General features: G+C 64.9%; 203 protein-coding genes and 2 tRNA genes (2 of these 205 only partly in view). 105 read left to right on the forward strand and 100 right to left on the reverse strand.

The window, feature by feature from the left end; genetic code table 11:
* From cobT to AC07NK_RS09895, 4 genes are all read left to right on the forward strand, one after another.
* A protein-coding gene (gene cobT, locus AC07NK_RS09880; protein ID WP_495170417.1) for a cobaltochelatase subunit CobT crosses the window boundary here: on the forward strand, positions 1–1,282 show its 3' portion. It extends 551 nt beyond the left edge of the window; 1,282 of the gene's 1,833 nt are visible here — the last part of the coding sequence; its start codon lies off the left edge, out of view; it ends in the stop codon at positions 1,280–1,282.
* Positions 1,279–1,557, forward strand: a complete 279-nt coding sequence (locus AC07NK_RS09885) for a ribbon-helix-helix domain-containing protein (protein WP_495170418.1) — start codon at positions 1,279–1,281, stop codon at positions 1,555–1,557. The genes cobT and AC07NK_RS09885 overlap by 4 nt, the downstream gene beginning before the upstream one ends.
* A gap of 57 nt (positions 1,558–1,614) precedes the next feature.
* A complete protein-coding gene (locus AC07NK_RS09890; protein ID WP_495170419.1) occupies positions 1,615–4,143 on the forward strand; it encodes a TonB-dependent receptor in 2,529 nt (842 codons plus the stop codon).
* 84 nt (positions 4,144–4,227) lie between these two features.
* Positions 4,228–4,911 carry a Fe2+-dependent dioxygenase gene (locus AC07NK_RS09895; protein WP_495170420.1) on the forward strand — a complete coding sequence of 228 codons (684 nt, stop codon included), beginning with the start codon at positions 4,228–4,230 and terminating at the stop codon, positions 4,909–4,911.
* Here AC07NK_RS09895 and AC07NK_RS09900 read toward each other — a convergent pair.
* The 6 genes from AC07NK_RS09900 to AC07NK_RS09925 all read right to left on the reverse strand — a co-directional run bounded on the left by AC07NK_RS09900 (position 4,908) and on the right by AC07NK_RS09925 (position 14,088).
* Positions 4,908–5,795, reverse strand: a complete 888-nt coding sequence (locus AC07NK_RS09900) for an FAD:protein FMN transferase (RefSeq protein WP_495170421.1) — start codon at positions 5,793–5,795, stop codon at positions 4,908–4,910. The genes AC07NK_RS09895 and AC07NK_RS09900 overlap by 4 nt on opposite strands.
* Before the next feature lie 98 nt (positions 5,796–5,893).
* A complete protein-coding gene (locus AC07NK_RS09905; RefSeq protein WP_495170422.1) occupies positions 5,894–6,730 on the reverse strand; it encodes a DUF4198 domain-containing protein in 837 nt (278 codons plus the stop codon).
* A gap of 17 nt (positions 6,731–6,747) precedes the next feature.
* Positions 6,748–7,251 carry a DUF2271 domain-containing protein gene (locus tag AC07NK_RS09910; RefSeq protein WP_495170423.1) on the reverse strand — a complete coding sequence of 168 codons (504 nt, stop codon included), beginning with the start codon at positions 7,249–7,251 and terminating at the stop codon, positions 6,748–6,750.
* A gap of 12 nt (positions 7,252–7,263) precedes the next feature.
* Positions 7,264–7,911, reverse strand: a complete 648-nt coding sequence (locus AC07NK_RS09915; protein WP_495171001.1) for a PepSY-associated TM helix domain-containing protein — start codon at positions 7,909–7,911, stop codon at positions 7,264–7,266.
* 119 nt (positions 7,912–8,030) lie between these two features.
* Positions 8,031–12,644 (reverse strand): NAD-glutamate dehydrogenase, encoded by a 4,614-nt coding sequence (locus AC07NK_RS09920; RefSeq protein WP_495170424.1) that lies wholly within the window; start codon positions 12,642–12,644, stop codon positions 8,031–8,033.
* Between the two features lie 166 nt (positions 12,645–12,810).
* Positions 12,811–14,088 (reverse strand): PAS domain-containing protein, encoded by a 1,278-nt coding sequence (locus AC07NK_RS09925; protein ID WP_495170425.1) that lies wholly within the window; start codon positions 14,086–14,088, stop codon positions 12,811–12,813.
* Positions 14,089–14,267: 179 nt separating this feature from the next.
* On the opposite strand from AC07NK_RS09925, the gene AC07NK_RS09930 reads away from it, so the two are divergent.
* Positions 14,268–14,343 (forward strand) — tRNA-Thr (locus AC07NK_RS09930).
* An 18-nt stretch (positions 14,344–14,361) separates the two neighbouring features.
* Here AC07NK_RS09930 and AC07NK_RS09935 read toward each other — a convergent pair.
* From AC07NK_RS09935 to AC07NK_RS09985, 11 genes are all read right to left on the reverse strand, one after another.
* Positions 14,362–15,711, reverse strand: coding sequence for a tyrosine-type recombinase/integrase (locus AC07NK_RS09935; RefSeq protein WP_495170426.1), 1,350 nt, complete (start codon positions 15,709–15,711; stop codon positions 14,362–14,364).
* 366 nt (positions 15,712–16,077) lie between these two features.
* Complete coding sequence (locus AC07NK_RS09940; RefSeq protein WP_495170427.1) at positions 16,078–17,295, reverse strand: hypothetical protein; 1,218 nt, start codon at positions 17,293–17,295, stop codon at positions 16,078–16,080.
* Between the two features lie 22 nt (positions 17,296–17,317).
* Entirely contained in the window at positions 17,318–17,656 is a 339-nt protein-coding gene (locus AC07NK_RS09945) for a hypothetical protein (RefSeq protein WP_495170428.1), read from the reverse strand.
* Positions 17,649–18,452: a hypothetical protein gene (locus tag AC07NK_RS09950; protein ID WP_495170429.1), complete on the reverse strand. Its 804-nt coding sequence runs from the start codon at positions 18,450–18,452 to the stop codon at positions 17,649–17,651. The genes AC07NK_RS09945 and AC07NK_RS09950 overlap by 8 nt, the downstream gene beginning before the upstream one ends.
* Positions 18,449–19,216 carry a hypothetical protein gene (locus AC07NK_RS09955; protein ID WP_495170430.1) on the reverse strand — a complete coding sequence of 256 codons (768 nt, stop codon included), beginning with the start codon at positions 19,214–19,216 and terminating at the stop codon, positions 18,449–18,451. Before AC07NK_RS09955 ends, AC07NK_RS09950 begins: the two co-directional genes overlap by 4 nt.
* A complete protein-coding gene (locus AC07NK_RS09960) occupies positions 19,210–21,618 on the reverse strand; it encodes a DNA cytosine methyltransferase (protein ID WP_495170431.1) in 2,409 nt (802 codons plus the stop codon). Before AC07NK_RS09960 ends, AC07NK_RS09955 begins: the two co-directional genes overlap by 7 nt.
* Positions 21,618–21,893: a hypothetical protein gene (locus AC07NK_RS09965; RefSeq protein WP_495170432.1), complete on the reverse strand. Its 276-nt coding sequence runs from the start codon at positions 21,891–21,893 to the stop codon at positions 21,618–21,620. Before AC07NK_RS09965 ends, AC07NK_RS09960 begins: the two co-directional genes overlap by 1 nt.
* A complete protein-coding gene (locus tag AC07NK_RS09970; RefSeq protein WP_495170433.1) occupies positions 21,893–22,393 on the reverse strand; it encodes a hypothetical protein in 501 nt (166 codons plus the stop codon). Before AC07NK_RS09970 ends, AC07NK_RS09965 begins: the two co-directional genes overlap by 1 nt.
* A 208-nt stretch (positions 22,394–22,601) precedes the next feature.
* A complete protein-coding gene (locus AC07NK_RS09975; RefSeq protein ID WP_495170434.1) occupies positions 22,602–22,847 on the reverse strand; it encodes a hypothetical protein in 246 nt (81 codons plus the stop codon).
* 13 nt (positions 22,848–22,860) lie between these two features.
* On the reverse strand, positions 22,861–23,976 hold the full coding sequence (gene dnaN / locus AC07NK_RS09980) for a DNA polymerase III subunit beta (protein ID WP_495170435.1): 1,116 nt from the start codon (positions 23,974–23,976) through the stop codon (positions 22,861–22,863).
* Positions 23,976–24,215 (reverse strand): DUF2312 domain-containing protein, encoded by a 240-nt coding sequence (locus tag AC07NK_RS09985; RefSeq protein WP_495170436.1) that lies wholly within the window; start codon positions 24,213–24,215, stop codon positions 23,976–23,978. Before AC07NK_RS09985 ends, dnaN begins: the two co-directional genes overlap by 1 nt.
* A 23-nt stretch (positions 24,216–24,238) precedes the next feature.
* Here AC07NK_RS09985 and AC07NK_RS09990 point away from each other — a divergent pair, with 23 nt between their 5' ends.
* Positions 24,239–24,469, forward strand: coding sequence for a hypothetical protein (locus AC07NK_RS09990; protein WP_495170437.1), 231 nt, complete (start codon positions 24,239–24,241; stop codon positions 24,467–24,469).
* Positions 24,470–24,542: 73 nt separating this feature from the next.
* Here the strand turns inward: AC07NK_RS09990 and AC07NK_RS09995 are convergent, their stop codons facing one another.
* The 8 genes from AC07NK_RS09995 to AC07NK_RS10030 all read right to left on the reverse strand — a co-directional run bounded on the left by AC07NK_RS09995 (position 24,543) and on the right by AC07NK_RS10030 (position 30,642).
* Positions 24,543–24,920, reverse strand: coding sequence for a hypothetical protein (locus tag AC07NK_RS09995; protein WP_495170438.1), 378 nt, complete (start codon positions 24,918–24,920; stop codon positions 24,543–24,545).
* Positions 24,917–27,505, reverse strand: a complete 2,589-nt coding sequence (locus AC07NK_RS10000; protein WP_495170439.1) for a DNA methyltransferase — start codon at positions 27,503–27,505, stop codon at positions 24,917–24,919. The genes AC07NK_RS09995 and AC07NK_RS10000 overlap by 4 nt, the downstream gene beginning before the upstream one ends.
* Positions 27,502–28,137 (reverse strand): hypothetical protein, encoded by a 636-nt coding sequence (locus AC07NK_RS10005; protein WP_495170440.1) that lies wholly within the window; start codon positions 28,135–28,137, stop codon positions 27,502–27,504. The genes AC07NK_RS10000 and AC07NK_RS10005 overlap by 4 nt, the downstream gene beginning before the upstream one ends.
* Complete coding sequence (locus AC07NK_RS10010) at positions 28,134–28,391, reverse strand: XkdD/Y8K6 family phage-associated protein (RefSeq protein WP_495170441.1); 258 nt, start codon at positions 28,389–28,391, stop codon at positions 28,134–28,136. Before AC07NK_RS10010 ends, AC07NK_RS10005 begins: the two co-directional genes overlap by 4 nt.
* Entirely contained in the window at positions 28,388–28,672 is a 285-nt protein-coding gene (locus tag AC07NK_RS10015; RefSeq protein ID WP_495170442.1) for a hypothetical protein, read from the reverse strand. Before AC07NK_RS10015 ends, AC07NK_RS10010 begins: the two co-directional genes overlap by 4 nt.
* Entirely contained in the window at positions 28,669–29,307 is a 639-nt protein-coding gene (locus AC07NK_RS10020) for a J domain-containing protein (protein WP_495170443.1), read from the reverse strand. Before AC07NK_RS10020 ends, AC07NK_RS10015 begins: the two co-directional genes overlap by 4 nt.
* On the reverse strand, positions 29,289–29,825 hold the full coding sequence (locus AC07NK_RS10025) for a hypothetical protein (protein WP_495170444.1): 537 nt from the start codon (positions 29,823–29,825) through the stop codon (positions 29,289–29,291). Before AC07NK_RS10025 ends, AC07NK_RS10020 begins: the two co-directional genes overlap by 19 nt.
* A gap of 181 nt (positions 29,826–30,006) precedes the next feature.
* A complete protein-coding gene (locus tag AC07NK_RS10030; RefSeq protein ID WP_495170445.1) occupies positions 30,007–30,642 on the reverse strand; it encodes a S24 family peptidase in 636 nt (211 codons plus the stop codon).
* A gap of 122 nt (positions 30,643–30,764) precedes the next feature.
* Between AC07NK_RS10030 and AC07NK_RS10035 the strand changes: the two genes are divergently transcribed.
* The 19 genes from AC07NK_RS10035 to AC07NK_RS10125 all read left to right on the forward strand — a co-directional run bounded on the left by AC07NK_RS10035 (position 30,765) and on the right by AC07NK_RS10125 (position 43,732).
* A complete protein-coding gene (locus AC07NK_RS10035; RefSeq protein WP_495170446.1) occupies positions 30,765–30,992 on the forward strand; it encodes a hypothetical protein in 228 nt (75 codons plus the stop codon).
* A gap of 3 nt (positions 30,993–30,995) precedes the next feature.
* Positions 30,996–31,469, forward strand: a complete 474-nt coding sequence (locus AC07NK_RS10040; RefSeq protein WP_495170447.1) for a hypothetical protein — start codon at positions 30,996–30,998, stop codon at positions 31,467–31,469.
* Entirely contained in the window at positions 31,466–32,227 is a 762-nt protein-coding gene (locus tag AC07NK_RS10045) for a terminase small subunit (protein ID WP_495170448.1), read from the forward strand. The genes AC07NK_RS10040 and AC07NK_RS10045 overlap by 4 nt, the downstream gene beginning before the upstream one ends.
* Entirely contained in the window at positions 32,214–33,728 is a 1,515-nt protein-coding gene (locus tag AC07NK_RS10050; RefSeq protein WP_495170449.1) for a terminase, read from the forward strand. Before AC07NK_RS10045 ends, AC07NK_RS10050 begins: the two co-directional genes overlap by 14 nt.
* Positions 33,725–33,952 (forward strand): hypothetical protein, encoded by a 228-nt coding sequence (locus tag AC07NK_RS10055; RefSeq protein ID WP_495170450.1) that lies wholly within the window; start codon positions 33,725–33,727, stop codon positions 33,950–33,952. The genes AC07NK_RS10050 and AC07NK_RS10055 overlap by 4 nt, the downstream gene beginning before the upstream one ends.
* A gap of 80 nt (positions 33,953–34,032) precedes the next feature.
* On the forward strand, positions 34,033–34,203 hold the full coding sequence (locus AC07NK_RS10060; RefSeq protein WP_495170451.1) for a hypothetical protein: 171 nt from the start codon (positions 34,033–34,035) through the stop codon (positions 34,201–34,203).
* A 1-nt stretch (position 34,204) separates the two neighbouring features.
* Positions 34,205–34,522, forward strand: a complete 318-nt coding sequence (locus AC07NK_RS10065) for a hypothetical protein (RefSeq protein WP_495170452.1) — start codon at positions 34,205–34,207, stop codon at positions 34,520–34,522.
* Entirely contained in the window at positions 34,523–36,271 is a 1,749-nt protein-coding gene (locus tag AC07NK_RS10070; protein WP_495170453.1) for a portal protein, read from the forward strand.
* The gene (locus tag AC07NK_RS10075; RefSeq protein ID WP_495170454.1) at positions 36,268–36,570 is read left to right on the forward strand and encodes a hypothetical protein; all 303 of its coding nucleotides are present in this window, start codon (positions 36,268–36,270) and stop codon (positions 36,568–36,570) included. Before AC07NK_RS10070 ends, AC07NK_RS10075 begins: the two co-directional genes overlap by 4 nt.
* Positions 36,539–37,357, forward strand: coding sequence for a hypothetical protein (locus AC07NK_RS10080; protein ID WP_495170455.1), 819 nt, complete (start codon positions 36,539–36,541; stop codon positions 37,355–37,357). Before AC07NK_RS10075 ends, AC07NK_RS10080 begins: the two co-directional genes overlap by 32 nt.
* Positions 37,358–37,372: 15 nt before the next feature.
* A complete protein-coding gene (locus tag AC07NK_RS10085) occupies positions 37,373–38,407 on the forward strand; it encodes a major capsid protein (RefSeq protein WP_495170456.1) in 1,035 nt (344 codons plus the stop codon).
* A 13-nt stretch (positions 38,408–38,420) separates the two neighbouring features.
* On the forward strand, positions 38,421–38,873 hold the full coding sequence (locus AC07NK_RS10090; protein ID WP_495170457.1) for a Bbp16 family capsid cement protein: 453 nt from the start codon (positions 38,421–38,423) through the stop codon (positions 38,871–38,873).
* A gap of 12 nt (positions 38,874–38,885) precedes the next feature.
* Entirely contained in the window at positions 38,886–39,335 is a 450-nt protein-coding gene (locus tag AC07NK_RS10095) for a hypothetical protein (protein ID WP_495170458.1), read from the forward strand.
* A gap of 98 nt (positions 39,336–39,433) precedes the next feature.
* A complete protein-coding gene (locus AC07NK_RS10100; RefSeq protein WP_495170459.1) occupies positions 39,434–40,072 on the forward strand; it encodes a phage connector family protein in 639 nt (212 codons plus the stop codon).
* Positions 40,069–40,335 (forward strand): hypothetical protein, encoded by a 267-nt coding sequence (locus tag AC07NK_RS10105; protein ID WP_495170460.1) that lies wholly within the window; start codon positions 40,069–40,071, stop codon positions 40,333–40,335. The genes AC07NK_RS10100 and AC07NK_RS10105 overlap by 4 nt, the downstream gene beginning before the upstream one ends.
* Entirely contained in the window at positions 40,335–40,973 is a 639-nt protein-coding gene (locus AC07NK_RS10110) for a ubiquitin-activating E1 FCCH domain-containing protein (RefSeq protein ID WP_495170461.1), read from the forward strand. Before AC07NK_RS10105 ends, AC07NK_RS10110 begins: the two co-directional genes overlap by 1 nt.
* Positions 40,973–42,784: a phage tail protein gene (locus tag AC07NK_RS10115; RefSeq protein ID WP_495170462.1), complete on the forward strand. Its 1,812-nt coding sequence runs from the start codon at positions 40,973–40,975 to the stop codon at positions 42,782–42,784. Before AC07NK_RS10110 ends, AC07NK_RS10115 begins: the two co-directional genes overlap by 1 nt.
* Before the next feature lie 46 nt (positions 42,785–42,830).
* Positions 42,831–43,226 carry a hypothetical protein gene (locus AC07NK_RS10120; protein WP_495170463.1) on the forward strand — a complete coding sequence of 132 codons (396 nt, stop codon included), beginning with the start codon at positions 42,831–42,833 and terminating at the stop codon, positions 43,224–43,226.
* Positions 43,226–43,732 (forward strand): virion core protein, T7 gp14 family, encoded by a 507-nt coding sequence (locus tag AC07NK_RS10125; protein WP_495170464.1) that lies wholly within the window; start codon positions 43,226–43,228, stop codon positions 43,730–43,732. The genes AC07NK_RS10120 and AC07NK_RS10125 overlap by 1 nt, the downstream gene beginning before the upstream one ends.
* Here the strand turns inward: AC07NK_RS10125 and AC07NK_RS10130 are convergent.
* A complete protein-coding gene (locus tag AC07NK_RS10130) occupies positions 43,729–43,953 on the reverse strand; it encodes a hypothetical protein (RefSeq protein ID WP_495170465.1) in 225 nt (74 codons plus the stop codon). The two genes, AC07NK_RS10125 and AC07NK_RS10130, sit on opposite strands and share 4 nt — an antisense overlap.
* 133 nt (positions 43,954–44,086) lie before the next feature.
* Here AC07NK_RS10130 and AC07NK_RS10135 point away from each other — a divergent pair, with 133 nt between their 5' ends.
* From AC07NK_RS10135 to AC07NK_RS10145, 3 genes are all read left to right on the forward strand, one after another.
* Positions 44,087–46,237: a M23 family metallopeptidase gene (locus tag AC07NK_RS10135; RefSeq protein ID WP_495170466.1), complete on the forward strand. Its 2,151-nt coding sequence runs from the start codon at positions 44,087–44,089 to the stop codon at positions 46,235–46,237.
* Positions 46,238–46,299: 62 nt separating this feature from the next.
* The gene (locus tag AC07NK_RS10140) at positions 46,300–52,428 is read left to right on the forward strand and encodes an acetyltransferase (RefSeq protein ID WP_495170467.1); all 6,129 of its coding nucleotides are present in this window, start codon (positions 46,300–46,302) and stop codon (positions 52,426–52,428) included.
* Positions 52,429–52,502: 74 nt separating this feature from the next.
* Positions 52,503–54,599, forward strand: a complete 2,097-nt coding sequence (locus AC07NK_RS10145) for a pectate lyase family protein (protein ID WP_495170468.1) — start codon at positions 52,503–52,505, stop codon at positions 54,597–54,599.
* A gap of 2 nt (positions 54,600–54,601) precedes the next feature.
* Here AC07NK_RS10145 and AC07NK_RS10150 read toward each other — a convergent pair whose 3' ends face one another.
* Positions 54,602–55,660, reverse strand: coding sequence for an acyltransferase family protein (locus tag AC07NK_RS10150; protein WP_495170469.1), 1,059 nt, complete (start codon positions 55,658–55,660; stop codon positions 54,602–54,604).
* Positions 55,661–55,734: 74 nt separating this feature from the next.
* On the opposite strand from AC07NK_RS10150, the gene AC07NK_RS10155 reads away from it, so the two are divergent.
* From AC07NK_RS10155 to AC07NK_RS10175, 5 genes are read left to right on the forward strand one after another with little or no spacing between them, the layout of a single operon-like run.
* Positions 55,735–56,103, forward strand: coding sequence for a hypothetical protein (locus AC07NK_RS10155; protein WP_495170470.1), 369 nt, complete (start codon positions 55,735–55,737; stop codon positions 56,101–56,103).
* Positions 56,100–56,846, forward strand: a complete 747-nt coding sequence (locus AC07NK_RS10160; RefSeq protein ID WP_495170471.1) for a VgrG-related protein — start codon at positions 56,100–56,102, stop codon at positions 56,844–56,846. Before AC07NK_RS10155 ends, AC07NK_RS10160 begins: the two co-directional genes overlap by 4 nt.
* Positions 56,843–57,229: a hypothetical protein gene (locus tag AC07NK_RS10165; protein WP_495170472.1), complete on the forward strand. Its 387-nt coding sequence runs from the start codon at positions 56,843–56,845 to the stop codon at positions 57,227–57,229. Before AC07NK_RS10160 ends, AC07NK_RS10165 begins: the two co-directional genes overlap by 4 nt.
* Positions 57,226–57,621, forward strand: a complete 396-nt coding sequence (locus AC07NK_RS10170; RefSeq protein ID WP_495170473.1) for a hypothetical protein — start codon at positions 57,226–57,228, stop codon at positions 57,619–57,621. The genes AC07NK_RS10165 and AC07NK_RS10170 overlap by 4 nt, the downstream gene beginning before the upstream one ends.
* Positions 57,621–57,824, forward strand: a complete 204-nt coding sequence (locus tag AC07NK_RS10175) for a hypothetical protein (RefSeq protein ID WP_495170474.1) — start codon at positions 57,621–57,623, stop codon at positions 57,822–57,824. The genes AC07NK_RS10170 and AC07NK_RS10175 overlap by 1 nt, the downstream gene beginning before the upstream one ends.
* A gap of 241 nt (positions 57,825–58,065) precedes the next feature.
* On the opposite strand, the gene AC07NK_RS10180 is transcribed toward AC07NK_RS10175, so the two are convergent.
* Positions 58,066–58,419 (reverse strand): hypothetical protein, encoded by a 354-nt coding sequence (locus tag AC07NK_RS10180; RefSeq protein ID WP_495170475.1) that lies wholly within the window; start codon positions 58,417–58,419, stop codon positions 58,066–58,068.
* Here AC07NK_RS10180 and AC07NK_RS10185 point away from each other — a divergent pair.
* The 4 genes from AC07NK_RS10185 to AC07NK_RS10200 all read left to right on the forward strand — a co-directional run bounded on the left by AC07NK_RS10185 (position 58,418) and on the right by AC07NK_RS10200 (position 59,977).
* On the forward strand, positions 58,418–58,924 hold the full coding sequence (locus AC07NK_RS10185) for an HIRAN domain-containing protein (protein WP_495170476.1): 507 nt from the start codon (positions 58,418–58,420) through the stop codon (positions 58,922–58,924). The genes AC07NK_RS10180 and AC07NK_RS10185 overlap by 2 nt on opposite strands.
* A 40-nt stretch (positions 58,925–58,964) precedes the next feature.
* Positions 58,965–59,075 (forward strand) — tRNA-Thr (locus AC07NK_RS10190).
* A 91-nt stretch (positions 59,076–59,166) separates the two neighbouring features.
* Positions 59,167–59,706: a site-specific integrase gene (locus tag AC07NK_RS10195; RefSeq protein WP_495170477.1), complete on the forward strand. Its 540-nt coding sequence runs from the start codon at positions 59,167–59,169 to the stop codon at positions 59,704–59,706.
* A gap of 61 nt (positions 59,707–59,767) precedes the next feature.
* The gene (locus AC07NK_RS10200) at positions 59,768–59,977 is read left to right on the forward strand and encodes a hypothetical protein (protein WP_495170478.1); all 210 of its coding nucleotides are present in this window, start codon (positions 59,768–59,770) and stop codon (positions 59,975–59,977) included.
* A gap of 7 nt (positions 59,978–59,984) precedes the next feature.
* On the opposite strand, the gene AC07NK_RS10205 is transcribed toward AC07NK_RS10200, so the two are convergent.
* Positions 59,985–60,194 (reverse strand): helix-turn-helix domain-containing protein, encoded by a 210-nt coding sequence (locus tag AC07NK_RS10205; RefSeq protein WP_495170479.1) that lies wholly within the window; start codon positions 60,192–60,194, stop codon positions 59,985–59,987.
* 320 nt (positions 60,195–60,514) lie between these two features.
* Here AC07NK_RS10205 and AC07NK_RS10210 point away from each other — a divergent pair, with 320 nt between their 5' ends.
* The gene (locus tag AC07NK_RS10210) at positions 60,515–60,811 is read left to right on the forward strand and encodes a lysozyme inhibitor LprI family protein (RefSeq protein WP_495171002.1); all 297 of its coding nucleotides are present in this window, start codon (positions 60,515–60,517) and stop codon (positions 60,809–60,811) included.
* A 36-nt stretch (positions 60,812–60,847) separates the two neighbouring features.
* On the opposite strand, the gene AC07NK_RS10215 is transcribed toward AC07NK_RS10210, so the two are convergent.
* Complete coding sequence (locus AC07NK_RS10215; protein ID WP_495170480.1) at positions 60,848–61,291, reverse strand: DUF6641 family protein; 444 nt, start codon at positions 61,289–61,291, stop codon at positions 60,848–60,850.
* A 556-nt stretch (positions 61,292–61,847) separates the two neighbouring features.
* On the opposite strand from AC07NK_RS10215, the gene AC07NK_RS10220 reads away from it, so the two are divergent.
* The 3 genes from AC07NK_RS10220 (at position 61,848) to AC07NK_RS10230 (ending at position 68,950) form a co-directional block, all read left to right on the forward strand.
* Complete coding sequence (locus AC07NK_RS10220) at positions 61,848–64,172, forward strand: RHS repeat domain-containing protein (RefSeq protein WP_495170481.1); 2,325 nt, start codon at positions 61,848–61,850, stop codon at positions 64,170–64,172.
* 14 nt (positions 64,173–64,186) lie between these two features.
* Positions 64,187–66,748: an RHS repeat-associated core domain-containing protein gene (locus AC07NK_RS10225; protein ID WP_495170482.1), complete on the forward strand. Its 2,562-nt coding sequence runs from the start codon at positions 64,187–64,189 to the stop codon at positions 66,746–66,748.
* A 1,770-nt stretch (positions 66,749–68,518) separates the two neighbouring features.
* Complete coding sequence (locus AC07NK_RS10230; RefSeq protein WP_495170483.1) at positions 68,519–68,950, forward strand: hypothetical protein; 432 nt, start codon at positions 68,519–68,521, stop codon at positions 68,948–68,950.
* A 606-nt stretch (positions 68,951–69,556) separates the two neighbouring features.
* Here the strand turns inward: AC07NK_RS10230 and AC07NK_RS10235 are convergent.
* Genes AC07NK_RS10235 through AC07NK_RS10255 form a run of 5 tightly spaced genes read right to left on the reverse strand, consistent with a single transcriptional unit; the run spans position 69,557 to position 76,426 of the window.
* Positions 69,557–69,802, reverse strand: coding sequence for a hypothetical protein (locus AC07NK_RS10235; protein WP_495170484.1), 246 nt, complete (start codon positions 69,800–69,802; stop codon positions 69,557–69,559).
* Positions 69,803–69,829: 27 nt separating this feature from the next.
* Entirely contained in the window at positions 69,830–70,135 is a 306-nt protein-coding gene (locus AC07NK_RS10240; protein WP_495170485.1) for a DUF2149 domain-containing protein, read from the reverse strand.
* Positions 70,135–70,605, reverse strand: coding sequence for a MotA/TolQ/ExbB proton channel family protein (locus tag AC07NK_RS10245; RefSeq protein WP_495170486.1), 471 nt, complete (start codon positions 70,603–70,605; stop codon positions 70,135–70,137). The genes AC07NK_RS10240 and AC07NK_RS10245 overlap by 1 nt, the downstream gene beginning before the upstream one ends.
* Positions 70,606–70,616: 11 nt before the next feature.
* Positions 70,617–74,471: a cobaltochelatase subunit CobN gene (cobN, locus tag AC07NK_RS10250; RefSeq protein ID WP_495170487.1), complete on the reverse strand. Its 3,855-nt coding sequence runs from the start codon at positions 74,469–74,471 to the stop codon at positions 70,617–70,619.
* A 2-nt stretch (positions 74,472–74,473) separates the two neighbouring features.
* Complete coding sequence (locus AC07NK_RS10255; protein WP_495170488.1) at positions 74,474–76,426, reverse strand: TonB-dependent receptor domain-containing protein; 1,953 nt, start codon at positions 76,424–76,426, stop codon at positions 74,474–74,476.
* Positions 76,427–77,085: 659 nt separating this feature from the next.
* On the opposite strand from AC07NK_RS10255, the gene AC07NK_RS10260 reads away from it, so the two are divergent.
* From AC07NK_RS10260 to AC07NK_RS10295, 8 genes are all read left to right on the forward strand, one after another.
* Positions 77,086–77,661 carry an RNA polymerase sigma factor gene (locus AC07NK_RS10260; protein ID WP_495170489.1) on the forward strand — a complete coding sequence of 192 codons (576 nt, stop codon included), beginning with the start codon at positions 77,086–77,088 and terminating at the stop codon, positions 77,659–77,661.
* Positions 77,662–78,690: a FecR family protein gene (locus AC07NK_RS10265; protein ID WP_495170490.1), complete on the forward strand. Its 1,029-nt coding sequence runs from the start codon at positions 77,662–77,664 to the stop codon at positions 78,688–78,690. It begins immediately after the preceding gene.
* A gap of 95 nt (positions 78,691–78,785) precedes the next feature.
* Positions 78,786–82,049: a TonB-dependent receptor gene (locus AC07NK_RS10270; RefSeq protein ID WP_495170491.1), complete on the forward strand. Its 3,264-nt coding sequence runs from the start codon at positions 78,786–78,788 to the stop codon at positions 82,047–82,049.
* A 108-nt stretch (positions 82,050–82,157) separates the two neighbouring features.
* A complete protein-coding gene (locus tag AC07NK_RS10275; protein ID WP_495170492.1) occupies positions 82,158–82,634 on the forward strand; it encodes a PraA/PraB family alkane oxidation protein activator in 477 nt (158 codons plus the stop codon).
* Positions 82,635–82,734: 100 nt separating this feature from the next.
* On the forward strand, positions 82,735–83,070 hold the full coding sequence (locus AC07NK_RS10280; protein WP_495170493.1) for a hypothetical protein: 336 nt from the start codon (positions 82,735–82,737) through the stop codon (positions 83,068–83,070).
* 42 nt (positions 83,071–83,112) lie between these two features.
* Positions 83,113–84,747 (forward strand): alkaline phosphatase D family protein, encoded by a 1,635-nt coding sequence (locus tag AC07NK_RS10285; RefSeq protein WP_495170494.1) that lies wholly within the window; start codon positions 83,113–83,115, stop codon positions 84,745–84,747.
* A gap of 23 nt (positions 84,748–84,770) precedes the next feature.
* Complete coding sequence (locus AC07NK_RS10290) at positions 84,771–86,309, forward strand: amidase family protein (RefSeq protein ID WP_495170495.1); 1,539 nt, start codon at positions 84,771–84,773, stop codon at positions 86,307–86,309.
* 81 nt (positions 86,310–86,390) lie between these two features.
* Positions 86,391–88,553 carry a TonB-dependent receptor gene (locus AC07NK_RS10295; protein ID WP_495170496.1) on the forward strand — a complete coding sequence of 721 codons (2,163 nt, stop codon included), beginning with the start codon at positions 86,391–86,393 and terminating at the stop codon, positions 88,551–88,553.
* A 401-nt stretch (positions 88,554–88,954) separates the two neighbouring features.
* Here the strand turns inward: AC07NK_RS10295 and AC07NK_RS10300 are convergent, their stop codons facing one another.
* The 6 genes from AC07NK_RS10300 to AC07NK_RS10325 form a co-directional block, all read right to left on the reverse strand.
* The gene (locus tag AC07NK_RS10300; protein ID WP_495170497.1) at positions 88,955–90,088 is read right to left on the reverse strand and encodes a M48 family metalloprotease; all 1,134 of its coding nucleotides are present in this window, start codon (positions 90,086–90,088) and stop codon (positions 88,955–88,957) included.
* Positions 90,081–91,322, reverse strand: coding sequence for a hypothetical protein (locus AC07NK_RS10305; RefSeq protein ID WP_495170498.1), 1,242 nt, complete (start codon positions 91,320–91,322; stop codon positions 90,081–90,083). Before AC07NK_RS10305 ends, AC07NK_RS10300 begins: the two co-directional genes overlap by 8 nt.
* The gene (locus AC07NK_RS10310; RefSeq protein ID WP_495170499.1) at positions 91,319–91,990 is read right to left on the reverse strand and encodes a hypothetical protein; all 672 of its coding nucleotides are present in this window, start codon (positions 91,988–91,990) and stop codon (positions 91,319–91,321) included. Before AC07NK_RS10310 ends, AC07NK_RS10305 begins: the two co-directional genes overlap by 4 nt.
* Positions 91,991–92,494: 504 nt before the next feature.
* Positions 92,495–94,132, reverse strand: a complete 1,638-nt coding sequence (locus AC07NK_RS10315) for a hypothetical protein (protein ID WP_495170500.1) — start codon at positions 94,130–94,132, stop codon at positions 92,495–92,497.
* Positions 94,129–95,007 (reverse strand): hypothetical protein, encoded by an 879-nt coding sequence (locus tag AC07NK_RS10320; RefSeq protein WP_495170501.1) that lies wholly within the window; start codon positions 95,005–95,007, stop codon positions 94,129–94,131. Before AC07NK_RS10320 ends, AC07NK_RS10315 begins: the two co-directional genes overlap by 4 nt.
* Before the next feature lie 183 nt (positions 95,008–95,190).
* Positions 95,191–95,505 (reverse strand): hypothetical protein, encoded by a 315-nt coding sequence (locus AC07NK_RS10325; RefSeq protein ID WP_495170502.1) that lies wholly within the window; start codon positions 95,503–95,505, stop codon positions 95,191–95,193.
* 382 nt (positions 95,506–95,887) lie between these two features.
* On the opposite strand from AC07NK_RS10325, the gene AC07NK_RS10330 reads away from it, so the two are divergent.
* The gene (locus AC07NK_RS10330; protein ID WP_495170503.1) at positions 95,888–96,289 is read left to right on the forward strand and encodes a polyketide cyclase; all 402 of its coding nucleotides are present in this window, start codon (positions 95,888–95,890) and stop codon (positions 96,287–96,289) included.
* Between the two features lie 109 nt (positions 96,290–96,398).
* On the opposite strand, the gene AC07NK_RS10335 is transcribed toward AC07NK_RS10330, so the two are convergent.
* Positions 96,399–97,523: an enolase C-terminal domain-like protein gene (locus tag AC07NK_RS10335; protein ID WP_495170504.1), complete on the reverse strand. Its 1,125-nt coding sequence runs from the start codon at positions 97,521–97,523 to the stop codon at positions 96,399–96,401.
* Positions 97,524–97,589: 66 nt separating this feature from the next.
* A complete protein-coding gene (locus tag AC07NK_RS10340; protein WP_495170505.1) occupies positions 97,590–98,333 on the reverse strand; it encodes a FadR/GntR family transcriptional regulator in 744 nt (247 codons plus the stop codon).
* Positions 98,334–98,488: 155 nt separating this feature from the next.
* Between AC07NK_RS10340 and AC07NK_RS10345 the strand changes: the two genes are divergently transcribed.
* From AC07NK_RS10345 to uxaC, 6 genes are read left to right on the forward strand one after another with little or no spacing between them, the layout of a single operon-like run.
* Positions 98,489–99,778: an MFS transporter gene (locus tag AC07NK_RS10345; protein ID WP_495170506.1), complete on the forward strand. Its 1,290-nt coding sequence runs from the start codon at positions 98,489–98,491 to the stop codon at positions 99,776–99,778.
* Positions 99,778–100,431 carry an RraA family protein gene (locus tag AC07NK_RS10350; RefSeq protein ID WP_495170507.1) on the forward strand — a complete coding sequence of 218 codons (654 nt, stop codon included), beginning with the start codon at positions 99,778–99,780 and terminating at the stop codon, positions 100,429–100,431. Before AC07NK_RS10345 ends, AC07NK_RS10350 begins: the two co-directional genes overlap by 1 nt.
* Positions 100,432–100,438: 7 nt before the next feature.
* Entirely contained in the window at positions 100,439–100,753 is a 315-nt protein-coding gene (locus AC07NK_RS10355; RefSeq protein ID WP_495170508.1) for a UxaA family hydrolase, read from the forward strand.
* On the forward strand, positions 100,746–101,966 hold the full coding sequence (locus AC07NK_RS10360) for a UxaA family hydrolase (protein WP_495170509.1): 1,221 nt from the start codon (positions 100,746–100,748) through the stop codon (positions 101,964–101,966). The genes AC07NK_RS10355 and AC07NK_RS10360 overlap by 8 nt, the downstream gene beginning before the upstream one ends.
* A complete protein-coding gene (locus AC07NK_RS10365) occupies positions 101,956–102,729 on the forward strand; it encodes an SDR family NAD(P)-dependent oxidoreductase (protein ID WP_495170510.1) in 774 nt (257 codons plus the stop codon). The genes AC07NK_RS10360 and AC07NK_RS10365 overlap by 11 nt, the downstream gene beginning before the upstream one ends.
* Before the next feature lie 6 nt (positions 102,730–102,735).
* Entirely contained in the window at positions 102,736–104,160 is a 1,425-nt protein-coding gene (gene uxaC, locus AC07NK_RS10370) for a glucuronate isomerase (RefSeq protein ID WP_495170511.1), read from the forward strand.
* 265 nt (positions 104,161–104,425) lie between these two features.
* Here uxaC and AC07NK_RS10375 read toward each other — a convergent pair whose 3' ends face one another.
* Complete coding sequence (locus AC07NK_RS10375; RefSeq protein WP_495170512.1) at positions 104,426–105,793, reverse strand: glycoside hydrolase family 28 protein; 1,368 nt, start codon at positions 105,791–105,793, stop codon at positions 104,426–104,428.
* A 167-nt stretch (positions 105,794–105,960) separates the two neighbouring features.
* Here AC07NK_RS10375 and AC07NK_RS10380 point away from each other — a divergent pair, with 167 nt between their 5' ends.
* On the forward strand, positions 105,961–108,846 hold the full coding sequence (locus AC07NK_RS10380) for a TonB-dependent receptor (protein ID WP_495170513.1): 2,886 nt from the start codon (positions 105,961–105,963) through the stop codon (positions 108,844–108,846).
* A gap of 79 nt (positions 108,847–108,925) precedes the next feature.
* Positions 108,926–110,338, forward strand: a complete 1,413-nt coding sequence (locus tag AC07NK_RS10385; protein WP_495170514.1) for an alpha-L-fucosidase — start codon at positions 108,926–108,928, stop codon at positions 110,336–110,338.
* Here the strand turns inward: AC07NK_RS10385 and AC07NK_RS10390 are convergent.
* Entirely contained in the window at positions 110,335–111,597 is a 1,263-nt protein-coding gene (locus AC07NK_RS10390; RefSeq protein ID WP_495170515.1) for an alpha/beta hydrolase family protein, read from the reverse strand. The genes AC07NK_RS10385 and AC07NK_RS10390 overlap by 4 nt on opposite strands.
* Before the next feature lie 100 nt (positions 111,598–111,697).
* On the opposite strand from AC07NK_RS10390, the gene AC07NK_RS10395 reads away from it, so the two are divergent.
* The 12 genes from AC07NK_RS10395 to AC07NK_RS10450 all read left to right on the forward strand — a co-directional run bounded on the left by AC07NK_RS10395 (position 111,698) and on the right by AC07NK_RS10450 (position 147,627).
* Positions 111,698–113,095 (forward strand): hypothetical protein, encoded by a 1,398-nt coding sequence (locus AC07NK_RS10395; protein WP_495170516.1) that lies wholly within the window; start codon positions 111,698–111,700, stop codon positions 113,093–113,095.
* Positions 113,095–115,464: a glycoside hydrolase family 95 protein gene (locus AC07NK_RS10400; protein WP_495170517.1), complete on the forward strand. Its 2,370-nt coding sequence runs from the start codon at positions 113,095–113,097 to the stop codon at positions 115,462–115,464. The genes AC07NK_RS10395 and AC07NK_RS10400 overlap by 1 nt, the downstream gene beginning before the upstream one ends.
* 38 nt (positions 115,465–115,502) lie before the next feature.
* The gene (locus AC07NK_RS10405; RefSeq protein ID WP_495170518.1) at positions 115,503–115,643 is read left to right on the forward strand and encodes a hypothetical protein; all 141 of its coding nucleotides are present in this window, start codon (positions 115,503–115,505) and stop codon (positions 115,641–115,643) included.
* Positions 115,644–115,725: 82 nt separating this feature from the next.
* Positions 115,726–118,413: a TonB-dependent receptor domain-containing protein gene (locus AC07NK_RS10410; RefSeq protein WP_495170519.1), complete on the forward strand. Its 2,688-nt coding sequence runs from the start codon at positions 115,726–115,728 to the stop codon at positions 118,411–118,413.
* Positions 118,414–118,477: 64 nt separating this feature from the next.
* Positions 118,478–120,424, forward strand: a complete 1,947-nt coding sequence (locus AC07NK_RS10415) for a S9 family peptidase (protein WP_495170520.1) — start codon at positions 118,478–118,480, stop codon at positions 120,422–120,424.
* Positions 120,421–121,410, forward strand: a complete 990-nt coding sequence (locus AC07NK_RS10420; RefSeq protein ID WP_495170521.1) for an amidohydrolase family protein — start codon at positions 120,421–120,423, stop codon at positions 121,408–121,410. The genes AC07NK_RS10415 and AC07NK_RS10420 overlap by 4 nt, the downstream gene beginning before the upstream one ends.
* Before the next feature lie 87 nt (positions 121,411–121,497).
* Positions 121,498–121,971 (forward strand): RNA polymerase sigma factor, encoded by a 474-nt coding sequence (locus AC07NK_RS10425; protein WP_495170522.1) that lies wholly within the window; start codon positions 121,498–121,500, stop codon positions 121,969–121,971.
* Positions 121,965–122,885: a FecR family protein gene (locus AC07NK_RS10430; RefSeq protein WP_495170523.1), complete on the forward strand. Its 921-nt coding sequence runs from the start codon at positions 121,965–121,967 to the stop codon at positions 122,883–122,885. The genes AC07NK_RS10425 and AC07NK_RS10430 overlap by 7 nt, the downstream gene beginning before the upstream one ends.
* 91 nt (positions 122,886–122,976) lie before the next feature.
* Entirely contained in the window at positions 122,977–125,949 is a 2,973-nt protein-coding gene (locus AC07NK_RS10435; RefSeq protein ID WP_495170524.1) for a TonB-dependent receptor, read from the forward strand.
* A 157-nt stretch (positions 125,950–126,106) separates the two neighbouring features.
* Complete coding sequence (locus AC07NK_RS10440; protein WP_495170525.1) at positions 126,107–127,270, forward strand: helix-turn-helix transcriptional regulator; 1,164 nt, start codon at positions 126,107–126,109, stop codon at positions 127,268–127,270.
* 384 nt (positions 127,271–127,654) lie between these two features.
* A complete protein-coding gene (locus AC07NK_RS10445; RefSeq protein WP_495170526.1) occupies positions 127,655–129,325 on the forward strand; it encodes a ShlB/FhaC/HecB family hemolysin secretion/activation protein in 1,671 nt (556 codons plus the stop codon).
* A gap of 11 nt (positions 129,326–129,336) precedes the next feature.
* Complete coding sequence (locus tag AC07NK_RS10450; protein ID WP_495170527.1) at positions 129,337–147,627, forward strand: YDG domain-containing protein; 18,291 nt, start codon at positions 129,337–129,339, stop codon at positions 147,625–147,627.
* 39 nt (positions 147,628–147,666) lie between these two features.
* Here the strand turns inward: AC07NK_RS10450 and AC07NK_RS10455 are convergent, their stop codons facing one another.
* Complete coding sequence (locus AC07NK_RS10455) at positions 147,667–148,854, reverse strand: ABC transporter substrate-binding protein (RefSeq protein WP_495170528.1); 1,188 nt, start codon at positions 148,852–148,854, stop codon at positions 147,667–147,669.
* Positions 148,855–148,934: 80 nt separating this feature from the next.
* Here AC07NK_RS10455 and AC07NK_RS10460 point away from each other — a divergent pair, with 80 nt between their 5' ends.
* The 5 genes from AC07NK_RS10460 to AC07NK_RS10480 all read left to right on the forward strand — a co-directional run bounded on the left by AC07NK_RS10460 (position 148,935) and on the right by AC07NK_RS10480 (position 156,839).
* The gene (locus tag AC07NK_RS10460; RefSeq protein ID WP_495171003.1) at positions 148,935–149,603 is read left to right on the forward strand and encodes a response regulator transcription factor; all 669 of its coding nucleotides are present in this window, start codon (positions 148,935–148,937) and stop codon (positions 149,601–149,603) included.
* Complete coding sequence (locus AC07NK_RS10465) at positions 149,600–151,012, forward strand: sensor histidine kinase (protein ID WP_495170529.1); 1,413 nt, start codon at positions 149,600–149,602, stop codon at positions 151,010–151,012. Before AC07NK_RS10460 ends, AC07NK_RS10465 begins: the two co-directional genes overlap by 4 nt.
* Before the next feature lie 163 nt (positions 151,013–151,175).
* The gene (locus AC07NK_RS10470; RefSeq protein ID WP_495170530.1) at positions 151,176–152,516 is read left to right on the forward strand and encodes a CitMHS family transporter; all 1,341 of its coding nucleotides are present in this window, start codon (positions 151,176–151,178) and stop codon (positions 152,514–152,516) included.
* Positions 152,509–153,588 (forward strand): AbrB family transcriptional regulator, encoded by a 1,080-nt coding sequence (locus tag AC07NK_RS10475; RefSeq protein ID WP_495170531.1) that lies wholly within the window; start codon positions 152,509–152,511, stop codon positions 153,586–153,588. The genes AC07NK_RS10470 and AC07NK_RS10475 overlap by 8 nt, the downstream gene beginning before the upstream one ends.
* Before the next feature lie 212 nt (positions 153,589–153,800).
* A complete protein-coding gene (locus tag AC07NK_RS10480) occupies positions 153,801–156,839 on the forward strand; it encodes a TonB-dependent receptor domain-containing protein (protein WP_495170532.1) in 3,039 nt (1,012 codons plus the stop codon).
* A 133-nt stretch (positions 156,840–156,972) separates the two neighbouring features.
* Here AC07NK_RS10480 and AC07NK_RS10485 read toward each other — a convergent pair whose 3' ends face one another.
* The 5 genes from AC07NK_RS10485 to AC07NK_RS10505 all read right to left on the reverse strand — a co-directional run bounded on the left by AC07NK_RS10485 (position 156,973) and on the right by AC07NK_RS10505 (position 162,789).
* Positions 156,973–157,239, reverse strand: coding sequence for an Hpt domain-containing protein (locus AC07NK_RS10485; protein WP_495170533.1), 267 nt, complete (start codon positions 157,237–157,239; stop codon positions 156,973–156,975).
* 13 nt (positions 157,240–157,252) lie between these two features.
* On the reverse strand, positions 157,253–157,621 hold the full coding sequence (locus AC07NK_RS10490; protein ID WP_495170534.1) for a response regulator: 369 nt from the start codon (positions 157,619–157,621) through the stop codon (positions 157,253–157,255).
* Complete coding sequence (locus AC07NK_RS10495) at positions 157,618–159,768, reverse strand: CHASE3 domain-containing protein (protein ID WP_495170535.1); 2,151 nt, start codon at positions 159,766–159,768, stop codon at positions 157,618–157,620. Before AC07NK_RS10495 ends, AC07NK_RS10490 begins: the two co-directional genes overlap by 4 nt.
* 157 nt (positions 159,769–159,925) lie before the next feature.
* The gene (gene cueR, locus AC07NK_RS10500) at positions 159,926–160,321 is read right to left on the reverse strand and encodes a Cu(I)-responsive transcriptional regulator (RefSeq protein ID WP_495170536.1); all 396 of its coding nucleotides are present in this window, start codon (positions 160,319–160,321) and stop codon (positions 159,926–159,928) included.
* Between the two features lie 14 nt (positions 160,322–160,335).
* Positions 160,336–162,789 (reverse strand): heavy metal translocating P-type ATPase, encoded by a 2,454-nt coding sequence (locus AC07NK_RS10505; protein WP_495170537.1) that lies wholly within the window; start codon positions 162,787–162,789, stop codon positions 160,336–160,338.
* Between the two features lie 151 nt (positions 162,790–162,940).
* Between AC07NK_RS10505 and AC07NK_RS10510 the strand changes: the two genes are divergently transcribed.
* Positions 162,941–163,156 carry a heavy-metal-associated domain-containing protein gene (locus AC07NK_RS10510; RefSeq protein ID WP_495170538.1) on the forward strand — a complete coding sequence of 72 codons (216 nt, stop codon included), beginning with the start codon at positions 162,941–162,943 and terminating at the stop codon, positions 163,154–163,156.
* Between the two features lie 43 nt (positions 163,157–163,199).
* Positions 163,200–163,883 (forward strand): class I SAM-dependent methyltransferase, encoded by a 684-nt coding sequence (locus AC07NK_RS10515; protein WP_495170539.1) that lies wholly within the window; start codon positions 163,200–163,202, stop codon positions 163,881–163,883.
* Positions 163,884–163,887: 4 nt separating this feature from the next.
* On the opposite strand, the gene AC07NK_RS10520 is transcribed toward AC07NK_RS10515, so the two are convergent.
* Genes AC07NK_RS10520 through copC form a run of 3 tightly spaced genes read right to left on the reverse strand, consistent with a single transcriptional unit; the run spans position 163,888 to position 166,089 of the window.
* Complete coding sequence (locus AC07NK_RS10520) at positions 163,888–164,790, reverse strand: ATP-grasp domain-containing protein (protein WP_495170540.1); 903 nt, start codon at positions 164,788–164,790, stop codon at positions 163,888–163,890.
* A gap of 32 nt (positions 164,791–164,822) precedes the next feature.
* On the reverse strand, positions 164,823–165,698 hold the full coding sequence (gene copD, locus AC07NK_RS10525; protein ID WP_495170541.1) for a copper homeostasis membrane protein CopD: 876 nt from the start codon (positions 165,696–165,698) through the stop codon (positions 164,823–164,825).
* Between the two features lies 1 nt (position 165,699).
* Positions 165,700–166,089 (reverse strand): copper homeostasis periplasmic binding protein CopC, encoded by a 390-nt coding sequence (gene copC, locus AC07NK_RS10530; protein ID WP_495170542.1) that lies wholly within the window; start codon positions 166,087–166,089, stop codon positions 165,700–165,702.
* Between the two features lie 109 nt (positions 166,090–166,198).
* Here copC and AC07NK_RS10535 point away from each other — a divergent pair, with 109 nt between their 5' ends.
* The 5 genes from AC07NK_RS10535 (at position 166,199) to AC07NK_RS10555 (ending at position 170,447) form a co-directional block, all read left to right on the forward strand.
* Entirely contained in the window at positions 166,199–166,480 is a 282-nt protein-coding gene (locus tag AC07NK_RS10535) for a hypothetical protein (protein WP_495170543.1), read from the forward strand.
* Positions 166,480–166,911 (forward strand): periplasmic heavy metal sensor, encoded by a 432-nt coding sequence (locus AC07NK_RS10540; protein ID WP_495170544.1) that lies wholly within the window; start codon positions 166,480–166,482, stop codon positions 166,909–166,911. Before AC07NK_RS10535 ends, AC07NK_RS10540 begins: the two co-directional genes overlap by 1 nt.
* Positions 166,908–167,459 (forward strand): RNA polymerase sigma factor, encoded by a 552-nt coding sequence (locus tag AC07NK_RS10545; protein ID WP_495170545.1) that lies wholly within the window; start codon positions 166,908–166,910, stop codon positions 167,457–167,459. Before AC07NK_RS10540 ends, AC07NK_RS10545 begins: the two co-directional genes overlap by 4 nt.
* Positions 167,460–167,568: 109 nt before the next feature.
* A complete protein-coding gene (locus tag AC07NK_RS10550) occupies positions 167,569–169,341 on the forward strand; it encodes a copper resistance system multicopper oxidase (RefSeq protein ID WP_495170546.1) in 1,773 nt (590 codons plus the stop codon).
* Complete coding sequence (locus AC07NK_RS10555) at positions 169,338–170,447, forward strand: copper resistance protein B (protein ID WP_495170547.1); 1,110 nt, start codon at positions 169,338–169,340, stop codon at positions 170,445–170,447. Before AC07NK_RS10550 ends, AC07NK_RS10555 begins: the two co-directional genes overlap by 4 nt.
* A gap of 19 nt (positions 170,448–170,466) precedes the next feature.
* Here the strand turns inward: AC07NK_RS10555 and AC07NK_RS10560 are convergent, their stop codons facing one another.
* Entirely contained in the window at positions 170,467–171,015 is a 549-nt protein-coding gene (locus AC07NK_RS10560; protein ID WP_495170548.1) for a pseudouridine synthase, read from the reverse strand.
* Positions 171,016–171,354: 339 nt separating this feature from the next.
* Between AC07NK_RS10560 and AC07NK_RS10565 the strand changes: the two genes are divergently transcribed.
* From AC07NK_RS10565 to AC07NK_RS10575, 3 genes are all read left to right on the forward strand, one after another.
* Positions 171,355–172,953, forward strand: coding sequence for a DNA methyltransferase (locus AC07NK_RS10565; protein ID WP_495170549.1), 1,599 nt, complete (start codon positions 171,355–171,357; stop codon positions 172,951–172,953).
* 43 nt (positions 172,954–172,996) lie between these two features.
* Positions 172,997–173,749 carry an NUDIX hydrolase gene (locus AC07NK_RS10570; RefSeq protein WP_495170550.1) on the forward strand — a complete coding sequence of 251 codons (753 nt, stop codon included), beginning with the start codon at positions 172,997–172,999 and terminating at the stop codon, positions 173,747–173,749.
* Positions 173,750–173,823: 74 nt separating this feature from the next.
* A complete protein-coding gene (locus AC07NK_RS10575) occupies positions 173,824–174,471 on the forward strand; it encodes an extensin-like domain-containing protein (RefSeq protein ID WP_495171004.1) in 648 nt (215 codons plus the stop codon).
* A gap of 21 nt (positions 174,472–174,492) precedes the next feature.
* Here AC07NK_RS10575 and AC07NK_RS10580 read toward each other — a convergent pair whose 3' ends face one another.
* Positions 174,493–175,044: a hypothetical protein gene (locus AC07NK_RS10580; protein ID WP_495170551.1), complete on the reverse strand. Its 552-nt coding sequence runs from the start codon at positions 175,042–175,044 to the stop codon at positions 174,493–174,495.
* A gap of 382 nt (positions 175,045–175,426) precedes the next feature.
* Between AC07NK_RS10580 and AC07NK_RS10585 the strand changes: the two genes are divergently transcribed.
* On the forward strand, positions 175,427–175,978 hold the full coding sequence (locus AC07NK_RS10585) for a CHAP domain-containing protein (RefSeq protein ID WP_495170552.1): 552 nt from the start codon (positions 175,427–175,429) through the stop codon (positions 175,976–175,978).
* A gap of 86 nt (positions 175,979–176,064) precedes the next feature.
* Positions 176,065–176,265, forward strand: coding sequence for a dodecin family protein (locus AC07NK_RS10590; protein WP_495170553.1), 201 nt, complete (start codon positions 176,065–176,067; stop codon positions 176,263–176,265).
* 15 nt (positions 176,266–176,280) lie between these two features.
* On the opposite strand, the gene msrB is transcribed toward AC07NK_RS10590, so the two are convergent.
* Positions 176,281–176,766, reverse strand: coding sequence for a peptide-methionine (R)-S-oxide reductase MsrB (gene msrB, locus AC07NK_RS10595; protein WP_495170554.1), 486 nt, complete (start codon positions 176,764–176,766; stop codon positions 176,281–176,283).
* Between the two features lie 159 nt (positions 176,767–176,925).
* Between msrB and AC07NK_RS10600 the strand changes: the two genes are divergently transcribed.
* Positions 176,926–177,594, forward strand: a complete 669-nt coding sequence (locus AC07NK_RS10600; RefSeq protein WP_495170555.1) for a hypothetical protein — start codon at positions 176,926–176,928, stop codon at positions 177,592–177,594.
* Here the strand turns inward: AC07NK_RS10600 and AC07NK_RS10605 are convergent.
* The 3 genes from AC07NK_RS10605 to AC07NK_RS10615 form a co-directional block, all read right to left on the reverse strand.
* Positions 177,588–178,817, reverse strand: a complete 1,230-nt coding sequence (locus AC07NK_RS10605) for a cytochrome P450 (protein WP_495170556.1) — start codon at positions 178,815–178,817, stop codon at positions 177,588–177,590. The genes AC07NK_RS10600 and AC07NK_RS10605 overlap by 7 nt on opposite strands.
* Positions 178,818–178,896: 79 nt before the next feature.
* On the reverse strand, positions 178,897–180,126 hold the full coding sequence (locus tag AC07NK_RS10610; protein ID WP_495170557.1) for an ABC transporter permease: 1,230 nt from the start codon (positions 180,124–180,126) through the stop codon (positions 178,897–178,899).
* Positions 180,123–181,064: an ABC transporter ATP-binding protein gene (locus tag AC07NK_RS10615; protein WP_495170558.1), complete on the reverse strand. Its 942-nt coding sequence runs from the start codon at positions 181,062–181,064 to the stop codon at positions 180,123–180,125. Before AC07NK_RS10615 ends, AC07NK_RS10610 begins: the two co-directional genes overlap by 4 nt.
* A 41-nt stretch (positions 181,065–181,105) precedes the next feature.
* On the opposite strand from AC07NK_RS10615, the gene queG reads away from it, so the two are divergent.
* The gene (queG, locus tag AC07NK_RS10620) at positions 181,106–182,161 is read left to right on the forward strand and encodes a tRNA epoxyqueuosine(34) reductase QueG (protein ID WP_495170559.1); all 1,056 of its coding nucleotides are present in this window, start codon (positions 181,106–181,108) and stop codon (positions 182,159–182,161) included.
* Here queG and AC07NK_RS10625 read toward each other — a convergent pair.
* Positions 182,139–182,513, reverse strand: a complete 375-nt coding sequence (locus tag AC07NK_RS10625) for a hypothetical protein (protein WP_495170560.1) — start codon at positions 182,511–182,513, stop codon at positions 182,139–182,141. The two genes, queG and AC07NK_RS10625, sit on opposite strands and share 23 nt — an antisense overlap.
* Positions 182,510–183,202: an EI24 domain-containing protein gene (locus AC07NK_RS10630; RefSeq protein ID WP_495170561.1), complete on the reverse strand. Its 693-nt coding sequence runs from the start codon at positions 183,200–183,202 to the stop codon at positions 182,510–182,512. The genes AC07NK_RS10625 and AC07NK_RS10630 overlap by 4 nt, the downstream gene beginning before the upstream one ends.
* An 89-nt stretch (positions 183,203–183,291) precedes the next feature.
* On the opposite strand from AC07NK_RS10630, the gene AC07NK_RS10635 reads away from it, so the two are divergent.
* On the forward strand, positions 183,292–184,290 hold the full coding sequence (locus AC07NK_RS10635) for an adenosine kinase (RefSeq protein ID WP_495170562.1): 999 nt from the start codon (positions 183,292–183,294) through the stop codon (positions 184,288–184,290).
* 147 nt (positions 184,291–184,437) lie between these two features.
* Positions 184,438–185,577, forward strand: coding sequence for a GNAT family N-acetyltransferase (locus AC07NK_RS10640; protein WP_495170563.1), 1,140 nt, complete (start codon positions 184,438–184,440; stop codon positions 185,575–185,577).
* Between the two features lie 71 nt (positions 185,578–185,648).
* Here AC07NK_RS10640 and AC07NK_RS10645 read toward each other — a convergent pair whose 3' ends face one another.
* The 8 genes from AC07NK_RS10645 to hisB all read right to left on the reverse strand — a co-directional run bounded on the left by AC07NK_RS10645 (position 185,649) and on the right by hisB (position 190,923).
* The gene (locus AC07NK_RS10645) at positions 185,649–187,187 is read right to left on the reverse strand and encodes an amino acid permease (RefSeq protein ID WP_495170564.1); all 1,539 of its coding nucleotides are present in this window, start codon (positions 187,185–187,187) and stop codon (positions 185,649–185,651) included.
* A gap of 103 nt (positions 187,188–187,290) precedes the next feature.
* A complete protein-coding gene (locus tag AC07NK_RS10650; protein ID WP_495170565.1) occupies positions 187,291–187,668 on the reverse strand; it encodes an HIT domain-containing protein in 378 nt (125 codons plus the stop codon).
* Positions 187,658–187,978, reverse strand: a complete 321-nt coding sequence (locus AC07NK_RS10655) for a phosphoribosyl-ATP diphosphatase (protein WP_495170566.1) — start codon at positions 187,976–187,978, stop codon at positions 187,658–187,660. Before AC07NK_RS10655 ends, AC07NK_RS10650 begins: the two co-directional genes overlap by 11 nt.
* 32 nt (positions 187,979–188,010) lie before the next feature.
* On the reverse strand, positions 188,011–188,193 hold the full coding sequence (locus AC07NK_RS10660; protein ID WP_495170567.1) for a hypothetical protein: 183 nt from the start codon (positions 188,191–188,193) through the stop codon (positions 188,011–188,013).
* A 37-nt stretch (positions 188,194–188,230) separates the two neighbouring features.
* Positions 188,231–188,998 (reverse strand): imidazole glycerol phosphate synthase subunit HisF, encoded by a 768-nt coding sequence (gene hisF, locus AC07NK_RS10665; protein WP_495170568.1) that lies wholly within the window; start codon positions 188,996–188,998, stop codon positions 188,231–188,233.
* Positions 188,995–189,711: a 1-(5-phosphoribosyl)-5-[(5-phosphoribosylamino)methylideneamino]imidazole-4-carboxamide isomerase gene (hisA, locus tag AC07NK_RS10670; RefSeq protein ID WP_495170569.1), complete on the reverse strand. Its 717-nt coding sequence runs from the start codon at positions 189,709–189,711 to the stop codon at positions 188,995–188,997. The genes hisF and hisA overlap by 4 nt, the downstream gene beginning before the upstream one ends.
* Positions 189,708–190,307, reverse strand: coding sequence for an imidazole glycerol phosphate synthase subunit HisH (gene hisH, locus AC07NK_RS10675; RefSeq protein WP_495170570.1), 600 nt, complete (start codon positions 190,305–190,307; stop codon positions 189,708–189,710). The genes hisA and hisH overlap by 4 nt, the downstream gene beginning before the upstream one ends.
* Before the next feature lie 28 nt (positions 190,308–190,335).
* Complete coding sequence (hisB, locus tag AC07NK_RS10680; protein WP_495170571.1) at positions 190,336–190,923, reverse strand: imidazoleglycerol-phosphate dehydratase HisB; 588 nt, start codon at positions 190,921–190,923, stop codon at positions 190,336–190,338.
* 120 nt (positions 190,924–191,043) lie between these two features.
* Between hisB and AC07NK_RS10685 the strand changes: the two genes are divergently transcribed.
* Positions 191,044–191,529 (forward strand): SspB family protein, encoded by a 486-nt coding sequence (locus AC07NK_RS10685; protein WP_495170572.1) that lies wholly within the window; start codon positions 191,044–191,046, stop codon positions 191,527–191,529.
* Positions 191,530–191,559: 30 nt separating this feature from the next.
* Here the strand turns inward: AC07NK_RS10685 and AC07NK_RS10690 are convergent, their stop codons facing one another.
* Entirely contained in the window at positions 191,560–192,333 is a 774-nt protein-coding gene (locus AC07NK_RS10690) for an SDR family oxidoreductase (RefSeq protein ID WP_495170573.1), read from the reverse strand.
* A gap of 130 nt (positions 192,334–192,463) precedes the next feature.
* On the opposite strand from AC07NK_RS10690, the gene AC07NK_RS10695 reads away from it, so the two are divergent.
* The 5 genes from AC07NK_RS10695 (at position 192,464) to AC07NK_RS10715 (ending at position 196,415) form a co-directional block, all read left to right on the forward strand.
* Positions 192,464–193,363 (forward strand): LysR family transcriptional regulator, encoded by a 900-nt coding sequence (locus AC07NK_RS10695; RefSeq protein WP_495170574.1) that lies wholly within the window; start codon positions 192,464–192,466, stop codon positions 193,361–193,363.
* Positions 193,364–193,417: 54 nt separating this feature from the next.
* Positions 193,418–194,809: a class II fumarate hydratase gene (gene fumC, locus AC07NK_RS10700; protein WP_495170575.1), complete on the forward strand. Its 1,392-nt coding sequence runs from the start codon at positions 193,418–193,420 to the stop codon at positions 194,807–194,809.
* A gap of 74 nt (positions 194,810–194,883) precedes the next feature.
* Positions 194,884–195,081, forward strand: a complete 198-nt coding sequence (locus AC07NK_RS10705; protein ID WP_495162926.1) for a hypothetical protein — start codon at positions 194,884–194,886, stop codon at positions 195,079–195,081.
* A 44-nt stretch (positions 195,082–195,125) separates the two neighbouring features.
* Positions 195,126–195,800: a guanylate kinase gene (gene gmk, locus AC07NK_RS10710; protein ID WP_495170576.1), complete on the forward strand. Its 675-nt coding sequence runs from the start codon at positions 195,126–195,128 to the stop codon at positions 195,798–195,800.
* A 30-nt stretch (positions 195,801–195,830) separates the two neighbouring features.
* Entirely contained in the window at positions 195,831–196,415 is a 585-nt protein-coding gene (locus tag AC07NK_RS10715; RefSeq protein ID WP_495170577.1) for a hypothetical protein, read from the forward strand.
* A 140-nt stretch (positions 196,416–196,555) separates the two neighbouring features.
* On the opposite strand, the gene AC07NK_RS10720 is transcribed toward AC07NK_RS10715, so the two are convergent.
* From AC07NK_RS10720 to AC07NK_RS10750, 7 genes are all read right to left on the reverse strand, one after another.
* Complete coding sequence (locus AC07NK_RS10720; RefSeq protein ID WP_495170578.1) at positions 196,556–197,245, reverse strand: ATP12 family chaperone protein; 690 nt, start codon at positions 197,243–197,245, stop codon at positions 196,556–196,558.
* Positions 197,246–197,248: 3 nt separating this feature from the next.
* The gene (locus AC07NK_RS10725) at positions 197,249–197,470 is read right to left on the reverse strand and encodes a hypothetical protein (protein ID WP_495170579.1); all 222 of its coding nucleotides are present in this window, start codon (positions 197,468–197,470) and stop codon (positions 197,249–197,251) included.
* Positions 197,467–198,132 (reverse strand): HAD-IA family hydrolase, encoded by a 666-nt coding sequence (locus AC07NK_RS10730; protein WP_495170580.1) that lies wholly within the window; start codon positions 198,130–198,132, stop codon positions 197,467–197,469. The genes AC07NK_RS10725 and AC07NK_RS10730 overlap by 4 nt, the downstream gene beginning before the upstream one ends.
* Entirely contained in the window at positions 198,129–199,265 is a 1,137-nt protein-coding gene (locus AC07NK_RS10735) for an RluA family pseudouridine synthase (protein WP_495170581.1), read from the reverse strand. Before AC07NK_RS10735 ends, AC07NK_RS10730 begins: the two co-directional genes overlap by 4 nt.
* A complete protein-coding gene (gene crcB / locus AC07NK_RS10740; RefSeq protein WP_495170582.1) occupies positions 199,262–199,639 on the reverse strand; it encodes a fluoride efflux transporter CrcB in 378 nt (125 codons plus the stop codon). Before crcB ends, AC07NK_RS10735 begins: the two co-directional genes overlap by 4 nt.
* A gap of 104 nt (positions 199,640–199,743) precedes the next feature.
* Positions 199,744–200,478: a hypothetical protein gene (locus AC07NK_RS10745; RefSeq protein ID WP_495170583.1), complete on the reverse strand. Its 735-nt coding sequence runs from the start codon at positions 200,476–200,478 to the stop codon at positions 199,744–199,746.
* 208 nt (positions 200,479–200,686) lie between these two features.
* Positions 200,687–202,441, reverse strand: a complete 1,755-nt coding sequence (locus AC07NK_RS10750; RefSeq protein ID WP_495170584.1) for a DUF885 domain-containing protein — start codon at positions 202,439–202,441, stop codon at positions 200,687–200,689.
* A 225-nt stretch (positions 202,442–202,666) separates the two neighbouring features.
* On the opposite strand from AC07NK_RS10750, the gene AC07NK_RS10755 reads away from it, so the two are divergent.
* Together AC07NK_RS10755 and AC07NK_RS10760 are read left to right on the forward strand one after the other, a co-directional pair.
* A complete protein-coding gene (locus tag AC07NK_RS10755; RefSeq protein ID WP_495170585.1) occupies positions 202,667–203,986 on the forward strand; it encodes an APC family permease in 1,320 nt (439 codons plus the stop codon).
* Positions 203,983–204,552 (forward strand): SAM-dependent methyltransferase, encoded by a 570-nt coding sequence (locus AC07NK_RS10760; RefSeq protein WP_495170586.1) that lies wholly within the window; start codon positions 203,983–203,985, stop codon positions 204,550–204,552. Before AC07NK_RS10755 ends, AC07NK_RS10760 begins: the two co-directional genes overlap by 4 nt.
* Before the next feature lie 69 nt (positions 204,553–204,621).
* Here AC07NK_RS10760 and AC07NK_RS10765 read toward each other — a convergent pair whose 3' ends face one another.
* The 4 genes from AC07NK_RS10765 to AC07NK_RS10780 all read right to left on the reverse strand — a co-directional run bounded on the left by AC07NK_RS10765 (position 204,622) and on the right by AC07NK_RS10780 (position 209,087).
* Positions 204,622–205,713, reverse strand: coding sequence for a M23 family metallopeptidase (locus AC07NK_RS10765; protein WP_495170587.1), 1,092 nt, complete (start codon positions 205,711–205,713; stop codon positions 204,622–204,624).
* On the reverse strand, positions 205,710–207,371 hold the full coding sequence (gene recN, locus AC07NK_RS10770; protein WP_495170588.1) for a DNA repair protein RecN: 1,662 nt from the start codon (positions 207,369–207,371) through the stop codon (positions 205,710–205,712). The genes AC07NK_RS10765 and recN overlap by 4 nt, the downstream gene beginning before the upstream one ends.
* Positions 207,372–207,432: 61 nt before the next feature.
* On the reverse strand, positions 207,433–208,293 hold the full coding sequence (locus AC07NK_RS10775) for an outer membrane protein assembly factor BamD (protein ID WP_495170589.1): 861 nt from the start codon (positions 208,291–208,293) through the stop codon (positions 207,433–207,435).
* A 572-nt stretch (positions 208,294–208,865) separates the two neighbouring features.
* Complete coding sequence (locus tag AC07NK_RS10780) at positions 208,866–209,087, reverse strand: hypothetical protein (protein WP_495170590.1); 222 nt, start codon at positions 209,085–209,087, stop codon at positions 208,866–208,868.
* Between the two features lie 206 nt (positions 209,088–209,293).
* Here AC07NK_RS10780 and AC07NK_RS10785 point away from each other — a divergent pair, with 206 nt between their 5' ends.
* Positions 209,294–209,626: a hypothetical protein gene (locus AC07NK_RS10785; protein ID WP_495170591.1), complete on the forward strand. Its 333-nt coding sequence runs from the start codon at positions 209,294–209,296 to the stop codon at positions 209,624–209,626.
* 60 nt (positions 209,627–209,686) lie between these two features.
* Here AC07NK_RS10785 and AC07NK_RS10790 read toward each other — a convergent pair whose 3' ends face one another.
* The 5 genes from AC07NK_RS10790 to tgt form a co-directional block, all read right to left on the reverse strand.
* A complete protein-coding gene (locus AC07NK_RS10790) occupies positions 209,687–210,703 on the reverse strand; it encodes a cell wall hydrolase (protein ID WP_495170592.1) in 1,017 nt (338 codons plus the stop codon).
* A gap of 143 nt (positions 210,704–210,846) precedes the next feature.
* On the reverse strand, positions 210,847–211,497 hold the full coding sequence (locus tag AC07NK_RS10795; protein ID WP_495170593.1) for a hypothetical protein: 651 nt from the start codon (positions 211,495–211,497) through the stop codon (positions 210,847–210,849).
* 201 nt (positions 211,498–211,698) lie between these two features.
* A complete protein-coding gene (locus AC07NK_RS10800) occupies positions 211,699–214,533 on the reverse strand; it encodes a M16 family metallopeptidase (protein WP_495170594.1) in 2,835 nt (944 codons plus the stop codon).
* A 29-nt stretch (positions 214,534–214,562) separates the two neighbouring features.
* Complete coding sequence (locus AC07NK_RS10805; RefSeq protein ID WP_495170595.1) at positions 214,563–214,772, reverse strand: hypothetical protein; 210 nt, start codon at positions 214,770–214,772, stop codon at positions 214,563–214,565.
* Positions 214,773–214,822: 50 nt separating this feature from the next.
* Positions 214,823–215,950 (reverse strand): tRNA guanosine(34) transglycosylase Tgt, encoded by a 1,128-nt coding sequence (gene tgt / locus AC07NK_RS10810; RefSeq protein ID WP_495170596.1) that lies wholly within the window; start codon positions 215,948–215,950, stop codon positions 214,823–214,825.
* A 45-nt stretch (positions 215,951–215,995) separates the two neighbouring features.
* Between tgt and AC07NK_RS10815 the strand changes: the two genes are divergently transcribed.
* Positions 215,996–216,325 (forward strand): cupin domain-containing protein, encoded by a 330-nt coding sequence (locus AC07NK_RS10815; RefSeq protein WP_495170597.1) that lies wholly within the window; start codon positions 215,996–215,998, stop codon positions 216,323–216,325.
* On the opposite strand, the gene AC07NK_RS10820 is transcribed toward AC07NK_RS10815, so the two are convergent.
* Complete coding sequence (locus tag AC07NK_RS10820; RefSeq protein ID WP_495170598.1) at positions 216,305–216,958, reverse strand: HAD hydrolase-like protein; 654 nt, start codon at positions 216,956–216,958, stop codon at positions 216,305–216,307. The two genes, AC07NK_RS10815 and AC07NK_RS10820, sit on opposite strands and share 21 nt — an antisense overlap.
* Positions 216,951–217,949 (reverse strand): cation diffusion facilitator family transporter, encoded by a 999-nt coding sequence (locus tag AC07NK_RS10825; RefSeq protein ID WP_495170599.1) that lies wholly within the window; start codon positions 217,947–217,949, stop codon positions 216,951–216,953. The genes AC07NK_RS10820 and AC07NK_RS10825 overlap by 8 nt, the downstream gene beginning before the upstream one ends.
* Before the next feature lie 122 nt (positions 217,950–218,071).
* Here AC07NK_RS10825 and AC07NK_RS10830 point away from each other — a divergent pair, with 122 nt between their 5' ends.
* Positions 218,072–218,824, forward strand: a complete 753-nt coding sequence (locus tag AC07NK_RS10830; RefSeq protein ID WP_495170600.1) for a MerR family transcriptional regulator — start codon at positions 218,072–218,074, stop codon at positions 218,822–218,824.
* 3 nt (positions 218,825–218,827) lie between these two features.
* Here the strand turns inward: AC07NK_RS10830 and AC07NK_RS10835 are convergent, their stop codons facing one another.
* The 6 genes from AC07NK_RS10835 to AC07NK_RS10860 all read right to left on the reverse strand — a co-directional run bounded on the left by AC07NK_RS10835 (position 218,828) and on the right by AC07NK_RS10860 (position 222,843).
* On the reverse strand, positions 218,828–219,322 hold the full coding sequence (locus AC07NK_RS10835) for an EF-hand domain-containing protein (RefSeq protein ID WP_495170601.1): 495 nt from the start codon (positions 219,320–219,322) through the stop codon (positions 218,828–218,830).
* On the reverse strand, positions 219,319–220,386 hold the full coding sequence (gene queA, locus AC07NK_RS10840) for a tRNA preQ1(34) S-adenosylmethionine ribosyltransferase-isomerase QueA (RefSeq protein ID WP_495170602.1): 1,068 nt from the start codon (positions 220,384–220,386) through the stop codon (positions 219,319–219,321). The genes AC07NK_RS10835 and queA overlap by 4 nt, the downstream gene beginning before the upstream one ends.
* Before the next feature lie 34 nt (positions 220,387–220,420).
* Positions 220,421–221,071, reverse strand: a complete 651-nt coding sequence (locus AC07NK_RS10845) for a peptidylprolyl isomerase (RefSeq protein ID WP_495170603.1) — start codon at positions 221,069–221,071, stop codon at positions 220,421–220,423.
* Positions 221,072–221,161: 90 nt separating this feature from the next.
* Complete coding sequence (gene coaD, locus AC07NK_RS10850; RefSeq protein ID WP_495170604.1) at positions 221,162–221,668, reverse strand: pantetheine-phosphate adenylyltransferase; 507 nt, start codon at positions 221,666–221,668, stop codon at positions 221,162–221,164.
* Positions 221,669–221,689: 21 nt separating this feature from the next.
* On the reverse strand, positions 221,690–222,601 hold the full coding sequence (locus tag AC07NK_RS10855; RefSeq protein ID WP_495170605.1) for a polyprenyl synthetase family protein: 912 nt from the start codon (positions 222,599–222,601) through the stop codon (positions 221,690–221,692).
* A complete protein-coding gene (locus AC07NK_RS10860) occupies positions 222,598–222,843 on the reverse strand; it encodes an exodeoxyribonuclease VII small subunit (RefSeq protein WP_495170606.1) in 246 nt (81 codons plus the stop codon). Before AC07NK_RS10860 ends, AC07NK_RS10855 begins: the two co-directional genes overlap by 4 nt.
* An 85-nt stretch (positions 222,844–222,928) precedes the next feature.
* On the opposite strand from AC07NK_RS10860, the gene AC07NK_RS10865 reads away from it, so the two are divergent.
* Both AC07NK_RS10865 and AC07NK_RS10870 read left to right on the forward strand, forming a co-directional pair.
* Positions 222,929–224,290 carry an NAD-dependent succinate-semialdehyde dehydrogenase gene (locus AC07NK_RS10865; RefSeq protein WP_495170607.1) on the forward strand — a complete coding sequence of 454 codons (1,362 nt, stop codon included), beginning with the start codon at positions 222,929–222,931 and terminating at the stop codon, positions 224,288–224,290.
* A gap of 124 nt (positions 224,291–224,414) precedes the next feature.
* Positions 224,415–224,606 carry a hypothetical protein gene (locus AC07NK_RS10870; protein ID WP_495170608.1) on the forward strand — a complete coding sequence of 64 codons (192 nt, stop codon included), beginning with the start codon at positions 224,415–224,417 and terminating at the stop codon, positions 224,604–224,606.
* Between the two features lie 305 nt (positions 224,607–224,911).
* Here the strand turns inward: AC07NK_RS10870 and AC07NK_RS10875 are convergent, their stop codons facing one another.
* The 4 genes from AC07NK_RS10875 to AC07NK_RS10890 all read right to left on the reverse strand — a co-directional run bounded on the left by AC07NK_RS10875 (position 224,912) and on the right by AC07NK_RS10890 (position 229,100).
* On the reverse strand, positions 224,912–226,612 hold the full coding sequence (locus AC07NK_RS10875; protein WP_495170609.1) for a long-chain-fatty-acid--CoA ligase: 1,701 nt from the start codon (positions 226,610–226,612) through the stop codon (positions 224,912–224,914).
* Positions 226,613–226,658: 46 nt separating this feature from the next.
* A complete protein-coding gene (locus tag AC07NK_RS10880; RefSeq protein ID WP_495170610.1) occupies positions 226,659–226,871 on the reverse strand; it encodes a hypothetical protein in 213 nt (70 codons plus the stop codon).
* Between the two features lie 71 nt (positions 226,872–226,942).
* Entirely contained in the window at positions 226,943–228,634 is a 1,692-nt protein-coding gene (locus tag AC07NK_RS10885) for a sensor domain-containing diguanylate cyclase (RefSeq protein WP_495170611.1), read from the reverse strand.
* Positions 228,635–228,716: 82 nt separating this feature from the next.
* Positions 228,717–229,100, reverse strand: coding sequence for a winged helix-turn-helix transcriptional regulator (locus AC07NK_RS10890; RefSeq protein WP_495170612.1), 384 nt, complete (start codon positions 229,098–229,100; stop codon positions 228,717–228,719).
* Positions 229,101–229,196: 96 nt separating this feature from the next.
* Here AC07NK_RS10890 and AC07NK_RS10895 point away from each other — a divergent pair, with 96 nt between their 5' ends.
* Positions 229,197–229,772 carry an FMN-dependent NADH-azoreductase gene (locus AC07NK_RS10895; protein ID WP_495170613.1) on the forward strand — a complete coding sequence of 192 codons (576 nt, stop codon included), beginning with the start codon at positions 229,197–229,199 and terminating at the stop codon, positions 229,770–229,772.
* 49 nt (positions 229,773–229,821) lie between these two features.
* Here AC07NK_RS10895 and clpA read toward each other — a convergent pair whose 3' ends face one another.
* Positions 229,822–230,686, reverse strand: the end of a protein-coding gene (gene clpA, locus AC07NK_RS10900; protein ID WP_495170614.1) for an ATP-dependent Clp protease ATP-binding subunit ClpA. 1,460 nt of this gene lie beyond the right edge of the window; the window shows 865 of its 2,325 coding nt (coding positions 1,461–2,325); its start codon lies beyond the right edge, outside the window; it ends in the stop codon at positions 229,822–229,824.

Here is a 230,686-nt window from a genome sequence, read left to right on the forward strand (position 1 = left end):
GCTGGCGATCGACGATCAGGCCGCGTTCGCCAAGCTGGTCGGTAACCTGCTCGAGGATCTCGAACTGACCGAAGGCGAGATGATCCCCGACGAAGCCGATGAGGGCGGCGGCGAAGACGAGGGCACCGACGAACAGGAGCAGGACGAAGGCGAAGAGGGCGAGCAGGACGGAGAGACCGGCGAGGGCGAAGTCGAGGCGCGCGGGGAGCAGAACGAAGCCGAGACCGAGGACGGCCAGGAAAGCGAGCAGGAGCAGGGCGAGTTCGACGACGCCGAGGGTGAGCCGGGCGACGAGGGCGAGGAAGGCATGATGCCGGTTCGCCCCAACCGGCCCTGGTCCGACTTGCCGCCGCAGTTCGACTATAAGGCGTTCACCACCGCCTATGACGAGGTGATCGCGGCGACCGAGCTGTGCGATGAAGAGGAGCTGGAACGGCTGCGAGCCTATCTCGACCAGCAGCTCGTTCATCTGCAGGGCGTCGTGACCAAGCTCGCGAACCGGCTCCAGCGACGGCTGATGGCGCAGCAGTCGCGCAGCTGGGATTTCGATCAGGACGAAGGGTTGCTCGACGCGGCGCGGCTGGCGCGCGTGGTGGTCAATCCGATGCAGTCGCTGTCCTACAAGGTCGAAAAGGACGCCAAGTTCCGCGATACGGTCGTCACGCTGCTGATCGACAATTCGGGTTCGATGCGCGGGCGGCCGATCTCGATTGCGGCGATCAGCGCCGATATCCTCGCGCGCACGCTCGAGCGCGTCGGGGTCAAGACCGAGATCCTCGGCTTTACGACCAAGGCATGGAAGGGCGGACAAAGCCGCGAGAAGTGGCTGGCCGAAGGTCGGGTGCCGCTTCCGGGCCGGCTCAATGACGTGCGGCACATCGTCTACAAGCAGGCCGATGAGCCGTGGCGGCGCGCGAAGAAGTCGCTGGGCCTGATGATGCGCGAAGGGCTGCTCAAGGAGAATATCGACGGCGAGGCGCTGCTGTGGGCGCACCACCGGCTGATCGCTCGGCCCGAGGACCGCAAGATCCTGATGGTCATTTCCGATGGCGCGCCGGTCGACGATTCGACGCTGTCGGTGAACAGCGGCTCCTATCTGGAGCGGCATCTGCGGCAAGTGATCGGCTGGATCGAGCAGCGCTCGCCGGTCGGGCTGGTCGCGATCGGCATTGGGCATGATGTGACGCGCTATTACAGTCGCGCAGTGACGATCATGGATGTCGATCAGCTGGCCGGAACGATGATCGAGCAGCTCGCTTCACTGTTCGATATCGACGCGTGATCGAAGCGCCGCCCGGCGGGTTTTACGGGCCGGTCAAGCGATCGATCACCATTGCCGGACATCCGACGTCGATCAGTCTGGAGCCGGCTTTCTGGATAGCGCTGGAAGCAGAGGCGGCGCGCCGCGACCTGCCAATCAATGCGATCGTTGCCCAGATCGACCATCTGCGGATCGGTGCTGAGGATCCCCCCAATCTGGCGAGCGCAATCCGCAGCTGGCTGTTCGGGCTGCGACAAAATTGCGACAGTAGTGAAAATGATTCGCAACTTCGTTGACTCTGCGAACGACTCTCAATAGCTGGCCCCAAAACGAATAAGGCTAAAGGGGCCACTATGACTCGCACTACCGCCGATGGTCGCAAGACCGCTCCGGCTTTCCTCGCGCTTGCCGCGGTCGGCTTCATAGCTTCGGCGCCGGCGCATGCCACGCACGCCGCGGATCCGGTGGCGGGTGAGGATGCTGCGGTTCAGCAGCGCGACGATGTCGTTATCGAAGGCGAGCGTGTCCGCGAGCGCGAGAATCCCAAGGCGACCCAGCCGCTGATCAATACGCCTCGCTCGGTCGTGCTGATCTCCGAAGATGTGATCAGGGACACCGGTTCGGCGACGTTCGTCGATGCGCTGCGTACCGTTCCGGGCATCACGTTCGGCGCGGCCGAGGGCGGCAACCCGATCGGCGACCGGCCGTTCATCCGCGGCTATGACACCCAGGGCTCGACCTTCCTCGATGGCGTCCGCGATATCGGCGGGCAGAGCCGCGAAGTCTTCGCCGTCGAGCAGATCGAGGTCGTTCGCGGCAGCGACAGCACGACCGGCGGCCGTGGTTCCGCTGGCGGCGCGATCAACATTATCTCCAAGCTGCCTCGTGGTCGGACCTTTGCGAGCGCAGCACTGAGCTATGGTACCGACGACTATAAGCGCGTCACGCTGGACGCGAATTACCGGGTGAGCGAGCTGATCGCAGTTCGCCTGAACGCGGTCTATCACGATCAGGACGTCGCCGGGCGCGACTTCCTGTACAATGAGCGCTGGGGCGTGGCGCCGTCGATCACGATCGGCGTCGACAGCCCGACCCAGCTCACTGCGAGCTTCTATCATCTCGAAACCGACGAACTGCCCGACAGCGGCTTTCCCTATCGCTACATCGCCTCGGCAAGCGTCAACAACGCGCCGGGCACCGGGCTGGTGATCTCCGAGCCCGCGATCGGCGATTTCACCACAGCCGGTGGGGTGAAGGGCTATATCGACCCGGACAATTTCTATGGTCTGGTCAATCGCGATTTCCGCAAGACCAAGGTCGATCAGGCGATGCTGCGTGCGCAGCACGACTTCGGCGGCGTGACGCTTCGCAACACCGCGCGCTACTCGCGGACGGAGCAATCCTATATCTACACCCAGCCCGACGACAGTCAGGCCAATGCGTTCGGTATCCCGTCCGGCGGCCGCAATGTCGGGACGCTGCCCAGCGGGCGCTTCAACGACTATACCGGCGGTGGCCGCGTCTGGCGCCGCGCCAATTCGCGCTATGGCACGGTCGAGTCGGTCATCAACCAGCTCGACCTGTTCGGAAAGTTCGAAACCGGTCCGCTGAAGCACAATTTTGCGGTCGGTGGCGAGCTGTCATGGGACCGCGCGGCGCGCGGCACCTTCGTCTCGCAGGGCGGAGCGGCGATCAACACCGGCACCAACAATGCGACCACGGGCGGCCGCTGCGGCACCGCACCGGGGGCGGCGCCCTATAACTGCGCGGACCTGTTCAATCCCAATCCGCGCGATCCCTGGTTCAATCTGATCGGCGGGGTGGCGACGCCGATCGTACGCAGCGCGCCCGAGACGCAGACGATCCAGCATGGCGAGACCAAGGCGCTTTATGCGTTCGACAGCATCGAGTTCGGTCCGGCGATTCTTAATCTCGGCGTGCGCTACGACGATTTCCGCTCGCGCGTCCGCCTGCCCGTCGCGGCTGGCATCCGGCCCGAAGTGACGCGTCAGGACGGCGTGTGGAACTATCAGGCCGGTCTGGTGATCAAGCCGACCGCCAATACCAGCCTCTATGGCTCGTTCGCGACGGCTTCGACCCCGCCTAACAGCCTGATGGGCGAAGGGCAGGAGGGCAATGCGCTGCCGACCACCGGCACGCTGCAGGCCGCGGCCGATGCGCTCGCGGTCGAGAACACCAAGTCCTATGAACTCGGTGCCAAGGCGCAGCTGTTCGGCGGGCGGCTGGCCCTGAGTGCAGCTGTGTTCCGTACCGAAACCGACAACGCCCGCGTCACCAGCGACCAGAACACGATCGCCTTCATCGGCAAGCGCCGCGTCGACGGGGTCGAACTGAGCATCAACGGGCAGATCCTGCCCGGCTGGCAGGTGTTTGGCGGATACACCTATCTCGACGCAACGGTGGTCGATGGCGGGTTCACCGCCTTCACCCTGCCTGCGGGCGGTGGCGTCGCGGCGCGCACGGTGCAGCAGCCGTCGGTCAATACCGGCCGGCGCTTCCCGAACACGCCCGAGCATGCGGCCACGCTGTGGACAACGGTCAATATGACGCCGCGCTTCACGATTGGTGGTGGCGCCTATTATCAGGGCCGCGTCTATGGCGGCTATGCCGACAACCGCTACGTCAGTGGCACCGGAGCCGCGGCGGTGGTCGTTCCGGCGACGGTCGTGGTTGCCCGGTCGGTGCCCGGCTACACCCGCTTCGACGCGACGGCGAGCTATCGCTTCACCGACAAGCTGGAGCTGCGGGTCAACGTTCAGAACCTGACCGACAAGCGCTACTTCGCAACCGCCTACTCGTCTCACTACGCCCAGATCGCGCCGGGCCGGTCGGCCTTTGCGACGCTGACGATCAAATACTGAACCGAATAAGGGGGAGGAGCGGGTGGCGGTCCACCTGTCCCCCGGACCGTTGCCCGCTCCAACCCCCGCGGCTAGTCAAGTGCCATGATGATCGCGATTCCCGAATTGCTGGACACCGAGACGGTGGCGAAGGTGCGGGCGATCATCGATGGGACCGAATGGGTCGACGGTAACGTCACCTCCGGCCACCAGTCGGCACTGGCCAAGAAGAACGAGCAGCTGCCGGAGGGAAGCCCGGCGGCGCTTGAGGCCGGGGGCATCATCCTTGATGCCCTCGGCCGTTCGCCGTTGTTCTTCGCAGCAGCGTTGCCGCTCAAGGTCTTCCCGCCGCTGTTCAACCGCTATGGCGAAGGGCAGAATTTCGGCACGCATGTCGACAATGCGATCCGCATCAAGCGAGGCAGCGAGTTCCGCATCCGCAGTGACCTGTCGGTCACCGTCTTTCTCGAAGATCCCGCCGCCTATGACGGCGGCGAGCTGGTGGTCGAGGATCATTTCGGCGCGCAGCGGGTGAAATTGCCCGCCGGGCATGCGGTGGTCTATCCCTCGTCCAGCCTGCACCATGTGACTCCCGTGACGCGCGGCGTGCGCGTGGCGAGCTTCTTCTGGCTTCAGTCCATGGTTCGCGACGACGGCGCGCGGCGCATCCTGTTCGATCTCGACCAGAATGTGCAGCGGCTGAGCGGCCAGCTTGGCGGGGACGATCGCAGCGTGATCGAACTGACCGGGGTGTATCACAATCTGCTGAGGCGGTGGGCGGACGCCTAAGCGAGCATCGCGGCGAGTGTTGGCGACAGGCGTTCGCCGCCCTCGCGGATCAATATATGCGCTGACAAGTCTTCGCGCTCCGCCAGCGCCATAGCCGCGTCCGGCCCCAGCATTATCAGCGCGCTCGCCCAGGCGTCGGCCTGCGCGCAGTCACGGTGGAGAACGGTTACGCTGGCGACACCGTTGACCACCGGACGGGCAGTGTGCGGATCGATGGTGTGCGCGTAGGTGGTGCCACCCGCCACGAAGGCCCGGCGATAGTCCCCAGAGGTCGCGATGGCGAGGCCGTGCAGGGCGGTGCGCAGGGGCGGAATCAAGAGGCCCGGTGGCGCCTCGATATCGACCCACCAGGGCTGCCCGTCAGGCTGGATGCCTTCGGCCAGCAACTCGCCGCCGATCTCAACGAGAAAGTCGAGACAGCCCAGCGCGCGCAGCCGGGCGGCGACCGCATCGACAGCATAGCCCTTGGCGATGCCCGAGAGATCGAGCCGGACGGGGCGGGTGAGCCGGAGGCGCAGGAGCAGGGCATCGAAGTCGATCGCATCGTAGCCGCACAGGGCGCGGGCGGCTTTCACCTCTGCTTCGCTGGGCAGGCCCTTGCGCGGGCCGGGTGGACCGAAGCCCCACAGGTCGACGGCTGCGCCCATTGCCGGATCGAAGGCGCCGCCCGAGCGCCGGGCGATGTCGAGCGCGATCTGCATCACCTGCGCGAATTCGGGATCGATGCGGTGCCAGCTGCCGGGGGCGGAATCATTGATGCGGCTGAGCTGCGACGTCGGTTCCCAATGGCTCATCTGGGCAATGACGGTGGCGAGCACCGCTTCGATTGCTGCCTGAACGCCGACGGGCGGAGCGACGATCTTCGCCGACCAGCTGGTGCCCATCGTCTCACCGTCGAACGCCTCTACAACGGCATTCGCCCGCCGCCTGTGGAAGGCGGCGGGCGATAGCGTTTTCGGGATGATGATCCGCGGTTGGAGGGTCAGGGCGCCATCACCTCAAGCGTTGTCACATAGCTCGCGCGGCGAGCGCCCGGAGCTGGCGGTGCGCCTTCCTCGCCGCCGGCGGGGCGCGGGGTGGTGACGTTGATCCAGTACATGCCGGGATCGCCCCACTTCACCACGACCTTGCCGTCGGCGCCGGTCTTGAGGTCCTGCTGGTTGAGCTGGTTGCGGTAGCGGATGCCGCCGGGGATGACGGTGACGGGCAGGCCCGCGGCGGGTTTGCCGTCGAGCAGGAACTGGAAGGTTGCTGGTTCGCCCGAAACGAGGTCGTTGGGGTGGGTGACCGGGACCAGTTCGATGCCCTTGCCGGTCGGCTTGAACACGATGGAGGTCGGCTCCCCCGCGGTCACGAAGATCTCGTTGCGGTTGCTGCTCTCGCTCGTCTTCACGTCGGTCGCGCCCGCGGGGATGGCGGCAGCGAGGTTGGCGGTGGTGGTGCCGCGGGGCAGGCGCTTCTCTTCGCCATTGAGCTTGTACGTGCCCATGACGCCGTCGATCGCGTAAAAGATCTTGTAGGTGCCGCGCTTGCCGATCTGCACGTCGAAAGTGCTGCGGTAGCGGCCGGTGGCCTTGTTTTTGACCTCACCCGGCGTGCCATCGGGCAGCAGCACGCTGACATCGGCGCGCATCGGCTGATGCTCGAAATAGAAGAGGTCGTTGGAGACCGCGGCATCGACCGTGACCCAGACGTCGTCGCCTTCGCCCGAGACGACGGTCATCGACGGGAGCATCCATTGGCGGTGCGCCTGGACGGCGGCGGGAACGGTGATTGCGACGCCGGCGGCGGCGATCAGGACATGACGGAGCTTGATCATCTGAATTCCCCCTTGGTTCAGCGCTTGACGGTCAAGGTGACGGCGCCCAGCTCGGACGTGCCGACGGCGCGGGCGGTGCCGCCCTTGGGCAGCGAGAAGGGCAGGCGGAGCAGCTCGCGACCGCCGACTTCGCGCGCTGCTTCGACCACCAGCGTGTAGTTGCCGGGGGCGAGCTGTGGCTTGAAGCTCAGCTTGTGCGTGCCGGGTGCCTTGGTCGCGCCGGTAACGCCTGCCGCCGGGAACTTCATCGTGCGGCCCGAGACGCGCCACCACTGGCGGATATCACGCAGCCACTTGGTGCCTTCATTCGCCTTCATGTCGTCGTCGTAGAAGACGGCGAGGGTCTTGGCGGGCGCGCCCTCCTTCTCAAGCCAGATCGCGACATAAGGGCGGTGATACTCCGCGACGGTGAGCCGCGGGATGGTGAGCGTGACGTCGAGCGTCTGCGCCGCGGCCATGCCCGGCGCGAACAGGCCCGCGCCGATCGCGGTGGCGGTCAATCCGGTGATGCGAAGCTGCATAACGGCGTTCCCCTAGTGAATGAAATAGATGGCCAGGATGGCAGGAATGATCAGGCCCGCGGCGACCAGCGGCCAGGTGCTGGGCCGGTGGCGTGCGTGGAGCTGGAGCAGGACGAGCCCGGTGAGCGAAAAGATCACGCAGGCGACGACGAAGATGTCGATGAACCACTTCCACACAATGCCGGCATTGCGGCCCTTGTGCAGATCATTGAGCCAGGCGATCCAGCCGCGGCTGGTGCTTTCGTTGGTCACCGCGCCGGTTTCGCGATCGATCGCGACCCAGCCATCGCCGCCGGGGCGGGGGAGGGCGAGGTAGATCTCGCCCGACGACCATTCCGCCTCACCTGTAGCGCGGGCGACGGGGAGGTTGGTCTGAACCCAGTCGGCGACAGGCGCGGGCAGGGGCTTCTTCGCGTCCGGGGCATCGTCGGGCTTGATGCTGGTGAGCAGCGGCGCGGGAAGCTGCGCCTTCTTCTCGACCGTGATCGGCGATCCTTCGATCTCGGCGGCGTGGTTGAGCGTGAAGCCGGTGATCGCGAACAGCAGCAGGCCCACGAGACTGATCGCCGAGCTGACCCAGTGCCAGGTGTGAAGCTGCTTCAGCCAGAAGGTCTTCCGGCTTTTCTTGCGAGGGGCCGGTTTGGTGGCGGTGCCGTGCATCGGGCGAGGCTGTTCCAATTGCGAGTCGTTCGCGGCTTAGCGAGAACGATTCGCAATTACAACGTGTGGTGATGCTCAGAGCTGAAAGCCCCTCCCCATGAGGGGGAGGGGCTGGATGGTCAGCGGCCCAGCAGGACGCGTGCCTGTCCGGCGATCTGAGCCAGCATCGCGGCGTTGGGCGATGATGCCTTGCGCGCACGGCTCACCAGCGCGGCGAACTGCGCGACGCGCGGACCGTGATCGGCAAGCCAGGCATCGACTGCTGCGCGCGGATCCTGACCCTCGGTACGGGCGAGGAATTCGAGGCGCAGCTGCTGGAAGTCGCGCGCAAGGCCTGCAATCAGCAGGCGCTCCCACGGATCTCCGGCGACGATGCGCGCCGCGACCGCCTGAGCCCAGTCGAGGCCGAGTTCCTGGCCGAGATGGGTGAAGGCGTGGGTCAGCTCGGTCTCGTCGATGCCGCGGCGCTGGCCGAGATCGGCGAGGCCAACCGCGCCGTCGAGCTCGAAGATGCGGACGATCTTGACGACCAGGTCATGCGGCGCACCTGCCTCCTCCAGCTTTGCGGCGATGCGGCCGGACTGGGCGCGTGCCTCGTCCTTGAGCAGCTTCTTGGTCTGGCGGTCGAGACCGGCGATGCCGGGCTTGAGGCGCGCGATCAGTTCGCCCGGTCCTTCGTCGGGGCGAGCGACGCGGAGCAGATCCGCGATCTGCGAGCGGGTGGCCACCGCGACTTCGTCGAGCAAGGCAAGACGCGCCTGTTCGCTGATCGCGGCGGTCTCAATTGCTTCCCAGATGGCGGGGAGGCCGAACAGGCGCTCGGCGACCACGAACATCGCGGCGATGTCACGCAGCGAAGCGCCTTCCTCTTCGGCCAGCTCGAACGGGTGGAGCACGCCGAGCCGATTGACGATGCGGTTGGCGAGCTTGGTCGCAACGATCTCACCGCGCAGGCGATGCTCTTCGATCGGCTTCTTGAACTTCTTCTGCATTGCCGACGGGAAGGCGGCGATGAGATCGGGTTCAAGCTCGGGATCGAGGCCAAGGCTGCCATCCTCGATCGCGTCCTGCAGCGCGAGCTTCGAGGTCGCGAGCAGCACCGCGAGTTCGGGCCGGGTCAGGCCGCGGCCTTCCTGCGCACGACGCAGGAAATCCTCGTTCGAGCCGAGCCCTTCGACCGCGCGGTCGAGGCGGCCAGCGGCTTCAAGGATCTCGATCACGCGCACGAAGCTCGGCACCGAGACCGTGCCGTCGTTTTCGAGGAACGACAGCGCGAGCGTCTGGAGGCGGTTATCCTCCAGCACCAGATGCGCGACATCGTCGGTCATGCTGGCGAGCAGCGTGTTGCGATCGTCGATCTGGAGGCGGCCCTCGATCACCTCGCGGTTGAGCGCGATCTTGATGTTCACCTCGTTATCCGAGCAATCGACACCAGCGGAGTTGTCGATGAAGTCGGTGTTGAGACGGCCACCGCGCAGCGAGAAGGCGATGCGCGCCGCCTGCGTCACGCCGAGGTTCGCACCTTCGCCGATGGCGCGTGCGCGCATGTCCTCGGCGTTGACGCGAATGCGGTCATTGGCGGGATCGCCGACTTCGACATGTGCCTCGGACGCCGCCTTCACATAGGTGCCGATGCCGCCGAACCAGATGAGGTCGACCGGCGCTTTGAGGATCAGCGAGATCAGCGCGCCCGGCTCAATCTCCTCGACGTCGATGCCAAGCACTTCGCGGATCTGCGGGCTGAGCCGGATCACCTTCTCGGTCCGCGCGAACACGCCGCCGCCCTTGGAGATCAGGGTCGGATCGTAATCCGCCCAGCTCGATCGGGGCAGCGCGAACATGCGGTCGCGTTCCACCCAGCTCGCGGCGGGATCGGGATCGGGATCGAGGAAGATGTGGCGGTGGTCGAACGCCGCGACCAGCTTGATCGCTTTCGACAACAGCATGCCATTGCCGAACACGTCGCCCGACATGTCGCCGCAGCCGGCGACGCGGATGCTCTGCGTCTGGACGTCAGTGCCCATCTCAAGGAAGTGACGCTGGACGCTGACCCAGGCGCCGCGGGCGGTGATGCCCATCGCCTTGTGGTCGTAGCCGACCGAGCCGCCGCTGGCGAAGGCGTCGCCCAGCCAGAAATTGCGCTCGATGGCAATCGCGTTGGCGACGTCGGAGAAGGTCGCGGTGCCCTTGTCGGCGGCGACGACGAAATAGGGATCTTCGCCGTCATGGATCGCGACGCTGTCCGGATGGATGATCTTGCCCGCGACGATGTTGTCGGTGATCGACAGCAGCGAGCGGATGAAGATGCGGTAGCTTTCCTTGCCCTCTTCGAACCATGCATCGCGGTCGACGAGCGGGGAAGGAAGCTGCTTGGGATAGAAGCCGCCCTTGGCCCCGGTTGGGACGATGACGGCGTTCTTGACCCGCTGTGCCTTCATCAACCCGAGGATCTCGGTGCGGAAATCGTCGCGCCGGTCGGACCAGCGCAGCCCGCCACGCGCGACCGGGCCGGCGCGCAGGTGGATGCCCTCGACCCGCGGCGAATAGACCCAGATCTCGCGCCAGGGGAGCGGGGCCGGGAGCCCCGGAACCTGGGCGCTGTCGAGCTTGAAGGCGAGCGCTTCGGCTGCTGCCGGAGCGAAGGCGTTGGTCCGCAAGGTCGCGCGAATGACGCCAGCGATGGCGCGCAGGATGCGGTCGTCGTCGATCGCGCTGACCGCGTCGAGGCCCGCGGCGATGGCGGCGTCGGCAGCCTTGACTGCGTCTGCGCTGCCCTTGGTTCGCGCGGGATCGTGCGCGGCGGCGAACCGCTCGACCAGCGCGGTGGCGACCGCGGGGGCACGGCGCAGTGCTTCGACCACGGTGACGAGGCCGTAAGAGAGGCCAGTCTGGCGCAGATAGCGGAACCAGGCGCGCAGCAGGACCACGGAAGCGGGCGCGATGCCGGATTCGACGATCAGCCGGTTGAACGCGTCATTCTCCGCGCGCCCTTCGAGCACCGCCGCGATGGCGTCCTCGATCGTCGCGATCTCGCCCTTGAGCTTCGCTTCACCGGTCAGCGCAACCTCGAAGTCATGGATATAGGCGCCGGTCTCGCCGGGGAGGGCGGTGGGAAGCTCCTCGATCACGCGGAAGCCGAAATTCTCGAACACCGGCACGGCATCCGACAAGGGCAGCGCTCCGCCGAGGCGATAGAGCTTGATGCGCAGCTTGCCCGCCTGCTCGAAGAAACGGACCGAGCGCGCATCGGCATCGGCGAGACCGGCGATGCGGACGATGTCGCGTGCGGCTTCCTCGGGCCCGCTATTGTTGCGGTAGCCAAGCGGGAAGGCGGGGGCATAGCGCAGCGCGAGGCGCGCAGCGCGCGCGGCGGCAAGGCCGTCCTCCGCTAGTGCGCTTTCGACGGCGGGCAGCCAGCCGCGGACCATCCGCTCAAGCTCCGCATCGAGAACGGCGGCGTCGGGCATCCGGCCGTCGCCGCGCAGGTCGAGCGTGTAGCGCAGCAACGCGACCGGCCCGTCCTCAAGCGCGATCGACCAGCTGATCTGCGTGGCATTGGCGGCGCGTTCGAACATTTCGCCGATGGCGACGCGGCGGCCGGTCGAGACGTCGTCGCGCGGCAGCCACACGAACGCGAAAAGATGGCGGCCGAGCGCGCTGCGGATCAGCACCAGTTTCGAGCGCGGACGGTCGGTCACCGACATGGCGGTGAGAGCGATCTGCTCGAGCGCCTCCTGCGGGAAAGCGATGGTGAGATCGTGCGGGAGGCCGGTCAGGGCGTGCGCCAGCGCCTTGCCGGTATGGCCGCGCGGATCGAAGCCGAACTTGGTCTCAAGCGCGGTGAGGCGGGCGCGCAGCACCGGAACCTCGTCGGGCGTCGAATGGAGCGACGCGCTGGTCCACAGGCCGGCATGGATCGACAGGCCGGTGACTTTGCCGCCGTCGCGCAGCGGCACCAGCACCAGATCGAGCGGCGCGCGGCGATGGACGGTCGAGATCGAATTGGACTTGAGCAGCAGCGGCGGCTGGCCGCCCTTCTCGAACCATTCGACCGCGAGCGTGCGCGAAGCGTCGGCAAGCAGCGGCGTATCGAGCTTCATGCGGCAGATACCCGCGGCATCGGTGACGCTGCCATCGACATGCCAGATTTCGTGGCCGACCAAAGTCATGCTGCCACCCTGGAACCAGCGCAGCAGCGACGCACCCTCGGGATCGCCGACGCGGTTGGCGTCGTCGCTCATCGCGCGGCGCAGTTCGGGCCAGTCGGTGACTGCGGCGCGGACATGACCAAGGTTACGTTCGAGATCGCGGACGAGGCCGGTGCGGTCGCGCGCGTCGGCGCGCTCCAGCTCCATATAGACCATCGATTCGCGCGAACCTCCCGCGCCGATGCCGGTGAGGGCGCCATCGCCCGTACGCTCGACGGCGATAACGGGGTGGATCACGCGGCGGATTGCGATGTCGTGGGCGGCGATGGTGGCAGAGATGGAGTCGACGAGGAAGGGCATGTCGTCATTGACGACGGCAAGGCGCATGGTGCGGTTATCTTCGCCAAGGCCAGTTTCGAGCGCGATGCCAGGCGTGCCCGGCGCGCGAGTCGCGGCGGCCTCCGCGACAAAGTGGGCGGCAGCGGCGCGTTCGGCATCGCCGAACCCCTCAAGCTCTCCCGGCAGGGCTCCATCGGTAAGACGCGCTTGCAGCGCATCGGCGAGCGTCTTGATCGGCTTGCTCATGCTCGCGGGCTATGCGCCGGGATTCGGCGCGGCTCAAGGCTTGCTGCACCGCAACGTGACAATTGTGACGAAGTTGCGATGCCAGCGTTGACATACGACACAAAGCTGCGCCGTGCGCGCTGACACGCACAGTCCTTGTCGCAATGTCACGGGAATCGGGGGCGGATCAGGCCGCGGCTTTGCGCACCATGCGTTCGGCGAACGCCTGATCGCCATCCACCTTCGCCAGAATGTCGAGCATTCCGTCACTTCCGGCGCGGGCGAGCAGCACGACGAACTCCGAGTCGCCGGCTTCGATCTCGACATGCGCAAGCGGCGGGCGGCTGCGCAGTTCTTCGGCTGCGCGCGCGTAGACATCTGGCCTGGGTGCAGGTTTGCGCAGCGCGCGCTCTGCCTTGACGATCGCCTTGATCCCGCCCGGCTCGGCGGTGAGAAAGGCGTCGAGTCCGCCCTCGGCCACATCGTTGCGCCGGGCATTGCTCATCACCGCAGCGAATTCGGTGAGACGCGTCTTGTCATAGTCTGGGCCGAAGACGAGCTTGGCGGCCGCGGTCATCGGCGCACGCGCTTGCACGGTGATCGATGCGTCGGCGAGCAGCTCTGCATAGTCGGCCTCGTCCGCCTCGGCCGCGCGCACGAAATCATAGGCGCGGGAGAGCGCGCGGTAGAGCGAGGCGTGGCTGCGCGTGTCGGCGGCACGTGCGATCGCGGCGCTTTCGCGCGCGAGCGTCAGCCGGCCCGCGAGTGTGTCGGGCGTGGCGGCGACGTCGTCGTGGGGGACGGCGGGTTCAGGCTCTTCGTCGGCGATCGGTGCGCTGGGACCATCGGCCCAGACCGGCGCTGCGGCCGCGGGCAGCGGCGCGGCGCGGCGCGCTTCCTCGACCTCGCGTTCGAGTCGCGCCTGCGTCTCGGCGTCGACCATCTCCTTCCAGTTGATGACGCCGTAGATGAAGTCGATCGTATCGTCGTCGGAGGAGTAGGGCATCAGGATGCCGCGATAGAGTGTGTTGTGTCCGCGCTGACCGACGAATTCGGCCTCGAAGCCGATCGGCGCGCGATTGGCGATGATCTGGAGATAATGGTCGGTCAGGCGCGAAAGCAGCGAACGGCTGGGAACTTCGCCGACGTGCGTGATCAGGCTGGTGACGCCGCATTCCTCGCGCAGCGATGCGCCGAGATAGCGAATCGCGGGATTCTCGATCCCGCCGCTGAAATCGAGCAGCACGCTGTGCGGGCCGAAATCGGCGATGCTCTCCGGATCGAGATCCTCGATCGACGGATGCGCGCGCCCGCGCAGCAGCGACACCCAATGATTGTATGCGCGGACATGCATCCGGCGCTCATCGGTGCCGATTTCAAGCTGATTCCGGCCGCCGTCCGAATCGCCGACGCCATTGTCGTCGTGGCCAGTTTGGTGGCGGTCTTCGAGTCCGCGGGTATCCATGCGCATGCTCCACAGAGGGACAAAGCCCTCGAACATGCCGAGTCTGCGCATGGCATGGTAAATCTTGTGTAAAGATGCGCAGGGTTTTCGGCGCGCATTTGCAACGCCTGTCAGCGCTTGTCAGCCATCGAAGAGGCTGGTAAGCGCCGCCACCTTCCACCGGCGGTTCCGCCGGCAGGGCCGCTTTAGCTCAGTTGGTAGAGCATCGCATTCGTAATGCGGGGGTCACAGGTTCAAGTCCTGTAAGCGGCACCATCCATAAACGCGCAGAAATTAGCCATTCTTTGGCGTGCCCTTGGCTCGCGCGGCGCCAAAATTGACGATCTTGGTATCGCGCTGGTATCGCAGATGCGCGGTGGTGAGCTTCGCCATTTCTGACCAGTAATCCTCGACCGCCGCGATGAAGTCGGAGAGATACTCGGGGCGCAGGTGGCGATAATGGCGCTTGTTCGTCGAATCGCCCGAGTGCCCCGCGGCCGTATCGATTTGCGCCTCGGGCACGCCGCGGCGATGCAACTCGGTCGAGCAGGTGTGGCGCAGCGTGTTCGGCGAACCGATGCCGATCAGCTTCGGCCGTGGCGCCGTCTCGCCAAGCTTGCGGCGGGCGGGAAGCCAAATGGGCTCGCCGCGTTCGTCGAGGGCGTGATCGCGCAGGCCGGCCGCGAGCAGCGTCCGCTCGAAGGCATTCTTGATGCTGTCGGTCGGGAGCATCTCATGCACCCACGCGCCGTTCGCGTCGAAGCGGCCCCGCTTCCACTGGATCAGGCGGCCGGTGCGGCCCTCCAGCCATTGAGCGAGGGTCGGTCCCACCTTGATGATCGATCGCCGCTTCTTCGTCTGCGCCCGGCCGGGCGCGTTCCAATAGATTAAGCCGTCCTGGTACTGGACGTCGAGATTGCAGCCGAGCACCGCCTCAACGCGGGCGTGCGTGCTGAGCATGGTGATCGCGAATAGATGGATGTGCTCGCGCTCGGGCACCGCCAGCGCCGCCTCGAGGATCGCGGCGACCTGCCCCATCGTATAGACGAGATCCTTCGGCTCCGGCTTGCCATGGACGTCGGGCACGAACGGCGCCGACGGGATCAGGTTGGTCTTCCAAGCCCAGTTGAGCGGCTGGCGCAGCGCTGCGGTGTCGCGGCTGATCGTCGCGGCGCTGACGCCGTGCGCGCGGCGCCAAGTGTGGAAGCGGCTCACCAGCGCGGTGTTGATGTCCGCGACCGTCGGCTGGCCTGTGAGCCGCCCGGCGCGGCGCTCTTCGGCAAAGAACGTCTGCCAGTGTTTCACGCCGTTGGAATAGCGTGTGGGGTCGGACAGGTTCGGGATCGCGTGCTTGAGCAGCCAATCCGCCATCAAGTTTTCGACATAGGTTGCGTCGATCGGCTGCTCGACCGGCTTCTGCGATTCTAGATAGTGGGTGGCGAGGGCGTCCTCGGCCGCCTGCGGCGGCCGGCCATCTCGACCGCCACCGATGCCCGTCGAGAGGCGGCGTGTCCGACGCTCTGCGCCTGATCCTCCGTCATCGTACCAGCAGATGCACCAGTCGTCGCGGTCGCGGCGGTGCCACAACCAGAACGGGCCGAGCTGGACGCGGCCGGTATCGGGTCCGGGTGATCGTCTTGCCATTGTGAAACGAGCTCCTTCGTGCGCTCCGCCTGCATCTGCGTCCAGCATGGATGCGCCATGATCGCGCGTGTCAACTCCGCGGACAACTTCGCCCGTGTCCCATTTCGACTCGATTTTTCGATGATCGACGTGATTTCCACGAAAGGGGTGGCGTTCATGGCGCTCCTGCCTCCTTCTCCTCAACTGCCGCGATCGCAGCATCGCGGGCTTGGCGATACGCGGCCGGGTCAGCGCGGAGGTTTCGATAGGTGTCAAAGACAGCGTGGTTGAGCGCCTTGGGGACGCGTCGCCAATGCGGCCAGCACATGAGCTGGTGAGGCTTTGTACGGCGGGTGCATCCGCGCACCGGGCATGGATTGCCACTGGTCATCGGTCGAACCTCCCGCCGGCCTGTTCACGCTGGAATCGGCGCAGCGTCTCGCCCGGCGTCTCGCCCGGTTTCATCCGCGCGCTGGTGCCGGTCACGCCGCCCTTCCACGATCCGCGCTGATTGCCGACCTCTTCGTGGAACGAGATTGCGATCTCCTCTTCCATGCGGCGTCGCGTGACGATGCCGAGCACGCGATAGGTGTCGTGTCGCCGTTCGCGGCGCAGGGTGGTCGGTACGTGCTGCGCCTTGCCGCTCGGCTGGCACATATAGTGGAAGGTGTAGCTTTCCTCCCAAGGCGCCGGGCCCATCTCCGCGACCTGTTCGGGGGCATGCCAGTCGCGAGGCATGCGGTCATGGTCCTGCCATTCGCCGGCGGCGTCCAAGTATTCCCGGCGATAGTCACCCCGGCGCCGGTTCCAGCCCCAGGGCAAGCCGAACGAGGTCCGCCGGCGGCCCCATCCGAGGGTGCCATAGCCGGTCAGCCCGCCCCAATCGCGGCCGAAGCGGAAGCTGCCACCCCACTCGGGACCGTCGAACTCATAGCTTTCGTCGTTGCGGCGCGAGAGCCGGATGAACGCCTGCACGCCCGGCACCGCGATCTGCAGGTGGCCGCGCCGGATGGTCAGGGCGAAGAGCGTCGAGCCGAAGCTGATCTCGCCCCAGCGAGTGCGGAAGCTGCACTCGCGCATGTAGGCGCCGCGCGGCACCCCAAGCAGGCGGAGATACCAAGGCACCTTCCGATCGACCCATGGCGCGCGCGCAACATGCTCGGCGTCATTGAAGCGCTGGCGCTCGGGCTGCGCGCCCTGCCATTCCTCTTCTGACCATGGTTTGTTCCACACTTCGTATTTGCGCAGGGTCATGGGGTTGAGGTCGGACCAATCGCCGCGGAACTGGATTGCACGATCGTCGATGGTGAGGAACGCCGGTGGCTTCTCGTGTGCGAAGGAAAGCTCGGGCCGGTCGGGCCGCGGCATGCGCGGGGCCGCGTATTCCTCCCACTGGCGGTCGAGCCATGCGCTCATGGCGCTGACGCCATCCGGCGTCTTCGAGCGCGACGAATAGATCGTGAGCGTGAACAGGGCGGCCGCCCTGCGCGCCCAATCCCAAAAGCCCGCGGTCGCGTGGCCGTAGATCGCGCCGTCCTGCCAGCCGCGGTCGTAGCTGTGGATGACGCCGTCGAAGTCGATGCAGAGGATAGGCTTGTCGGTCATGGGGAACTCCTAGGTCGGGGGTTTATCGGGGTCGGCTGTCGATGCGGCGGTCGGGCGCCTGGCCGGCGACGAACCAGAAGCGGGCGCGGTCGGTGGCGTTGAGGCGGTCGCAATGCGCCTGGAGCTGATCGGCGGCCGCCTTCGTGCCGCTCACCATCGCCGCGCCGATCTGCCCTGCGAGCTCAATGATCTCGCAAGCACGGGGCATGAACGGCTTGGTCGAGGCCCACCGCTCGACAGCGGGTTCCAGCAGCGAGATCGGCACGTCGGCGAGATCCTGGGTAAGCAGCCGGATCGCGTGGGCGTGCGCCTCAAGATCCGCTTGGGCGGACGGGCGGTAGCGGAAGCCGAGCTCACCCACCACGCGCCCCACGGCCGGCGGCACGCGCCTCTTCGGCTTCTGCGGCAACGGCGGCGCGGTAGAGGTCGACGGAAGGGTCAGGGCGCGTTCCACGAAGTCCGCGATCGGCCGGGGTTTGTCGTTTGGGGGCATTGCGGCGCTCCAAGGCTGCGGTGATCCATGCAATCGGGTCGGAAGGGTTCTCGACCTGGGCGGCGGCGAGGGCGTCGAGCACGGCGCCGTCGGTGAAGTCCTTGCGCCACCGGCCGAGCATCGAGCGTGCCTTGGGGTCGGACTGTCCGGCTGCGATGAGCAGGGGGACACCGGACGCGAAGACGGCGGCGCGAAGGTCGGCGGGTTGCGGAGGGGGTGGGGGAGCAGGCGGCGCCCCGGCGCCGGATGCGGTAGCATCCGAACTTTCTGTATCTGCTTCTGTCTCTGGGGGCGTTGCGCGACGCTGATGCAACGTTGCATCGCCGTTGCGCTTGTTCTCCCGGTGCTTTCGAGACCGCTCGGTGCTGTTGTCGCTCTCGTACTGGCGTTTCGACCATGCGACGATGCGATCGTCGGTGGTCAGGCCAAGCTCGGCGAAGGCGGCGAGGATCGCTTGCGCGACGTCGAGCGGCTCGGCGAGGATGACCGCGAGGCGGCGCGGCGTGGTCACGAATCGTCCCGCGTCCCGCGTTCCGCAGGCGCTTTCCATGATCGCGTGCCAGGACGTGACCGCAACCGAACGCGACGTGCCGGCGATCATCGCCGCCTCGCCGAGCTTGGGATCGGTGACCGTCCCTTCATAGGCGCGATACCAGCGGGTCACTCGGAAGGTTCTTCCCCGAGAAAGCCGTCAAGTGCTTCGATCATCGGCCGAAGGCGCTGCGCTAGGCCGGAGAGGCCATTGTAGGTCTTGGCGACGCCCAAGCGATGCACGGTGGCAACCGCGCGCGCGAAGTCCGTGTTGTAGAACAGGCCCCCAACTTCGGCTGGAGACAGGCCGCAAGCCTCGCAAATAGCGTTGAACTTGCCCTCGGCCGCTTCGGCGCGTTCCTTCAACCGATCGGTGCGCCAATGGACCTCGCGTTCAACACGCGCATCGATCGCTGCGCGTTCATCGACCATCGCCTTGTCGATTGCATTCTTGACGAGCGAGCGAGCATGTTCGTCCGAACGACGGAGCAGAGCCGCGAGGAACTCCGGCGATATGGGGGGCAAGTTCTCGCGCGGCGGGGCCGCGCGCACGATGCGCAACCCGTTCGCCTGGACTTCATAGAGCCCCCAATTCTCGGGCAGCTCGCCATCCTTGACGATGCCGGGGGGCGTGACGATCCACCAGTATCGGCAATAGCGTGCGATCGCCTCGGCCTTCTCGGGCTTCCGAAGCTCGCCAAGCCAATCTTGCCGGCTCACCTTGATCTCGAACCCATGCAAGGCCAGCCCCCGGGATGGCCACAGTCCCATCGCGATCGCGTCCGCCCATCGCCGAGCGCGGCCGCCGGTGGCATCGCCGACCTCGAAGAACAGGGCGTATTCGGGCGCGCCGAACTTCTTCGACAGCGCTTTGCGCACGTCCTCGGCCCTCAGCATCCCCGCGCCTCCCATTCGAGCGCCGCTTGGTGCTGATCGACCGCGAGCGCGAGGCGCGCCGGCGCAACCCAAATCGTCTTGGCGGAGAGGGTGAAGGTCTCGCCGAGCTCGGCGAGCAAGATCGCTTCACCGATAACGCTACCGACTTTCGCCGCGCTCTTGCTCGGGACGCCGTTGCCGATCCATTCGCGCTTTTCCGCGTCGCTCTTGCTGTCAAGCTCGAAGGACATCCGCGCATGCCAGCCGTCGGCGTCGCAGTAGAACACCTCTTCGGGGTCGATCAGCGATTGGAGCGCGCTTAGGTCGAGCGTTGTGAAGGGCCGGTGCCAGGTGCCGTCGAGCGCAATGATGCGCGCGATGACGCGATCGTCCGGCCCTGGTAGGGCTTCGAGCGGCTCGGGCGCGGCCTGGCGAGGGTCCGCCACCGACCACGGGCCGTTGCTGTTCTTGGCGAAAGCTGGAATTGCGCCGGAATGCTCGCGCCAGTCGACGACGCCATAGTGGCCCTGCGAGGCATATGCCTCGCGGCCGTCGGCGTTGAGACAGGCTGGCCGCGGGTCCGCGACCGAAAGTGCGCCGCCGGCGACGTGCCGAGCGGCGGTCACTGACTTCGCCGGGTCGTCGAACGATGCAACGCTCAAGATGTTCTGATGTGTACCGGGTCCGTAGCCGGTGCGAGGTTCAGCGACGGCTGATGCCCCGTTCTCGCGCCCGGCGATGACTGCTCGGCTCGGCTGGCCCGCCCATTCTTCGACGCGATGCTTGCCGTGCAGCCTGGCTGGATCGGCTCCGCCTCGAGGATCAGCAACCGCGAACGCGCCGTCGCCGGTGGTCGATGCGCCTATGACGGCGCGGCTCTGCCCCTCCCAAGGGGTGATCTTGTATTTCGTCGTCGTGTAATCCTTGTCGCCCATGCGCGGGTCAGCGACGCATGCGCCTCCGGCCGGGCCGCCAGGACCTGCAACCGCGGGCGCCGCCTGATCGAAAGGAACGATGCGGAAGATGTTGTTGAAGCGAGGCTTGCCGGGAATGCGAGGGTCACTGACGGCATAGGGGCCGGTGCCGACGCTGACGTCGCCCTTCACGCAGGCGGCTGGCTTGTCCCATGCGCGCACGCCGAGCTGGACGCTCTTCGGGTGGCCATCGACGCGCGGGTCGGCGACTGAGTAGGGGCCGCCACCCGGTGTCGATTGCCCGCTGACCGCGATGCTATTCTCGTCCCAAGGCGTGACGCCGTACTGCTGATAGGTTTGGTTGTTCTGCACCGGTCGCGGGTCCGCGACGCTGTGCGCGCCGTTCGTGCATCCGCTCCTGCCCGCGACGGTGCCGGTGGGCTCTCGCCAGTCGCGAACCCCGAGCACGTCGGCATTCCATCCGGCATCCTGCGGGCGAGGGTCCGCCACGCTGTGACGGCCGTGCAGCGGCGAGCGCTGATTTCCGATGATGGTGCCGGCCGTGTCTTCCCATCGCAGCACGCCGAGCGCGTCATCGCGCAGCGCTTGGTCGGGGACGATGCCATAGTCGCGCAGCACGCCATCGACGACGGCGAGATCGTTGAGCGCGCGCCAGTCGCGGCCGGCCGGGACCAGCGCCAGGCGCAGCCACGTCTTCCACTGGAGCATGGGGACGCGGTGCATGATGCCGGCGGCCGGATCGCCGGGGAGCGGGAGCTTGCCGATAACCTCGCCCACGCCGCGCAGCCGCTTCTTCTCGGGCTCGTAGATGAAGTTCGGGATGATCTCGCGCTGTCGTGCGATCAGCAGCATGCGCTTGCGGCTCTGCGCCAGCCCGCCGAGCACGCCGCAATCGTGGACGGTTTCGGCGACGTTGTAGCTGTAGGACCGCAGGATGGCTGCGATCTGATCGAGCAGGAAGCGGCCGCGTGTCAGAATCCGCGGCACGTTCTCGAACAGGATGACCGGGATCGGCCCGTCCTTGAACGCCTCGCAAATCAGCCACACACCGCGAACGGTGAGGCCGTTGAGGGCCTGGTACTTGTCGGTGCCCGACTGCTTCGAAGAGAGCAGGCCGGAGAAACCCTTGCATGGCGCCGAGAGGAAGATGACGTCCGGCCGGGTGCCGTCCGCCTGGGTCAGCGCTGCGCGGACGTCCGCCGGCGTCGCCTCGCGCCATTCGGCGGGCGGCTCGTGCCCGTGGAAATCGATGTACTGCTCGCGGCTGAACAGGTCCATGACGGTGCCGGGGGTGCCGGTCACGCGCTGGAAATTGCGGATCGCGCCCGCGTCGACGTCGATCCCGCCGGTGCAGACGAATTTCGCGACGACGTTGCCGACGCGCGCCTTCGCCATGTTGAAGCCCTTGGCGCCCATGCCGATGCCGCAGAAGACGTGCGCGTGGCGGATGATCCGCTCGCTCGTGGTGAAACCGGTGAGAGCCGCCATTAGGAGCGCCCTCCCGACCAAGGCTTGCAAGGCGCAGATTCGTGCAGGAACACGGGGGCGCCCGCGGCGAACACGGCTCGCGGATCGATCTCGCGCAAATCGGTAGAGATGGGTGCCCCCGCTTTAGCCGCGTTCCAGCGGCTCTCATCGATGTCGAAGGGCGCGCGATGCGAAGTTCGCACGGTGACCTTGCCCGGCCGGCCGGACTGTTGCCCGGCGCGCCGCAGCTTGAGGGTGTGGCCCGGGGCGAGGGTGACGACGCGGTACTCGGCCATCACGCTTCGCACCCTCGACCGATGGTCTCACCGTTCTCGCCACCCGTGAAATCGCGCCAGTTGACCCATCCGCGGCCGTCGGGGCACCAAAAGCCCCATTCGCGCTCTTTCGGCCCGGTGGTGAAGAGCGAGATGCAGCGCCCGCCGTCTGGGACGATCAGCCGGTGCGTGTCGGTCGCCTTGCGCATGACGCATGATCCGGGGCCGCGCCAAAGGCGATCGACCTCAATCCACGGCTGGATCGGATCGTAGATGACCTCGAAGTAGCCGCCCGCAATGACGTAGCTCGAATTGGGCCAAGGATGGTCATGCCCGGCGCGATCGTCATCGCTGCGCGGGATCTCATGCAAGTAGGTGTTGCTCGCGTAGTTGCGAGGCACAATCCACCAGCGGCGGAGATACGGGTTCTTGAGCTCGCCGATGACGAAGTCCGGACCGCGCATCATGATGCGTTCCGCCCAAGCGTCCATCTCGGCGAGGCTGGCGTATTCGAGGTTCATCAGAAAGGCACCTCATCGGTGAGGAAGCGCTCGGTGAGCATCTTCTGTGCGCAGACGGTGTATGTCGGCTGGAGGACGAAGAATTCGCGGCCGGGGTGGGCCTTCGCCAAGCGCTCGGCCTCCCTCTCCGCATGCAATGCATCGGGGTGCCGGAACCGCGGAGGCTGATCCCCAGACGGCGACCAGACCACAAAGAACGGCGGCCCCCTCATGACTGAAACACCGGCTTGCCGAGCGACGAGCCCGGCGCATGGCCACGGGCGGGCAGCTCGAACGGCTCGACGGGCGGGAGCGGCGGTGGCGGATCGACGTGCTGGCGCGCAGCGCGGAGCGCGCACTCCCACTTGCGGCTCGTCATAGCCATATCCGCCATGGCGCGCTCCGCCGCTTCCGCGTCGCCCTTGCAAATGGCGAGGGCGAGCTTGCCCTCATCGGTGTAGAGGATCGCGTGCATCGCTAGGCTCCTGTCAGGCGTTCATCGGCATCAGCACGAGCGACAGCGCGCCCGGCGGATTGCTGGTGAGCAGGGTTGCCCCGCGCGGACCGGTCATGCCGAAGCGGACGGTGTCGACGTCGAGCGCCTGGAGAGCGTCGCGCAGGAAGCGGAGGTTGAAGCCGATCTCAAACGGGTCCTTCCCTCCGTACTCGCAGGGGGCTTCGTCGACGGCGTCGCCATGCTCTTGCGAGCGCACCGTGAAGGACAGGGTGTCGGCATCGAAGCGAAGGAGGGCGGCGCGTACCTTGTCGCTCGTCGCCACCAACACGCGCCCCGTCGCCTGAACCGCGTCGTCGCGATCGACGACAGCCTCGATTGCCGCATCGGTGGGGATAGTGCGCGCGTAGTCGGGGAAGTTCCCTTCGATCAGCTTCGAGGTGAGGGTGAAGCCCTCGACGCTGAAAACGATCTTGCTGCTGCAGACCGCGATATCGATCTGCGCGTCGCCTCGAAGCGCCGCCGCCTTGCGAATGATGCCGACCGCCTTGGTCGGGATGATGCTGTCCGGTACGCTGGCCGCCCCTTCGGGCAGAGGCGTGATGAGCTGCGCGAGCCTATAGCCATCGGTCGTGGCGAAACGGAGGGTGTCATCGCGGACGTGCAGGAAGACACCATTGAGATAGTAGCGCACCTTTTCGGTCGAGATCGCATGTTCTACTGCGCCGAACGCCTGGTTGAGTGACTGGCCGGGCAACGCGAAGGACGCCGGGTGGCTGTTCGTGATGACCGGGAAGTCATCGGCCGGGATGACCGCGAAGCGAGTGCGCGCCCGGCCGGACTTCACCACGGCCGCGCCGGCATCGATCTCGATCGCCGTCTGGCTGCCAGTCTCGAATGCGCCGACGACAGCGAGCAACCGCTTGGCGTTGACGGTGAAGCGGGCCGGGCCGTTGGACGATTCGAGCGGCACGGCGCGGCGCACCATGATGTCGAGGTCCGAAGTGGTGAGCGTCACACCGTCGCCGTCGGCCTCGATCAGCACGTTCTGCAACACGTTGATGGTGTTGCGCGGCTCCACCGCCTCGCACACCTCGCGGAGTGCGGGCAGCAGCTTGTTGGTCTCGAAGACCAGGACCGCGGCGCCCATCACGCCATCCCCAGGGCGGCACGATAGGTTTCCAGCAGCGCGTCGCGCTCGTCGAGCTGGTGCTTCTCCATCTTGCGCAGGCGGATGACCTCGCGGATCGCCTTCGCGTCGAAGCCGGTCGACTTGGCTTCGCCATAGACATCCTTGATGTCCTCGCTGATGCCCTTCTTCTCTTCCTCGAGCCGCTCGATGCGTTCGATGAGCAGGCGGAGCTGCTCGGCGGAAATGCTATCGCTCATCGTGTCAGTCCTTCCATTCGACGTTGAAACTTGGTCTCGGCGCCGCGACGCGCGGCCGCCTGGCGCTTCGCGCGCCCGTCGCGGCGTTCGGCGAGATGCTGGTCGAGCTCGGCGCGCAGGCGGCGGGTCCGCACGCGGAACCAAAGAGCCTCGGCGAGCCGAAACAGGGTGGAGAGGCGCGCGTTCATGTGCTGGCGCCGGGCGTTGAGGGGTGGGGCGGCACGCCGGCGTTGATCTCCGCGACCGTCCGGTGATTGCGGAACGGATAGGAGCCGTCCTTCACGCGGGGGCGGAGCGCGCACGGCGCGATGCTGGTCGGCCGGGCGATCATGGCTGGTGCCTCAAATCGGCCCAAGGCGAGCGCAGCCACTCGCCGAACGGCAGTGAGCTGTCTGCGTTCAGATAGCGGCGATACCGCTGCTTGCTCCGCGAGAGCTTCGGCGCGGGCGGGCTGTGCTCCGCGACGAACGCCTTGCCGGCGTCGGTGACGAAGAAGAAGTCCATCCCGCCGAAGGGCAGGCCTTTGCCCGCGCGCCGGGTCATCAACCCTACGACGACGAGGGCGACGCAAACCGGATAGTCGACGCTCCCGTCACCGGTGACGAAGCGGTTCCGATACTGCTCGCCCTTGCCATACTGATCGACGCCGAGCGAATGCTGGAGAATGTGAAGCGCCGCTTCGGGCAGATCGGCTGGCGTCGTCATTCCGCCGCCTCCAGATCGAGCAGGTCGAAGAGGCTCGGCACGGCCGCAGCGTTCGCAGCGTCGCGCAGGTAGCCGCAGGCGAAGGCGAAATATTCGGGGTTGAGCTCGCTGCCACCGCCGCGACGGCCCTTCTCGATCGCGCGCATCGGCACGGTGCCGAGACCGGCGAATGGATCGAACACCAACTCGCCCTTCATGCTGAACCGGTCGATCAGGCGGTCGACGATGTCGAATTGCAGCGGGCAGACGTGCTTTTCGGCGCCCTTGCGAACCTGCTCGGCATTGAGCGTGCGCATCCGCGCGACGTCGTCCCAAGTGTCCGGCCGGTGCGCGCCCGGGGCGAGCGACATGAAGGTGCGGGGCAGCTTGCCGCGGCCGTCATTGCCGTTACGCGCCTCGATCATCTCGCCGATGGCGACGTGGGCCTCGTGATCGTGGATCAGCTCACGCGTTTGGGTGAGGAACTGCTTGACCAGCGCCCCGATCGGCATTTCGGCGAACCGCTCCGCCAGGTAGGCGAGCTCATCGGGCATCGCCTGGCGGTTGCCCGACGATCGCCAGAAGCTGTGCGCGTCGATCTGCCAGCGCGCGAGACTGTATTCCTCTGCTTCCTTGGTGACCGGCTTGTCGGCATAGGCGCGAGCGGTGTCGCTCTGCGGCTTACGCATGAGCAGGATGTACTCGGGCGAGCCCACGCCCATCTTCGTCCCGTCCTTGAGCATTTCGCTATAGGAGAGGCGGTAGGTCTGGTTGTTCTCGCGAACCACGTCGGTGTTGACGTGGATCATCCCGAGATACTGGAAGCCGTGGCGCAGGTAGTGAAAGAGCGCCTTCGCATGGAACGGATTGACGGTCGGCACGCCCTCGCCGGTGACCGAGCCGAACAGGATCCTGTCCTTGACGTGGATGCAGGCGAGCCGGCCGGGCGCCAACGCTTCGAGCAGCGCCGGGGTCAGGTGGTCCATCTGCGCGAAGAAATGATCGTCGCCGTCGGTGTGACCGAAGTCGTTATAGCTCGGCGTATATTCGTAGTGGTTCGAGAATGGGATCGACGTGACGATCAGGTCGACCGAGCCCGGCTCAAGCCGCGCGGCCTCATCGACGCAATCGTTATGCGCCAGCGTCCAGCCGTCGCCGGTGACCGTCCGGCGCGCGACGCCGATCGAGCGCTTGAGGCTGGCGAGCGCGACGTCATGCTGGAGACCGAAGCGGCGGATGATGCCGCTCATGCGCTCGGCCATGGCATCGTGCAGCGCCCACTTCGTCTGGAGATCGCGGACGACTTCGGTCTCGGTCTCGGCGAAGATGATGTCGATCTCGACGGCATGCGGCTGGCCGAAGCGCTGGATGCGGTGGATCGCCTGGATGAAGTCGCGGAACTTGAAGCCAACACCGGCGAAGACCGCCCGGTGGCAGTTGCGCTGCAGGTTGCCGCCCGCCCCGAGCATGACCGGCTTGGCGCCGAGCGCGCGGAGCGTGCCCGCCTTGAACCGCTCGACGATCTTCTCGCGCACGTCGAGCTTCTGCGTGCCGTATACGAACTCGCTGTCGGGCACCGCGGCGGCGAGCGCCTTCCGCTCATCCTCGAGGTCGTGCCACAAGAGGAAGTGGTCAGCCGGGGCAGCCTGGACGATATCCGCCACCTTGGCGACGCGATCATGCAGCGTGGTGCGCTTCTCGCGGGCCGCCTCCTGCACGCCCATAGCGGCATCGCGCAGAAGACGGCCCTGGCCGCGCGCGTCCGCGCCGGCGTCCGATATGTCGGTGGTGACCTTGTGCCAGCGCACGTCGATCGGCGGCAACTCATAGCCGTCATCGCTGAACCCGAGATCGCTCGGCCGCTGGAGGCAGATCGCCCAGCTATTAACCCACAGCCAAAATTCCTCTTCCTTGTGGGGATAGAGGGTCAGGTCGCCGGCCTTCTCGCTGTTGCGCTGGAAAAAGCGGGTGAGCGCCTGGCCGGTGTCCATCACGCCGAGGAAGCCGGCGTAATGGATCAGCTCCTTGTAGCGATTGGGCGAAGGCGTCGCGGTGGCGACGAAGCGGTACGGCACGTTCTCGAAGAGCGGGAGGAACGTCTGGTAGGTCTTCGAGCCGAACGACCGCAGGCAATCCGCCTCGTCCAAGCTGACCGCGCGAAAGCGGTCGATCCTGATCTTGCCCTCGCGGACGCTCTCATAGTTGGTGAGGAAGATGCAGCCCGGTCCGGTATAGGCCTCGATCTCGTCATCCGAGCGGACGAACCGGATATCGACGCCGAGCATCGCGGCGTCGCTGATGAACTCCTGACGCACGCCGAGCGGCGCGACGATCAGCGCGTCGGGCTTCTCGCCTTCCTCTGCCTCCAGCTTGCGCAGGATGATGTCGAGGATCTCGATCTGTTGGACCGTCTTGTGCAGCCCGAATGCCTCGAACAGTGCGCGGCGCCCGCCCTCGACCGCCCAACGGACGATCGGCCGGACGTGATCGCGCATCGGACGGCCGTCGATCAGGTGCGAGCGGACATCGTCGAGATCGCAGGGAAGGCCGGCCGGGAGGGCCTGCGGCACCTTCGCTTCGAGAAAGGCTTGATATTTCCCGCTCATGCGATGCGCCTCCAAGCGTTCTGATCCCAGCCGTTGCGCACGGCGCGATCGATGATTTCGGCGCCGGACAGGACGATGGCGCCGCGGCGCCAGTGCGTGCCCTTCGGATTCGGCTTGCCGTCGCGGTCGCTGCGAAACACCGGGCCGAACCGTTGCAGGAAGGCCGCGGCCTGCCCCTCGGGCGAGATGTCGCGATGCGGCTGGAACGGCCGGTTACGGCTGCGATTGGGGATGAAGACGGTGCGGATCGGTGTGGTGCCGGTCTCTGCGAGCCACCGGCTGATGATCGTGGAACTGACCGAATAGTGGTGACAGAGCTGCGCGACGGTGCAGAGCGGGGCGTTCGCGGCGAAGTCTTCGGGCGCAGGCCGCTTGGCCCAGCCGTTGGCGGCAAGCTGCCCGCGATTGATCCCGCTTTCGACTAGCCAACGCTTCACGGTGGAGAGGCCCGCACCGTAGTGATGCACGAGCTTGTCCAGGCCCTTGCCGACCGCGACTTCGGCAAAGTCAGCAGGGATGGCGCGGCGTCGCGCGCGGATCGCCTCGGCGCGGATGGGCTTGGCACATTCGACGCAACGCTTGGCCTTGCGGGTGATCGGTGCGCCGCACGCGCATTGGAACTGCGCGCTCATGCTTCACCTCGCGCTTTGGCGATCGCGCGACGGGCTCTAGCGGCCGACAGTGGGAGACCGGCAACCACAGAGCGGTTGCTCATGAAGCCTTCCAGCGCCTCCAACAGCTCCGGTGCCGCGGCGATCAGGCGCGCTACGTGCTCTTCGCGTACCCAACAGAGCGCTCGGCCCGTAGCGTCTAAAACGAACCACCCGGGATGCTTCGGGTTCTCGACGTCCTCGCGGATGCTCCAAGTCGTATGCGGCGCGCTCATGCCCGCCGCTCCAGCGGAAGCGGTGCTTCGTCGTCGACGGCGCTATCATCGCCGTGCGTCCGGAACTCGGCCGCTGCCTCGCGGTCGATCTGTGCGATCTGCTGGTCGATCAGCTTCTCGATCATCGCCCAGCGTTGCTCGGCGCGGTGCTTCGTCAGCTCGCGAAAGTACGGCTGCGTGCGCGCCAGCACGGCCGGCATTGCGACGCGCAGGTGGGTGCGCAGCGACAGGCGGGCCATTTCGAGCTCGGCCTTGTCGTTGATGGAGAATGGCCCGCTCATCGCCCGCTCCCCGCGGTGAGGCTGGCGAGCGCGGTGTCGTGCGCTGCGTTGACCCGCGCCTGCGCGGCGTCCGACCCGCCCGGCCGGTCAGGATGTGCCTCCGCCGACAGCTTCCGCCATGCGGCGTTGATCTCGTCGATGTTTGCGTTCGGCCCGGTGCCGAGCACCTGCCACCATTGTTCCGGAGCGGGGAGCGCCTGGTAGCCGGTGAAGGCCTGCTCGACCGAGCCGACGCCCCAACGTTCCTGCCCGCGCAGCGCCTCGATGTGCTTGGCGATCGCGACGATGTTGTCTTCGACGCGCAGCCACTTGTCGCAGGCAAGGACGGTGTCGCGGCCCTTGAGCTTGAAGTAGCAGGCGACGCCGACGTCGGACGGCCGGGCGCGATCGCCACGCGGCTCACCGTTGAGGTTGAGCTCGACGTTGGTGGAAAGCACGATGCTGCGCGCGCCGAGCAGGTCGAGCTCGCGCCCGAGCTGCTTGCGCGCGACGGACATCGTGACGTCGACCTTGTTGGAGTAGCCGCGCCCGGTGTCCTTCTTCTTGTGGAAGGGCGCATGCGTGCGGAACTGCGCGCGGGGCCATCCGGCCGGCCAGGCGAGGGGATGCGCCTGCGTCATGACCACATCATCCACGCGCCGAGCGCGGCGAAGGCCCAGGGCAGGCCGATGATGCCGGCAAGGGGCGCGACCGACGGACGGTCACCCGACGGCGTCCGCGCGTCGAGCCACGCCTTGTCGCCGCCCGGGAGGATCACGAGCACCCGCTTGCCGTCCCGGCTGGTGGCGAGCAGGGGCAGGTGAAAGATGCGACAGGCAGGGGTCAGCGAAGGATTGCCCTGGGGATGAACCTGACGCTCGACGCGGTGCGGCGTAACCCGCTCGGGATCCTTTAGGCGCTCGGCGGCGGCGCGTGCCCACGTCTCGCGGCTGGCCTTCGCCTTCTCCGCCTCGATCCGGAGCGTGACGTTCTGTGGCATCGTCCAGCGCGAGCCCGGCTGGGGCGCGCCGTACCAAGGGTCAGTCTGCGATGGAATGATGCGCGGGCCGGAGCGCAGCGCGCGATCGATCTCGGCGACGGTGAGCCGCGGCTGTACGCCGGGCGCAACTTCCTGTTCGCGCGCAACCGGTGCGCGCGTTGCTTCGGCGGCCATGGGCCAACCTCCCCGCTAGAGTGGAGCAGGGGGATCGACGGAAGCCGGAACCTTGGGAGTGCCGAGCGCGCCTATCTGACCCTGCGCATCGGCCTCATCCCCCTCGGAATGCCACCGATGAGCGCAGGATTAGCGCGAACGCTACAGCAATGCAACAGAGTTAATAGCGTTCACGCTAAATTTATAGCGCTCGACCGAGCCAGACCGGCCGGCCGATGAGTCTGGCCTGTTCTTCCGACAGTTCGTACTCGCGATACCGATCGTTCGCGGAGAAGATACGCAGCTTCCCGCGCTGGAGCGGAACGCGCTCGACCAGCTTGACCACATAGGTGTCGCCATCGAACAGGGCGAACGGTCCCGGCTGGGTCGGATCGCGGTCGCGGCGATCAACCAGGATCTGATCGCCGTGGAGATACCCCGCCTCGATCATCGAATCGCCGCGAACATCGATCATGAGGAAGTCGCCCGGTTGGCCTCGGAGGCGCTCCTCAATCAGTTGGCGAGAGAGCAGGGCCCGGCCGGGCTCACCCTCTCCATAGCCGCCGCCGCCCATGCCGCCATAGGCAGGCAGGATCTCGACCTCGACATAGTCCGGCATGTCGACGGTGTCGTCGGTGTCGCCGAAGAAGTCGGGGAATTTCTCCTTGAGCTTCTCGATCGTGGAGGATGAAAGGCGGTGAGGGCTCTTGCGGTTAACCAGGCGCGTGAACGTCGTGACCGCGACGCCGGCTTCCACCGCCAATGCGGAGATGGACTTGCCGGTGGCGGATGCCAATCCGAGCAGCATCTCGCGATCCCGTTCCTGCGCGCTCTTCATAGAGCGGGAATTAGCGCGCACGCTAACGAAGTCCACCCGACATCGCGGTCGAGGCGGTCTGCGTCTCTCGAATTTGCGGTAACGCTATTTACGAATAGCGTTACCGCAACTAAATGGGACATATGCACGATGGTCTTCAGCCCTCGGGAGCGACGCAGCTCCTTTCGCGTGTGGAGCGAACAGGCTTCTCGATGGCGGATGTGTGTCGGGAAGCGCGGGTTGCGCAGTCAACCCCGTCGCGCTGGAAAGCCGAAGGTTGGGAGCCGAAGGCGCGCACGCTGCGAAAGATGCACCTCGCGCTCGATGCGCTGATCGAACGCAGGGATGCGGCGACGCCCGCCGCGGCCTAGCCGGTGAGCGGGTCGCTCACCATCGAACGCGGCGGCTACGGGTCTCCCGAGGCGTTGTCCCGCCATGCGCGCGCGCGGATCGAAGTGTGTCGGCTGGTGTTTGCCGTCGTCGACTTCGACCCCTTTCGCATCGCCGATCTGCGCGCGCCCTCGCTGGATCGCGAGCTGATCCGGTTCCGGCGCGCGGTAATCCTGTCTGCAAAGCTTCACACGAATGCCGCGTTCTCAGAGATCGGTCGCGCGCTGTGCCGCGATCATTCGAGCGTTACGCGCGGGCTCGATGCCGCGCTTGGCCTCTATCGCGAAGATGATGAGTTCGTGGAGCTGTGCGCGCGCATAGCGGAGCGCGCCGTCTTGCGCGGCCGTTGGCGGGAGGCTGGCGGGCAACAGGCCTTGGCTCTCCCGGTTACCCCGCCGATCCCCGGCGCCGTCCCGCAGCAACCGCTGCTAGACTTCTCGCGCGGGGCGGCGCCGTGACCCTGAACTCAAAGCAGGCGCAGTTCGCGCAGGAATATATCATCGATCTCAACGCGACGCAGGCGGCGATCCGCGCCGGCTATAGCGTGAAATCCGCATACTCGCAGGGCGAGCGACTGTTGAAACATGCTGAGGTCCGCTTCGAGATTGATCGCCTTCGCGCCAAGATCAGCGAGAAGCTTGAGATCAGCGCCGAGAATGTCGTTAAACGCTGGTGGGAGATCGCCACTGCGGACCCGAACGACCTGATCCAGTTCCGCCGGCGGTGCTGCCGCTACTGCTATGGCGAAGGCCATGCCTATCAGTGGCGCGACGCGAATGAATTTGCCGCGGCGCTGGCGGCCGCCTCTGCGGCAAAGGACAAGAAGGGCGATCTCGCGACCGCCGCGAAGGATGCTGGCCTAGGTGACTGGCTTGGGTTCGGAGAGTTGCCTCCCGCGCTCCCGACTGACGAAGGCGGCTATGGCTTTCGCCGCGACCGCGAGCCGGTTTCCACCTGCACGAACTGCGACGGCGAGGGGATGGTGGATGTTCACGCGGCCGACACCCGCAAGCTGTCTGGCGCAGCGCGCGTGCTCTATGCGGGGGTGAAGCAGACGCGTGATGGCTTCGAGATCAAGATGCAGGACCAGGGCAAGGCGCTCGACAACGTCGCCCGCTATCTGGGGCTGTTTAAGGACAAGGTCGAAGTCACCGTAACGGACCGCGCGTCCGCGCTGGCGGCGGCGCGGAAGCGGGCGACTGATGCTAAGCGCTGATCCCGAGCTCGCCCTGATCGAAGATATCGCAAGCTTCACCCATGATCCGGTTGGGTATGTGCATTTCGCGTTTCCTTGGGAAAGTGATCGCTTGCCGGAGAAAGGGCCGCGCGCCTGGCAACACGACACGCTCAACATCATCGGCGAGCACCTGTCGAATCCAGAGACGCGCTTCGATCCGCTCCGGATCGCGGTCGCGTCGGGGCACGGCATCGGCAAGTCGGCCCTGATCTCGATGATAGCCGCGTGGGGGCTCGACACCTGCGAAGATTGCAAGGTCGTCGTGACCGCCAATACCGAGCCACAGCTCCGCACGAAGACGATGCCGGAAATCTCGAAGTGGCGGAAGCTGTCGATCACCTCGCATTGGTTCAAGGTCAACGCGCAGTCGATCGTCTCGCTTGAAAAGGGGCGGTCGGACCAGTGGCGCCTCGATGCCGTCACCTGGTCGAAGGAGAATACCGAGGCGTTCGCGGGCCTGCACAACAAGGGCAAGCGGATCATCGTCATCTATGACGAAGCCTCCGGCATCGACGACAAGGTGTGGGAGGTGACGCTCGGCGCGCTGACCGACGAAGAAACCGAGATCATCTGGATCGCCTTCGGCAACCCGACGAAGAACACCGGCGAGTTTCGCTGGTGCTTCGGAAAGAACCGCGCGCTCTGGAAGACGCGCCAGATCGATAGCCGCACGGTCGAGGGCACCAACAAGACCTATCTGAACAGCCTCGTCGTTGCCTATGGCATTGGGAGCGACATCGTGAAGGTGCGCGTTCTGGGGCAATTCCCGTCCGCGTCGTCGATGCAGTTCATCGGGTCGGACGTGGTCGAGAGCGCGCGCATCCGGCCGGTACCGAAGGGGCTACTGAGCGATCCGCTGATCTTCGGCGTCGACTGCGCTCGGTTCGGCGGCGATCATTCGACGCTCGCGATCCGGTGCGGGAAGGATGCTCGGACACGGCCGTGGAAGCGCTGGCACCAGATCGACAGCATGACCGTCGCCGGCGACGTGATGCTCGAGGCGCAGATGTGGAAGCCCGACGCGATCTTCGTCGATGTCGGCAATATCGGCGGCGGCGTGATCGATCGCCTGCGCCAGCTCGGCGCGCGCAATGTGATCGAAGTCCACTTCGGGGGGACGGGCGGGACGGTCGAATGGGCGTCGGGCGTCCACATCGCCACACAGAACAAGCGCGCGCAGATGTGGGCTTCGATGCGCGCCTGGCTGCGCGGCGGCGGCGTCATCCCCGATGAGCAGGTGATCGAGGATGACCTGACCGGCATCGAGTACGCCTACTCCGGCGAGGGCGAGACCGAGATCGTGCTCGAAAAGAAGAAGCACATGAAGGCTCGCGGCCTCGCTTCGCCTGATGATGGCGATGCGCTCGCCTGCACCTTCGCCTACCCGGTCGCCCCGCGCACCGCGGCGCGTCGGGATCCTGCGAACTACATCGCCGGCAACCCTTCCAACTATGATCGCTTCGCGGAGCTCGACCAGTGACACACTCCCGCCTGTTCAATATTCGCCAGCAGATTGTGCATGGCGTCGACCTGACGATCGCCGATTTCAAGACGGCGCAAGGCCTCGGGTCGGTGTCCGTCGAGAGCGAGGTCTATGACGAGCATGGCATGGTGGCGCTTGAAGAGCAGCTTGAGATCGCTCTCGCCGAGATTGCGAAGCGACAGCACCTGATTCCGCCTCGCCCGCGCCACGCCGAGCTTTGACGTCTGTGCGCGTGGCGCACCTGACCTGACCATCCATGTAGCGCTTGCCTCTGCAACCGAGAGGCAGGCGAACGATGTGCATGGGAACCCCCGACGTCCCGACAATTCCCGAGCGGCAAGCAGCGAGGGCGCCTGGCGGCGACCCGAGCGCGCGCATGTCCGACCGGGACAAGCGGCGCCGTGGCTATGCCGCGGCGATGATCGCCCCCGCCGCCGGCGCGGCTGCGACCACCAACGTCCTGGGAGTGTGACATGCATAAGTATCGGCTGATCGCCAGCTTCGAAGCGTTTCAGGTGACCCCCGCTAGCCGCGTGGATCGCGATACCTGGCCGGAATGGCTCCGGGCCGCACATCTCAACGACAAGGCGGTTGAGACCACGGGCGTCGTATACCCGGTCGACCACCCCAACAGCGACGGCGCCGATCAGCTCCGCCTTGAAGCGGGCGGCGGCGCAGCAGGATCGCAGGGTGGCCCGATCGAATGGGGTGACTGGATTGTGAAGGGCGAGGACGGGGGGCTTTCCCTGTGCCCGGCGGATCGCTTCACCTCGATCTACGAACCTGCCTAAGTGGCGACGGGCGGCACCCTGACACTGCGGCGGACCGAGGATGAAAAGGCCCGCGAGCATGCGGAGCATCGCCACAAGGCGATGATGCCGAGCAGCGATCTCGTGGCCACCTGGTACGAGATCGCTGGGCTCTGCATGCCGACCCGCTCGCGTCATCTGGTCGAGATGCGCAAGAAGGATCAGCGCAACGCATCCAGCAAGGTCACGCTGTACGATGGGAGCAGCCTGCGGACCTTCCGCACGCTGCGCAACGGTATGCTATCGGGCATGTCGCCGCGGTCGCGCGACTGGCGGAAATCCGATCTCGAAGACACGGGGTTGCGCGACTATCGGCCGGTCAGCCTGTGGCTCGCGGCCTATGATAAGCTCATCAATCAGGCGCTCGCCACCTCCAATTTCTACGAGACGATGCTCGCCGTCTATTACGAGATGGGCGGGTTCGGCACGGGAGCGGCGCTGTTTGAGAACCACGATGCCGTAAGTCCGAAGTTTGTCTGCCACGCGCTGACCGCAGGGGAATACGGATTGTCGGTCGGTGTCGATATGAAGCCCGATTCACTGGCGCGCACCTACATGTTGACAACGCGACAGCTCGTCGAGCTCTACGTTGCCGACCGGTTCGACAGCGCGAAGCTTGATTGGTCGCGCGTGTCGCGCCGCGTCAAGGAGGCGTGGGATGCCGACAAGCTGGAGACGGCCTTCCCGATCAAGCAGGTCATCGAGCCGAACCCGGCCTATGTACCCGGCAAGATCGGCTCGGTCGGGATGCGCTACCGCTCCCTCAAGTGGGAGGCGGGGCAGGATGATCGCAAGCAGTTCCTCGCGATCGAGGGCTATCGTTCGCAGCCTTTCATTGCGCCGCGCTGGGAAGCACTGAGCGGCGACGTTTGGGGTGACGGGTGCGGCAAGACGGCGTTGCCCGATATGCGCGCGTTGCAACTCCAGGCGAAGCGCAAAGGGCAGGCTACCGATATGCTCGTCATGCCGCCGACCTGGGGGCCGCCCACGATCGACCGCGTCGGGATGCTGCCTGGCAATCACACCACTGTTGCCGCCGTCGATATGTCGACGGGCATCAAGGCCGTGATTGAGATGCCGTATCAGGCGCTGACCGTCATTCGCGATGATGTGATCGACGCCCGACAGGCCGTGGACCGCGCGGCCTATGTCGACCTGTTCATGGCGATCACGAACATGGAAGGCGTGCAGCCGCGCAATGTCGAGGAGCTGATCCGGCGTCATGAGGAGCAACTCACCCAGCTCGGCCCGGTGGTCGACAGCGCCAATGTCGAGGGCCTGCAGATCGCAATGGATCGCGTCAGCGACATCCTCGCGGCGCGTGGTGACCTGCTCAATAGCCTGCCCACGCCGCCGGAAGAGATGCAGGACGAAGAGATCCGCACCGACTTCACAGGCATTCTCGCGCAGGCGCAGAAGATGATGGCGATCAGCCAGACCGAGCGCGCTGTGAGCTTTGCCGGCAACATGGCCGCGGCGTTCCCCGAGGTCGCCGACAACCTCGATACCGACGAGATCATCAAGGACTATTGGGAGCGGTCGGGCGCGGTCCCGGCCGGATTGCGCGACCCCAAGCAGGTCGAGGCGCTCCGCGCCCAGCGGGCGGCGGCGCAGAATGCCGAGCGCATGGCGGCGATGATGCCCGCTGCGAAGGATGGCGCGGATGCGGCGCGCCTGTTGTCCGAAGCCGACACCGGCGGTGGTTCACTGCTGGAAAGGCTGATCGGATGAGCCGTCGTCTGCCCGACCCTACGCCTGAACTCGATATGGCGGTTCTGATGCGCAATCCGGCCTTTCGCCGGTTTCTGTTGCGTGTTTGTTCTCATGCCGGTATATGGCGTTCAACTGCTGGAGCCGAACATGCCCTTCTGATGGAAGGGCGCAGGTCTCTGGGGTTGGACATCCTTACCGAGGCAGGTGCGGGCATCCCCCGCGCCACGAGCGTCGAGCATGTGCTCGCCGTGATCCTCGCAGAATCCACCCCACAGGAGACCCCCGATGACGACGCTTCGCATTCATCCGACACCTAAGCCCCGCATTCGCATGACGCCGCGTGAGCGCGCCATGGGCCGCTTCTTGCGCGGTCCCGATGGTCATGGCGACGGCGGCGGTGATGCTGCTGCGGCGGATGCCGGCGCGGACGGCGCTGGCGCAGGCAATGGCGGCGAAGGGGGCGGCGATGAGGGACAGGGTGCGGACGACGGCACCGTGCTCGGTGGCGCTGGAGCGAGCGACGCAGAAGGCGGTGAAGGGCAGGAAGGCGCGACGGACAAGGGCGAAGCGGGCAAGGATGGCGATCAAGGCGGCGCTGCGGGCGCTCCCGAGAAGTATGAGCTGACCCCGCCCGAAGGCTTCGAGAGCCTCGATCCGGAGATGCTCGCGGCGGCAGATCCAATCCTGCGCGATCTCAACTTGTCGAACGAGCAGGCGCAAAAGCTGGTGCCGCTGGTCGGTCAGGCGATCCAGGCGGCGGCCGCGCGTGCCAATCAGGCGCTCGCGGATGGTGCAACCGCTCAGCGCAAGGAATGGGCCGACGCCTTCGAAGCGGACCCTGAGATCGGCGGTGCGAACCGCAAGGCGACCGAAGCCGCCGCTGCGCGGGCATTCGACCATTACGGCATCAAGGCGGGCGAGGGCGTGCGCAAGCTGCTCGATGAGAGCGGGCTCGGCAATCATCCGGACCTGATCCGCTTCGTCGCGCGCGTCGGCGCGGACCTGGCCGAGGGCAGTTTCGAGCGTGGCAGCGAGGCGAAGGGCGAGAAGGCGCCCGAGGCCAAGCTCTACGGCGCAGAATTTCAACCTAAACCGAAAAACTGAGCGAGGGACTAAATCATGGCAGCACGTAACGGAGCGCTCGCGACGCTGGTCGATGTCACCGCCACCTATGGCGAGGCCGGCGAGTCGCAGGGTCAGGTCGCGGAAATCCTGACCAAGGACAACCCGATCCTTGAGGACATCCCGTGGAAGGAGGGCAACCTCCTGACCGGCGAGCGTACCTGGGTGCGGACGGGCAAGCCCACGCCGACCTATCGCCGGTACAACCAGGGCGTGAAGAAGTCGAAGGGCACGGTCGGATCGTTCGACGAAACCGCCGCGCAGCTCGCCGGCGCATCGCAGATGGATCGCGCGCTCGCGACCCTCGGCGGCAATCCGGCAAAGGCGCGGATGGCCTTCGCGAAGCCGTGGCACGACGCGTTCAACGAGACGTTTTCGGAGCGCCTGTTCTACGGGAACGCCTTCTTCGAATCGAAGGAGTTCACCGGCTTCATGCCGCGCTTCAACGATCTGACCGGCCCGACCAGGGCGCAGATCATCGACTGCGGTGGCACCGGAACCGACAATCGGTCGATGATGCTTGTCAACTGGGATCTCGACAAGGTCGGGGGTCTCTTCCCCCAGGGCAGCACGGCCGGCCTCCTGCACATGGACACCACCTCGAACAAGGCCGCAGGGCCGGACGGCTATCCGATCGGCGACGTCGTGCAGGACGATAATGGCGACGATTATCTCGCCTATACCGACTGGTGGCAGTGGGATCATGGCCTGTTCGTCAAGGATCCTCGCGCGGTCGTCCGTGCGGCGAATATCGACTACTCGCTGCTCACGCCGAACCGCAGCACCGGTGCCGACCTCGAGGACGTGATGGTGCAGATGTACTATCGCGCCCCGCATATCGGCCCGAATGCGGCGTACTACGTTCCGTCGACGATCGGGGCGATCATCCACCGCCAGGCGCTCAACGATTCTCGCACGGGGCGCGGCATGCTCGGCTTCGATGAGGTGGGCGGCAAGAAGGTGCCGACCGTCCTCGGCGTTCCCATCCGCTCGCTCGATGTGATGAACATCGACGAAGCCCGCGTCGTCTAAGGAGACTGGACCCATGCACACCGACCGCGAACTGCTCTGCTCGGAGAAGCAGGCAATCACCGCAGATGCGGTTTCGACCGATGCGATCCTGATGAAGGGTCTGCTCGGTGCCGATCGCAGCCGCAACCTGCGCGCGTTCTGCCAGATCGAGGCAGACTTCACCCCCGACGGCGCCGCCACCGGCATCACGTTCGAGATCATCCAGGCGGACAACGCCGCGCTGACCACGAACGTCGTGTCGCTTTACTCGACGGGTGCAATCGCCAACGGCGCCAGCAACGTCAACCTCAAGGCGGGAAAGCGCGTCATCGACGTGCCGCTTCCCAAGGTGACGAAGGACTATCTTGGCTACCGCTACACCACCAATGCCGGCGACTATACGACCGGCCGGGTGACTGCGGGGCTGGTAGTCGGGACTGATACGGCGCTGTCCGAGCGTCCGAGCGGCGAAACCCACGGCTATTAAGGAGATCGGCACATGAGCACCATCGTCCTGGACCGCAAGCGGTTCATCAACGGTCGCCTGGCGCAGGAAGGCGAAAAGATCGACCTCGACGAACAGGGCGGTTTCATGCCGGCCGGTTCGACGCCGGTCGACCAGATGTCGATCGAGCAGCTCGAAACGATCCTCAAGCGCCGCAAGAAGGAAGCCGACGCATCCGGTGACAAGGCCGAGGCGAAAGCGCCGAAGCCGACCGCTGTGAAGGCTCCCAAGCCGGCGGCCGCCAAGGCCCCGGCGCGGGGCCGAAAGGCGAAGGCGAGCGACAAGCCGACGACGCCGCCCGCCGGCGGCGATGACCTGACGCTCGAAGGCAAGACGATCGAGCAGCTCCGCGAGATCGCGGGCCGCGAGGATGTCGAGATTGGCGATGACGCCGACGTGCCGGCGATCATCGAGGCGATCAACGCCAAGCGCGACGACGTCTGAGCGCTTGATGACCGCAGTATAGGGCGGGGCGGCGATGCCGCTCCGCCTTTTCTGTGCGTTCCGCGCACGGGGCATGGCTGCCTTCCTATGTCGCAGTCATGGCGGTTTCACGGCTCTCAATATGGAACGCGGCGCTCGACGAGGTGCCGACCGATCGCGTCGATGCGCTCGACGAAGTCAGCCTCCAGGCTGAAAAGTGCGAGGCGCACTACGGGCCGGCGCTGCAATATCTTCTCGAGGATCACCCCTACGACTTCGCGATCGTCCGTGCGCCGCTTGCGGTCGCGACCAACGATCGGGCAGCGGAGTGGCGCTTCTCCTACGCCCTGCCTGCCGATATCGCATCGCCCCGGCACCTGCTGCCCTATGGCGCCGCCGAGGCGGGTGCGGCGCTCTATTCGTGGGTCGGCAAGGCTCGCTCGCTGGAAACTCGCGCACCACTGCGCATCGCCGGCAACCGGCTCTACGCCAACATCGAAGCCGCAACGCTGGAGTATGTGACCAGCTCGCCGAGCGAGGCGCGCTTTACGGCCATGTTTGCCCGCGCGCTGGAGCTGGAGCTGGCGTCGCGGATCGTCATGCCGCTGGTCAAGGACCGAAAGCGCAAGGGCGAGCTGCTGGTCGAGGCCAGGATCGAGCGCGAGCGAGCGAAGGCGGCGGATATGAACCGCGACCGGGAGAGCACGCGCGACTTCATCCCAGAGGAAATGCTGGCGCGGGCGGGGTATCGGGTATGACGATCGAGTTTATCGGGGTGCAGCCTATCGTCGCGGCCACCACCGCGGCGGCCGCGAAGCAAGTTTATCGCGTCGTCGAATTGGGCGGAAGTGGCGCGACCTCCATCGAGGTCGGTTGTACCAACGACCTGAGTGTCGAGGGCAACGCCAACTATGTCCATTGGTCGAGCACCGCCGAGACTTGCCGAATCGAGCGCTCGATCGGCGGCATCTTCGAACCGCTCGGTGAGACTGCTGACGGGTTCTACGTGGATCGCGGCTGATGGTCGGCGCGCGCATCGGACAGCATAATTTCAGCCGGGGCATCCTCTCGAAGGAGCTGTGGGGCCGGATCGACGTCGCATCCTATGCGGCGGGCGTGCGCCAGGCAACGAACGTCGTCATCCTCAAATATGGCGGGCTGTCGAAGAGGCCGGGCTCGCGCCTCGTCTATGAGATCAAGGATGACGACCAGCGCCGGCTGGTGCCGTTCGAGGGCGCCTATGAGGCTTCCTACGCGCTCGTCATGGGGCAGGCGAGCATGCAGGTCGCGGCGCTGGGAGGCATGGTGCTCGAAGAGCGATTGACTGTGGAGGGCGCGACCAACACAAACCCGATCGAGATCACCGCATCCTATCATGGCTTTTCCGACGGCGATGAGGTCTTCCTCACCGATATCGAGGGTATGACCGAGCTCAACGGTAAGATGCTCGTGGTCACTGTCACCGGCGAGCATACCTTTACCGTGCCGCTCGACGGCACCGCGTTCGGCGCCTTTACCGGCGATGAGGGCGGGATCGTTCGCGATGAAGAGCCCGCGCCGCCACCGCCGCCGCCTTCGGTGCCTGATCCCGTCCCGCCGCCACCGCCGCCGCCTGTGGGCGGCGGTGGCGGTTGGCAGCATGAGCGGCCGTTTGAGTAATGAGTGTAGCCCGCATCTATAAAGCCCCCACGCCCTTCAACGCGGTCGAGCTCGCCGACCTGGACTTCGTCCAGGCGTTCGACGTGGTTTATCTTGCCCATATCGATCACGATCCGACCAAGCTCGTGCGCAGTGCACATGCATCGTGGGCCTTCACCACTATGCCGATCGGACCGACGATCGCAGCGCCGAGCGGCGTAGGCGTGACTGCCACGGTCGCGAACACCGATGCGGGCAACGCCGGCAACGGTTACTTTCCGCAGCCGGCGACATATCTGGTCACTTCGATCAACGACACGACGGGACAAGAGAGCCGGCCATCTGCTTCGGCCGCTGCGACCAACGACCTGACGTTGAAGCGGAACAAGAACGTCGTTGCCTGGTCGCCGGCGTCGAGCGCCAGCCGCTACAGGATCTATAAGGCGGAAAATCAGCAGGCGTTCGGCTTCATTGGCGAATCCCTCACCACCAGCTTCACCGACGACAATATCGCACCCGACCTGACCGACGGCCCGCCCGAGGCGTTCAACCCGTTCGCGGGCGCTGGCGACAAGCCCTCGACCGTGACGTTCTTCGAGCAGGGGCTGTACTGGGCGCGGACGCGGAATAACCCCAATGGGGTATATCGCTCGCGCTCGGCGGACTTCGAGAATTACGACATCGCCCGGCCGGTGCGCGAAGACGATTCGATCGCGCTGCGCATCCAGGCGCAGAAGGTCAATTCCATCAATGCGCTGGTGCCGTTGTCGAACCTCATCGCAGGCACCGGCGATGGCGTGTTCCTGCTGACCGGCTCCAATCAGGACTATCTCGCTGCGTCGCCGCCGCCGCTAGCGAAGCGCCAGTCGGGGCGCGGCGTCAGCCGCATGCTCAAGCCGCTGGTGCTGGACGAGGTCGTTTTTTACATCCCCGCCGTCGGCTCGGGCGTGCGAAGCTTGGGCTTCACCTTCGAGATCGACGGTTATCGATCGAACGACGTCTCGATCTTCTCGCCCGGGCTATTCACCGGCCATACATTCCGAGGCTGGGCCTATGCCGAAGAACCACTGTCGGTCATCGTCATGGCGCGATCGGACGGGAAGATGCCGGCGTTCACTTGGCAGCAAGAGCAGCAGGTGTGGGGATGGACGCTATGGGAGACGCTCGGCGAGATCGATGACGTCTGCGCCGTCGTCGAGGGCGGAGAGAACCGCATTTACTGGATTGTCCGGCGCACGATCAACGGGGTCGAACGCCGCTTCGTCGAGCGGGTCGCCTCGGCGAAATGGGCGGACGTGCGCGATAGCTGCTATGTCGATTGCGCCGTCTCCTTCGCGCCGGAAGAGCCGACCGGCCGGTTCTACGTGCCGCATCTGGCGGGAGCGATGGTCAACGCGATCGCCGATGGGTTCGCGCTGCGCGGTCTCCAAGTCGATGAAGACGGTTGGTGCGATCTCGGTGGCTATGAAGCCGAGCAGGTGGTGACCATCGGATTGCCCTATGAGGCGGTAATCGAGACCCTGCCCGTCGTGCCGCAGACAAACAGCGGCTTTCCGCGCGACAAGCGCCAGAAGGTGGGGGAAATCGTGCTCCAACTCGCCGACACGCGCGCGGGCGGGGTCGAGGCGGGTCGGCGCCTCGAAAGGATGTACCCCATCAAGGCTCGCCACAATGAGCCGCTTGGTACGGCGACTACGTTGTTCACCGGCGCGTTGACGGCTGCTACCGAGCCGGTCACGGCCGGAGAGGCGACGTTGTTCATTCGGGCAGCCGAGCCGTTGCCTTTCACCGTCACGGCCGTGTACCTGGACCTCCAGATTGATGAGAGTTGAGCTTCACCGCGCATCGCCGGCGCACATCGGAACGATCGCGGCGCGGATGCGCCAAGCGGACCGGGTCGAATGCGAGGCGTGGGGCGCCACGCCGAAGCGCGCGCTGCGCAGCGCCTTCCACGCCTCGGCGATCGCCGCGACAGCATTCGTCGACGGCCGGGCGGAAAGCATGATGGGTGTGGTGCCGGTCAATGCGCTCGAAGGCGTCGGCCGGCCGTGGATGCTGGCGACAGACCGCGCCTTCGATTGTGCGCGCCCGATGCTGGTGCTCGGCCCCGCGATAGTGGAGCAGTTGCACGAGCGCTTCTCGCGCCTCGAAAATCACGTCTGGGCTGGCAATGATCGGGCTATCCGGATGCTGCGCCGATGGGGCTTCGAGATCGGGGACGCGCCCGAGCGCGTCGGCGGTGTAGATTTCGTGCCGTTCTGGAGGGAGGTCTAATGTGTCTTGATCCAGCATCGCTGACCATCGCAGCGACCGCGGTGAGCGCGATAGGCTCGGCTGTGTCAACTGTCGCCACAATGCAGCAGCAGACTTATCAGGCGCGCGTCGCCGATCAGAATGCGCGGCTCGAGAGCGCGGCTGCGCGCGACGCGCTCGATCGCGGCAAGATCGAAGAGCAGCGTTACCAGCGCCAGCTATCGCAGCAGATGGGTGCTCAGCGCGCCGCATTGGCCGCGAATGGGATCGACATTGGCTACGGCAACGCGGCGGCGATCCGCGCCGATCTCGCGCGCACGGGTGCGGAGGATGCACAGACCATTCGCGAAAACACGATTCGGGAAACCCGGGGCTTCGAGATCTCGGCGGCGAATGCGCGAGCTCAGGCGGCGGGCGCCCGTCAGGCGCGGACAGCAGCGGCAATCACCGGGGCGTTCGACTTCGGGAAGACGATCCTCGGCGGTGCGCAGCAGTATCAGAAAATCCGTGCGGGGCGCGCGGCCTAGTTAGGCGCGACGCAATCGAAACGCGCAGTCGCGCCACGCATCTCGGCGAGCCGGGGCGCCTTGCCGTACTGGCGACAATGCTTTTCCGCATAGGGGAGGGCCTCGGCTTCATTCCACACGTTGGAGACCGCGACATAGACCTCGTTGCCGCTCACCCCGGCCGGGAGCATCCGTCCGCCAGCGCATGAGGCCAGTGCGGCGGCGGCCACCACGATCGACATAGCCCTCAACATTAGAACAGCCCTCCGACGGCCCCTCGCCCCCGATGCTCCGCTGCATCTTGCAAAAACGGCCGGTGTGCAAGCTTCTGTGCGTTCCCATCGTGGCACGCGCGCAGGGCGCTAGCCGTTCGACATGGCCCGCGTCCCTATCGTCCAAGGCCCATCGGTTGGCCTCGCCCCCCTCTCGCGTGAACGCATCCGCCCGGCTGACAACGGCGGCGGCGCGCTCGCCGGCCTTGGCCGGGGACTCCAAGAGATTGGCCAGGCGGGGGCGCAGTTCAGCGAGACGCAGGACCGTCTTGATGAGATGCTCGACGAGGCTGCGACCAAGAAGCTCGACAATGAGGCCGCGCAGCGAATGCGCGCATTGCTGTGGACGGGCGACGGGGCATACTTCTCGAAGCGCGGGTTCGACGCCGCCGCGGCGCGACCTACGACTGAAAAGGCAATCGGCGACCTTCGCGAAGAACTGATCGCGCGTGCCACCACCGACCGGCAACGGCGTATGTTCGGCGGTGTGTTCGATCATCGCGCTGGGGGCGAGCTCGAAGGCGTCGCGCGGCATGCGGTCGGGCAGATCGCGGCGGAGCGCAAAAACCAGTCCGTCGCCCGCCTGGAGAATTTCCGCGAGGATGCGGTGACAGCGTCGGACGATCCGGAGCGGTTCAACGACTTCCTTGACGGCGGCCTCGGCGAGCTGCGCACGCTGGCCGATCAAGAGGGTTGGGCGCCCGAAACCATCACCGGTGCAGAGGCGCGCTATCGGTCCGAAGTACACGAGGCGGTTGTGCGTAAGAAGCTGGCGACCGAGGATATCGACGGCGCCAAGCAGTATCTCGATGATCATCGCAGCGACATTGACTGGAAGTCTGAAGCATCGCTTGATGCCGCCCTGCAGGATCCTCTCCAGCGGCGCGAGGCGTCAAGCGATGTCGATGGCGTGATGGGGATGGCCACTGCAGCTGGCACAGATACCGTCGCCTATGCCGATCCGCTCCGCGGCGCGGGTCGTGGTGGGCCGGTCACCGGCGGCGGCTATGGCGCGAAGCGCGACTACGGGGCGCACCAGGGTATCGACATCCCGGCTACTCGAGGCACGGCCGTCTATTCGACGGCGCCCGGCGTTGCGAAGGTCAGTCGCAGCGAAAAGGGCGGCAACATCGTCACGGTGACGCACGCCGACGGTGCGATTTCCAAGTATATGCATCTCGACCAGGTGAAGGTGCAGGATGGCGACCGCGTCTCGCCCGACACCGTCGTGGGAACCGTCGGAATGACGGGCCGATCTTCCGGGCCGCATCTCCATTGGGAGGTGGTACGCGGCGGCAAGAAGGTCGATCCTTCCACGGTCGTCGGGCAGGCGCAGCAGACGCCGCGCCGCCATGATCTCAACACGATCTATGCGTCAATCGACAAGCGCGCCGCTGATGAAGGGTGGACATTCGAGCGCCGAGAGCGCGCGAAAGCCGAGGCGGACCGGCGCGTCGGGCGTGATGAGCAGCTTCTCGCGCGCCAGGAGCAGGATGCTGAGCGGAGCGCGTGGGATGCAATCGACCGCCTGCCTGAGAACAAGCTCACCTCGATGTCACAGATTCCGGCTGAAGTTCGCGGCCGACTAAGCCCCCGCGCTCGCGTGCAGTTCGCAGAAGAGATCGCGCGGAACCTCAAGCCAAAGGAAATCGACGCTAACGGTGACGCGGCGATAACGCTGAAGGTGCTTGCGGCGCGGCATCCCGACCAGTTTGCGTCTATGGACCTGCGGCCTTTTCGTTCGCAGCTCACCCCGGGCGAGTTCGAATCGCTCGCCGTCGATCAAGGGCGGATGCGCGCGAAGCCGGAAGAGGCTTCCACGACGTCCAATGTTCGGGCGGAGATCGACCGCGCGATCTCCTTCTACGGCTCCGATATCGGCCTTGGCAGCAACGTCACCGATCGGAAGAACGAGGATGGCCGCAAGGCCTACGGCCGGATCTCGGACAGCATGCGCGGGTATCTGGAGCGCGCCACGGACGGTGGCAAGCGCAAGCCGACCGACGACGACCTGAAGGCTGCGTTCGATCACGCGACGATGGAAGTGATTGTGCGGGGCGGCGGCACGTTCGGGGGTGACGTCACGCGCCGGCGGCATGAGGTCGAGACCGGACGCATCGGAGTTGCCATCCCGATCGACGTCAAGGGCCGGATCGAGCAGTCGTTCGCGCGCCAGAATCGCCGTTTGCCGAGCGGCGAGGAAGCCATGCGCATCTATCTCGCCAACAAAGGCAAGCCGGGGTTCTGGAAATAATGGCCCAAGACCCGCTCGATCGCCTCCTTGCGCCAGAACCGCACGGTGACCCTCTAGACCTTTTGCTTCGTCGCCAAGCGCAAGAGCGCGCCGCCGCGTCGCTTGCTACCGTGCAGGGCGATCCGGAAACCGCGGCACGCGCCAACCGGCTCGCGCGAGACCTTGGCCTCCCGGCATCGACTGTCGAGCGCAAGCTCAAGGTAATCGAGCGCCAGGTGTCGATCCGACAGGCGGTGCAGGCGATGCGATCTTCGTCGTACCTGACCAACTGGTATGCCGACCCGCGCAACGCCGCGGCGACACAGGACGATGCGGCCTCTTTGCGGCGCCTAGCCGAGCGCGTTGAGGCCGTGCGCCGCGATGATGATGACCGCCTCACGTCGGCCGTGCGCACGACGGCCGACCGGCATGTCGCGTCTTCGGCGCAGGCAGATGGCTTCTTCTCCCGTGGAATGGCCCTGCTCCGCTCGGGTGGCTCCAGCGTCACCAGCGGCCTCGATCGTACCGGTGCGGCCCTCGCGCAGTGGTCCGCCGACAATCCGCTGCCATGGACGTCCGCCGAGCAGATCGCCCATGATCGCCGTGCCGCCGAGCAGTTGCGCCGCCGAGCCGGTGCCGAGGCGGCGGCGGCGGCGGCACCGATCCGCGGGCAGACGACGTTCGCGGACGTGAAAAAGCGCCCCACGCTCGGCAACGTTCTTACCTACTCCGCACAAGCGGGCGTCCAGTCGCTGCCCGGCATGGCCGCGGCGGCGATCGCGACGCCCGCCTATGTGATCTCGCAAGCGGGCAATATCGGGCAGAGCCGCGCGCAGAACAATTCGCGGCAGGACGCGCAAATCGGCGACGTTCTTGCCGCCACGCCGGCCGCGGTGGTGAGTGCGCTGCTTGAGCGCGTCGGCGCCAAGGGCATCTTCACCAGCGCTGGCAAGAACGCTGGCACCCGAATCCTATCCGCTGTGGGCAAGGAAGCCGCGACCGAAGCGCTTCAATCCGACATCGAATATGCGGGCGCTACGGTCGGCACCGACAAGCAGTTCGATTCGGGCGAAGCGCTCGAACAGATGGCCGCAGGTGGACTAGCGGGCGGCTTTGTTGGCGGCGGACTGCGCGGATTGCACGAGAGCGCCAGCGGCGTGCGGAAATCGATCCGCACTCTTCGCGATCGAGTGTCGGCGGCCGGTGAGGGCGAGACCATGGACGCCATCATGGATGCGGCGGAAGGGACGCGCACCAAGCAACGCGACCCAGATATGCTCCGCCAGTTCCTCGCGGGCGTGGCCGAAGACAGCGCGGTCGAGAATATCTACGTGCCAGGCGAGGCGGTCGTCGCATACCTCCAGTCGACCAGCGAGTATGACCGCGACTTCTGGGAGCCGCTCGAAGATCAGATCGCCGATGCGGTTGCGACCGGTGCAGACGTCGTGCTGCCGACTGCTGAGGTGGCCGCGCGCCTTGCCGGCACGCCCGCCTGGGACGCGCTGCGCGAAGACGCTCGCTTCTCGCCCGGTGGCGCATCGCGGCGCGAAGCTGGCGAAATGCCCGGTGATGTCGCCGCCGAGTTCGAAGCGGCGATCGAAGACGCGATGAACACCGCGCGCGAAGCCGCAGCGCCGCAGGACAGGCTCTTCCAGTCGATGGCGGACAAGCTGTCGACGGCCGGGTTCACGCCCGATGCGTCGCGCCAATATGCCGCCCTTTATTCCGCGCGCGCCGCCGCGCGCGCCTCGCGTCTCGGGAGCGAGCTCACCGGCGAGGAATATAACGAGCTCGAAGTGCGCCAGGTCCTACCCGAGACGCTGGCACCGATCGTCGGCGCCGACGGTCTCGACATCGTCATTCGTGCGATGCGGCGCGGGCGGGATGCCACCACCAAGCGCGCGGGGCCGTCGCTGCTCGAATGGATCGCGAAGCGCGGCGGGATCGAGGATCGCGGCGGCGATGTCGCCTCGATGGGAGGTGACCGTTGGCATCGTGAAGGCAGGTTTCGCAAGAAGCTCATCAAATCCACCGATGCCGACGGGCAGGGAACAATGTTCGCGCCGGGTGAGGGCTCGGCCACGGCACCCGATAGCCTCCTCGAGGCGGCTATCGAGGCAGGCTTCTTCCCCGAAATTCGCGCGCGCCTTGCCGGAGCGGACGCGAACTATGCCGACCTGCCCGCTCCCGACGTGCTCTATGACGCAATCTCAGCGGAGCTGCGCGGTTCGCCGATCTTCGCCGAAGAGGGGGAAGCTGACAGCACGCGGCTCGCAGCGCTGGAGCTCGCGCAGTTGCTCGAGGATTCTGGGTTAGATCCTGCGGCCGTAAGCGATGCGGACATTCGCACCCATGTCGATCGCTACCGCCAGCAACAGATCGACGGCCGGGCGTATGAGCAGCCCGGCGACGGGGAGACCCGCGGGCGCGCAATCTTCGACGGCGAACGCCGCATCATCGAGCTTTTCGAGAAGCGCGACCTGTCGACCTTTCTGCACGAGAGCGGACACGTGTTCCTCGAAGAGCTTCAGGCCGATGCGTTGACGGCAATCGATGGAGACGGCAACGCCGCTTCGCGCCAGCTCTTCGCAGATTGGGAGACGGTCAAGGCATGGTTCGCCACCAACGGCCATGCCATCGGGGAGAATGGCAGGATTCCGGTCGACGCGCATGAGATGTGGGCGCGCGGATTCGAGCGCTTCTTGCTGGAGGGGAAGGCACCCTCCTCGGCGTTGCGTCGCGCGTTCGATGCTTTCCGCTCCTGGCTGCTGACCATCTATCAGGTGGTGCAGAACCTCCGCGCGCCGATCACTGACGAAGTCCGCGACGTCATGGGGCGGATGCTCGCGACGGACGAAGAGATCGCCGCGGCGCGCGAAGAGCAGGAAATCCGCCTGTCGTTCGATCGCGAGCAGCTCGGGATGACCGAGGCGGAGTACGCCGCGCTCCAGCAAGCGTCAATCGAGGCACGCGACGAAGCGCGCGATGCGCTGCTTTATCGCGTCATGGCGACTGTCCGGGCGCGCCGGACGAAGGAATATCAGGCGCAGCGCGACGCATTGCTGGATGATGTCGCGGCCGATGTGATGGCGCGGCCGGTGTTCCGCGCGATGACGACGCTTCGCGGTGGCGCGAAGATCGACAAGGCATGGCTGATCGCCACCTATGGCGAGGACGTGCTCGGCATGATGCCAAAGGCCGTGCCTCCAATCTATGCCAAGAATGGCCAGTCGCCCGACGCTATTGCCGAGCTCGCGGGGTTCGACGGCGGCGACGCCATGGTTCGCGAGCTGATGGGCGTTGAGGAACGCCGCAAGCAGATGCGCGCAGCTGGCGACGACCGAAGCGTGCTGGCGTCCGTCATCGCCGATGAGACGGACGCGATCCTGCGCGACCGGTATGGCGATCCGCTGGCGGATGGCTCGATCGAACGCGAGGCGCGGGAGATCGTCCACAACGACCGCAATGGCGAGGTGATCGCGGCGGAGCTACGCGCGCTGGAGCGCCGGCGCCGTGGCGCTGGCGACCCGAACCAGGGCACCACCGCCTATCAGGTCGCCAAGCGGTGGGCCGCGGACAAGATTCGCAGCGGCAAGGTGGCCGACGTCGCGTCGCGCGCGGCGATCGAGCAGTACCAGCGCGCAGTGCGCCGTGCGAGCCGCCTCGCTGAAGAGGCGATGATGCGCGGTGATATCGACGAGGCGTTCCTCCAGAAGCGCTCACAGATGCTCAACAACGCGCTGGTGACCGAAGCCGGCCACGCCGCCGAAGCGATAGATGAAGCGGTCGCGCGTATGAGCAAGATCGCCAAGCGGCGCACGATGAAGAATGTCGATCAAGACTACCTCGAACAGGCACAGGCCCTCCTTGAGGCGGTCGAGCTGCGCGAGCGATCGCAGGTCTCCATCCGCAAGCAGGGTGCATTCGAGGCGTGGGCGCGTAAACAAGAAGCTGAGGGCCGCGACGTCGTTGTCCCGGCCTCGTTCGAAGCAGCGCTCGGCACCACGCATTGGTCACGCCTGTCGGTCGAGCGCTTGCTCGGCTTGGACGATGCGATCGGGCAGATCATGCAGCTCGGTCGCCTCAAGCAGACAATGCTCGACGCGAAGGAAGAGCGCGAGTTCGAGGCGGTGGTGCGTGAAGCGATCGATGCGGCGGAGAAGCTACCGCAGCGTCCGCCCTCCGACCTGATGGAGCCGTCGTGGGGGGACAGGTTCAAGGCTGGTGTGGCCAATGCCGACGCGGCGCTACTCAAGATGGAAACCGTCTTCGACTGGCTCGACGGCGGCAATTCGAACGGCATCTTCAACCGCATCGCGTTTCGGCCGCTCTCGGAGGCGCAGGACCGCGAGAACGCGCTCGCGCACGACTATCTCGGGCAAATCGGAGAGGCATTCGCGGCGCTGCCCTCCGACATCGTCAAGCGCTGGCAGGACCGCGTCCAGCTTCCCGAACTGCAGAATCGCGACACTGGCAACCCTTGGATGCTCACGCGCCAGCAGATCGTCGCCATCGCGCTCAACACCGGCAACGACGGCAATATGCAGCGCCTTACCGATGGGTACGGCTGGCCGCCGCATCTGGTGCGCGATGTGCTCAACCGCGAACTTCGCGCCGAAGAATGGCAGTTCGTGCAGAAGGTGTGGGATATCATCGACACCCTCTGGCCTGAGATCGCGGCCGTCGAGCGGCGTGTGAACGGTGTCGAGCCCGACAAGGTGATGGCAACGCAAGTGCAGACGCCGCACGGCACATTCCGGGGCGGATACTATCCCGCGGTCTATGACACCGCGAAAAGCTATCGGGCGGAGCAGTTCACGGGCGAGGCGATCGACCTGCTGGACGGCCGCTATACGCGCGCGACGACACGATCCTCTTCGTCGAAGGAGCGGTCGGAGAAGGTCAAGCGGCCGATCCTGCTCAGCCTCGGCGTCATCAACCGGCATGTCGGCGAGGTCATCCACGATATCACGCACCGCGAAGCGCTCATCAACGCTTGGCGCTTCCTCGGCGAAGAGCGGGTCATGCGCGCAATCGATCAGTCGCTGGGGCCGGCCATCCGCCAGCAATTCAAGCCATGGCTGCGCCACGTGGCGAATAGCTGGGCGAGCGAGCGGGCGGGGAATGAGGGCATCGGTGCCTTCGTCAACGGCCTGCGCACTAATGCGACGATCGTCGGCATGGGAATGCGCGTCTCGACCGTCATGATGCAGCTCGCGGGCTACTCGAACAGCTTCGAATATGTCGGCGCGCGATGGGTGACGCCAGCGATCGCGCAGATGGCGCGACATCCGGTCGAGACCTTCCGGTTCGTCATGGAGCGATCGGGCGAAGTCGCGAACCGCATGGACACGCTCGATCGCGATGTCCGTCGCTCCATCAACGCGCTACGTGGCCGTCGAGGCGCCATCGCCGACGCCAAGCGGCTGATGTTCCACGGCATCGGCTACATGGACCGGGTGGTCGCGATGCCGACTTGGCTGGGCGGCTATAACAAGGCGATTGCTGGCGGGGCAGAAGAGCTCGATGCGATTTACGCAGCCGACAAGGCGGTGCGATCGTCGCAGGGCGCGAGCGGTGCGAAGGATCTCGCCGCGGTGGCGCGGGGGGAGGGGAAGTGGGGCGAAGCGCTCAAGTTCTTCACGATGTTCTATTCCTATCTGTCTGCTTTCCACCAACGACAACGGACGCTGGGCCGCGACATCGCGTCTGCGGTGCGCAACCGCGATTATCGCGTCACGCCGCAGCTCGTCGCTCGCGCGTGGTGGCTGATTGTCATCCCTCCGCTGCTTGCCGAGGTTCTGGCCGGCCGGGGGCCGGCCGAGGAAGAGGATTGGGGTTGGTGGTCGGTTCGAAAGATGCTGTTCCAGATGCTTGGACCTATCCCGCTAGTGCGCGATCTGGGTGAACCGCTCTGGGCGAAAGCCACCGGCCAGCCGTCGTTCGGCTACAGCATCTCACCGCTCCAGCGGGTCGGCGAGACTTTCGTCAACGTCGCCGGCGATGCCGGGAAAGCGGCGCGCGGCGAAGATACGAAGCGGGCCACGCGCAACGCTCTTGAGGCTACGGGCTATGCGACCGGCCTTGTTCCCGGCCAGGTCGCGGCGGCGACGCAGTTCCTGGTCGATGTCGGCTATGGTGAACAGGATCCGGACGGGGTCGCCGAGTGGTGGGAGGGTCTTACCACCGGCAAGATCAGGGACGAGGAGTAAGGCTGTCTGTGCGTCACGCCCGCTCGTGAGAGGGCGGCGGATATCCCAGCGCAAGGATGCGCTTGGAGAAGTAGGTGGCGGTTACTGTCGAGACTTTGCTGGCGGGGCCGTTCTACCCCAACGGGGTGGTGACCTCTTTCCCGTTCGGCTTCAAGGCGTTGAGCGAGATTGAGGTCGAGGTATATCAGGGTGTCCCGAATAGCGGCGGCTTGGTCGACCCGGCACTTTATTCGGTAAGTTTCTCGCCCAACGTTGAAGGCGGCACGATCAACTTCAGCGATGCGCCAGCGGTTGGCAGCGGGGGCATTTGGATCGCGGCCGCTCCGACTTTCCAACAGCAGTCCGGCTTTAGTGGCGGCGAAAGGCCATTCACCCCGAGCGATGTCAATCGTCAGCTCGATCGCGCGGCCTTGCGCGATCTGGTGCTGAGGGGGCGGGTCGATCGCGCGCCGCTGGCGCCACTCGACGGGGCGGGTACCGGGATGTTCCCGACGCCAAACGGAGTAGGTGGCTGGGAGCTCACGCCGAGCGGCCCTGGCGCGGCCGGCCCTGCAGGCCCGACGTTCCTGTCGTTGGCGGCGTTCAAGGCTGCGCCGACCACCAACCAGCGGCAATCTCTCAAGGCGGCGGGCATCGCGTTCGGCGAATTCTACTTCGAAACGGCGAACGCGCCGTACGTCGCCGACGACATCAACATCATCAAGGCCGACAGCACGGCGCTGAGCGTGGGCGCGTGGGTGCGACAGGGGACTGACTCTGTCCGGTTTCAGCAGACCGGCACGGGTGCGGTGGCTCGCACTGCACAGTCAAAACTGCGCGAGGTCATCAGCATTGATGATTTTGGGGCTGACCCCACGGCATCGGTGGATTCGTATGCCGCACTAATAAAAGCGATCGGCGCATGCCCAGAGGGTGGCACAGTGCAACTGCCCGGGGTCTATCGCATTAGCGCTCCTGCAGGAACAACCGCGATCACTATCAATAAGACGATGACCATCGCCGGTCCTGGTCGACGGACCGGCAATATTTCGGACGGCAATCGAGCGCGTGGGATGCTGTTCTTCGACAGCGATGTGGCTGTCGGGATTGAGATTGATGACACGGTTGTAACGTTTGATGGCGTCGCGATCATCGGCATAAATTATGTCACGTCCACCGGCGATGGTATACATTGCAACGGCATCAGCGCCGGCTTCAATCTCGTAGGCGGCAGCGTGGTCCAGCAGTTCAATCGCGGCATTGTCGCGAATGAGGCTGACTACTGTAAGATCGACCGATCTTCGATCATCTATTGCCGCACGAGCATTACCGCCAACGGTTGTTACAACTTCAACATATTCAATTCTCATATTCGACCGGAGGGTCCGGGGTCGCGCGGTCTAGTGGGGATAAGTACCAGTCAGGTAAATATAATCGGCGGAGCTATCGAAAGCTTTCAGGAATGCGGTTGGCTCCTGCTTTCTGGATCTTCGCTCAACCTGAATGGCGTATACATTGAGGGTGCTAGCGCCGCTGCGGTGAACGGTATATTGGGCGACCATTGCTCGGTCTTCGAGCGTGCCAGCTTTGTCTACATGACGACGTGCGGAAAGCACATCACGGTTGAAGGTTCTGGCACCACCGGGTTCAGCATCGACAGTTGCGGGAACATCTTCTTGCCGGAAGGCACCTCGCGCCGGGTTGATTATTACGGCTTCAATCAGTCCATGGCGACCGGCTATGTCCGGATACAGGGCAATCGCTATATTGCAGGGGCGCCTGTCGGGGCCAATAACAACTGGCTCAACCCAAACTATCTGAGCGACTATGCCGCAATCTCTCAAGGTGTCGGAAGCTACCTTGTCGATTTTCCTCTTGGACATCTCAGCTTTAACAAGGGCTATAACAATGCTCTTGATGTAGTGGATCCGGCCGCAGCGAGCCTAGGGGCTGTCAAGAACCTTACAGCGGCGGCGTTCAAGGGAGCAGACGCCGCCAGCGATCCGATCGGGATTCGCACCGCTTATGGGCCAAACGCGCCGTATCGTGCTGTATTTCAGAATGGTCAGTGGGAGAAGGTCGGGCTCAGGCTCGCGGGCCAGGCCGATAGTACTGCAGCGACGGTTGCGGACATAGCGAACGACTTCAACTCCCTGCTCGCGAAGCTCCGTTCAGCGGGTGTGATGCCATGACTTTAAACAGTGGCAGCGTGCATGCGTTGGGATCGAGCGAACCGCAGCGCTGGACGCTCAAAAATGTGGTGCGTGATCAACCCCGCGATCGTCCCGGCCGCGACCAGCGCGGCAAAAGCAAGGCCGGGCGCCATTTCGGGGAGCAGCTTGGCGGCGGCGCCCATCAGCGGATAGTGCACAAGATAGATGGCATAGGAGGCGTTGCCGACTGCGACGAGAGCCCTTGGGGGCGTGATCAGTCGCTCGGTCTCCGACCGCACCGTGCCAGCAATCGCCATTGCCGCGCCGACTCCCTGCATAGCCAGCACCCAGAGGGGTTGGCGAACTGGATGGTGCTCACCCGTTACGGCCAAGCTGGCGACGCCGGCGGCGATGAAGATGCCGATCCCAACCGTCATGACGGTTCGCGGGAGCGGCATCTCGATCTTCGGAAGCAACCATGCTGCGCCGACGCCAAACCCGAACAGGATATTGATTGGGGCGAAAGCATATCCGGCGCCCAAGCCCGATGCGCTGATCACCAGCCATGTGCCGATCACCACAATACCAATCCGCCTGTGAACGACGAGCACCGCGAAAAGTGCGTAGAACAGCACTTCGTGGAGCAGGGTCCATGCGACCGCAAGCGGTGGGACACCAGGCCCGACGAGAAAGAGAGCGGTCATGGAGTTGACCGGCCTTGCCTCCGTGCCGCTGCCCAAGAAAGGCGCGGCGGTGTAGATGCAGAGGATCGGAATCGCGACCACCCAGTAAAGCGGGAAGATGCGCTTAAACCGACGGTTGGCATACAGGCGCAAGCGCTCCGGTCGACCGATATCGTCGTGATGCAGCCGGAAGATAAGAAACCCGCTCAAGACGAAGAAGAACGCGACGCCGGACGCGCCGATGCCACCCCAGCCGCCGAAAAGCGTCGCGTCCCAATATTGGGGCGATGCCACCAGAGCGGCGGCATGGAAGCAGACGACCATGAGCGCGGCAATCGCGCGGGCTACCTGCAGCGTGCCGAAGCGCGGCGCCCCGGATTGGTTGGCGTTCGTCTGCTCGATGTCCCCGCTGCCCATGTTGGAAGTCTACGCTTCCACGGACTCCCCGGCAACACTGTCCGCGATCCCGGCAGCGCAGCGCAGGTGCGGCGATGAGCACCGCGGGCGTCATCGAACAAGCTGGTACCTTTGCGGTCATGGGCGGGGGAGCTGGTGGCGGCTTTCTCGCCGTCAAATGGCTAATCGAATGGGTAGCTGGCCGCCTGGACAAGCGAGAGGCCCGCATCGACGCGGGGACCGACAAATTGATCCAGGCACTCGAGCGTCAGGTCGAAGCCCTTTCGAAGCGGTTGGAGGCGGTGGAGAAGAGCCTAGCCGACTGCCAGCAGAAGCACGCCGAAAGCGAGGGCACGGTCCTGCGCCTTAAGGCCATCATCGACGGTAAGGGTGAGATTGCACAGCGCGCGCAGGCCATCGTCGCGGCCGACCGGCTTGCTGCAGCTCGGGAGAAGGGCGAATGAGCATTCGTGAGACCATCTTCGGCTTTCTCCGCACTGCGCGTGGCAAAGGCTGGAGCTCGAACGACCCGCAGATTGGCGAGATCGACGCGAGCCTCACTCGCTGGGGTGTGACGGTCGATGGCACAGCTTCCGAGCGCCTCGGCGACCTGTCGATGAAGTATGAGACCGGCCATGTGCCGGGCGAGGAGGCCAAGGCTGCGGCGAAAGTATCCAGCGGCGCGCGCGATGCTGGCGGAAAATCCTATGGTGCCTATCAGCTCGCGTCCCTCAAGAGCCAAGTGGCCAGGTTCCTTGCGGCCGAGGGCGCGCGTTGGGCAAGCGAGTTCGCCGGCATGGACCCCACCCGGCCGGGCGCATTCGAGCAGCGCTGGAAACTGATTGCAGTTCGTGAGCCGGGCGCGTTCTTCGATGCACAGCATGCCTATATCGAGCGGACCCACTACCGGCCGGTCGCTGACCATGCAGTGGCGAACCGGCTCGATGTGAGCGCAATGCCCAAGGCTGTACGGGACGCGATCTGGTCGATGTCGGTGCAGCACGGCGGCGCGAAGACGATCGTCAGCGATGCCATTATACGGCTGGGCGGAAAGCGCGACCCCTCTACTGTCGTGAATGCCCTATACGACGCCCGACTAGCCTATATCCGCGGTATCACACTCGACCCTAAGACGCGGCAGTCGCTCGAGGATCGCTATCGCAGCGAGCGCGCTGACGCGCTCCGTATGATCGGGGGTGTGGCGTGAATATCCTGGACTATCTCGATCGCGTTGGGGAGCGTCGCCAGGCGCGAGCACTCAAGCGCGGCCCGCTTTGGCCGACCGATTTCCGAGGGTGGCTGGGCTTCGGCCTCTTCCTCCAATCCACGATGCTGTTTCTTCTAATCGCGGCGATTCCAGATATCCGCGAGAGCCAGGGTTTCCTGACGCTCGCTTCAGCCGTGATCGTCACCGGTTGGATCGGTGGGGCTGCGGCTTTCGCCTACGCGGCAGGCAAGCGCGACGCGGAGCAGCAAGAGCAGACCAAGCAGGCGCTCAGCCTTGCCCAGTCCGCGGTGAACAATGCGGCCCCGCTGGCCGGAGCGGAAGCGCCAGAGGAGTCCGCAACCCTGAGAGGATCGACCAAATGAAGCTATTCCTGATCCCGCTCGCCCTCGCGCTGTCGTCATGCGGCGGCCTAGGCGGCATTCAATCGCCGGGCTCGACTCCCGTCGCCGCGGTTACCGACCGCGTCGTGGTCGAAGCGGGCCGTGGTCTGATCCTCGCCAACCTCGCCTATCAGACCGTCGGCACGGCTGCAGCGATCGGCATCGAGCAGGGTGTCATCGCGGGAGCTACCAAGGACCGCGTGAAGGCGATCTCGCAGGAGGTAGTCGACGCGCTGGCGAAGGGCGAGCGGGGCGTGCGTAGCGCCGACAAAGCCGCGTCGGCCGCCGCGGCGATGGCATCGATCGACAAGCTCTGCGGCCTGCATCCCATGCTCAAGCGCGCCTGCGACGCGACACGTCAGGGAGAGAAGTGATGGATTCTGCCGATCTGCTCGAGAAGGCACGCAAGGCGGCCGAGGCTGTCGCTGCTGGCCGTGAGCTGGTGAAGGAAGTGCTGGAGAACGTCGCCGCGGCCGGCACCGCCCTGACGCTGCAGCAGAAGGATCACGTACTGGCGATGCTGTCGGCTGAGACTGCGCAGAGCTTGGAGCTGAACGAGCGCATCCAGCGGGGTTGATCCTTCGTCTCGACTCATGAGCGTGTTCTCATCATGTTCTACGCATGTCGAATCCCCGATCGCCTGGTCACCGCAACGATATGCCGCTCGACGAGGCGGTCGGGTTCGCAACCCATGTCATCATCCGGTGCAGCCCGCCGAGCTACGAAAAACAATGCGGCCGGCATGTCATCTGGCGTACCGAAGACCTCTACAAGCGGCTTCCACAATGCCGCACGCTGCGTGATTTCAAGGAGCGGCTCTATTGCCGCAAATGCAAGCTCCGCGGCTGGCTTTCGATCGAGCCGGCCGGCCGATAGTTACGGCGCACCCTGTCGGACAGTATCCTGACCGCTTCCTCCCGCGCCTTGCTGCGAACGGCGGCGACGGTGCGCCCCATCCTGACTGCGATCATGCCTGCGGCTTCGCCCGCCGCGGCCATTGCGCGAAGCCGGGCGATTTGATCGGCCGTCCATGGCTCACCCTGATGGTTGCGGCGCACAATATCGGGATAGTCCCGTTGACCGCGGCGCTGAAGCTCGACCGGGACGGCAAGGAACCACTCACGCTTGTGTTGATCGTACGAGGCGAGATCGAGAGAACGGGCGTCATCCATGGCCTCGGCCGTGGTCGACCGCCATGGTGCGCGCGGCCGTCCGAAAACTGCGATCCTGAATTGCTCCGCCATCTCAACGCTCTACATAGTTACCAATATGGATGAACGCGAGCTTAGCCTTGCCGTGGTCGGCATCGACTATGCGAACCCCGATAAGGGTAAGTCCGATCGGCGCTTCGAGATGCTGGTTTGCGAACCGGGCGAGCCCGTGGAGCTTCGCCTCGAGCCGAAGAACAAGCATGACGAACGCGCCGTCGCCGTGTTCAGCGCGCGGGGCATTCAGCTCGGCTATCTGACAGCTGAGCGGTGCGGCTGGATCGGCGCCAAGATCCGCGCCGGCGAGCCCTATCTCGCCGTATTCCAAGAAGCGGCGCCGACCGCGGCGATCATCCGCATTCGCTTCGGCGGCGGGGCGCCGAGCCTGCCACCCGCGCGACCCCGCACGTCGATCCGGCCGGCAGACGACTTCCACCCCGACCCTGACGGTCCTATGTGGGGCGCGTAGCTGGTATCGCGCCGGTATCGCAAATCGACCGATGTTCGTGGCCTGTTCTCGCGAATCACAGGTGGTAAGAGCGCCTTTTCCCTCTGAAGCCTTCCCGTTCGCCGCATTCGTAATGCGGGGGTCACAGGTTCGAGTCCTGTAAGCGGCACCACCCACCTATTTCGGTCACCATCGCAGAGCGTCTGACGCTACTCAAGGAATGTGATCGCCACGCGAAACTTGGAACGAAGGTCCGCACGCATGTGATCACCGCTGAGTTGCGAAGGTTCTGCAAATTCTCGGTCAACACGTTCCTGCGGCCTAGCGATGCCAAGCAGCTCAAGCACAAGCACATCGAGATCGTTCGCAATGGCAACCGGCAGTACCTCCGCATCACAACGCCCTTTTCGAAGACCGTCGCCAGCCCGATCATCTCGATGCCCAACGCGATCGAGGTCTACGAGCAGCTGCTGAACGCGAGCAAGGAGGCAGGATATGGCCAGCCTGACGATTACGTGTTCATGCCCCAGTATCAGAACCGCACGTTCGTGATCCGATCGATCAGCCGTCAGCTGCGTACGGTGCTACGATCGGCGGGACTCTATGAGGCTCCGTCAGGAGAGACACGAACGCTGTATTCGCTGAGGCACTCGGCCATCATGTTCCGGCTGATCAACGGCAAGGACATGTGCTTGCTCACATTGGCGCGGAATTGCCGAACGAGCGTCGAAATGATCGATCGCTTCTATGCCCGGCATCTGACCGCTGAAATGAACGTCGATGTCCTCCACAGCATGAAATGACCTGTGCCAATTTCTAGTCCTGGCCGGGATGCCGGTCCATCTAACCGATGTCGGGGATAGAATGGACGAGGACCAAGAAGACCGGTTGCAGGTCATCCACGAGCTTTTCGTGTTGATGACCGCGCTCAGCGAAAATGCTGCCGAGGTCGCTTTGAGCGGGCAGGGTGGTATCGACCCTGCCGAGTTTATCCAGCTTGCGGATCGGATGCGTGAAACCGGTCATCGGATCGCTGTGCTTGCCAGCGCGGTCGGCTACATTCCGCTGCGCTAATCAGCCGTCATTGCGGCTTCAGCAACGTGTCCGGTGCGATCTCCAGCGCTTCAGCCACACGTCCCAATGCCCTGACGCTGGGGTTGCGTGTTCCGCGTTCCATGTCGCTCAAATAGCTGCGCTTCATTCCTGCGCGAAATGCCAGTTCCTCTTGGGACAATCCGCGTTCGACCCGGAGCCGACGCACGTTCTGACCGAGGAGTTGGACCAAATCCATCGTTGCAGATGGCTTTGGAAACGCCGAAAGGTCTGTCCCCTAATCGTGTCAAATCCGATATGTACGTTGTTGTGATTAGATTTTCGAAAGGGGGAAATATGCAAAGATTGATGACCTGCGTCGCCGCTATCGCAATATCGGTCGTGGGAGGTTGCGACGTTCCGCGTGCAAAGGTCGGGAATGACAGTTCGGAGCCCAAATTGGACAATGCGGCCAGCAGTCGCTCTCCAGCGCTAGAGTCACCCAAACGGTATCGGGGTGACAAAGTGCCGGAAACGGCCAGAGCTGAACCGGACTATTCGTCCGAGTATGACAATTGCATGGGCGGGGATGACGCTGGGCTTAAGAGTGATTTTGATCAGACCGAATGTGCTCGCGCGGAACTCGATAGGCAGGATGTTGAACTCAATCGCCTCTATCGCGACTTGATGGCTGCTCTCAGTGACCCGAAGAGAGCTGAACTGAGAGGGCTGCAGAGGGCTTGGCTGATACAGCGTGAAGCGACATGCTCTGATAACAGTGAAGTGTACCAAGGTACGCTGGAGGTCATGCTCGAAGTCCAATGCTATCTTCGAAAGACGGCTGACAGAGTGAAGTGGCTAAAGGGATCTAGCTAGATTGCTGGCGGGGTGGGGGAGCAATTGCTCCCCCTGTCATTTACTGAATCGCTCCTTGAACGCAGCGACCGCACCGAGGATGTGCTGGTCGAGTTCACCATTGCGCACCGCGTTGCGAACGGTTTCCAGCGTAGCGACGAGCTGATCCCGATCAGCAACCTTGATTGCCGATTTGCCCTTTTGAAGCTCGAGTGCCTGATTGCCGTACTTGATCCACAGAAGGGTCGAGCCGTCCTTGTCGGTCGTCCACCACGGACGAACGCGGGTGCGAACCGGCATTTCCGTAATCTCGTCGTTTTCGAGATCACGGACACGACGAAAGCGAACTCGCTGGAACGGCTGGCCTGCGGCCTCGGCCTTCGCCAATGCGATTTGGTCGTCGATACGTCCGAGTAGTTTCTGCCGCATCATGCCAATGCCGCGGATACGGTGTTCAGCCGGGTTCGAAGCTACGACGGAAAGCGAGGAAAGCAGGGTCATCGATGATCTCCTTTGATGAGATCAGGACGGTCCGGATATCTGGAGAGTGGGGCAACGAGCTATCCCAAGCGTGTGCTTTTTGGTGATTGTTTTTGTTTCGACGGCGTGTCTATCTCTCAGAAGATTCGGATGAGGGGGGTCGCGTATGCTTCGACATTGCCGAGTGCTGTTGCTGGCAAGTTGCGCTGTTGCCGGGATATCCGGGTCGGTCGCGAACGGCGCTGAGACAGTTACCTATTCTTATGATGCGCAGGGCCCGTTGCGGGCTTCGTCAGTGTCTGGCGGGCCGGACAACGGCACCACTACAGCGATTTGTTATGACGCAGCAAGCAATCGGGAGCGCTATGTGACCACGGTTGCAGGGGCTGCGGCATGTACGACATCGACGTACCCGCCGACGGCGCCGCTTTCATCTCCGGTAGCGCCAGCTTCCTCCCCTTCACCGGTACAGGGCGGCCCCGCGCGCGCCCAATAATACCCCGCAGGCCGCACGGGCGCGCCTGCTGTTCTTGCAACTTCCCCGCCGGGGAACCGTATCCGCTTCCGGAGTATCACGATGAGATTGACGCTTGGCCTTGCTTTGGCGGCCTTGGGTGCTGTGGTGGCAACGCCCGCATTGGCAAAAGATCCGATCAGCCAGTGCACACAGCCGGGGCAGGCACTCACAGCAAGCGCACCGATGGCGGCGATGCAAAGCGCGATGTCGTCGGAGGATCGTCCCGATGGGCTCGTCTACCCGGTGTCGCCCAAGTTTCAGGCGCTGCTTCCCAAGGATGCGCCGTCGATCGACCTGGGAAAGGTCAATCTGAAGACCGGCGCGTACACCTTTACCAATCAGGATATCTCGATCGGCCTTGGGGAATTCCCGGCCCGGCTGCACATCGATCGCACCTATGATTCTGCGACGGCGGATTCGGCACCGGATCAGATCGAAAATCCCAGATTTGGGCCAGGCGCGCCGGATGTGAAGTACTTTGGGATCGGCAGCACCCACAATCTGGATATTCGGTTCCGCTCCGGTTGGGAGGCGTTCGGGATTGCTGCTGGTCCGGTCTACAAGATGATCTACGTCACGGTTGGACAGAATTCTTTTGCGTTCCAGAAGTGCGCCAATGGCGAGTTTGTCAGTTCAAGGCAGGATGGCACCCGCCTGGTCCCTGTTGGTGTGGCCCCTAACTCTCCAGATGGAGATCGGCCGGGTTATCGCTTGGATTTGGGAGACGGGACGCGGATTTATCTTTTCTCAGCCTCTCCGATTCCAGCTCCAGCGAGCGGAGCTGGAGTTTGCACATCTCCCAGCGACGATTACTCTAAAACCGAGTGCGGATGGGCTACGCGTTGGGAGGCGCCTAACGGAGACTGGGCGAACTTTAACTATGAAGCCTACTATGACCGTCCTGACACGGCGATCAACGTCCATCTGCAGACTGATCATAGAGTTGATAGTTACGACAATTCGCAGCAGGTTTGCATAGTGAATAGTCAGATGCAGCAAGATTGTCGAGATGTGTCGTCGACTTATTCATTTTTTCATGATAGCCTGAGCGGCGGATTGGAGATTAGAACAAATCGTCCAATGTACAGTTACCGTATGACGAGCGTCAATAATAGTAGAAATCTTAAAATGACTTTCTCATATGTTGATCAAAGTGTTGATGCTGGTGGATATTGTGCATGGATACTTAACGAATATATCCCATCATTGCAATGCGTTCTTCCTGAGAAGAATACTACTCTGAATAGAATTCAGATCCAGGGTGTTTCTGTCTATGCAGGCAGTGCGCTTGTGAAGCAAGTTTCCTATGGGTACTCAGGATGGAATGGAAATCATCTATCTTCATTCAGTGATGCTGTCGGCGGTGTCACCAAATATATGCTACCAGACCCGAATGAGGTGTACCTGCCATCTCATAGCTTGAAGATTTTCCTTCCAACCGACCATCAGAATCCCGCAGTATCCGTCGATATAGTGCTGTCAAATGGACAATATTTTCAGCATCTCCCGGTAGGGATTTGGCAGAGCGAATTTGCCCCTCACGCATATCGTAAATATCCGAGAGCCGTGAAGCAGACCTATGCCGATGGCCGAGTGATCGAATATCAAGCGACGCTGCGCAATAAATGGCGCTCAAGCAGCCACGAGAGATTTGGTTCTACAGTCCCAGTCACGTTCTGGACGCCGGTGGAGTATATCCGGAAGATGAATGTCGTCGAGGCGGGCGGGGTGACGACGACGCATGTGTTCGACGACGAGGATTCTCCGATCCGGATCGACGATCCGCTGCTCAATCAGACGTTCAACACCTATGACGATGTCGGCCGACTGCGGACCACGACGAGCCCGGAAGGGAGCGTCGTGACGATGACCTATGATGCGCGCGGTAATGTCATCCAGAAGGTGGCACAGCCCAAGCCGGGCAGTGCGCTACCTGCGATCACCACGTCGGTCACCTATGTCGGCGGACCGACGCTGCGCGCTGAAGGCTGCACCAACCAGCTCATCTGCAATCGTCCGTTGACCACCACCGACGCGCGCTCCGCAGTCAGTGATTATGTCTGGGACGGCGGAACTGGCTTGATGACTTCGGCCACGGGCCCTGCGGACGGTAATGGCAATCGACCGGTCACGACCTATGGATATACGTCGTATATTGCGCCCGCTGGTGGGATGATCAACCTTCTGACCAGCGAGACCGTTGCGATTGCACCGGGACAGCAGGTCACCACGACCTATGGCTATGATGCGGCCAACCGATACTTCCCCAAAGAGGTGGTGGTCAGCGACGGCACCCAGGCGCTGCGAAGCTGCATGCGGATCGGTCAAGACGGCACGCCGATCAGTGAAACGGCACCGCGCGCCGGGCTGTCGGTATGTCCGTGATGAGGGGGAGAGCCATGCGGGCAGCATTTCTTCTGCTGGCGGGCGGCGCGATCGCGCTTGCGGCGCCAGCCTCGGCGCAGAGCGATTTCACGACGCACTATCGGATCGATGCGGCGGGGCGGATCACCGGAACGATCTCGGCGGATCCCGACGGCGCCGGAGGCAATCCGCCACAAGCCGTGCGCAACACCTATGATCTGGCGGGGCGGCTGGTCAGGGTCGAGACCGGGACGCTCGCGACATGGCAGTCCGAGGCGGTGGCGCCAGTGAACTGGAGTGGGTTCACCGTCCACAAGGTACAGGACATCACCTATGATGGGGTGAGCCGGAAGCTGAAGGAGGTGTCGTCGTCGGGCGGCGTGGCTTATACCGTCACGCAGTATAGCTACGATAGCTATGGACGCCTGGAGTGTGCGGCGGTGCGGATGAACCCGGCGATGTTCGGATCGCTGCCGGCGAGCGCGTGTACCCATGGAGCTGCGGGCAGCGCCGGTCCGGACCGGATCACACGCAACTTCTATGATGCAGCCGGGCAACTGCTCAAGGTGCAGAAAGCGGTCGGGACCGATGTCCAGATCGATTATGCGCGTTACGAATACACGCCAAACGGCAAGCAGAAGGCGGTGATCGACGCCAACGGCAATCGTGCCGAGTTCACCTATGACGGCCATGATCGGCAGGCGAAATGGATATTCCCGTCACCGACGTCGGTCGGCTCGGTCAATCCGTCGGACTATGAAGAATATAGCTATGATGCCAATGGCAACCGGACGAGCCTGCGCAAGCGCGATGGGCGGGCGATCACCTTTGCCTATGACGCGCTGAACCGGGTCACGAGCAAGACCTATCCGAGTGGCGGCGCACGTCCAGTCTATTATGCCTACGACCTGCGTGGGCTGCAGCAGTCAGCAAATTTCGACGCCCCCACCGGCGTGGGGGTCACCACCCTATATGATGGCTTTGGGCGACCGGTTTCGAGCGAGAGCAACGTCACGGGCGTCAGCCGTATCCTCACATACCAGCACGACGCGAACGGCAACCGTACTCGAATAGCTCATCCGGACAGTCAGACCTTTGCATATGTCCGCGACGGCCTTGATCGGCTGTTGTACGCAGATAGCAACTCTACCACGGCATTGTTCCACCCGGTTTATGACGCCGCGGGCCGGGTCAGCACCCTCAACCGGTTTGGCCAAGCGGCATCCAATTGGACGCATGGAACCCACTTTGCCTATGACGGCATTTCGCGGCTGTCGACCTATGGGCAGGTGTTCGCCGGCGGCGGCAACGTCATCACCTCGTTCACCTACAACCCGGCCAGCCAGATCGTCTCGCGCACGCGGGACAATAACGATTACCGGTTCAGCGGTTATACGAATGTCGATCGCAGCTACGCCCGCAACGGGTTGAACCAATATGCCAGCGCGGGCAGCGCGTCGTTCACTTACGATGCGAACGGCAATCTGACCTCCGACGGGACGACCAGCTACACCTATGACATCGAGAACCGGCTGGTCAGCACCAGTACGGGCGTGACGCTGAGCTACGACCCCCTGGGGCGCCTCGCGCAGACCTATTCGCCGTCGACCGGCACGACGCAGTTCCTGTACGATGGCGATGCGTTGGTGGCCGAATATGATGGCGCAGGAAGCATGCTCAAGCGCTATGTTCACGGCCCCGCTGAAGGGCAGGATGATCCGCTGGTCGAGTATATCGGTTCGAGCACCGCTTCACCGCGTTATCTCTACGCGGATCATCAAGGATCAATCGTCGCCATCGCCGATAGCAACGGCAACCGTATCGCGGTGAACGGCTATGACGAGTACGGTATCCCCAATGGCTATGCCGGCTCGGGCACGCCAAATACGGGGCGGTTCCAGTATACGGGGCAGGCGTGGATCCCTGAGCTGGGCATGTATCACTACAAGGCTCGGGTCTATTCGCCGACGCTCGGGCGGTTCCTTCAGACTGACCCCATCGGGTATGCCGATCAGATCAACCTCTATGCCTATGTGGGGAATGACCCGCTTAACCTAGTTGATCCTTGGGGGCTTGAAGATAGAAAATATAGGACCGAGCCTCTTGCGGACCGTGCGATAAACCGTGCCGTTGACGCTAGAGAGAAGATTGAAGGTGCAAGAGAGATCGCATCCGCCGCCACGGATACTCCTGGCAATATGGCTAAAGACGCCGCTTCGGAGATGGTTCCCGATTCCATCTACCAAACTGACAGGGAGCGGCAAGGAATCGATGGCGACTATGGACTTTACCCTGACTATCCAAAGCTTCCGGAAGTAAGGAAAGTAGTTAATAGCAATATCGCCCATGCCATCGAGCGGGGCATCGAGCGAGATACATTTGAGGATTCCGCTTCGGCGCGTGGGGTATTTTCAGGGCTTAAGTCTCAGGTCACTAAATCTAAATCCTGGCCGCAGGGGACTGTTTATGACCGGAGCGGTACCGGTGAAATTCGGTCCAACTCCGTATTGGTGCCCGTGGGAGCAAATGGCTTCGCGGTATACCGTGTCCTTTCCAACGGCACTGCTATTTTGAGGACTTTGATAACAAGGAGATAATAATTGTCGAGAGACGGAACTGGTAGATTTTCCCTCGAGGTCGGTCAGGACAAAGGTGTTGCTTATCTTCGTACCCCAAGCCATCCTGGAGCGGGAGTTAGGGGAATAGTAGCGAAGCAAGTGGATTTGATGGCCGAGTTTGCGATAGGAAAAGATGTGAGAGTTATTGTTGACCTGGATCGGGAGGGTGAAGTAATTGGTGTTGAAATAGTTACGTATTGATGCCTTGTTTTTCCACTGTTTCGATCGTGCTGTGGACATTCAGTAATTTTCTTGAGTAAATTTGTGCACAGGATTCTGTCGAGCTATCCCCCCCCGGTGCGTCATGAGGCGCCTACGCGGTCGGGCCTGATGGCCTGATGCGCTGATAGGCGACGAGAGGTCCCGAGACCCGAAGCCACCCGACAGCGTTTGAAGGCCGTTCAGATCAATGCAGTGGCCAGCAGCTGCCGGTCGTTGCGCTTGCCGGTGGTGACACAATCGCGGCGCCCGGCGTGATGGTGAAGTGCTATTCTGAGGGAGGCCGCTGTTACTTCCGGGTTGGTCGACTTCGAGTCTTGTTTCGGCACCGAACACGTCACCAAAGAGGCAAATGTTCGTCCTGGGATTGGGATAACCCTCTCCGACCTAAAGTCTGGATTGGTACCCGGCTAAATTGCGGAAATTCCACGTAAAAGTGCGATCGATTGCGAGTGTCAAAGCGGGTCAAGCCTTCAAAATTAGCCCGCAATCTGAATCGGTTACGACTGGACTCGTGCCTTCGTAATGCGGGGGTCACAGGTTCGAGTCCTGTAAGCGGCACCATTAAAGCATTGATTTTAAATGCTTTTTTTGAACTTATTTCCTCATTTCATAGCGCTTTCCTGCGCTCTTGTCACAATCCAGTCACAAGGGCCGATTGGCGACCATTACGAAGGGAGGGCGGCGTTGGTTGGTGCAGGTCCGCCGCAAAGATATCCCTGCTGTCAGTAGAACCTTTGTACGATGGCCGATGCAAAGGCATAGGCGGCCTTGGAAGAGGCGCAGATAGAGAAGGGGTTGCCTCCATCCCCTAGGCGGCTGCTAGCTCAAGCGACTTATGGTGAGGTGATCCGTAGGTATCGGGATCAGATAACGCCGCATAAAAAGAGCGCGGATACCGAGGCCCAACGGCTTAGGCAGCTGGAGAATAGTTGTCTGGCCGCGATGTCGCTCATTGACCTGACGGCTATCCGCTTGGCGTCCTATCGCGACGAACGATTGCGGAGTGTGAAGCCCGCTACTGTCCGACGCGAGCTTGCTCTAATTTCCCATTCTCTAGAAGTGGCGAAGAAGGAATGGGGCTTTGCCCTGCCTGTAAACCCGGTTCGAGAAATTAGGCTGCCTACCGTAAAGAACGCTAGGGATCGTCGTCTAATGGCAGGGTGGTGGCATATCCATCACCCTCTGCGCCCTGCAGGCATTGCCGGGGAGGTTGATGCAACGATATCCGGTTCTAGCCGATCAACTGGCAAAGCTGTCCGACCAACTCCGTGTTGCTGCACCGGGTTATGCCCTTCATGTGCCTGCGGCGTTGAAGGCAGGCTTGGATGCGGTGGGCGTGGCGATCGACAGCGGGAGGCTGCGGCTCCGCCCCCTGAACAGAGTGTGGTCAATGCGCTCCGTCTAGCGCGAGGGCGCAACCTTATTGCCCGTCCTGTTGGTGGAAAAGGTGGTCGGGCGCTTGTTGGCTCCGGTCGTCCGCCTCCGGCCGATCTTGCTCCCCTGATTATCACGGATGCATCCGGTGGGGTGCAGACCGCCTATGATGTCATGGAAAATACGCAGGGTCGCCTCGTGCGCTTGCCATCGGCTGAGCCTGACTACTGCAACATGCGTATCCATCTATGGGAAGCGGCGGTCGGTAAGGAGGCCTTGCAGGATAGTGACAAGAGCAGACCCATCTACCGCAAGATCGCCAAGCAGATGCGTGGCGTAGGCGGCGAGTGGCTCGTGGTGTCATTCAAGGCCGATGGTGACCCCGAGAATGGTGTCAAGTATTTTGCACCTTTTGGCTTTGTAGTCACGGCGATTAGCGCTTGGGCGAATTTCGAGACCAGTCGTCAGCAAGGCGAGCCGATTGACGTTTCACTCGTTCGAGCCGCCGCTCCGCCTGTGGCTGGTGCAGTCGGTGCCTACGGGGGGGGGGGGCGGGTCTTGGTGGCGTTACTGGCACAGCGGTAGGTGGAACGCCCGGTGGCGTTTTGGGTACCATTGGCGGGGGAACTGGAGGGGCCGTCGGTGGGGAGTTTGTGGGTACAACTGGCGCAGAGAGTTATGCCATACTCAGAGGAATTCACTCGTGCTGAGATCTGAACGGTTTCGCGGATACTACTCCCTACCGAAGCTAATATTTTTCGAGCTCGGATTATTGGCACTTGGGATTGTACCACTACTGCCGGGTGTTTCGAGAAGACTGCAGTATACAGCGGCGCTTTATCAGAATCCGCTATGGTATTTTCTCATTTTCTGTTGTGTGGTAATGGTAACATTTGCGCTGTTGTTGGTGCCAATGCTAATTCGATCATTGTCAGGGCTTCCAGCGGTTGAAATAGATGGCAATAAAATGACAATATTTCGATTGAAGAGGAAGGAGTATCTACTCAGAGATATTGCCAGTGTGAAGGATTTGAACGGGACCCAGGTTCTCGTGCTTTCAAATGGTAAAGAGGTTGCGTTTCCAGTTCTGTTTATGTCCAACTCTGCCGATATTGTTTCAGCTCTACGTGGCGCAATCGAGAGTGGTCGCTGATAAGGGGAACGCAAGCTTCTATTATCATTTCTCTACCTCTATCGGGGATGCTGACGCGTGAGGATGATCGACAGATCCTTCGCGCCCTTGGGCATCACGATGATGGTGTACAGCTTGGTTCCGTCGCCCATTGGAATCATCGCCTCGCGCTTCACATAATCGCGTGCGTCGATCGGCGGCGTGAACTTGGCGGGGATGCCGCTGGCCGGCCAGGCCCGGTCCTGCGCCACAGAGGGAGGCGCGAACAGGAGCAGCGAAGCGAGAAGGAGGGTCTTCAGACTCATCCTCGCGGTTCCTTTCGAACCTTTGGCTTACTCCGGCACATAGACGAGATCACCACTGGGAAGCCGGTAGGTGACTCCCGCTTTCACACCACCACCTTCGCCCATGCGATCCGATGCAGTATAGCGTTTGAGCTTCTCGCCGTCCTTGACCGTGATCGACATGTCCTTCTTGCCGGGATTCTCGACCACCACCACCTGTCTGGACTGGAAAGGGTTGAGCGGGTTGCGCGCGATCAGCACCATCAGCACTGCGGTGATGACCAGGAACAGATCCACCAGGTTGACGACCGAAAGGATCGGGTCGTCATTCTCATCGTCTTCGATGAAGCGCATCAAACCGCTCCCGTTTCGATCGCGCGCAACTCCTCGAGCAGCCAGCGCCTGCGGATGGTATAGACGAAGAAGGTGATCGACGCGGCGAGCAAGGCAAGGATCACCGAGGAAAAGGCGACCACCAGATTCTCGCCGACGGCTTGGCTGTTGTTGGTGCCAAGCGCCAGCAGCGCCGGCCCCATCGGGATCATGGTGGCGACCAGCCCGAGCATCGGCGCCGCACGCGACACGATCCGCAGCCACTCGAGCCGGCGCAGCACGACAAGCTCGAGGTCGTCGATGGCGCAACCAGTGCGCTGCCGATGGACAGTCAGTCGTCCGCCACGTCGTCCGCGCATCCGCTGCACCCATTCCGCGGCGAACCCGCCAAGGGCAAGGATCGCATAGGCGAGGGACGCAAGGATCAGCATCATCACCGGGACGAGAAATAGACGCGACAGGTCGTACAGTGTCGCTTCAAGCACAGGCATCAATGGATCCTTCAGGCTGGAACAAGATGTCGGTGCGTCCGCGTCTCGCGCAGGGCACCGGTGACGAAGAGCAGCAGGAGCACCAGCAGCAGGCCCGCGATATAGGCGGGACGAACGGCTTGCGGCTGGCTCGGTCGGACACGTTCCAGAACCATGCCGCGTGGAGCCGCCGGAGCGGATGGGCGTGTCGCAGATGGAGGGATCGCCTGCGCAGCCTGCGAAGCGGCGGGCGCGGCGGTTTGGGGCCTGGGTCCGCCGTGAACGCCGAAACCACCTTGCGTCGCTGTGGATGCCGCGCCTTTCGCCGCGAGGCTGGCCAACTTCTCCTCCAACGAGCGCCGCGTCTGTGCGTCGGGCTGCCAATAGCCGCGTGAGACGGCTTCGATCATGCGCTCGACGATCTGGCGTTGTGCGGACGGGTGGACGGCCGCGAAGAAGCGGTCGAGGCCCAGCTGGCGGGTGTCGCGCACATAGGTATCGTGCATCGCTTGCCACTGGTCGGCGCGGACGCTGGCGGGATCGGTCACCTGCCAGCCCCAGAGATTGTTGACGATGTCGAGCATCTCGTTCGCGCCGGAATAGCCCTCGGCCTGCATCGCACCGATCCATTGCGGATTGAGGTAGCGGGCGCGCAGTTCGTTCGACAGGAAAGCGGCGGCGGTCGTCACCTGGCCCTGTGCCCCACGAAGATCGGTGACATAGAGGTCGGGTGCCTTGCCGGTCAGGCTGCGGATCGCGAGCGACAGCCCGCCGAGATGCTCGAACGGGTGATCGGTCGAGAGCAGGCCGTGCACATTCGACGAGCGCGACATCACCGCGGCATCGACGCCGCGCAGCTGCTCGGCGAACAGATTGGCCTCCTTGGCCGCTGTGCCCCATTCGCTCGCGCTATAGGCATATTGCAGGCGTTGCAGGAACGGATCGGCGAGATCCGTATCGCCCTTCCAGTTCTTGTCCTTGGCGATCTGTCCGGGCAGGCCGGTGCCATAGTCCCCGGGTGCGTTGCTGAAGATCCGCAGCTGCGCCAGCGCCCGCGCGCGCTCGGCAGGGACGCCCCGCGCGATCAGCTTCGCGGTCAACGCCCGGGCGTTGGCTGCGGGGCCGCTGGCCTCGTCGAGGGCGGCGACCCGATCGATCCCGGCAGCGAGCAGGCGCATGAAGCCGTCGAACTGGTCGCGATAGACACTGCTGGCCTGGACCACGGCGTCGATGCGCGGTCGGCCGAGTTCCGACGCGGGCACCACCTCCAGCCGGTCGAGCCGATCGCCGCGCCCCCACACCGGGCGCAGGCCGAGCGCGTGGAGAATCTGCCCCTCGACCACGCCCTGTTGGCGGATCGTCTCGCCCGAGAACATGACGAAGGCGAGCTTCTCCGGCAGCTTGCCGGCGTGTTTGGCGCGATAGGCGGCGATGAGCTTGTCGAGCGTCGCGCCGCCCTGTTCATAGGCGGCCCGTGTCGGAACCTTGTCGGCTTCGAACGCATAGAGATTACGGCCGCTTTCGATATCGGGGTTGCGCACCGGATCACCGCCTGCACCCGGCAGCACGAAGCGGCCGGAAAGCCCCGCGAGCAGCGCCTCGATCTCGCCTGTGTTCGCCAGTCGCGCGTCCAGCACCACTGCGCGCTCGATGTGGGCGCGCAGCTTTGGATCGGCGATACCCGCCGGACTTTCACCGTCGCGCAGATAGCGGGTGAGCATGCGGTAGGGCAGGCTTTGCCGGATCGCGCTGAAATCCTCGGCAAAGGTCTCGACCGGATCCTGGCCGAGCGCCTTGAGATAATCGGGACCAAGCTGCTGCATTACGGTCGACAGGCGTTGCTCGGCCGATGCGGGCTCGCCGAAGCTGTGCAGGCCGAGCGGGATCGCTGCGCGCGCGACCTGATGCATATGGTCATGCAGCGCGGCGTAATAGCCGGGGAAATCGCGATCGATCGCGGCGGCGTCCCAGCCCATGTCACGGTCGAGATGCGCCGCAGCGGCCCTGGCGCGGATCTCGCGGGCGACCCGATCGCGCACGCCGCCGTCATCGAGCTGGGCATATTGGTGAATCAGCGCATGGATGTCGCGCAATTCGTCATAGAGGCCGGAGGGGCCGAAGGCGGGCGTCTGATGACTGATCGTCACCGCGCGGCCGCGCCGCCGCGCCTGGATCGCCTCGGCGACATTGTCCTGGATATAGGGATAGAAGACCGGCAAGTCGCCGACGAGCAGGAAGGGATAGTCGCCCGCCCACAGTCCGCGATCCTTGCCCGGCGTCCATTCCTGGGTGCCGTGGGTGCCGAAATGGACGATCGCATCGGCATGGCCGCGTACCCAGAGATAGGCTGCCAGATAGACATGGTCGGGCGGCAGCTTCTGGTCGTGATAGCTCTTCGCGGGATCACCGCCGCGCGGCGGCTGCGGCAGGATCGCGAGCTTGCCCAGCATCAGCCGCGGGATGACGAAGGCACCGCCACGCGCCCAGCGGCTCTGCTCGGGCTGCCCCCAGCGCGCGACGATCTGTTCGCGCTGCTCGCGCGGCAGCGCGTTCAGCCAGGCCTTGTACGTCGCCAGCGGCAGCGTGGCCGCAAGTCCGCGTTGCTGGAGTTCGCCCAGCGTCTCCGGGCGGTAATAGCCCGCGAGCATCGCCTGCCCATCGGCGATCAGCCGCGCTTCCTCGGCGGGCGTCACGTCATACCCCGCCTCGGCCATTGCGCGGCTGACATTGGCGAGGCTTTTTGGCAGGTTGAGGTTGGAGGCGGCGAGGTTCTTTTCGCCCACCGGGTGATTCCAGAAGAACAGTGCGACGCGCTTGTCGCGGGGCGCGATCGAGCGCAGCGCGGCGAGCCGGGCGAGCTTGGCCGCCAGCAGGCCGATCTGTTCGGGGATTGGAACCGCTGTGCCCCGTTCGACGGCGCTGACCACCAGCGGATCGGAGACACCCCACCCCTCGGGAACAGTCAATAGCGAGGCGGCAGTCGATGCCGGGATACCGCTCGTCCCCGCACGCCATTCGGCGACGGTCTGCGAGCGCGCGGCGAGCGCGACGAGCACCGGGATATCGAGCGCCGCGAATTCGGCGGCACGCGCGGTTCCGTTCTGCATATGGGTCATGTTGACCAGCGCAACCGGGCGCAGCGTGCCGACCGTCCTGGCGATGGCCTGGGGATCGGTATCGTCATACCAGAAGGGTGCGGCCAGCAATCCGCGCTTGCCCAGCGCGGCGACGATCGCGTCGATGATATCGGTCTGCATGTCGCGGATCAGGCCGTCGGGAATGGCGATCGCGACCACCGGACGATCGGCCCAGCCCTTCACCTGCGCCCACGCGTGAAAGGGCTCAGCTCCGGCAAAGGGAGCCGGCGCGGCGGGATGATAGAGACCGGTTCCGGCAAGCCGCGTCGGCGCGGGCAGGGCGCTGAGATCCTTCCCTGCAAGGGCAAGGGGGATGGCCTTGACGAAGCCGCGCAGATTGGCCGCGCCGCCGCCCGCATAATAGCCGATGAGTTGCCGTGCCACGCCTGGCGCCAGCCCGCCCGAGCGCGGCGGACCGCCTCCCACCGCGATCCAGGGGGCGCTCAATCGCTCGCCCAGACCGCCGACCGCCTTGTCCAGCGCGGCCATATCGCTAGGACGGGGACCGTCGAACACCAGCAGGCCGGCGCCGCCGGTCAGCTCGGCCGGGGTGCCGCCGTCCTCGATCTGCCGCCATTCGAGCCGGTAGCCCTGCTCCTTCGCCCATCCGGCCAGCCGCTCGAACTTGGCCGACAAGGTGAAGCGCGTGGCGATAATCCGAACCACAGGCGGGTTTTCCGGGGCCGCCATATCCTGCGCGAAAGCGGCACCCGCCAGGAGCAGCAGGACCAGGGCCAGAAGGTGCCGCATCCTCAGAAATTGGCGCCGAGGCCGACGAAGAACACACGCCCGGGCTCGGCGAAACTGTAGAGCGCGGAGGTTTCTGCCAGCCGCTTTCCGAAGAGATTATCGACCCCGGCCTTGAGCGTGAGCTTGTCATTCAACGCATGGCTCGCGTCGAGCGACCAGAGATCATAGGCCTCAAGCCGGACCGCGTTGGTCGTGGCGCCGACGGTCTGGTAGATGGTCTGCTTGCCGATGTAGCGGCCGCGAACATTGAATGCGGTGCCCGACAGCGGCTCCCACGCCAGCCTGATCTTGACGGTGTCGTTCGGTCGCTCGGCAAGCTCGCGATTGGCGGAAATGTCGCGCGGATCGACATGGGTATAGCTGGCGCCGACCGTCAGCGTCGACATCGGCTGGACTTCGGCCGACAGTTCGACGCCCTGCGTGCGTGCCCGGTTCACATTGACATAGGCGCGGCGCTCGCGCCCGCGAACGCCGCAGAACTCCACGCAGATCGTCTGTACCAGCCCGCGCAGATCGTTGCGGAACAGCGTGGCGCCGATGCTCCAGCCTTGGCCGGCATAGCTGGCGCCGAGTTCATAGGCGGTGCTGGCTTCGGGCTTGAGATCGGGATTGCCGGTGATGATGAAGCGCCCGCCCGCCGCCACGGTGATATAGCCGCGCGACAATTGCTTGAGGCTGGGCGCCTTGAATGCTTCGCCGAAGCCGCCGCGCAGGCGAAGGCCCTCGACCGGCGTCGCGACCAGATAGGCGCGTGGCGAAACCTGCCAGCCATAATCGGGGTGATGGTCGAAGCGGCCGCCGGTGGTGAGCGACACGCCGCCGGTGATGTCCCATTCGTTCTGAACGAAGAGCGCGTTGTGATCGATGCTCTCGAAGCCTGCGGTGTTGACCGTGGCGTCGCGCAGCGTCTCGTGCCGGTGCTCGCCGCCCAGCGTCAGGCGGCTGCCGGCAAAGAGGTTGATCAGCACGCTGCCATCGGCGACCGAATTGGTGACCTTGGTCGGCTGGGTCGGCGCCTGGTTGCGATCGCGTTCGTTGATCCGTTCGAGCACCGAGCGATAGGCGCGCGCGCGCACCTCGCCCCAACCCCATTTGCCGGTATAGCTGCCATAGGTTTGCGCGCGGGTGACGTGATCCTGATATTCGTAATAAGTGATCGGCGCGGCCGTGGTCGCCGTGTCACGCGCGCGATCATCATCGATCACCGCCTGCCCGAGTTCGAACCGGTGCCCCGCGACGGGTTCCCACCAGGCGATGATGCTGCCGCTCAGCGCGCTGCGTTCCTCGAGCTCGCTCTGTCGCGCATCCGTAAGACTCGGAGTGCGGGCGCGATAGCGATACTCGCCCCAGGCAACCACGCCGAGCGTCCGGGTGAGCGGGCCGCCAGCGAGCGCCGCCACCTGCGCACTGTCGCCGCCGCGACCATCGCGAAAACCGGCGAGACCGAGCGCGCTCACTTCGAAGCGCTCGCTGGGGCGGCGTGTGATGACGTTGACCACACCGGCCAGCGCCTCCGAGCCATAGAGCGCCGATAGCGGTCCGCGCACGACTTCGATTCGATCGATCGCGATGCTCGGCACCCAGCCGAGGTCGAAGTCGACATGCGCCATGTTGGCCGCTGCGTCGTTGATCCGACGCCCATCGACCAGAGTCAGGACATGTTCGTTCGACATGCCGCGGATCGAAATGCCGCGCCGGGTCATGCCGATGCCGTTGATCGCCACCCCGGGCTCGTTCTCGAGCGCTTCCGCAAGATCCTGGACGGGGCGACGACGCAACTCAGAGCCGGTCACGACCGACATCGTCGCCGGCGCATCGGCGAGCGGCTGTTCGGACCGCGTGGCAGTGACCACGATTTCCGGGCCGCTACGCCGGAATTCTTCTGCGGTCGGCTCGCCCATTGCGGCTTCGGCACGCCCGGTGTGGGCGACGGCAATCGCGCAGGCGCTTGCCATGACGATCTCAGTATAGAAATTCAAAGATACCCCCGGATGACGCGCATCGACCGCACACTCATGTACGACGACATCAGGTCAATCTGGTAACAGTATATCATATCCTAAACAAGGGTCATCCTTCGCTGGTGCTCGCCCTTGAGCGGGGTACAGGACGCTGCCAGCGACTCCTGAGTGCTGCTCCTGCTCCAATCGGTCCGGACCCCATCGGACCGCTCATGACTAAGATGGGGCAGGCTGCTTGCAAGATGTCGAGACGCCGCCTTCGATCATTACGCAGATTATGCGATCATCGGTACCCGACGCTGTCTATCGCTAGCCGCATCGCCGAGAACCTGACTCCGCTATGCCCGCTCCAGGCTGTGACGATTCCCAAAGTGGAATAGCGGCCTCCGGCCCAGAGGCTGACGGTCGGCAATGTGCCCTCATTTCGGCCGTTCAGTGTGCGTGACGGAGATCCCGAAAGCGGTCATCCGTTTGGCTGACCGCTGCGATGGACTGAACGAGATATTGGGGACTTTCCACTCGTCTTTGCGCGACGACGCACACGAACCGGCTGGATATCATCAATATATCACAACGGACGTGGAGAAGAGGCTGCAAATCGGCATCCATGATTCGGCGAGCCGCAATCTCAAGGGGCATTTACGGCCGCAACGATGGGCGATGAGCACGACATCATTTCGGCATGGATCGCCAGGGAAATCGTCCCCCAGGAGGCTTCCGTCCGCCGCTGGCTCTCACGCCGATGGCGTCATGCGATCGACGTAGAGGATGTGATTCAGGAGGCCTATTGCCGCATCGCCAGCCTGACTTCGGTCGATCATATCGATAATCCCGCAGCCTATTTCTTTCGTACCGCTTACGCGGTCGCGATAGATGCGATGCGCCGCGCCGGCATAATTAATTTCACTTCAATGACCCAAATCGAATGGTCGACCGTCATGGATAGTGCGCCACTGGCAGACCGGGCATTGGAAGCGAGCCAGGAACTCGAACGCGTGAAGAGCGTGCTCGCGGCCCTGCCGGACACTTCCCGTCGGGTTATCGAATTGCGGCGCATCGAAGGGTTGTCGCGGCGGGAGACGGCGGAGCGGTTGGGGGTAAGCGAGAATGAGGTGAAGAACCACCTCGTGCGTGGTCTGCAAAGGGTCATGAAATCGATCGCTGACACGGACATGCGTACAAGTGACGACGAACAGGAGAATGACAAAATAGGCGAAAGGTTAAATTGATTGGCTAGTTCCGGTTCCTCCGACAGCGTCAACGATCGAGCTGCTGAATGGGCAGTGGAGGCGGCGCATGGCGAAATGTCGCCAGCCAGTCGCGCCGCGCTGGAAGCCTGGCTCGCGGCGGACGTCCGCCATCGTGGCGCGTTCGTTCGCGCACGCGCCTGGCTGCGTGCGACCGAAGACGCGGTGATGAAAGCCAATTCAGCGCCGACTTCACTCGCGCGGATGTCGGGCAACGATAATGCAAATGGACTCTATGAAGCCGCATTTGACCCGCCGCTGGCCGGCCGCATCAGTTGGGCCGGAAGAGTAAGTGCAGGGGTTGCTGCGCTCGCTGCCTGTGTGTTGGCGGCAATCATGGCGGGTATGCCGGCCTTGTCGACCTTCTGGCAGTCCGACCGCGCCGTCACGGAAAAGGTGGTGCACTTCAAGGATGGCTCAACCGCGACCCTTGGCGATGGCGCACAAATTGAGGTCGCACTCTCGGACAGCATTCGTCGGGTCACGCTGCTGAGCGGCAAGGCGACATTCACGGTTGCGAAGGATCGGGCGCGTCCTTTCGTTGTGCGGTCGGGCGATGTCTATGCGGAAGCGACCGGGACGGTCTACGCCGTCAGCCGGGCGGGACCGACCGGTGGAACGGTGAAGGTCGAGGAAGGAAGCGTGCTGGTGTGGGCGCGGGATGTGCGCGACCAGGCCGTGCTGCTCCAGGCGGGCGGTTCGGTAACGCTCGATCCCGGACCCAGGTCGCTGCCGTCATCAACTCTGTCCGCCATACCGCCGGCGCCGCGTCTGCCACCGCCCGAGCTGGCACAGATATCGCTTGATAATGTTTCGGTTGAAGCCGCGATCGTCCGGTTCAACCGGGTCAACAGCACCAAGATCGTCCTGGCCGACTCCGAGCTCGGCAACATCAGGATCATTGGTTTGTATCGAGCAAATGACCCTGAGCGGTTCGCGCAAGCTGTCGCAGTAATATCGAACGCTCGTGTCGAGCATAGTCGTGGAACTATCGTAATAAAAACGCAATGAAATTGTCTCTGAACATTAATTTATTCTGAGCTGATCCAAGATCGGACTTCCCCCGTCAATAGTGTTTGAGGGCATCAAACAGGGGAACATCCTAAATGCGTGGTTTCTTAATGCGGTCGGCCGCTTCGACGATTGCGGTGGCCGTGGCGATTTCGGTTCCCACGCTGGCGCACGCGCAGTCCCGCAGTTTCAATGTCCCGGCGCAATCCGCCTCGCAGGGAGTTCGCGAATTCGCGCGCCAGGCGGGTATCCAGATTACGCTCGCGGGGCGCGATGGCGAAAGGCGCCGGACCAATACCGTGCGTGGAACACTCGAGATCCGCGACGCACTCGACCAGCTATTGCGCGGTACCGGACTGATCATTCGCTCCTTCGATGGCGAGGCTGCGGTAATCGCGGCCGGCAACGGGCGGATGTCGGCAGAAAGCGGCGAGTTCGGCGGTGAGGTCATCGTTACCGCGCAGAAGATCACCGAGCGTCTGATCGATGTGCCGATCTCCGTCTCGGCCTTCACGGCGCAGGATCTGTCTGATCAGAAGATCGAAGGCGGACCGGAGTTGCTGCGCGCCATTCCAAACGTGTCCTTCTCGAAGGACAATTTCTCCGGCTACAATTTCACGATACGCGGCATTGGCACCAAGGCGATTTCGACAACCGCCGACCCGGCTGTCGCGATCAGCTTCAACTACACGCCGCTGATACGCAACCGCCTGTTCGAACAGGAGTATTTCGACGTCGAGCGAGTCGAGGTCCTGCGCGGACCGCAAGGCACTCTCTACGGCCGAAATGCGACGGCGGGTGTCGTCAACATGCTTCCCGCCAAGCCCAGGCTCGGCAGATGGGCTGGTGAAATCCAGGGCGAGGTCGGCAGTTACGAAACGACGCGCCTGCGCGGGTTCGTCAACATTCCGATTGGCGATACGCTCGCGCTCCGCGCGGCCGGTGCCTGGACCAAGCGCGACGGCTTTGACTTCAATACGGCGAGCCAGAAGAGTGTGAATGGCCGGGATCTCTATTCGATCCGGCTGTCTGCCTTGTGGGAGCCGGATCCCCGGATGCGGTTCAGCTTCTTCTGGGAGCATTTCAACGAGGACGACGACCGCTCACGCACCGGCAAGCAATTGTGCACGCGTGGCGAGACGCCAACAACGATCGACTATACCGACCAGAATGGTGTGGCGCGATCGTCTCGCGTGTTCACTGCCTGGACGATGAGCACTGTCACGCCGGGGTGCCAGAACAAGACCCTGTTCTCCGACAATGCCTATGGCGTGCCCAACGGCCTTGGCTTTCCGATCGTGACCCCGCTCATTCTGGCGCTTCCCGGCACAGGTGGCGGGCCCTTTGGCAGCTACTGGACCAATCTCTTTCTCGATCCATTTGGCACGGCGGACGGGCGGCAATCTCGCAATCTGCGCGAGGTATCCACCTTCTATGACCCGGTTTACCGCGCACGGAACGACCTGTTCCAGTTCAATGCCGAAATAGACATTTCCGATGATCTGCATTTCACATCGCAGACCTTGTATACGAAGGACCGCTACTCCGCGTCCCAGGACTTTTTCCGCTTCAGGGCGGTGCCCTATTTCACCCCGCCTGAGTCCTATCGCGGTCTCCGCGCGCCGTGGAATTTGTATCTCGGTTCGCAGAATGGCCTTGGCACATTCAAGGATCCTCAGCTTGGAGAGCTGACGGCTCCCGTCGCGGTGGATCTTTCGCAGGCGAGCAGTGAGCAATGGTCGCAAGAGGTCCGCCTGAACTCTTCGTTCGATGGCCCGATCAATTTCAATGTAGGTGCAAACTCCCTGTCGTACTCGACCCGGGAGAATTACTATGTGTTCAGCAATCTATTCACGGCTGCTGCCGTTGTTGAACAAGCTTCCGGCTTCTATTGCAATCGCAGTACCGGAGAGGGATGTGTCTACATCGACCCCAACCCGCTGAGCAGCATCAATGGGGATGGGCATAATTATTACCGGAACATTCAAGACCTGAAAACCACCTCCTGGGCGGTGTTTGGAGAGGTTTACTGGAAGCCCATCGATGACTTCAAGGTCACGGCGGGCCTGCGTTACACCAATGATCGTAAGCGGATTACGCTCTATCCCACCCAGCTGCTGGCCTCGACGGGAGGAATCAGCGGGGGAACGGTGGACCGCGGCTACCCTGCGCAGTCCACGGACGTCGCGCGATGGCGCCGCATAACCGGCCGCCTGGCCATCGATTGGAAACCGCGCCTGCCGTTCACCAACGAGACGCTGGTCTATGCCTCCTATGCACGCGGCTACAAGGGAGGCGGCGACAATCCGATCGGGCGCAGAGGCGCGGCGTGTCCGGCAGATGGCTCACCTGCCGTTGGCTATATATGCGCCAACTACTCGCAGCTTCCGACCGATTTCGATCCGGAGGAGGTCAATGCCTTCGAGATCGGCATGAAGAACAAGATGCTCGGCGGTAAGTTGCTGTTGAATGTCATGGCATTCTACAATGACTATAAACACTATCAGATATCGCAGCTGATCGATCGAATGATCAGGACGGAGAATTTCGACGCGACCAGCTATGGTGTCGAGCTTGAGGCGGCCTGGGTGCCGTCCCGGAATTTCAGGGCCGGCGCCACACTAGGTTATCTTCGGACGCGGCTGGGCAACGGTCAAAGTTCGATCGACGTGATGAACCGGACCCAGGGTCGCGACGACTGGATCATCATTCACCCTTGGGCGGATAGTCCGAATTCCTGCATCGCGCCAAAGCAGTTGGTCGGGGCGTATATCGGACTGGTTGATCGGAACCCCAACAGCACGACGGGCAATGCCGCGATCAAGAAATTCTGCGAAGTATCCAGCTTCTTCGCAGGCGGGACCGGGTTCAAGAGGCCTCAATTTCCATTCACTTACGATCCTCTCGCCCCTTATGATCCAAATCGTCCTGCCGATTATTTCAGCACGACCCCCTCCAACTATGGTGCACCCAATCAGGGCAGGGGTTTTGCTGCGAATGTATCGGGCAACGAACTGCCCAACGCACCGCGCCTGACCTTCAATATCGGGGCACAATACACGTTCTTCCTGGATGACTGGGAGCTGAGCGTGCGCGGCGATTACTATCGCCAGTCGAGCAGCTACGCCCGCATCTACAACACCGAATACGATCGTCTGCGAGCGTGGGGCAACGCCAATGCGGCGATCACCCTCAGTCGCCCGGAATCGAACCTGACGTATCAGCTCTACGTCAAGAATCTCTTCAACAGCACACCGATCACCGACGCCTTTACGGGGCCGGATGAGCTCGGAAATTTCACAAACGTCTTCACGCTGGACCCTCGCATCATCGGGTTCAATGTCCGGATCGGCTTCTAGAATTAAAGAAAATCAGGGAGGCGTCTTGGCTAATAGCCCAGACGACTAGAACAGAAACGTCACCTTGTTGGATCTGTTGTTACTATTCTTAGCAGTCAGGAGATTATCATGAAGAATATCGCAAAGATCTGCATCAGTGCGCTTGCTCTTGTCAGCATGGGTTCTGTCGCCACTGCCCAGACGCTTTCGCCCGCCAACACTTCGGTGACGGCTTCGGGTCAGCTCACGCAGAGCCTGAACGGCAGCCTGTTCACCACGGTGTGCAATGTCCAGCTGGTCGGTACCACCGATTCCACGGGCATCACCTTCACCAGCATGACCGGAACGGCTGTTAGCGGCCCGCTGGCGTGCGATGATGGCCTGGTGTTCCCGCTGCGCGTCGAAGCAACGTCGTCGACCAGCGTCACGATCAAGAACATGGAAGTCTCGACCCGCCTCGGCGATTGCGGCCCGCAGGATGTTGTCGGTGCGTGGAGCAACGCGACCTCGACGGCTGGCCCGCTCGCGGCGTCGTTGTCGGGCTGGTTCGGCACCTGCCACGCGTCGGGCAGCCTGACGGTCTCGCCGGCGATCACGATCAACTAATTCCCCCCAAACTGGGCGATGCGGCGGAAAGGGGCGCCGCATCGCTTCCTTTTTTGTCGTTCAGATCAGGATGTCGGCGATGAATATGGGTTCTCGTTTCTTGCTGCTCGCCGTCGCCATGCTGGCGGCCGCCCCGCTCTATGCAATGCCTGACAAGGACAAGCCGGCGTTTAGTTTGAAGACGCCGATTGAGAGGATTGCAGCCGATCCCGAGGCACGTGCGGTGCTTGAGCGGGAGCTGCCGGGCTTCACGGCGCATCCGCAATATGAGGAATTCAAGGCGATGAGCCTGGATGCGTTGATGGCGATGTTCCCCAACGCGGTGCCGTTGGAGCGGGCCAAGGCCGTCGACGCGGCACTGCGCGCGATCCCGGCGCCGGGCAAGGCACCGCAGGACGCCGCTCGAACGGAGGCCGTGCCCGCCGATCCGCGATGATCCCTATCGCTTGCCCTCTCTGTCTCATCGCCGGAAATCGACATGACAATCCTGATCAATCGCAGAGGTCTCATCCTGACCGGCAGCTTCGGCATCGGCGCATTGGCGATGGGCGGTTCGCTGCACGCCGAAGCGTTGCTGACGGCGCGCGGCTTCACGCACAATGTCGCGAGCGGCGAGCCTGGACCGGACTCGATCCTGCTCTGGACGCGCTACGTCCCGCCCAATGGCGACGACGCGAAACTGACGGTTGAGCTGTCGCCCACGCCGGACTTCGCGCGAAAGACGGGCGGCAGCGCGATGGCGCACCGCGCGGATGACTATACTGCGCGCGTCATCGTGGGTGGCCTGGAGCCGGGCCGCACCCATTATTATCGCTTCATCGCGCCTGACGGCACGGTTTCGCCGACCGGCCGGACCAGAACCTTGCCGGCCGGGCCGGTCGAGCGGTTCGGCCTTGGCGTGTTTTCCTGCGCCAACCTGCCCAACGGCTGGTTCAATGCCTATGCCCATGCGGCGGCACGCGACGATATCGACCTGATGGTCCATGTCGGCGACTATATCTATGAGTATCAGCGCGGCTATTTCCCCGGCGCGGACAAGGCGGTCGCCGGCCGTCTGATAGAACCTGCCGGCGAAGCGATCCGGCTGGCCGACTATCGCCTGCGCTATGCCAGCTATCGCACCGATCCCGACCTTCAGCGCCTGCACCAGCAGTTCCCGATGATCGTCCAGCATGACGATCACGAAACGGCGAATGATACGTGGCAGCATGGGGCGGAAAATCATCAATCCGGCGAAGGCGATTTTGAGGAGCGCAAGCGCGCCTCGATGAAGGCCTGGAAGGAGTGGCTGCCGGTAGCCGGCGCGCCCTGGTCGAGCTTCGAGCTGGGCGACCTCGCCACGCTCTTCCGTCCGGAGACGCGCCTGACTGCGCGCAGCGAGCGGCTCGATCCGCAAGCGGCGGCCGGGACTGATGGCGATCCGGTGGCGAAGCTCAAGGCGTTGCGCGACGGACCGCTGGCCGATCCGAAACGAACCCTGCTGGGCACTGAGCAGGAGCACTGGCTGTACGACGGTTTTGCGCGGTCGAGACAGCGCGGCGCGAAATGGCAGATCGTCGCGCAACAGGTCGTCATGGGGGAGATGAAGATTCCGGAGCTTCCGGCAAGCTTTGCCGAAAACCTCAAGCTCCCGCCCGAACAGGCCTCGTACTTCAGGGGGATTTCCGCCGCTGGCAAGGTCGGGATCTCCCCCGATCTCGACAGCTGGGCCGGCTTTCCTGCGGCGCGCAAACGTCTGCTCGATGCCGCGCAGGCAACCGACGCCGATCTGGTCGTGCTTTCGGGCGACAGCCACAATGGCTGGGCGTTCGACCTTGCATCGCAAGGCAAGCCGGCCGGGGTCGAGTTCGGTGGCCACAGCGTCTCGTCGCCCGGACTTGAGGCTTATCTCTCACTGCCGCCACAGGCGATCGCGCAATTCGTCATGAGCGCCAGCCCCGAGCTGAAATGGGCCGATATCGGGCACCGCGGCTACATGGCGATCCAGATCACACCCGAGAAGGTGACGGGGGAATGGGTGTTCATGGACACGATCGCCGCTCGCTCGCTCGCCACTCGGCCCGGCAAGACGATGACGGTGGAACGAGGGCGCCGGACCTTCGCCCAGGCCTGATCTGCTTACGAGGAACTGACCCTATGGATCCGATCGATACCCTGCCCGAATACGCGCGCCGCCACTTTCTGAAACAGGCCGGCGTAGCGGGTATCGGCGCGCTGATACCCGCCGCCGCCTTTGCCGGCCCGGTGACGCCCGCCGCCGCAAGCGCCTCTGCAGAGATGGATGCGACCGCGCTCGCCGAAGCCATCCGGGCGCGCAAGATCAGTCCGCTCGAGGCGCTCGACGCTGCGATCGCGCGAGCCCGGACCGTGCTGCCCGACATCAACTGCTTCAGCGAGCCGCTCTACGAGCGCGCCCGCAAGCGCGCGCGCGCCACCACGGATTTCTCCGCGCCCTTTGCCGGCGTGCCGTTCCTGATCAAGGATGAGGAGGATATCGCCGGTACGCGCCGTCATTTCGGCTCGCGCCTCGACAAGGTCGCGCCCGTATCAACGCAGGACGGCCCGATGGTGGCCGCGATTGCACGTGCGGGGTTCAATGTCTTCGCGCGCACGACAATGAGTGAGTTCGGCGCGCTGCCCACCACCGAGACGCTGGGCTACGGTATCACGCGCAATCCCTGGGCGCTGGACCGCACGCCCGGCGGATCGTCAGGAGGATCGGCGGCAGCCGTCGCGGCCGGGATCGTGCCGATGGCCCATGCGGCCGACGGGGCCGGATCGATCCGCATCCCCGCCAGCAATTGTGGTCTGGTCGGCCTCAAGCCCTCGCGAGGACGCGTGCCCGACGCACCCGGCCACCTCGCCCAGCTCGACCTCGTCGAACCGCTTTGCGTTTCGCGAACGGTGCGCGACACCGCCAATTTCCTGGCTGCGGTTGAGAGCGGGTGGAAAGCACCCTATCCGCCCGTCGGTCGTGTGGAAGGCCCATCGACTCGGCGGTTGCGCGTCGGTTTCCTGCTCACCGGGTTGAGCGGGGTACTTCCCGACCAGGCGGTGATCCGCGCGGTGGACGCGAGCTCTGGCTTGCTGACCTCGCTCGGTCACAAGGTCAGCGAGGCCTATTGGCCGTTCGACAGCAAGGCATTCCTCGCGGATTTCACGCAAATCTACATGCTCGAGGGCGCTCAGCTCAAACAGCATCTGCTGTCGGCGACGGGCCTTGATGCACGCCAACTGGCTGAACTGATCGAGCCGGCGTCCGCGGCGATCGGGGCGATGGGCGACCTGATCCCTCCGGCCGGCGCCATGCAGGCACTCGGGCGCGTCGAGGGGTATGCCAGCGCCTATTTCGGCGCGTTCGACAAGGTCGATGTGCTGATGTCGGCGGTCCTTCTCAAGCCGCCGGTGAAGATCGGCGATATCAATGGCTCACTGCCGCTTGGGACGCTTGCCGAGCGCCTGAACGCCTATGCCGACTTCACCATGCCGCAAAATGCGTTCGGCGGACCGGCGATCAGCTTGCCGATGCACTGGACACCAGAGGGGCTTCCGATCGGCGTGCAGTTCGCGGGCCGTCTGGGCGACGAGCGGACCCTGCTGGAACTCGCCTTCGAACTGGAACAGGCATCACCCTGGGCGAAGCGGCATCCACCGGTCTGGGCGCCGGCGCGGTAGCTGGAGCGCTTCTCGCCTTGATCGGGCGCTCGCCCGGCGTGCCGGTTCTGACTGTCGAACATGATGAGGATGACACGCGCAATGCTGTGGTTCATCTGCGGGCTCGCGACTCTCGCGGACGGCGGTCAGTCCGCCGGAACCGCTTCGACACCTGGCAGCGAAAATCAGGCGCAAAGCCGCGATGCGCCGCAGGATGATGTCGTGGTGACGGGCCGCTACGGGGCGGCCGAGACACCGCCGGAAACCGAGTTGGGTGCGGATGAGATCGACGCGCTGGACGCCTATGATATCGGCGAGGCGATCCGTCGCGTCGCCGAAACCCAGGCGTTGGGTGAGGCCCCGGTCATCATCGTCAACGGCAGGCGTATGGCCGACCCCGGCGTCTTGCTCGGCTTTCCGCCCGACGCCCTGACGCGTATCGAAGTGCTGCCGCGCGACGCCGGTGCACGGTACGGCGGCGACCCGTCACGCCGGGTATTGAACATCGTATTGCAGCGGCGATTCCGCAGCCGGGATGGTCAACTCGACGCGGAGGTGCCCACCGCAGGCGGTACGTCGAGTCTCGCCGGCGATATCCGCCAAGGCGTCATCGCCGGTAACAGCACCACCCAGTTCGGCCTGCGTGCGACACGGGACTCTGCCCTGCTTGGAGCCGAACGTTCGCACTATATCGAAGATCATCCCGGTCAGGAGGCGATCAGCCTGCGGCCGTCAACCGAGATGGTGAGCGCAAATCTGGCGCTGACCCGTGCCTTGGGGGAGTGGTCGGGGACCATGAACGTTCAGGCTCAGACGCGGGGCACACGCTCGGTTTCCCTGAATGGCGGTATACCGATCGAAACGCGCCAGACTTCGCATAGTCTGTCGGTGATCGGCGGCCTGAGCGGGCAGCTGGCGGGATGGTCCCTACAGGCTTCCATGACAGGGCAGTTCTCCGCGTCGAGCCAGTCTGGCTTGGCAGACACGGAATCGCGCCAACGGTCGCTGGCCGCGACCGTGTCAGCCAACCGCACGATGTTCAACCTGCCCGCGGGGCCCGTCGCGGTCCGCCTCGCTGCGCAGGCGTCGTATTCGCACATGACCGCCAAGGTCGCGAAGACGGGGCGGGAGTTCTCCGCGCATGACGTCGGCTTGAACGGCACCCTGTCCGTCCCGCTCTGGCGGTCGCCCTCACCTGGAGAGGGATCGGTCGCCGCGCGTGTCCTTGGGGGCATGTCCGCGACCCTTGGCGCCAATCTGCGTCAGGCCAGCGCTGGGCAGGGCAGGGGCCTGAACGCGGGCCTGAACTGGTCACCTCTTCCGAAGCTGAATCTCGCCGGCATTTGGTCGACCTCTACTGAAAGCGTGTCGGACGTGCAGCGGTTCGCACCTGAATATTACGGAACGCCGATCACGGTGTTCGACTTCGCCACTGGCGAAGCGGCCAGGGTGCTGCCGATCCTCGGCGGAACCCCCAGCCTCCGGCCGCCGCGGTTCGACCGGCTGTCGCTATCGGCCCAGCTGGGCCCCTTTGCTCCGTGGAACCTGGCCGGGAGCGTCAGCCTGCAACAATCGAACATCCTGGACAGTATCGGTCCGCTTCCGGCCGTCACACTGGAATTGGAAGCTGCTTTTCCGGAACGTTTCCAACGCGATGGTGATGGGCGGCTGACCATCATCGACCAGCGGCCGATCAACTTCGATTCAACCCGGACGAAGACCCTTACCTCCAATCTTGGCGCGACCTTTCCGCTGGGCGGCGCGATGGCAGGCAAGCGGCGCGGTGTGCTGCGCGTGAGTTTCAACCATAGCTTGCAGCTGCAAAGTGTTACCCGGATTCACGCTGGTCTGCCGGAGATGGACCTCTTGTCCGGCGACGGCGGTGGCCAGCCGCGTCAACAATTCGATGCGCAGATAGACGCGCGCCGCGGCCCTTGGGGTCTAAACATGGCTATGCGCTGGCGGGACGGCCATCGCATTCGACGTGAAAGCGGCCGGGACGACCGGGGTGATCTTCGCGCCGCCGCGCTCGGCACAGTGGACCTGCGTCTCAGCTATACGCTGCAGCGTGCCATTCCCGCGAACAGGGGCGGGGGCGCCCCGCGGCGTGGTGCGGGTGTGCAATTCGGGCTGGAAGTTGCCAATCTGTTTGACCAACGGCCCGACGCGCGTCTGGCAAACGGCTGGAAGGCGCCAGGCTATGGTCGTGACGATCGGGACCCAGTGGGAAGAACGGTGCACTTGACGATTAGAGGCCGGTTCTAGCTGAAACGGATTCCTGACGTTGGGCAGAAGGTACTTCACGTTGTTACACTGTGCGGACTGCCGCCGTAGGACTGTCTCTTCAATCTGACGACGAAAGCTAACGAGCAAGGAGCAGCCGATTGAGGAGTTGCGTAGCGATGAAGGGTTCAAGCCGTCTGATCTATATTCATGCGGTTACAGCAGGGCGGTCAAGCTTCGGCGTCTGCTTTGGTGTTCCGTTGTTCGAAAACGGACGGGCGGTTGTCGGCCCATTTCGAGACGTTCAGCGATCGGGCCAATTCCGGCCATTCGGATCACGAGTGTTGCCGGATCCGCTAATGCACGGGGGGCTCGGACGGTCGGTGGCGATCTGACTGAGGAAGCCGCAGCTCGGGACTGCGCCTTTCCTTGGGCGCGTCCGGTCAGTCGGGGTTGGTTGGAAGCTTGGCGGCCCGCGTCGCCAGAGCCTCAGGGCCTTCGGTCTCGACCAGTTCGAGCAACTGGGCGATCTGCGTGTCGTTGGTGACGAGCGCGTGAATGACGCGGCCGAGCGGGGAAGGCTGCACGCCGATCTGGAACTGTGTCGTCCAGTCGAAGCTGGCGATCTTGCCGCCGCGGACCGCATTATAATGTGCGCCGAAATGCTCGCCATAGAGCGTCGCCAGGATGTTGGCGGCGCGGTCGGCCGGGGCAGGATGGGTGTCGGTTTCGCTAGGGTAGATGAGCTCGAGGATCTCGAAGAACTCGCACATTGACGAAATGCGGGCGATCTCCACCTGAGTGCGGTATTCGGGGGCGTCGATGTTTGGATCGGGGCTGCCCATAGGTCGCTGGCGCGCGATCAGGTAGCCGATCAGGTCGGCCAGATATTCCGAGCGGTGACTGGGCGATCCGAAGCTGGGGTTCAGTCCCTTTTCCAGGACGCCCTGGAGCAGATGGTCAGCGAGCAAATGCCCCATCTCGTGTGCGATGATGAACGCTTCCTGGAAGCCGAGCATCATCTGCACGGTGCTGGTGCCGACCTGGTCCAGCAGGATCATCGGCCCGCCGGGGACGCCGTTTCGGTAATTGTCGATAATCTCACCGATCATCGCGTGGACTGTTTGTGGCGTCAGCTGGTCGACCGGAACGCTGTCGGAATGGGTGACCCGGGGCACGTCATTCTCCGCCAGGATGAACTTCTTCACCTTGTTGAGGAAGGTCATGAGCGCGGTGGTGACGATGAGCGCGTAGTTGCCCGTGCCCGAGCTGAAGACCGCGCCCTCGATTGTGTAGGAGCGCACGCCCCGGACGCGGACATGGGTTTCGCAGAAGCGTTGCAGTGAGGGGGGGCAATAGGTCAGCAGCTCCGCGTAGAAGGTCTCGACCATCTCGGCCAGGCCCTCGCCGCTACGGGCCTTGGCGAACAGCGCCGCATCCGCCGGCTGGCCCATCTCGACATAGCGGGCTTCGATCGCATCGCTCAGGCCGCCGGGACGGGGCTGGCTGATCGCCGGGTCGTGATACCGCGCGGCGATCCTGTCGGCGAAACTGTCGGGGGTTTCCGGCTCACCCATCGCCGGGCTCGGGTTCGATCGGACCGCCGCCCTTGGCCTTGTGTTCGGCAAGCTCCCGGCGAACCGTCTCGTCGGCATCCCGGGCGGCGTGGCGGGCACGGGCGATTGCCCAGGGCGGTGCCGCAGCGTGGAGCGTCTTGAGGTCGGCCGCGAACCGGTCGAACCCTTCGTCCAGCGCGTGGATCAGCGCAACCTCCTGGGTTGTTAGCGTGGTGCTGGCGACCTGCTCGAGGATCAGGTTTCGTAGTCCGGTCGCGCGCGCTTTGATGTCGCTAAGAAGCGCTGCGTCGGTGGCCGTTTCCTGCTCGCTGCCGCAGACGATGGCGAGGATAAGCAACACGAGCCGAGCGCTCAGATAGTCCCAGAAATTGTCGCTAAGATTGGGATCGAGGCCTTCGAGGTCACGCGGACGCGTCCAGCTGAGCAGTGAGATGAGGCCGGCGCGGTCGGCGAGCAGCTCGCGTTCGAGCGAGGGCTGGTCGCCATCGTGGAACAGCGCATGGCCGACCTCATGGCCGATCACCCAGTCGGTCGCGATCGAGACGAGGGTGCGCACCACCGGATCGTCGATGCCCGCCAGCGTGTAGATCGCGCCGTTCCACCAGTCATGCGTCTGCGCCATCTTGTGGACCGCGAAGGAGTCGACCAGCAGTGGCGCGTCGTCGAGCAGGAGGAGAGACAGGAGATGGATGCCCTTGCCCGGGGCGGTCCAATCCCCCGTGCCGGGGGGGACTGGCGCGATCTGCATGAGGAGCGGCTTCATGACAGGGTGCGTGCGCAGCGCGAGCATCAGCAGGTTTGCGAGATTGTCGAGCCCGAAGGGCAACACCACGAAGCGCCAGCCGCGATAGGAAGCGCAATAGGGATCGGCATGGGTGATGCGCCAGCTGAGCGATTGGCGCGCGGCGATGCCGGCGACCGCCTTGCGCTGCCGGACATCCTCAGGGTTGATCAGGCCCGCAATGGCGTTGAGCAGTCGCCATTGGTTGAGCGCTTCGGCCGGAAAGCGATAGGCGCCGCGTTCCACTGCCCAGCCATAGCCCGCTTCCTCGACCAGCCAGGGCTGGGCCTTGAACAGGCTTTGGATATTGCCGAACACCGACGCGAACACATGGGGGAGGTCCGCGCTCGCCTCCAGATGGTCGATGATGACCGGCTGGGCAAAGGCTTCCTCGTCGACGCTGGCGAACGTCTCCCAGTCGCGGAGCAGCTGATGGCGCTCCGGTGGGTTCATGCCTTGGCGATCGCCAACTGGTCGGTACCAGAGACGCGGATCTTCTCGATCAGCTGATACCGGCTTTTGCCTGCTTCCTTGATCATGCCGATCGCCTCAAGCTTGTTGAGCGCGTTGGTGAGCTTGGCCTTGCTGAAGCCGGCATTGCCGTAGATCGCCTCGACATCGCCCATGGCTGCGGCGAGCGCGTCCATCGACACCAGCTGAAAGCCGTTTTTCTCCGCCGACAGCCGCCACGCCATGTCGAGCGTCGTCGCTTCGTCCAGCCCGAATGCGGTCACGAAGGGCTTGGCGCGTCCAATCAGAGCCAGTCCGATCGCGACCAGTGCGGCTGCGCCCGCCCAGCCCGTCAAGGTGCCGGCGGCGATCAGAGCGCCAACGCCGGCCCCGCTCGACAGCAAGGCGCCACCAAGGCCAGCGGCGCCCAATCGGTCGCGCGCCAGATTGCCAAGCTTCACGCTGTAGAAACGCTGCTCCTTGAATCGCATGAAGCCCAGGCCCATTCGGCCCTCGCCGCCGGTGCTTACCGCCTCGGGCACTTGCCTGGTCTCGATCTCGACCAGGCCGGCGAGGGTTTCGCGTGCGCGATCGAGCACGGCCTCTTCGACCGTCTCCATCTCGAGATCGGCCCAGTCGGCGAGCATCAGCGTCAGGTCGTAATGGTTCATGGTGCCTCCCCGGACAGAAGGTAGGGAGCGGTCGGCGTGCTGTTAAGCTACCGAGTTTCGACTTAACTCATGTGTGCCGTTCAACCTGCGATATGGCTCGGCAGCGCGCCGTTTGGGCAGGGCATCGATTTCAGGTCGGAGCTTGTGACGCGTCTCGAGCAGGTCGATCCTGGCCCGTGGCATTGGCCACATCTCGGTGGCTCGCCAACGTATCGAAGCCTGAGCTTCTAGTGTTCGGCTCCGTCGAGTGACGGATCTGCTGGATCTCGCCGGTCGCGATCCGATGGGCGTCCGGCGCGGCGCAAGACACCCGCAATTTGGGTGTTCGCTTCATTGCATTTGATGTTTGGAAGCGGTTGCTCCGCAACAGGCCCTGTTCTGGATTCGAACAGCGCAGTCGTACAGACGCGGCCTACGGCCGGTCGCTATATCTCTACGAGTTCTTGCTTCATTCCAGATTCCGCGATCGATCCGTAAAGGAAGACTTCGCGGCTAAATGGGTTTTCAGGAATATGTGCGAACTGCGCCGTGCTGGGCGAACAGTCCACCACCGCCTGAGCCCTGCACCACGAGCTTGCCGAGCAGCAGGATGCCAAGTTCGGGCGCGCGATTGTAGAGCGCGGTGATCTGCGGCCGGTGATTGCGGAAGAAGTGCGACATCTCGAGTTGGTAGCTGTAAGTATTGCGTTCCAGTTCGGAGAGGTGCGCGCCATTGTCGATCAGATCGAGGAGGCCGCGAAAGGCGCGCGTAGATCCAGCTGCCTCGCGCGCCGCGACGAAGGTCGCAAGACCCTGCAGTAGCATCTCGGGCGTAATTAAGTCCGCTGCGTAAACGATACCCCCCTTGGTTATAACGCCATGCTTCAACGCGACGGTTGTCAGCGGCTGCCGTTGCTTGATTCTGTGCTTGAGCAGGGGAGTGGTGAGCGCGATCAGGGCAGAAGCCTCGCCTACGCGGGAGGCTAGACGCTGATAATCGTCGAAGCGTGCAAGGAGCTCGCGCGGCGAAGGTTCGGCCAGCGCTTGCACCGGTTTTTGCTGAGCGTTGAAGAAGGAGTTGGAAAGCCGCTGCTGGAGCAACTTGGGAAGTTTGATGCCCGCAAAGCCACGCGGCTCGATCGCTGCGGCAAGGACGGTCTCGGGAAATTGCTCGCGCACGAAATTTTCAACCTGAACAGCGGCGGCAAAGTCGCCATTCGCATGCAGCACCTCGATCTTGCTTGACCAAGTTGATGGGCTGTCGGGCCGCCCGAGTAGGGCGATGTCGAGGAGATAGGCCCAGCGTTCCAACTCGTCATTGAGGGATCCAGCCTCGAACAGCTGCTGCGCAAGTTGCCCGAGGCTTTCGGCCAATTGCGGCGGCGCGAGCACATTGTCGTCGGAATCGCCGATCGAACCGATCGCCAGAAGGTGGTGAGGCGTATGATAGGTGGGGGCGGTCCTTGCGCTCAGCAGAGACGTTGTGACGACTTCCAGGAATGCGTCGATGGCGATTTCGTCGGGTAGCGCTGCTGCGATCGTGCCCAGGAGCCGCGCCAGTGATGCGTCACGGGCGATTGGACCAAAGCGCCCGGCCGCGAACCAGCCGACCAGCTCCGCCTCGCGCAATGCGTCGAGTATCAGTCTCGGCAGCGGTTCCGCAAAGGCCCCGGCGATCGCCTTTTCAAGCGCGGTATGCGCCCGCATCGCAATCGAGCGCTTGTCTTCGAACTCGCACAGCAGATCATAGGCGTGCACGTTGCCGCTTACCTTGGCGAGTTGGACAGCGCCGTTGCAATCGAGCAGTCTGGTTTCCAGCGGATGGCTCAGTAAGGCCCGAACGATCCCATCGCCAATCGAAGGGCGGTCGAGCAGAGTCTCGAGCGCTTCGAGATAAGTGACGCGGGTCGCGGAGCGAATATCCTTGTCCAGGATCGACAGCGCGCAGGTTACGCCGCGCGCCTTGCGCGCGGCCAGCTCGAACGAGGCGATCGCCTCGCGATCGTCGGGATCGGCCGCCACCACTGCGTTCGCGAGGAAATGCTCGATTTCGTATGCGCGCGGTTCAAATTGGGTGTCGCTTGCCGCCTCGAACATGAGGATGCCCGAGTCCTGGATGAGCAACGTGCGACCCAGGGCCGCTGAGAGCAGGAGTTGCGTCACGCGACTACCTCCCATGAAATGCCCTTTGCGTGCAAGCGGTCGCCAAGCTCTTGCACCATGGCATGGTCATAGGCGCTGCGCAGCGAAGATACACGAACCTTCATCCCGACTACTGCTTCGATATTCCAGCTTTCGAAAATATGAACCTCGATGAAGCGATCGTTCCGGCGGGTCGCGCCAGCGGTCAGGAGGATCTCCTGGAAGCTGGCGGGATCGGTGCCGGCTGAAAGATGGTCAACGGCCTTGATCAGTGCAAGTCTACCACGTTCCGACCAAGTCGCCCGATGACCAGCCGGGAAGGTGCTTGGGCCACCTGGATATCGCGCCACGAAATCGAAACTGTTCTCCGAGAGGAGGGAGGCGCGCGCCATGCAGAAATTCTCGTGGAATTGCATCGAGACCGCGCCATAACTCGGCAACCCCAGCGGTTCGAGGCTAAGCGCCGCCATCGAAATCTTCCGCCCTGCGCTACCAAATATCTGCGAATCGACCGCACGACGTGTGGCATCATCATGATAATCGGCTGGCGCCCGTGCGCCGCCATCGACGCCCTGATGATAGTTTTGATGGAGTCTCCGCTCGTCGAGCAAGTTGAGCGCATAGTCTGGGGGTACGCTGAAGATCGCCATCGAGCGGTTGGCTGCAGCCTCATAGGCTGCGCCCAGCGCTTCTGCGCCTTTGGCCTCAAGTTGCTTAAGCGCGGCCTCGTAGCGCTGGTCGAGGTCGGCACGCTCGGCGTCGGCCCAGCGAATATTCGGTGGCGGGACCGTGGCGAGACAGATCGAGCACTGATAGGTTTCCCAGCCGATCGATCCTGAACAGGGCGGCTTGGGGCAGGGAAGCTTGGTCAGTCGGCCTGGTGCTGCGCTGCTCATCGCGATGCGGCAACCCGGAGGTATCCGATGTCCTGTTCAGGTTTTCTCATGGCCAGCTCCCCGTGTGCCACGCTGCAAGAGGTCGCGCGATGAGTCGAGATCAAAAACGCGGCGATGTGCGATCACATTAGAAAAAGCGAAGTCGCACAAGCAATGCGTGCGTCAATATCTGTTAAAGGCAGACTATCGACACGTGCTGTTCAGTCCTTGTACTGCGGTGAGAATGTCGGATGCTGTCGCTGCTCGGCGATGATGATATCGCGTCAGTGCGCGCGTCAATCCCTGCCGGTCGACCGCTTCGAGCGCGAGTGTGATCGCCGTATATTCCGCGTCGAGACCGTTGAGGACCAGCGTCTCGGCGCGGCGATAGCGCGCGAGCCGGTCGCTGAGCTGGGCGATGGCGCGGGCATGTTCGTCATTGCCCCTCGCCTCGGCGATGCGCTGGAAGAGGTTGGCGGTCGCGGCGCACGGGTCGCTGCCGCAGTGACGCCGGGCCACCGCGAAAAGCCTCCCTGCCACAAGGTCAGCACACTCCACGGCTTAGCGGCGAAGGCCTGGGCATTGGCGACGACGAACCCGATGCGCGACGGGCTTGACGGCGGCGCGGATGATTATCTGGGCAAGCCCTTTGATCTGGGCGAATTGCCTGCCCGATTGAGGGCGCTGCTGAGTCGTTCGGCCGGCCGTGCGAGATTCTGACATTCTCGATGCCTCGCCATCGGAGCTCCCTCGGGCCAGATCGTATGAATACCGACAGACGGTGATGGACAGCTGTCCCCATCTTCGGACCGACGCGCTACAGGGGCTCTGCAAACCCATCGGAACGGGGCGCAATTTCGCATCGCATGAAAGGCGATTCGGGCGAAAATGGAGAGCCAATATGCTGCCGGCCAGAACCTATAGTGTGTCGATCGCCTGCAATTGGCAGACGCTTTATGAGCGTATCTGGCACCCTGAATTCTTCGCCCAATGGGCGTCAGGCCTGGCGGAATCCGAACTGCGCAAACGTGGTGAGCATTGGGTGGCGGAAGGGCCGGAAGGGCCGATCCGCATCCGTTTCACCGGTCACAACGACCATGGTGTGATGGACCATTTCGTCGATACAGGCGACGGAAACGAGATCCATATCCCGCTGCGCGTGATCGCGAATGGTGAGGGCGCGGAGGTGATGCTGACGCTGTTTCGCCAGCCCGATATGGATGATGAGCGCTTCGCGGCCGATGCAAAGTGGGTCAATCGCGATCTGAATGCGCTCAGGCGATTGATCATGGAGTTACCCTGATCGCCGCTGGTGTTTCTCGATCATCAACGCCGCCAGCTGACGGTGCTCTCGCGGGGCAAAGGAAGGCATCAATGGATAGCGCGGTCCATCCTTCATCCATAGCTGGAAGTCAGGCATAGAACGTTCGCTGCGAAATGCAGCTCTCGTCGACCAGATCCCAGTCGATATCGATCCCGAGACCCGGTCCCTCCGGCGCGTGAATGTTACCTTCAGCGTCCATCAGGTCGCGCAGGCTCTGCTTCATCGGCAGCTGGAAGGTGTCCTCGGGCACGAACAGCTCGAAATATTCCGAGTTCCGCACGGCGCACGCGACATGGATGTTGGCGACATCCATCGGTCCCATCGTCGTGGTGTGCAGCTCGCAATTCATGCCGTGCGCTTCGGCCAGATGGCAGACCTTGAGCGTCCCGGTGATCCCGCCCTTCCATGAGACGTCGGCGCGGACCATGTCGAGGGCGTTGGCTTTGATTGCCTGCGCCACACCCCACGGGCCGCCACGCGTCGTCTCGGTGCCGACGATCGGGATGTCCACCGCGGCGCTGAGTTTGGCGTATTTGTCGAGCTCGTAATCGCGGAACGGTTCCTCAAACCAGTAATAGTTCAGTTGCTCCAGATGCCGCGCCACCTTGATCGCTTCGTGAAGGGAGTATTCGGCAACCGGATCGGTCATCAGGATCATTTCGGGGCCGACCGCGTCGCGCACCGCCTGATGGATCTCCATGTCGAGCGCGCTGGGTCCGCAGGGATGAACCTTGTACGCCTTGAACCCGCGCTCCTTGTACGCGAGCGCCTCGCGCACATAGGCGTCGATGTCGGGCAGCCACAGGCTGCTGGCATAGACCGGCAGGCTGGTGCGATAGCTGCCCAGATAGCGGTGAAGGGGAAGCTCGGCGGTGCGCGCCGCTGCATCCCACAGCGCGACGTCGATTGGTCCGGGCAGGAACACCGGGAAGAAGGCACCGTGCCGGTCGATGTTCCAGAAATCCTGCCAGATGCGCTCGCGGTCGTGGATGCTGCGGCCGATGATCACCGGAGCGATGACATCGGAAAGATATGCGTCGGTCACCGCCGCCGAACGTGCGGCCCAAAAGGTCGCGATTCCCTCGACCCCGTCCGAGGTTGTGATGCGCCCGACTCCGTAGCTCCATGGCATCGGCGCGGCGCCTTCGCGTTCCTCGTCGAACAGTCCCTTGGGGCGCTTGCACATCCAGGTTTCGAACTTCTCGATGCGCATCGCCCCGCCTCTCCTTGCAGTCAAACTTGTCTTACAGGATAAAGGTGGCCGCTGCCGCTGGCAAGCTCAGGCTGTCGGCTCTCCTGCGACGATCGGTGCGAGGATCTTGCTCAGCGCGTCGTCGAAATGCTGCGCCATCGCGCTGGCCGCCGCGCCCGGATCGCGCGCCACCACGGCGCCGACGATATTCTCGTGCAGGTCCTGCACGCGCTTGAGCTCGGGGGTTGCCGCCCAGCGTTCGATCCCTTCCTGCATCGATGCGGCGATGAGTTGTCGGAAGGCGTCGATCAGCAGCGTGTAGAGCGGATTGCCGGTCGCGCGGGCCAGCAGGGCATGAAGTTCCAGATCGAGCTCAGCATAGCGTTTGGCGTTGCCGAGTTTGGTTGCCATCTCGCGCACGATCTTTTGCAGCTCGACGGCGTCCGCGTCGCTGCGGCGCTCGGCGGCGAGCGCGACCATCGTGATCTCGATGCCGCGGCGGATCTCGAGGATGTTGCGGGTGTCGGCCTGCCCGGTGAGCAATGCGTTGCCGATCACGCGCGACAGCATTTCACCGTCGACCGGAACGATCGTCGCGCGCTTGCCGACGGCCATCTCGACGAGGCCCGTCGCGGCGAGCGTGCGCATCGCCTCGCGCACCACCGGGCGGCTGACGCCGAGCGTCAGGCTGATCGTCGTCTCGCTCGGCAAGCGTGCGCCAGGGCGCAGTCGCTCATCGGCGACGTGGCGATAGATATAGTCGATGACGTGATCGACCAGGCCGCTGGTCTTCGCGCCGCCGCCTGCCGCTTCGTCCGCCTTCGTTCCCAACCCAATTCCCCTGTGCTCGTGCCGCCGCCCACGGCAGCCGCACCAATGCCTTAGCAAAATCACGCTTGCCTTCGCCATGCAAACCAGTATCAACCTGTCATACAGGATTCAATGATTGAGCCGTCGCAAAGGCGCGCCGTGAGGATGCCGGACGAATGACCATCACAGCCTCAGCCGCGAATTCGGCGGCGCCACGCGGTCGCTATCGCTGGGTAATCTGCGGGCTGCTCTTCGCCTCGACCACGATCTGCTACATCGACCGCCAGATCTTCGGACTGCTCAAGCCCACGCTCGACGCTGAGTTCGGCTGGTCCGAGACGGTCTATGGTGACATCATCGCCACCTTCTCGCTGATGTACGCCTTTGGCTATCTCCTCGGCGGGCGGCTGATGGACCGGATCGGCGTGCGCGCAGGGCTCGGTGTCGCGGTGTTCGGCTGGAGCCTTGCCGCCGCGGCGCACGGCCTCATGTCTACGGTGCTCGGCTTCAAGATCGCGCGTGGCGCGCTCGGCATCACCGAAGGCGGCAACTTCCCCGCCTCGATCAAGGCGGTGCGTGAATGGTTTCCGCCGCAGGAGCGCGCCTTCGCCACCGGCATCTTCAACGCGGGCAGCAATATCGGCGCGATCGTCACGCCGCTCTCGCTGCCGTTCATCGTTGCGCTGGTCGGCTGGCGTGCGGCCTTCCTGATCGCCGGCAGCCTGGGCCTGATCTGGCTCGTGCTGTGGCTGCGCTTCTACGAACTGCCCGAGCGACAGAAGCGCGTCTCCGCCGGGGAACTGGCCTATATCAAGCAGGGCGACGATGCGCCTGCCGAGCCGGTCAAGTGGCTGTCGCTGCTGCGCTATCGCGGCACCTGGGCCTATGTCGTCGGGATGCTCATGACCAGCCCGGTGTGGTGGTTCTATCTCAACTGGGTTCCCGGTTTCCTGCACGATCGCTTCGGCATCGATATGATGGGATCGATCGGACCGCTGGTGGCGATTTATCTGATCGCGGACGTGGGCAGCATCGCGGGCGGCTGGCTGTCGTCGCGGATGATCCAGCGCGGCATGCGACCGGTACGGGCGCGGCTTGCGACCATGCTGCTGATGGCGCTGTGTCCGATTCCCGTGGCGTTCATCGCCGGCGTTTCCAGCCTGTGGCCCGCCGTGATGCTGATCGCGCTCGCTGCAGCCGGGCATCAGGGCATGTCGGCAAATCTCTACACGCTTGCGTCGGACACCGTGCCCTCACGCGGGATCAGTTCGGTGATCGGGATCGGCGGGTTTGCTGCGGGCATCATGGGAATGTTCGTCGCGATGGCGGTGGGCCGGATCCTCGACGCGACCGGCGGCAACTATTCCGTCCTCTTCCTCGGCGCCGCCTTCGCCTATCCGCTTGCTGTGCTGGCAATGGCGCTGATCCTGCGCCGCCCGCGCGCTGCATCCACTCTGGAGTCATGATGACCGATAACGAGATTTTCGACCTGTTCCGTGCCGAGCTCTACACGCCTGTAGTCGGCGACATCCTCGACACTTTGGGCCGCGTCCACCAGTTCCTGCCCCAGCCGATCCAGCCGATGCTGACCGGCATGAAGCTGGTCGGGCGGGCGATGCCGGTGCTGATGATCGACGTCTATGGCGAACAGGCGCAGCCCTTCGGCAAACTGACCGAAGCGCTCGACCAGCTTGAGCCGGGCGACGTCTACCTCGCCAGCGGCGGTGAGATGCGCTGCGCCTATTGGGGCGAGATCCTCACCGCGACGGCGCGCGCGCGGGGCGCCAACGGAGCGGTGGTCAACGGTTATCATCGCGATACGCCGCAGGTGCTATCGCAGGACTGGCCGGTCTTCAGCCGCGGCCGCTTCGCGCAGGATTCCGGCGTGCGGACCAAGGTGGTCGACTATCGCTGTCCGATCGAGGTCGGTCCGGTCACTGTGCAGCCGGGTGACCTCGTGTTCGGGGACCTCGACGGCGTGGTCGTCATTCCGCGGGCGCATGAAGCCGAAGTGATCGAACGCGCGTTGGAAAAGGCGCGCGGCGAGAAGCAGGTGCGCAAGGATATCGAGGCGGGCATGTCGAGCACTCAGGCCTTCGCCAAATACGGGATCTTGTGAGGCGGGCATGACCAACGCGTTCCGCATCCACCCGCACGATAATGTCGCGACATTGCTCGGCGATGGCGAGGCCATGGTGACGGTGGTGGGCGGCGATGCGATCGCGCTGAATGAACCGGTTGCGATGGGTCACAAGGTAGCGCTTGCGGATATTGCCGCAGGGGAGGCGGTGGTGAAGTTCGGTATCCCGATTGGGCATGCCGGCAGTGCGATCCGCACAGGCGACTGGGTGCATCTCCACAATTGCACCAGCCGCTTCGACGAGCGCTCGGGCGGGTTCGACGTCGTCACCGGAGCGGCCAAGGACATGGCCTATGATTGACACCTTCAGCCGCGAATGGACGGGGTGGCTGCGGCCCGACGGGCGCAAGGGCATCCGCAACCTCGTCCTCGTCATCTACACCGTCCAGTGCGCCGCGCATGTCGCGCACGCCATTGCTGCGGGCGAAGACGACGTGCAGGTCATTGGCTTCCCCGGCTGCTATGACAATCAATATGCGATCCGACTGGTGCTCAGCCTTGCGCGGCATCCCAATGTCGGCGCAGTGCTCTCGGTCGGGCTCGGCTGCGAATATACTCAGCCCGCGAAGATCGCCGAGGCGGTGGAGAAGAGCGGGCGACCATCCGCATCCTTTTTCATCCAGGATGTCGGCGGCACGCGCTCGTCGACCGACAAGGGCAAGGCGATCGTCCGCGACCTGCGCGATCGTATCCATCGTGAGACGCCACGCGTGCCGATGGGGTTTGCCGACCTGACGCTCGGCGCTGAATGCGGCGGATCGGACGGCACCAGCGGGCTCGTCGGCAATCCAGCGGTGGGGCGGTTGTTCGACCGGGTGGTCGATGCCGGCGGCTCCGCGATCGTCGAAGAGATCGTCGAGATGATCGGGCTGGAGGATATCATCCTAGGCCGCGCCGCTGATGATCGCGCTCGCACAGAGCTTGCCGCTGCCTATGCCAAGGCCGAGCATTATTGCCGCGAGGTGCGGCAATATTCGGTCTCCCCGGGCAATTTCGCGGGTGGCCTCACGACGATCGAAGAGAAGAGCATGGGCGCCTTCGCCAAGAGCGGGTCGCGCCCGATCCAGGGCGTGATCAAGGTCGGCGAACAAGCGCCCTGGCCGGGGCTGTGGGTGATGGATTCGGTGCCCGATCCGCACTTCATGCAGTTCGGCTACACCAACCCCAACGATACCGAGGGGATCATGGATCTCATCTCGGGCGGCAGCCAGATCGTGCTGTTCGTCACCGGACGCGGCAGCGTGATCGGATCGCCGGTCGCGCCATTGGTCAAGGTCACCGGCAACAGCCGCACCTATGCGCGGATGGAAGAGGACATGGATTTCGACGCCGGCCGCGTGCTGGCGGGTGAAATGACGCTCGACCAGTGCGCGGACGAGCTTGGCGGCATGGTCGCCGATGTTGCCGCCGGACAACCAAGCAAGCCCGAGGCGCTCGGGCATCGGGAGTATTTTGTGATGTACAAGCACCAGGACACGCCGGATCTCGATCGGGGGTGCCGCAATGCTGGTTGACCCGGCAAAGGCGTTCCGCCTCGACGGTGAAGTCGCGCTGATCACCGGCGGGGGCAGTGGCCTTGGCCTCGGCATGGCCAAGGCGATGCACGATGCCGGCGCAAAGGTCGTGCTGGTCGGACGGCGCCCCGACATGGTCGAAGCGGCGGCGGCCGAACTGGGGGAGGGGGCGTTCTGGGAAGCCGCCGACGTCACTGCGTATGACACGATGCCGGCAATGCTCGAACGGATCCGCACGAAGGTCGGGGGGCACGTCACCATCCTCGCCAACAATGCCGGGCATAATTTCAAGAAGCTGGCGGTCGACACCAGCGTCGAGGACTTTGCCGGCATGCTCGACACGCATGTCCTTGCTGCGCACAATCTGACGCGGCTGGTGCTGCCCGCGATGCTCGAGGCGAAGCATGGCAGCATCCTGTTCACCGCCTCGATGACCTCGCTGCTCGGTATGCCGCAGGTCATCGCCTATTCGGCGGCCAAGTCGGCCTATGTCGGCATGGTCCGCGCGCTGGCGACCGAGGTTTCGGGGCAGGGCGTGCGGGTCAACGCGATCGCGCCAGGCTGGATCGAATCCCCCATGCTGCGGAAAGCGCTCGACGGCGATCCGGCGCGCTCCGACCGCATCCTCCAGCGTACCCCGATGGACCGCTTCGGCGAGGCCGAGGATATCGGCCTCGCCGCCGTCTATCTCTGCTCCCCCGCCGCGCGCTTCGTCACCGGCGTTCTGCTGCCCGTCGACGGCGGCGCTTCCCAAGGGTTCTGATACACAATGACCGACACTGCACCTTATCGCCTGCACGAAGACCGGCTGTTCCCGGCAGACCCGGGCATCCGGACCATCGCGCGCGCGCTATATGACTCGGTCAAGGACCTGCCGATCGTCAGCCCGCACGGCCATACCGATCCGGCCTGGTTTGCGACCAACGAGCCGTTCAGCGACCCGGCGTCGCTGTTCATCATCCCCGATCACTACATCTTCCGCATGCTCTACAGTCAGGGCGTCAAGCTGGAGGAACTGGGCGTGCCGCGCATCGACGGCGGCTGGGTCGAGACCGATACGCGTAAGATCTGGCGGCGCTTCGCGGAGAACTTCCATTTGCTGCGCGGCACGCCCAGCTGGATGTGGCTCGGGCATGCGCTGCACGAGATCATGGGCATTCCCGAGCGGCTGAGCGTCGCGACCGCCGATACGATCTACGACCAGATCGACGCAAAGCTGAAGACTGACGAATTCCGCCCGCGCGCGCTGTTTGAGCGGTTCGGGATCGAACTGCTCGCGACGACCGAGGACCCGCTCGACGACCTGCGCCACCACCGCGCGATCACGGCGAGCGGGTGGAAGGGGCGCGTCGTCACCGCCTTCCGCCCTGACAATGTCACCGATCCCGAGCATCCGCGCTTTCGCGAGGCGCTGCCCGAGCTGGGCCGGATCACGGGCGAGGATGTGACGCGCTGGGGCGGCTATCTCGCCGCGCTGCGCAACCGCCGACGCTATTTCATCGAGCATGGCGGTTGCACCTCGACCGACCACGGCCACCCGACCGCGCATACCGAGAATCTGCCGCAGGAGGAGGCGGCGGCGTTGTTCGGCAAGGTCGTCCGCGGCGAGGGCGACGCCCATGACGCTGAACGCTTCCGCGGCCAGATGCTGACCGAGATGGCGCGGATGAGCATGGACGACGGGCTGGTCATGCAGATCCATCCGGGGGCACTGCGCAGTCAGAACCCGGCAGTGACCAATGTGTTCGGCGAGGCCAAGGGCGATGACTGGCCGTCGCGCACGGAATATGTCAACGCGCTCAAGCCCTTGCTCAACGCCTATGGCAACGAACGCGACCTGACGATCATTCTCTTCACGCTCGACGAGAGCAATTATGCGCGGGAGATCGCGCCGCTTGCCGGCCATTATCCGGCGCTGCGGATCGGGCCGGCCTGGTGGTTCCACGACAGCCCCGAGGGCATGCGCCGCTTCCGCGAGCAGGTGACCGAGACCGGCGGCTTCTACAACACGGTCGGCTTCAACGACGACACCCGCGCCTTCCTGTCGATCCCGTCGCGGCACGATATGAGCCGGCGCGTGGACTGCTCGTTCCTCGCCCGGCTGGTGGCGGAACATCGGATCGAGATGGACGAGGCGTTCGCGGTGGCACAGGATCTGGCGTATAATCTGGTGCGGCAGGCCTATCGGCTTTGACGGGTATCGGGATACCGGAAGGTCCCAAAAGTCACACTGCCACGCGTGCGCGAGGGCGGTGGTTCTGGCTGAACCGACGATGAGAAAGAGCCGGGAAAGGCTCGCAACTCAGTTCCAACATTGCAAGTCGGTTCAAGCTGTCACCCCGGCCTTGTGCCGGGGTCCACCGGGCGGCGAACTATATGCGCGAGGCTCAACATCATTGCGTGCGGCGATGTGGACCCCGGCACGAGGTCGGGGTGACGGTTGGTTGTAGCCGAGCGGTTTAGGTGACGATCTCGCCCGGAGCGCCGTTGACGCGGACATTGTCGAACCGGATGTCGCGGGTGTTGCGGGCGATCAGCTTCTGGCGCTCGCCCTGATCGGTCAGGCGCACGTTGATGTCCTTCAGCAGGAAATCGGAAATCGCCGTGGTCGGGTTGCCTGAGATGTTGCCGAACCGGCGGGTGGTGCCGGTCACGTCCTCGATCACGACGTCGCGGATGATTGCACCGGGCATGCGTGGCTCGACCTTGGTGCCATGGACCAGCCGGGCATTGACGATCAGCCCGACCGCGGGATCGTCCGCGCCGAAATTGGGTTTGCCGTAACCGTAGAAGACTTCGCGATTGTGCCAGTCGGTGCCGTAGGGTGTCGGGGCCTCGGCGAGGCGGATGCCTTTCACTCGCAGCTTCTCATAGACCTGCCCGGGCGTGTCGGGGCGTACTTTGAAGCGGATCGTGGGAATGTCGCCGACATTGGTGATCCGCTCCACTCGTACGTCACGCACCACCGTCGCGTTGCTGCCATAGGTGACGCAGCCCAGACCATGCTCGAACACGCAGTCATGGATATAGATGCGCTCGACCGGTGGCGCTTCGGCATAGGCCGCGGCGCCCGGACCCTGCGTGCCCTTGAGCGCGATGCAGTCGTCATCGACCGAGAAGCGGCAGCGGCGGATGACGATATCCTGACAGCTGTCGAGGTCGATCGCGTCGCTACTCGGCGCGCGGATCTCGTGCGGTACCTCGAAGCTGCAATCCTCGATCACCGACCGGCGGCAGCGGTACATATGCAGGTTCCAGAAGGCGGCGTCCCTGAACGTCACCCCGCTGATCAGCACGTCGTCGCAATCCTCGATCGAGCAGAGCTGGGGGAAGTGATAGACGGCCTTCACGCCCTGAACGCTTTCCTCGGGTGCGTTGAAGAACATTCGCCAGAACGGGTCGCCGCCGCCATCGATCGTGCCGGGGCCGACAATGCGCAGCCCGTGATTATGCTGCGCGTTGATGAGGCCGAGGCGCAGCGCTTCCGGAAAGGCTTCGACAAAGCGGCGCAGCACCAGTGGATAGTCGGACAGGTTCGGCGAGCCGCGCAGCACCGCGCCCTTGCGCAGTTCGAGACCGACGCCGGGCTTGAGCCAGATCGATCCGCTGACGAACACGCCGGCGGGGACGGCGATCATCCCGCCACCAGCTTTCGCGCAGGCATCGATCGCATTCTGGATCGCGCGGGTGTTCATGGTGCGCCCGTCGCCGACCGCGCCATGGCTGCGGATATCGACGACGCGCTTGCGGGCAAAGGCCGGAGAAGCGGGCAGCGCCAGCAATCCAAGCATCGTCCCGTGCGTCAGAAAGCCCCGACGTGTTCCCATCTTTGGCACCCCTCTCTCCCGTTATTCGCGTGTGCTCTACCCGGCAAAAGCCGGGTGATTCATCACTTGTCATACAGGTATATCTGTCTTACAGGTTTGGCGTCAAGCAAGCCAAAGGCTGCGTTTACGGGGAGGTTGAAATGGCGAAAAGCGCTCGGAGTCTCGGATTGAACTTTTCGGTTGTCGCGTTGGCGGTCGGCCTTTCCTGGGTGAATCCGGCCGCTGCACAGAACGCGCCTGCGCCCGCTCCGGAAACGAGCGACGAGGTCATGGACGTCACGGTCACCGGATTCCGCGGATCGCTGGAGAAGTCGCTCGCGGCCAAGCGCAACGAGACCGGCGTCATCGATTCGATCTCGGCCGAGGATGTCGGCAAGTTCCCCGACTCGAACCTTGCCGAGTCGATGCAGCGCCTGCCGGGCGTCGCGCTGGCGCGCGGCGATGGCGGCGAAGGCAAAACCATCTCGGTCCGCGGCCTTGGCGCTCAGTTCACCCGTGTGCGCCTCAACGGCATGCAGGGCGCGAGCTCGACCAATTCCTCGGACATTCGCGCCGGTTTCAATTCGTCGCGTTCGTTCGACTTCAGCGTCTTCGCATCCGAGCTGTTCAGCGAGCTGACCGTGCGCAAAACCTATTCGGCGGATGTCGAGGAAGGCTCGCTCGGCGCCACCGTCGATCTCAAGACCCCGCGACCGCTGGCCTATGCCGACGACTTCACGTTGGCGGCAAGCGCGCAGGGCACCTATGACGATTTGCGCGGCAAGTTCAGCCCGCGCGTCACCGGGCTCGTGTCCAAGAAGTTTCTCGACGGCACCTTCGGCATCGCGGCGTCGCTCGCCTATACGAAGCGCTATACGCGCGAAGAAGCGTGGTCCGCGGTCGAGGTGTATCGCGGTACCCAGCAGGGCGGCTTCTGCTCGCCCGTCGGCTATGCCACGCAGAACCCGGGGAACAATGCCGCGATCGGCACCGATACGCTGAACTGCGCGACGGGTATGCCGCGCCTGCCGGGCACGGCGCAGAACATCGCCAATTACGAGACTGCGCGGAACGCGTTCATCTATCGCAGTCCGCGCTGGTTGCGGTCCGATCAGGATTATTCGCGGCTCGGCGCGACGGTCACGCTGGAAGCGGAGCCGGCCGAAGGGACGAAGATCGCCATCGACGGCCTCTATTCGTGGTACGACGTGACCCGGCGCGACTATAGCTTCGCCGCCAACTCGTTCGCGCGCGGCACCGGCAACCATGGCCAGCCGATGACGTCGGTCACCGATATCGCGGTCGATCCGCTCGGCAGCATCCAGTATGGCAAGTTCAACGGCGTCGACATCTCGAACGATATCGCGCTGCGGAAATACACGACCACCTTCCGCCAGATCAACGCGACCTTCTCGCAGGAACTGGGGAAGCTGACGATCGACGGCTTTGTCGGGCTGTCGCTTTCGACGCTGGCCAATCCGGTTTCGACCCAGATCAGTTTCTTCGCCAACGACGTCAACAACTTCTCCTATGATTTCCGCGACGGCGGCAGCGTTCCGAAGATCGATTGGGGTTTCGACACCACCAACGCGGCCAATTATCTGTTCGCGCCCAATGTTGCGGGCGGCGGCGTCACCATCTTCCGCAACCTGCTCAACAAGGGCGACAGCAAGGAAGATACCGAAAACCTGACCGCCGAGTTCAACGCGACCTACGCGCTGTTCGACGGCTTCAAGGTCCGCGCCGGCGTTCAGTATCGCGAAGGCAATTACAAGCGCTACTCGCGGACCCGTGCGGGTAATGTGACCACGGGCGATCTTCCCGCGGGTACCGCGATGAGCTCGGTGATGACGCTGATCGACGGCTTTGGAAAATCGATGCCGGGCGGCGGGTCGGGCGCGTGGCTGGCGCCGGACTATGATGCGATCGACAAGCTGATCAATTTTACCAACGACGACAGCGGCACCTATGCGCTCGCCCCGATCCCGGTGCGCGACCGTCTGAACGAAGCGATCACAGGTGCCTATGGCATGATCGACTTCAACACCGATGCGCTCGGTGTGGGGCTGCGCGGCAATATCGGCGTGCGTTACGTCCATACCGAGCAGAGCGGACAGGGTAGCGTGGCGGGCGTGTCGCGCGTGCTGTCGCGCTCCTATGACGACTGGCTGCCCTCGGCCACGCTCACCATGGATCTCACCGACAAGCTGATCCTGCGCTTTGCAGCAGCGAAGGTGATGGCGCGGCCCGAGCTCAACCATATCCTTCCGGCGGGTGTGAACATCGCGCTCAACACGCGCACCATTTCGGGCCCGAATTTCTATCTCGAGCCGATCCGCGCCAAGACGGTGGATGCAAGCCTCGAATATTATTTCGGCCGGCGCGGGCTGATTTCGGTGGGCGGCTTCTACAAGGACATCGACAGCTACATCCAGTCGCTGTCGGAAACGATGACCTTCGGGCAGACCGGGCTGCCGCTCTCGCTGATCCAGGGCTCGCCGTGGGACTCGAACACCGAATTCACCGTCAGTGGCCGGCAGAATACGCCGGGCGGCCCGCTCAAGGGCGTCGAGGTCAACGTCCAGAGCGGGTTCGACTTCCTCGGCGACGCGTTCCGCAACTTCGGCATGCTGGCGAACTACACCTTCGTCGACTCGCAGATCACCTATTGCCGGACTTCCAGCGCACCCTGCACGGGCGCGAACACAATTGTCCGCGATCTGGTGAACCTGTCCAAGCACACGGTGAGCGGCACGCTCTATTACGAGGACGACAAGTTCAGCATTCGCGGCACCGCGACCTATCGCGACAAATATCTGCTGACCGTGCCGACCTCGCGCATCGGAACGGACGCGCAGGGTGGGGTCGTCAACGACGTGCAGGGCGCGAGCTCGACGGTCTTCGTCGATCTGGCGGCTTCCTATCAGATCACGCCGCAGATCCAGCTCCGGCTCGAGGCGCAGAACCTGACCAACGAGGCGCTGGAGTTCTACTACGACTCGGTCCGTCAGGATCCCTATTACACGTCGTTCACGGGCCGGAAGTTCTCCGCCGGCGTCGCGTTCAAGTTCTGACGCAACGCATGATCTGATCGAGATAGCCCGGTCTGGCGACAGATCGGGCTTTCTTGTGTCCGCAAGCAAGGGGCGGAAGATGACCAATTCGATCGACCGGCGCGCATTTCTGGGCGTGGCGGGCGGCGCGGGCGCGCTGCTCGCGTCCGCCACGGCAGCGCAGGAGGCGGACGGGAGCAGTGCAGTCGCCGCCGGCTTCAAGCTTGCTTATCAGGAGGAAAGCCGCGCCCGCCGCATGCGCTGGTGGCACGATGCAAAGTTCGGGATGTTCATCCATTACGGCCTCTACAGCGTCATCGGGCATCAGGAATGGGTGATGGAATCGGAAGGCATTCCGATCCCCGATTATGAGCGGCTGGCGGGGCGCTTTCTGCCCAAGCCGGGCGCCGCACGCGAATGGGCGCGTCTCGCGCGGCGCGCGGGTCAGAAATACATGGTGCTGACCACCAAGCACCATGAAGGCTTCTGCCTGTGGGATACGGCGCAGACCGACTATAATTCGGCGAGGCAGGGCGCGCGGCGCGACATCGTGCGCGAATTCGTCGAGGCGGCGCGCGCGGAGGGACTGCGGGTCGGCCTCTATTTCTCGCTGATGGACTGGCATCATCCCGACGGCGCGCGCTGCAAGGACGATCCCGCCGCGCGCGAACGCTTCGTCGCGTATACCCACGCGCAGATCCGCGAGCTGCTCACCAACTACGGCAGGATCGACATCCTGTGGTACGACGTCGACTGGCCGCTGACGCCGCAAGAGTGGCGGGCGGACGCGATGAACCGCATGGTGTTTGCGCTTCAGCCCGACATCATCGTCAACAACCGCAACGGGCTGGACGGCGATTTCGCGACGCCCGAGCATCGCATCACCGCGGCGGAGCGCGCATGGGAATCCTGCGCGACGATGAATTATGGCTGGGGCTATCAGCGCACCGATGAAGAATGGAAGAGCGCGCGCCGGCTGGTCAACGACCTGACCCTGTGCGTACAGCAGGGCGGCAATTACCTGCTCAACATCGGTCCCGAAGCCGATGGATCGGTGCCGCGCGCGTCGGTGGAAACGCTGGAGGAAGTGGGCGCGTGGCTGCGCACCAACGGTGCGGCGATCTACGACGCGGATGGCCGCGCGGCGGGGGCGTTCGGCAACTACACCAACTTCACCCGGGCGAAGGACAAGCTGTACATCCACGTCTATTTCTGGCCGTCGAAAAGCCCGGCGGCGGAGACGCTGGACGTGCTGCGGCCGGAGACGGTGGTGGCGGTCGGCGGCGTGCGGACCAAAATCCTGTCCGCACGACTGCTCAAGACCGGGCAGGTGGTGAAGTTCACGCAGGACGATATCGCGCTGCGGCTGACCGGGTTGCCGGAAGAAGCACCGGATACACCGACCACGGTGATCGAGCTGACGTGCGAGGGGATGCCCTATGTCCGCCATCACCTGATCCGGCCCGAATGGCCGCGCTACGGCATCAATATCGGCGGCGAGCGCAGCAGCTAGCGGGGCTTGAGCCAGCGATTGGCAAAGGCGATGAAGTGGCTCCAGTCGCTCGCCGTCAGGGCATGCGGGCCGGTGCGGATGTGATAGCCGATCCGCGAGCGGATCGACCGGTCGGGCGGGGGTATTTCCCGTACATCGAGTCCGCCCGCACCGAGCAGGCGATAGACGGGATCGGCGCCCTTCGCGGCGAGGAACTCGCCCTTCGGGTCGGCCCACCAATCCTCGGTCGCGCTGGCGATATAGACGGGGCGGGGGGCGGCCAGCGCGATCAGCATATGCGCATCGACGGGTAGCTCATTTTCGCGCTCGGCAAAGGTCTTGAAGCGCGGCGCGAACCAGTAATTGTTCATCACGCGGATCGTCTCGCCAAAGTTGCGGCGGTAGAGCGCAGCGCCGCCTTCGCCCGAATTGTTCGCGATCACCATCGCGAAACGTTCGTCGCGCCCGCCCGCCCACAACGCCGCCTTGCCGTAGCGCGAGTGGCCGAACACAATCACGCGGCGCGGATCGACGGCGCGATCGGTCGCGAGATAATCATAGACGCGGCTCAGCCCCCACGCCCAGGTCGCGATCGCGCCCCAATGCTGCGGGTCCGAGGGGCTGGTGCCGAAGAACGGCTGGATGCTCTCTGCGACCTTGTTGTCGCCATCGGGATAGAGGTCGCCGGTGAAGTATGTGGCGACCCCGTAGCCGGCCTTCAGGATCGCCTCGACCGGCCATTCCGACGCGTCGATACCACGCGAATGCAGCGTCGCGCTGCCCTTGCGGATGCCGGGTGCCGGGGTGACCCAGGCCGGCGTGATGTGGATGGCGGGGTCGGGATGGACCGCCTGATTGCCATGGAAATTGGGGCCGACGAATACCGGTACCCGGCCCCGTGCCGCTGCGGGCAGATAGAGCAACACGCGCATCTGCGGTCCGTCGCGGCGCCCGTCGAGCAGGATCGTCACCTGTCGCCGCACTGCTAGCCCGCCCAGTGCGGCCGGGTCCTGTTCGTCGACAATGTAGCGCTGCCGCAGAGGGCGGGGCGCGATGCCATAGATATTCGTTTCGAACAGCCCGATCAGCTCGGCGCGCCGGTGACGCCAGTCTTTCGCGTTTCGCACAATGCGGCCATTCGCGGCGATCAGCGGATCGGGGAGTCGATAGGGGGCGACCTTCGCCTCGTTCGAATTGCCGTCGAGTTGCGCTGCGGCGGGAACCGTGCAGGCGAGGGTGGCTGCCGCGAAACCGGTGATGCAACTGCCGAAGCGCGGCATTCTATCTCTCCTCCCGATCATTCTTGTCATACAGGTTTTCCAAACATATGATAATCATATGATCGCGTAAGACGCGCGGCAGGCTAGGGGAGAGTGCCGCATGAAGCGCCGTGATTTCGTTGAGATGCTGGCGGTTGCGGGCGGCGTGGCGGCGTTCCCCCGGATTGCGGCGGCGGCCGATCGGGTCGTGACGCTGCGCTATGACCGGTCGCAAACCGGCGCGACCATCCCGCACGATTTCGTGGGCCTGTCGTTCGAGCGCGCGCAGCTGTCCAACCCCGGCTATTTCTCGGCGGACAACAAGGCGTTCGTGCAGATGATCCGCGGCCTGTCGCCATCGGGCAGCATCCGGCTGGGCGGGTCATCGGGCGAGCATACCGCCTATGTCGGCGACAAGGTGATCGCACCTTCGTTCGAGATTCACGGGCCGGAGCACAACAAGCTCAATCGCGAAGGTCTGAACGTCTCGACCGCCGCGCTGCGGAACCTGCGCGGGTTTCTCGACGCGACCGGGTGGAGCTGCCTCTATGGGCTCAACATGGCGCACGCCACGCCCGAACAGGCGGCGCGCGAAGCTGCCGATGTCCAGAGTATTCTGGGGCCGCGGTTGTCGGCGATCCAGATCGGCAACGAGCCCGACGTGTTCCGCAACCGCTATCGCCCCGCCAGCTGGACCGCCGCTGACTATGTTGCCGAATGGGATCGCTTCCACGCGGCGATCACCGCCGCCGCACCGGGGTTGAAATTTGCCGGGCCGGGAATCTCGAACAAGCTGGAGTATCTCACCGCCTTTGCCGCCGTCGCGCGGCGCTACCCCGACGTCGCGATGCTGACCGGCCATTATTACGCGATGGGACCCGCCGGTTCGCCCGAAGCGACGCTCGATCAGCTCAAGCTGCCCGAAGCGAAGACCGCGACGTTCAAGCACGCGGGCTATGCGGTGGTCGAGGATGCGCGGCGCGTGGCGGGGCTGCCTTACCGCATGTCGGAGGGCAACAGCTGCTGGGATGGCGGCAAGATCGGCGTGTCCGACGTGCATGCCGCATCGGTCTGGGGCGCAAACCGGATGCTCGACTGGGCGCAGCGCGGCTGGGTCGGGGTCAACTGGCACGGCGGGGGGTATGGAAATTATTCTCCGATCGTCGGCACGCCGTCCAGGGGCTTTTCGCGCCGCCCGCTCTATTACGGAACCCGGTTCGCGCAACTGCTCGATGGGGCGACCTTCCTCGAAACGAGCGCGGTGCCGGATCCCTATCTCGGCTATTATGCGCTGCGCCAGAACGGTCGCGACCGGATCGCGCTGGTCAATCAGGGTGACGCGCCGGTAGCGGTGGAACTGCCCGCCGTGCCCGAAGCGCGGGTGGTGCTGCTGACCGGACCGTCGGCGTCGGTGAAGGATGCGACGACGCTGGCGACGGTGTCGCGGCGCCCCGCCCGGACCGTGACGATCCCGCCGGTAACGGCGATGCTGTTCACCCTGGCCGGACGGCGCGGTTGATGGCAACGCCCCGGCTTTCGCGCCGCGCGGCGGTAAAGGCAGGGGCGGGGCTGGCGCTTGCTTCGACCCTGCGCGTATCGGCCGCAGATGCGCCCGCCGCTGACGGGAACAGCCTGTGGTACGACAGCCCCGCGGACGAATGGGTGCAGGCGCTCCCGCTCGGCAATGGCCGGCTGGGCGCGATGGTGTTCGGCGGGATCGCCAATGAGCGGATCCAGCTCAACGAGGACAGCTTCTTCGCCGGATCGCCCTATGACGGCACGAACCCCAAAGCGGGGGCGGGGCTGCCGCGCGTCCGCGAGCTGATCTGGGCCGGAAAATACAAGGAAGCACAGGATCTGGCCGACGAGGTGCTGGTCGCGCGGCCGCAGCGGCAGATGTCGTACCAGCCGATCGGCGACCTGTTGCTGCTGTTCCAGGGGATCGAGAACAGCCAGAGCTACCGGCGCAGCCTCGACCTCGATGGCGCGGTCGCAACGACGCGATTCAAGGTGCGGACCGTCACCCATTTGCGCGAAGTGATTGCGTCCGCACCCGACCGTGTCGTCGCGATCCGCCTGTCGACCGATGCCCCGGCGGGATCGGTGAACGTCAATATCGCCCTGTTCACGCCGCAGGACGCCGAGATCGCGGTGGAAGGCGACGATACGCTGGTCATGCGCGGCATCGGCCCGGCGCAGCATGGCGTTCCCGGCGGAATCCGGTTCGAGACGCGCGTGCGGGTGCAGCGCACCGGCGGACGGCAAACCACCGGCCGCGACGGCATTCGTATCGAGGATGCCGATGAGGTCGTATTGCTGGTGGCGACCGCGACCAGCTATCGCCGGTTCGACGATATCGGCGGCGATCCGTCGGCGATCGTTCGCGCAGACATCGCCGCGGCCGGTGCGAAGAGCTGGCAGGCCTTGCTCGCCGCGCATCAGGCGGACCATCGCAAGCTGTTCCGCCGCGTCGCGATCGACCTCGGGCGCAGTCCGGCCGCCGATCTGCCCACCGACCAGCGCATCGCGCGTTCGGCCGAGCTCGACGATCCCGCGCTGGCGGCGCTCTATTATCAGTTCGGGCGCTATTTGCTGATCGCGTCGTCGCGGCCGGGCACGCAGCCCGCCAACCTTCAGGGCATCTGGAACGAACGCACCGCGCCGCCATGGGAATCCAAATGGACGCTGAACATCAATGCGGAGATGAATTACTGGCTGGCCGATGCCGCCAATCTGGGCGAGCTGGTCGAGCCGCTACTGCGCATGACCAGGGATCTCGCGATCACCGGGCAGCGCACCGCCCGCAACGATTGGGGTGCGCGCGGCTGGGTCGCCTATCACAATACCGACCTGTGGCGGCAGGCGACGGTCAATTCATCCGCGCTCTACGGCATGTGGCCGATGGGCGGCGCGTGGCTGCTCAACACGCTGTGGGACCATTGGGACTATAGCCGCGACCGCGCGTTCCTGGCCGAACTCTACCCGCTGATGACGTCGTCGTGCCAATTCTACCTCGACGCGCTGGTGCCGCATCCGCGCACCGGCGAACTGGTGATGAACCCATCCAACTCGCCGGAGAATTCGCACCGGCCCGGCGTGTCGATCTGTGCCGGTCCGGCAATGGACAGCCAGCTGCTGCGCGACCTGTTCAGGCACACTATCGCGGCGTCGGAGCTGCTCGGCAAGGATGCAGGGCTGCGCGCTGAGATCGCGGCTAAGCTGGCGAAGATCCCACCCGACCGGATCGGCAAGGCGGGGCAGTTGCAGGAATGGTTCGACGATTGGGACATGGACGCGCCCGAGATCAACCATCGCCATGTCAGCCATCTCTATGCGCTGTATCCGAGCGACCAGATCACGCTGCAGCGCACGCCCGAGCTGGCCGCGGCGGCGCGCCGGACGCTGGAGGTCCGCGGCGACGACGCCACCGGCTGGGGCATCGGCTGGCGGATCAATTTGTGGGCGCGGCTCGAACAGCGGGAGCGCGCGTACAAGGTGCTGAAGATGCTGCTTCAGCCCGGCCGCACCTATCCCAACATGTTCGACGCGCACCCGCCCTTCCAGATCGACGGCAATCTGGGCGGCGCGCATGGCATCGGCCAGATGCTGATGCAGAGCCATTCGGGGACGATCCACCTGCTGCCCGCGCTGCCGCGTCTCTGGCCGGGCGGGCGGGTTTCCGGGTTGCGCGCGCGGGGCAATATCGGCGTCGATATCGTCTGGGCGCAGGGCAGGATGACCGAGGCGGTCCTGACCGCTCACTCCGGCGGCCCCGTGTGCGTGCGAAACGGGGGCATGACGCTCGAATTCACCCTGCGGGCCGGCGATCGCGTCCGGATCACGCCCGGTGCCGGCAGACTGCATATGGCGCGCCTGATCGGGTCCTGAGCGCAGCCTTTCGCTGCAGCGCGCATTCGCATGAGCGGGTGAGTGATTCCACGCTGCCCCGAGCCGCGATCCCGCTCACGCTCACGCTCTACAGCGAAGTCTCAGCCGATACCGCGGTCAACGACTTCGGCAAAAGCTATTCCCTCAAGGGAGTCGGCCCGGTTCCGGAAAAATTTTAGAACCATGTCTGTTTTGTGAAATCCGTTCGTCTTCCCTCTGAAAGCCTGCGGCAATGGACCGCCGGCTGCAACAGGGGGTCATATGACGCGATTTGGCAGTGTAGTCGGCGCTTGCGCAGCAATCTTCATCCCGGCAACCGCATGGGCGCAGGCCGTCGAGCCCGCCCCGGTGGAAGCGCAGGCCGCCGACGAGGGCGGTGAGATCGTCGTCACCGGATCGCGTATCGATCGCAATTTCGACACGCCGACCCCGACCATCACCGTCACCGCCGAGGATCTGTCGGTCGGCGCGCGCCCGAACGTCGCCGCGGCGCTGAACGACCTTCCGCAGTTCCGTGCGACCACCTCGGCGCAGACCACCGGCACCAACACCGGCGCGGGCAATGCCCCGGTCGATCTGCGTGGCCTTGGCATCAACCGCACGCTGGTGCTGGTCGACGGCCGCCGCATCGCCAGCGACAATGACCTCAACACCATTCCCAATGTCCTGATCCGCAGCGCGCAGGTCGTGACCGGCGGCGCATCCGCGGCATGGGGTTCGGGCGCGGTCGCCGGCGTCGTCAATATCGGCATCGACGAGAAGTTCAGCGGCCTCCAGCTCGGCGCCGAAGCGGGTCTTTCGACCTATGGCGACGCCGCGCAGCACCGCTTCGACGGCAAGGCCGGGTTCGGCTTTGCCGATGGCCGCGGCCACTTCGTGATCGGCGGCGAGTATTTCAACAGCAACGGCATCGTGCCCAAGGTCGCACGCGACAAGATCGGCCGCTGGGCCTCGTTCGGCGGCGCGATGACGCCCGATGTCGGCTTCTCGACCTCGGCCTATGGCGGCCTGATCACCTCGGGCGTGCTCAAGGGCAAGGCGTTCAACCCCGACGGCTCGCTGCGCGACTTCGACTTCGGTCGCGTGGTCGGCAGCTATATGACCGGCGGCGAAGGCCCGTCGAACGACGATCTCAGCCCGCTGATGACCCCGCAGCGCCGCTACAGCGCGCTCGGCCGCCTGACCTATGAGCTGACCCCGGCGATCAAGGTCACCGCCGAGCTGCGCCATTCGCGCATGTACAACAACTATGTCTGGTTCGGCGATCATGTGCAGGGCACCGCGACGTCGGGCATTCAGATCCAGTCGGACAATGCCTTCCTGTCGAACAGCGTACGCACCGCGCTCGCCAATGCCGGCCAGACCAGCTTCTATATGGGCCGCTTCAACAGCGACCTGTCCTATCCGTCGATCGATTTCGAGCGCAAGGTCACTCAGGGCACGCTGGCGTTTGACGGCAAGATCGGGTCGAACCTGCGCTGGAGCGCCTATTACAGCCATGGCGAGTACCAGAACAACATCGACACGCCCGGCTTCCTGCTGACGCGCGAGTTCGCCAACGCGGTCGATGCGGTGGCCGGCCCGGGCGGAACCCCGATCTGCCGGATCGCGCTGACCACCCCGTCGACCAACTGCGTGCCGATCAACCTGTTCGGCCTGGGTGCGCCGTCGCAGGCGGCGATCGACTATGTCACCGGCACGCCGAGCCAGCGCGGCAAGACCAAGCTCGACGTCGGCGGGATCAGCCTGCGCGGCGAGCCGTTCGCGCTTCCCGCGGGCGCAGTCTCGTTCGCGGTCGGTGTCGAGGCGCGCAAGGAAAGCATCACGCAGACCGTCGGCGCGCTCGACGCTGCCAAGGCGTTCCGCACCTTCAGCTTCTCGGCGATGTCGGGCAGCTTCGACGTGAAGGAAGCATTCGGCGAAGTGCTGGTGCCGCTGATCCACAACACGCCGCTGCTGCGCAAGCTCGAGTTCAACGGCGCGGTGCGCGTCAGCGACTACAGCACGACGGGTTCGATCTGGTCGTGGAAGCTCGGTCTCACCAACGAGTTCTTTCCCGGCTTCCGCGGCCGCGCGACGCGCTCGCGCGACATCCGTTCGGCCAATCTGAGCGAGCTCTATACGCAGACGACGACCGGCTACAACACGATCTACGACCCGGTCACCAAACAGAACGTCTATGTGCTGAGCAACGGCGGCGGCAATCCTAATCTCAATCCGGAAAAGGCCGATACCTGGACCGTTGGCTTCACCTATTCGCCGCCCGCGGTTTCGGGCCTCAACCTGTCGGTCGACTATTTCAACATCGACGTCGACGATGTCATCACCACCGTCGCCGCGCAGGATCTGGTGACACGCTGCTTCAACGGCAACACCGCGCTGTGCGCACGCGTCGAGCGTGACGGAAGCGGGAACATCACCCGCACGGTCTCGACCTTCGTCAATCTGGCGAACTACAAGACCGACGGCATCGACGCGGAAGTGTCCTACATCCTGCCGCTGGACCGCCTGTTCGCGTCGTCCGAAGGGCGGATGAAGTTCCGCCTGCTCGGCACCTGGGTCAACAGCCTCACCACCGACGATGGCGTGGTGAAGCTCGAATATGTCCGCTCGCAGGGCTATTCGTTCGGCCTCGGCGTACCGGCGTGGCGGGTGAACGGCTCGATCGGTTATGAGGACAAGAGCTTCTCGGGCCTGATCCGCGCCCGCTACATCTCGCCGGGCGAGTATAACAATCAGGTCCCGCTCACCAACAACCACATCGGCGCTTACACCTATTTCGACCTGCAGGCGCAGATGAAGGTGCCGGTGGCGGAAGGGCGGCAGATGGAGATCTACGCCAACATCTCCAACCTGTTCGACAAGGATCCTCCGGCGGGATCGCTCTTCTCGCCCTATTACGACGTTCTGGGCCGCTACTTCACCCTCGGTGCCCGCGTCCGCTTCTGATCCCGTTTCGGCAAACCCGCCCGGCACCATGCCGAGGCGGGTTTGACCTTTTGGAGAGTGCCTGATGTTCCTTCGCCCTGCCTTCGCCGCGGCGCTCGCGCTGTTCCCCGCCACCGCGATCGCTCAGGTCGCCAAGCCTGCCGCGATCGTCGCCGATGGCATGCCCGCCATCCCCGAAGCGCTCGCCGCCGACACGCAGCCCTATCTTCAGGCGCGCAAGGCGAACTTCCTCGGCTGGAACCCGGTCGACCGTTCGATGCTGGTCAAGACGCGCTTCGCCAACACCGATCAGGTGCACCGGGTGGTCGCGCCGAATGCCGACCGCACCCAGCTGAGCTTCGAGGATGAGCCGATCCTGATGGCGAGCATCTCGCCCGGTGCCGGCGACGTCACCGTGGTGCAGAAGGATGTCGGCGGCGGCGAGTTCTACCAGCTCTTCCGGCTGGCCGACGGGCGGCTTCAGCTGCTCACCGACGGCAAGAGCCGCAACTGGTTCGGCGGATGGAGCCCGGACGGCAAGCTGCTCGGCTATTCCTCGACGCGGCGCAACGGCGCCGATGCCGATCTCTATGTGGTCGATCCGCGCGACCCGAAGTCGGACCGTCTGGTCGCGACGGTCAAAGGCGGCGGCTGGAACATCGCCGACTTCTCCGCGGACGGGGCGAAGGCACTGGTGATCAACCGCATGTCGATCAACCGCGCCGATCTCTACGAGCTCGACCTCAAGACCGGCAAGATGCGCGCGCTCAATGATCTCAAGCGCGAAGTCTCGCACATCGCCCCGCGCTACGCGCCCGATGGCGGCATCTGGACGCTGTCGGATATCGATTCCGATTTCGTCCGGCTGGGCCGGCTCGATCCGCGCACGGGCAAGTTCACGGCCGTCTCGAAGGAGCCGAAATGGGACGTGACCGACTATGCGCTCGCGCCTGACGGCAGCTTCCTCGCCTATGCAACCAATGAAGCGGGCGTCAGCCGGTTGCATGTGATGGATGCCGCGACGGGCGCGACCCGTGCCGTCACCGGTCTTCCGGCCGGTGTGATTCCCTATTCGATCGGCTCGTCGATCGAGATCGCGCCGTGGGGCACGATCGGGCTCAGCATGTCGTCGGCGCGCGTCGCAGGCGACGCCTTTGCCGTCGATCCCAGGACGCTTGCCGTGACGCGCTGGACCGCGAGCGAGACTGGCGGGCTCGACCCGGCGAAGAATGTCGAGCCGCAGCTCGTCGAGGTGAAGAGCTTCGATGGCGAGACGGTGACCGGCTTCCTCTATCGCCCCGATCCCGCGCGCTTCCCGGGCAAGCGCCCGCTGGTCGTCAACATCCATGGCGGGCCCGAGGGGCAGACCCGGCCCGACTTCCTCGGCGCCGAAAACTACTATCTCAACGAGCTTGGCATCGCGCTGTTCTTCCCCAATGTCCGCGGCTCGAGCGGCTTCGGCAAGCGCTTCGTCAACCTCGACAACGGGCCGTTCAAGCGTGAGGATTCGGTCAAGGATATCGGCGCCTTCCTCGATACGCTGTCGGGCGACACGACGCTCGATCCCGCCCGGTTCGCGGTCACCGGCCTCTCCTATGGCGGCTATATGTGCTACGCCACCGCGACCCATTACTCGGCGCGGCTCAAGGGCGCGAACTGCTATGTGGCGATCTCCAACTTCGTCACCTTCCTCGAGAATACCCAGTCCTATCGCCGTGACCTGCGCCGGGTCGAATATGGCGACGAGCGCGACCCGAAGCAGCGCGCCAAGCTGATCGAGATCTCGCCGCTGACCAGCGTCGACAAGATCGACCTGCCTTTGCTGATCGCGACCGGCGGCAACGATCCGCGCGTCCCGGCAAGCGAGGCCGATCAGATCATCAAGGCGGTCCGCGGCAAGGGCGGCACCGTGTGGCATCTGCTCGCGCAGAATGACGGGCACGTCTTCCGCAAGAAGGAGAATGAGGACTATTATTTCTGGACCAGCGTGCTGTTCTGGAAGCAGACGCTGCTCGGCGACGCGCCTCGGTGACACTGGTGCTCGTGCTTACCATCGCCATGGCCATCCTCCTGTCCGTCGCCCCGTTGAAGGCGGCGGAACGGAGGGCGCCGGCCGTGGCGGTGGATCATCATGTCCATATCCATTCGCCGGCAATCCTCGCCATCCTGCCCGACTATTGCGCCAGCCCGGGCAGGGCCAGCCCATGCGACCCCGAATTCTCCAACCCATTGACTGCCGGTGATCTGCTGCTGGCAATGGACAAGGCGGGAATTCGCCGCGCGCGGGTAATGTCGACCGCCTATCTGGCGGAAAGCCCGATGATGGTGCCGCCGGCTCCGGATCATGTCGCGATCGTGCGCAAGGCGAATGACTTCACCGTCGCGCTGGCGCGCGAACATCGCGGGCGGCTCGAGGCCTATATCGGCGTCAATCCGCTCACCGCGACGGCATTGTGGGAAATCGAGCGCTGGCATGGCGATCGCAACGTTGCCGGCATCAAGCTGCATCTGGCCAATTCGCGGTTTGACTATCACCAGCCCGATCAGGTGAAGACGCTGGCAACGACCGTGCGCGCCGCGGCGGCGGCGCGTCTGCGCATCATGATCCATATGCGCAACCGGGCAGCCGGCTATGGCGCAGAGGAGGCTCGGATTTTCATGCGCGAGGTGCTGCCGGCCGCGCAGGGCACGACGGTGCAGATCGCGCATGCGGCAGGCTGGGGCGGCATCGATTCAGCGACGATCGACGCGCTCGGTGTCTTCGCCGATGCCTGCGAACAGGACCGCGAACGCTGCGCCAATCTCTATTTCGATCTTGGCGCGATCACGCCCGGCGCCGCATCGGGCCAGAACAAGACGGCGCTGGTCGGCCTGATGCGCAGGATCGGGATCGCGCATTTCCTGCCCGCATCGGACTGGCCGTTCGCACGCGACCTGCGCGCCTATTATGCCGGACTCGCCACCCTTCCGCTGACTCGATCCGAATGGCGGCAGATCGCCCGCAACACCGGGCCATGAGCAGCCCGCCGCCGATCGTACCGCTCCGTGCACGAATTCTGTCGAATTGCGGCGGCCAACTCATGTAGGGGACGGGCAGGAAAAGCGATGAACCAGTTGAGCGAGATGTTTCGGCACGTACGAGCCGTTTTGCGGCGGCGCGGCGTTCCGGATCAGGATGCCGAGGATTTGGTGCACGAAGCCTTTTTGAAGGTGGAGCGCTACGAACAGCGGCATACGGTGCGCTCGCAGGAAGCCCTGCTGGTCAAGGCCGCCGTCAACCTCTCGATCGACGAAGAGCGTCGCGAGCGCCGTGCGCCGTTCTCCGCTGCGAATGTGTTCAGCATCGCCGATGCCGCGCCGGACCCGGAACAGGTGCTGCAATCGCAGGCGCGCCTGAACCACGCGGCTGCCGGGCTTGCGCGATTGCCCGAACGCACGCGCCGTATTCTGCTCCGTCGGCGCCTCGACGGAGTGAATTACGCGACGATCGCCAGCGAAGAAGGGATGTCGATCCCCGCCGTTGAAAAACAGGTCGCCCGCGCGACCCTGGAGATGATGAACTGGATGGAACGATGGTGATACGGTCCAGGGAAGAGCGAACGCGCCTGAACGCGGAGGCGTCGGCGTGGCTCGCGCGGCTGCACGGTCCGCGGGGCGCCGACGCGCGGGGCCCGCTGCAGGACTGGCTCAAGGCCGATCCGGCGCATCAGGAAGCGTTCGAGCGCGCCACCGGGGTCTGGGACCTTCTGCCCGGCGCGGTGACGCAGGACGAAGCGCCGCAGCGCTCCCGGCGGTTCGTGCCGATGGCGATCGCGGCATCGCTGGCCCTTGTCATCGGCGCCGGGACGATGACGGTCCTGCTCGACCAGCCGCTGATCCTCGACACCCGGGTCGGGGAGCAGCGCACCGCGGCGCTGGACGACGGCAGCCGGGTCTCGCTCAATACCGACAGCCATGTCACGGTGAAGTTTGCCCGCGACGAGCGCGAGGTCTCGCTCGACCGCGGCGAGGCGATGTTCGACGTGGCGCACGATGCGTCGCGGCCGTTCATCGTCATGGCCGGTGACGAACGGATCAGGGCGCTCGGCACCAGCTTCATCGTGCGGCGCGACGGGGACCGCGTCCGCGTCACATTGCTCAGCGGAAGGGTCGAGGTGTCGCGCACGGGCAAGCGGCTCGCCGTCCTCGCGCCGGGCGAACGCCTGTCGGCGACACCGGGCGCGGTGCCGGTGCTTGACACTCCACTACTCGATTCAATCACAGCCTGGCGCCGCAACGAACTGAGATTCCGTGATACTCCCCTGTCCGAGGCCGTCGCCGAAGTGAACCGCTATGGCAAGCGGCGGGTGATCGTGAACGACGCGCGCCTCGCTTCGCTCCCGATCTCGGGCGTTTTCGCGACCGATAACCCGGCGGAGTTCGCCGCCGCGGTAGCGCAGCTTCACGGCTTGCGTGTGCAGCGTGAGGGTGAAGCGGTTCTTTTGACGCCTTGATCACATCTTCCTGCCACGTACAGCGTATCGTGACCTATCGTCGGGCGATCGACCGGAATGGTCCGGTGAAGTGGTGTAGAGGCTATAGTTGATGCGGGGCGGCAAACTGGCAGCGATGTGCGCGTTTGCGTGCGTGACTGCGACTGCCGCCGAAGCGCAAACTGCAGCCCGGTTTCATTTCGCGTTGCCACAACAGGATCTCTCCCTGTCGCTTGAGGCGGTCGCGACGATCACCCGGACGAACATCATCTTCATGCCTAGCGCTGCGCAGGGACGTGTCGCGCCCCGGCTCAACGGCACCTACACCGCTTCAGAGGCGCTACGCCGTCTGCTCGGCGGATCGGGCCTCGATTTTACCGTCACGGCGGGCGGATCCTATGTCATCACCCGACGCGCGGCCGGGCGTAGCGCACATCGCCGACCGGTCGTTGCCCGGCCACGTCCCATGCGGCCGCTGGCAGCGCCTGAGAAGCCGGAGGAGGCGCAGGACGTCGTCGTCACCGGTTCGCGCATCGACGTGCTGGGCTTCCAGGCGCCGACCCCGACATCGCATGTGACGCGGCCGGAACTCGAGATCGGCGCGCGCTCGAATATCGCTGCCGCTTTGAACGATCTGCCGCAGTTCCGGGGAACGATCTCCCCGCAAACCAGCGGTACGAACACCAGTGCGGGCATGGCGCCGGTGGATCTTCGTGGGCTGGGGATCAATCGCACGCTTGTGATGCTCGACGGACGGCGCTTCTCAAGCGACAATGATCTCAACACCATCCCTACCGTGTTGATCAAGTCGGTCGACATCGTCACCGGCGGGGCGTCCGCGGCGTGGGGCTCGGGCGCTGTTGCCGGCGTCGTGAACGTCGTGCTCGACGCGGATTTGAGCGGGGTCAAGCTTGGTGCTCAAGCTGGAATCTCCTCGCGCGGCGATGCGGCCGAGCGCCGGTTTGAGGGTGCATTCGGCACTGCATTCGCCGGGGATCGCGGCCATGTGATCGTCGGGGCCGAGTATCTCGACAATGCGGGCGTCATTCCCAAGATATCCCGTCCGAGCGTCGGGCGCTGGGTCAGCGTTGCCGCGGGGGACGGTAGCTTCCTGCTCACGCCGGATGTCGGGTTTGCGAATGCGGCTCGGGGCGGTCTGATCCTCAGCGGTGTGCTCGCCGGTCAGGTCTTCAACCCCGACGGGTCGCTCCGCGATTTCAGGTACGGCACGGTAGTGGGGACAGAAATGATCGGCGGCGAGGGGCCGTCGAACGACGATATTAGTGCACTTGTCACACCGCAGCGGCGGTACAGCGCTCTCGGCCGTGTCAGCTTCAAGGCGAGTAACGCCGTGAGGATCACGGCGGAACTGCGTCACTCGCGCATGTGGAACGATTATATCTGGTTCGGCGACCACAATCGCGGCAACATCTTCATCTCGCGGGACAATGTCTTTCTGGCGCCCGAGATCGGAGCGCGGCTGCTTGCGGCGGGAGAAGCCGGTTTCACAATGGGCCGGTTCAATTCCGATTTCCCTTTCCCCCGTATCGATTTCGAACGGGTAACGACGCAGGGGACGATTGCGATCGACGCGACGATGGCGCCGAACTGGCGCCTGAGCGGCTATTACAGCCGTGGCGAATATCGCAACGATATCGATACGCCCGGATTCGTGATCGGCGCCCATTTCAACCAGGCCGTGGATGCGGTGCGCGACCCGGCGACGGGGCGGCCCGTCTGCCGCATCAAGCTCACCGACCCGTCGAGCGCCTGCGTGCCCATCAACCTGTTCGGCGAAGGCTCACCTTCGGCGCAGGCGCTCGCCTATGTCACGGGCACGCCGCGGCAGCGCGCCAGGACCACATTGGATGTCGGCGGGATCAGCCTGCGGGGTGAGCCGGTCACACTGGCGGCAGGCCCGATCTCGATCGCGGCGGGGTTCGAGGCCCGTCGCGAGGCGATCCGGCAGTCGGTGAGCGAACTCGACCTTGCCCGGGCATTTCGCTCGTTCAACTTCGCGCCGATTGCGGGCGGCTTCACCGTCAGAGAGGCTTTTGGCGAAGTCCTTGTGCCGCTGGCTCGCGACCGGCCGCTATTGCGAAATCTGGAGCTGAACGCAGCGGTGCGCCTTTCCGACTATGACACCACCGGCTCGATCTGGTCATGGAAGCTGGGCGCGACGAATGAGTTTCTTCCCGGGTTCCGTGCGCGGTTCACGCGCTCGCGCGACATCCGATCGGCTAATCTCGCGGAGCTCTTCACACAGCGCACGGTGGGCTACAACACGCTCACCGACCCCGTGAAGAACGCGAGCGTCTATGTGCTCAATCACACGGACGGTAACCCCGGCCTGCGGCCCGAAACGGCGACCACGTTCACCGCCGGCTTTCTCTACGCACCGCCGGGAGTTCGCGGTCTTCGCCTCTCGATTGACTATTACCGGGTCCGTATCGACGATGTGATCACCATTGTCTCAGCCCAGGATCTGGTCATCCGCTGCTACAATGGCAATCAGGCATTGTGTGCGAACGTCGAACGAGATGCCGAAGGCAACATTACCCGCACACTGACGTCATATCTGAACCTGTCCGAATACAAGACCAATGGAATCGACGCCGAACTCTCGCAAACGCTGCCGCTACGCCGCATCGTCGATCTGCCCGGCGAACTCAGCTTTCGGTTGCGGGCCAACTGGGTTGACAGCCTGAAGACCAACGATGGCGTCACAACGATCGAGTATGTCCGTTCTCAAGGCAACTCGTTCAGCCTCGGCGTGCCCGAATGGCGGATCAACGGCAGCATCGGCTATGACAGTGAGGGTTTTGGGGCACAGATCCGAGCGCGCTACATCTCCGCGGGCAACTACAATTCCACGATCCGGCTGCTCAACAACCATATCCCGGCCTATACCTATGTGGATCTCCAGGCGCGCGCGCGGGTCACGACCGCCGCGGGAACGAAGATGGAGATCCATGGCAGCGTGACTAATCTGCTGGACAAGCAGGCGCCCAATGGGTCGCTCTATTCTCCCTTTTACGATGTGGTTGGGCGCTACTTTACGGTGGGCGCGAGGCTGGCCTTCTGACGGCCAGGTTCGCCGTAAGACATTTCCCGCTGCTCTTTGTCACCGACGGTTCGAACTCTGTCGCTAATAGTAGCGACATACGCGTGATTTCGGCTGGCCTACACTTTGGTCTTCAGCTTCGGCTACCCGAGGTTCCGGCGGAGAATTGAGTCGCGCAATGCCACGCCCGGAACCCCTCACACCCCTGCTTGTGGCGGAGCTGGTCGGCGGTATTTACGAAGCGGCGCTCGATCCGCAGCTGTGGTGCCAGTTCGTCGACCGGATCGAGGCGATCTATCCCGATCTGACCGTGATGCTGTTCAGCCATGAGAGCGGCAGTTCCGGTACTGATCTCAGCATCGTTGCCAACTTTTCCGAGGCAGCGCAGCGCGACTATGCGGCCTATCATTTCGCCACCAGCCCCTATGTGGATTTCGTACCGCGCAATCAGGTCGGCGTGCCGACGCGCACGGAATCGATCATCAGTGATGCTGAGCTGTTCGGGACCGAGCATTATAACGACTTCATGCTGCCACACCGGCTGGGTCGCTATGGCACCGGCATGCTGATGGAACGCGAACCGGAAGGCTGGGCATCGCTGTCCTTCTCAGACGGCTGCGACGATGCTGCACGGCGCGACCACCAGATGTCGCTGCTTGGCCTGCTCGCGCCGCATCTGCGCCGCGCCTTCAAGCTTCGCCGGACGCTAATCGAGACGCGCTCCGCGACGATGGCCCCACAGGCGTTGTTCAACGGCTGGACCTATGCCGCTTTCGTGCTCGACCGGGACGGTTGCGTGCGGACGATGAACCGCCGGGCCGAGGCGCTGATTGCGCGTGACGACGGCGTCATGCTCAATCGCCTCGGCCGACTGCGCAGCTTCGACGACAAGAGCAACCGCGCATTGGAGGACGCCATCGCCGCATGCCGGATGCTGCCGGACGGGGTGGTGCGCGGTGACGCCGACCTGACCGGGACGATGCTGCCGCGGCGGCGAGGTGGATCGCCGCTGCATGCGATGCTGTGGCCGGTCGCTTCCGCTACCGAATTCGGGATGCCGCCCGCGCCGGGCCAGATGCTGCTGGTCGTTTCCGATCCCGATGCGACGCCGCCGGGCGCCGTTGTCCGGATCGCGCGGCAATTTGGTCTGTCGCCTGCTGAGGAGCGGTTGGCCGGAGCAGTGATTGCCGGAGTGCCGCTGACCGAAGCAGCGGAGCAGCTGGGCATTCAACTTTCCACCGCGCGAACCCGGCTGAAGACTATCCAGGCCAAGACCGGCTGCCATCGCCAACTCGACCTTGTTCGCATGGCGATGTCGGTACCTTCGATCGAAATCGAGTAGCGACACCCCAGCCAGAAGGCGCCTTAGCTACCCCCATATGGGAGCTATTCCGCGCTGCTGTGGCTGCTTAGCCATCCCTTCCGCGCCGTGCCGGAGCCCATGCACGGTCAAGGGGAATGGGGTGGTGGAAAGGGGTATCGTCTCGTGCAGCATGCCTGCCCGGCCCTCGTGCAGCTATGCCGAAACAGGTGAAATCCCAGCGTTCCGTAACGTAATTTCGTTTCTGTCACTATTAGTAGCGACAGACGCCCCACCTCACTTCCGATACGAAGCCCGCGCGGGATCACCAATGCCGGTGAAGGGGCGCGCGGCGATTCCGCCAGTCAGTTTCCTCAGAACGAAAGCCGTTTGATGACGTACGCCGGTCATGCCGTATGCGGGCGCATGCCCATTGCCGTGGCGCTGCTGATGGCGGGAGTGGCGATTCCCGCGCATGCGCAACAGACGCTGCCTTCGCGGCAGGAACTGAACCCTGCGCGCCAGCCCGCACTTCCTGCGGCGCCACGCGGCGAGCTGTTCCGCAATATCGAGGCGGGGCCATGCGCCTTTGCCGGCAGCGATCTCAAATTTACGCTGAGCAGCGTCACGTTCCGCGGTGCCAATGGCACGCTCGCGCTCGACGACGAGCGCCTAGCGCTCGCCTGGCGTGACCTTGCCGGACAGGAGCTGCCGGTGAGCGCGATCTGCACGATCCGCGACCGGGTCGCCTCGCTCTACCTGCGCCGCGGCGTGCTCGCCGCCGTCAACATCCCCGAGCAGCGCATCGCCGAGGGACGGATCATCCTCGACGTGACCGAAGCGCATGTCACCTCGGTCAACTATAGCGGCGATGCCGGACCGGCGCAGCGCCAGGTGGCGCGCCATCTCGACAAGCTCAAGGGGCTGGTGCCCTTCGACCTCAACGTCGCGCAACGCTACCTGTTGCTGGCCTCGGACATTCCGGGTGTTTCGGTTCAGGCTTCGCTCCGTCAGGCTGCGGAGGGTAATGGCGGGGTCGAGCTGGACATCGCCGTCGCACGCAAGGCGTTCGCAGCGAGCTTCAGCGTCAACGATTATGGCTCGATCTCGATCGGCCGCGAGCTCGCCACCGCACGGGTGGATTTCAACAGCTTCACCGGGTTCGGCGAACGCACCTCGATCGTCGGCTATGGCACGCTCGGCAGCAGCGAGCAGCGCGTGCTCCAGATCACCGAAAGCATGAAGATCGGCGGAGAGGGGCTGACGCTCGGCCTGTCGGGATCGTTCGCGCGGACCAGACCGGGTGGCCCGGTCGCGGCGCTCAAGCTGCTCGGCAATAGCTTCGCCGGCAATGCCCGGCTCAGCTATCCGCTGCTCCGCCACCGCCGCCACAATCTCACTTTGTCGGGCGGGCTCGACTGGATCGACCAGAAGGTCGAATTCGGCGGCGGCATCGCCACGCTGACCGAGGACAAGCTGCGCATCCTGTTCGCCCGGCTCGATGGCCATTGGGCGCCTGCCGAACTGGCCAGTCATTCGGTCGCCGCGACCGGGGCGATCGAGCTGCGCAAAGGGCTGAACGCGCTCGGCGCATCGCCCTATGGCAATCGCGTCGCGTCGCGCTTCGGCGGTGAGCCGGACGCGGCGGTGATCCGCGCCGAATGGGCGGTCGGCGGCCGATTGTTCGGGCCGATCGTCGCCACCGTGTCGGGCAGCTGGCAATACAGCAATGTGCCGCTGCTCTCCTATGAGGAATTCTCGGCCGGCAACCTGTCGATCGGGCGGGGTTATGATCCGTCCGCCGCTTCGGGTGATCGCGCGCTGGGCGCGACGTTCGAGCTGACCACGGTGCCGGTCGCGGTCGGCAAGCGGATCGCCTTCCGACCCTATGGTTTCGTCGACGCGGTGCGGCTGACCAATATCGGTCCGGGCGCGGGCGACACCCGCCTGCGTTCGGCAGGGCTGGGCGTACGCGCACAATTCGCGCCGTGGATCTCGATCGATGCCGCCTGGGCGCATCCGTTCGACCGGCTCGCCCCCACCGCCCCGAAGCCATCTGACCGCTTCCTGATCAGCCTGTCCGCGTCGATCTCGTGAAGGAAACCGCCATGCCCGCCCGCCGCAGCAGCCTGTTCACCACCTCGGCATTGGGCGCGCTCGCGCTCGCCGCCGTCTGGGGCACACCCGCGCACGCGCAGCTCGTCCAGGGACCTGCCCCGGCACAGAGCAATGGCGGGGCGCCCACGATCAATCAGGCGGGTGGCAACACGACTGTGACGCTGGGCGGATCGCGCACGGTGATCGACTGGGACCGGTTCGACATCAACAGTGGCGAGCGGGCGGACTTCATCTTCGCCAACCGCAGCGACATCGTGCTCAACCGCGTGGGCGGCGTGGGCAGCACGATCAACGGCGACCTCAACGGCATGATCGGGGCGGGCGGCCCCAATGGCGGCAATATCTGGATCTACAACGCCAATGGCGTGGTGATCGGCGCCAATGCCCGGATCAACACCGGCGGCCTGCTGGTCACCACCGCCGCGCTCGATCGCGCGACCGACGGCAGCGCGGGTGGATTCCTCGACGGCAGCTCGACCAGCTTCAACTTTAGCGGCGCCTATGACGGTGCGCGGATCGACGTGCGGACCGGCGCGCAGATCAACACCCGGGGCGGCGCGCTCGCGCTGGTCTCACCGATCATCAATACCGAAGCCGGATCGACCATGACCGCCAGCGGCGGCGGCAATGTGCTCTATGGTTCGGCTTCGGGCTACAAGGTGAGCTTCCGCCCCACCTCGACCAACGACCTCGACCTGCTGAGCTTCGAGGTGTCGGCAGGCGCCGGCGGCTATGGCGGCACCGCCTATCTGCAGGGCGATACCAGCGGCAACCGCGTGTTCGTGAGCGTGGTCTCGCAGACCGGGCTGGTGAGCCAGCTCGTTGCTCCCGGTGCGATCACCGCCACCACCGTCGGCACCGACGAGACCGGGGCGATCGTGCTCACCACCAACCGCGATGTCGTGAACGGCGCGGTCGCGGCGAGCGCCGTGGCTGGTTCGGGCACCGGCAACCTTTCGGCCGGCGACCTCACCGCCAGTGCGATCGATCTGGTCTCGAGCGGCTATGTGCTGCTCAACGGAAGCCAGAATGCGGCGGGCGGGAGCATCCGGCTCATCGCCGAGACCGGCAACATTCACCAGAATGGCCCCAAGATCACCGCGAACACACTTTCGGCTTCCGCGGCCGGCAACGTGGAGCTTGGCGCGGGCGCCAGCGGCACACCGAACTCGGTCGCCAAGCTCACCAGCCTGACCAGCACCAGCGGCTATATCAGCTTCGCCGGCGACAGTTACGAGATCGCCGGTCCGATCACCACGCCGGGCGCGGTTGGTCTCAGCAGCACCGGCCTGATCACCGGCGCAGGCCTGATCAGCGCGGGCCGCTTGTCGTTCGATGCCGCGGGCACGCTCAACGTCGCAGGCAATGCCAATATCGATTATTCGAACGCCAGCGGCGACATGACGATCAATGCAGCCGGCGGCATCTCGATGACCGGCGGCATGCGGCTCAACAACCATGTGCTCACGCTGAACGCCGCTACGGGCAACATCGTCCAGACGGGCGACGCGATCTATAATGGCGGCACGGTCCGTGCGACCGCAGCCGGCAACATCGATTTCGGCGGCCAGACCAACCAGATCGACGGCTTCTACGGCACATCCGTCGCCGGCGACATCAGTGTCAAATCGGCCGGGAGCCTGAGCTTTGCCGTCGATACGCTCGGCAATGCGACGGTCGATGCGGGAGGCGCGGCGATCGCCGGCGCCGCGATGCACGCGGGCACGCTGGGAATCCGGGCGGCCAACTATATCGATCTCAACCAGAGCGTGCTCCAGATCGGCAGCTATCGCTACCTGACCTCGACCGGCAGCGGCGTCAGCATCAACACCGATTCCACGATCAATATCGGCGGCAATATCAGCGTGGCGAGCACCGCCGACGTGTCGCTGCGGTCGAATGCCGGCGCGATCAACCAGACCGCGGGCACAATCACCGGCCGGCAGCTCCATCTTCAGGCGGCGGGTTCGATCACGCAGAACAGTGCCGCGCAGCTGGTGGGGACCGGCACCGGCGCGAACTCGGTACGGGCGGGGGACGACCTGATCCTTGCGGGTTCCAACCGGATCGCGGGTTTTGACACGCCGATTCTGGGTTGGGGCGCGGGCAGCGACGTCACCTATCGCTCGGCCTACAACATGTTCTTCGACGGGAGCAGCGTGGCGATCGGCGCGCTCAACCTGATCGTCGACAGCGGCTCGATCCAGCAGGGCAGCATTGCTTTCACCGCCAATTCCTTCTCCGCCAGCGCGACCGGCGACATCGATATCGGCACGTCGGCCAACAACAGCATCGCGCGGCTTGGCAATATCGGCAGCAGCGCGGGCGAGGTGCGGCTGCGCGTCGGCGCGAACAACCCGCTCGCGATCGACGGCACGATCAGCTCGGCAAGCCGCGTGGCATTCACCGCCGGCGGCGCGGTGTCGGGCAGCGGCAAATTCTCGACGCCACAGCTCTATCTCGGCCTGATCGGCGGCGGCACGGTCAATGTCGCGGGCAGTACCAACCTGCTTGAACTCGGGGTGAGCAACGCGGATGCGACGGTCCGTGCCGATGGCAGCCTGACGGTGAGCGGCGCCCTTGCGGCGAACGGCCACCGTCTCACGCTGATTGCCGGTACCGGAAGCATCACCCAGACGGGCGGCAGCTTCATCGGTATGGGAACGCTCAGCGCGAGCGCGGCCGGCGATATCAGCCTGACGGCGGGCAACAGCTTCAGCAGCGTCGATGCCACGTCCACGAACGCCGGGCTCATCACGCTCAACGCGACCGGCAATCTCGACTTCAAGGCGCGGACGGCGTCGACCGTCCGGGTCACGACCGGCGGCGACGCGACGGCCTCCGGCGCCAACGCGATCGACGCGGGCGCGGTGGACATCACCGCGGGCGGCAAGATCGACCTCGACTTCACCGGCGGTAGCGCCGTCTTCGGGCAGTTGAGCGCGGGCGCTGATGTCCTGATCGCGATGGACGGCGACGTCGTGCTCGGCGGCAACGTTACCGCCGGCAACGGCGCGACGGCATCGCTGAGGTCGCGGGGCGGCGCGATCAACCAGAGCGCCGGGACGATCGACGCCACGTCGATCGCGCTCAACGCCGGGACCACGATCAGGCAGGCGGCCGGTACCGAGCTGCACAGCACCAACCTGTCGCTGACCAGCGGCGGAAATATCTCGCTGGGCGAGACCAATAACTTCACCACCCTCACCGATCTCGCGGTGGGCGGCGACCTGACGCTGCGCAACCTCGGCAACATCAATCTCAGCCCGATTCTCGGAGGGACCGGCGGATATCGGTCGGGTGGCGCGCTTACCCTTATCTCCGATGCCGGGAACATTCTCACCACCAACTCCGGTATTGCCACCTCACGCCTGAATGCGAGTGCGGCGGGTTCCATCAGCCTCGACGGGACGATCGCGTCGCTTGGCACCATCACCGCAGGCCAGTCGATCCTGCTGACCACCTATAGCGGCAGCATGGACCTGACCGGCAACGTCACCGGCCGGAACATCAGCCTCTATGCCGATACCGGGATCAGCCAGAGCGGCGGCATCATCGATGCCGACCGCCTCAACGTCATCACCAACGGCGCCATCTCGCTGACCCGGGCGAACCAGATCGACGTGGTCGGCCGGCTCGACACCGATCGCTATGACTTGGGCACCGGCCATGACATCACGCTGCGCAATGTGGGCGCCATCGTGCTCGACTATCAGATCGAGGCGCCGGACGGCACGGTCACGCTGACCTCGGACACGGGCGGGATCAGCCAGACCGGCTTCAGCGACCGCTTCATCGCCCGCACGCTCAATGCCAGCGCGGCCGGCGACATCGTGCTCGACTATGCGGGGAACGATCTCGATCACCTGGGCGCGATCCGCAGCACCGGGGGCGCCGTTACCATCGTCGATACCGATGCCTTCGACCTGACCGGCCAGGTCCGGGCCGCCGGTGCCCTGTCGCTCAGCGCAGGCGGTGCCATCGCCCGCAATGGCGGGCTGGTCGTCGCGGGCGGCGCGCTCAACGTGTCGGCATCCAGCGCCGACCTCGTTGCGGGCGGAAACATCCAGCTCGGCACGATCAGCACCAACGGCAATTTCGCGATCGACACCGACGGGAATCTGACGGTTGCCGGTCAGATCGATACGCAAGGCAACAGGACGACGCTGACCGCAGGCTTCGGCGCGATCCAGCAGGGCGGCAGCGGCCGGATCCTGAACGGCAGCGCCGTCGCGACTGCCCTGAACGGTATCACCCTCGGCGGCGACAACCGCCTCACCAGCTTCTCGGGCAGCTCGACCGGCGGCGGGAGCATCGTCTTCAACAATGGCGGTTCGGGCGCGATCGTCGTCGGGCTCAACACCGCCGGCAGCGCCACCGTGACAGCGGGCGGCAATCTGTCCTCTGGCGGGATCACCGTCGACAGCCTGTCGGTGGACGCCGGGCATATCGATCTGACCAGCAGCGTCGACGTGAACAGCTTCACGCGACTGGTGGCCGCTTATGGCGACGTCTTCGTCACCAACGCCGGCGGCTTCACCATCGCGGGCGACGTCACGACGAACCGGCCGGGCCTGCGCACGATCAACCTGCGGGCGAATGGCGGCGGCATTTCTCAGACCGCAGGCACGATCGCGGGTCACTATGTCAGCCTGCGCGGCGCGGGCGACCTGGTCCAGAGCGGCACCGCCCGTATCGACTCCAACGCGGCCTATTTCAGCGGCGCCAACGTGCTGCTGGGCGGCGCGAACAATTTGGTCAGCAACGACACCCGTATCGTCGCGACGGGCGACCTCACGCTGCGCAATGCGGGTGCGATCGATCTGACCGCGATGGGCGGCTACACCGCGGGCGGCGTGCTGACGCTGACATCGGATACCGGTTCGATCGCCGCAACCGACGCCGTCACCGCTTCGGCGCTGACCGCGCTCGCGGCGAACGGCGACGTCACGTTCAACAACACGAACAACCTCATCTCGGAGATTCGCGGACTGAGCGCGGGTACCAACGCCACGGTCCGCTCGAACGGCGGCTTCACGCTGACTGAGGATATCGATGTTGGCGGAACGCTGGCGCTCTACGCCCGTACCGGGATCAACCAGACCGGTGGCCGGATCAAGGCGACAACGCTCAACGCCCAGCTCTACCAGACGGTGGCGACCGGATCGGTCATGCTCGGCGGCGCGAACGATGTCGACAACCTTTACGTCCTCGCCGCGTCGGGCGGGGGCGATGTCCTCTTCCGCGACACCGACGGCTTCCGCGTCACCTATGCAGTGATCGGCAACCGGGTCACGCTGACGAGCGACGCCGGCGCGATCACCCAGGCGAGCGGCTTCATGGACGGCGTTCAGGCAAGCCAGCTCACCGTCTCGGCGGCCGACGGCATTTCGCTCAACAACGAGTGGAACGGCATCCGGCGGATTCTCGGCCTCACCAATACCGGCTCGGGCGGGATTGAGGTGGGCGGGCGCGGCGTCAACATGGTGCTCGACGGCAACGTCACCGCCGCCGGACAGGCCGTCTCGTTCAACGCGCGCAACGCCAGCCTCACCCAGACCAGCGGCGCGATCGTCGCCGACTCCCTGAGCGCTCAGGCGCAGACCGGCATCGCGCTCACCAGCACGACCAACAATGTCGCGCGCCTCGGCGTGCTGGGCAACGGCACCAGCGGCGGCATCGCCTATACCGATGCCGACAGCTTCATGATTGCCGGCGCGATCGTCGCTGTAGGCCAGACGGTGTCGCTCAGGACGGTCGACACCAGTTCCTTCGTCTCCCAGACCGCGACCAACAGCCTGCTCACCGTCGGAACGCTGAACCTCAGCGGCGGGCAGGGGTACAGCCTGACCGGCAACGGCGCGTCCTGGAACTACATCACCGCGCTCGGCAATATCGACACCGCCGTCCAGATCCATACCGACAGCAATGTCGACCTGACCGGCACGATCACCTCGCCCTATTTCGAGCTATGGGCCCATGGCAACGTCACACAGAGCGGCGGCCGGATCGACCGTAGCCTCAATGGCGATGTCTTCGAGATTCGCGCGGACAGGATCGCGCTGACCAGCGCCACCAACCGGCTCGGCAAGGTGGACGCGCTGCTCACCTGGGGCAATGTTCCCGGCACCATCAGCGCGGTTTCGACCGGCGACACCAAATTCGGTGAGGTCGTCGCCCGCGATGCGTCGCTGACCGTCACCGGCGGCAGCATCCTCGACTATGGCGTCGATGGTCTCAACGTCGATACGCTGGCCGTGTCGTCGGCCGGCACCGTCTCGCTCGGCGGCCGCATCGGCGCGCTCGGCACGGTCACCGCGAACGGCGACACCGCGTTCCGCTCGTCGAGCAATCTCGCTTTCACCGATACCGTCAACATCGGCACCGGCCGCCTGATGCTGACATCGACCGGCGCGATCAGCCAGACCGGCGGCGGCATCACCGCGGGCGCGATCGACGTCAGCGCCGCGACCGGAATCGATCTCGGCCGTTCGAACAATATCGCCACGATCACCGGCCTGTCGACCACGAACGGCGATATCAGCTTCCGCAACTGGGCCAGCATCGCGCTGCCCGGCATCAGCGCGCCCGGCACCGTGACGCTGGTTTCCGAAAGTGGATCGGTCACCCAGAATATCGGCACCACCCTCCGTGCGAACCGGCTGAACGCCAGCGCGGCGACGTTCATCGATCTGACGAACGCGAACCAGCTCGCCAGCCTGGGAACGCTCGACGCGGGCAGCGCGATCGGCGTCACCAATCATGGCAGCTTCTCGCTCACCGGCGATATCGCGGCGACCTCGGTCACTCTCCGGTCCACTTTCGGCGCGATCAGCCAGACCGGTGGCGTGATCAGCGCGTCGGATCTGACCGCCAGCGCGCAGAATGGCCTCAACTTTGGCGGCGCCAACAACGTCAGCGCGCTGCACGGGTTGAGCACCACGTTCGGCGACATCGCCTTCCACAACCAGGGCAATATCGTCCTTTCGGACGTCGTCGCGCTGACCGGGGCAGTGACGCTGGTTTCGGACAGCGGGTCGATCACGCAGAGCGCGCCCACTTCGATCATGGCGGAGCGGCTCAACGCCAGCGCCTCGACCGGGATCACGCTCGATCAGGACAATGGCTTCGTCCGGACCGGCACGCTCAGCAACAGTGGCACCGGCGGCATCCGGGTCAAGACGACCGGCAATCTCGACCTCGCCGACACCGTCACCGCCACGGGGCAGGCGGTGCGCTTCGACGTCGGCGGGGCGCTGACGCAGAGCGTCGCGCTCGGCGCCTATTCGAACCTGACGATCAATGCCGGCACCGGCCTCTATCTCGATCAGGCGAACAATTTCGGCGCGACCCTTTTCTCCCTCTCCACCGGGAGCGGCGACATAACGGTGCGCAATGTCGGGAATCTGACCGTTCCCGCGCTCAGCACGGCAGGCGGCACGATCCGCCTGATTTCCGATACCGGCACGATCGGCCAGACCGGGATACTCACCGCGAACACGCTGTTCGCCGAGGCGCGCAGGGAAATTTCCCTCGGCGGGAACAATGTGATCACCAATATCGGGAGACTGGTCAACACGACCGGCACGATCACCTTCAGGGATATCGACGGCTTCAACATCACCGGCGACATTCGCGGGTCCACGGCAACGGGTGAACGGGTCAACCTCATTGCGGGGGGCATGGGCGACATCGTCCAAATCGGCGGCGCGATCGTCGTGGACAAGCTCCGGGCGACCGCGGGCGGCAACCTGACGCTCGACGGGAGCGCGAATAATTTCATCAATGTCGAGGTGCTGAGTGCGGGTGGCGACATCAGGCTACGAGCGCAGGACTCCTTCGTACTCGGCCATACGGTGGATGCCGGCGGCACGGCGACGCTGACATCGACGAACGGCTTCATCGGGACTGACGTCGGCTCGATCGGCCACGTCCGTGCGGATGCGCTCTACGTCAACGCCGCGACCGGCATCGACATCAACCTGCCCGGCAACGCCACGCCCAAGGTCAGCCTGATCAGCGCCGCTGGGAATATCCGCTATACTACTCAGGGCGCGATGGAATTGCTCGCGCTCCGGACGCCCGACCGGGGGATCGTCAGCGCCAACGCGCTGACCCAGAGCGGCGCGATCGATGTCGGCTCGCTTGATGCGCTGGCGGGGGACATCCGGTTCGATTTGGCGGGGAACCGGATCGGCAGCATCTACTATGCCACGGCCACCGGCGGCGACGTCGTCATCGCGGACGAAGACGGCATCGACATCGCCGGCAATCTCTTCGCCTCAGGAACGGTCAGCCTGACGGCGGGCGGAACCGGATCGATCACCCAGTCGGACGGCACCGTCACCGCATCGACGGTCTCGCTGGTCGCGGCGGGCGGCAACATTATGCTCGACCGCGCCAACGCCGTCGGGGTCTACAACGCCCGCTCGGCGATCGGCGGCACGATCACGCTGCGCAATACCGGCAATCTGACCGTCAACGCGATCACCGCGCGGGACGGCACCGTCAATCTCACATCCAACACCGGGTCGGTGAGCCAGCTTCTGGTCCCCGGCAATTCGATCTGGGCGGGCAAGCTGAATGCCAATGCGGCGACGGACATCGATCTCGCGGCGCAGAATTTCACTGGCTTGCTCGGCAATCTGACGGCGGGCGGATCGATCCGCTACAACAGCTTCATGACTCTCGGGCTGGAGGGCAACGTCAGCGCGAGCGGTGGGGTGACGTTCGGAATATCGGGCTATCTCGGCCAATATTCGGGGACGATCGCCGCCAGCCACCTCGATGTCACCGCGACCGGGATCGCCTTGATCGGCGCGAACGATATCGGCTCGACCACGGCCAGCCGCTTCACGGCCAGTGACGACATCACCTTCCGCTCGATCAATTCGATCCTGCTGGGAGCGGTGACCACGCCGGGCCTGTTGTCGCTCACCTCGGACGGCGGCGGTATCGGCCAGAGCGCGGCGTTCAGCGCCGGTCGGTTCGACGCGATCGCCGCGGGTGATGTCGTGCTCGAGCAGCTCAACACGCTCGATACGGTCAACGACGTCACCGCGGGCGGCGTGTTCAGCCTTCGCACCGTCGGCGCGCTCGAACTCGACGGGCGCATCGCCGCCGACGATCGGGTGACGTTCAACACCGGTGGCGGCCTGACCCAGATCGGCAACACCGTTATCGTCACCGACCGGCTGGAAGCGACGGCAGGGACCGCGACCGCGACCGGTATCCGCCTGCTCAACCATAACCGGGTCGGCGCGGTCAGCTTCGACGCCGGCGGCAACGACGTCCGCTTCCGCAACACCGGCAATATCGCGATCAACGCGATCAACGCGCCGACCGGAACGGTCGAGCTGATCTCCAACCTCGGCAAGATCACGCAACAGGCCAGTGGCGGCCTCGTCGCCGGTTCGCTGATCCTCGACGCGTTCAATGGCGTCGAGCTGTACAATAACGACAACCAGATCGCGCGCCTCGACGTGATCAGCCGCGGACTGGTGTCGATCCACAGCGGCGGCAGCGGATGGGGCGGCCTGCTGACGGTCGACCGGATCGATGCGGCCGGCCAGACCGTGTCGGTCAACAACTACACCTGGGGCATCACTGGCGGTAACATCACCGCCGCGACGCTGACCGCCTTCTCGGCCGGCGACATGGATCTCGGCACGACCAACAATGTCACCGGGAATGTCGGCCTGTCGGGCCGGAACATCGCGTTCACCAATCTCGGCAATCTCGTCATCGACCGGGTGCTGTCGCCCAGCGGCAACGCCGTGCTGCGCAGTGAAGAAGGCGCGATCAGCCAGACCGGGTCGGCGCTGATCGATACGGTCGGGCTCACCGCCTATGGCCGTGATGGCGTCACCCTCGCGGGGGCGATCAAGCGGATCGACGGACTGTCGGCTGGCCCCGGAGCGGACGTCGAGATCGTGACCGATCGGGCACTTGAGCTGGCCGGTGACATTACCGCGCGCAACGTCCTGCTGCGTTCGAACATGGCGCCGAACGTGTTCACTCCGACCGGCGGGGCGATCACCCAGACCGCCGGCGTCATCACCGCAGACCTGTTCCGCGGCAGCGCCTATGGCGCAATCGACCTGCGCCTCGGTAACCAGATCGCGGCATTGGGCGATGTCTGGTCCTTCACCAGCGGCATCAGCATCACCTCCGGTCGCGCGCTCGACCTGACCGGCGCGCTCACCGCGACCAATGGCGACGTCGTGCTCGATGCCGCGTCGATCGGCCAGAGCGGCGGATCTATCGAAGCTCTCGGCCTGCGTGCCCGTGCGACCGGTGCGATCGACCTTGGCGCGGCGAACCGGATCGCTGCGACCGGCACGGTCGCGCTCGCTGCGGGCGCCGACATCGCCTTCAGCAATACCGGCAGCTTCGTGACAGGCATGATCGACACGCCGGGGGCGGTGACGCTCACTTCGGCGAACGGTTCGATCGGTCAGGCGGCATCGACGCGCATCGGTGCGAGCCGGTTGTCGGTCAGCGCCGCCAATGGCGGGATCGCGCTCAACGAGGCGAACCTCGTCGATACGCTCGGCGGTCTGACCGCAGGGGGCGACATCGTCTTCCGCAACGCGGGCGATTTCGCACTGGATGGCGATATCGCTGCTGCAGGTCATGAGGTGACGCTGCGGTCGAACACCGGCGCGATCAGCCAGACTTCGGGCACGATCACCGCGCTCGGCCTGAGCGCCGCAGCGGGCGGGGCGATCACGCTGGGCGGCGCGAACAGCGTGACCAATTTGCGCGACGTGGCGGCGGGCGGCGATTTCCTCTACCGCAATGCTACTGCGCTGATGCTGTGGGGCGACGTCACCGCGGCAGGCCATGAGGTGACCCTCAAGACCGACAGCGGCTCGCTGCTCCAGATGCTGTTCACGAGCGGCATCATTACCGCGAACCGGCTCAATGCCAGCGCGGGTGGCGCACTCAACTTCAATCATGCCAACCGGGTGAACGAGCTTGGCGATTATGCGTCAGGCAGCGGCGTCGTTGGGTTCATCAATGACGGCAGCATCGCGCTTGCCGGCGATATCTCCGGCGACGAGCTCGTTCTCCAGTCGCTGACCGGCGGGATCAAGCAGACCGCAGGCAGCATCGATACGGGTTCGATCAATGCGAGTGCCGACGGGTCGATCCTGCTGAACCGTGCCAATCAGGTCGCGGCGGCGGGTCCGGTCCGGCTTGTCTCCGATACCGGCAATGTCACCTTCCGTGCGCTCGGCGATTTCACGCTCGACTTCGGCTTCGCGGCGGGGACGTTCGACGTCACCTCCGACCATGGCAAGATCGGCCAGAGCGGCCTGATCATCGCGAACCGGCTCAATGCGCGTGCGGGCGGCGACATCATCCTGACCGGCGACAATGCCGTGACGAATCTCGGCATGCTCAACGCGGGCGGCGACATCGCCTTCACCGCGGCGGGTGACCTGTTGCTCACCGATGCGATCGACGCAGGGGGAAACGTCTCGCTGGTCGCCAATACCGGCGAGATCACGCAGAGTGGCGGTGCGATCACGGCGGCGTCGCTCAACGTTGTGGCGGACCGGAATATCGCGCTCGCCGGGGCGAACACGGTCAGCGCATTTGCGGGCACGAGCACAACCGGGGACATAGCGCTCCGCAATACGGGCAGCACCAGTCTGGGTGCGGTTTCATTGCCCGGTACCTTCGTCCTGACCTCGGATGCAGGCGCGGTGACGCAGACCGGCGATCTCGCGGCCGGTCTGCTCGATGTGACCGCGCGCGATGGCATCACGCTGACGCGGAGCGGAAACGCGATCGCCGGGGCGATCCGTCTGGCGAATCTGGGAACGGGCGGCATCGCCTATACCGGCAGCGGAGATATTCTGATCGGCGCGATCCGCGCGACCGGGCAGGCCGTGACGCTGCGCGCCGCGGGCAAGATCGACCAGCAATCAGGCATCGAGGCAGGAATCCTTAATCTGTCGGCAACCGACGCTACCCTGCTCTCTGCCGGAAACCTGATCGACGCGCTCGGCGCGGTGGATGTCTCCAGCCTGTCGCTGAGCACAGATACCGGCCTCGATCTGGCAGGGGCAGTTACCGCGAGCGGCGCAGTTTCGCTGGCGGTGAGCGGGCGACTGACGCAGAGCGGCGGTCTCATCACCGCGCCGTCACTCTCAATCACGGCGAGCGGCGGCATCGACCTTGGCAGCATCAACCAGGTCGATGCGCTGACCGCGACCAACAGTGGCGGATCCGGCGACGTCCGCTTCGTCAATGGTCGCGCGCTGACGGTCAATCATCTCGTGTCCGATCATGGCGACCTGACATTGCGTCTGACTGCGGGTCAGCTGACTTTGGGCGGAACGGTCTTCAGCCTGGGCAACATGGATCTCGATGCCGCGGGCGACATCGGTGGTTCGGCCAGCCTCGACTCGCGTGCGAGCCTGCGGGCGGTGAGTGGCGGCTCGATCGTTCTGCGATCGGTAGCTGGCCGCGACGATATCCTGATCAATGCTGCCGGCGACGCGACGGTGGCGGAACTGGTGCACCTGTCGGGTGGCACCGATGCGGCCGGGAACGGCTACATTGTCGATATCCTCGGCAACAACGTGACGCTTGGTGCGAGCGATCCCGGGACGATCTCCGGAACTCACCGGCTCCATGTCGAGACGAGTCCGGTCGTGCGGCTCGGTGCCCGCGCCGGCAATGCGAGGCTCAATCTCGCGACGATGAACGGGAGCGTGTCGATCGCGGCGACGGGCGATGTCCTCGCTTATGCGACCGATGACCTCAACCTGATCGACGTCTCGGGCACGAATGTGAGCCTGACCTCGGCGAATGGCGATGTCATCGCCAACCGGGTCGAAGTCGCCGGCAATTATTCGCTTGCCGGCCGCTATTTCTACAATGGCGCGCTGCAGCCGGTCGGCGCGCGCGCGGGCAGGTGGACGCTGACCACCGGCGGCGATCTCGATGCGGCGGGCAGGACGCTCGAGTTCGGCGGCGGGATCGACTTCACCGTCGGCGGTGCGCTCAGCAACGGTTCCTTCCGCTCGCTGGCCGGCGCGGTCTCGATCACCGCAGGAAGCGTGGACCTGTACCAGATCGCCGCGGCGAACGGGGTCGATGTGCTGGCCAATAGCGGCAATCTGGACCTGTTCTCCGCAGATACGGCCGCGGGCAATCTCAGCCTGACCGCCGGTACGGTGCGCGTCTCCGGCTCGCTCAGGGCTGGCGCGGATATCGCGGTCCTGGCGACCACGGGCGACGCCATCATCGGCTATGCGACGGCGGGGCGCAACATCGGCATCACCGCGCAGGGCAACGCGACGCTGCGGCAGGCCAACCTTACCGGTGCGACCGGCGACCTGACGATCGGTGCCGGCGGCAACGCCACGCTGGGCGATGACGATGCGATGTCGGGCATCGGCATCGACCGCTGGTTCGTGCGTGCGGCCGGGTCGACCGGCATGGCGAGCGTCACGGGCGGAGCAGGCGTCTCCATCAACCTCGACCACTCAGCCGGGCTCGACAGCATCAGCGGCCGCCGGGTCGAGGTGAACGTCGCGACCGGAGATCTCACGATCGGCCAGCTCACCGCGCTGACCGAGCGCGGCATCGTGAACGTGCTGGGTGGCTCGCTCGTGATCGGCAGTGCTGCGGCGACCGGGAGCGCGCTCGACCTCTTCGCCGATGGCGACCTAGCCCTGCTGAGCAGTGCGGACGCGTCCAGCACCTATCTCACCGCGGGCGGGCTGCTCGACACGCGTACGGCCACCGTCAACGGGGCCAGCTATGTCGAGCTGACCGGGGGCGAGGTCCGTGCGGGGGCAATCACATCGGGCGGCGACATCGACGTGCTCAGCACGAGCGGAGCGATCACGGTCGACAGCGTCCATTCGACGGGTGGCGATGCGATCTTCAGCGCGTTCACCGACCTCAACCTGGGCAACGTCGTTGCGAATGGCGGCCAGTTCCAGGCGGGCGGCAATGCGACGCTGCGCGCGATCACTGCTGCGAACGGCTTTGCGCTGGTCGCGCTGGGCAACATCACGCTCGGCGCCGATACGGTCGCGCAAATCACCGGCAGCAACCTGCTCGCCACCGGCGGCAGCCTGAGCGGCTGTGCCTGCGGCTCGGGTGGCGCGACGCTGATCTCGCTGAACGGCAGCGTCAATGTGAACCTCCAGTCGGCGACCGGCGTGTTCGACACCATTGCCGCGGGAGTCAGCGGCGACGCCAATGTCCATGTCGCGACCGGCGATCTCGGTATCGGCGACTTGGCCGGGCACAATATCGCGGTCACTCTGCCCGGCGGCACGCTCACCGTGATGAATCCGGTGAGCAGCGGCGGCAACTACACGCTGACCGCCCGCGATTTCGCCGGCAACGCGCTGCTGCCGATCGTCGGCGCCGGCGCCACCAGGCTCAACAATGTGACGATCACCGATACCGACGGTGACCTGAGCGCGGGCGGCAATCTGGTCGCGGCGGGCGACATCCGGATCAGCTCGGTGGGCAATATCACCGGTGCGCTGTCGCTGCTCGCCGACGGCGATGTCGATGTGGTCGCGAGGGCGATCCGGCTTGGCGACGTGGCCGGCCGCGATGTCGTGCTCAATGCCTCCGCGGGCGGAGTCGATGTCGTCGGCGCCGTGACGGTCGGGCGGAACTATACGCTCACCGGCACCGGCTTCTTCGGCAATGCGCTGGCGATGACCGGCACGCGGGCGGGCGACCTGTTCGTGACCGACACGGCGGGCGACTTCGACTACATTACGCTCGACCTCGGCTTTGCCGGCAGCGCCACGCTGCGCGCGAATGGCGGCGCGATCCGCGGCGGCGATATCGGTACGCTGGGCAATCTCAGCCTTTCGGCGAGCGGTGTCTCGGCGGGTATGCTCCGCTCGGCACAGGGCGGGGTCGATGTCGAAAGCAGCGCAGACGCCGACCTGAACGGGATTCAGGCGAGCAACGCGATCCGGATCAGCACCGGCGGCGATCTCCGCCTGGGCAGTGCCGAACTGAGCGGTACTGGCGTCAATGCCTTCACACTGACAGCGCGAGGCGATCTGGTGTTCGGCGCTTCTTCAGCTGGCGCGATCGGTAGCGGCCATGTCTTCACCAGCGCGGGCAGCGCGTTGACAGGCGGCGGTGTGCAGGCCGATGGCGCGATCGCGATCAACCTCGACCATTCGGCCGGGTTCACCGGCATCGGCGGCGGCACGCTGGAGCTGACCGTCCGGAACGGCGACCTCTCCATCGGGGGAATCCGGACGGTTGGGGCGCTCTTCGTCACCGGACCGGCGGGTGCGCTCTCCATCGGGGACGTCGAGACCAGCGCGGGTCATATCGGCATCGCGGGGCAGGGGAATGTCACGACCGGCGCGGTCAACGGGCGGTTCGTGGTCAACATCGGTTCGAGCGCGGGTAGCCTTGCATTCCGCAAGATCACCGGCGGTGACGTAATCCTGAGCGCGGCGGGCGGGATCATCGCCAGCGGCTTCGATGCCGGCGTCTTCGCCGACTCGCTTGCGCTCACGGCGGGTGGGGATGTCGATCTTGCGACCCACGGCACCGGCTCGCGGATCGGTCGCCTCGGCGCGGTTACCATCGCCCATGGCGGCTTCGCCCTCAACAATTTGCAGGATCTCGCCCTTGCCGGGGCGATCGACGTCCGCGATGGCACGCTCGACCTGAGCGTGGCGGGCGCGCTGAGCCAGAATAGCGGGGCGATCATTGCTCAGCGCCTGACTGGCAACGTCACCAACTACGCCCGGCTCGATGGCGCCAACGAGATCGCGTCGCTTGGGGCCTTCAACGCAGGCGGCCTGCTGCTTAACAATGTGACCGCGCTCGGTATTGACGGCGTGGTTGACGGTGGCGCGGGCAGCGTGACGATCCGCTCGTACGGCGGGATGACGATCGCCACGACGGGTGCGGTGCGCTCCGCTGCGGCCGGTGACGCGATTACCCTCGCGTCGGATGGATTGTTCCACAATCGTGCGGGCGGAACCGCGCTCGACGCCGCCAATGGCCGCTGGCTCGTCTATACGCAGGCGGCGGGGAATGCAGGTGCGTCCGATCCGGCGAACAACTTCGGCGGCCTTGCCGGCCGGAGCTTCTATGGCGCGGCCTACAACTTCGCGACCGGCAGTTTCGGTGCCGCACCGAACGCAGGCAACCGGTTCGTCTATGGCTATCGTCCGGTGTTGTCGGTGCTGCCGAACAACATTGTCGTCACCTATGACGGGCAGGTGCCGGTGCTCGGAGCGAGCATAAGCGGTCTTGTCAACGGCGATAGCGCGGCGGACGCGTGGTCGGGCGCCGCGGGCTTGTCGGGCGCGGGCCGCAATGCGGGCACGTACAACATCGTGGCAAACCTGGGCACGCTGGCCTCTGACATGAACTACGACTTCGCCTTCGGGAGCGGTACGCTGCGGATCGATCCGCGTGCGATCGCCGCGACGCTGGCGGCGAACGGCAAGATCTATGATGGCACTACCGCCGCGACCGGCACGTTTTCACTGGGCGGTGTGGTCGCAGGAGACGATGTTGGCGTTTCAGGTGCGCTGGCCTTTGCCGACAAGAACGCAGGCAGCGGCAAGATCGTGACGGCGAACGGCATCGCACTGAGTGGAGCCGATGCAGGTAACTACACCGTCAATACAACGACAACCGCGTTTGCCGACATCCTTGCCCGCGCGATTAATGCGACCTTGATGGCGAACGGCAAGGTCTATGACGGCGCCACGGCCGCCACGGGTACGCTGTCGCTGGGCGGAGTGATCGCGGGCGACAACGTCGGGGTGTCAGGTGCGCTGGCCTTCGCCGACAAGAATGCGGGTGCCGGCAAGACCGTCACGGCGAGCGGCATCGCGCTCTCCGGCACGGACGCCGGCAACTATACGGTCAATGTTACCGCGACCGCGCTCGCCGATATCCTTGCGCGCACGATAACAGCGACGCTGGCCGCGAACGGCAAGGTCTATGACGGCACCAAAACCGCTACGGGTGTGTTGTCGCTGGGCGGTGTGATCGCGGGCGACAATGTCGGGGTGTCGGGTGCGCTGGCCTTCGCCGACAAGAATGCCGGTGCCGGCAAGACCGTCACGGCGAGCGGCATTGCGCTGAGCGGCGCGGATGCGGGTAACTATATCGTCAGTGCAACGACAACCGCATTTGCCGACATCCTCGCGCGTGCGGTCACTGCGACGCTGGCCGCGAACGGCAGGGTCTATGACGGCACTACAACCGCTACGGGTGTACTGTCGCTAGGTGGTGTGATCGCAGGCGACAATGTCGGGGCGTCGGGTGCGCTGGCCTTCGCCGACAAGAATGCGGGTGCTGGCAAGACCGTCACGGCGAATGGCATCGCGCTCTTCGGCGCGGACGCTGGCAACTATACGGTCAATGTCACCGCGACTGCACTCGCCGATATTCTGGCGCGGACGATCACAGCGACACTGGCGGCGAATGGAAAGGTCTATGATGGCACGACTGCCGCCACGGGTTCGCTGTCGCTGAGCGGTTTGATCGCGGGCGATCAGGTGGGCGTGACCGGAAACTATGTGTTTGGCGACAAGAATGCGAGTGCCGGGAAGACGGTGACGGCGAGCGGCATCACTCTCTCCGGAACGGATGCCGCCAACTATATCGTCAATGGCACCGCCACCGACGTTGCGACGATCGCGCGGCTTGCGATCACGGGCACTGCCACCGCCGACAGCCGTGTCTATGACGGCACGACTGCGGCCACCGGGCGGATCACGCTCAATGGCGTGCTCGTCGGCGACAGCGTTTCCGCTGCGGCCGGCTACGCCTTTGCCGACCCGAATGCGGGTACTGCCCGGACGGTTTCAGTCAATGGAGTGATGTTGAACGGTGCCGATGCCGGCAACTACACGGTCACCCTCGGTGGCAGCCCGGTTCTCGCCGATATCCTGCGCCGCGCGGTGACTGTGCAGGCGGAGGACCTGACCAAGCTGTTCGGCCAGCGCGATCCGGGGTTCACCTGGCGGGTCATCGGTGGATCGCTGGTAGCGGGCGATGGCTTCACCGGCGGCCTGACGCGTGCGCCGGGCGAGCAGGCTGGAACCTATGCCATCGATCGCGGCAACCTGACGCTTTCGTCCAACTATTCGCTCACCGTCGTTCCCGGCAGCCTCGTCATCCGCTTCACCCAGTCGGGCGCGGATGCGAGCGATGCGCTGCACCGGCGCAGGCCGATCAGCGCATTCTCACTCTACGAGGATCCGTCGGTGAATCTCGTCGGCGACGTGCAAGGGGAGTAGGGAAGGACCGTCGCTAGCCGGGCTTCCGGCTTGCGGCGGTCAACGCGTTCTTGTTGCGGCGGCGCGTTGTTGTTCGATCGAGACGCCTGCGGAGGAACCAGGCGGCTCCTCGACAGACGTCGCTCCTGCAGCGAGTTCACGGTTCCATCGCTTCAGAAAGCGGGCGCGCGTCAGCTTGTCCTGCGCAATGAGCAATTCCGGTCCCACGCGAATGGCGCGCATGGGTGATTTGGAGTCGCGCAGCCCGGCGGGGAGCGCGACGTCGCTGCGGACCGACGGCATGGAATGGTGCGCCAGCAAGGATTGTCCCCTGGCCGACAAGAGAAAGTCGAGGAACAGCCGAGCAGCGTTGGGATGGCGGGATGCCACGGGAATCATCGCGATCCGCGACATGACCAGCGTATAGTCGGTCGGGAAGACGACCCCCAGATTGGGATTTCGTTGCGCCTCGTCCAGGGCATAGGATCCAAGGGCATTATAGCCGATGATTGATCGTCCGCTCGATACGTCCTGAATCACGTCCTCGCTGGTCGGGAACAACCTTGCCCGATTGGCGCCAAGGCCATGCGCCATCTGCCAGACATGACCGCTGATGACATTGTCCTGAGACACGCAGAGATAACCCACCGACGATATGCTTGGGTCGTAGGTTGCGATGCGCCCGCGCAGGCCGGGGTCGCGCCGCTCGAGTAGCCGGACGAAGTCCATGTGGTTGCGCGGCGCGCGCGCGGGGGGCAACAATGCCTTGTTGTAGACGATGGCAACCGGCTCGGCTGTCGTTCCCCACGCCTGATTCTTCCAGTTCGCCCAGTTGGGCAGGTGTTCTCGTTCGGGCGAGTCGTAGGATTGGGCGTAGCCGTCGTTCACGAGCTTGATCTGCATGTCCATCGATGACGACAGCAGCAGGTCGGCGCTCGGCCGCCCGGCCTTTACCGCCACCAGAAAACGGTCGCGGATTTCGAGTGCGGACAGGTCGAGATATTCGACGCGTATGCCGGGGTAGGCGGTTTCGAATGCGGTCAGAAGATCGCCCATCACATTGCGGTCGGTGGTCGACCAGATGATCAGATGGCCTTCGCTGGTGCCGTCCTCGATCAGAGTCGCATAGGATGCGGCGTAGCCGTCGGGTACTTCCCCGCTGCGATCGGCGCGGGGCAGACAGCCGCTCGCCAGCCCGAGAATCCCGGTCAGCAAGACCAGACCGCAGATCATCGCGCGCGACCTCATCGGGGCATTGCCCTTCGCACATCGCTCTCCCTTCAAAATCTGCTGTGGACCAGAATGGCAGGTTTCGTCAGGTTCAGGCAATGGCGAGGATATTGCTAGTCGAAGACGATCCGCCGCTCGCGCGCGGCGTTGCCGCGTTGCTGCGGGGCGCAGGCCATTCGGTCGATGTCGCAGAGGATGGCGAAACCGCGATGATGGTCGTCCATGACGAGCCTTACGCACTGGTTGTGCTCGACATCGGTCTGCCCGATATTTCGGGCCTTGAGGTGCTGAACGCAATCCGGCGCAGCGAGTCCAAGGTGCCAGTGCTGGTCCTGACCGCGCGCGACGCGATCGAGGATCGCATCGCCGGGCTCGATCTCGGCGCCGACGACTATCTGCTGAAACCGTTCGATACCGGGGAACTGGAGGCGCGTGTCCGCGCGCTGTTGCGGCGGGCGGCGGGGGAGGCGTCGCCCTTGCTGTCGATCGGCCGGCTGACCATCGATTCCGCGCGCCGGATCGCTGCGGTCGACGGACGGATGCTCGACCTGCGCCGCCGCGAATGGGCCGTCCTTGAACGCCTGGCGGCACAAGTGGGCAAGGTGGTGCAGAAGGAAAGGCTGAGCGCGGAGGTGTTCGGCTATGATGAGCCGGTGTCGCCGAACGCGATCGAGGTCTATGTCGCGCGCCTTCGCCGCAAGCTCGAGCCCGACGGCCCGGCGATCCGGACGATCCGCGGCCTCGGCTATGTGATCGATCCGCGTTGAAGATCGGCCTGCCGCAGGCAGGGTCCCTGACGGGCCGGATGCTGGGATGGCTGGTGCTTCCGGTGGCGGTGCTGGCGCTGGTGCTCGGCGTCGTGGGATCCTTCACCATCACGAGCACGGTCGGCGCGGTCAACGACCGCATCCTGAGCGCGGCGTCACGCGGCATCGCCGATTCGCTGGCCAGCGACGATGGCGAGATCACGATGGACCTCTCTCCCGCGGTGTTCGGCATGCTCGAGACCAACGCGCGTGACAATGTCTACTACAGCGTTCGGCGCGGGCAGGAGATTCTGACCGGCTATTCCGACTTGCCGCAGATCAGTCTGGACCCGACACGACGGGAGGAGTTTACCTTCGCCGATGGCCACTATCTGGGACATGACGTTCGTATCGTGGCCGTGAGCAGGACCGTCCCGCAAGTCGATGGGCCGGTGATCGTCCAGGTTGCCGAAACGCTGGATGCCCGCAAGCGCATGGCGCGCGGCTTGCTGATCGGACTAGCGATCCTGGAACTCGCGCTGATCGTAACGGCGGCGATGCTGATGCCGATCGCGGTGCGCCGCGGCCTTGTTCCGCTCAAGCAGCTTCGCGACGAGATGGACCGGCGCGGCGTCGAGGACCTGACGCCGCTGTCGACCGAGGGTGTGCCCGGCGAGCTTGGCGATCTGGTCAGCGCGTTCAACACTATGCTCGCTCGGCTGGACAGCGGCTTTGCCGGCATTCGCCGGTTCACCGCCGACGCATCGCACCAGATGCGCACGCCTTTGTCGATCCTTCGCACCCATGCGGCGGTGCTCAAGCGCGCGAAGCCAGGCAGCGACGAGGCGAAGGAATCGATCGAGGATATCGGCAATGCCGGCCGCCGACTCAGCCATTTGCTTAACCAGTTACTGTCGTTGGCGCGAGCGGACAGCGCGCATCCCGCGCGGCTGGTCCATAAGCGAGTCGACCTCAACCGGTTGGCGGTTCGGGCCATCGACAATCACGAAGTGGCTGCGGACGCAAAGGGTGTTGCCCTGCGGCTGGAGACCTCGCCGGAACCGGCAGGCGTCCGCAGCAATGATGCATTGCTGACGGAACTGCTTGCGAACATCGTCGACAACGCAATTCGCTACAACCGGCCGGGCGGGCAGGTGACGGTGATCGTTACCAGCGAGCCTGCTGCGATCCGGGTGGAGGACGATGGCCCCGGCATCGCGCCGGAGGATCGCGAGGCCGTCTTCGCGCGCTTCACTCGCCTCAACCCGCGCGGCGAGCATGACGGCAGCGGATTGGGGCTGTCGATCGCACGCTCAATTGCGGAGACGCTCGGTGTCGACCTTCAGTTGGGCGACGGTCCTGGCGGACGCGGCCTGGAGGTGGCGATCATTTTCCCATCCGACGCTGACAGCTTGGTGAAAGGTCCGTGAGCTAGGCCGGGTGCAGGTTCCGAAACGGGAACCGTACCAGGGAGAGGTTTGTGGGTATCCATCGGGATAGCGGCACCGGCGCATGGGCGGCATCGCCAGTCGGTTCGTACAAACGGGACACGGTCTCGGCTCCAGACACGTCGCAGCGCGACTGATCCCGGCGATGCTGTCTCTCTACGCCTTCGCGATGGTCGGCGTCTTCATGACGCTGATCATGACCAAACGCCTTTCGGCGATCGTTGCGCTGATCGTCGTCCCTGTCTCCTTTGCCCTGGTCGGCCTGTTGTTGTTCGGGGCGTATCAGACCGACCTCGGCACGATGATGATGGATGGCGTGAAGCAACTGGCCCCGACCGGGGTCATGCTGGTGTTCGCGATCCTCTATTTCGGGTTGATGATCGATGTCGGCGTATTCGATCCGCTGATCCGGGCGATCGTCCGCGTCGTGCATGGAGACCCGGTCCGGATCATGGTCGGCACCGCGCTGCTGGCGCTGACCGTCTCGCTCGATGGCGACGGTGCGACGGCGTACATGATCACCACCGCGGCGATGCTGCCCGTTTATCGTCACATGAAGATGGACATGCGGATGCTCGCCTGCATCGTGATCATGGCAGGCGGCGTGATGAACGTACTCCCGTGGGGAGGCCCTACCGCCCGCGTCGCGAGCGCGCTGCATGTCGATGTCAGCGATATCTTCCTGCCACTGATCCCTTCGATGGTCGCGACGGCGGCGTGGGTGGTCTTTGTCGCCTATCGTTTCGGGCTGAAGGAGCGCGAGCGGCTGGCGAAGCTGCCGCCCGAAGCGATCGACGAGGATGCGACGGGGACCGAAATCATCGCCGCAGACGCCGAAAGCCATGCCGAGGCGCGCCAGCCGCGGCTCTTCTGGTTCAACCTCGCTCTGACGCTCGGGCTGCTCGCCCTGCTCGTGATGGGCGTGATGCCGCTTGCCGTCCTGTTCATGCTCGCTTTCGCGGTCGCGATGATGGTCAATTTCCCTTCGCTCGATGCGCAGCGCGAACGGCTGGCGGCGCATTCGGGCAACGCGCTCGCGGTCGGCGGGCTGGTCTTTGCGGCCGGCATCTTCACCGGCATCCTGTCGGGCACCAAGATGGTCGAGGCGATGGCCGCAACCGTGACCCATGCGGTGCCCGACAGCATGGGGCCCTATCTGGCGCCGATCACGGCGGCGCTGAGCGCGCCCTTCACGTTCTTCATTTCCAATGACGCCTTCTATTACGGCATCGTGCCGATCCTGGCGGAGACCGGCGCGCATTACGGGATCAGCCATGTCGAGATGGGCCGCGCCTCGTTGGTAGGGCAGCAGGTGCATTTGCTGAGCCCGCTCGTCGCCTCGACCTTCCTGCTCGTGGGCTTTGTCGGGATCGAACTCGGCGAGCACCAGCGCTTCACGCTCAAATGGGCGCTGGGTTCGTGCGCCGTGTTCTTTCTCGCGGCGATCCTGACCGGCGCCTTTCCCTTTGTCGCTTCGGTTGGATAGCACGGCGGCCGATACGCCGCCGGGCCAACCTGCCTGGCGCTCCCGGCTGATCCGCTGGCTGATCCTGGCCGGGCTGTCGGTGATCCTGACCTGGGTGCTGGCGCGGATCGGCGTCCCGGCGGCCCTGTTGCTCGGTCCGATGCTCGCCGGAATCCTGCTCGCCGCACGCGGCTTGGCGGTGGCCGTCCCGCGCCCCTGCTTCCTTGCCTCGCAGGCGGTGATCGGATGTCTGATCGGGCGCCATTTCGAACCGGGGCTGTTCGCGCTACTGGCAAGGGACTGGCCGATCTTCGCCGGCGTGACCCTGCTCATCTTCGCGGCGAGCTTCGCGCTCGGTTATGTCCTGATGCGGTCAGGCGCCGTGCCCGGCAACGCCGCGATCTGGGGCGCAGCCCCGGGCGGCGCAGCGCCGATGGTGATCTTGGCCGATGCCCATGGCGCCGATACCCGGCTGGTTGCCGTGATCACCTATATGCGGGTGCTGGTCGTCGTCGCGGTCGCGTCGATTCTGCTGACGTTCCTTGGCGGAGACCAGGTGGTACCGGCAGGTGCGGCTTTCTGGGAACCCGTCGAGCCTGCTGCGCTCGGAACAACACTGCTGGTCGCCATTGGCGGCGTGGCGCTCGGTCTCGCGCTTCGCATCCCTGCCGGGCCGATGATCGGGGCGATCGTCATCGGCACCGCACTCAGCTGGTCGACGGATATCGTGCTGGTCACACCGGCGCCGCTGCTTGCTGCGGCCTATGCCTTTATCGGCTGGCGCATCGGCCTGACGTTCAGCCGCGCCGCGATGGTGAGTGCCGCGCGCAGTCTGCCCTGGATCATCCTGTCATCGCTGACGCTCGTCGCCTTCTGCGCGATGCTGGGTGGCGTGCTGGTCTGGCAGCTCGGGATCGATCCCGTCACCGCCTATCTGGCAACCAGTCCCGGCGGACTTGATTCGATCGCGATCATGGCAGTTTCGACGCACAGCGACACCTCGCTCGTCATGTCGCTCCAAGCCGTCAGATTTCTGCTTGCCCTGTCGCTGGGATCGCGCGTGGCAATCTGGTTGGCGGGAAAAACAGAATGAAAAACAATGATCTATAGCGTTTCCTATGCTGTCGGAACGACGACAGCTTCGTGACAGCTTGCGATCATAGTGTAGCGCAAGAGGCGCGAAGAATCGGGCCCGCAATGACCGGTCGGCAAAGTCTGATCAGGGGAGGACATATGGCAAGCAACCTGCACGCCCGGAACCAGTGGGTGTATTCTCAATCCAGCGTCGGATCCATGGCCATCGCCATGACAGCGGAACCCACGCATCCGCCGCTTTCGGTCAGCCGTTTCGCAAACGCGATGGTCTCGGGTTGCATGGCTGGCCTGATCTGCCTTTCGGCGAGCCCGGCCAATGCCCGGCAAGCGAATGAAAGCGGCGCCGACGCATCGACCGGAGATGCCGAGATCGTCGTGACCGGATCGCTGATCTCGCGCCGCGACGCGAAATCGTCGAGTCCGATTTCAACCGTCGGCGTGGACGAGCTTGCTGCGACGGGGCAGCCTTCGCTCGACAAGGCCATCGGCCAGCTTCCGCAATTCTCCGGTGCACAGGGTGCGGCCGAAGTCGGCGATACCCAGGGGACGATCGGCTTTGGCGGCGGCCAGGCCTATAGCGATCTGCGCGGTCTCGGCCCCAACCGTTCGCTGGTGCTGCTCGACGGGCGGCGCATGATGCCGTCCAGCCCCGATGGCGCAATCGATCTCAACACCATTCCGTCGTCGCTGATCGGCTCGGTCGAAGTGATCACCGGCGGCGCGTCGGCGACCTATGGATCGGACGCGGTGGCGGGCGTCGCCAACTTCAAGCTGCGGACCAACCTGAAGGGGCTGGAGCTTTCGGCAAAGAAAGGCATCACCGACGAGGGCGATGGCGGCACGACCAGCCTGAGTGCAGCGTTCGGTGCCAATTTCGCCGAGAATCGCGGACAATTCCTCTTCGGCCTTGAATATGCAGAACGCGACGCCGTCATGGGCAGCGACCGACCCTTCTTCGCAAATATCCGCCAGCTCGCCCGTCCGCCCGAGGGGATCATCGCAGCCGGCAATTATGGCGGCGGGGCGCCGACCGTTGCGGCGGTCAACGCGGTTCTGGCCCGCTATCCGGGTACTACGCCGATTTCGGGCAGCGGCGCCTATAACGGCGCCATCGGCGTCAACGCGGACGGCACGATCTTTACCAATCTGGCGGGCACGAACTGCGTCCAGAACTACCGTGGCCTTAATCGTGGCACGATCGGCCTCAACATCAGCCCGAACTGCCGCCAGGTTCAGGTCGCGCTCGGCCAGTATTTCGCCGTCCAGGTTCCGTTGAAGCGGTACAACGCGTTCGGGCGGCTATCCTATGAACTCAGCCCCGACATCACCGCCTATGCGCAATTCGGCTATATGCATTCCGAGGCGTTCAGCCGGACCGGTCCGGGATCTTCGAAGCCGGCCAGCCCGCTGATCGTACCGCAGAATAATCCCTTCATCGCCGGCAATGCCGATCTCCGCGCGATCCTCGGTTCGATCTCACCGACGCCGACGGGCAACATCGTCGTCACAAAGCTGCTGTCCACGCTCGGCAACCGCGTCTCGTCCTTCGACAACAGCGTGTGGCAGGCGGTCTTCGGGCTGAAGGGCCAGATTCCGGGAACCGCGCTCGCGTGGAACCTCTACGGATCGTACGGCAAATCACAGTTCGTCAACGAGATGACGGGCGACATCAGCCTCGCGGCAGTCACAACCATTCTGAATGGCACCGCCAATTACAGCGGGCCCGCCGGAACCTGCCGGGGCTATGCGTGGAATCCGCTCGGCCTCGATCAACTGAGCCCCGGCTGCCTTGAGTATGCCGGCCGCACCAACCGCAACATCAACGATCAGTCGCAGACGATCGTCGAAGCGACGGTTCAGGGTCCGCTCTTCGCGCTGCCGGCCGGTGACCTTAGCTTCGCGGTCGGTGCAGACTATCGCGAGACATCGTTCAACTATCGCCCGGACTCGACGCTGCGCACCAACGACTCGATCTCCTACGGGTTTGTGAGCGCGGCGTCGGGTACGCAGAAAGTCAGCGAGGTCTTCGGCGAACTGCTCGTACCCATCCTGAAGGACACGCCCTTCTTTCAGGAGCTGACCGCCAATGCGGGCTATCGCTTCTCGGACTACAGCCTCTTCGGCGGTCAGCACACCTATAAGGCAGACCTGACCTGGCGGCCGTTCGAACCCATATTCCTGCGCGGCAGCTACTCGGTCGCGATCCGCGCGCCTAGCCTGGGTAATCTGTTCGGTCCGACATCAGTCGCCCAGTTGCCGATCGGGACCGGGCCGAATGCGGGCGACCCTTGTGCCGTCGGCAGCATCTATCGCACCGGCGGGAGTTCAAGCCAGGTGCAGGCGCTCTGCCTCGCGCAGGGCATCCCGGCCGCGATCTTTCCGACCTACACCTACGGCATCTCGACCGTTCCCGGTCAGGACGGGAGTAACCCCAATCTGACCCCCGAACGCGCCACCACCTATTCCTTTGGCGGAGTGTTGACGCCGCGTTTCAGCAGCCCGCTGTTCCAGAAGCTCAGCCTGTCGGTCGACTATTACAGCATCAAGATCAAGGATGCGATCGGATCGCTGCTGCTGTCCGATATCCTGCCGCGCTGCTTCAACTCCGACGGCGCGAGCAATCCGGGTTTCTCGCAGAGCAATGCGTATTGCCAGCGGATCTCGCGCGACCCCCTGACCGGACAGATTTCGCTGGGCCAGCAGGGGCTGTTCAACTTCGCCACCTACACCGTCGCCGGGATCGATACCCAGTTCAACTGGGGCTTCGGCCTCGATGCGATCGGCATGTCGCCCTCCGCCGGCGCGCTCGAGTTCAATGTGACAGCGTCCTATCTTCACACCTACAAGGTGGCCGGGCTACTGGGATCACCGACCTTCAACTATGCCGGAAGCGCGGGCTTTGGCGGGGTCGGAGGCGGGATTTCCCACCCCAAGTGGAAGATCAACACGCGTGTGACCTACTCGAACGACGGGTTCAGCCTGTCCCTTCTGTGGCGGCATATCTCGCCAATGATTCACTCGGATCGCCTCGCCAGCGCCGCTTCGACGACCCCAGGGGTTCCGGCCTATAATTATTTCGACCTCAATGCGGACTTCGACATCGACAAGAGGTTCAGCCTGGGCTTCGGGGTCAGCAATCTCACCGACAAGGTCCCGCCCTTCATCAGTGCCTCGCCGCTGACGACCGATGCTGCAACCTATGACGTGATCGGGCGCTCCTTCTACGCGTCGATCAAGGCCAGGTTCTAACGCTGTCTGGTCGGGCGCGCTCCCTTCCGCCGAGGGAGCCGCCCCGGCTCCGGCTGGCTTGCCCGGAAGCCAGCCGGAGTTTCACACGAGGCGACAGGAAGGGGCGGCTTTCCCACGACGGGCGGGCGCGCCTTCAGGGTCCCGGAGGCAGTCGCGCAATTTCCGCGAGCAGCCGCGTTACCAGAGATTCGAGCACCGTATCGGCTGCGTGCGCGTCGATTGCGTCTTCGACGGTGCTGGCCGCCTCACCAAGCGCGCTGAAGCCGAACATGCCCGCGGTGCCAGCAATCGCATGACACAGGTCTCGCAGCGTGTTTCGATCGTCGACCTTCGCATAGGCGATGATCAACTTCGCATCACCGCGGGTGCGGGCGGCGAAGCGTTGGCGCAGCGCCTCCATCCGGATCTCTAACTCAGCCATCGAGCAAGCCACGCACCGCGTCCGCCAGGGTCATCGGGTCGAACGGCTTGGCGAGCACGCCCCGGACACCCAGTTCGCGGAAGCCTTCGACCTCACCTGTCTGAGTTCGGGCAGTGATGAATACCACGGGGATATCTGCGGTCTCCGGCTGCTCCCGGAGCCGGGCAAACGTCGTCGGCCCGTCCATGCCAGGCATCATCACGTCGAGCAGAATGAGGGCAGGGCGCCACGCTGCGGCTTCGGCAATACCGTCCGGACCCGACCCGCAGCTGCGTACCTCGAACTCCGGATCGAGCTCGAGCGACATTTGCGCCACTTCGCGGATGTCGGCTTCATCGTCGATGTAGAGGATGCGCGTCACCGGCCCTGCCTCGCCAGCTGATCGATCCGCCGCATCGTCTCGCCAACCAGCTGGTCGAGGCTGGCGCGCGACTTAACCAGCACCAGATCGACGCCGACCATCTGGAACTGGTCTGCTTCCTGCGCCGTGAAGACAAGGATCGGGAGATCCGAACGATGCGCACGCAACGGCCGCACGAGATCGGTACCGCGCCCATCGAGTAGCCCTATATCCAGGATCGCCGCATCGATCTGTTCGCGTTGCAGGATTGCGCGGGCGTCGCCGATGCTGGGGGTCGAGTGGAGCCGTGCCTTGCCTTCGAACGCATTGGCGAGCACGTGCAACATGTCGGGATCATCGTCGACATGGAGGATGACGGGCAGGGCAATTGGCACGTCCGCGTCCGATGCCTTCGCTCCGGATGCCGATGCGACGGTGCCGGATTCGATCAGGGCTGCCGCGGGCAGATCGACATGGAACACCGTGCCTTGCCCCTCAGTCGAATCGAAGCTGATCGAACCGCCCAGCTGCAGTACGATCTCCCGCACGATGCTGAGACCCAGACCGGTTCCGCCCTTCTGACGAGTGTCGGAACCGTCAGCCTGCGCGAACTTGCCGAAGATGCGACCGCGGAAGCTGTCGGGAATCCCGCTGCCGCGATCCTCGATGCTGATCCGGTATCGGCGGTCGAGCGGGGCGACACTCAGGGAGACGAAACCGCCGGGGGGCGAGAATTTGATCGCGTTCGAAAGCAGGTTGGTCAGGACTTGCATCAGCCGGTCTTCGTCGGCGAGCACGCCGGCACCGGCGGGCACCGGAGCAAGATCGATCTCGACCTCATATTCGGCGGCGAAGCCCGCGCTTTGCTGCGCGGCCCGTTGGAGAAGCGGTGTGAGCTCCAGTGGCCGGATATCGAATTGCATCCTGCCGGCCTCGATCTTCTCGATGTCGAGGATGTCGTTGATGAGCCGTACAAGCCGCGTCGCATTGCTATGCGCGATCTCGACCAGACGAGCAGCCTTGGGCGGAAGATCCCCTGCTGCACCACCCTCGATCAGGCCGAGTGATCCGGCGATTGACGTGAGCGGCGTCCGCAGTTCGTGACCCACCGTAGCCACGAACTCGTTCTTCATCCGCTCTATCTCACGCCGCTCGCTGATGTCGCGAATCACCGCAAGGAACAGCGTGGTCTCAACAAGGCGGACCGGGCCGATCGTAACTTCCACCGGAAAAGTGCTCATATCGACCCGGCGGCCGACAAATTCCTGAACCTGCCCATAGGTCTCGCGACGATTGGCACCGAGCCGGCGCAGGAAGCTCTCGACCCGGCCGCGGTCGGGCGCGACTTCGAACAACACGCCGATATCGCGGCGGAGGAGTGCGTCGGGATCATGACCGAACATCGCCGCGGCCGCGGGGTTGAGGCTTTCGATGCTCCCGCTGGGATTGATCACGATCATCCCGTCCTTGGCGCTATCGAAGATGGTCTCCTGCCGCGCCGCGAGATCTTCGGCACGGTCGAGCGCGCGCTGCCGTGCGGCGTTGCTGCGCGCGGCGAGCCATGCGGCGAAGGCAAGCAGCAGGATCAGGCTCAACTGCAACACGATTGTTTGTGTCCGCAACTGGCTGCGCGCATGCCCTACCGCGGCAGTGCGAGCGGCGAGCCGTGTCCGTTCAATACGGGAAAGCTCGGCGATCTGAGCCCGTAGCCGCTCCATCAGCTGCTGGCCCTCACCGTCGCGGACCAGTTGCAGCGCCGATTCGACCTTGCCTTGCGCCTGTAGTGCGAGCGTCCGGTCAACGAAGCGGCGTTTTGCGTCGGAGGTTGCCTTGAGCGTGGCCAAACGTTCGGCGTCGCCGACACCCGGGGTCGCCTCGCCGAGCGAGACCAATGCCTGATCGACGTTGCGGCTCGCGTCGCGATAGGGCCGCAGAAACGACTCATCGCCGGTGATCAGATAGCCGCGCTGCCCCGACTCGATATCCTGATGGAGCGCGAGGACGTGCTCGAGCGCAGCACGCGTTTCGTACGAACGCTCGACTTCGCGGCGAAGTCTGGCCGTTTCCTCAAAACCGCGGTTCACCAGGAACGTCATGACCAGAAGAATAACCGGCACGCCGACGGCCGCGGCGATGACTACAGCACCGTTCCACCGAACCCTGTTCATGGCGACCATTCCATCCCCCCGACCAGGAAGCCCGGCTTCACATTGGCAGCTCTTGGCTTCGGTCAGGGGGATATTATCACCGGAGTCGGGGTGCGGTCACTCGATTTGCGTCGCCACCGAGCAACAGCATCGACCGCCTGCGCGGGGGAGGGGCATCCTATCCGTTGGGCCGTTCGAGTCGCTTGATGATCGGGCAGTCCGGCCGGTCGTCGCCCTGACAGGTCGCGGCGAGATGCGTGAGGGCGTGCCGCATCTCATCAAGTTCGCGCGCCTTGCGGTCGAGTTCAGCGGCGCGAGCGAGCGCCAGTGCCTTGACGTCGGCGCTCGAGCGGCTGCGGTCGTGCCATAGGGCGACGAGCTGCCGGATCTCCTCTATCGGAAAGCCGAGGTCGCGGGCGCGGCGGATGAAGCGCAGCGTGTGGACATCGCTCTCGTCATAGTCGCGATAGCCCGACTCGCGGCGTGCAGCCTTGGGGATCAGCTCCAGCCCTTCGTAATGGCGGATCATTCGCTGGCTCACGCCGGACCGTTTCGATGCCTCTCCGATTTTCATAGGACAATCCTTGCTCAAGAGGCGCGCGGGCGCCAGCGCCGAAGCGTTAGCGCATTGGCCACGACGCTGACGCTCGACAGCGCCATTGCGCCGCCCGCGACCACCGGGCTCAGCAGGCCGAGCGCGGCAAGCGGGATGCCGACAATGTTGTAGACGAACGCCCAGAACAGCCCCTGACGAATCTTGGAATAGGTCCGCCGCGAAATGTCGATAGCATCGGCGACGAGGCGGGGATCGCCGCGCATCAGGGTGATGCCCGCGGCATGCATCGCGACATCGGTTCCGGTCGACATGGCGATACCGACATCGGCGGCGGCGAGCGCAGGCGCGTCGTTGACCCCGTCGCCGACCATCGCAATGGTCGCCTTATTACCCTTGAGCTTTGCGACGGCGTCGGCCTTGCCTTCAGGCAAGACGTTGGCGATCACCTCGTCGATGCCCAGCTGTTCGGCGGCTGCCATCGCGCTGCCGCGATTGTCGCCGGTGATCATCACGCTGCGGATGCCCTGGGCGTGCAGCGTCGCGATGGCGTCTTTGGCCGAGGCTTTGGCCGCGTCGCCGAAGGCGAGCAGCCCAAGCACCGCTTGGGAGGGCGTTGTCCGCGCCAGCCAGGAAACCGACCTGCCATCCTGCTCGAACCTCTGCGCCTGAGCGGCGAATGGAGCGAGGTCGATGCCTTCCTCGCCCAGAAGGCGCGCATTGCCGAGAATGAAGCGCTGGCCATCGACATGGCCGGCGATGCCGCGCCCGGGTAAGGCGCGGATCAGGCTCGTCTCGCGTGGACGCAGGTCCTGCTCGGCGGCAGTCGTCATCACGGCGCGTGCCAGGGGATGCTCGCTGCCCTGCTGCAGGCTGGCGGCGAGTTCGATCAGTTCAGCTTCGCCAGAGCCGGAGAGGGGGAGGGCGGCGACGAGGGATGGTTTGCCTTCGGTCAGTGTACCGGTCTTATCGAAGGCAACGGTATCGATGCGATGCGCGATCTCGAGGGCTTCGGCATCCTTGATCAAAACGCCCGCGCGCGCGGCAACGCCGGTGCCGGCCATGATCGCGGTCGGGGTGGCGAGGCCGAGCGCACAGGGGCAGGCGATGACCAGAACTGCGACGGCATTGAGGATCGCGACCTCGACACTCGCGCCCGCGGCGAGCCAGCCGGCAAAGGTCAGCGCGGCGATCGCCAGCACGATCGGCACAAATACTGCGCTCACCTTGTCGACCAGCCGCTGGATCGGCGCCTTGGCCCCCTGCGCGCTTTCGACGAGGCGAACGATGCGTGCGAGGGTGGTCTCAGCGCCGACAGCGAGCGTCTCGACGTCGATCAGACCCTCGCCATTGATCGCGCCACCGGTCGCGCGGTCGCCTTCGGCCTTGGCGACGGGCAGGCTTTCGCCGGTGAGCATCGATTCATCGACGCTGGTCTCGCCCCGGACCAGACGGCCATCGACCGGGATGCGCTCGCCGGGGCGGATCCGGACGATGTCGCCGACGCGGACCTGCGCGACCGGAACCTCGACCTCCTCACCGCCTGTCGCGACGACCCGCGCGGTATCCGGTCTGAGCGCCATCAGCGCACGGATCGCCGCGCCCGTCTGCCGCTTCGCGCGGCCTTCGAGCCATTTGCCGAGCAGCACCAGCGTGATGACGACGGCCCCGGCCTCGAAATAATAATGCACGGCTTCGCCGCCATGATGCGCCGGCGGCACCAGCAACTGATAGATGCTGAGGCCATAGGCGGCGCTGGTGCCGATCGCGACGAGCAGGTCCATATTGCCCGACCGCGCCTTCACCGCCTTCCAGCCGGCACGATAGAAGCGCGCCCCCAGCCAGAACTGGACCGGGGTAGCGAGCAGCAGCTGGAGCCATCCGGGTACTGCCAGGGCCACGCCAAACGGCGCCAGCAGCATCGGCACGACGAGCGGCAGCGACAGCGCCGTGGCGATGAGGACGTGGTACAGCTCACGCGAGCTCGCCTGTGCGAAACGAGCCTCGTCCGCCGCGAGCTGATCGGGCTCCTGCGCGGCACGGAGGCTTGCCGTGTAGCCAGCGCCGGAAACGGCCGCGATGAGCATGGCCGGGCTGATGCCCGCCGGCGCCTCGACGCGTGCGGTTTCGGTCGCGAGGTTGACCTCGGCGCCAAGCACGCCGGGGACGGCGCGCAACGCCTTTTCGACCCGGCCGACGCAGGAAGCGCAGGTCATGCCTTCGATCGACAACTCGATGGCTTCGGACAGCGGCGTATAGCCCGCCGCGCGCACGGCTTCCGCCACGGCAGCCGCATCTTCCCGGCCGTCCTCGAACCGTATCTTCGCACGATCGGTTGCGAGGTTGACCGTGACATCGACGACGCCCGGCACTTGCCCGATCGCGCGTTCGATACGCCCGACACAGGAAGCGCAGGTCATGCCCGCGATGGGCATATCCAGCGTCCGGTCGTCGTCGGGTTCGGAGCGACGCAGCAGTTGAGCGTCCATGATTCATCTCCTCTGAATGTGAGTCGACGACCCATATGGACCCTGACATCATGTTAGGGTCAAGGCTGCGAATTTTCGCCGGACGGGCTTGACCTTATCACGGTGTAAAACCCGACATTCCGCGTTCCGATATCCGGAAGGAGGAATGAGAATGATTGAACTGACCGTTCACGGCATGAACTGCTCACCCTGTGTCAGGGCCATCACCGCCGCAGTGCACAGCGTCGATCCGCAGGCCGGGGTCGAGGGCGATCTGAGGGCCAAGACGGTCGCGATCGATTCCAATGCCGACATCGATCGCATCAAGGCCGCAATCGAGCAGGCGGGTTACAAGATCGATAATTCGCCGGTTGAAGTGGCGGCCTGACAGAAGGCGCACCGGCATCATCGGAGCACGACAGGGGCATCGAGTGGATAAGTTCAAGGGGCGCGAAGCCGGCAGCTATGACGGCGACATCGTCAGGCGAGTGCCGGGCTATGTCGCGCTGCAGGAGGTGTCAGCAGCGATTCTGACCGAGTTGCTGCCGCCGGAAGCAAATCTGCTTGTCGTCGGCGCGGGGACGGGGGCGGAGCTTGCGCGTCTCGCCATCCTCAATCCGCGCTGGCGCTTTGCCGCGATCGATCCGTCCGAGGCGATGCTCGATCAGGCGATACGCCGGCTCGATGCCGATGCTGCGGGTCGCGTCAGCTGGCTTGTCGGTACGATCGACGATCTTCCGCCGGACGATCATCGTTTCGACGGCGCAGTCAGTCTGCTGGTCTCTCATTTCCTGCCCGACACCGGGGAGAAGGCGCATTTCTTTACGGTGATCGCGCAGCGGCTCAAAGCCGGCGCGCCGCTGGTGACCGCCGAATTGTTCGTGCCCGCCAATGAAGCGGCGATGCCGGTATTGCTGTCGCGTTGGGCGCAGCTTGCCGGGCTCGACGCCGAGGGTGCATCGTCGATGATCGAACGCATGGAGCGGCTGTTCCATCCGGTCGGGTCAGCGCGGTTCGCCGAGATTCTCGCTCGTGCGGGTTTTGCCAGCCCCCAGACGTTCTTCCAGGCGTTGCAGTTCCGCGGGGTGCTGGTGCGCAATATCGCTCGGGATTGAGCGATCAGCCGATGCGTTCGAGCCAGCCTTCGACCGCCACCGCAAGGTTCCGGCCCTCGCTGCTGTCGAACTGCGGATAGAGATAGGGTTCGATGAGTTCGCACTCCATGACCGCAAGTACGCCATCGGGCCGCCGTATCAGATCGACCCGCGCGTAGAGTGCCGGAGCGGGGAGCGCGTCGATCACGGCTTGCGCGCTCGCCAGATCGCTCGCGTTCGGGGTGAATGCGTGCTCCTTGCCGTCAAAGACCGACTGAACGCGATAGTCGGCGCGCGCCGGGGTCTTGCGCACGGCATGGCTGAAGATCCCGTCGAAGAAGAGGAGGCTGAGTTCGCCTTCTTCGCCGATGCTGGCCATGAAGGGCTGGATCATCACGCCTTGATGCCAGAGGGGATGATCGGGCGCCGGCATGGTTTCCGTCGCCCCCTTGAACTGGTCTACCCCACCTGCGCCGACCACGGGCTTGATCACCATCTGACCGGTCCCGATGCCGGCATTGATTTCGTCCGGCGCAAGGTCGGCGAGACGATCGACCCACAGGGTCGGGATGGAGGGAACCCCCTTCGCGTGGAGATCGCGGAGATAGCGTTTGGAGAGGTTCCATTCGATCAGCTCGGGCGGGTTGGCGAGCGGGATACGCGCGGCGATTGCCTTCAATGTCGCCAGGAAACGGTCCGGCTGCGCCGCATAGTCCCAGGTCGTGCCGATGATCGCTGCGTCGAACTGTTCCCAGTCGACATCCGCGTCCCATGCAATCTCTTCGAGGCGATAGCCCCGATCGGCGAAGGCCGGGCCAAAGATGCGGAGCGAATGATCATGTTCGAATGCATCATGGCGTCGTGTCGGGGAGGTGGTCACCGTCCCGTTGCAGGCGAGATAGGCGATGCGGCGAGAATGATGTGTCATCACCGCTTCTTAGCGCTGAGACTTTCAGCCTGTCACGCGCCGGGCGCAAGGGTTCCTAACAGCGCGACTGCCACGATGACGCCGATCGCCAGTGTGGTTTCGAGCGCCACGCTGGCCCGCAACGCCTTTGCTGGAGATGGCGGCGCCGATTCCAGTCGCGGCACGAGGCGCCAGCGATTGAATGCGGCAAAGCCCAGCATCGCCGCGAAGAGCGCCAGCTTCAGGCCGAGCGCGCGGCCATAGGGGCTGGCCGCGAGTTCCGGCAGCGACGCAAGTCCGGTGATGGCCCAGAGGTTGACGATGCCGGTGACGATCAAGGTTCCGACGATCAGCGTTCCGATCGAGGCGAACCGGTGAAGTGCGGCAACCAGACCCTCCGTTGGGATGTTCGAGCCGATGAGCGCGCGCAGCAGAAGCGCCAGCGTTCCCAGCCATGCCGCAGCGGCGATCAGGTGAAGGACGTCCGATGTGCGATGGATCGTGCCGGTGCCGCCTTCGCTGGCGCCGGCATGTCCGGTCCAGGCCAGCGTCGCCAATGCCGCCAGCGCCAGCGGCAGCTGGAGCGCGCGCGCCGCCGGGGTGCAGATCGCGGCAATTGCCAGCATTGCGAGCAGTGCGAAGCGCGCAATGCCCGACAAACCTGCGGGCGTCTCGAGAGCGATGAATCGCAGCATCTCCGCATCCAGCACCGAGACATCGCCCCCGGTCATCGCGAGCGCGGTCGTCAGGAGCTGCGCGATCGCGAAGACCGCTCCGGTGGCAGCGAGACCCGCGATCCACCGGGCGGGCATTTCGTCCGGTACGGTCCGCCGCGCGCAGAGCAGCAATCCCGCGACCAGCAGCAGGTCAAGGTAGACGAGAAAGCGCAGCGCGACCGCCGTACCTTCCCCTGCTGCCAATGCGATCATGTCACTTCACGGAGAAGCTGTGCGTGCCCGTGATCCGGTGCGTGTCCGCACCCACCACGTGCCAGTTGACGCGGTAGGTACCGGCAGGAAGCGGCCTCGCCGAGGTCAGGACGATCGTGGTGCCGTCGCTGCCGACTGCGGCGCTCACGCCAGTCATTTTCATGTCGGGATGGTTGGCCATGCCCGGCATCCCGGTCATCGTCAGCGTCGCGCCCGAGAGCTTGGGGGTGAGCCGCTCGCTGAACTTGAGCACAATCCGCGACACGGCCTTCGCAGGCGCATTCGCCGCGGGGGTTGCCGAAAGCAGTTTGGGATGGGCGGCGGCGACGGTCGGGGCGGCGAGCGAGAAGACAGCTGCAAGCGACAATGCGATTTTCGAGAGAATGTGCATATATTACTCCTTGGGCTTCGCCTTGGATACGCGGCAAATCGGCCAACCCCCCGAAATTTCGAGGGGAATGACACGGCGCTGCGTAATTGTGGCCGACGGAGACGATGAGATGGTTGCCGAACTCGACGACAAATTGCAGGCGCTGGGCCAGCTTCCCGATCACCCGGCACTCGACGGGATCGAGGATCGCGTGCTTGCGACCATCGTTACGCGGCGTGCGGACGCGGCTGGCCGGCGCATGACGGCAGGCCTTGCCGTCGGCGCGCTGATGATCGGGGCGATGGGCGCGACGGTGCCGTCGAGGCAGGCTGTCGCTTCGACCCCGGTGACGTTCGCCGATCCGGGCCCGCTGGCGCCTTCGTCGTTGCTGCTCGGCTCGGGCGAGCGTTGATGCGGCGAAATTTGATCGTCGCGCTGATCGCCTTTGCGGCAGCACTTCTTGGCGTGTTCGCTGGCCGGGCACTTGCGCCGGTGAAGCAACAGACGCGCGTCGATATTCATGCGGTGCTGCATGACCGGCTCAACCTCGACGCGGACCAGAAGCGCAAACTGGAAGCGCTTGAGAGCAGTTTTGCCGTGCGCCGGCGCGCGCTGGAGGCGACGATGCGCGCGCACAACCGGCGGCTTGCCGAGGCGATTCAGGCCGAGCATCGCAATGGTCCCGCGGTCGAAGCCGCGATCGATGCAACGCATGTGACGATGGGTGAACTTCAGAAGGCGACGCTGGCGCATGTGCTTGCGATGCGCGCGCTGCTTCGCGAGGATCAGGCCCGGATTTTCGACGAGGCGGTGACCAAGGCGCTGGTCGAAGAACAGCAGTGACCCTTCCGGCGGCGGAAAGCGACGGCGAATTGGCGGCGCGTTCCATCGCGGGCGATCAGCGGGCGTTTGCCCTGATCGTGGGCCGCCACAAGCAGTTCCTCTACGGCTTGACCGCGCGTCTGGTCGGCAACCCCGACGACGCGCTCGATCTGGTGCAGGAAGCGTTCGTTTCGGCGCATGCTGCGCTCAAACGCTATGACCGTGATCGCCCCATGCGAACGTGGCTGGCGCGCATCGCGATCAACAAAGCGCGCGACTGGCGGCGCAAGGAGCGGGTACGCGCGGTGCTGCGCAGCGTCCTGCCGCTGGGAGACGCGCCGGACGTCGCTGCGGATCAGGTGTCGGTCGATCAGCAGGTTTCCGATCGCGCCGAGCTGGACGATGTGCGCAGGCAGATCGCGGGGATGCCGGCGAAACTGCGCGAAGTGCTGGTGCTGCGAACGGTCGAAGGGCTGCCGCAGGCGCAGGTTGCTGAGATGCTTGGCATCAGCGAAAAGTCGGTGGAGACGCGGCTCTATCGTGCGCGACGGCATCTCGCCGAGCGCTGAGTCTCAGCGGGAATATCGGCGGTTTTTGACGGCTTTTCGGCGTTTCGGTTTGAGGGGTTTTGGACGACCCTGCGTAGAACCGGGTAATCAACGGAGCTTCGACAATCTCATGAATTCGACAATGGACCGGCGGCAATTGCTGCGCGGCGCAGGGATGGGCGGCGGTGCGCTCGCGCTTTCTTCGTGGATGCCCGCCTGGGCGCAGACCAATTCGCCGGGCCTCGTTCGCGACCTTCCGGTCGTGTCGGGTGAGGACATCCGGCTGAAGATCGCGCACCAGATGGTGACGATCGACGGCAGACAGGGGCACGCGATCGGGATCAACGGCACCGTGCCGGGGCCGCTGGTGCGCCTGCGCGAGGGGCAGAAGGTCCGGCTGCACGTCGAGAATGCGCTGGACGAGGACAGCTCGATCCACTGGCACGGGCTGATCCTGCCGTTCCACATGGACGGTGTGCCCGGCGTCAGCTTTCCCGGCATCAAGCCGCGTTCGACCTTCACCTATGAATTCCCGATCGTCCAGTCGGGCACCTATTGGTACCACAGCCATTCGGGGCTGCAGGAGCAGATGGGGCATTATGGCCCGATCGTGATCGATCCCGAGGGCACCGACCCGATCGTGTCGGATCGCGAGCATGTGATCGTGCTGTCCGACTATAGCTTCATGCATCCGCACAAGATCTTCCAGAAGCTCAAGCAGATGGGCGGTTACTTCAACCAGCAAAAGCTGACCGCGACCGATGGCGAGCCGATGTCGATCAAGGATCGCATGGAATGGGGCCGGATGCGGATGGACCCCACCGATGTCGGTGATGTGACGGGCTCGACCTACAGCTTCCTGATCAACGGACATGGACCGCAGGACAATTGGACCGCGCTGTTCCGGCCCGGTGAGCGGGTGCGGCTGCGCTTCGTCAATGCGTCGGCGATGACGACCTTCAACGTCCGCATTCCAGGACTCAAGATCACCATCGTCCAGTCCGATGGTCTTCCGGTCCGCCCGGTCGCGGTGGACGAATTCCAGATCGCGGTCGCCGAAACCTATGACGCGATCGTCGAGCCGATCGATGACCGCGCCTATACGCTGGTCGCCGAGAGCGTCGACCGCTCCGGCATGGCCGTCGCCACGCTCGCGCCGCGCCCGGGCATGGCTGCGGTGGTGCCGCCGCTGCGCAAGCGTCCGCTCGCCACCATGAAGGACATGGGCATGGGCGGGATGGATCACGGCGGCGGTGGAGCGGGCGGATGCACGCCCGAGCACGCGGCGATGGGCCATTGCACGATGCCCGAAGCCGGTGCCTCGGCGAGCCCGGCGCCTGCCATGGATCACGGGATGCGCGATTTTTCGGTCGCGCCGGGGGTGAAGAAGACCCCGACGGTCCAGTCGATCTCGCCGATGCCGGTCGACCGGATGGGCGAACCGGGGCAGGGGCTGGCCGATGTCGGCCATCGCGTGCTGACCTATCGCGATCTCGTCGCGGTCGAGCGCAACCCCGACATTCGCGCGCCCGAACGGGCGATGCGCATCCACCTGACCGGCAATATGGAACGCTATATGTGGGCGTTCGACGGCGAAAAGCTGTCGGAGGTCAAGGCGCCGATCCCATTCCTGGAGGGGGAGCGCGTGCGCGTGACGCTCGTCAACGACACGATGATGGGCCACCCGATCCATCTCCACGGCCATTTCTTCGAACTGGTCACCGGGCATGGCGATTTTGCGCCACGCAAGCATACGGTGAACGTCCAGCCGGGAGGGACCGCAACCTTCGACTTCACCGCCGATGCGGTGGGCGACTGGGCGTTCCACTGCCACATGCTCTATCACATGCACGGCGGGATGATGCAGGTCGTGACGGTGCGTCCGCGGGAGGACGCCGCATGAACCGGCTTCTTTCCATCGGTGTAACGCTCGGCGCGCTCGTTGCCGCGGCACCCGTTCTGGCGCAGGCGCATGACGGGCACGGCGCCCAGCCGGTCCCGAAGCCCGCACCTGCCGCCTCAGGCTGTACCCCGGAACATGCCGCAATGGGGCATTGCAAGATGCCGGAACCGGCGCCTGCGGCCCCGGCGCAGAGCAGCTGCACACCCGAGCATGCCAAAATGGGCCATTGCACGATGCCCGAGGCCAAGTCCGAGGCACCGCCCGCGGTGACCGACCCGGACTGCTCCCCTGAACATGCGAAGATGGGGCATTGCACGCCCAAAACCAGCGCGGTCGACGATACAGCAGTCGGAACCAGCCTGCCCGCCGGTGATGCGCCCGCGCCGCGCCCTGTGTCAGCGAACTATGCCGATCGCGTGTGGGGCAAGGACGACATGCAGCCTGCACGCGACATGCTTCGCCGCGAGCATGGTGGCGGTACCTTTAACCAGGTCATGCTCGACCTTGCCGAGGTCAAGATCGCCAAGGGCCATGAAGGCTATAAGTTTGAGGGCAGCGTCTGGTATGGCGGCGACATCAACCGCTTCGTCTTCAAGGCTGAAGGCGAAGGCGAATTCGGCGAGGCGATGGAAGGCGCTGAACTGACCGCGCTCTACAGCCGCGCGATCGATCCCTATTTCAACCTTCAGGCCGGTATCCGTCAGGACGTCGGTGCCGGTCCCGATCGTACCCATGCCGTGATCGGGGTCGAGGGGCTGGCGCCCTATTGGTTCGAAGTCAGCGGATACCTCTATCTGTCGAACAAGGGTGAGGTGACGGCCAGTGTCGCAGGCGAATATGACCAGCGGCTGACGCAGCGCCTGATCCTTCAGCCCAAGGTCGAGTTCGACCTGTCGGCGCAGGATATGCCTGAACTCGGCATCGGATCGGGGCTGACGGGCGCCGAATTCGGTCTGCGCCTGCGTTATGAGATCGCGCGCGAGTTCGCCCCCTATGTGGGCGTCGTCCATGAAACGAAGTTCGGCCGCACTGCCGACTATGCCCGCGCTGGCGGGAGCGACGCATCGTCGACCAACCTCGTGATCGGGGTGCGCGCCTGGTTCTGATGTGCGGAACGGCGCCCGTTCAGCTGGTGGTTTCCCGCCAGCTGCCGGGCGCCAGACCGTCGAGCGTCCAATCGCCAATGCGCCAGCGTATCAGGCGCAGCGTCGGATGACCGACCGTTGCGGTCATCCGACGCACCTGGCGGTTCCGCCCTTCGCGGATCGTCAGGCGCAGCCAGCAATCGGGCACGGTCTTGCGGAAGCGCACGGGCGGATCGCGCGGCCAGAGTTGCGGCGGATCGATCCGCTCGACCTCGGCGGCCAGGGTCATGCCATCCTTGAGACGGACTCCGCGGCGCAGCGCTTCCAATGCGATCTCGTCCGGATCGCCCTCGACCTGCACGAGATAGGTTTTGGGGGTCTTGAACCGCGGGTCCGCGATCCGCGCCTGCAACCGTCCATCATCGGTGAGGAGCAGCAACCCCTCGCTGTCGAGATCGAGGCGGCCGGCGGGATAGACGCCCGGCATCTCGATGAAGTCCGACAGGGTCGGGCGCGGCGTCGGATTGCGCGCGTCGGTAAACTGGCAGAGCACGCCATAGGGTTTGTTGAACAAGATCAGCCGCGACATCCCCCAGCTCTAGCGGCAATGCCGGAACTCGTCCTCCTCTTTGGCCAGTGCCGTGGCCCAGATCGAGCCGATGGTTCCGGTTGTTTCGAGTGAGACGGGTCTGGGGTGGAGTATGCGCTTTGGTTTGTAACCAATTCATATCATGATGCTTTTTTGTGACTGGCGATTGAGCGCGCGCTGAGCGATGCCAAAATCGATCAGTCGACGCCTGCGGAACTGCGCAACCGGGCGGTAGAGCCATGTCGTTCGCCAATGGCTCCGGAACGGATGCAGATCCACCCACGTTCCCGAAATGATCGTCTAGCGTTCCACCGCAGCGCCACGCGGTGGGAGCGTCAGATGCGGCTCGCGAATCATTTGTTCTATGGTGACAATCTGAATGTGCTGCGCGGGCATTTCGCGGACGACAGCGTCGACCTGATCTACCTCGATCCGCCGTTCAACTCGAACGCCAACTACAACATCCTGTTCCGATCCCCGACGGGAGCCGAGGCGGATGCTCAGGTCGAGGCATTCGAGGATAGCTGGCACTGGAACGACAGCGCCGAGGACGCCTTCGATCAGGCGATGCAGAGCGGCTGTACCCGCGCGTTCGACCTGCTCAACGCGATGCGCGGATTCCTCGGCGAGAATGACATGATGGCCTATCTCGCGATGATGGCGATCCGGCTGATCGAGCTGCACCGCGTGCTTAAGCCGACGGGCAGCCTCTATCTTCACTGCGATCCGACTGCGAGCCACTACCTCAAGCTGCTCGCCGACGGGGTGTTCGGTGCCGACCGGTTCCGCAACGAGATTACGTGGAAGCGCACCTCGGCGCACAGCGATGGCGGGCGTTATGGCCGCAACAGCGACATCATCCTCTTCTATTCGAAGGGCGCGAAGCCCGTGTGGAACCCGCAATTCGCGCCCTATGACCGCGATTATGAGGCACGCTTCCGCAACCGCGATCCTGACGGCCGGCTTTGGATGGACGACAATCTGACCGCCAAGGGGCTGTCGGGTGGTGGTTATCACTATGAGTACAAGGGCGTGCATTCCTTTTGGCGGATGCCGTTCGAGACGATGGAGCGCCTCGATCTGGAGGGGCGATTGCACTTCACGCGGAATGGCGGCGGCATAAGGCTGAAACGTTATCTGGATGAGGCGCGCGGGGTCCCGGTGCAGGCACTGTGGGCCGATATCCCCGCGATCAACTCACAGGCGCAGGAGCGGCTGGGCTATCCCACGCAGAAGCCGATCGCGCTGCTCGAGCGGATCATTGCCGCCTCGTCGAACGAAGGCGATCTGGTGCTCGACCCGTTCTGCGGCTGCGGAACGGCGGTGCATGCCGCGCAGAAGCTGGGTCGGCGCTGGGCGGGGATTGATGTGACTCACCTCGCGATCAGCCTGATCGAGCGGCGGATGAAGGCGGCGTTTCCTGGGATTGCGCTGAATGTCGAGGGAACACCGCGCGACCGCGCTTCGGCCGAGGATCTGGCGCGGCGCGACCCCTATCAGTTCCAGTGGTGGGCGGTGTCGATGATCGATGCGGTGCCCTTTGCGGGACGCAAGAAGGGGCCGGACGGCGGAATCGACGGCATCATCTACTTCAAGCCCGAGCGGCAGCGGACGGCGAAGGCGCTGGTGTCGGTGAAGGGCGGCGAACATGTCGGCGTGAAGGTGGTGCGCGATCTTCATTCGGTGATGGAGCGGGAGAAGGCGCCGATCGGAGTGATCGTCAGCCGATCGTCACCCTCCGCGCCGATGCTGCGGGAGGCGGCGGCTGTGGGCCGCTTCCACTCCGAGGCGACCGGGCGCAGCTATGCACGGATGCAGATCCTGACGGTAGACGAGCTGTTCTGCGGGCGGCGGCCCGACATCCCGCTGGTCGATCCCAACGCGGCGTTTCGCAGCGCACCGAAGGAGGTAGGCGCGGTGCAGCAACGGCTGCTCTAGACCGCCTTCCCATTCGTGGCACCGGTCCGTAAACCCGCCGACTATGACGGTTTCTCCTCCTCAGCCGATCCCAGCCGCGACGCTGATCGTGATGCGCGAGCGTGACGAAGACGCGCCCGAGTTGCTGATCGTAGAGAGGTCAGCGGCGATGCGCTTTGCCGGCGGGGCGCTGGTGTTTCCGGGCGGGCGGGTCGATCCGGGCGATCATGCGCTGGCGGCGCTGCACCGCGGGGACCCCGACGATGTGGCTGCGCGCATTGCGGCGATTCGCGAAACGATCGAGGAAGCCGGGCTTGCGATCGGGGTGTCCGGCCTTGCTGACAGCGAGGCGGCGCGTGCGGATCTCTATGGTGGAACGCCGGTGGGTGAGGTGCTGATGGGGCTCGACCTCGACCTCGATATGCTGGTCCCCTTCGCGCGGTGGCTGCCGCCGGGCGACGTATCGCACAAGGTGTTCGACACACGCTTCTATTTGGCGCGGCTGCCCGAAGGGGCCGGCGATGCGGCGGTTGTGGATGGCAATGAGAATGTCCGGATGTTCTGGGCGACTGCTCGGGACGTGCTCGACATGGCAGATCGGGGTGAGGCGCGAATCATCTATCCGACGCGGCGCAACCTCGAGCGGCTGGCGCAATTCGCAAACTTCGCCGAGGCAGTCGCGGACGCACGCGCGCACCGGATCGAGGCGATCACGCCCTGGGTCGAGACACGCGATGGCGAGGAGTTGCTCTGCATCCCCGAGGGGCTGGGCTATCCCGTGACGTCGCAGCCGGTGAAGTCGGTATTCCGGGCGTGAAGCTGCTGCGCAACGCGACCGCAGCGATCGTGCTGGCGGCGGTGGCACTGACCTTGCTGCTGCTTTTCTATGCGATGGTGCGCGGCCGGCCGGAGGATTTGCCCTGGACCGATCTCGACCTGCGCCAGCCGGTGGGTCTGTTCACCGGGCGCAAGCTGGCGGCGCTGACCGATGATTTTGCGGGATGCCGCAAGGTGCTCGACAAGGCGGGCGTGCGCTATACGGCGCTGGCGCCGCTCAGCGAGGCGAATGGTAAGTGCGGATATGAGGACGCGGTTCGGTTCAGGACAGGCGGTCCGCGGCGGATTGGGCTTGCGCCGTCGGATCTTGGCATGTCCTGTCCCGTCGCCGCGGCGCTGACCGTGTGGGAATGGGAAGTGGTCCAGCCCGCAGCGCAGCGCCATTTCGGTCAGAAGGTCGCCGAGATCGAGCATTTCGGCAGCTATAATTGCCGGAGGATGTATAATCGCGAAGGGGCGAGCTGGAGCGAACATTCGACCGCTGATGCAGTGGACATCGCGGGGTTCCGGCTGGCCGACGGGACGCGGATTACGCTGGTGGGCGATTGGGAGGCCAAGGGGTCGAAGGCGCGCTTCCTGCGTGACGTGCGCGACGGCGCGTGCGGGGCATTTTCGACGGTTCTGAGCCCCGACTATAATGCGGCGCACCGCGACCACTTCCACCTGGATCAGGCGAAGCGGATGTGGCGGGTCTGCCGTTAGGACCGACCCGCCCAGAAGGTCTCAGCCCGGCATTGGCTCCGTGCCGACCTTTTCCACCCATTGCGGGAAGAAGGCGGGCTGGCGGTTCGACCAGCCCGACGCGGTAGCCGCGGCTTCGCTGATCGACTGGAGCAGCTTGCGCCGCAGGTCCGGATGGAGATGCGGAAGCGCCGCCGCCGCGCAGAAGGCGGCGGGCAGCCATGGCCGCACCTCGGCGCCGACCAGCCGCTCATAGAGGAAGCGATAGGAGGAGAAGCTGGTGAGCCGCCCCTGACTCAGGTCGAAAGCGGAAACGGTGATGAGCGGGGCCATGAACGGCTCCATCGCATCGAGCCCGCTGTCGTCGGGGATCAGCGCTCGGATTTCGGGGAGGCGGTCGTACATATGCGCCTGGGCACGAATGCTGGCGGCTTCGACCACGTCACGAGACCAGCGCTCCATCGCATCGGTGCGATCGAGACCGATGTCGAGCGCGCGGCGAATATAACGCTGCGTCGCTGCGGCAAAGCCCGCGAACTCCTTCATTTCGGCCAGCGTCATCGCGCCTTCGGCCGGCTTGCTACGTGCGCTCATTCTCCTTCACTCCCACCCACTTTACTCCTTCACAGCGGAGGATGCCTGAAGATGGTTAACACCAGCCTTAACCCCGCGTCGTCCGCCGTTCAGATAAGGAATCACAGAGGGTTCCGCGTTGCAACACAGGTTGCGACGAACCGAACGGCCAGGATTGAAACGGATTCGGGGCGCGACATTCGGGCAACAACTGGATGTCGGCAGCGTAACGGTCGGCCTGATGGCTGGGATTCAAGGCAGTATCCTAGCGTCGAAGCTGAACAGAATGTCAGTCATCGCCGCGACGAAACGACTCGTCGGATAAGCGGCGCGGCGGGCTAGGCTGGCCGGAACCGATCTGCCACCAACCCTTCAACGAGATTCGGGGTCGAAGGGGGCCAGCATGACAGCCAAGGTTATCGCAGCGCGATTCGCGCTGATGGCAGCGCTTTGCCTGGCGACGATCGCTCCCGCGAACGCGCAGTTCTGGCAGTGCGCCCCCTATGCTCGCATGATCTCCGGCGTTCAGATCTTCGGCAACGCCCACACCTGGTGGGCGCAGGCCGAGGGCCGTTACGCGCGTGGCGACGAGCCGGTGGTCGGTTCGGTCATGTCCTTCGCCTCGACCCAGCGCATGCGCCTTGGCCATGTCGCGATGGTGTCGAAGGTGATCAGCGACCGCGAAGTGCTGCTGACCCACGCCAACTGGTCGCGTCGCGGCGGCATCGAGAAGAATGTGGTCGCGATCGACGTGTCCGAGCAGGGCGACTGGAGCCGCGTCAAGGTGTGGTTCGCGTCGAACGGCGGCCTCGGCACTTCGACCTATCCGGTCAACGGCTTCATCTACACCGGCAAGACGCCGAAGCTGGAGCGCGACGACGACCTGTTCGGCGGCGTGACCATCGCGTCGGTCGATCTCGAGAAGTTCGGGATCACCACCTCGCTCCAGAAGTAAGGCACGCCGGCTACCCGTCTTTGTCATCGGCCGAGGCCTGAGCTATTCTGCTCGGGCGGGAAGGCGATCGTAGACAGGAGCAGACCATGGCGGTTGCAAAAGTCATTGAGGTCATTTCGAGCTCAACCGAGAGCATCGAGCACGCGATCCGCGACGGTGTCGCTAAATGCGGCGAGACCGTTGCGAACATCGAAAGCGTCTGGGTCAAGGACACCAAGGGCGTGGTCCGCGACAACAAGGTCGTCGAATGGCGCGTGATCCTGGCGGTGACGTTCGTGGTCCGCTAGCGACGCACGCCGGCATCAGGCGGGCGTGAAGGTCATCGCCAGTCCGTTCATGCAATAGCGCTTGCCGGTCGGGCGCGGGCCGTCGTCGAACACATGACCCAGATGTCCGCCGCAGCGGCGGCAGATCACTTCGGTGCGCGGGATGCCGATCGCGTAGTCGGTCCGGGTGCGGATAGCGTCCCTGATCGGCGCGTAGAAGCTCGGCCAGCCGGTGCCGCTATTATACTTGGTCCGCGAGTTGAAGAGCGGGAGCGCGCAACCGGCGCAGGCGAACACGCCCTCGCGCTTTTCCTTGTCGAGCGGGCTGGAATAGGGCCGCTCGGTCGCTGCCTGCCGCAGCACCCGGTACTGCGCGGGGCTCAAGCGCTTGCGCCATTCCGCATCGGTCAGGCTGAATTCGAACCGCTGCGCCGCGTGTGATTCGGGTGAGGAGCAGCCGATCGTGATCGCGATTCCCCCGAGGCTCGCGACAGCGATGAAGTGACGGCGGGTGACAGACATGGCGACGTCCTTTTCGAGACTTCAGAGAAGCTACGCAGGAACATGGGAAAAGGTTACGTCCGGTGCAAATCTGGCGAAGAGTTGATTCGGGTCGAACTGGGTCCAGCCTGTCAATGGAATGGGGTCGAATTGATGCGCAACCGACCTGGAAAGACAGGCATGAGCAACATGAAAGCCGACCATGACCTCAAGGGCTTGCGCCGGTTCGTGGGCTTTGACGCGCAGCGCGCCTGGCTGGATGGCGAGATCGATCTGTGCGATTCCGGCGAGCGTTCGGAGAATCTGGAGCACCGCTTCAAATACGCCGTGCGCTTCGAGAAATTGTCACGCAGGCCGCAAGCCGAGGACGTGCTGGAAATCCTCGGCCGCTATGGCCGGACGTGCATCCCGGTGCCGCGCCAGACGGAGCGCGACTATTGGTCGGTGTCATGCCTGCCCTCGACCTCGGACAAGCCGCTGGTACGGGTCAACGCAAGCTGGATGGAGCTGTTCACCCTCTATGCGGACGGGGACGGCATACGGTCCCGTTTCATCCTGCACCTGTCGGATTTCACGACGGACGGTTCACCCGTGCAGGACCAGCTCGACACCGACTTTCTCGATACTTGCGTCGCGACGCCGGCCGATATCGGCTGGTTCTTCCCGCGCGGCGCCGACATGTTCGGGATCAAGGTCCGTGGCGCCGCATCGATCCGCGAATTCATGGCTTCGCCACGCGCGTTGCGTGCGATCCGGCGGTTCAACCTGACGCATATGAATCGCGGCCGGAACGCCTATCAGGCCAGCCACAGCTACAGCGTGGCCGACCATATGCTGGAGTCTCAGTAGCGGCTGAGCTCCACCGGCATCGCCTTGTAGCCATGAACAAAACAGGCCGAGACGCGCTCGGGCTCGGCGATGACGTTCGGGCGCAGCCGGCGCTTGGCCATTTCCTCCATGAGCACGCCGATCTGCAACTCGGCCAGCCGCGCGCCGACGCAGCGGTGGATGCCGTGGCCGAACGCCAGATGGCGGCGGGCGTTGGCACGATCGACAATAATGTCGTCGGGCCGCTCGAACACGCTTTCGTCGCGGTTGGCGGAGAGATACCAGAGGACGAGCTTGTCTCCCTCGCTGATTTTCTGCCCCATCAGCTCCGCGTCTTGCGTCGCCGTGCGGCGCATATGCGCGAGCGGGGTCTGCCAGCGGATGATCTCCTGCGTGGTGTTGGCGATCAGCTCGGGATTGGCTTCGAGCTTCGCGCGCTCTTCGGGGAATTGTTCGAGCGCCCAGGCATAGGCACTCATCGAATTGCGCGTGGTGTCGTTGCCGCCGACGATGAGCAAGATGAGGTTCCCGAGGAACTCCATCTGGTCCATCTCCGCCATCGCGTCCGAATGGATCATCATCGAGATGAGGTCGGGGGTCGGATCCTTGCCGAGCTTCGAGTTCCATAGCGCACCGAATTCAGAGGCGCACTGGAACAGGATGTTGCGGCGTTCCTCTTTGCGGACAGGGTCCTTGGCGATCTCGATGTCGCCAGCCCAGTCGGACCAGTAGGTGAGCTTGCGGCGCTCTTCCCAGGGGAAGTCGAACAGCAAAGCGAGCATCTGCGTCGTGAGCTCGATCGAGACCGTATCGACCCAGTCGAACGTCTTGCCAACGGGAAGCGAGTCGAGAAGCTCGGCGGTGCGCGCGCGAATGTCGCCGGTCATTCGCACCATCTCGCTGGGTGTGAATGCAGGCGCGACGGTGCGGCGCTGGCCGGTGTGCTTGGGGCGGTCCATCGCGATGAACATCGGCATCTTGATGTCCTCGGGCATCAGATCAGCGACGGTGATTCCGCCCGCGTGGCTCGAGTAGATGTCGGGCAGCGATTCAACTTCGACGATCGGCTTATAGGTCGAGAGCGACCAATAGGGGCCGAACGCGCTGTCCTCGCACTTATAGACTGGCGCTTCGGCGCGCAGGCGGCGAAAGGGCTCGTGCCACAGGTCGTCGCGGTATAGCTCCGGCCGGGTCACGTCGAGCGGATCGAGCGCGGGCGCGGCTTCGGTCGCGAGGGTTGCCATGACTATACTCTCCCGGACTGATGTTTGTCCGGGAGAGTGGCTTAGCTTACAGGATTGTCAATAGTGGTGCGGCGAGGCGTCAGGTCGCTGCTTTCTTACGCAACCGCAGGCCGGGGCTTCCCGACTGAAGCACACCCCGACGGAAGAGACGGGCGGCGACCGTGACGGTGATCACGACCCACAAAGCCTGCCACGCGAGCGCGAGCAGGTGCGGCCAGAGTTCGGGGGAATTGGCAGCGCGCGCGACCATGGCGAAGGGTGAACTGAACGGGAAGGCTGCCGCTGCGGTAGCCAGCCAGCTGTCCGGATCGAGCGCGGTAGCGGACGCCATGCCCCACATCGCGACCTGGAAGATCGTGATCGGGAGCGACATCATCTGCAGCTCGCGCTGGGTAGATGCCTGTGCGCCCAGCCCCAGGAATACTGCGCCGAGCAGCATATATGAGGTTATGAAATAGGCGACGAACAACAGGCCGAATATCGGCAGTCCGACGGCCGGGCCGACATCGATGAACGCGGTGACGAACTTGCCGGGAAGCAGTGAGCCGACATTGATGACGATGGTCCCCCAGAATCCGAGGAACAGCAGCGCAACCCCGAACATGCCGACGAGCTTGCCGAAGAACACGCTTTCGAGCGGGACCGCCGCGGCGAGCACCTCGATCACCTTGTTCGAGCGTTCTTCCGCCATGGTGCCGACGACTTGTCCGGCGAGCAGCAAGCTGATCATGAACAGCGCTGTGACCGCGAAGAAGGCGGCCTGGCCATGTCCGCCTGCGGTGGCACCCGCGCGAATGACGACGATCTTGGTCGGCTCGCTAAGTGGTGCCGAGGTGCCCGCGCGCTGGGCGCGCAGCACATGATCGGCGAGCGAAGCGAGATAGCCTGCTTCCCTCCCGCCATTCCCGCTGTGAAGTATCAGCGGCTTGTCGAGCGGTCCGTACATCACGGCATAGGTATCGCTTTCCTTGCGCTCGAACATCGCGCGGGCCTGCGCCTCGGGATTGGCGACCGGACGCTCGACGATCAGCCGGGCCGGCTGCTCGATCGGGCGGAACATCTGGCGAAGCTGGCGGTCCTGAGCGATCGCGATGCGCGCCTGATCGCCATCGGCAAGAAGGACGATGCGCGCCTTGTCATCGCCGCTCTTGGTGATCGACATCGCCGCGCCACCGCCTACGGCACCGAATCCGACCATCATCAACGGCGCGAACAGGAAGAGCAAAAAGGTAGGGGTGAACACCGTCGCGACGAAATCGCGGCGAGCGATGGTCATGGTCTGGCGGATCAGGCGGACGAGATTGCTCATGACTGCACCTCCGCTTGCGCGGCTTCGGATTCGGCGAGCGCCTTCGCGCCGACGATCCGGACAAACACGTCGTGCAGGCTGGGGCGCTCGATCGAAAGACCCGAAATGCCGTAGCCGGCGTCGATCAGTTTCACGAGCGTCGCTTCGATCCCCTCGTCGGGCAAGGTGAAGCGCCAGCCGTCGCCTTCGGGCGCGGCGTCGGGAGGAAGCAGGGCGCGGATGCCGTCATTGGGATGGTGTGGGACATAATGCGCCTTGAACGGCAGGGTGGAACGCGCATCGGCGACGGTGCCTTCGAAACGCACCTTGCCGCCGGCGATGATTGCGAGCCGGTCACACAGCCGCTCGGCATGGGCCATGACATGGGTAGAGAAGAGCACGGTCGCGCCGCGGTCGCGTTCGGCGAGGATGAGCTTTTCGAGCCGCTCCTGATTGACCGGGTCGAGACCCGAAAACGGCTCGTCGAGAACAAGCAGGTCGGGCTGGTGGACGACCGAGCCGAGCAGCTGGACGAGCTGGGCCATGCCTTTGGAGAGCTTGCGGATCTTCTGGTCGGTGGCGTGACCAAGGCCAGCGGCTTCCATCAATTGCGCCGCACGATTCCGGCCCGTCCGCCAGTCCAGACCACGCAGCGCGCCCATAAACGCGATCGCTTGCGTCGTCTTCATGCCGGGATAGAGACCGCGCTCTTCGGGGAGGTAGCCGACATGGTCGCTCACTTCGCGCGGGCGTTCACTGCCAAGCAACCTGCGTTCGCCCTCATCGGGCTCGATAATGCCGAGCAGCATGCGCAGCGTTGTCGTCTTGCCCGCACCATTGGGACCGAGCACGCCATAGATCATGCCCTTTGGTACGGCGATATCAACGCCGTCCACCACCCGGCGGTTGCCGAAGCGCTTCACCAGCCCGGTAGCGCTGACCGCCAGTTCAATACTCAACAGGAATCCCCTTGGTTCTCATCTCGTGGTAGCGGGCGGTGATGCACGGAGGCAAGTCACTGGAGGCGGCGATCCGCGAAAAGGCGGCGGAGCTGGGCTTCGCGGCATGCGGAATCGCACGCGCCGATGCCGCACCGCTGGCAGGCAAGCGGCTGCACGAATGGCTCGCCGACGGGCGGCACGGCGACATGATCTGGATGGCGGAGCGCGCGCATCACCGTGAGAGTCCCGCAGGGCTGTGGCCGGAGGTGCGCAGCGTCATTTCGCTCGGCATGAGCTATGCGCCCGTCGGCGATCCGCTTGCGCTTGCCGGAGAAGGCGACCGCGGGCGCATCTCGATCTACGCGCAGGGCGCGGATTATCACGATGTGATGAAGAAGGCGCTCAAGGCGCTGGGGCGCTGGCTCGCAGAGAATGCGGGATGCGACCTCAAAGTGTTCGTCGATACCGCGCCGGTGATGGAGAAGCCGCTGGCAGAGGCGGCGGGGCTGGGATGGCAGGGGAAGCACACCAATCTGGTGAGCCGCGATCATGGCAGTTGGCTGTTCCTCGGCGCGATCTACACGACGCTGGAGCTTGAGCCGAGCGCGCGCGAGCGCGGCGGCTGCGGCTCGTGCGATGCGTGTCAGACGGCTTGTCCGACCGATGCCTTTCCCGCGCCCTATCAGCTCGATGCGCGGCGCTGCATCTCCTACCTGACGATCGAGCTAAAGGGGCCGATCCCCGAGGAGTTCCGCGAAGGGATTGGCAACCGCATCTATGGTTGCGACGACTGCCTCGCGGTGTGTCCGTGGAACAAGTTCGCGGCCGCGGCAGCAGCGAACCTATCGTTCGCGCCGCGCGCCGAGCTGACCGCGCCGGAACTGGGGGACCTGCTAGTGCTCGACGATGCCGGGTTCCGGCAGGTCTTCTCCGGATCCCCAATCAAGCGGATCGGGCGCGACCGGATGATGCGCAACTGTCTGATCGCCGCCGGGAATAGCGGGGATCGAACGTTGTTGCCTGCAGTTGAGGCATTGCTCGGCGATCCCGACCCGGTGGTGGTGGAGGCGGCCCAATGGGCGCGGGCGCGGCTTACTTTCCCCGGCTCGCTTTGAGGGCCGCTGCACAGCTCGACTGATCGATTGGCTTGCCGTCGCGCTGGCGGGTTTCGGCGAAGGTGACGGTGGCGTCGCCGCGGCCCGATTTGGGCGGGTAGAGATAGGCGTCGAGCACGCAGATCGGCCCACCGAACTGAAGTTTGCGTGCGCTGCCCTCGGTCATGTCAAGCTGCGGACGGCCGAACTGCGCGATCAACGCGTTGGCACTCGCTCCCATCACCGTTGTGAGCGCCGCCATGCCCGGCTGAGGCACGGGGATTGGCGCGGCGCGGACAACCGGGGGTGGCGCGGCGGTGCCGCCGCAGCCCGCGAGCAGGATCAGCAGGGCGGCAGATGCGATAATCTTCACTGGATCGTCCTTCGGTGGAACAGGTGCGTCGCCATCGCAGCACCCAGGATCGGCGCGACGAAATTGACGAACGGCACGAAAAACAATGCGGTCCCCGCGGCGCCCAGGGTGAAGCGCGACAACCGCGTCGCCGACCGCCAGCGGGTGAGGTCGGCGGCAGGCAAATGCCGCACCGCGACCATCTCGCCCAGATCACGACCCAGCAGCCAGCTATTGACGAGGAAGAATGCGAGTGCGGTGCCAACCCCTGTGACGAGCAAGACGATGTAAAGCGGTGCGAGCACCAGATTGACCAGCAATGCGCGGGCGGCGGAGCGGGCGCCCATGCCGAGCGAACGCGCGAAGGACAGGTCGCGCGCCTCGGCGAAGCGTGACGGATAGTGCTTCGCTTCGACCGCATGAACCACCTCGTCCGCGAACAGGCCGATCACCGCCACCGCAATGGCGCGGAACAGCAGCCAGCCGCCGAAGAGGGCGATCAGCAGGGCAACGGCGGAAGCCGCAGTAGCAGTGGTTTCGCTCCCTTCGAAATAGTGCCGGACCAGCGCATCGACGCCGAACCACATCGCTGTGCCGAGTGCGGCGAAGATCGCCAATGTCAGCAGCATCGACTTTACGAACACGCTCAGGATTCGCTTGTCGCCAAGCTGGCGAACCGAAAGAAGGAAGGCATCAAGCATCGGGGGCATGGATGGGCCGGCGCGGGTGGATAAGTCAACGCAGTTGCGTGGAAGCGCTGTGTCCACTAGGCGCGCGAAAACTTTCACCGGAGATCAATGTGACCGCACCCGTGCATGACGTCGTCGCCATCGGCAACGCCATCGTTGATGTCCTCGCCTCGGCCGAGGACAGCTTCATCGAAGAAATTGGCGTCGCCAAGGGCTCGATGCAGCTGATCTTCTCGCCGGAAGAGGCCGATGCGCTCTATGACCGCATGGGTCCGGGGCGCGAGATTTCGGGCGGATCGGCGGGCAACACCGTCGCCGGCATGGCCGCGCTGGGCAGCCGCTGCGCGTTCATCGGTCAGGTCGCCGACGACCAGCTCGGCCAGGTGTTCGCGCACGACCTGCGCGCCACCGGCGTCGATTTTACGACCGAAGTGCGCAGCGGCGCACCATCGACCGCGCGCTGCCTCATCTTCGTGACCCCCGACGGGCAGCGCACAATGAACACCTTCCTCGGCGCCTCGCAGTTCCTGCCCGAAAAGGCGCTGGACCGCGACCTGATCGCTGGCGGAGCGATCCTGTATCTCGAAGGCTATCTGTGGGATCCGGAAGAACCGCGCCAGGCGATGCGTGCGGGGATCGAGATTGCGCGCAATGCCGGCCGTAAGGTCGCCTTCACGCTTTCGGACGTGTTCTGCATCAGCCGCCATGGCGACGATTTCCGCAAGCTGATTGCCGAAGGGCTGATCGACATCCTGTTCGCAAACGAGAACGAGCTGCTGGCGCTGGCTGAGGCCGAAGATTTCGAAACGGCCGTCGCCAAGGTCTCGGGGCAGGTTTCTGTGCTGGTGGTGACGCGCAGCGAAAAGGGCGCGATTGCGGTCTCCAACGGCACGCGCGCCGAAGTGCCTGCTGAGCCGATCGATAAGGTCGTGGACACGACAGGTGCCGGCGACCTGTTCGCTGCCGGCTTTCTGCACGGTCAGGCACAGGGCTGGACGCTCGAAAAGTCACTGAAGCTCGGCGCGGTCTGCGCGGCCGAGATCATCAGCCATTATGGCGCGCGGCCGGAGGTGAACCTCAAGGCGCTGGCGGAAGCCAAGCTGGGCTGACCTCAACCGGCGAGCCCGGCGAAAACCGGGCCGCCGCTTACCTTATGTCAGCGATTTGCGGCTATCCCGGGCGCGAGCATGGGAAAGCGGATGCAACAGGCGTGGGAATCGGAACGATCGAATAGCGAACCGACAATTTTTGTCGGGTTGCACGATGGCGTTCCTGCGCTGCTCGACGATCTGGCCGGGCGTGCGGATGCGTCGCACGGCTTTCTGCGCGCGGCCTGGTACCGGATGGCGGCAGGAGAGGGCGCGGCAACGATCGCTGCCATCCGTGGCGACGGCACGCCGGTCGCCGCGCTGCCCACGGCGCCGCTTGGCCCGACGCTGATCGGCGCACGCAGCATCCCCGGAAGCTATTGGCCGTTCCGCTCGGTACCGCTCAATCCCGATGCGACCGATGCGGAGCTGACGGCATTCTTCGCCCACCCCGCAAGCATATCGGCGCTGGGTCCCGCGTGGCGGATCGGGCCGATCTATGCCGACGACCCCGCGACCGCACGGATCAAGCGCGCGGCGGCTGTCGCGGGCTGGACGGTGCTGACGCGCAAGCTTGGGCGCACCTTCCTGTTCGATGCGCGCGACGAGGCCTGGCCGCGGCGGTCGACGCGGCGGCGGCTCGCCAATTACGAGCGCCAGCTCGAGCAACTGGGCGCCGTCGCGATCCGGCATGTGTCCGGCGCTGACTGGAACGCCGCGGTGCTCGATGATCTGGCGGCGATCGAGGCGGCAAGCTGGGTCGGGACGGGCACCGACGGGACCGGCGCCAAGTTCCTGACCGACGCCAAGCGCGCCGGCTGGCTGGAAGCGGTTGCCGATCCGGTTCTGGCGGAGGCGCTTTCGGCGACGATCCTGTGGGTCGGCGGCAAGCCGACGGCCTTCTCGTTCGACCTCAGATCCGGCGCGATGCAGTACGGCATCGCCAGCAGCTATGATCAGCAATTCGCAGCGTTCCGGCCGGGCAAGATCGTGACGGCGTATCAGCTGGATCAGGCGCGCAAGGCCGGAGTCGAGACGATCGACCTCGGCGCTGGCGATTCGGGCTACAAGCGCGAGATGGGCGCGGTGGCTGGCCCCGAAATTCTGGACCTGCTGATCGTGAGGAACCGGCCCGCGGCCTCGCTGCTGGGGCTGCGCTGGGGTGCGGAATCGGAGATCGCTCGCGAGGCGTATCTCGCCGCATCGAAACTGCGTGACGCAGGGCGCGACCGCGGTGACCGCGGGCGGATCGAAGCGCTGCTGGCGCTCGGCGCGCTGGCCGCCGCCGCGCTGACCTTCGCAGAGTAAATTCAGACACCGGAATGAAGAAGGGGCCGGAAGATCGCTCTTCCGGCCCCTTTTCCTGTGCCCTGTGCGGATCAGTGCGTGCCGGGAACCGGCGGGTCGAGCTCCTGATACGCCTCATGCTCAGGCGTCTCGATGATGCCCTGGCCGACATGGCTCTTGCGGCGGCTGTAGCCGAAATAGACGGCAAGCCCGATCGCGGCCCAGATCACGAACATCATCTTGGTGTCATGGCCGAGGCTGTAGAACAGATAGGCGCAGCCCAGGATCGCGATCGGCGCGGTGATGATGATCAGCGGCGTGCGGAACGGCCGCTTGCGGTCCGGGTCGGTACGGCGAAGCACCAGCACCGCGATCGACACCGCAGCAAAGGCGAACAACGTGCCCGAGTTGGAGATGTCGGCGAGCTTGCCGACCGGGAAGAAGGCCGCGAACAGCGCCACGAAAATGCCCGTCAGGATGGTGATGACGTGCGGGGTGTGGAACTTCGGGTGAACCTTCGAGAACACGGCGGGAAGCAGGCCGTCGCGGCTCATCACGAAGAAGATGCGGGTCTGGCCGAACATCATCATCAGAATGACCGAAGGCAGTGCGAGGCCGGCGGCGAGGCCGATCAGATTGCCGATCTGGGGCCAGCCGATTTCACGCAGCGTCCAGGCGAGCGCTTCCTTCGAGCAGACCACCGCTTCCTTGCCGGTCGCGGCTGCGGTCTCAACGCAAGCCTTGGCCAGCTCGGTGCTACCCGGTGCCAGCGCCGCGCCGTCAGCGCCGAGAATCGGCTGAGCGCCGACGCTGCCGATCACGCCGGCGGCGACGAGCAGGTAGAAGATGGTGCAGATGGCGAGCGAGCCAATGAGGCCGATCGGCATGTTGCGCTGGGGGTTCTTGGTTTCTTCTGCTGCGGTCGAGACCGCATCGAAGCCGACATAAGCAAAGAAGATCGAAGCAGCAGCGGCCGACACGCCGGCAAAGCCGAGCGGCGAGAACGGCTCGAAGTTCTGCATGTTCATCACCGGCACCGCCAGGACGATGAACAGCGTCAGCGCGGCGACCTTGACCAGAACCAGGATCGAATTGACGAGCGCGCTTTCCTTGGTGCCGATCACCAGCAGCCAGGTGACGAGACCGGCAATCGCCATCGCGGGCAGGTTCACGATGCCACCATCATAGGGGCCGCGCACCAGTGCGTCGGGTATGTCGACCGCGAAAGCGTTCTCGATCAATCCCACCACATAGCCTGACCAGCCGACGGATACCGCGCCTGCGGCAACGGCATATTCGAGGATCAGGGCCCAGCCGACCATCCACGCGATCAACTCGCCCATCACGGCATAGCTATAGGTGTAGGCCGAACCCGAGACGGGGACCATTGCCGCCATTTCGGCGTAGCAGAGCGCCGCGACCGCGCAGACAACGCCGGCGATCACGAACGACAGCATCATGCCGGGACCGGCCTTCTGCGCCGCTTCGGCGGTGAGAACGAAAATGCCGGTGCCGATCACCGCGCCGATGCCGAGCATGGTGAGCTGGAACGCTCCCAGCGAGCGGTGGAGCGATTTCTTTTCGGCTGTGGCTAGGATGGCGTCGAGTGGTTTTACGCGCCCGAATATCATGCAACTTCCCCCAATGCGGCTAGGTTCTTGCCTTGTCGCCGCTGATACGAAAGCCGGGACCCTAGCTGCAAAATGGGATGGTGCAATCCCCCAAGTGCGCAGCTTATCGCGTCAGCATCGGCCCCAATGGCTTGCCGGCGAAGACGTGCACGTGGAGGTGGGGAACCTCCTGCCCGCTGTTGATGCCGACATTGGCGAGCAGGCGATAGCCCGGCTCGACGGCACCGGCTTCGCGGGCGACGATGCCGACGGCGCGGACAAAGCCTGCGATTTCAGCGTCCGACGCGCGTCCGGAGAAGTCGTCCCACGACACATAGGGTCCGGTCGGGATCACCAGCAGGTGCGTCGGTGCGAGCGGGTTGATGTCATGGAAGGCGATGGCGAACGCGTCCTCATAGACGCGCTTCGAGGGGATTTCGCCGCGAAGGATCTTCGCGAAGATGTTCTGGTCGTCATAGGGCAGGGTCGCGTCAATCGGCATGTCGGCTGGCCTTTTCATCGATTCCGGAGATGCCCTCACGGCGAGCCAGTTCGGCGCGGACGTCGTCGAGCGACAGCCCCGAATCGGCGAGCAGGACGAGGAGATGGAAGATCAGGTCCGCTGCTTCACCGGTCAGGCCTTCGCGGTCGTCCTGAACCGCGGCGATTGCGGCCTCGACCGCTTCTTCGCCCAGTTTCTGCGCGATCTTGGCGCGGCCCTTTGCGGTAAGCTTTGCGACATAGGAGCTCGCGGGATCGCCGGTGCGGCGCTCGCGGATCACGGCTTCGAGCGTGTCGAGGATGTCGGCCATGCGGAGGGCAGTCGGGCAGGGCGCCGCCGCTGTCAATCCTTTGGCGGGCGCTTCCGGCGACGCATGGCACGCTGAGCAAGCCAGATGCCGGCCGCAGCCATTGCAGCAAGCGCGAGGTCCGAGAGTTCGGGCATCGTGCGCCGCGTAACCTCTCCGCTATGTGCAGCGAGCGCCGGTGCGGCGGCGAGCAATGAGAGAAGGACGGCGCGGATCATCAGGTAAGCGATGTAGGTGGATCCCGCTGCAAAAGCATTAACCGTGACTCCGCACCGGAATTCCTGCTGCGGCGAGCGCGGCATGGGCGTCGGCGATGCTCGCTTCTCCGAAATGGAAGATCGAGGCTGCGAGCACGGCACTGGCGTGACCGTCGCGGATGCCGGCGACGAGGTGGTCGAGATTGCCGACCCCTCCGCTCGCGACGACGGGGACGGTCACCTGATCGGCGACGGTTCGGATCAGGTCGAGGTCATAGCCGTCGCGGGTGCCGTCGCGGTCCATCGAGGTGAGCAGCAACTCGCCCGCGCCGAGTTTTGCGAGATGGAGCGCATGCTCGACCGCGTCGATGCCGGTGGGCTTGCGGCCGCCATGGGTAAAGACTTCCCAACGCCCCGGCGCCACGCGGCGCGCATCGACCGAGGCGACGACGCACTGGCTGCCGAAGCGTTCGGCGATCTCGCTGACGACCTCGGGCCGGGTGACCGCGGCGGAATTGACCGCGACCTTGTCCGCCCCCGCGAGGAGGAGCGCACGTGCGTCTTCTGCGGTGCGGACGCCGCCGCCGACGGTGACGGGCATGAAGCACACTTCGGCGGTGCGGCGCACCACGTCGATGATCGTGCCGCGCGCCTCATGACTGGCGGTGATGTCGAGGAAGCAGAGCTCGTCCGCGCCCGCGGCGTCATAGGCGCGCGCCTGCTCGACGGGGTCGCCCGCGTCGCGCAGGTTAACGAAGTTCACGCCCTTGACGACGCGGCCATTGGCGACGTCGAGGCAGGGGATGACGCGCGCGCGGACGGTCATGCCGCGGCTTTCAGCGCCTCGGCGAGGTCGAGGCGGCCGTCATAGAGCGCGCGGCCGGTGATGACGCCTTCGATGCCGGGCTGGCCGACAAGCGCGTGGATGTCGGAGATGTCCGCGACTCCGCCGCTCGCGATGACGGGGATCGAGACTTCGGCGGCAAGCGCCACGGTCGCCTCGACATTGCAGCCCTTGAGCAGGCCGTCGCGGCCGACATCGGTGAACAGCAGTGCGGCGACGCCGGCATCTTCGAACCGGTGGCCGAGTTCGGCGATCGAGACCGTGGAGACTTCGGCCCAGCCCTTGGTCGCGACGAAGCCGTCGCGCGCATCGACCGCGACGACGATCTGGCCGGGATGCGCGGCGGCGGCTTCACGGACGAAGCCGGGGTCTTCGAGCGCGGCGGTGCCGATCACGACGCGATTGACGCCCATGTCGATCCAGCGCTCGACCGCGGCGCGGTTGCGGATGCCGCCGCCCAGCTGAACCTTGCCCGGAAAGCGCGCGAGGATCGCGGCGACGGCGCCACCATTGATCGATTCGCCCGCGAATGCGCCGTCGAGGTCGACGACATGGAGGTGGGTCGCTCCGGCCCTGGCGAAGGCATCGGCCTGCGCGGCGGGGTTCTCGCCATAAACGGTGGCGCGGGTCATATCGCCCTCGGCAAGACGGACGACCTGACCGGCCTTGAGGTCGATGGCGGGGAAGACGATCACGGGTTCCACCTTAAAAAGCGTTCGAGGAGCGCCAGCCCGTAGCGCTGACTCTTTTCGGGGTGGAACTGCACCCCGGCGAAATTGTCGCGGCCGATCGCGGCGGTGACGGGGCCGCCATGTTCGGTCGTGGCGAGAACGGCCTCACCGTCATAGGCGAAGCTGTGGAGGAAATAGGCCTCGCCCGGCTCGATCAGCGGGTGGGGCACGACCGGCACGACATCGTTCCAGCCCATATGCGGGACGCGGACATCGTTCGCTGGAAGCTCGCGGACAGTGCCGTCGAGCCAGCCGAGACCCTGATGTGTGCCCAGTTCTTCACCGGTCTTCGCCAGCAGCTGCATGCCGACGCACACGCCGAGAAAGGGGGCTGCGTCCCGCAGTACGCGCTGGTCGAGTGCCTCGACCATGCCGGGAATATTGCGCAGACCCGAGGCGCACGCGCCGAACGCGCCGACGCCGGGAAGCACGATCCGATCGGCTTTGGCTACCATGTCCGGATCAGCGGTGACGATGACGTCGCCTGCACCCGCGGCCTTTAGGGCATTATGGACCGAATGGAGATTGCCCGCGCCGTAATCGATCAGCGCGATGGTCATGGCTGATACTCGAAGCGAGCGCCCATCGCTACAGCGTGCCCTTGGTGCTGGGAATCGCATCGGCCTTGCGCGGGTCGATCTCCACCGCCTGGCGCAGCGCGCGGGCGAGGCCCTTGAACGCGGCCTCGGCGATGTGGTGGTTGTTCTGGCCGTAAAGCGTCTCGATGTGCAGCGTCACACCCGCGGTCTGCGCGAAGCTGTGGAACCAGTGCTCGAACATCTCGGTGTCCATCTCGCCGAGCCGCTTCTGGCTGAACTCGGTTTTCCACACGAGATAGGGGCGGCCCGAAATGTCGATCGCGACGCGGGTCAGCGTCTCGTCCATGGGGCTGAGCGCGTCGGCGTAGCGGCGGATGCCGCGCTTGTCGCCGAGCGCCCTGGCGACGGCTTCGCCGATGGCGAGGCCGGTATCCTCGACCGTGTGGTGCTGGTCGATATGGAGGTCGCCTACGGTTTTCACGTCGAGATCGATCAGCGAATGGCGCGAGAGCTGCTCGAGCATGTGATCGAAAAAGCCGATGCCGGTCGAAATGGCATAGGCGCCGGTGCCGTCGAGGTTGACCGTTACGTCGACCGAGGTCTCGCTGGTCTTGCGGCTGATCGTCGCGGTGCGCATGGCCGCTCCATAGCGCTGTCGCGGGACCATGCAATGATGGCGAAGCTATGCGCGCCCGCAGTTCATCTTGGCGTGCAGTCCATCTTGACCGGTGCGGGGAGGGCTGTAGGCAATGTCCCCATGACCGGTAACGTACCCGACAGCCTGATTCCCTATGACGAGATCGTGCAGGAAGCCCTGCGCGCAGTGGTCGGCCGTGTGCTCGACCAGGTTGCAGCCACCGGTGCTCTGCCGGGGACGCATCATTTCTACATCACCTTCAAGACCCGCGCGCCGGGCGTGGACATCCCCGATCGGCTGATCGAACGCTTTCCGGACGAGATGACGATCGTCCTGCAGCATCGATTCTGGGACCTGAAGGTCGATGACGAACGATTCTCGGTCGGCCTGAGCTTCAACCAGATTCCGTCGATGCTGGTGATCCCGTTCGCGGCGATCACCGGGTTCCACGACCCCGCGGTCAATTTCGAGCTCCGCTTTCAGGCGGCCGAGGACCCCGATGGCCCCGAACCGCACGAAGAGGCCGAGAATGACGGCCCGCCGGTGGCGGTCCCCGTGGAAGACGGGTCGAACGTCGTCGCGGTGGACTTCAAGCGCAAGAAATAGGCTGGCGCGCGCGGCGCCAGCCCCGGGGCGTCACTTGGTGGTGTAGCCGCCATTGACCAGAATCGTCTGCCCGGTCATCCACCAGCCGTCGCTGACCAAAAAGCGAATCCACGGCACGATATCTTCGATATGGGTGAGCCCGGTCGGCGTGAAGGCCGACAATGCTGCTGCGGTCTTGTGATAGGCCACAGCCTCCGGCCCCTCGGCGGGATAGAAGAAGGGAGTATCCATCGGACCCGGCCCGATCGCGGTGACCGAAATGCCGCGTTCGCCGAACTCCTTCGATGCGGCGCGCGTGAAATGTTCGACCGGCGCCTTGGTGCCTGCATAGCTGGCGTAGAAGGGTGTGTAGGCGCCGAGCAGCGAGGTCACCAAGGTGCAAACCTTGCCATTGTCGGTGACATGCCGGCCTGCTTCCTTGAGGAAGAAGAACGCGGCTTTGGCATTGACCGCGCTCATCGCGTCATAGTCGGCCTCGCTGATCTCGACGATCGGCTTCTTGAGCACTTTGCCCACAGTGTTGATCGCGATGTCCGGCCGCCCGATCGCATTGACGGTGTGGGCGAATAGCTTCTCCATCGCGCCCGCGCTGGTGAGATCGGCCTGGATGGCGACCGCTTCGGCCCCGGCGGCGCGAATTGCATCCACCGTCTCCGCCGCCTGATCCGCGGTCGCCGGGCTGTTATAGTGGACCGCGACCGCCTTGGCGCCTTGCGCCGCCAGATCCCGCGCAATCAGGCCGCCCAGATTCTTCGCGCCGCCCGCGATGAGCACCGTTTTTCCCCTGATCCCGTGATCCGTCATGGATTTGTCTCCTGAACGCCGCTGCGCCGGAGTGGTGCGCGACAAGGCGCTTGCTTTCAGCCGGGAAACTGTTCGGAAAAAGACGATCATTCTGGAATGACATGTCGCTAAATCTGGATAATCTGCGGCGATGGACCGGATCGATCTGTTCCGCGTGTTTCTGCGCGTCGCCGAAAGCGCGAGCTTCACGCGCGCCGCCGATCTGCTCGGCATGCCGCGCTCATCGGTCTCGGCGGCAGTGCGCGAGCTGGAGGGGCGGGTCGGAGCACGGTTGCTGCACCGGACCACCCGCAGCGTGCGCATGACGCAGGAAGGGCGCATCTTCCATGCCTATTGCGCCCGGCTGGTCGCAGAGGTGGAATCGATCGATGGGCTATTTCGCCAGCAGGAAGGGCCGCGCGGGCGCGTGACTGTCGACGTGCCCGGTCGGCTGGGGCGGTTGATCATAGCGCCGGCGCTGCCGCAATTCCTCGACCGTTACCCCGGGGTCGATGTGGTGCTGGGGATGACCGACCGCGCGGTCCATCTGGCCGAAGACAATGTCGATTGCGCATTGCGGGTCGGGCCGCTGGCGGATTCCGCGATGGTCGCGCGGCGGATCGGCGAACTGCGCTTTATTAATGTCGCCGCTCCGGCCTATCTGGCGCGGTTCGGGACGCCGACATCGCCTGACGATCTGTCGCAGCACCAGGGGGTGCTGTTCGCCTCCCCGACCACCGGGCGGGTCGAGGCGTGGGAGTGGGAAGAAGCCGGCGCGCTGCGGCAGTTGGCGATCCCCGGACGGGTAACCGTGAACAGCGCCGAAGCACAGATCGCGTGCTGCATCGCCGGGCTGGGGCTGATCCAGATTCCGGCCTATGACGTCCGCCCGCAGCTGGCGGACGGAACGCTGGTCGAGGTGATGCCCGCCCATGTCGCGGTGCCACTGCCCGTGGCTCTGCTCCATCCCGATCGGCACCATGTACCCACACGGCTGAGTGCGTTCATGGGCTGGGTAACCGACCTCATGCGCGCGGAAGTGTTCGGCTGAACGCTTGCCGAAGCGTGGTTTCTTCCTAGATCGGCGGCGACAGATGGAGGCCATGTGACCAAGACCCGCACCGAAACCGACTCGATTGGCGCAATCGAGGTAGCTGCGGACGCCTATTGGGGCGCGCAGACCCAGCGCAGCATCGAGAATTTCCCGTTCGGTGCGATGGAACGGATGCCGATCGGCATCATCCATGCGCAGGCGATCGTGAAGCAGGCCGCGGCACGGGTGAACGCGAAACATGGTCTGAAGCCCGAGATCGTCGCGGCAATCGAGGATGCGGCACAGACGATCGTGTCGGGGGCGCTCGACGATCAATTCCCGCTCGTCATCTGGCAGACTGGTTCGGGCACCCAGACCAACATGAACGTCAATGAGGTGATCGCGGGCTACGCTAACGAGAAGCTGGCCGGAACACGCGGCGGGAAGGCGCCGGTCCATCCCAACGATCACGTCAATATGAGCCAGTCGTCCAACGACAGCTTCCCCACCGCGCTTCACGTCGCGACGGTGCTGGCGACGCGCGACGCGCTATTGCCGGCGCTGAAGACGCTGACGGATTCTCTCTCCGCCAAGGCAGAGGCGTGGGATCATATCGTCAAGATCGGGCGGACCCATACGCAGGACGCGACGCCCCTCACGCTGGGTCAGGAATTTTCGGGCTATGTCGCGCAGCTGGTGAGCTGCCGTGCGCGGATCGAGGGGGCGCTGAACGGCAATATCCGCAAGCTGGCGATCGGCGGCACCGCGGTAGGCACCGGGCTGAATGCGCCCGAAGGCTGGGCCGGAGACATGACCGCGGCGATCAGCGATATCACCGGCACGGAATTCGAAAGCGCGCCGAACAAGTTCGAGCAGTTGGCGGCGAAGGACGGACTCGTCTTCTTCTCGGGCGCACTCAACACGCTGGCGGTGGCGCTCAACAAGATCGCCAACGACATCCGTTTCCTGGGGTCGGGGCCGCGCTCCGGCCTTGGTGAGCTGTCGCTGCCCGCGAATGAGCCGGGTAGCTCGATTATGCCGGGCAAGGTCAACCCGACACAGGCTGAATCGCTGACGATGGTCGCGGCGCAGGTGATCGGGAACAATCAAGCTGTGACCGTCGGCGGCATGCAGGGGCATTTCGAGCTCAACGTCTTCATGCCGCTGATAGGCGCGAACGTGCTGCGCTCGATCCATCTGCTGTCGGTGGGGATGACGAGCTTCGCCGAACGCTGCGTCGATGGGATCGAGGCGAATGAGCGGCAGATCGCCGATCTGGTCGGGCGGTCGCTGATGCTGGTGACTGCGCTGGCGCCCGAGATCGGGTACGACAATGCCGCGAAGATCGCCAAGGTCGCGCATGCCGAGGGGCTGACCTTGCGCGAGGCGGGCCTGAAGCTGGGGCTGGTGGACGAAGCCACGTTCGACCGGCTGGTACGGCCGGAGACGATGGTGGGGCGGTAGGAGTCACCCGTCGTTCAGGGAACTGTCGCGACAACTCGCAGTTGAAGCACAGGATCTGGGTAAGAGGAGCCACTATGATCGGACGGGTTATCGGCGCACTGGTAGGGCGGGAAATCGATCGGCGTGACGGCAGCGGCGGCGCGAAGGGCGCCGCGATCGGCTTCATCGCGGCGGGCGCACTGAAGCGGCTGGGCCCGATCGGACTTGCGCTGGGCGGCGCTTACGTGGCGAAGAAGGCCTATGACCGGCACAAGGCGACACGTGGCAAGTAACGCCCTGTCTTGACGCATGCGCCATGCCCGCGCCAAAGGCGCACATGGCGCATCGCGATTCCAAATTCCAATTCGACCGCAGGGGCGTGTTGTTCGTCCTCTCCTCGCCCTCCGGCGCGGGGAAGTCGACCATCGCGCGCAAGCTGCTCGAGGTTGAGCCCGGCATGGGCATCTCCGTCTCCGCGACCACGCGCCCGATCCGCGACGGCGAGCAGGATGGCCGCGAATATCATTTCGTGACGACCGAGGAATTCAAGGCGCGGGCCGCCAACCACGAGTTTCTCGAATGGGCGCACGTCTTCAACTATCGCTACGGCACGCCGCGCGCGCCGGTGAAGAAGATGCTCGCCGAAGGACAGGACGTGCTGTTCGACGTCGACTGGCAAGGCGCGCAGCAGCTGTTCCAGCTCGAAGGCGGCGACGTGGTGCGCGTGTTTATCGTGCCGCCCTCGCTCACCGAGCTGGAGAAGCGCCTGCGCGACCGCAACACCGACAGCGAAGAAGTCATCCAGTACCGCATGAAGCGCGCCGAGCGTGAGCTCAGCCACTGGGACGGCTACGACTATGTCGTGGTGAATGATGATCTCGATGCCTGCTTCGAGAAGGTGCATACGATCCTGCAGGCCGAGCGCGAGAAGCGTTCGCGCAAGCCGGGGCTGATCGGCTTCATCCGCGAGCGGCAGGAAGAAGCCATCGCCATGGGGCTAACGACCCGTTAGGCTTGCTCCCCTGAACAAGGGAGACGCACGATGCCGAGAGCTTTACTGGGCGGCCTGCTGGGCGGGATCGCGATGTGGATCATTGGCTTCATCTTCTGGGGAACGCCGCTCAAATATCTGGCGCTGACCCAGACCAGCGATGCGGCGAGCGCCACCATCCAGGCGACCCTCGCGCAGCAACTGGCCGCGACCGGGACCGGCGCCTATCCCATCCCCTGGCCCGATACTCCGGCCGGGACGCAGCTCTACGGGCAAGGGCCGGTGGCGATGGTGTTGTTCAACAATAGCGGCTTCGCGGCGCTGGATACGAATGCGCTGATCGGTGGACTGATCCTGGGCATCGTCTGCTCGATTCTGTTGGCGTTCGCGCTGGCGCGGGTGACGGCGGGGATGTCGTTCGGCGGACGGCTGACGATCGTCGGCCTCTTCGCGGTGGCGATTACCGCTTATAGCCAGCTCGGGCAGCCGATCTTCAACCACGCGCCCTGGGGCTATTTCATCTATCTGTGGATCAGCGAGATCGCCGGGTGGCTGGCCGCCGGCGCGGCGATCGCGTGGATGCTGCCTAAGCCGGTGGTATTGGCGACGGTGCCCGAAGAGCCTCCGGTCGGCTGAGCTTCCCGACCGTCACCCCGGCCTTGTGCCGGGGTCCACGGTGCCGCACCGGCTGACGAGGAGCCTGTTGTCCAATGCCTGCCTCCCGGTGGACCCCGGCACAAGGCCGGGGTGACGGGTACAGGCTGGGTGATGCCCCGCTAGAGCAGCGACAGGAATCGCGCGCCCGCGTCGAAATCGGCGCGGTGCGCGGCGCGGGTTTTGCGCGCGAGATCGTCCTCGCCCCAATGCTCCGCCTGCCAGTCCTCGTCGAGATTGGCGGCGGACCAGATATCCTCGGCCGTCGCAGCGCCTTCGAGCAGCGCCAGCGCAGCGATCAGCGAGCCGGTGACGGTGACCAGCGGCGAGAGGGCGGCGAGCTCGAACGGCGAGCGCGCAGCGACCGCTTCGGCAAGCCTCGCGATCGTCTCGGGGGACTGGGCACGGTGCATCACGCCGGTGGTGGTGACCGGATCGATCCCATAGCGCATGCGCGCCCAGTCGAGCAGCGGATCCCACGCCGCCTGCTGGCGCAATTGCAGCTCGAGCGGATGATCGGCGCGGTAGCAGAGCAGGTCGCTCTCGCCATATTTGGCGAGACCCGCGGCGAAGGCCGCAGAATCGGGGGCGATGCGGTCGATCGCTGCATTGGCGAGGCCAGTGAGTGGCATCGCGCGCGGATCGATCGTCTCGCCGACATTGCGCCATTCGTCGGCGACCGCCTCAGTCAGCGCGGGGCTGGGGAGGGTCAAAGCGACTCGGCCCGGGGTACGGACGGGCTTGCCGTCGAGATGGATGTCGTGACCGCCCTCCGCCGGGACAGCGGAGACCTGTTTCCAGAAACGCTTCATCAGTTACTGATCCGGGGTGGGCGGCGTTCGCCAGCGGCGCGCGAGGGCACGCGGGACGACGGCGATGCAGTAAAGGCCCGAGAGCAGGATCGCGGCGCCCAGCAGACGCATCAGGGTCGTGTCCGACTTGCCGAGGATTACGAGGCCGAACACGGCACCCGCGACCGCTGCGATCTGTGACATCACCATCAGGAAATAGCGGTTGCGGGCGGGATCGTCGGTCATGGTGACAGTGCCTCCAGCATCGCCGGAAGGTCGCGCGCGTTTGTCGAGACGCGGTGCGCGCCGGCTGCGGTCAATTCATGCGGCTCATGATAGCCCCATGCAACCCCCACCGCGTGCGTGCCCGCGTTGAGTGCCATCATGATGTCGAAGCTGGTGTCGCCGATCATCGCGGTGGTGTGGGGCGCGGCCCCGGCCTCGGCGATCGCCATTTCCAGCATCGAGGGGTGGGGTTTGGAGGGGTGGCGATCGGCGGTCTGGAGCGTGACGAAGCGGTGGGTAAGGCCGTGATGCTCAAGGATCAGCGCGAGGCCGCGGTCGGACTTGCCGGTGGCGACGCCGAGCAGCCAGCCGGCCGCGTCGAGCGTCTCGATCGCTTCGGCGACGCCATCGAACAGCGGCTCGGGATCGAGCGCGCGATCGGTGCGCATCGCGTGGAAGGCGCGCTTGTAATCTTCGGCCATCGCCTCGTGCTGCCGCGCTTCGGCGTCGGGGAGCAGCGCCGCGATGGCAGGGACGAGGCTTAACCCGACGATGCGACGGATCGAATCACGGCTGGGCGGGTCGAGCCGGTGCTGCGCGAAGCACGCCTCCATCGCGCGGCAGATATTGGCCTGCGAATCGACGAGCGTGCCGTCGCAGTCGAACACGGCGAGACGATTCATTTCTTCTTCGGCTTCCCCGATTTCACCGGCTTCTCGGTCTTGTCCCGGCGGCCTTGCCGCTCGCCACGGCGCTCCTTGCGATAGGTCTTGGCGTGGGCCTTGGCCTTGGCCTTCTCCTGCTCGCGTGTCATCGGCGCCCGCTCATCGGGCGGCATGTTGTCGCCGCGCTCGATGTCGAAACCAAGCTGCGCGAGCGTTTCGGCGAAATGTGTCGGCAGATCGGCCGTCACGTCGAGCCTGCCGCCGTCGGGATGATCGATGCGGATGCGGCGCGCATGGAGATGCATTTTCCGCGAGATGCTGCCCGACAGGAATGCTTCCGCCAGGCCGTATTTGCCGTCGCCGACGATTGGGTGACCGATCGCCGCCATATGGACGCGCAACTGGTGCGTGCGTCCGGTGTGCGGCTGAAGCTCGACCCAGGCAGCGCGATTGCCGGCATAATCGATCACGCGATAGCGGGTGCGCGCGGCCTGGCCTTCTTCCTCATCGACCTGCATCTTCTCACCGCCGGTGCCCGGCTGCTTGCCGAGGGGAAGGTCGATGAAACCATCCTCGATGCTCGGCACGCCCATGATGATCGCCCAATAGGTCTTTCGCGCGGTCCGGCCGGAAAAGCTCTTGGAGAAATAGGCGGCGGCGCGGGCGGTGCGGGCGAGGACGAGCGCGCCCGAGGTGTCCTTGTCGAGCCGGTGAACCAGCTTGGGACGGGTATCGAGATCGTAATAGAGGCCGTCGAGCAACTGATCGACGTGATCATGCGTCTTGGTGCCGCCCTGCGTTGCAAGGCCGGGAGGCTTGTTGATCACCAGCGCCTGCGCGTCGCGATGGATGACCATCGATTCGGCGAACTCCATCTGCTCGGGTGTGAGCTGAGGGCGGGCCTTTTTGGGCTTTGCCGTCGCTGCCTGCACGGGTTCGGCCGGCGGGACGCGGATCACCTGTCCGGCCTGAATGCGATCGCCCGGCGTGGCGCGCGCGCCGTCGACGCGGAGCTGGCCGGTACGCGCCCAGCGCGAGACGATGTTGAAGCTGGCGTCGGGAAGGTGCCGCTTGAACCAGCGGTCGAGGCGGATGCCGTCATCGTCGAGGCCGACGGTGAACTGGCGGACATTCTGTGCAGCGTCGCTCATGCCGCCACCCGTGCGATCTGAAGTCCGGCGAACAGGGCGATGATGGAGCCTGCTACCGAAGCGAGGATGTAGAGCAGGGCGACGCTGTGTTCGCCGCGCTGGAGCATCGTCGCGGTCTCGAGCGAGAAGGCTGAGAAGGTGGTGTAGCCACCGAGCACGCCGACGCCGAGGAGATAGCGCAGCGCCTCATCCCCGCTGGCGCGGGCGGCGAGCCAGCCGGCAAGAAGACCCATGGCGAGGCCGCCGGCGAGGTTCACGATCAATGTGCCCCAGGGGAAGCCCGGCCCCCACAGCGCGAGCGTGGCGCGGCCGGTGAGATGCCTTGCCCCGGCGCCGATCGCGCCGCCGAGCATGACGAGGAAGAGGTGGTTCATCCCGCGGCACTAGCCGGAAACGGGAGCGGGGACCAGAGCCTGAACCCCGGTCCCCGCCTGTGTTGGGTGGGGGACGCCGCCGAAGCGTCGCCCCCCGGGAGAAACTAGTTACCGCCGTTGGCGACCAGATCGAGATCGGTGCCGCCATCGCTGCGTGCAGAAAGCATCACGACATAGGCCGAACCATCGCGGCCACGCGTGCCGCCGAGGACGTGCTGGCCGTCCTTCGCCTGATGTTCGGCCGTGAAGCCCCCCTTGACCGCGCGGGTGTAGTACCAATCGATCATGGTCTGCAGCGGCTGCGGAGTCGAGAAGCTTACTACCCGAAGCGAGCATTGGGCGTCCTGCGCGCCCGCCGCCTCGCTGACGCGGGCCTGCGGATGGAGCGGGATGCCGGCGGGAAGGCGCGCGGCCCATTGCGCCGAATAGTTGAGCTTTGCCGCGCAGCCAGCGGTGCGCTTGTCCTTTTGCTTCGCGGCAAGGCCGCCGAGCGTGATCGCCGCTTGCTGCGTATCGCACGCCTCGCACTTGCCGCTGGGGGCAGGTGCCTTGAGCAGCTCGCCGTCCTTGGGCATCGCGGCCTTGCCGGCGGCAACCGTCTCCGACGGGAGTGGCGCCGAATAGGGCTGGCTGGGCGGACGGATCGCGTCCTTGTTCGACTGACCGGCAAGCTGCGGATCGACCATGATCTGGTCCTGCAGCGCGCCCATCAGTGCGGGATCGGCGGTGTTGCCGGTAATCTCGTTATCGAGCGCGTCGACATTCTGATTGCCTGCGCCGCCACCGCACGCGGCAAGCGCGAGCGGCAGGATGGCGATGGCACTGGCCCGGCGGATCATCGTGGAGCTCTCCATTTGAAAGCGTGATGACAGGACAGGGTTAAGGAAGCGTTGGGGATAGGGGCTCGGCAAGGATTTCGTCATCCCGGCCCTGTGCCGGGATCCACAGTGCCGCACCGGCGAAGCCAGAGCTTCCTATCCATCGCTCGCCTCACGTTGGATCCCGGCACAAGGCCGGGATGACGGATGAAGGGAACGCCCGCGCATCCTAGCCCTTTGCCTGCTCCGCGGCGATCCAGTCGTTGATCTGCGCGTCGAGCACGTCGAGCGGGACGGCGCCCTGCGCGAGCACGGCATCGTGAAAACCCTTGAGATCGAACTTCGGGCCAAGCGCCTTCTCGGCGCGGGCACGCAGCTCGCGGATCTTGATTTCGCCGAGCTTGTAGCCGAGCGCCTGGGCCGGCCAGCTGATATAGCGGTTGACCTCGGCGTCGATGTTCGCCGCCGACAGTGCGGTGTTGTCCAGCATGAAGCGGACCGCCTGCTCCTTGGTCCAGCCCTTGGAGTGGATACCGGTATCGACGACGAGGCGGCAGGCGCGCCACATCTCGTAGGACAGGCGCCCCATCTGCTTCTCGGGTGTGTCGTACAGGCCCATCTCGATCCCGATCCGCTCCGAGTACAGGCCCCAGCCCTCGGTGAAGGCGGTGAAGCTGGCGAGGTGACGGCGGAATTTGCTCGTCTCCATCTCCTGCTGGAGCGCGATCTGGTGGTGGTGGCCGGGCACCGCTTCATGCGCGGTGAGCGCGGGCAGCTCGTAGAGCGGGCGCTGGTCGAGCTTTGAGGTGTTGACGAAATAGGTTCCGGAAAGCCCGAGCTGCGGGTTGCCCGGACCGTAATAGGCGGTGGTGGTGCCCTCCGCCGTCTCCGCCGGAATCTGCTTCAGGCCATAGGGCAGGCGGGCCATTTTGTAGAAGAAGCCCGGCATCTTGCCGTCGATCAGCTTGGCCTGAAAGGACGCTGCCTCCATCAGCTCTTCGGCGGTCTTCGCATAATATTTGGGGTTGGTGCGCAGCTCCTGCACGAACGCTTCGCGGCTGGGATAGCCGGCGGCCTTCGCGACCGCCGCCATTTCGGCACGAATGCGCGCGACCTCGTCGAGGCCGATTCTGTGGATCTGCTCGGCGCTATAGTCGGTGGTAGTGAGCTGGCGGATGCGGAAGGCATAGTATTTGGCGCCACCCGGCTGGGCCGACACCCCGACCGCCTTCGCGCATTTCGGCTCGTAGGTGGTGCGGTAGAATTGCGCAGCTTTGGCGTAGGACGGGTTGATCGCAGTGGTGACGACAGCACGCGCGCGATCCTGCAGCGCTTTCCATTCTGCATCGCTGGCGTCAGCAGGCTTGGGGCGGGTGAAAGGCGCGTAGAAGCGCGATTTGACGGGATCGTCCTGGATGACGCCGGTGATCGTCTTCTCGAACCCGACGAGGCTGACGCAGGGCTGGACATAGCCGCCCTTCACCGCCTGTGCCGTGATGTCGATCAGGGTGTCGTTGGTCTTCGGAAATTTCTCGAGCCGGGTCAGGTAATTGGCGTAATCGGCCTTGCGGCGGAAGGCGAGGCGGTCGGCCTGCCCCGCGGCGCCCTGCCAGGGATTGGAATAGCTGGTGAACAGCATCGTGCGCTGGCCAAAGCCGTTCGCTTCGACGTCTTCGGCAAGCAGGCGGCGCAGGATCGCCTTGTCGGTGCGCTCGGCCGGGGAAAGGCCCGAATCGGGAATCGCGTCGAGGCGCTTGATGAATGCGGTTCCGGCGGCGGCGCGGCGATCCTCGGCGGCGAGGCTGACGTCCCCGACCTCGGTCGCATATTGAGTATTGCCGATCGACAGCGCGAAGCCGGGGCTTTCCTTTTCCACCCAGGCGAAATGTTCGGCGAGGAGGATGCGGAGGTCGTCCGACGGGGTCGCGGCGGCGGGTGCGGCGAGGGCCAGCAGAGCCGCGGCGCAAATTGACAAAGTTGACACGGTCGAGGGGATTTTATGCGCGCGTGTCAAGCGGGGCTGGCGGCGGCTGCGGGGGAGAATGGTCATGGCGGCGAGGCAAGCAGACCCGTTCCAACATTGCAACCTTCGTACGGCACCTTTCAGCGCAGGCGGAGAGGGGGTACGAAACTGAAACGGTGGGGGCCGGTTGGCAGGTGACCGCCCATGCCTGCCGGACGAGGGAGTATACGCGGTGTCCAGACCCCGATGACCGATGCCGTCATCCCGCGCCGAACGCTCGGCGATCTCGACGTGTTTGCGCTGACCGTGGGGATCGTGGTCGGCGCAGGGATTTTTCGCACCCCGGCGCTGGTTGCGGGGTTCGCGCCCGACGCGGCGACGATGATCGCGGCATGGGTCGCGGGCGGGCTGCTCTCGATCGCGGGCGCGCTTTGCTACGCCGAGATGGCCGCCACCTGGCCGCATATGGGTGGCGACTATCACTTTCTTGGCCGTGCCTATGGCGAGCGGCTGGCGTTCCTCTACGCCTGGGCGCGGCTGGCGGTGATCCAGACCGGGTCGCTGGCGCTGCTGGCGTTCATCGTCGGCGACTATCTTCAGGTGATCGCACCGCTGGGGCCAGCCGGGCCAGCTATCTGGGCGGGCATCGCGGTGGTTGCGGTGAGCGGGCTTAACTGGCTGGGCATCCGTTGGGGCGCGGCGGCGCAGCGCTGGTTGACGCTAGTTGAGGTCGCGGGGCTGGTCGCGGTCATCATCGCGGGGTTCATGGTCGCGCCGGCTGGCGCTGCTCCAGCGCCGGTGAGCGAGGGTGGCGCGATCGGGCTGATGATGGTGTTCGTGCTGCTCGCTTATGGCGGGTGGAGCGAGGCGGTGTACGTTTCGGCCGAGATGAAGGCGCCGCCGCGGCGGATCGCGCCGATCATGGCGGCGGCGCTGGCGCTGGTGACCTTGCTCTATGTGCTGGTGAACCTTGCAGCGCTGCATTCGCTGGGGTTCGCCGGGCTGGCGGCGTCGGACGCGGTGGCGGCGGAAGTGTTGCGCCGTGCGCTGGGCGATGGCGGTGCGGCGGCGATCAGCGCGGCGGTGGCGGTAGCGGCGCTGACCAGCGCCAACGCGACAGCGATCACCGGCGGGCGGACCGCTGCTGCGCTGGGGCAGCGTTTCGCTGCGCTGCGCTGGCTGGGGCGATGGGATATGTCCCGCGACACGCCGGGCAATGCGCTGGTGGCGCAAGGCGCAGTGGCGCTCGGGCTGGTCGTGGCGGGCGGCTTCGCGCGCTACGGATTCCAGCTGGCCGTCGAATATACCGCGCCGGTCTTCTGGTTCTTCCTGCTGCTGGTCGGCGTGGCTCTGTTCGTGCTGCGGCGGCGTTTTCCGGAGGTTGAGCGGCCGTTCCGCGTGCCGCTCTACCCGGTCCTTCCGGCCGTCTTCTGCGCGACGACGGCGTATCTGCTCTGGTCCAGCCTTGCCTATACCGGCTGGGGTGCACTTGCGGGGGTTGCCGTAATGGGAGCGGGCGCGGTCCTGCTCCTGTTCCTGAAGCCTGAGGAGGAGATAGGCCCATGAAGCTGATCATCACCACCGCCGCCATGCTGATGGCGGGCAGCGCGATGGAAGCGCCGCCAGCGCCCGTCGCGGTGCAGGAACGCCGTGCGCCCGACGTCATCTATGTGCCGACTCCGGTCGAGGTGGTGGAGGCGATGCTCGATCTGGCGCAGATCAGGGACGGCGATGTGCTCTATGATCTGGGATCGGGCGACGGACGCATCCCGATCGCCGCGGTCAAGCGGGCGAAGATCAAGGCGACCGGGATCGATATCGATCCGCAGCGCATCGCAGAAGCCAATGCCAACGCCAGGGCGCAAGGGGTCGAGGGCAAGGTGAGTTTCCGCCGCGCCGACCTGTTCGCGAGCGATTTCAGCGATGCGAGTGTGGTGACGCTGTATCTGCTCGATTCATTGAACGAGAAATTGCGGCCCAAGCTGCTGAAGGAGCTGAAGCCCGGCACGCGGATCGTGAGTCATGCATTCCGGATGGGTGCGTGGAAACCCGAGAAGACCCAGGATGTGAACGGGCGGACGATCTATTTCTGGACCGTGCCGAAGAAGGGCGAGAAGCCGAAGGGACTGTAGCGCCTCTTGTTCGATGCCTGCCTCCCGGTGGACCCCGGCACAAGGCCGGGGTGACGGTTGGGATGGGGTCTAGGGAAACCGTACTACCACGTTCGGTGATGGCATCGCGGCTGTGGAGCGGCGCGGGGTGGCGGGCTGCCAGCGCTCGCCTGAAAAGGCCTGATCGATCGTCGACCAGCTGCCGACCTGATCGAACGTGTCGAGCGCGAAGGGCAGGCCTTCGGCGCCGAGCGGGGAGTTGGCGTCGGCGACATGGAAGTGGAGATGCGTGCCGCCGACCTGACCGGTGGCGCCGACCCGGCCGAGCAATTGGCCACGGCGCACGCGGTCGCCTTGCCTGACCGACAGGCCCTGCTTCAGATGTTCGTAGAAGACGACGCGGCCGCTGCCGATATCGATCGCGACGTAGTTGCCGGTGGCGTTTTCCGGGTCGCTCGCCTCGTTGGGATTGCGCTGGATGGGGTCTGCGAAATCGTCGCGGGCGGCGATCACGCGGCCGTCGGCGACTGCGATCACCTCTGCGCCGAACCCGGGATCGACGGCGTAGCGCGGCTCTTTGGGATTACGATCGGCGTGGAAGAAATCGATCGCGAAGCGACCGGGGACGCGCGGCGTGCCGTTCAGGGCATAGATATAGCGGCGGTGACCGAACTCCATTGCCGGCTGATAGACCGCCGACCAGATACCGCCGCGGATCGGCGGTCCAAAGGCGCTCGGGGTGGCGGCGACGGTGCGCGGGGCACTCTCGATCGTGACCGGGGGGCGTTCGGCGATCGTGTAGGTGATCCGGTGGCGGATCACCGCGACGGGGCGTTCGACGGGCTGGTTGACGAAGATCGTCGCGTGCGATGCGGGCGCGAGCAGCGTGCGGTCGGCATCCTTTGCGACCCATTGGCCGCCGATCAGCGCTGTCAGCTTGTCGCCTTCATAGCTGCCGAGGGTGCGGCCCTCGCCGTCGAGGATGTCCAGCCTGTTCAGTCGGAGCGGCGAGCGATGGAAGCTGGAGACGCGCAGTTCGTAGGCGATCTGCGTACCGTCCGTGCGCGTGACGTGCGCGGGTTGACCGGTGACGGTGAGTTCGAGCGAGATGGGCGGGATTTTCTGCGCGCTGGCGGAGGTGGCGATCGCGAGTGTGGCGATGACGGACAGAATTCGAATCATGCGGTCTCCAGCAGACGAACGGCCTGAGCGCGGGCCTCGTCGGTGATTTGGGCGCCGGAGAGCATACGGGCAATTTCTTCTCGACGGGCGTCATCATCCAGCGCACGAACGCCCGTGCGGGTGACGAGGCCATCATGGCTTTTGGCGATGAGCAGGTGATGCCCGCCGCGCGCCGCGACCTGCGGGCTGTGGGTGACGACGAGCAATTGCGCGTCGCTGGCGAGGCGGGCGAGGCGCTCGCCGATCGCGCTGGCGACCGCGCCGCCGACGCCGCGGTCGATCTCGTCGAAGATCAGGGTGCGCGCGCCGCCCTCTTCGGCGAGCGCGACCTTGAGCGCGAGGATGAAGCGCGAGAGTTCGCCGCCCGAGGCGATCTTGATGAGCGGGGCGAAGGGCGCGCCGGGGTTGGTCGACACCTCGAACTCAACCCGGTCACGGCCCGACGCCGACCATTGATCGCGCGGGAGCGGATCGACGACGGTGCGGAAGCGCGCGGCGTCGAGCTTGAGGGGCGCGAGTTCGGTGGCGACCGCGGTGTCGAGGCGCGTAGCGGCGGCGGTGCGTGCGACAGAGAGCGATTGAGCGGCGGTGGTGTAGGTGGTCTCGGCTTGCGCGAGCGCAGCTTCGAGGCGGTGGATCGTGTCTTCGCCACCCTCGATCCGCGTCAGGCGCGCGGCGAGGGTTTCGGTCAGCTCGGCGAGATCGTCGGGCTGGACACGGTGTTTCCGCGCGAGACCGCGCAGCTCGAACAGTCGCGCCTCGTCCGCTTCGAGCGCTCGCGGATCGAAGGCGAGCGCTTCGGCGGCCTCATCGACCTTCTCCTGCGTGGTGCTGCCTTCGATCAGCGCGCGGTCGAGCGCGGCGAGCGATTCGGTGAGGGCCGGGTGGTCATCGGCGATTCGCTCAAGGATGCGCGCGGCCTGCCGCAGCCGCGTGAGTGCGCCGTCGCTGCCGTCGACAAGGTCGGCGATCGCCTGGAGCTCACCCGCGATTTTCTCACCGCGCTGCATCGATGCGCGGCGTTCGGCAAGTTGTTCTTCTTCGCCGGATTCGGGGGCGAGCGCGGTAAGTTCGGCGACGGCGTGCTCGAGCCATTCGCGGTCGCGCGCAGCCGTTTCCTGTTCGGTGCGCGCGGCGGTCAGCTCCTCTTCGGCAGCGCGGAAGGCGCGATGCGCGTCAGCGACGCCATCGGTGTCGAGCCGGCCAAAGGTGTCGAGCAGCGCGCGGTGGCCGCGCGGATTCAGCAAGCCACGATCATCATGCTGGCCGTGAATCTCGACGAGGAACGCGCCGAGCTCGCGCAACAGCGCGGCGGAGGCAGGCGAATCGTTGACGAAGGCGCGGCTGCCGCCATCGGCCTTGACGATGCGGCGGATAAGCAGGGGTTCGCTGGGGTCGAAGTCGAGGCCGTTTTCGGCGAGGAGCGTCGCTACCGGGGCCGGGTCGGCCAGCTCGAAACTGGCGGTGACGACCGCTTGCGTTGCACCCTGACGGACGAGGCCGCTATCGGCGCGCATCCCAAGCGCGAGGCCAAGCGAATCGAGCAGGATCGACTTGCCCGCGCCGGTTTCGCCGGTGAGCACGCCGAGGCCGGCGCGGAAATCGAGGTCGAGCGCCTCGATCAGCACCACGTCGCGGATGTTGAGGCCGGTCAGCATCGACCGCTGTTACCCCTTTTTGTTCCGCCTTTGCAAAGGCGTTTCATTGGGGCGCCGCGTCTTACTTGGTTTCGTCGTCGACGGGCTTGGGCTTGGGCACCTCGTCCAGCTTCGGCGCGGTCGCGGCCGCAGCGGCGGGGACGGGCACCGCCTCGCCATGCTTGCCGATCAGGTCATAGGCGCGCTGGTACCATTGCGTGCCAGGGTAGTTGGCGCCGAGCACGGCCGCGGCCTTCTTCGCCTCTTCCTTCACACCGAGCGCGAGATAGGATTCGGTCAGGCGCATCAGCGCTTCGGGCGTGTGGGTAGTGGTCTGATAGGTGTCGATCACGGTGCGGAAGCGCGTGATCGAGGCGAGCCACTGGCCGCGCACCTGATAGTAACGACCGACCTCCATCTCCTTGCCTGCAAGGTGGTCGCGGACGAGATCGACCTTGAGCCGCGCGTCGGCGGCGTAGCGGGTGTTGGGGTAGCGGCGGTTGAGCTCGCCCAGCGCGTCGAGTGCCTGCTGGGTGATCTTCTGGTCGCGCGTGACGTCGCTGATCTGCTCATAATAGCTGAGCGCGATCAGATAATAGGCATAGGGCGCATCGCGGTTGCCGGGGTGGACGGCAAGGAAGCGCTGCGACGACTGGATCGCCTGAGTGTAGTTGCGGTCGAGATAATAGGCGAACGCGCCCATCAACTGCGCGCGGCGTGCCCAGATCGAATAGGGGTGCTGGCGCTCGACCTCGTCGAACAGCGCCGCGGCGAGCTTGTACTGGCCGCTGTCGAGCCGGTCCTTGCCCGCCGTGTAAAGCGTGCCCACGTCGCGCGCGACATAGGGCAGGTCAGTGCGGGTGCCGCCACCTCGGTTGCAACCGGTAAGGGCTACGGCTGCGACGAGAATAAGGGCGAGCGGACGGATCGAAAGCATACGCATGGCGCGGTTCTTAAAGCGTGTTTGGAGATGCGCCAAGCGCGCATTTCGGCTGTGCAAGCTGCCCGCCGGCCGCGTGTGATGTGGTCCGGTGAGACGATTTTCGCGGCGCGCGCGGCGAAGCGGATCGAAGGCGGTCGGTGAGGCGTTGCCTGCACGTCGTGAATTCCGCGTAGAAGCCAGATATCTGTGACGCTTCTCGTCACGCACAGGGTCGAGAAACCCTGGGTACGACACCAGCTCTGGTCGGGATTCGCCGATCCTTCGCCCGATGGCGAACAGGCGCGTGAGCGGAGTCTGCCGCGGGGTAAGGACGAATGCTGTGTGATTCTCGCGGCAGACCCCGATTCGACGATTTCATTCGGTACGCATGAACCGGTTGATGCCGACACGCTGTGTGCGGCGATCGCGCCTTGCGGATGCCCGACGGCGTGACCGGCTCGCAGCCTCTGAGGGCAGCGATCTGCTGTTCGCTTATCCGGGCGCCAAGTGCCTGTAATTGCAGGCAGATCGTGCAAGCCGATTCTGCCCCGCCCGTTACGGTGGGGTCAGGAAAGGAGGACGAATCGCTGCGCTCAGAAGAAGAACCCGCCGAGCCACAGCCTGACGAAACCGACCACCAGCACGACGAGGTTGAGGTTCCTGCCGGTGTTCGAATCCGACAGGGCGCCCAGTGCAGCGCCAAGCACCGTGAGCGGGATCACCAGATAGTTGAGCCAGCCGAAGAACGGGATGAGACCGAGCAGCATCACCGGAAGGGCGACGACGCCGACGACAATAGAGACCAGATTCAGCATGGCTTGAAGATGGTTCCTTTCGAACGATCTGACAAGGTGTCTTGTCCAAATAATACACACGTGCCGCTGTCGAAGATGAACGAACCCCGCGCGGTTGCGACACTCGGCGACACAAAAGCACGGCTTTGGTGAAATTGCTGCGACAGACCGCGGGGATAACGACATTCGACCGCAAGAACGGTCCGGTTTGAGTGAGGAGAACAGAGATGAAGAAGATCGCAATGCTGATCGCCGGCCTTGGCATCGCCGCAGCCACCATTCCTGCCGCTTCGGCCCAGCATGGCAGCTGGCAGGGGATCAACCAGCGTCAGGCGCAGCTCGACCAGCGGATCGACCGCGGTGTGCGTTCGGGCCAGCTCAACCGGCGCGAGGCTGCGCGGCTGCGTGACGAGTTCCGCGGGATCGCCAACCTCGAGCACCGCTACCGCCGTTCGGCTCCCGGGCTGACGATGGCCGAGCGCCGCGATCTCGACCGCCGGTTCGATGCGCTGTCGCGCAAGATCCGCTGGGAGCGGAATGACCGGAACTATCGTCGCTAAGGCACTGAACAGCTAATCGAATGACGGCCTCTGCCCTGCCGGGGTGGAGGCCGTTTCGTTTCAGCGCAGCGGCTGACCGCTGTCCTTCCACTTGTCGAGGACCTGCGAGTCGGGCGCCGCGGTATATTCGGGGCGGACATCGCCGCTGCGAACATATTCCTGCTGGACGGGAACAGGCGCTGAGCGCGGCTGCGCGACAGCGGATTCGGGCATCGCTGTGGGCATCGGTACCGTCGCGGCGGCCGCTGCCGCTGCGATCTGCGCCGCGGTAACGGCGCGGGGATGCGGGCCGGGATAGGGTTCGCCGCCATGATAGGCCTGCCTGAACGCTGCACCGGTCCCCCAATAGCCCTTCCACCGGTGGAAGAAGTGCGCGCCGAAAACGCCGGTCATCACCAGGCTGCGGTTCCACGACGGGGTGACTGCATAGGTGTGATAGTGCGTCGCCATGCCGACCGGCGCGAATACCTCGCCCGCCAGCGCTGAGGCGGCGACGCGCGAGGCACGCAGCCACGCGGCGCGCGACGGCGTGCGAGCCATCGCGCCATCGCAGGCATAGCTGAACTGGCAGCCGGCTTTTTCCGATCCCTGATAGATCACGCCGCACACGGTGGCGGGGAAAGTCGGATGGCGGACGCGGTTGAGGATCACCTGTGCCACCGCGCGCTGGCCGTCATCGGGTTCGTTCGCCGCCTCGTAGTAGATAGCGGTGGTGAGGCATTCGAGCGCGCGCGCCTTGTCCTGTGGGGTGCCGCGCATCACGAAGGGCGCGGCGGGGCGCAACGTGGGATCGGGCAGGTAGTTCGCCGGCTCCGGTCCCGTGGGCAGCGCTACGGTGCCGGTAACGCCCGCGGCGGGAGCAGCGGTTTCGTCGCTGGCGAGCTGATAATAGGCCGCACCGGGGAAATGATCGTCAGCCTCATAGCCGACAGGGGCCGGGCCGACGAGGTGCACGCGTTCGTCACCTGCGCTCAGCACCGCGAAGCCGGCGTGCGCAGACATGCCCACGCCGACCAGCGACACCAGCAGCGCCGCCACGATTCCCCGAAGCTGTAGTCGCGTGAATTGCCGCAGCACGATGGGTTCCCATGCGAGGCAATGGCCTCGTCAGGCGGTCCCCTTAGCGCAGAACGGGTGAATTTTCTGCCCCGGATTTGGGGCCGTCCCGTGGCGAGACGGTTGGTGGTTAAGGTAAGACTCTGGAATGCGGACGGAGCCGATCAGGTGAAGGAGCAGTCATAATAGTCGCCCCAAAGGTGGCGGCACGCGACAAGGTCTCCACCAAATATCTTGGTAATGCGATCAGGTGCGCGGAACTTGCCGCTTGCCGGATCCCAACCGTCAGCCCGCATGACCTCACCGGTGGGATCGTAAATGACCCCGGACCAATTATCGAGGAAGCCTTCGGGATTGAACGCGACCCGGACTGGCGGACCGGCATCTACCGAGTAGGTGATGCCATTGGCGGTTTCGTAAAATTGACCAACGGGATTAGCAGACGCTTCGGCGATGATGGCTTCGTAGCGGTGGTGATTGATTGCCAACCGCGTAAGGGCACCCGCCATATCCCCGGCCTTCGCCAACGGGCTGAAGAAAAGAACAGAGAGTCCGAACAGCGCCATAGGGAAAAAGGCAACCGCGAAACGCCATCGCCAAGGCGTTTCGGCTTTGCCGCTACGCCAGGCCACAAGCGACCAGCGGCATGTCACCACCACCGCGATCAGGTAGATTGCGGGCAGTACAAACAGGGTCAGCAGGAATCCGACCGCATTGCTCCAGGCGCTGACGAACCAGAGCAGGAAGGGGACCAGATTGAGCACCGCGTAGTATTTTGTGTGGCGTCGGAATCCGCCGAAATCGATCTGATGCATACCACCCCTTCGTTGACGCGCTCTTCGTTGAACGCGGCGGGGCGAATGGTCATGAGCGAATTATGAGGAATCTACAGATCTTGTGAGTAGGGCTGCTGCCGCGTCAGTCCTGCCGTTGCGCAGTCGCGCCTCGGATTCGTGCTTCAACATTTCAAAGCAGGACGCCCCGGCCCCGGCTCAAGGCCGGGGCGACTGTAAATCCTATTTCAACGTCGCGCTGTCGAGGTTGAGTGATGTGGCCGGGATCACCTCGAGGTTCGGATGCGCCTTGCGCAGTTCATCGACGAACAGCTTGGCGTCGCCGACGACGACGATGCTGGCGCCGGTCGGGTCGAGCACCTTCCTCGCCGCGGCCTGGACCTTCGCCGGGTCGACGCCCTGGATCGAGGGGATGTAGCTGCTCAGCGTGTCGAGCGGTACACCCTCGGCGACATAGTCGGCGAGCGCGCCGGCGATGCCGTCGGTCCGTTCGATCCGACGGCCAAAGCCGCCGACCAGCACCGCCTTGCGCGAATCGAGTTCGGTGGCGGGGACGGGGGCTTCGCCGAGCTTCTTCATCTCGGCGGCGATTAGCGAGACCACCTCGGGTGCCGAAGGGTTCTTGGTCTGGGTCGAGGCGGTCACGATTCCCGTCAGCTTGCGGGTATCGACGCTGCTGCCTGCGCCATAAGCGAGGCCGCGCTTGATCCGGATCTCACGGTTGAGGCGCGAGGTGAAGCCGACGCCGAGCGTGGCGTTGGCGACCTGTGCCGCGTAGAAATCCTTGTCGTCGCGCGCGATACCCGGGCGGGCGATGACCACGCCCGCCTGACCCGCGCCGGGCATGTCGACGACGATCACGCGCGGCTTGGGTTGAACAATGCGCTCGCTGGGGGAGATGGTGATGCCGTCGGTCTTCCAGTCGCCGAACAGCTTCTGCGCGAGCGCGGTGGCGTCCTTGCTCGCGATGTCGCCGACCACGACGAGCGCTGACTGGGTGGGGCTCCACGCGCGGCGATAGGCTGTCAAAATGTCGTCGCGGGTGATGCGTGGGAGCGACGTAGGCGTCCCCGAGAGCAAATTGCCATAGGCCCGATCGCCGAACACCGCGCGGCTGGCGACGATGCCCGACAGCGCGGCGGGATCCTTGAGCTGGACGGCGACGCCGTCGAGCGATTGCTTGCGCGCGCGGTCGATCTCTTCCTGCGCGAAAGCCGGATTGCGCGCGACATCGGCGAGGATTGCGAGCGCGGGGTCGACCTGATCGGCCTTGACCGTGACCGTGGCGAACGCCGCGTCCCAATCGGCGCCGGCGCCGATCGAGCCGCCGAGCGACTCCACCTGCTGCGCGATCTGCTCGGCGGAGCGGGTGGTGGTACCTTTGGTCATGAGATCGGCGGCGAGCGACGCGGTGCCGGCCTTGCCCACGGGATCGCGCCCGCCGCCCGCCGTGCTGACAACAGTGGCGGTGACAATCGGCAGGTCGCGCTTCTCGACCACGATCACGCGCAGGCCGTTGGCGAGTTTGGTCTCCGTGGCCTTCGGGATTACTGGAGAGATCGCGGCGCCGGGCGCGGGGACGGCGATGCGCTGGCCTTCGGGCGCCTGCGTATGGATAACGACGTCGTTGGGGACGACCAGCGGCGCGACCTTGACGGTCGAGGCGACCGCGATGGTGTCGCCCTTCGCGCCCTTGGCCATGGCATCGGGCAGGTAGATCAGCGCGGCGGACTGGTTGTCGCCGAGATATTTGCGCGCGACGCGCTGGACGTCGGCGGCGGTGACCCGGGCGACGGCTGCAAGCTGTTGATCGGCCGCCTTGGGGTCGCGGCTGACGATGATCGCATTGGCGAGGGTTGATGCCTTGCCCTCGGCAGTCTCGCGGCTCTTGAGCGAGGCGGTGAGGATCTCGTTCTTCGCCTCGGCCAGCTCGGCGTCGGTGACCGGCTTGTCGCGCAGATCGGCGATCTCGCGGCGCATCGCCTTCTCGCCCTCTTCGGCCGGTTTGCCGCCCGCGAGGATCGCGTACATCGCATAGGAGCCGGTCGACTGGCGGGTGTCGAGGAAGGTGTCGGCCTGCGCGGCAAGCTGATCGCGGTAGACGAGATTGCGGTAGAGCCGCGAATTCTCGCCCCCCGAAAGAATGCCGTCGAGCACCGCGAGCGCAGGCGTGTCGGGATCGTTGTCGGCTGGAAGCTGGTAGCTCAGCAACACCGCGGGGAGCGGGGTGTTCGTCTCATAGACCGTCTGGCGCGTCGCAGTGGTGCGCGGCGGCTCGGCGACGGTGACGCGCGGAATCGGGCGGTTGGGCTTCGCGATTCCGGCGAAGTATTTGTCTACCCATTTGTCTAACTGGGCCGGATCGAAATTGCCTGCGACCACCAGAACGGCGTTGTCGGGCCGGTAATAGGTGGCGTGGAAGGCACGGATGTCGCCGATCGTCGCGGCGTCGAGATCCTCGATGCTGCCGATGCCGGGGCGGGCATAAGGATGCGTCGAATAGGAGATGTTGGGGAAGTAGATGTAGAAGAGCTTGCCATAGGGCGAGGCGAGGACGCGGTTGCGCAGTTCCTCTTTCACCACATCGCGCTCGCTGGCGAACACCTTCTCAGTGACGACAAGGCTGGCCATGCGGTCGCCCTCGGCGAACAACAGGCGTTCGAGATGGTTGGCGGGGACGACCTCGAAATAATTGGTGTAGTCTGAATTGGTCGAGGCGTTGTTATAGCCGCCGACATCCTCCGTCAGCCGGTCCATCTGCTCGTCGACCAGATTGCGCGTGCCCTTGAACATCAGATGCTCGAACATGTGCGCGAAGCCGGATTTGCCCGCGGGATCGTCCTTGCTGCCGACGTCGTACCAGACCTGAACCGAGACATTGGCGGTCGAGGTATCGCGGATCGCATAGACCTTGAGCCCGTTGGGAAGCGTGCGCTCGGTATAGGCGAGCGGGGCAACCTTGATCTCCTTTGCGGTCGCCGGAGCGGCGGTCTGCGCATGGGCGGCGAAGGGGAGCAGGGCGGCGCTCAGGCAGAGCGCGGTGCGGGTCAGGCGCATCAGGGTCTCCGGTCGGAAGGGGAGGGAGGTCAGTCTTTCTTGCGGGTGCGGGCGGCGTAAATCACCGCGGCGGCGAGCGCTGCAGATCCGATGCCGATGCCGATTTTGGTCAGAGGCCATTTCTTGTCGTCGCCAGGCTTGGGAGTGCCTTCGGCGCGCTCTGCGGTCTCGCGTGCGGCGCGGGCGGCGGCGGTGATCTCGTTCGCGATTTCGTCTTGTTCGTCAGTCTTGTCGGTCACTGGATACTCCTCTGTTGCACAGGAGTAAGACTCCGGAGCCAGCGGCGCAATCAGCCTTTGCCATAATAGGTAGCGCGGAAATCATTGGCGAAGGCGGTCAGGCGGCCTTCGGCAATCGCCGCGCGCAGATCGGCCATCAGCGCCTGATAGAAGTACAGATTATGCTCGGTCATCAGCATCGCGCCGAGGATCTCGCCCGCGCGGACGAGATGGTGGACATAGGCGCGGGTGAAGGTGCCGCAGGTCGGGCAGGCGCAAGCCGGATCGAGCGGCCCCTGATCCTCGGCGAACTTCGCGTTGCGGATGTTGATCGGGCCTTGCCGCGTGAAGGCCTGTCCGGTGCGGCCTGAGCGGGTGGGGAGGACGCAATCGAACATGTCGATCCCGCGTTCGACCGCGCCGACGATGTCATCGGGCTTGCCGACGCCCATCAGGTAGCGCGGCTTGTTCGGGTCGAGCTGGCCGGGGGCATAGTCGAGGCAGGCGAACATCGCCTCTTGCCCCTCGCCGACCGCGAGGCCGCCCACGGCGTACCCGTCAAAGCCGATGTCGAGCAGTGCGTCGGCGCTGGCCTTGCGCAGCCCCTGGTCGAGCGCGCCCTGCTGGATGCCGAACAGCGCATTGTTCTCCGCATGCGCGCCGCCGGCGTCGAAGCCGTCGCGCGAACGCTTCGCCCAGCGCATCGAGCGTTCCATTGCCGCGGCCTGCACCTCGCGGGACGACGTGGTCGGGACGAGCTCGTCGAACGCCATGACGATGTTGGAGCCGAGCAGGCGTTGGATTTCCATCGACCGCTCGGGGCTGAGCATGTGGCGCGAGCCGTCGAGGTGCGACTTGAAGACGATGCCTTCCTCGCTGCGTTTGGTGAGTTCCGACAGGCTCATCACCTGATAGCCGCCGCTGTCGGTCAGGATCGGGCGATCCCAGCCCATGAAGCCGTGCAACCCGCCGAGACGGTCGACCCGCTCCGCGCCGGGGCGGAGCATCAGGTGATAGGTGTTACCGAGCAGGATATCGGCGCCTGACGCGCGCACGTCCTGCGGCTTCATCGCCTTGACCGTGGCAGCGGTGCCGACGGGCATAAAGGCAGGGGTACGGATCTCGCCGCGCTGCATCGCAATCGTGCCGGTGCGCGCCTTGCCGTCGGTGGCGTGGATGGTGAAATCGAAACGGGGCATGTGCTGCCCTTTGACCTTCGCCGCAAAGGACGCAACAAAATCCGCATGGACAAGCTGCAGATCGCCAACCTGTTCGCGCCGATGCCGTCCGCTGCCGCGGGCGAGGTGTTCACCGAATTGCTCGCCCGGCCGGGCGTGCGGATCGAGCGGATCGTGTCGGGCGGGCAGGCGACGCCGGAGGGCGCTCCGTTCGTCCAGGATGCCGACGAATGGGTGCTGTTGCTCGCCGGAAGCGCCGCGATCCGGCTGGAGGGGAAGGGCGAGGCGGCGCTGGGCCCGGGAGACTATCTGCTGATCCCGGGCGGGACGCGGCATTGGGTTACGCGAACCGACCCGGATGTCCCGACGGTCTGGCTAGCGATCCACTTCGGATGAGGTGAGATAGGCGGTCACCGCCTGCGGGTTCTCAAAGGCGAAATCAGGCTTGAGATGAGCGAGCGCGTCGGGATTGGCATAGCCCCATAGCGCGGCACCCGCGCGGACGCCGGTTTCGCGCGCGGCGTCGATGTCGCGGGTTTCATCACCGATCGACAGCACCTGATGCGGCGGGACACCGCTGGCTTTGAGCACCTTGCGGAACTTGGGCGCTTTGCCGAACAATGAGGCGCCGCACGCCCACCAACTGATACGCCTCGCATTTTCCGGACCGAGCACCGCGCGGGCATTGGCCTCGCTGTTCGAGGTGACGACGGCGATGGGGATGCCGGCAGCCTCAATCGCGGCGAGCATCTCCGGAACGCCATCGAACAGGTGCACCTGATGCGTATGGCGACCGAACAGGCGGCGGACATAGCGGGCGATGAACGGCAGCCGCCAGCGCGGGATGCCGATGTGACGGATCACATCGTGCGTCGGCATGCGACGCAACGGTTCAACCTCGTGCTTGCCGATGCGACGGAATCCGTAGCGGTCGGAGAGGTGGTCCACGATCGAAAGGAACCAGCCGCCACTGTCGGAAAGGGTGCCGTCGAAGTCGAAGATCACGAGCCGAGGGCCCGGTTCAGCCATGGCTGTGGCCGTCGTGACTGTGGTCGTCATGATCATGCCCGTCATGCTTGTGGGCATCGTGTCCGTGGCTGTGCCCGTCGCGGAGGCGGCAGGGGTCGCCGTCTCCGACCTCGATCTGGAGCGTCGCATGACCAATGCCGAAGTCATGTTCGAGTCGGCGCTGGGCATCGTCGAGGAACGCGTCGCCGGGATGACCGTCGGGCATCAGCAGGTGTGCGGTCAGTGCCGATTCGGTCGTGCTCATCGGCCAGATATGAAGGTCGTGGACGCGGGTGACGCCGGGCAGCGTGGCGAGGGTATCCTCGACCTTTTCGGGATCGATGCCAGCCGGTACGGCGTGGAGCGCCATCGTCACTGAATCGCGCAACAGCCCCCAGGTGCTCCACAGGATTGCGGCGACGATGACCAGGCTGATCGCCGGATCGATCCACGACGCGCCGGTGAACAGGATGAAGCCGCCGGCGATCACCACGCCCGCCGACACGCCGGCATCCGCCGCCATATGGAGATAGGCGCCGCGGATGTTGATGTCGCCTTTGCGGCCACTGGCGAACATTAGCGCGGTGCCGCCGTTGATGAGGATGCCGATCCCCGCGACGATCATCACGGTCAGCCCCTGAACCGGGGGCGGATCCTGGAAGCGCTGAACCGCCTCGAGGGCGATCGCGCCGACCGCGACCAGCAGCAGTACGGCATTGGCGAGCGCGGCGAGGATGGTCGAACTGGAGAGGCCATAGGTGAACCGGCGCGACGCAGGCCGCTTGGCGAGCGATGCGCCGCCCCAGGCGATCAGCAGGCCGAGAACGTCGGACAGATTGTGTCCGGCATCCGCGAGCAGCGCCATCGATCCGGTGATGATGCCCGCCGCCCCCTCAACCACCACGAAGGCGAGATTGAGTGCGGTGCCGATCGCGAAGGCGCGGCCGAAGTCCGCGGGAGCGTGGCTGTGGCCGGCATGCGAATGGCCGGAATGACTGTGCGAACCGTGCATGGCGCTGCCTTACCTCTTCGGTGCCATGTGATGCTAGGACACGGAACAGACAATTTCAGGGGTGCTTGACCCTCACGTTGCGTCATCCCCGATAGGTGATTCGCGTGAAGATGAGGAACGACATGCGAACGGTAAGGCAGGTGGCGAAGGCGGCGCGTATCAGCGTGCGGACGCTCCACCATTATGATGCGATCGGGCTGCTCAGGCCGGCGCATGTCGGGGCCAATGGCTACCGCTATTATAGCCGGACGGAGCTGCTGCGGCTGCAGCAGATCCTGTTCTATCGCGAACTGGGACTGGCGCTCGGCGAGATCGGTTCGATCCTCGACGATCCGGCGTTCGATCCGCTGGTGGCGCTCCGGAGTCACCGGGACGCGCTGGGCGCACGGATCGACCAGTATCGCGACCTCATCCGCACGATCGACCGCACGATCGCGTCGCTCGAAAAGGATGAGACGATGGAAGACAATGAATATTACGCCGGCATCGCGCCGGAGACCCGCGAGCGCTGGGAGCGCGAGGCCGTGGCGTTCTGGGGTGAGGACAAGGTGTACGCGGCGCAGGCGAAGGCGCGGAGCATGTCCAGGGAGCAGGTCGCACAGATCCAGGCCGAGATGGAGGCGATCCGCGGCGACTTCCAGCGGCTGTTCGCCGAGGGCGTCGAGCCCGGATCGGATGCCGCGCAGGCGGTGACGGGGCGGCATTATAAGTGGGTCTGCCACAGCTGGAACCCTGACGCCGCGGCGTTCAGGGGGCTGGGGCGCGTCTATGTCGAGAACCCGGAGTTCCGGGGCACCTATGACGATGGCGCGCTGCCCGGAACAGCGGCGTTCATCGCGGAGGCGATGGCGATCTACGCCGATCGTTCGCTGTAGCCCCTAGCGGCGTTTCGGGCGGCGATCCTCGTCGCCCGGGCGTCCGCCGGGCTGCGGCAGCGGGCGCGTCGTGAGCAGTTCGCTGCGTGCGATCGAGCCATTCTTGTCGCGATCGAAGCGGGTGAAGAAAATCGCGAAGCGCGCCTGAAGCTCAGCCAGGCTGATGCGGTTGTCGCCGTCCTGATCGACCTCGAACGGGCTGGGGAGCGCGTTGCGGTTACCCAGCCAGCGCTCCGACCAGTCGCCGAACTGGATATAGCCGATCGAGGGCTGGCCCTTGGCCACTGCCTCAAAACTTTTGCGCACGCCCGCGTCATATTCGGCGCGGGTGACGATGCCGTCGCCGTCCGCGTCGAACGCGGCGATCGCCATCGCGACCGGCTCTGCGATCATCAGCGGGATCGGCTCAGCGCCGGGCGGCGGCGGCTGGAGCGGTACGCCGGGTGCGGGCGGCTGCTGTTGTGCTGCAAGGGCGGCGGCGAGGGCAAGAAGGATCATGCGGGCTTTCCGGGCAGGAGCAGGCTGGCGTCGCCATAGCTATAGAAGCGGTAGCCCTCCGCAATAGCGTGGGCGTAGGCGGCCTGCATACGGTCCAGTCCCATCAGCGATGATACCAGCATGAACAGGGTCGAGCGGGGCAGGTGGAAGTTGGTGACGAGGCCGTCGATCCCGCGGAAGCGGTAGCCCGGGGTGATGAAGATTGCGGTGTCGCCCTCGAACGGGCGGATGATGCCGTCTTCTCCGCTCGCGCTCTCGATCAGGCGCAGGCTGGTGGTGCCGACGGCGATCACCCGGCCACCCGCGGCGCGAACCGCGTTGAGCTTGTCCGCGGTCGCGGCGTCGATCCGGCCCCATTCGGCATGCATCCGGTGGTCTTCGGTGTCGTCCGCCTTGACCGGCAGGAAGGTGCCCGCGCCGACATGGAGCGTTAGGGTGGTGTGCCCGATTCCCGCGGCTTCGAGTGCCGACATGAGACCGGGCGTGAAGTGAAGCGCGGCGGTGGGGGCGGCGACCGCGCCCGGCTCGTTCGCGAACATCGTCTGATAGTCATCGGCGTCGCGCGCATCGGTGGGACGCTTGGCCGCGATATAGGGCGGGAGCGGCATCCGGCCGGCGCGTTCGAGCAGCAGTTCGACCGGCTCGTCACCGGGGAAGAACAGGGTGAAGCTGCCGTCGTCGTGACGTGCCTCAGCTACCGCGCTGACGCCGTTGCCAAAGTCGATCGTCTCGCCAACGCGCAGCCTCTTGGCATTGCGAATGAAGGCGATCCAGTGGCGCGGCCCTTCCCGTTTGTGGAGTGTGGCGCCGATTTTCGCGCCAGGCACGCTTTGCGTGCCGTCATCACGGGCGCCGCGCATGCCTTCGAGCTGGGCCGGGATGACGCGGGTGTCGTTGAAGACGAGCAGGTCGCCCGGTGCGAGCAGCGCTGGCAGTTCGCTGACCGCGCGGTCCTCGGTACGTGTACCGTCGAGCAGCAGGAGCCGTGCCGAATCGCGCGGTGCGGCAGGCCGGAGCGCGATCCGCTCCGGCGGCAGCTCGAAATCGAACAAATCGACGTTCATCGGGCCTCAACGCCCGGCCATACCGGGCGGCGCTTCACTTCTTGCCGGGGCCGGGCGGGAGCGCTGCGGGTTGCTCGACCGGGGCGGGCGGGGGCGGCGGGATATAGGCCGGAGGATTGTCGGCGGCGATATAGGCGTGGATGATCTTCGCCGGGTTCGCAGGCGGCTCGCCACGCGGGATCGCGTCGACATACTGCATCCCGTCGAGCACGCGGCCGAACACCGTATATTTCTGGTCGAGGCCGAGCCGCGGCACGAACATGATGAAGAACTGGCTGTTGGCGCTGTCCTCGCTCTCCGCGCGTGCGGCCGAGACGGCGCCGCGGACGTGCGGGAGGTAGTTAAACTCCTTGGTGAGATCAGGCTGTTCCGAGCCGCCGGTGCCGTCACCTTTGGGATCGCCACCCTGCGCCATGAAGCCTTCGATCACCCGGTGGAACGGAAGGCCATCATAGAATTTCTTGCGGGTGAGTTCCTTGACCCGCTCAACCATCTTGGGCGCGACGTCGGGGCGCAGCCAGACGGTCACGCGACCGCCAGTCGACAAGTCGAGAATCCACAGATTCTCCTTGTCGGTCGTGGCGGGCGCAGGCGCCCGCCCCTCGGGACCGGGCACATATTGCGCGCTCGCCGGCAGGGCAAAGAGTGACGCCACAAAGGCAAGCATCAGGGCAACAAAACGCATCGATATCCTCACGGGACAGGAAGTTGCAGCGGCTTAGAACAATTCGCGCGCGGCGGCAAAATGATTGCGCCGGGTGGCGGAAATAGGGCGCTATGAACCCTTTCGGCCGATCACTTCGACCCGCGCCGCAACCTCGTCGCGCACGATCGGCGGCACGAACTTGCCGATCTCGCCGCCGAACATCGCGATCTCCTTGACCAGCCGGCTGGCGATCGGCTGCAGCGAGACGTCGGCCATCAGGAAGACGGTCTCGATCCGGCTGTTCAGCTGCTGGTTCATCCCGGCCATCTGATATTCGTATTCGAAGTCGGCGACTGCACGCAGGCCGCGAACGATGACGTTGGCGCCTTCGCGCTCGGCAAAGTCCATCAGCAGCGAATCGAAGCTGACGACATGGATTTCGCCGCTGATCCCCGCGACCTCGCGGTTCACCATCGCCATCCGCTCCTCGACCGTGAACATCGGGTTCTTCGACGGATTGGTGGTAACGCCGATGACGAGCCGGTCGACCAGCTTCGCGCCGCGGCGGATGATGTCCATATGGCCAAGGGTGATTGGGTCGAAGGTGCCGGGATACACGCCGGTGCGGATGGTCATGTCATGGGCTCCCTGAGGAATTCAGCGGTCGCGCTCGAGCACGTAGCGGGCGATGTCGCGAAGCAGGTCGGCCTCTGTGCCAAAGGCGTGGAGGTGCTCGATCGCCTGATCGACGAGCAACCGCGCCTGTTCCCGCGCGCGATCGGGGCCGAGCAGCGAGAGGAAGGTTTCCTTGCCCGCATCGGCGTCCTTGCGCAGTTTCTTGCCCGCGGCTTCCTCGTCCCCTTCGACATCGAGCAGGTCGTCGGCAATCTGGAAGGCAAGCCCGATGTCGCGTGCATAGCCGCGAAGCCCGGTGCGTCCTTCCGGCGGGACGCGGCCCAGAATCGCGCCAGCCTCGACCGACCATGCGATCAGTGCGCCGGTCTTGAGCGCCTGGCAGCGGGTGACGGTGGCGAGGTCGAAGCTCGACTGCTCCGCTACCAGATCCATCATCTGTCCGCCCGCCATACCCGCGGGGCCGGCGGCGCGGGCGAGCTCCGCGATCAGCTCGGCGCGCACGAACGGGTCGGCATGCGTCGCGGGATCGGCCAGCACCTCGAACGCGAGCGCGTGGAGGCAATCGCCGGCGAGGATCGCAGTCGCCTCATCATAGGCACGATGAACCGTCGGCTTGCCGCGGCGCAGGTCGTCATTGTCCATCGCGGGCAGATCGTCATGGATCAGCGAATAGACATGGATGCACTCGACCGCGGTAGCGGCGCGTGCGGCGCAGGCGGGGCTGACCGCGAACAGGCTGGCGCTGGCGACGGTGAGCAGCGGGCGGAGCCGTTTGCCGCCGCCGATCGCGGCGTGGCGCATCGCGGCGTAGAGCTGCGCGCGGGAATCGGTCGGAACCGGCAGCAGCAGATCGAACTGACGGTCGATCTCATCCGCCACGTCACGCATCGCCGATTCGAGCGCGAGGCTGGCGTGGGCCACCGTTCGGGTCATCCGGCCGCGAAGGGTGTGGTGCCGGTGACGCGGCCATCGGCGTCGGCGCGGATCGCTTCGATCCGGGCCTGCGCCGCGTCGAGCCGGGCGGCGCACTGCTGGCGCAGCGCGTCGCCGCGTTCGTAGAGGGCAATCGCCTCGTCGAGCAGCGCGTCGCCGCTTTCGAGGCGCGAGACGATTCGTTCGAGTTCTTTCAGCGCTTCCTCGAACGAAAGCGCGGCGATGTCGGTCCCCTCAGTCATGCTGTCGCTATGCGCTGGGGGCGGAACCAATTCAACCTCCCGCGATTGCTGTGCCGTCGCTACATTGCCCGCGAAGGAGACCGTCATGTTCATCAGCATCAACCCGGCGACCGGCGAGGAGGGCGCGCGTTTCGAGGCGCTGGACGATGACGGAATCGAAGCGGCGCTGGTGCGGGCGCAAGCGACGTTCCGGTCGTGGCGGGTGAGCGAAATCGCTCAGCGGACAGCGCTGCTGACGGCAATCGCCGACCAGTTCGAGGCGAACAAGCAGCATCTGGCGGAGACCGCGACGCTGGAGATGGGCAAGACGCTCGCCTCAGCGATCGCCGAGGTCGAGAAGTGTATCGCGGGATTCCGGCACTATGCCGCGAAGGGGGCGGAGTATCTGGCGCCGGTCGAGACGAAGACGGCGAGCGGGCGTGCGGTCGGGCATTGGCTGCCACTCGGGCCGATCCTCGCGGTGATGCCGTGGAACTTTCCCTATTGGCAGGTGGTGCGCTGGCTCGCGCCGACGATCCTCGCGGGCAATGTCGGGCTGCTCAAACATGCGTCGCTGACTCAGGGCTGCGCGGCGCTGATTCAGCAGATGGTGAGCGCTGCAGGCGCGCCCGACGGGGTGTTCCGGAATCTGCCGATCACCTCGGACAAGGTGTCGCGGATCATCACTGACAAGCGCGTGGTCGCGGTGACACTGACCGGCAGCGAGGGCGCGGGCGCCAAGGTCGCGGAAGCCGCGGGCCGGGCGCTCAAGAAGGTGGTGCTCGAACTGGGCGGATCGGACCCGTTCATCGTCATGCCTTCGGCCGATCTCGACGTGGCGGTGAAGACGGCGGTGAAGGCGCGGGTGCAGAATGCGGGCCAGAGCTGCATCTGCGCCAAGCGGATGATCGTCCACGCGGATGTCTATGATGCGTTCCTCGACAGGTTCACCGCCGCGATGCTGGCGGTGAAGATCGGCGATCCGATGGCAGACGGGATCGAAATGGGACCGCTCTCCAGCGTCGAGCAGCGCGATACCGTGCTCGAGCAACTCGTGCGCGCGACAGCGGACGGCGCGACCCTGACGGGCGGCGAGAAGATCGACCGTGATGGGGCGTGGATGGGTGCGGGCGTGCTCACCCAAGTCGATCCCGATGCGGATTTCGCGCAGGAGGAGATTTTCGGACCGGTCGCGATGGTGTTCCGCGCGGACGATATCGACGCGGCGATCGCGCTGGCCAACGACGTGCCCTTTGGCCTTGGATCGAGCGTGTGGACCAGCGATCAGGCAGAAATCGACCGCTTCGTCCGCGACATCGAAAGCGGGATGACCGCGGTGAACCAACTGCTCGCCTCAACCCCGGAGGCGCCGTTCGGCGGGGTCAAGCTGTCCGGCCATGGCCGCGAGCTGGGGCCATGGGGGCTGCACGAATTCATGAACCTGAAAGCGGTGATGCTGGCGGAATAGGTTGGACGAGGCCGGTCGGTCGCGCCTTTGACATTCGATTTCTGGTGACATCGCCTTGAAGCCGACATGCCGGATACGACCCCTTGCAGACATTCGTTACCTGAACGATGAATGCGCTGTGCAAATGCTGGGATTCATCCTGCTGACGCTGGCATTGCTGTTCTGCAATCTGATTTACTGCGGCCAGCACATCACAGCGGACCTACGCCATTCCCGGCATGCCAGGATGACATGGGGCTTGTTGGCGTTGTCGGGATCGCTCCTGGCCGTGGTGGCGATGGTCTGGGCCACGCTCGCTAGTCTTGCTCATTTTTGACGTCGGCTTCCCACCCAATAGCTGCCGCGCTTGCAATGTTGGAATTGGTTTGCTTGCATCGGCGGGTCGCGTGGCGGCCGCTCTTTGATTCAGTCGATCCGTGCGGCAGAACCGCCCGACTGAACCGCACGATACAAGGGTGGCAAAGTTGACAGAATGAATCGCGTTCCGCGTAACTTCGTCAACTTCGAGGCGGTTTGTCGCCGGCCAATGATTTCCGGAAACCGCCCCGCTTCGGCCATTCGGCAATCTGCTGGCGGTGCCCGACAGCCGACAAATATCGGGAGCGCAATTTGTGGCGTCGCCTAGACGCTGGCCTCCGCCGCGATCTCGATCAGCAGGTCCTTGCGGCTGAGCTTTCCGATCATCGTCTTGGGCAGCTTGTCGCGGATCACCACGGCGTCGACGCGTTCGTGCTTGCCGAGCTGGGGGTTGAGCCAGTCGCGCAGTACGTTGCCCGTCACCGCTTCGGCGTCGTCGTTGAGCGCGACATAGGCGCGCGGGGTCTCGCCGCGATAGGAATCGGGCATGCCGACGACCAGTGCCTCCTTCACCGCAGGATGGCGGTAGAGCACATCCTCGATATGCTTGGGGAAGACCTTGAACCCGGCGACCGCGATCATGTCCTTGAGGCGATCGACGATCTTGATGAAGCCGTCCGCGTCGATCTGGCCGACATCGCCGGTGCGCAGCCAGCGCTGGCCAGCGGCATCGACGGTGAAGGTGCTGTCGTCGGTCTCCGGCCGCTCCCAATAGCCCTGCATCATCTGCGGCCCGGCAAGGACGATCTCGCCCGGCTCGCCCTCAGGCGCTGGCTTTGACGGGTCTTCCTTGTCGACCAGCCGCACGCGCGTCGCGATGATCGGTTGGCCGATCGTGCCCGACTTGCCTTCGGCGACATAGGGGTTGGCGGAGACCACGCCTGAGCTTTCGGACAGGCCATAGCCCTCGATCAGCTTGGCGCCGGTCGCCGCCTCGAACCGGGTCTTGAGTTCGGCGGGAAGCGGCGCGCCGCCCGAGATGCAGTAGTTGAGGCTCGACCAGTCGGTCGTGGCAGAGTTGGGATGGTCGAGCAGCGCCTGGAACATCGTCGGCACGCCGGGGAGCGCGAGGGGTCGGGTGCGCGTGATCGCGGCGAGCGCCTGCGCCGCGTCGAAGCGCGGGAGCATCACGATCTCGCCCCCGGTGATGACGGTGCGGTTGAGCACGCAGGTATTGGCGAAAACATGGAAGAAGGGCAGCACGCCCAGCACCTTGTCCTTGGTCGTGCCCAGCTCGGGGTCGAGCCTCGCCACCTGCCGCGCATTGGCGCTGAGGTTCTGGTGGGTGAGCATGGCACCCTTGGGCACGCCGGTGGTGCCGCCAGTATATTGGATCAGCGCGAGGTGCGTTTCGGGATCGATCGCCGCGGTCTCGCACGCGCCATCATTGGCAATGAGCTTCGAGAAGGCGATGATGCGCGGATCGACAGGCTTCTCCGCGACTTCCTTGGCCTTGAACCAGCGGTAGAGCAGCGACTTGGCCGGCGGCAGCGCACCCGCGACCGAGCCGACCACGAGCCGCTCGAGGCTGCTTGCCTCCAGTACCTTCAATGCGGTGGGGAGGAGGGCGGTGGCGCTGATCGTGAAGAGCAGGCGGGTGCCCGAATCCTCGACCTGGGCCTCCAGCTCCTCGACCGAATAGAGCGGTGAGAAGTTGACGACCGTCGCGCCCAATTTGAGGATGCCGTAATAGGCCGCGACGTAATGGGGCACATTGGGCAGGAACAGGCCGATGCGGTCGCCCGGGCCATAGCCTAGCGCCTTGAGACCACAGGCGACGCGGTTGGCACCGTCGAGCGTCTCGGCATAGCTGTAATGCCGCCCCATGAAGTCGAGCAAAGGCGCGTTGCCCATCCGCCGGGCGGAGTCATCGAAAGCCGCGGCCATCGACAATGGCGGGAGGTGCTGGTCCCAGGGGCCGGGGTGACGATAGGCGCTGCGCCAGACCTGCTCGGGATCGCTCATTTACACGAATGTAAGCAAGTCGCGGGGCGTGTCAACGCCGCGGAAATCAGCGGCCCCCGCGCTTCGCGGTCCAGGTATAGAGTACCGAAACGGCCATGATGCCGAAGTTGATTGCCGCCTGGAATTTCCGGGGCGCGGTGTCGGTGACGTCGTGCGTGAGAATCTGGATATTGGCCGAATGACCGGGCATCGCGGTGAGCGCCAGCAATGCGGCCCCGCCGCTGGCGAGTGCGACCCTGCGCTTGCTGAACCTGTCCATCTTACGCGGCCTCCCAATGCCGCGGGTCATTACGCACGCGTCGGCTGAACGGCAACTGAATTGCCGGCGAATCAGGCGGCTTTGGTCGCGGTACGAACGCGGTCGCGCCCGGCGGATTTGGCGGCGAACAGGGCGGTGTCGGCGGCGCGGTAGAGCGACTTCCACTCGGACTCGGTGGCAAGCGAACCGGTGGCGGTACCGATGCTGGCGGTCACCCGCAGGTCGAACGGCATCCGCGTCGCGCGCAGACGGTTGAGGATGGTGTTGGCGTCGAGCGGCTCCGCCATTTCGGTGATAATCGCGAACTCTTCGCCGCCGAAGCGCGCGATCAGCGCGCCGGTGGGCGCGATCGTCCGCAGCGTGCGCGCGACGACGCGCAGCACTTCGTCCCCGCCGTCATGGCCGAGCGTATCGTTGACCTGCTTGAAATGGTCGAGATCGAGGACGAGCAGCGTTTGCGCCCCCGGCCGGCCGATTGCCTGCGCCAGGAACGCGCGGCGGTTGAGCAGGCCGGTGAGCGGATCGGTGTCGGCAAGGCGGCGTGCGACGGTTTCGGCGGCGACCGCGGCGTCGCGCTCGTGGGTGAGCAGGCGGATACGATAGGCGATTGCGACTGAGGAGATCAGCGCCTCCGCCGCCATCGACAGGATCGTCGAGTTATCGAGCCAGAAGTTCCAGCGGATCAGCCCGAGATTGGCGAGGACGCGCAGGCTGGCGGCAAAGATTGGCAGCGCCCATGCGAGCGCGAACAGCCAGAGGAAGTTGGAGCGTCCACGCCATGCGCTCCACAGCGTTGCCGACACACAGATCAGCACACCGAAAAATACCCAGGAATAGACGCGATCGACGAACTGGACGCCAAGCGGCGCGAACATCACGAAGAAGATCCCGGTGCCGATTAGCACCGCGACCGTGGTCCGGATCAGCAGCCGCAACCGCGGGCCGAACACATGCTCCTCGAAAAAGGCGCGCGCGAACAGAAGTGCCGAGGAACAGGCCAGGGTGAGAAGGAGGTAGTTGAGGCGAAGCCGGTCGTTGTTGGCGATGTCCGGCACCACCCATGCCATCGCGCCCGATGAGGTGAAGGCATAGGCCATCAGCGCTGCGACCATCAGGCAGTAAGCGAGCTGAAACCGGTACCGGAGCGAGGCCCAAAGCGCGAGATTGTAGATCAGCAGCGCGAGGGCGAGGCCGCCAAAGCCGCTGTAGATCGCCCCCATAATCAGGTTGGCGCGGTCGCTCCCCGCCCGGGTCGCAATCCGCGGGCCAATGACGATTCCGCGCAGATTTCCTGCGCCCTCGACATGCCACATCAGCCGCTGAACCGGCGAATGAACATGGGGAATGGGATATTCGACGATCGCCCCGAGCTGAATGCGCCTTGTGATCCCGCGATTGTCGTCCGCCATCGTCCGGGTCTGGCCGTCGGCATAGAGGACATGGAGCGCGAGCCGCTGTTGCCAGACGCTGCCGAGCCGCGCGACGAGCGGATCGTCGAAGGACGAGCTCCGGTTGATCGTGTTCGAGATCACCCAATAGTCGCCGGGGCCGAAGGCGGTCTGACTGGTCTTGCAATCGAATCGCTGCGGCTGACGAATCAACCGGGCGGGGTCGTCGCCCGGTTGCGCGCGCAGCACGCACACGCTGAGCGGCTGGCCGACCTGACCAGCGCCGAGATTCGCGATTTGGGCGCGCGCGGGGGCCGCGAGCAGCATCAGCGCCGCGAACAGCGTTCCAAGGAGGGCGGCAAAGCCACGAACCATGTGTGAAATCTAGGCCCGGTAGGAGAACAACTGGTAAAGATAACGGTGCGTTAGGACCGATTCTTTCGCTTCGGATACCACCTCAACCATCGACGTGGCGGTCGTAACGGTCGCGATTGGCGTAGATGGCGGACTGGTTTCCTGCCGCCCAGGTGCCAAGCTGCATCACCGGCTCGGACAGCGAGTGGCCAAGATCGGTGAGCCGGTATTCGACCTGTGGCGGCACGGTCGGATGGACGGTGCGCGAAACCAGCCCGTCGCGTTCCAGCGCCTTGACCGTGCGCGTCAGCATCTGCTGCGAGATACCCTCGACCGCGCGCTTGAGCTCGTTGAACCGGTGTGGTCGCTGGTACAGCGTCATCACGACCAGCACCGTCCATTTGTCGCCGACGCGGGCGAGGATGCTGGAAATCGTCTGGCATTCGCGGCCACCGGGCGAATGGAGAATCAGGGAATTCGGGGTCATAAGCGTGTGACCTGGCCTCAAAAATATGCGTTCTTGGCGGTGATAGGGTAGGTACATAGTTGGTCCTGGTCACAAATCCAGACTGAGGACCTGACCATGAACCTGCTTCATCTCGACTCCAGCATCCAGGGCGAAGGCTCGGCCAGCCGTGCGGTTAGCGCCGCCGTCGTCGAACGGCTGCGCTCGGAGAATCCCGGCCTCGCGACCGTCTATCGCGATCTGGTCGCGCAACCGCTTCCGCACCTGACGCTTGATGTGCTGGCCGACCCTGCGGCGAATGCCGAATTGCAGGCCTTCCTCGCGGCGGACATCGTCGTGATCGGCGCCGGCTTCTACAATCTCAGCATCCCGAGCCAGCTCAAGGCGTGGCTCGACCGCGTCCTGATCGCCGGACAGACCTTCAGCTATGGACCTGACGGAGCGCAGGGGCTGGCCAACGGTAAGCGGGTGATCGTCGCGCTGGCCCGCGGCGGATTCTATGGCGAAGGCGCGCCCGGTGCGCTGCACGAACATGGCGAGACCTACCTTAAATCGGCGCTGGGCCTAATCGGGATCGTCCCCGAGTTCGTCGTCGCCGAGGGACTGGCGCTGGGTGAGGAGGCCCGTGAGGCAGCAATCTCGGCTGCATTGAGCGCGGCACGGGGGCTTGCGGGCAACGCAGTCGCGGCTTGAATGCGGGCCGCAAGCAAGAAGGGGCGGGAGTGATCCCGCCCCTTTTGGGTTACTTGGCCTTGGCGGTGACGGCCTTCTTGCCGCCGCCTTTTTTGGGCCGTTTGGGCGCTGCCGGGGTGATCGCGAAGGTCAGCGCGCCGTCCTTCAGCTTTACCTCGACCTCGCCGCCATGGACGAGCTTGCCGAACAGCAGTTCTTCGGCCAGCGGCTGCTTGATCTTCTCCTGAATGAGGCGGCCCATCGGGCGCGCGCCATAGAGCTTGTCGTAGCCGCGTTCGGTGAGCCATGCCTTCGCCGCATCATCGAGGCCGATATGCACGCCACGGTCGGCGAGCTGCAGCTCGAGCTGGAGGATGAACTTCTCCACCACGCGTTCGACCACCTTGGGCGGGAGATAGTCGAACGGCACGATCGCATCGAGGCGGTTGCGGAATTCGGGGGTGAAGAGCTTCTTCACCGCGTCTTCCTGAACGTCCTCGCGGCTCAACTCGCCGAAACCGATGCTCTCGCGCGCCATGTCGGACGCGCCGGCATTGGTCGTCATCACCAGAATGACGTTGCGGAAATCGACGGTCTTGCCGTGGTGATCGGTCAGCTTGCCGTTGTCCATCACCTGCAACAGGATGTTGAACAGATCCGGATGCGCCTTCTCGACCTCGTCGAGCAGCAGCACGCAATGCGGCTGCTGGTCGATCGCATCGGTGAGCAGGCCGCCCTGATCGTAACCGACATAGCCCGGAGGCGCGCCGATCAGGCGGCTGACCGAGTGGCGCTCCATATATTCGGACATGTCGAAGCGCTGGAGCGGGATGCCCAGCAATTCGGCGAGCTGCTTGGTCACTTCGGTCTTGCCGACACCGGTCGGGCCGGTGAACAGATAATTGCCGATCGGCTTCTCAGGGTCGCGCAGGCCG

The sequence above is a fragment of the Sphingomonas sp. GW821-FHT09B04 genome, from assembly GCF_059418285.1.

Bases quoted from the DNA above. Each gene is read 5' to 3' on its own strand.
- AC07NK_RS09890 (WP_495170419.1), top strand. From the start codon at position 1,615: ATGACTCGCACTACCGCCGATGGTCGCAAGACCGCTCCGGCTTTCCTC.
- AC07NK_RS09895 (WP_495170420.1), top strand. From the start codon at position 4,228: ATGATGATCGCGATTCCCGAATTGCTGGACACCGAGACGGTGGCGAAG.
- AC07NK_RS09900 (WP_495170421.1), bottom strand. From the start codon at position 5,795: ATGGGCACCAGCTGGTCGGCGAAGATCGTCGCTCCGCCCGTCGGCGTT.
- AC07NK_RS09905 (WP_495170422.1), bottom strand. From the start codon at position 6,730: ATGATCAAGCTCCGTCATGTCCTGATCGCCGCCGCCGGCGTCGCAATC.
- AC07NK_RS09910 (WP_495170423.1), bottom strand. From the start codon at position 7,251: ATGCAGCTTCGCATCACCGGATTGACCGCCACCGCGATCGGCGCGGGC.
- AC07NK_RS09915 (WP_495171001.1), bottom strand. From the start codon at position 7,911: ATGCACGGCACCGCCACCAAACCGGCCCCTCGCAAGAAAAGCCGGAAG.
- AC07NK_RS09920 (WP_495170424.1), bottom strand. From the start codon at position 12,644: ATGAGCAAGCCGATCAAGACGCTCGCCGATGCGCTGCAAGCGCGTCTT.
- AC07NK_RS09925 (WP_495170425.1), bottom strand. From the start codon at position 14,088: ATGGATACCCGCGGACTCGAAGACCGCCACCAAACTGGCCACGACGAC.
- AC07NK_RS09935 (WP_495170426.1), bottom strand. From the start codon at position 15,711: ATGGCAAGACGATCACCCGGACCCGATACCGGCCGCGTCCAGCTCGGC.
- AC07NK_RS09940 (WP_495170427.1), bottom strand. From the start codon at position 17,295: ATGACCGACAAGCCTATCCTCTGCATCGACTTCGACGGCGTCATCCAC.
- AC07NK_RS09955 (WP_495170430.1), bottom strand. From the start codon at position 19,216: ATGCTGAGGGCCGAGGACGTGCGCAAAGCGCTGTCGAAGAAGTTCGGC.
- AC07NK_RS09960 (WP_495170431.1), bottom strand. From the start codon at position 21,618: ATGGCGGCTCTCACCGGTTTCACCACGAGCGAGCGGATCATCCGCCAC.
- AC07NK_RS09965 (WP_495170432.1), bottom strand. From the start codon at position 21,893: ATGGCCGAGTACCGCGTCGTCACCCTCGCCCCGGGCCACACCCTCAAG.
- AC07NK_RS09970 (WP_495170433.1), bottom strand. From the start codon at position 22,393: ATGAACCTCGAATACGCCAGCCTCGCCGAGATGGACGCTTGGGCGGAA.
- AC07NK_RS09975 (WP_495170434.1), bottom strand. From the start codon at position 22,847: ATGCACGCGATCCTCTACACCGATGAGGGCAAGCTCGCCCTCGCCATT.
- dnaN (WP_495170435.1), bottom strand. From the start codon at position 23,976: ATGGGCGCCGCGGTCCTGGTCTTCGAGACCAACAAGCTGCTGCCCGCA.
- AC07NK_RS09985 (WP_495170436.1), bottom strand. From the start codon at position 24,215: ATGAGCGATAGCATTTCCGCCGAGCAGCTCCGCCTGCTCATCGAACGC.
- AC07NK_RS09995 (WP_495170438.1), bottom strand. From the start codon at position 24,920: ATGACGACGCCAGCCGATCTGCCCGAAGCGGCGCTTCACATTCTCCAG.
- AC07NK_RS10000 (WP_495170439.1), bottom strand. From the start codon at position 27,505: ATGAGCGGGAAATATCAAGCCTTTCTCGAAGCGAAGGTGCCGCAGGCC.
- AC07NK_RS10005 (WP_495170440.1), bottom strand. From the start codon at position 28,137: ATGAGCGCGCAGTTCCAATGCGCGTGCGGCGCACCGATCACCCGCAAG.
- AC07NK_RS10010 (WP_495170441.1), bottom strand. From the start codon at position 28,391: ATGAGCGCGCCGCATACGACTTGGAGCATCCGCGAGGACGTCGAGAAC.
- AC07NK_RS10015 (WP_495170442.1), bottom strand. From the start codon at position 28,672: ATGAGCGGGCCATTCTCCATCAACGACAAGGCCGAGCTCGAAATGGCC.
- AC07NK_RS10025 (WP_495170444.1), bottom strand. From the start codon at position 29,825: ATGGCCGCCGAAGCAACGCGCGCACCGGTTGCGCGCGAACAGGAAGTT.
- AC07NK_RS10030 (WP_495170445.1), bottom strand. From the start codon at position 30,642: ATGAAGAGCGCGCAGGAACGGGATCGCGAGATGCTGCTCGGATTGGCA.
- AC07NK_RS10035 (WP_495170446.1), top strand. From the start codon at position 30,765: ATGCACGATGGTCTTCAGCCCTCGGGAGCGACGCAGCTCCTTTCGCGT.
- AC07NK_RS10050 (WP_495170449.1), top strand. From the start codon at position 32,214: ATGCTAAGCGCTGATCCCGAGCTCGCCCTGATCGAAGATATCGCAAGC.
- AC07NK_RS10060 (WP_495170451.1), top strand. From the start codon at position 34,033: ATGGGAACCCCCGACGTCCCGACAATTCCCGAGCGGCAAGCAGCGAGG.
- AC07NK_RS10065 (WP_495170452.1), top strand. From the start codon at position 34,205: ATGCATAAGTATCGGCTGATCGCCAGCTTCGAAGCGTTTCAGGTGACC.
- AC07NK_RS10075 (WP_495170454.1), top strand. From the start codon at position 36,268: ATGAGCCGTCGTCTGCCCGACCCTACGCCTGAACTCGATATGGCGGTT.
- AC07NK_RS10080 (WP_495170455.1), top strand. From the start codon at position 36,539: ATGACGACGCTTCGCATTCATCCGACACCTAAGCCCCGCATTCGCATG.
- AC07NK_RS10085 (WP_495170456.1), top strand. From the start codon at position 37,373: ATGGCAGCACGTAACGGAGCGCTCGCGACGCTGGTCGATGTCACCGCC.
- AC07NK_RS10090 (WP_495170457.1), top strand. From the start codon at position 38,421: ATGCACACCGACCGCGAACTGCTCTGCTCGGAGAAGCAGGCAATCACC.
- AC07NK_RS10095 (WP_495170458.1), top strand. From the start codon at position 38,886: ATGAGCACCATCGTCCTGGACCGCAAGCGGTTCATCAACGGTCGCCTG.
- AC07NK_RS10100 (WP_495170459.1), top strand. From the start codon at position 39,434: ATGGCGGTTTCACGGCTCTCAATATGGAACGCGGCGCTCGACGAGGTG.
- AC07NK_RS10105 (WP_495170460.1), top strand. From the start codon at position 40,069: ATGACGATCGAGTTTATCGGGGTGCAGCCTATCGTCGCGGCCACCACC.
- AC07NK_RS10110 (WP_495170461.1), top strand. From the start codon at position 40,335: ATGGTCGGCGCGCGCATCGGACAGCATAATTTCAGCCGGGGCATCCTC.
- AC07NK_RS10115 (WP_495170462.1), top strand. From the start codon at position 40,973: ATGAGTGTAGCCCGCATCTATAAAGCCCCCACGCCCTTCAACGCGGTC.
- AC07NK_RS10120 (WP_495170463.1), top strand. From the start codon at position 42,831: ATGCGCCAAGCGGACCGGGTCGAATGCGAGGCGTGGGGCGCCACGCCG.
- AC07NK_RS10125 (WP_495170464.1), top strand. From the start codon at position 43,226: ATGTGTCTTGATCCAGCATCGCTGACCATCGCAGCGACCGCGGTGAGC.
- AC07NK_RS10130 (WP_495170465.1), bottom strand. From the start codon at position 43,953: ATGTCGATCGTGGTGGCCGCCGCCGCACTGGCCTCATGCGCTGGCGGA.
- AC07NK_RS10135 (WP_495170466.1), top strand. From the start codon at position 44,087: ATGGCCCGCGTCCCTATCGTCCAAGGCCCATCGGTTGGCCTCGCCCCC.
- AC07NK_RS10150 (WP_495170469.1), bottom strand. From the start codon at position 55,660: ATGGGCAGCGGGGACATCGAGCAGACGAACGCCAACCAATCCGGGGCG.
- AC07NK_RS10155 (WP_495170470.1), top strand. From the start codon at position 55,735: ATGAGCACCGCGGGCGTCATCGAACAAGCTGGTACCTTTGCGGTCATG.
- AC07NK_RS10160 (WP_495170471.1), top strand. From the start codon at position 56,100: ATGAGCATTCGTGAGACCATCTTCGGCTTTCTCCGCACTGCGCGTGGC.
- AC07NK_RS10170 (WP_495170473.1), top strand. From the start codon at position 57,226: ATGAAGCTATTCCTGATCCCGCTCGCCCTCGCGCTGTCGTCATGCGGC.
- AC07NK_RS10175 (WP_495170474.1), top strand. From the start codon at position 57,621: ATGGATTCTGCCGATCTGCTCGAGAAGGCACGCAAGGCGGCCGAGGCT.
- AC07NK_RS10185 (WP_495170476.1), top strand. From the start codon at position 58,418: ATGGCCTCGGCCGTGGTCGACCGCCATGGTGCGCGCGGCCGTCCGAAA.
- AC07NK_RS10180 (WP_495170475.1), bottom strand. From the start codon at position 58,419: ATGGATGACGCCCGTTCTCTCGATCTCGCCTCGTACGATCAACACAAG.
- AC07NK_RS10200 (WP_495170478.1), top strand. From the start codon at position 59,768: ATGGACGAGGACCAAGAAGACCGGTTGCAGGTCATCCACGAGCTTTTC.
- AC07NK_RS10205 (WP_495170479.1), bottom strand. From the start codon at position 60,194: ATGGATTTGGTCCAACTCCTCGGTCAGAACGTGCGTCGGCTCCGGGTC.
- AC07NK_RS10210 (WP_495171002.1), top strand. From the start codon at position 60,515: ATGGGCGGGGATGACGCTGGGCTTAAGAGTGATTTTGATCAGACCGAA.
- AC07NK_RS10215 (WP_495170480.1), bottom strand. From the start codon at position 61,291: ATGACCCTGCTTTCCTCGCTTTCCGTCGTAGCTTCGAACCCGGCTGAA.
- AC07NK_RS10220 (WP_495170481.1), top strand. From the start codon at position 61,848: ATGAGATTGACGCTTGGCCTTGCTTTGGCGGCCTTGGGTGCTGTGGTG.
- AC07NK_RS10225 (WP_495170482.1), top strand. From the start codon at position 64,187: ATGCGGGCAGCATTTCTTCTGCTGGCGGGCGGCGCGATCGCGCTTGCG.
- AC07NK_RS10235 (WP_495170484.1), bottom strand. From the start codon at position 69,802: ATGAGTCTGAAGACCCTCCTTCTCGCTTCGCTGCTCCTGTTCGCGCCT.
- AC07NK_RS10240 (WP_495170485.1), bottom strand. From the start codon at position 70,135: ATGCGCTTCATCGAAGACGATGAGAATGACGACCCGATCCTTTCGGTC.
- AC07NK_RS10245 (WP_495170486.1), bottom strand. From the start codon at position 70,605: ATGCCTGTGCTTGAAGCGACACTGTACGACCTGTCGCGTCTATTTCTC.
- cobN (WP_495170487.1), bottom strand. From the start codon at position 74,471: ATGCGGCACCTTCTGGCCCTGGTCCTGCTGCTCCTGGCGGGTGCCGCT.
- AC07NK_RS10255 (WP_495170488.1), bottom strand. From the start codon at position 76,426: ATGGCAAGCGCCTGCGCGATTGCCGTCGCCCACACCGGGCGTGCCGAA.
- AC07NK_RS10260 (WP_495170489.1), top strand. From the start codon at position 77,086: ATGGGCGATGAGCACGACATCATTTCGGCATGGATCGCCAGGGAAATC.
- AC07NK_RS10270 (WP_495170491.1), top strand. From the start codon at position 78,786: ATGCGTGGTTTCTTAATGCGGTCGGCCGCTTCGACGATTGCGGTGGCC.
- AC07NK_RS10275 (WP_495170492.1), top strand. From the start codon at position 82,158: ATGAAGAATATCGCAAAGATCTGCATCAGTGCGCTTGCTCTTGTCAGC.
- AC07NK_RS10285 (WP_495170494.1), top strand. From the start codon at position 83,113: ATGACAATCCTGATCAATCGCAGAGGTCTCATCCTGACCGGCAGCTTC.
- AC07NK_RS10290 (WP_495170495.1), top strand. From the start codon at position 84,771: ATGGATCCGATCGATACCCTGCCCGAATACGCGCGCCGCCACTTTCTG.
- AC07NK_RS10295 (WP_495170496.1), top strand. From the start codon at position 86,391: ATGCTGTGGTTCATCTGCGGGCTCGCGACTCTCGCGGACGGCGGTCAG.
- AC07NK_RS10300 (WP_495170497.1), bottom strand. From the start codon at position 90,088: ATGGGTGAGCCGGAAACCCCCGACAGTTTCGCCGACAGGATCGCCGCG.
- AC07NK_RS10305 (WP_495170498.1), bottom strand. From the start codon at position 91,322: ATGAACCCACCGGAGCGCCATCAGCTGCTCCGCGACTGGGAGACGTTC.
- AC07NK_RS10310 (WP_495170499.1), bottom strand. From the start codon at position 91,990: ATGAACCATTACGACCTGACGCTGATGCTCGCCGACTGGGCCGATCTC.
- AC07NK_RS10320 (WP_495170501.1), bottom strand. From the start codon at position 95,007: ATGAGCAGCGCAGCACCAGGCCGACTGACCAAGCTTCCCTGCCCCAAG.
- AC07NK_RS10330 (WP_495170503.1), top strand. From the start codon at position 95,888: ATGCTGCCGGCCAGAACCTATAGTGTGTCGATCGCCTGCAATTGGCAG.
- AC07NK_RS10335 (WP_495170504.1), bottom strand. From the start codon at position 97,523: ATGCGCATCGAGAAGTTCGAAACCTGGATGTGCAAGCGCCCCAAGGGA.
- AC07NK_RS10345 (WP_495170506.1), top strand. From the start codon at position 98,489: ATGACCATCACAGCCTCAGCCGCGAATTCGGCGGCGCCACGCGGTCGC.
- AC07NK_RS10350 (WP_495170507.1), top strand. From the start codon at position 99,778: ATGACCGATAACGAGATTTTCGACCTGTTCCGTGCCGAGCTCTACACG.
- AC07NK_RS10355 (WP_495170508.1), top strand. From the start codon at position 100,439: ATGACCAACGCGTTCCGCATCCACCCGCACGATAATGTCGCGACATTG.
- AC07NK_RS10360 (WP_495170509.1), top strand. From the start codon at position 100,746: ATGATTGACACCTTCAGCCGCGAATGGACGGGGTGGCTGCGGCCCGAC.
- AC07NK_RS10365 (WP_495170510.1), top strand. From the start codon at position 101,956: ATGCTGGTTGACCCGGCAAAGGCGTTCCGCCTCGACGGTGAAGTCGCG.
- uxaC (WP_495170511.1), top strand. From the start codon at position 102,736: ATGACCGACACTGCACCTTATCGCCTGCACGAAGACCGGCTGTTCCCG.
- AC07NK_RS10375 (WP_495170512.1), bottom strand. From the start codon at position 105,793: ATGGGAACACGTCGGGGCTTTCTGACGCACGGGACGATGCTTGGATTG.
- AC07NK_RS10385 (WP_495170514.1), top strand. From the start codon at position 108,926: ATGACCAATTCGATCGACCGGCGCGCATTTCTGGGCGTGGCGGGCGGC.
- AC07NK_RS10390 (WP_495170515.1), bottom strand. From the start codon at position 111,597: ATGCCGCGCTTCGGCAGTTGCATCACCGGTTTCGCGGCAGCCACCCTC.
- AC07NK_RS10395 (WP_495170516.1), top strand. From the start codon at position 111,698: ATGAAGCGCCGTGATTTCGTTGAGATGCTGGCGGTTGCGGGCGGCGTG.
- AC07NK_RS10400 (WP_495170517.1), top strand. From the start codon at position 113,095: ATGGCAACGCCCCGGCTTTCGCGCCGCGCGGCGGTAAAGGCAGGGGCG.
- AC07NK_RS10410 (WP_495170519.1), top strand. From the start codon at position 115,726: ATGACGCGATTTGGCAGTGTAGTCGGCGCTTGCGCAGCAATCTTCATC.
- AC07NK_RS10415 (WP_495170520.1), top strand. From the start codon at position 118,478: ATGTTCCTTCGCCCTGCCTTCGCCGCGGCGCTCGCGCTGTTCCCCGCC.
- AC07NK_RS10425 (WP_495170522.1), top strand. From the start codon at position 121,498: ATGAACCAGTTGAGCGAGATGTTTCGGCACGTACGAGCCGTTTTGCGG.
- AC07NK_RS10430 (WP_495170523.1), top strand. From the start codon at position 121,965: ATGGTGATACGGTCCAGGGAAGAGCGAACGCGCCTGAACGCGGAGGCG.
- AC07NK_RS10435 (WP_495170524.1), top strand. From the start codon at position 122,977: ATGCGGGGCGGCAAACTGGCAGCGATGTGCGCGTTTGCGTGCGTGACT.
- AC07NK_RS10440 (WP_495170525.1), top strand. From the start codon at position 126,107: ATGCCACGCCCGGAACCCCTCACACCCCTGCTTGTGGCGGAGCTGGTC.
- AC07NK_RS10445 (WP_495170526.1), top strand. From the start codon at position 127,655: ATGCCCATTGCCGTGGCGCTGCTGATGGCGGGAGTGGCGATTCCCGCG.
- AC07NK_RS10450 (WP_495170527.1), top strand. From the start codon at position 129,337: ATGCCCGCCCGCCGCAGCAGCCTGTTCACCACCTCGGCATTGGGCGCG.
- AC07NK_RS10455 (WP_495170528.1), bottom strand. From the start codon at position 148,854: ATGAGGTCGCGCGCGATGATCTGCGGTCTGGTCTTGCTGACCGGGATT.
- AC07NK_RS10460 (WP_495171003.1), top strand. From the start codon at position 148,935: ATGGCGAGGATATTGCTAGTCGAAGACGATCCGCCGCTCGCGCGCGGC.
- AC07NK_RS10470 (WP_495170530.1), top strand. From the start codon at position 151,176: ATGCTGTCTCTCTACGCCTTCGCGATGGTCGGCGTCTTCATGACGCTG.
- AC07NK_RS10480 (WP_495170532.1), top strand. From the start codon at position 153,801: ATGACAGCGGAACCCACGCATCCGCCGCTTTCGGTCAGCCGTTTCGCA.
- AC07NK_RS10485 (WP_495170533.1), bottom strand. From the start codon at position 157,239: ATGGAGGCGCTGCGCCAACGCTTCGCCGCCCGCACCCGCGGTGATGCG.
- AC07NK_RS10495 (WP_495170535.1), bottom strand. From the start codon at position 159,768: ATGAACAGGGTTCGGTGGAACGGTGCTGTAGTCATCGCCGCGGCCGTC.
- cueR (WP_495170536.1), bottom strand. From the start codon at position 160,321: ATGAAAATCGGAGAGGCATCGAAACGGTCCGGCGTGAGCCAGCGAATG.
- AC07NK_RS10505 (WP_495170537.1), bottom strand. From the start codon at position 162,789: ATGGACGCTCAACTGCTGCGTCGCTCCGAACCCGACGACGACCGGACG.
- AC07NK_RS10510 (WP_495170538.1), top strand. From the start codon at position 162,941: ATGATTGAACTGACCGTTCACGGCATGAACTGCTCACCCTGTGTCAGG.
- AC07NK_RS10520 (WP_495170540.1), bottom strand. From the start codon at position 164,790: ATGACACATCATTCTCGCCGCATCGCCTATCTCGCCTGCAACGGGACG.
- copD (WP_495170541.1), bottom strand. From the start codon at position 165,698: ATGATCGCATTGGCAGCAGGGGAAGGTACGGCGGTCGCGCTGCGCTTT.
- copC (WP_495170542.1), bottom strand. From the start codon at position 166,089: ATGCACATTCTCTCGAAAATCGCATTGTCGCTTGCAGCTGTCTTCTCG.
- AC07NK_RS10535 (WP_495170543.1), top strand. From the start codon at position 166,199: ATGGTTGCCGAACTCGACGACAAATTGCAGGCGCTGGGCCAGCTTCCC.
- AC07NK_RS10540 (WP_495170544.1), top strand. From the start codon at position 166,480: ATGCGGCGAAATTTGATCGTCGCGCTGATCGCCTTTGCGGCAGCACTT.
- AC07NK_RS10550 (WP_495170546.1), top strand. From the start codon at position 167,569: ATGAATTCGACAATGGACCGGCGGCAATTGCTGCGCGGCGCAGGGATG.
- AC07NK_RS10555 (WP_495170547.1), top strand. From the start codon at position 169,338: ATGAACCGGCTTCTTTCCATCGGTGTAACGCTCGGCGCGCTCGTTGCC.
- AC07NK_RS10560 (WP_495170548.1), bottom strand. From the start codon at position 171,015: ATGTCGCGGCTGATCTTGTTCAACAAACCCTATGGCGTGCTCTGCCAG.
- AC07NK_RS10565 (WP_495170549.1), top strand. From the start codon at position 171,355: ATGCGGCTCGCGAATCATTTGTTCTATGGTGACAATCTGAATGTGCTG.
- AC07NK_RS10570 (WP_495170550.1), top strand. From the start codon at position 172,997: ATGACGGTTTCTCCTCCTCAGCCGATCCCAGCCGCGACGCTGATCGTG.
- AC07NK_RS10575 (WP_495171004.1), top strand. From the start codon at position 173,824: ATGGTGCGCGGCCGGCCGGAGGATTTGCCCTGGACCGATCTCGACCTG.
- AC07NK_RS10580 (WP_495170551.1), bottom strand. From the start codon at position 175,044: ATGAGCGCACGTAGCAAGCCGGCCGAAGGCGCGATGACGCTGGCCGAA.
- AC07NK_RS10585 (WP_495170552.1), top strand. From the start codon at position 175,427: ATGACAGCCAAGGTTATCGCAGCGCGATTCGCGCTGATGGCAGCGCTT.
- AC07NK_RS10590 (WP_495170553.1), top strand. From the start codon at position 176,065: ATGGCGGTTGCAAAAGTCATTGAGGTCATTTCGAGCTCAACCGAGAGC.
- msrB (WP_495170554.1), bottom strand. From the start codon at position 176,766: ATGTCTGTCACCCGCCGTCACTTCATCGCTGTCGCGAGCCTCGGGGGA.
- AC07NK_RS10600 (WP_495170555.1), top strand. From the start codon at position 176,926: ATGAGCAACATGAAAGCCGACCATGACCTCAAGGGCTTGCGCCGGTTC.
- AC07NK_RS10605 (WP_495170556.1), bottom strand. From the start codon at position 178,817: ATGGCAACCCTCGCGACCGAAGCCGCGCCCGCGCTCGATCCGCTCGAC.
- AC07NK_RS10610 (WP_495170557.1), bottom strand. From the start codon at position 180,126: ATGAGCAATCTCGTCCGCCTGATCCGCCAGACCATGACCATCGCTCGC.
- queG (WP_495170559.1), top strand. From the start codon at position 181,106: ATGCACGGAGGCAAGTCACTGGAGGCGGCGATCCGCGAAAAGGCGGCG.
- AC07NK_RS10630 (WP_495170561.1), bottom strand. From the start codon at position 183,202: ATGCCCCCGATGCTTGATGCCTTCCTTCTTTCGGTTCGCCAGCTTGGC.
- AC07NK_RS10645 (WP_495170564.1), bottom strand. From the start codon at position 187,187: ATGATATTCGGGCGCGTAAAACCACTCGACGCCATCCTAGCCACAGCC.
- AC07NK_RS10650 (WP_495170565.1), bottom strand. From the start codon at position 187,668: ATGCCGATTGACGCGACCCTGCCCTATGACGACCAGAACATCTTCGCG.
- AC07NK_RS10655 (WP_495170566.1), bottom strand. From the start codon at position 187,978: ATGGCCGACATCCTCGACACGCTCGAAGCCGTGATCCGCGAGCGCCGC.
- AC07NK_RS10660 (WP_495170567.1), bottom strand. From the start codon at position 188,193: ATGATCCGCGCCGTCCTTCTCTCATTGCTCGCCGCCGCACCGGCGCTC.
- hisF (WP_495170568.1), bottom strand. From the start codon at position 188,998: ATGACCGTCCGCGCGCGCGTCATCCCCTGCCTCGACGTCGCCAATGGC.
- hisH (WP_495170570.1), bottom strand. From the start codon at position 190,307: ATGACCATCGCGCTGATCGATTACGGCGCGGGCAATCTCCATTCGGTC.
- hisB (WP_495170571.1), bottom strand. From the start codon at position 190,923: ATGCGCACCGCGACGATCAGCCGCAAGACCAGCGAGACCTCGGTCGAC.
- AC07NK_RS10685 (WP_495170572.1), top strand. From the start codon at position 191,044: ATGACCGGTAACGTACCCGACAGCCTGATTCCCTATGACGAGATCGTG.
- AC07NK_RS10690 (WP_495170573.1), bottom strand. From the start codon at position 192,333: ATGACGGATCACGGGATCAGGGGAAAAACGGTGCTCATCGCGGGCGGC.
- AC07NK_RS10695 (WP_495170574.1), top strand. From the start codon at position 192,464: ATGGACCGGATCGATCTGTTCCGCGTGTTTCTGCGCGTCGCCGAAAGC.
- AC07NK_RS10705 (WP_495162926.1), top strand. From the start codon at position 194,884: ATGATCGGACGGGTTATCGGCGCACTGGTAGGGCGGGAAATCGATCGG.
- gmk (WP_495170576.1), top strand. From the start codon at position 195,126: ATGGCGCATCGCGATTCCAAATTCCAATTCGACCGCAGGGGCGTGTTG.
- AC07NK_RS10715 (WP_495170577.1), top strand. From the start codon at position 195,831: ATGCCGAGAGCTTTACTGGGCGGCCTGCTGGGCGGGATCGCGATGTGG.
- AC07NK_RS10720 (WP_495170578.1), bottom strand. From the start codon at position 197,245: ATGAAGCGTTTCTGGAAACAGGTCTCCGCTGTCCCGGCGGAGGGCGGT.
- AC07NK_RS10725 (WP_495170579.1), bottom strand. From the start codon at position 197,470: ATGACCGACGATCCCGCCCGCAACCGCTATTTCCTGATGGTGATGTCA.
- AC07NK_RS10730 (WP_495170580.1), bottom strand. From the start codon at position 198,132: ATGAATCGTCTCGCCGTGTTCGACTGCGACGGCACGCTCGTCGATTCG.
- AC07NK_RS10735 (WP_495170581.1), bottom strand. From the start codon at position 199,265: ATGAGCGACGCTGCACAGAATGTCCGCCAGTTCACCGTCGGCCTCGAC.
- crcB (WP_495170582.1), bottom strand. From the start codon at position 199,639: ATGAACCACCTCTTCCTCGTCATGCTCGGCGGCGCGATCGGCGCCGGG.
- AC07NK_RS10745 (WP_495170583.1), bottom strand. From the start codon at position 200,478: ATGATCCGCCGGGCCAGTGCCATCGCCATCCTGCCGCTCGCGCTTGCC.
- AC07NK_RS10755 (WP_495170585.1), top strand. From the start codon at position 202,667: ATGACCGATGCCGTCATCCCGCGCCGAACGCTCGGCGATCTCGACGTG.
- AC07NK_RS10760 (WP_495170586.1), top strand. From the start codon at position 203,983: ATGAAGCTGATCATCACCACCGCCGCCATGCTGATGGCGGGCAGCGCG.
- AC07NK_RS10765 (WP_495170587.1), bottom strand. From the start codon at position 205,713: ATGATTCGAATTCTGTCCGTCATCGCCACACTCGCGATCGCCACCTCC.
- recN (WP_495170588.1), bottom strand. From the start codon at position 207,371: ATGCTGACCGGCCTCAACATCCGCGACGTGGTGCTGATCGAGGCGCTC.
- AC07NK_RS10775 (WP_495170589.1), bottom strand. From the start codon at position 208,293: ATGCGTATGCTTTCGATCCGTCCGCTCGCCCTTATTCTCGTCGCAGCC.
- AC07NK_RS10780 (WP_495170590.1), bottom strand. From the start codon at position 209,087: ATGCTGAATCTGGTCTCTATTGTCGTCGGCGTCGTCGCCCTTCCGGTG.
- AC07NK_RS10785 (WP_495170591.1), top strand. From the start codon at position 209,294: ATGAAGAAGATCGCAATGCTGATCGCCGGCCTTGGCATCGCCGCAGCC.
- AC07NK_RS10795 (WP_495170593.1), bottom strand. From the start codon at position 211,497: ATGCATCAGATCGATTTCGGCGGATTCCGACGCCACACAAAATACTAC.
- AC07NK_RS10800 (WP_495170594.1), bottom strand. From the start codon at position 214,533: ATGCGCCTGACCCGCACCGCGCTCTGCCTGAGCGCCGCCCTGCTCCCC.
- tgt (WP_495170596.1), bottom strand. From the start codon at position 215,950: ATGCCCCGTTTCGATTTCACCATCCACGCCACCGACGGCAAGGCGCGC.
- AC07NK_RS10815 (WP_495170597.1), top strand. From the start codon at position 215,996: ATGGACAAGCTGCAGATCGCCAACCTGTTCGCGCCGATGCCGTCCGCT.
- AC07NK_RS10820 (WP_495170598.1), bottom strand. From the start codon at position 216,958: ATGGCTGAACCGGGCCCTCGGCTCGTGATCTTCGACTTCGACGGCACC.
- AC07NK_RS10825 (WP_495170599.1), bottom strand. From the start codon at position 217,949: ATGCACGGTTCGCACAGTCATTCCGGCCATTCGCATGCCGGCCACAGC.
- AC07NK_RS10830 (WP_495170600.1), top strand. From the start codon at position 218,072: ATGCGAACGGTAAGGCAGGTGGCGAAGGCGGCGCGTATCAGCGTGCGG.
- AC07NK_RS10835 (WP_495170601.1), bottom strand. From the start codon at position 219,322: ATGATCCTTCTTGCCCTCGCCGCCGCCCTTGCAGCACAACAGCAGCCG.
- queA (WP_495170602.1), bottom strand. From the start codon at position 220,386: ATGAACGTCGATTTGTTCGATTTCGAGCTGCCGCCGGAGCGGATCGCG.
- AC07NK_RS10845 (WP_495170603.1), bottom strand. From the start codon at position 221,071: ATGCGTTTTGTTGCCCTGATGCTTGCCTTTGTGGCGTCACTCTTTGCC.
- coaD (WP_495170604.1), bottom strand. From the start codon at position 221,668: ATGACCATCCGCACCGGCGTGTATCCCGGCACCTTCGACCCAATCACC.
- AC07NK_RS10855 (WP_495170605.1), bottom strand. From the start codon at position 222,601: ATGACCCGAACGGTGGCCCACGCCAGCCTCGCGCTCGAATCGGCGATG.
- AC07NK_RS10860 (WP_495170606.1), bottom strand. From the start codon at position 222,843: ATGACTGAGGGGACCGACATCGCCGCGCTTTCGTTCGAGGAAGCGCTG.
- AC07NK_RS10865 (WP_495170607.1), top strand. From the start codon at position 222,929: ATGTTCATCAGCATCAACCCGGCGACCGGCGAGGAGGGCGCGCGTTTC.
- AC07NK_RS10870 (WP_495170608.1), top strand. From the start codon at position 224,415: ATGCTGGGATTCATCCTGCTGACGCTGGCATTGCTGTTCTGCAATCTG.
- AC07NK_RS10875 (WP_495170609.1), bottom strand. From the start codon at position 226,612: ATGAGCGATCCCGAGCAGGTCTGGCGCAGCGCCTATCGTCACCCCGGC.
- AC07NK_RS10880 (WP_495170610.1), bottom strand. From the start codon at position 226,871: ATGGACAGGTTCAGCAAGCGCAGGGTCGCACTCGCCAGCGGCGGGGCC.
- AC07NK_RS10885 (WP_495170611.1), bottom strand. From the start codon at position 228,634: ATGGTTCGTGGCTTTGCCGCCCTCCTTGGAACGCTGTTCGCGGCGCTG.
- AC07NK_RS10890 (WP_495170612.1), bottom strand. From the start codon at position 229,100: ATGACCCCGAATTCCCTGATTCTCCATTCGCCCGGTGGCCGCGAATGC.
- AC07NK_RS10895 (WP_495170613.1), top strand. From the start codon at position 229,197: ATGAACCTGCTTCATCTCGACTCCAGCATCCAGGGCGAAGGCTCGGCC.